The following is a 217,797-nucleotide window of genomic DNA, read 5'->3' as shown; positions in this document are numbered from 1 at the left end:
ACTTCTAGTGTTCTGGCTGCATGAGCGTGACCACTTCTCTGGTGTTTGCAGACAGCTCTGCACTGGCCAGTTGATCGATGGCCCGGTGCATCGCCTCTTTCCTTGAGGGAGCATAAGTTTGCCAACGACTGAACACTTTCACCATGCGTGAAGCAGTGATTGGGTTGCGTTGATCAATGGCGATGAGCTGATCAGCCATGAAGTTGTAACCACTTCCATCAATAGCGTGAAATACAGGTGGATTTGAAGCGAGACCACCAAGGACAGCCCTTATCGCGTTGGGTGCCATTGGGTCAAAGCGGGGATGATCTAGTAACTGTTTGATTTGTTCAAGCCCATCTGACCGTGGAGTGGATGCCTCCAGAGCAAACCAGGTATCTAGGATCACTGGTCGATCTTGCCAGCGCTCGTAAAAGCTTTTGAGAGCTTCGTCTCGCTCATTACATTCAACGGGTTGTAGTGCCCGAAGGGCCGCTCGAGCCAAAGACATCGAGGGTCCGTTGACTGCTTCAACTGCTTCCTTGCGAACTTCGCAATCACCAGCCGCCGCTAACCAGCTCCAGGTCAGTCCTGTGAGCATGCGTTCACCTTGTCCAGCTGGCCATTGAGCCCCCCAATTCAATCGACTACGTTCAAGCAGATTCTGGAGCGGATCTGAAAGCTTGACTCCCAACCATGACTTGAGTGATTGATAGACCTGATAGAGCATCAATGGATCGGCGACATCCTGGGCGGCCTCCAGTTCAGCTAGTCCTGGCATGCCAAATAACATCGCCAGAAAAGAGGGATCACTCTCCCCTCCACTGGTGATCAGTTGATTTAGCGCTAGAGCTAAACGTTCTTCAAGTGGCTTGTCAGCTTGCTTGCGAGCCCTTGCTAAAAGAATCTTTCTCCATAATCTTTGGCCTGCTTCCCATCGAGCAACGGGATCGTCATCCAGAGCAAGTAGCTGCAACGATTCGTCGACTGAGACGTCCATCTGCAACGTGATCGGAGCTGAAAAACGACGAAATATCGATAGAGCCGGAGGCTTTGCTTGCCTTGGTAGATCCCTTAGTGAGACGCTCTGTGTGTCTTGGTCCAACACAACCAGTTTCTCTTCGCCGATGCGTCCATTTGGGCCGATCACGGCGAGGGCCATCGGAATGACTAGAGGTGCTTTTGAGGGTTGACCAGGCGTTGGTGGTGTGAATTGGCTGACCTCAAGTGTGAGTGTTCCGCCTTGAGAGTCCCAGTGGCGTTTGACGCAGACTTGAGGAGTTCCGCTTTGGTGATACCAACGCTGAAATTGATCAAGATCAAACCCAAGTTGTTCCCCATTTGCGCAGGCTCCTTCAGCAATGGAGTGGATAAAATCTTCTGTGGTGGCAGCAGTGCCATCAAAACGCTGCACATATAACGCCATTCCTGCCATGAAGCGTTGCTGCCCAAGCAGGGTGTGAAGCATGCGGATTAACTCTGCACCTTTTTCGTAAATAGTTGTGGTGTAGAAGTTATCAATTGCCTTGTACTCACTAGGTTTAACTGGATGAGATGTAGGGCCTGAATCTTCGCGAAATTGGGTATTTCGCAGCATTGATACATCCTCGATGCGTTTCACTGCTTTTGAATGCAGATCCGCTGTGAAGCTCTGATCCCGAAATACAGTGAGACCTTCTTTTAGGGAGAGCTGAAACCAGTCCCTGCAGGTGATACGGTTGCCAGTCCAGTTGTGAAAATATTCATGAGCAACAACACTTTCGATTCGTTCAAGTTCACCATCGGTGGCACATTCGGAATCAGCCAATACAAGTTTTGAGTTGAATATATTTAAGCTCTTATTCTCCATTGCACCCATGTTGAAGTGGCGCACTGCCACAATGTTGTATTCATCCAGGTCGTACTCCAGCCCATAGACCTTTTCATCCCAGGTCATAGCTTTTTTCAGAGAATCCAAGGCGTGAGAGGTGTAGGGCTCATCTCCGTTTTCAACATGCAAACGCAATAGAACTGAGCGTCCAGATGTGGTTTTGAAATGAGCCTGAACTTCCTGAAGTGCCCCTGCAACCAAAGCAAACAGATAGGCAGGCTTGGGATAGGGATCGTCCCAAATTGCCTCATGTCGCATTGGATCTTTAGCTAACGGCCCTTTGCTCACAAGATTTCCGTTCGAGAGCAACACTGGATAGCGCGTCCGATCCGCCTCAATTCGTACTCGATAGCGACTGAGCACATCCGGACGATCAGGATGGAAGCAGATACGACGGAAGCCTTCTGCCTCACATTGGCTTGTGAGCATGCTCTCGCTGGCATAAAGCCCTTCTAGTGAGGTATTGTTGAAGGGATCAATTCGGCAGATGATCTTCAACTCAAAAGGATGAATTGGTGGCTGATGGAGAACTAACTCACTGCTAGATAGGCTGTAGGCATCCGTTGGTACAGAGCTGCCGTTTATAACAATGGAGTCCAACTCCAGGTTTAACCCTTGAAGGACTAAAGGAACTTTGGTTGTCAAGGCAGGCTCGATCTGCATGGAGCTGGAGATCGCGATGTGCTGTTCTTCGACAACAACATCCAGTTCAATGTTAGGAATCTGGAAGGGATATGGCCTGTAATCTGCTAATCGGGTGGTTGCTGTTGTCATGGGGGAGTGATTGTTTGTAGAGATTTTTGAGCTTGAGCTTGAGCTTCCTCGCTAATTTCCTGATGACATCAATTGAGATGTGCTAGCGATACCGCGGAACAATTTCTGCTGCTGCCTTGTACTTCAAGTTCGTTTGGGTAGCGATTGTCTTCTATGAAGATCTAGAAGATGGCTCAATTGGGCAGGGCCCAGGGGTTGATCCCTAAATCGGCACCGATGAGATGGGAGCAGGCAAAGCCACTAAAAGCAACTGCATTTAGGCCTTGGCCAGGGAAACAAGAGTCGCCGACGCAATAAAGCCCTTTGAGTCCAGTGCGGTTAAAGGGCATGGTGAGAAGGCCTGGTAAACGACTTGAGGGGATTGGCCCATAGCTACCCTGAAATCGTCCTAGGAAACGTCGATGGCTACGAGGAGTGCCCACCTCTCGGTGAACGATGGCTTGACTTAGGCCAGGCAGGATTTTTTCGAGTTTCCTGATTAGACGATCAGCATCAGCTTGCTTTTTGCTGTTGTAGGTCGCAGGGCTTAGGTCTTGCCATGCCTGCATTGAGGATGGTGTGAAGGCGTGGACGATGTGATGTCCCTCTGGCGCCAGTGATGGATCCAGGAGCGTCGGCATAGAGACGAATGCGACACCCTGTTCACTCTCCATTTCATCCCAGCTTTCTAGGAGCAGATGGTGGCAGTGGCTGTTGGCTGGAATGGCCTCGTTACGGACTCCAAGGTGAAGAGAGAGGAAGGATGGCGAGGGCACATAGCGGCGTCGCCAGGTCTGCTCCGCTGCGGGTGTGTGTTCTGCATCCACCAGGGCCTGTTTGGACCCCTCACCGCTGAATGTGTCCCAGCGAGTGGCGTTGGATATCACCCTGCGGGCGTGGATGATTTCTCCATTTGCTAGCTGTACACCAACAGCACGATTATCTTTCAGCACCACTCGTGTGACCCGTGCCTTGTAGCGGATCTCACCACCATGACGTTGCATGCCTTTGACGAGCTTTTGGGCTATCACACCAACGCCTCCTCTGGGGTAGTTGATGCCACCGGCATGGCGATCTGAAAACACCATGCCAGCATTGATCATCGGTGTGAGGTCGGCAGGCATCACTGACCAGCAGAAGCATTCAATGTCGATGAACCGCAACAGTTCTGGGTCTTTGATGTGACGCCTGGCTACATCACCCACGTTGACGGGCAACCAGCGCGCAAGACCGAGACAGGCCAGGGGGGACTTGAAAAAAACTTTGGCCAGATAAGTGGGATCCTCGATCGATAGCAGTGGCATTGCATCCAGGCAGTTGAACACTTGCCAACAGATGTCGTAAAAGTGACGGATCCCCTTCGCTTCGTGGGGGAAGCGTGCGGTGAGATCAGCAATGAACTGCTCGTATTTCCGATCAACTGCGAGCTCTAATCCTCCAGGAAGGTGGTAGGCGAGTTGGGCGGGGTCAGGCAGGGTGTCACAGTGCTCCCCCACATCGGCCAAGGCTCGGGTGAGCAGGTTGGTGTATCCCTTTTCTCCGAACCCGAAGATCATTGAGGCACCTACATCAAAGGTGTAGCCCTCTCGTTGGAATGAGCCGCTACTACCACCTGGGATTGTGTAGCTCTCCAGAACAAGAACCTTGGCGCCTTTGACAGCTAGCTGACTAGCGGTGACCAGGCCGCCGATGCCCGAACCGATAACCACAGCATCCCAAGGCTGTGTTGCGTCTTTTTCGATGCGGATAGGTTCCATGGCATGGTCTCAATCCCTTGACGCTAAGGGCTTGCATGCAACTCTGAACCCGTCAACTCTGACTGTGAAGTTTGCGGCAGCTTTGCTGGAGAGATTAAAGAATCAGTTTGATGCTTGCTCTGCTCGAGACGATTATGAACTCCCTATCTGGACAGGGTCCTTTCTCATGCCCCATTGTTGCTGGGCTTCCTCAAGCATCGTGAGCGCCCTATCTCGGTAGGCACCGTAGCGTGCGCGTTTAGCGTGGATTCGCTCTGCAAGTTCTGGCAGAAGGCCGAAATTTGCGGGCATCGGCTGGAACTCACCTTTGCGGCCCCTAAAGCAGTCGCTGTCACTCACAAAGTGTGTAAGGGCACCGATCATTGTTGTAGAAGGAAGCGTAATGGTGTTGAGACCCATTGCCAATCTCGCTGCATTGTTTCCAGCAAGCCAGCCTCCAGCTACTGCAGCGGTATATCCCTCTGTGCCGGTGATCTGTCCAGCAGCGAGGAGGTTGGATCGTTTGCTGAACTGCAGGGTTGGTTCAAGTAGCTGCGGGGCTTCGAGAAAGTATTGCGGTGCATGACCCCAAAACGCACGAATTCAGCCTGGTGCAGGCCTGGAATCATTTTTAGGACTCGCTTTTGTTCGCTCCATTTGAGATTGGTCTGAAAGCCCACCAGATTCCAGAGACGACCCTCGAGATCTTCTTTGCGCAGTTGCACAACTGCATAAGCCCGCTTGGAGCGACGCACGTCTCGATCATTGAGATCGCCCCAACGGGGATCCCAGAGCCCGATTGGTTTGAGTGGGCCGTAGCGCATTGTGTCTTCGCCGCGACGAGCAAGCTCTTCGATTGGTAGGCAGCCCTCGAAAAACTTTGCAGATTCCTTATCGAACTCTTTGAGTTCGGCTTGCTCAGCATTGAGCAGTGCCTCCCGAAAGGCAAGGTATTGCCCTTTGTCCATCGGGCAATTCATGTAGTCAGCGTCACCTTTGTCGTAGCGGCTTGCCCGAAATGCCAGCGTGAGATCGATACTTTCGCCTTCGATAATTGGACTGGCGGCATCAAAGAAGTGGCATTCGCTACGGCCGGTGAAGGTGCGTAGGTTTTCTGCGAGCAATTCACTGGTCAGAGGACCCGTTGCCAGAACAGTGATTTGTCCTTCATCTGGAAGGTGTTCCTGCTCTTGGCGCTCGATCGTGATGTGTGGATGGGCAGAGAGTTCTTTGGTAAGGGATGCACTGAAGGAAGCCCTATTGACAGCTAGTGCACCACCAGCAGGTACGGCGTGGCTGTCGGCTGTGCGGATCACGATTGAGCCCAGCCGGCGCAGCTCTTCCTTGAGTAGGCCGGCAGCACGATCGCTACTCAGAGCGCCAAAGCTATTACTGCAGACCAGCTCTGCACATTCACTGCTGTAGTGAGCTGGTGAGTGCTTGATCGGCCGCATCTCTATCAGCCTGACAGGCACGCCTGCTTGTGCTATTTGCCAAGCAGCTTCGGAACCAGCTAGGCCGGCTCCTATCACAAGCACAGTAGGGAAGGAACTCAAGAGTTCAGGTCATTCGGGATTTGGCCTGAACTCGAGCTTAGGTAGTGGCCATTTGGGGATGGCCATTGCGGATTTTTAGCCTTTGTTTTTGCTGACAAGCCCCAAGCCCTGTTGCTTTAAAGCAGCACCGCGGATGTTGATAAAGGCCCAGGTGGCGGCAAGTAAAATAGGGAGGAGAACGATGAGAATCATGAGGGGGCTGATCGCTTAGTGGATTTTGCAGAGAACCGATTCTACGGACTTACATAAGGCCAAGCATGCTTGGCCTCAGCAGCTGATCGAATTTTCATCAACCACTTTAGTTCCTTAATCTTCAGTTGATGCGGTTGCTGCATGGATAGCTTGCCAAGGTGTCCTTTTTGCTCGATAGGCTGCATGATAATTTTCATGCGTGCCTGAATGGCATGCCCAAAGGGCGGGTCGCTAGCTCAGCGGTAGAGCATTCGGCTTTTAACCGACTGGTCCTGCGTTCGAATCGCAGGCGACCCACTTCAGTCAGGCCAGTCAGTTTCGGCGAAAATGCCCTTGCTGACTGGTTTTTTCTTGCCCTGAAGAGCTATCAAAGACTTCGGAGTGCTTCGTTGGGAATCGGCTCATGTCGAGCATTGCGATATGGACTTTGGCAGGGGATAGGAAGAATCAACCCTTAGCTTGAGGGGTAAAGTCGTAACAAAAGGAACAATGGCGACAGCTGCTGAAAAACGTGAGGACATCAAAAGCAAGCTCCAAATTCTGCGCAAGGAATTGCGGGAAATCCATTCGAAAGTGATAGAGGAAAGCACGATGCCTGAACCCGGCGAGGTGCGTGCCTCGATGACCAAATTGGAAGAGCTGCTTGAAGTACTTGAACCCAAGTCAGCTAAGAAGTCGAAGAAGTAAAACTCATGACCTGAACATTCTTGAGAGAATTTTTAAAGACCACTAGGAATTCGCCACTGTCTTCGTCATCTTCGATGACCTAGCTCCAGCTGTATGCCTCGAGAGTTACTCGTGGATTTTCGATAACGACTTGCTTGAGTTGCGTCGCCTCTTCGAAGGCACTTGCCACTTCTGCTTTGACTGGCTTGTCGGGGTCAATGGCTATTTCAACGTCATAGTTCTGGGAGTTGAGTTATTTGATTTCTTTTGATCATCCTTGATTCGTTTGTTGATCCAGTTCTCGGCTCCTGCTCATATCCACTCTGGTCTTTAGCTCCCCCGGCTTGAGTGCCATATCTCAAGCCCAAACCTTTTGATAGGTTCAAATGCCTAGCTGAAGTGGCTTCGGAATACTTAAGGTAACGGGATAAAACCTTTGGGTTGAGGGGGAGGTATCGCGTTCGTGTCAATGGACGCGTAGGTTTTATCGTACTGTTTCGTTGTAGCAGCGTATCTCAGTGTTCCCATCCGGCTTTTTAAACCGGCTGCCCCTGCGTTCGAATCGCAGACGACACATCTCAATCACACCAAGGGGATAGGGCTAAAAAGCTTTGGCCCTTTTGCGTTTGAACGCTGTGATGGGGGTTTTTTGAGCTTGTTGGGGTTAGCTTGCAAAACTCGTGCGTGCCTTGTCACTCCTGAGCAACTTTCTTGAAGACCACTAGGAATTCGTCACTATCTTCGTCATCTTCGACGACCCAGCTCCAGCTTGATGCGTCGATTGCTACGAGTGGATTTTCGATGAGGACTGGCTTGAGTTGCGTCGCCTCTTCGAAGGTTCTTGCCACTTCTTCTTTGATTGGCTTGTCGGGGTCAATTGCTATTTCAACGTCATAGCCCAGGGAATAGCTTCTTTCCCCTTTGACCGACCCATGGAGTAGCTCGTTTTTCAATCCAGTTCTCGGTTCTGGTGGACTAATCCACTCTGGTGCGTATTTGTGCTCATGAGTGTTAGACGACACACTTCCCGACAAAGTGCAGAGGCCTTATCGGAAAAGAGTTTCTCGATGTCTACAGCGAGTGAGAAACGTGAAGAGGTCAAGGTCAAGCTTCAGGGCTGCCGCAAGGCCTTGCGGGTCATGCATGCAGGGGTGCTTGAAGAAACAGTGCTCCCTGAGCCTGGTGATGTTCGAGCTGCTATGGCCCAGTAGGAAGCTCTACTCGAACTGTTAGAAAGCAAGTCGGCTAGAAAATCGAAGTCGAAAGAGTCAGCCAAATGACTTAGGGTTGTTTTTGGTCAATCCTCACTGTTGTAGGCATGAGCTATTCGGAAGTGTGCTCAGCTGTGAGTCTGGATCCAGTTAATGCGGATTTTTCCAATCCATGCAAAATCAATTGCTGTGTATAGTTGAAAATAATTTTAAGGCGAATTGTTAGAAGAATGATGCGCTTGATTTCTAGAGACCTAAAGTCTTCGTAGTAATGCCTCAAAGGTTTACGAATTCTCCTAACATTAAATGACTTTCCCATGGGGTTTTTGGTGTTCTAATCAGGCTCAAAGAGCAAAGCTTTTGAAGTTAATAATTTGCCTTGAGATGGGGGCTTCAAAAGATCTATCAAAGGGGAGACCTTGCATTCTTCTTGTTCAACCCATCATGTGAGCAAGATCACGAAGATGAGTGAGAGGCCTCACGGCTTCTTCTACTTAATGAAATCATGCTGGTAGGCAACGGGCATAGAGCCCTCACGCTATCCAAAAGATGAAATCACAGCTCGCCACCACATGTCTTTTAATTGCCATGGGAATATGTATTCAGGACCAATATCCCCAACAGATGAACGCTAAAGCAGAGTCGCGCAGAGTTCTTTGTTCAAAGCAAATTGGCATCCCATTTGGCACCGACAATATGACCGACCTTCAGTGGGAGAAATTCGGGCAATGCATTCGTGAATCTTTGTCCTGAGAGTTGCTTGAACTCCGCTCTTGTACCGCAAAGGAGTAGGGCTGATCCTTGGCCTAATTGCGGTTTGACCTGTTGAGGAGGCTTCGCTTACGTTGACGGATCTCTGAGGAGTCCGCTCAGATTGATCTCATCAGCATCGTGTTTGGGTAGTTTCAAGAGGATGCGGATCTAGTTCCGTGATTCATTGCTAGACCGTAAGGGAGTCTTGGTGCTTCCGAGCCCATCTTTTTGTTGAGACTTGGTTGCGACTTAGTGGATTTGTGGCGAGATTTGTGTAGTGGTTCACACCTCATTAAAGCAATGGCTGTTGGCTCGCTTATTATAGTTACCCTTAATCGAGTTAAGGAAATCATTGATCGCTTAGCCACTGGGGAAGTAGTACGCCTGGAGTAGAGGATAAAATTGCAGAAGTATGCAATTCAAATTCCGTTTATTGCTGTCATGTTGAGCAAAGCCATTCGAAATCGATCGGAGCTGAAATGAAATGCACTTTTTGAACGAAGCGGGTGGTCCAAGCACTCTTACTATTGCCGCAGTGGTGCTTGCTATGCTTACTTCAAGTTGGTTGTTTGGCGCATTGATAACCCTCCTCACTAAAAGTAAAAAATAACCTTACTTGGCGAAAAAAATTGAGTGTTGAGAATCAATGAGCCATACACTTTTTCAATTCATTGCCTAGTGAAAGCCCATGATTGGACTAGGGACCAATATTGGTTTTCTAATCATGTTTATTGACTTGATTCTTTTTATAAGAAACATCCAAGCAAAGGACCTGAATGGATCCCTTTGGGGATTCAAGAGGTTTATCCCTTCACAAGTATGCAGACAACCTCGTAAGTTGAGTCTTTTTACTAGATAAGTCATTATGGCAGGGTTAATATTAGCTTGATCTAAGCTGATGAGCTGATAAATTGTTTTTACATTGATTTAGCCAAAGATCCACCATGAACTATGTGAGGCTCATTAGCTTGGCTGTTTTCATCTGATTATTGAAGTGCCACTAGTGGATTTTCTGGGAATCAGATCAGATGCTTCTTTATAGCGTTGTTAAGACACGCATAGAAAGTCAACGATGACAAAAGCTGATTTTCAAACGATTGGGGAATCGATTTCTAGTGAGTGTTTGGCACCTCTCCTCTGGAAACGGTTGAACCTAATCTCTAGCAAAAAACGCACCTTATTTTCTTGACCTGCAAGGCCTAATCCCTCAAGACTTGATCTTGCCATGAACCATGGCAGGCCTTCTGAGTGGATTGCGAGAGATACGCCCTTTAGCAAGAATCGCCTCAAAATATCGGCAGAGTGTGCCAGTAAATTGACCGACATTGAGTAATTATGCCTAAAATATCGATTTTTTTAGCATAAACACCTAGGTAATTAGCACTAATTCGCTGCTCAAGTGGAGTCTTGTTACAGGTTCTAGGTGAATCCCTTAGTAAAGGTTCATAATGCTGCTGGCGTTTCTCTTGCTCCGTTCTCGTGCAAACTTATGGAAATCCTAACCCCACCTATGGGTGGTGGGCAGGAAATGCTGGAACTACAAATCGATCAGGAAAATTCCTGGCAGCGCATATTGCCCACACAGGTTTGATGGCCTTCTGGGCAGGATCGTTCACCTTATTTGAACTTTCCCGTTATGACCCCTCAGTACCCATGGGGCATCAGCCTCTGGTTGCCCTCCCTCATCTGGCAACTCTTGGAATAGGCGTCGGTGATGGTGGTGTCATAACTGATACTTACCCAATTGTTGTGACGGCAGTCCTGCACCTGGTTCTATCCATGGTTTATGCAGCTGGCGGACTTATGCACTCCCTCCTGTTCAATGGAGACATTGGCGAAATGGGAGTTAAGTGGGCTAGAAAGTTTGACTTTAAGTGGGATGATCCAGACAAGTTGACCTTTATTCTTGGTCATCACCTATTCCTATTAGGCCTTGGCAACGTTCAATTTGTTGAATGGGCTAAGTATTACGGCCTGTATGACAATGCAGAAGGGGTAGTACGAACTGTAGTACCAAATCTGAACATTGGCATGGTATGGAATGCTCAGTTTAATTTCCTAGCTATTAATAGCCTTGAAGATGTAATGGGCGGCCATGCCTTCCTCGCATTGTTCATGATGTCTGGTGGCCTTTGGCACATTGTTACCAAGCAAGCTGGTGAGTACACCACATTTAAAGGCAAAGGAATCCTTAGTGCTGAAGCTCAGCTCTCATGGGCCCTTGCAGGTGTAGGTTGGATGGCTTTAGTTGCTGCCTTCTGGTGTGCTTCTAACACAACCATTTATCCAGATACATTCTTCGGTGAAGTTCTAGATCTCAAATTCAGTATCTCTCCTTATTGGGTTGACACTGCAAATCTTCCTGAAGGAACCTACACATCACGTGCTTGGTTGACCAACATTCACTACTACTTGGGATTCTTCTATATCCAAGGTCATCTGTGGCATGCCCTCAGAGCTCTCGGATTTGATTTCAAGAGAGTTTCCAATGCTATCGGCAATGCCGACAGCGCAACAATTACTCTGAACTGATTGGTTCTCCAGTAATTCAATTAAGCCCTGCACATTGGTGCAGGGCTTTTTTTTTGGTTAGGAATAGTCTGATTTGTCCATTGATTGAATATTTCTTTCTATGCTTTTACAGATTTTTCTAAGCTCAATCCTGCTATCTATGAAGTTCAGGGCTAAACGGTCCTCAAGCAAAATACTTGGAATGGTTTTACTGTTTCTGATTTTATGAATGTATAACTCTCAAGCTAAACAGAACACATCTAAAAAACTCATCATTTTAAAAAGCCTACAGTCTTATTTCTCACGAATAGGGTTTGACTATTTTGGTTTTGTAGATTATGGCTTTGTTGGTTATGGATTAAACCCACTAACCCACCTGCCTCCTTCTTCTTGGTGGGGGCGTAGCTTTACTCCCTTTTGTGGATAGATGGCTTGATTTTTTTGCAAAAGAATAACCCTGCACTTATGTGCAGGGTTTAATTAAACCTATTTGAATTTTAAATTCATTAGGACTTATCGTGGATTCTCTTGTTATCAGGCACCACTGAAATTTAAAAGCCAGCCTAGCCCTAGGCATTTCCATTCTGCCGGGCAACTTGCAACGGATCCAATGCCATTGGGATCAGCATTTACGCCAAAGAACCAAAGGATCATTACAAATAAAGCAGGCCCACCAAGTAAAAGTGCATGAATGGCACTAACTTGTTGATCCTCTACACCACGCCACCAAATAATAGGTGGAGCCAGCCACCGCTGCATCCACTTGGGAGCACCGTCGAGTGGGTCAATTGGATCACCTACATTTCGTCCCATAATTCCAGGGGTGAGCGAAGACCTTATAGTTCTAGCATTTCTTGGGCGAATTAGAATTATCTGACTGCAAAGTTGAAGTTACTCTTCATTGCTTGTGATGCCCCATCTGTAGGCCTAAATTTATCAGAATATCTTGATACCAGATTGGTGATGGGCTGTTTACAAGCAATGCCTTTGTATGAGCTGTTTAAATGATCTGGATTGTTTTTTCATTGCAGCACTGTTTGGTGATTTTTTATCTAAGGGTCCCCTTGCAGCACGAATTGGCTTTTCGGGCTGGCTTGACCTTGAGTTTATTGGCGCGCCTATAAGGCGTCTTGCCTTGCGACTTACAACGAATCCATTATGTGCAGCTAGCCTAATGCCCTAAGCGATAACGATCGTATAAGGCTTATTAAACCAAGCAGATTTGAAAACATGCTAGAAATGGTGCTTAAGGCTGGATTTTATAGTGTATAATTAACCGGCTTTGCATTCTAATTCAAATGATTCCTTCAGCTGCAATCCTTGGAGTCCTTGGCATTCTTGGTTTTGCTTTCTTCTTCTGGTTGGCCGTTAACGATCCAGCAGACGCCTGAAAATAAATTGCTTAATTGGGCAGAGTCTTTCTCTGCCCAATTTCTTTTTGATTCTTGTATGGTTTCTTGGAACTCATCCATAGAAAACCATTGCTAAATTCATTTTCAAAAGCTGGGAAAATTTGATTCTCTCCTGATGTGTAAAAAGCTCTTGGCTTGACTTCATCTTGAGAAAACAGAACTGCTATGAAAGCTAGAGATAATAGAATCTCATGCAGTTACACTAATCAAAATTTTCTCAATATATAGCAAGGCATATCTTTAATAGCTTAATGTGTATAAATCACTCTATTTCCTGGTTTGTATAATCGGAAATGATACAGGGTTGGCAACTTTTTTGGTCAATCTTAGACCTTTGCATATATACAACTTTGCCTTTCATTTATGAATGAATTGTGATTTGAACACAGAATTCAGATCAGATAGCATTTGCGGATGTGTTTAAGTAAGATATGAAGAGTACATCAATGAATTCTCTTTTTTCGACATACAAGAAACGCTTTTGCCTTTTCTTAAGTCTTAATCACACCATTTATGTTTTGCCTTAGGTCAGAATTTCTTGCTTAATCATGAGGGGAGACTCGCCTGAAAAGACCATTCTTTTAGTTATTTGGCATGATCGCAAAAGCCCAAGAAACATCTAACATGCGTGTGATACTAGCGGGCCTCGTTGGTAACGTGATCGAGTGGTATGACTTTGCTTTGTATGGATACTTTGCCAACGTTATTGGACGACAGTTCTTTCCCTCAAGTAATCCTTCTGTTTCTCTAATTGCTGCTTTCGGAGCGTTTGCCGTCGGCTTTCTAGTTCGGCCCTTTGGAGGACTTTTGTTCGGACGTATCGCTGATTTGCTGGGACGAAAACAGGCTCTTATCCTTACCTTGATGGCTATGGCTATTCCAACAGTGCTAATGGCCTGTATGCCCAACTACAGCAGGATTGGTGTAACCGCCCCGATCATAGTTGTTTTGTTGCGTATCATTCAAGGATTATCAGTTGGCGGCGAGTACACAACATCGATTGTCTATCTCGTTGAGAATGCCCCTGATCAACGACGAGGCTTCTTTGCTATTTGGGGGCTATGGGGTGCAGTATTAGGAATTCTGTTGGCTTCAGCAGTCGCAAGTTTTCTTGCGAATATTCTTGACCATCAACAGCTAGATATCTGGGGCTGGAGAGTGCCTTTTGCTCTTGGTTCTCTTGTCGCATTAATAGGACTTTTAATTCGTCGTGGCCTTGTTAGCGATGTATCTACTGATGTATCCAGAGACCCAGTACAACAGGTTTTTGGAAAATACCGTATGCAGGTATTACGCTTGTTCTTGCTTAATATTGGTGGTGGTGTTGGTTTCTATGCAGCTTTTGTGTATGTTGTGAGTTATATAAAAGAAATAGATATGGTGTCTGAACGCATAGCTTTGAATATAAATACAGTTTCTATGGCAATACTTTTACTACTTTATCCATTAACAGCTTGGCTTTCAGACCGTCTTGGACGCAAGCCATTGTTGCTCGCTGGGGGTGGCATGTTGATGTTTGGGTCGATTCCACTGTTTGAATTGATTCACACCACTGATCCTTTACGAATTTTCGCAGGGCAGCTTGGATTTGTGATTGCACTCGCAACTCTTTCGGGAGGATTAAATGTCGCGAATGTGGAGCTAATGCCTAAGGTGGTTCGCTGTACCGGCCTGGCCTTTGCCTACAACACTTCTATGGGAATTTTTGGTGGTACAACACCATTAATAGCGACCTGGTTAATTCAGGGAAGTGGAAATCCAATTAGCCCTGCTTACTGGGTAGCGGGCAGTGCTTCGATCACTTTATTAACAAGTATCTTTTGGGTTAGAGAGACGAGACTTTCATGCCTGTCTTGAACACAAAAAATATAAATCAAGCATTGCTATTCCCCAATCAAGGTTATTTACTAGCCCATCATTAACCTGGGGAGATACCCTCAAATTGTTTGGTTTGTGTTCTATTGCTGACAGAATAAGCGGAGGGAGGGCTGGCCTCAAGCGCAATTTGTTGCGTTATAAGTATTAGACCACACAGGCCGGATTCGTTTAATATCCTCTGATAAGGAACCAGCCATTCGTTTACGCCATGGATTTGTCAACAGTACTTCTATGGGCTTCTTTACCATTTGCACTGATAACGCTTTATTTTGGAACTAGAAATGGATATTACGACAGTGATTTGTATGAGGGAGATGGATGCGCACATGACGTGCAGAGATAATACTCTTTTGATTTTTAGATTTTGTTTATATTGAGACGTTCTGAGCCCTCCTCGTTAGACTAGTGTCTAATCCATAGAAATTTTGAATTTTAAAAATAAATACTCAGATTTAAATCAATCAATGGATAATTTCCATCTCTATATAAACATCCGCTGCACTTCTATTGTAGATATGATAATCAAGTTTTTTAGCGAAAAAGATTCAAGACGAAAACTTGGATTTATGATTATTTATAAACAATGGTTGGTCTAGACTTCCTTTGTCATGAGTCTTGATTTGGGTGCAGCGTATTACTTTCCTTAATCAGTTTGTAAATAGTCTATTGTAGCTTTAGGTGTTCTATTGAGGAATGCTTATTTTGTAGGTTTAGTTGATTTCACATTTATTCGTGGCCACCATTACAACTCATCACTCTCATCGGAAGATCAGCTTTATTCATTCCATCATTATTGGAAGTCGATTCAATACATTCATTCTGTGACTTAGCCCAACGCGCAATTGGCTCGAGCCCTTCAGCAATCGGCTCAAGCCTAGAGACACCAACGACTAGGGCGATCGTGCTGATTGCTGCCATCAATGTGTAGACGAGGTCTTTGGCAACTGCTAATTTGTTAACTTTACGACGTTCTGGCTTTGTGATTTTTGGGGAGGCCTCAATTGCCTTCCAGTTAAACCTCGTTTGCGAGGTAGCGATTAGATCTGAGTTGAGTTTTGTTCGCGAGTTAGCTATTGGCTTTGAGTCATGAGTCGATCGAGAGCTAAGGATTGGATATGAAGAGGCAGGAATTGCTTCCATTTGAGGGATCTGATCATCCTTGCTAGTCGTTGAATTAGAAGCTTCTGATCGTGGCCTCCATCCTGCAATGGTGATCACAAGCGAGACAGCCGCTACAAATAACGAGCGCAGGCTTTTCAAAGCATCACGGAGCTCCATCGCCAGGCGTCCTCTGTCTTCGAAAAAGTCCGGGGTTGTTTCTTTGGTCATGCCTCCTTTTAGCTTATTTCATCCTTTGTGAGAAGTCGCTTTGAACGTCGAGTTGTCTCTTCAGGAGAAAAGCCTGTATTTCTTCAATTGTAAGACATCAGTAGCGGAGTCATTTCATTGCCACTCAGCTTTTTTGTCAAGACAGAAAACCCTTTTGCTCTTGCTTCACCGATTCACATTGCTAATTTACGTTTATTCTAGTCTGTTTAATTGGTGCAGATCAAGTCAGGTTAGGTGGTTGGTCTGCAGGACCATCGCTAATCTGACTCTCTCAATGAATACTTATATGCTCAAGCTAGTAGGAATTCCTACTTCGTTTTGAACATTGCCAATGGTTTAACAGCTTCATTGTTGTCTAGTATCTGATGTGCCAACAACTGTCTAATCTTTAAGCCGTTAGGGCCTAATTTATATGATTGTAGTATTATGCTGATAATACTGCAATCCTTCTGAAGCGTTGGATGGCAACCTTTTGGAACAACGAATGAAAATCGTCAAACTCATTACATCTGCCTTTGCAACAACATTTGTTTTCATTGGAGTGCCGATGTCCGCAGTCGGAAAACATCATCATCATGACCATTATGTATGTGCTATCGGTTATCACTATGTTGGCGATGGTTTTTGTCGACGCAACGGGCTTTGGTATCAGGGAAGACGCCATGAGCGTGGTTTGGAATACCGACCTGAACCCAGAGGAACTGTTGAGTTGTTTGATGGAGCTCTGAAAATTAAATTTTAATAGTTAGCTCTTATGAAAGGTTAGTGTCTTTCACTTTTAGTCCTTATCCATTCTTGCATCTGTGTAATTCACTATCAAGTGCTAGCTCATCATGTCCAGAGTTCTTTTGAAGATCATTGATGAGCTAGAGTCTGTAATGTTATGTTTTTTAGTCATACTTGAGAACTTCACGACTTAACGCGCTTGTTAATAGCGGAAGCGTTTAATTACTTTTGCTGGTTCATGGTTAGAACCCTCTTGATAGAGGATCCATTGGTTCGTTTCTAGATCATGATCACAGCCAAATTCAAGGCTTTCCTTATAGGATTCCCATTTTATGAAGTGGCAGGCTTGGTCTGCTTCAAAGGCTGAATGGTAACTAGTAAAAAATAAAAAAAGCATCACGCCAGCGGCGAGAACAATAATGGTAACGAAGCCGACTTTCATGTTTGCTCTGATCTGTGTCTTAAGTGCAAGGATGATATTGGCACAGATGATGGAGTATTGGCTGATATGAAGTAAGTTCTTGATTTTAATACAATGAACGGCACCTTTTTTCAATCTTAGGATGAATCTGATGTTTGACACTGCCGCATAAAGTTTGTTTATTCTTTATATCTTTATCACCTCTTCCTTTGGGAAAAGAACAATACCAACAACAGTGTTCCCCAGATTGGTAATAGATAAATAGCGGTAAAAACCCCCATTACGAAAACAGTAGAGGCAACAATTATTGCGGCTCCGATTCCAGCCCAAAGTAACCAGCGACGTAGTCTTTTCGGCCATACTTGCCCGGTTAGTCGATCTAGTTGATTCTGTAGCTGCCTACGTTCTTGAGTCATCTCCTGCAGACGGCTCTGATGCCAGGAGACTGAGTTTCGAGCTGATGATTCAACGACCTTTTTCTGTATACCTCCCAAGAAATCTGAGGAGCCAGAAAACATTGAGCGCACACTAACCGCATGAGCTTGAATGAGTGCACGGCTGGTTTCGCCGATTGCTCGATCGATCCTCTCTAGTCGAGCCTGCAATGACTGCACAGGGTCAGCATTGCGCGAGAGGTCGATCCTTTGCAGGGCGACGACTTTGTTGGGTCTGCTAAAAATCCCTTGAATGAGGCGCAAATGGTTGGTTCCGGACACTTACATTATGGGTGTGCTCGTCAACACGTTCTCTCGCTAGGTCTCTATGGTCCTCCACTAGTTGGGAGTTTCAGCCATGGATGTGTTGAGTCTGCCTGAGCCGGCTTAAATGCAGGTTTTTTAGAATCCGTCCAGCCGCGCTAAAACACCATTGGTAGTGCCTGGGGGAGTGTATACACTCCAGCGCATCCACTCATGACGTTCGTTTTGCTGCTGACTAAAACTGAATTAGAGCCAAGCACAGGGTGATGGATGGAGAGGTCGGTCCTGAAAGGCTTTAGGGGCCTACTTTGTGGGCCCCCGCTAACAACGGTTGGAGTCATGCAATGGCAAGCCAAAGCTCAGATAGCAAACGAAAACCCAGACAATCAGTTTCTTATTCAACAAACGATGCCCTTAAAGCTGACTACCGTGAGATTCGTCGCCTGGATTTGAAAAAACGGCTTGGGGTATTGCTCTATAGACGTGAACGTATGGAGCGTGAATTAGAAGCAATTAAGGCATCCTTGAGCACATTGGAAGATCAGATGCAGAGAAATGTCGCTTATGAGCAGCTCTCTATCTGTGATAAACCCTCTCCTTAATCACCATTAATTTTTTGTTATTATTAATTTAGACACCATAAGACGTTCTAGAACCTTTCAGCTGTGATTTGTATTTCTTCTGCTTTCCTTTGGATGGTTCTGCGCAAGATGGCACGAGATAATCTAATCGGAGCTGAGTAAATAAGCCTTTCCTCATCGCCCTTCCTGTACAGGTTCATGCTTTTGAGGGCATGCCTAACGACGACACCCTTTAGAATTTATCATTCATTTGATAGGTGACCTTCTTCAGGCACTTCATATACTTCTTTGCGATCAACTCTATAAGAAATATTCTCTTGTTATAGTGCTAATGTAATGATACCAAGGGTAAGCTGTTCCTTTTTATTATTTTTTTAGATAAATAGCTGGAGTCGTTTTCTCTACAGATTCTTTCTCAAATTTCTCCTTTGATAACTGGGTTATGGCCATTCGTCGAAGTAGTCCTGATCTGCTAGGGAGCTCTGTTGATCGCTTTGAATTTTGCCCTCTGCTCGATCAATTGAGCTCAAGGATTTCTCAACATAGGTTCTTACGTAAGCAGCTCGCTTCTGTTGGTAATGCATGTGACGAAGGGTACGAGTTAACTCATGCCGTCGAACACGTCGCCACTGATGCATGAATCGTTCGAGAATTGTTGGTCGGCGACGGCTCATAGATCTAGTCGCTTCCTAAACCATATTGTATTCATTTTTCTTGGTGCAGTGAAGACTGCTGCAAGATCATTTGCTGATGGTTGCTGATGGCTAATCAAAGGGCAGGCATTGCTCGTCATAGATGATGCATCCTGTGGTGCTCTCGCGATCACAAGGGTGTTGAGCAGAGTGGGCTTGCGCCGCTCTCCTATTACGAGGTTGTGATCTGTTTGCTGGTGATGTAGGCAGGACTGCTCAAATTCACGGTCATCAGGAGGTGAAGCGGCTAAAATCGAGGCTTCACAACATCAGTAAGGTTTGAAGCCTGCACATAAGCGTCGAAGAACGTCACATGTGGCCTTTCACGGAAGATAGGTATGGGAGTGAACTGAAGTCGTATCAGTGGACCCCTGCTTAGAACTGCTTTAGGCAGGCTTGCCGTACGAGGGAAGTCAATCAGCTCCAGCTGAACTCCATAGCGATCCCTTCTTCGAGGTTACGTTTTACTGGGCAGGTATCAACCACCCTTTGAAGCAGTTTGACCTGCTCATCGCTCAGCTCAGGCGGCATGCTAATTCGAAGTTTCAGGGCTTGGATACTGCGCTGGCCTTCACTGGTCATGATCTTCTCAACGTCAACTGCTGCGCCCTCGATTCTCCAGCCCTTGCGACGGGCGGTGATGCCCATCACGGTGAGCACGCAGGTGCCAAGAGCTGTTGCGACTAGGTCTGTAGGTGAGAAGGCCTCGCCCTTGCCTTCGTGATCGATAGGGGCATCGGTGCTAAGACGATCCCCAGAGGGGGTATGTAGGGCTTCACAGCGCAGATTGCCCTTGTAGCAACACGAGATTGTGGTCATCGTCATTCGGCTCTGAACTGATTATTCTGCGATTGGATGTCTTTGAGAACCTCATCGAATAAAAAATCAAAGGCCCCAGTAGCCTGCAACGATTAATTAAACTCTTGATCACATCAAGGTTGATTTGATCTGATCATCTTGGATTCAACCTCAAGTAAGCTCAATCGCTATGGCGCTCATTGTTTAAGGCCAACTAATTAGAGATGGATCAATACAAATCAGACTTTTGTATCGGCCCATTCAAATATCCTGTTGGTATGGAAAAGAAAAAACAAGAGGAGACTTCACCTCCAGATCAAAACCACCCCCTCTATGCAAGTGATCGTGATCGAGTTGATGCTCTCTTAGGGCATAAGGGGCATCCCAACGAAGACCAGCTCACCACGGCAGCGATGCTTCTCAACCGTTACGACGGCTTCCAAGGTGCGATGGACTTGCAGGAAGATCTGACAAAGGTGGTTAAGAGTTGGGGTTTTGATCGTGAAGCCCTTAATGCCAAGACCAGAGCGATCTGGTCCAGTGGTTGGCGACCAGGCACTGCCACTTCTGGCGATGACGTTGGCTCAGGAGCCGACGTCGTTGACAAGGAGACCTGATTGTTACCGCCGCTCAAGGTTGATACTGCTATTGATGTTCCCCTTGCATCGATGAGCGCTCCTTACCAGGAAGGCAGGAGACTAACCCAACGTGAAATGGTTAGATCCCATGCTTTTTCCGTATTGGCTGCTTTAAGTACTATCAGCCTCATCGTGATCGCCTGGTCCCTTATCCCAATTTCTAGACAGGCAGCCCGTTGGAACGGATGTTTTGAGGAATCCTTACGCTGGCAACGTAGGGACTTCCCAAAGGAGTCCAAAACGATTTCGAAGTTGTGGGCTACTCGCTACTGCAATGGTGGCTCTCTACCAATGCCAAGGAAGTAAACGAAGCCTCGCCAATTTTGCGTAAGTTGCAAGAATTGATTGGGCCTGATAAGTCGTTTGAGCATCCTATTTAGATGGAAATTCGATGAGTAGTTCCAAGAGAACACCGATGCCTTGACAGATATCAGATTTTAAGTCTTAAGAAAGGATGCGAACGCCTACTGAATTAATCCAAGGCACAACTTCTTTCGCATATTCAGAAAAGCCTTCAGAGTTAGTAAAGGTTCTCTGTTGATAAGCAAGTACAAATTAGTCATGAAGAGAACCTTTAGGGCTCTGCTTAGATAAAAATTCAAAGAGTTACTTCGAGTGTCTATGTTATCGAATTAAGATCATTCTCTGTGTATTTAGCATAACAAAAAACATCTATGAGTCAGTTGTGATTTTGATTTTATTTAATGAGCCTCTTTATGAGCTTCATCCATTATTGCATGAAGCTCGTAGAGTATGATTTTGTTGAGCTAAACTTTTAAGTGTATACTTGATTGCGATTGTTGTGATTTTAGTTGGCTTTAATCTTACCCTCTAGCCAGCCGCAATCATTGAAGATAAAAATTCCGGGATTGGCAGCTTAGCCATGAGTGAAGAAAGAAGATCCATATTGAACTTGTGGACCGCTGGAATGGTGCGATCCAGAATAAAAATTGCTAGGTATGGAATGTTCATCGCGATTTGCCAACGCCATTTGAAGGTCAGGATCCCCCAGGCCTTTTTGGCGTAAGCCTTTTGAGGATCAGTAAGGCGCTCCCATCTCTGATTGCCAAAAGCGGTGATACGTTCCTTGAGAGAGGCTTGAGACAGTGAACCTGTTGACTGCATTTTATGTCTTGAGATGGAGGCTTTATAGCACATAGGGGTTTCTACCCATGCCTGATGAGCCTTGGCTGCTGATTCGCGGGCATGTTGTTCAGGCAGATAGATGGCTAGAATGAGTAACTGATTTAATCAAGCTTGCTTGTGCCTGATCTTTCAAATGGCTTAGATCCCTTCTCTCCTTGGGGAATCGCACTTTTAACTTTTGGGGTGATCTTTACCTTTTGTATTCCGTTCTTTTTGATTAAAAGTGATGATTTTAATCCAGACAAAGGTGGCAAAGCCTATCAGGATGAGATGAGAGCAAAAAAGATAGCCAGTCTCTATCCGAAAAAACCTTAGCCTAAGAAATAGCCTAAAAACCTATTAATCCAATTCTACTTTGCACCAGCATTGATAATGCTGACTTACCTATGCTTTGCCATAAGAGTCTGGTCAATAGTTATGGATTTTTTATTGTCTAGTTTTTCTGTTGGCTAGACTTGCAGATTAATTGATAAGTTAAATTGCTTTAAATTTTTCTATGAAGTTATTGTTTTTGGTACAAGAAATTTTGATCTGATAAATGCGTAGATATCAATAAGCTGGCATTTTTTGGTCTTAAAGTTAGTGATAGCTGTTGCGGCCAGAGAGTTTTTAGATGATAGAAATTAGCGCAGTATTGATGGCATTGCTATCTATAGGGATTTGATCTCTTCGCGCGCCTTGCATCGATCAAGGAACTTATTCCAAGCTTTTGGCCACCTCCAGCGAACGATTAGAGCCAAATAGAAGAGGTAGGCCATCCCCTCCACGGGATGCTTGATAATCGATAAGAGAGATAGTGCCTGTTCGACTGGTGACGCCATTAACGACTCTTTGCGTTACCCATAATTAGACGGTAATCGTGGGAATGGCTCAAAACTGTTTCTAACTGTCGTAGCTTCACATGACTCCATTGGCGAGCTCTTGGCTTTTGTTGAATTTGAACTGAAGAAAAAAATCTAGCCGATCTTTTGCTCTTTTTATTCGTGGCAGAGATGAGATGCGCCTTCTCCTGGCCATTTATAAGCTCCCCTTGGATAGTACAAATATGGCTTCGAGCATGAACTTCTCCTTTTTTGGGGCCGCTAAGCGCCGACTGGAAAGCTCTTGAATTCAGTACCATAGGCGACTTTCATCAGAGGCCTGGGGAGATCGCTCTGGCCAGGCCTATGGCTGCTTAAGTATTTTTATGGGTCATTGTCTGAGCAGTTACTTTCTTAGAGAGCCAAAAGCAACCATCAACCCCTTTCCATTATAGGAAAGGCTTTTTCTGTAAAGGGCTCTATCTTTTTATGATCAGCCAATATTGTGGAAGGAATTATATCTCTTTATTGCTAAATGGTTTTTGCTGTGAAATTTCATTAGAAAAGGCTATTGGGATGAAGAGCCTATGGACAGCTCAATTCTTTGTCGATATTGCGGAAAGGCGATTTCTTCTGACTACCCATGGGAAAAGGAGGCCTTGTTGATCAATAAAAGTTGCATGGAATGCCTTGATAAAATTGAAAATGGTGAATTAATCATTCAACGCCGCATCTCAACGACTAATAAGCAATGTGGTGAATGACGGCCTATGCTGTTCTTTCTTCCAACAAGGCAAGCAAGGAAACTGTTTCCCTTTAAGTAGATTGATTTATTCTCTCGACAGCTTGCAGAATGTTTGATTCTGGTCTAGGTAATTGTCTGGTGTCGTCTATTTCCTTATGTCCTTGAAATATTATATATTGTGCTTCAGCATTCAACTTTGTCTTGGGTCCCGATTGTAGAATATAAGATGAATATAGAAGTCTTTCCCTATTGGCCTTTAGACAGTTGATCTGATTAATTGTTTGGCTTTTGTACCATTACTCTAATGATTCATTCTTTTATGTCTAGCATCTTTAATAGCTTTTAGACCATTTAATCGAACTTTCTCTTTAGCTATCCCTGTTTTATCATTGTAGAAAAAGGCATTGTAAGTTAGAGGCTGATGCATTTTTTCTGTTGCTGTGCTTTTTAGGCCTGAGCGCTATATTTACGAGTTTTTCAACGTTTCCTACATTTGACTGTACAGACTGTCAACTCTTTTCTTATTCACGCCTAGATCTGAAACACCAACTCTTGAAGCTGATCGAACTTGGATAACCTTTTCGTTTGGTATTTGAAGAATCTCCAGGTCGTCTGGGAATCGAAAAACTAGGCTTCTAACAACAGCATGCCAATAATTGTTGGTTTGCTCGAGGACCTTAGTTCTTGGTAGTTGAGACGCAATGCCTAAAAGATCCTCATAGGACTGCTTCACTTCGCTGACTTCCCATTCAACCAGCACACAGTTTGTGTCAACTGCGCATTCGGATAAACTTCTCTCCCCAGAGAATGCCATGGCGGGATCACTGTGAATGGTGATGAGCGTTATCAAAAGGCAAGGAATCAGACTGTATGCTAGACGTTTCATTGAAAAGCAATCATTTAATAGAAACCTACAGGTTTTAGGCTTTTGTCAGGCCGTATTTTAAGAACACAACTTTGTCTGATGTCTTGATTGGAGCAATGAGTGATAGTTGGCATCCACCGATGAGCGTTCAAAAACCTCTTTCAGACAACGTCTCTGCATCGATGCAAGAGCCCGACCGTAAAGATCAGAACCTCAATCCGATTGAAGGGCTTGGATCTCACTCTTATGTGGTTTTGGCTACTTTATGTACTGTTAGCTTGATCGTGATTGCCTGGTCTCTTGTTCCAATCTCTAGGCAGGCAACACGCTGGAACGGATGTTTTCAGGAGTCTTTTCGTTGGGACCGCAGAACGTTCCCAAAGGATCCACAGTTGGTTTCGAAGTTGTGGGCGACTCGCTACTGCAATGGTGGATCACTATCAATGCCTAGGGAGTAGTCGCTGCTGACTTTGATGCAGAGTCACCATGGTTGCACTCAGCCTCGATTTCTTTTGAGGTGCTCTCATGGATCAAATTAACTGCGGATGAGCAGGATCACCTTTGAATGGACCGACCACTTGGGATGTGATCCATCCTCCATAGAATTGTCCGGGTTGGGGTATCACTGTCTCTCCATTGACGCTGCAATGATCCATGCGTCCGGGGTATAGCGCGTACCAGCCCGTAAGGGCCCTAAATGTTGGGGTGGGATCTGGATATGACCAGATTGCGCCCTCGAGACGTTTGTCTGCAATCACCAGATCCCAGTAGTTTGCGATTCCCTTCCATTCGCAGAAACTGCTGCGACGGCTGCGTATCAGTAGATCCTTCCGCATTGCCTTTGGAGGAAGATAGTAGGTGGGTGGATGGAATGTCTCCAGCACACGCAGGCAGTCATGGGTTTCACAGATGCGCGTACCGAGGGCCTCCACAATGACGTGGTCTGAGCAGGCCACAAGAGCTGGTGGACGTGGGTACTCAGCAACAATTTCAAGGCTCATTAGCTCTACGTTGAGATAGTGACTTTGTTTCAGGGGGTGAGTGATGACATTTGAGCCTGGTTGTACATGCCAGAGATGTCGTGGACTGGGCTTTGACAAAAGGGTTTAAAACCAGGCCTTTTAAGCAGAATTGGTCGTCGCAAGGATGAGGCCAGACCAGAAGCGGCCAAATGATTAGCGTTCGAGACTCTCTAGCAGTAGGTGCCAACCTAGGGCGGAAGCTTCAGCGGCGAAGCTGTCTCTTTCTTCGCACATAAAACCATGATCGGCGCCAATGATCTCTACGTAGCGCAGTCGCTCTTCATCAGGATCCTGCATGCGTAATGCGGCTTGGATTGCTTGCCGATCTGAAGTTGGGATCAACGGATCTGCTGTACCGCACAGACATGTCAGTCGGCCTGAGACCTGCGGCAATAATTCGAGGCTTGGTGCACCACCTCCCGGGCGGGTTTTGCTTACACCGGCACCATAAAAATTGAAGGTTTCTCTCACCTCGGTCATGGTTGCAGTGATCAGAGCAGCGTGTCCGCCGAAACAGAAGCCGATCACAGTGATTTGTGGTTGATCAAGCTGTTTGTTAAGCCAGCAAATAGCTGTGTAGGTATCGGTCAGGATTTGCTCCATTGAGGTTGAGTCCTTGTGTCGTCGACCTTCGATCAGGTTGTCTTCGCTATAGCCAAGCTCTAGCTCCGGTGCGGTTCGAGAAAATAGTGGCATCGCCAGGGCTGGGATGCCTCTGGTGGCGAGGCGATCGGCCACACTGCGAACCCAGTTATTGACTCCGAAGATTTCTGGTAACACCAGGGCAACACGATTTGGACCTTCAACGATTTCATCACGACCTTGACTCGGTTTTGACCACCAGCAGCGCAGGGGGACTGAGCCTTCTTTGATCACAATCCATTCGCTTTTCATTTGAGTAGCTGTCTCAAGAGTCTTCGGTGCGAAGCCTTCTGTCAGATTTCTGCAGTATGGGGCCTTTAGCTGGCTGATCTAGGAGTTGCTTTGCCTAGATCACTGGGTTGATGTGCCAGGCTTTCTAGGAGTGGGTGGTTTGCCTTGATAAGGGCTTTTGTGATCTTGTTTAGATCTCAAAGAGCCTCTTCTATGACCAATTGTGCCGATGGACTCAATGGCTTGTGGAGCTCGTAGAGCATAAGACTGCCCTTGCTTGGGACGATTCGCAAACGAAGACCGGTCTCCTTGCTGGTGATGGCGAACTTTGGGCTAGTCACTACTCAGCAATCTGGTGAGATTCCAGTTCATCAAAGCTTTGCTCCATATTTGCTTTGAGGCTATTTAATGGCTTGATGGATCCTTTAGACCCTTTAAGCCATACTGGAAGACACCTTCCATTAGCAATTCTGCTGGTTACAACAGCGTTTGGAGCGTTTTTTGGAGGCGCACTCATCACTGCATTGCGACGCTCGTAGCCATAAATCTTTAAGACGATTGGCCAACCACAAGCGCCTGCTGACGGGTAATGAAAACCTGGCCAGTGAGGTCAGGGCGCTTAAAGGCGCAGTCGAAGAGCTGTCTCAAAAGCTCCCTGTCATATGAGATGAAGAAGGCAATAATGAAGAAGCTTCTAGCTGAGATCCCCTAGAGACGGGGGCATATCCTCTACAACCTTTTCCAAGGATTTACCACTACTGATAGTCAATCTCGGATCACGTGACTTATTATTACCACTTAATCGTGAAATTTTTGAATCGAAACTTGGGTTATCAGTTTGTCCTTTGGGTAAGTTAATCCCACCACTAACACTCTTCAACTCCTCGGTTGAGAGTTCCTCGTTGATTTCTTCGTTTTCTTTTGGATTAGTTATTTGATTTGCCAGTCGTAAAACCATTATATCTAATTACATCTAGAGGAAGAATGGGTTTTAGATTTCGTAAACGGCTGAAGTTATTCCCAGGCCTGGCCATCAATTTCAGCAAGAACGGACGACGCAAACGCTGGCTGAAGGAATCTAAAAATCCTTAGGCCAATCAACCTCGCCATAGCCACCTTCAATCAGTTTGCGGCACGGGACTTATGGTCCTTACCTAAAGCAAATAAAGGGTCACTACTCCAATTGTTGATCTGTAAGTGCCTCTATTGGCAGCAGATCGCGATCAGCAATGGGTTTGATTTCAGCAGGCTTCTTGGTTAGGCTACTTATACTGAGCTGAGATTGCCTCGTTTAAGACGGATTATTTCAGGAATGATAAATGCTTTAATAACTTTATGTTGAGAAGGTTTTTCTTCTCTTTTGGCTGGCCCATATCTTATGGATTTGGTTATTTGAGATTTCCATTCCATTCTGGTAAATAATGGACGAACCTTTAACTTGATCGACGTGAACTCTTTTTCCTCAAGCAAACACCCTCAACCTGGCACGCAGATTGATGCTGTGCTGGATCCTGTGATTCCAGCACTTAACGAGTTGGTGGCGAAGACGCCAGGGACCCTTTCGCTGGCCCAGGGCATGGTGAATTGGCCTCCACCCATTGCCGTAAAACTGGCAATGAACAATGCTCTGTTGAATCAAGAATCAAGTCTCAATCGTTATGGCCCGGCTCGAGGTGATCCTGATCTGCTTGAGCTAATTAAGCAAAAATTGATGATGCAGAACGGTTTGGATTTGGCCGAAAGCATGGTCATGGTCACTGCAGGTAGCAACATGGCATTTCATGCCATTGCTCAGGTTCTCTGTGACCCTGGCGATGAGGTCATTCTGCCGCTGCCTTATTACTTTAATCACTTTATGGCTATTCAGTTGGCCGGTGGAGTGCCTGTGCCTGTGAATGCTGGTTTAATACCTAACCCTGGACTCATAGAGGCTGCGATTACAAAACGCACCCGTGCCATTGTCACGATAAGTCCTAATAACCCAAGCGGAATCGTTTTCCCTCAAACCTTACTTGCTGCCATCAATCGGATCTGTGCCCAGCATGGTTTGCTGCACATCAGCGATGAAGCTTATGAGGATTTTGTGTTTGGTGATGTACCTCATTGGAGCCCTGGATCTCTTCCTGGCGCAGGGAACCATACTGTTTCGCTCTATTCGTTCTCCAAGGCCTATGGCATGGCCGGATGGCGTCTTGGTTATATGTCTGTTCCTATTGTCTGGAGTAAGGCTTTGGAGAAGGTTCAAGACACAGTCTTGATCTGTCCACCTCGTTTTTGCCAACGAGCAGCGATTGCGGCCTTGTTAGATGGTTCTGATTGGGTGCGTCAGAATGTGTCTCAATTGATGAGTCGATATCAGTTGCTCTTGAAGCGTTTTGCAGCTAGTAACGATCGACCCTGGCGCTTTTTACATGAACCCAATGGAGCTTTTTATTGCTTACTTGAAGTGGATTGTGGTTGCAATGGAGACACCTTGATGCGTCAGCTGGTAAGAGATTATCGAGTTGCCACGATTGGAGGTTGTAGTTTTGGGTTTAAGAACGAGAGTTGTGTACTGCGCATCAGTGTGGGGATGCTTGAAGGCGCTGAATTGATAGATGCCTTTAATCGCTTGGAGGCAGGCATGCTTAATGCTGTTCAACAAGGAGACCGTACCACCTGAATAATAAAGTTAATTCCAATTTATTCTTTTATTTTATTGAAAATAGCAATCAGCACTTGTTGAGTAATGACTGCGTGGTAAGTTTTGATCAGATCCGCAGCAGCGAGTTTTGCTGCAACCTTACTCAAGTTATGCAATAAGTCAATGACCTTAAGATTATTAATGGCTGCATTTATTTCTATGAGATTCTATCCATTGTCGTGAACACTTGCAGCATTTTGTAGATATGATTTAATGACTTTCTTGCCTATTAATTAATCCAGTTCTTTCAGTAAGTCTTTGATTTGATCCACTTATTGCTAGCCATGATGCTTCCTTTGGCTTTTTAGCATAATTTATTGGAAGGTAAATAGTGATCAGAATTCTTGCTCATAAGTCAATGGGAATGATGGTAGGAGCTGATTGCCTTTGCCTCGCATGCTTTTTTGCAATGTTGACTATTTTTGTCACCACTCTTTGAGGGCCAATGAAGTGATAAAGTCTTCGTCTGTTGATGAGAACATCAATAATCCTGCGAGAATGCATGGATATAACTTTAGAGGCTTTTGTTTTCATTCTTACGTGTCTAATTCCACCCATCCTCTTCTCGTATGCAAATAAATAATGACCTTTTAGCAATTCTGCGTGTCTCTATTCTGGCACTATAACTTCGATACTTGATATTATTTTTTCTCGTCAGTATCTAGGCCTAATGCTGATACAACAAGGGTATTTTCTAATACCTTTGGATATAACAATACGCCAGCGATCACCGATATGATCGCTGTGACAATGAATGTAGTGACTTGGCCTATTGACCCTGGCAAGTAGATTTCAGAGTTCAGAAATGGCAAATCAATCAGAGAACCTATAGTTCCCCAAATCAATACCCATGCAGACACATATCCAATGCCAAACCAGTCTTTCTTTGACATGTGACCTCTGAAAAAAACGAAACAATTTTTGAATACTAGCTGATAGACACGCATAGGCTTAATAAAGTGGCATCTCTGATGTGCAGCTTGTCTGACCAGTGACAACACCTAGGCCCTGCTGCCAATGACTTGCCCAAGTCTTGCAATGGCTGCTTTTGCTTGCTGCAGCCTCTCTTCATCTTCTTACTCTTGGCGTTGGAGCGCAGATTGATCCACGTTAGCTGCTACCGCAAAGTGGTTTAATTCTGTTGAATGAGGTCTTGGCACAACTGAGCAAATGATTGGTTTGTCTCATTCAACAGACAAACTTAGCTCCATATAAGAGTTTGTTCTCGTTAGCATCTTTCCTTCTATTCGTCATCTTTAAAGAAACCCGAAGCTTCCGCTCCGTGTTCTTGTTAAACAATTCTCATGTCTGCTACTAGGTTCAAGAGAGCTTCCCTTCGACCCGCCCATGGCGATTAGCGTTACCTCTGCATGTCCACAGAGCACAATTAATGAACTGGGCATCCGGCAATGGCCCATTTGGACATGTGAGGCCAGCACCTTTCCTTGGACCTATGCTGAACAGGAAACCTGCCTGTTGTTGGAAGGCGAGGTGACCGTTAAGCCCGAAGGCGGAAAGCCCGTGCGCTTTGGTGCAGGTGATCTGGTGGTGTTCCCTGCTGGAATGTCATGCATTTGGGAGGTTCATCAGGCAGTTCGTAAGCACTATCGCTTTGGTTGATGAATGAGCTATGACGGCTAGCTGTGAAGTGACCTCGCTGAACACTGGATCAATGCATGGTCTAAGAAATGCAAATGATTCGTTGATTCCTCTCGGGAAATATTGGACAGCCAAACTGCATCTTATTAGTTGTATTATACCATTGCAGTAATGTTATTTAAACGTCGAGCTGGGGAAAGAGGGCATTTTCGTCGTTCAGTTTTGCTACATAGGTTTTGTGCTTTTTGCTTGGCCTACTCAAGATTCAACTGACGTTCTTCGCGTTGTTAAGAATCAATGCTTTCTTCACATCAAGGCCACGGGTGAAGACGGAGCGTAATCACACATGCCAATGGCTAAGCCAATCGAGATCATCTTGCAGTTGCTTGATCTGAAGCATTGCACATTCTTTCTCTGAACGACTCGATGCTGACTGGGTTTTCTGCTGAGCAGCCTGTGCTGCGACATGAGCCTGTCGGCCAAAGCTCTCCTCTGTTGTAGGCCTCAATGATGGATTCGTAGTGGTCTTCTCTTTGTCTTGCTTGATGTGCCATGTACTCATGCATTTTCTTTGCTTGAAGGAAAGCGCATCAACCTGCTATGCGCGATCGGAGGGAATACTCAATACGATCGATCCCTCCCTTAGATAGGTCTACTCAGGCCTCGTTCTTTGAGGGGCTCCATAGGAGAAGGCCCTGGAACTTGACAAAGCTAGATAATGGAGTGTGTGAAAAAAACAAACTATGGCTGGAGTCATTGCCGGGGCAATTTCTCTATCACTTCATTTATTCTGGAAGTTTAGAACAGCCAATAGCGAGAGAGCCAAGTGGAAGATCTTGCTATCTGCCTTATGGCTCCCTCGCCAATGTGTAACGTTTTCATCATTATCCCAGCTTTCATGGCTGATGAAAAAGAGCATCACTTCCGCGAGACTGAAATACTAGCTTGCTTGATTTAGCGAGGATAATCCATACCGCTTAAACTTTATAACCCCACTCTTTTTGTAATAGTTTGAATATTTACACTTAAGTCGCTATTGCTATAAGGGACTAATCCTAAGTAGTGTTCAACCATAAGTATTTAGCTAGGGCCAGTCTTCGGGATACTCAATAATGATTTCAGGATCCTTAGGCTTAGAGATACACTCTTCTTTGACCACTCTTTCTACTATAGTTCTAGACCATCTGTCAAACCTTCTTGCATATCTAGTCTTACATTCCTCTATGAAGACTTTCCCTCTGGCTTCTGATTGCGTTACTGCCGATTTAGTAATGCATACGTATTGATTCTCTCCATCGATTAGATTATATACTTCTCGGCTACATTGACGGATTGAGTTTTTAAATCCCTGTGCATTGACACTATCCTGCATCACTAATAATAGTAGGATTAAAGTGCTAAGTGATGAATTCATAGCAATAGCATGTCTCTAAGATTAGTTGCTCTTACTCTTTATCCTTAGGTCGCTGTCTCAGGATATAGAGCCAAGCAACTGTCGCTAGTGCGACTGTAAACTCTGTAAGTATTGTTGCATTTCCAGCAAAGAAATCGTTCCAGCTAGAGGTGTTGTTCAATTATTGTTCTTTTGGCTGCTCATAGTCTAGCCGTAAGCCAGTACAAAGCGCTACCAATATTTGGCTGGTGGTTGGGTTCCCTGTGACAGGCACGAATCAATAATTTTTCACCTGTATTGTTGAATTGAAGCCGCAGGCAATATGAGATTTCAGTACTGGTGATTTCGGAGACCGTTTGTGTCTGGTTGGTCTGTTCTTGTAGGTTTCTGTCTGGTATTCAAGACACTTAATGCTCCCAGCTGCAATTGATATCCAGACTATTCGTTAATACAAATTCCCCATCTTATTATCAAGCCAGCCTACACTTTACGAACATAGCGCTAACAAAAGAAGGCGTTCGCTCTAATCAGCTGAGATCTCTGATTCTTTAGTCTATTTAGTCTAATCGGCGGTTGATATGGGCGTACATCTGACTGCTCTGAGGCCTGCTAGGGCATACAGACTATCTCCGCTTGAAAAGGATCTAAAGACTTCGCTGGGATTCATCTGTTGCCGTTAATGCAATACTATTAATCTGTTGAGATGCCTAAATTAAGGCAGGAAGGCTTAACTGCTCCCCTTCTTGCTTGATTCCTGCTGGGCAATCTTGAACCACAGCACAATGAAGTAAACCGACGAGATGCCTAGGAAGATCAATGTCAAGATCATCCATGTCCCCATGCTTAGGCCAAGTACTCCTGCATTGCGTGCGTCGCCGATTGTGGCGTAGGCCAGAAGAGTGGGGAAAGTCAATGGCATCAGTTTGTTCTGGTTATCAGTTCAGCACGGCTCGGTGGTTGGTCGTTGAACCTTGTGCATTGAACAAAGGAGCCCCTTTGCTTGATGGAGGCGCACTTAAGTAAAAAGCCGACTGCTACCCATCACCCAGCCACGCTGACACTAGGAAAAGGCTTGTAACCTGACATGCGTAGAAACACTACTACTGGTGCCACTTTTACTTTCTTTAAGTCGAAGCGCTATTTGTAGGGGCTTGCGTCAATAAGCTCTTTCCCTTAGAAATAAAGCTCCCCATCACCCAGGCCCGTCGCGTCACGCGAGGGTCTTTTTTTTGTTGATCAGCCCCCCCATGGGGCTGCAATGAGCCTCCTTTTTGGTGGAGGGCATAATGCAGAAAGCTTGATGAGCGGTGATTCGATGAACGAACCGCAGCCGAAAGAGAGTTTGCTCAAGAAGAGTGGACGAATTGGCGCCATCCTTGGTTTTGCCTGGATTGCTCTGAATATTGTTGTGCCTTTGGCTTTGTTGCGTGTGCCTGCGGTGCAGCGCTGGCTCGTGGCATTTGACAACAAGCTTCCTTTTCATATTCCAGGAATTGGCTAGCTGCTTTTTGTTTCCGATTGCTGTGGTCCCCATGATTGGAAAGGTGCTCACGCCCTCTCCAAGGTCAATAGCCTTGGACAACTCATCTGTTTACAGAACAAAACCTGATGAGCCGAATTTTTGCACCTTTGGCCGGGTCTATAAGACGTTAAGTACATGGGTGCGGCAGCCTGGCGTTATGGGTAACGACTCCTCGAAATGAAGAGATGACGCACGAGGTCTCTCTTGCTGTGCTGGAAAGGGATGGTCGCTGGCTCCTTCAGCTTCGTGATGACATCGAAGGAATCTTGTTTCCAGGTCATTGGGGATTATTTGGAGGTCACTTGAATGCAGGGGAAACGCCTTTTCAGGCCGTGAACCGTGAACTTGTCGAGGAAATCAACTGGGCACCTGAAAATCTCCTCGTTCCTTGGTTCAGCAACCACAGCAGCGCGCTTGTGGTAAATGTATTTCGAGGGCCACTGTGTGTTTCCCTTAGCCAATTGCAGTTGCTTGAGGGTCAGGATATGACCCTGGCGACTATGGAGGAGCTTGCGAGTGGTGCTATCTGGAGCCCCAGACTTAGGGAGTTCAGACCGATTGCGCCAGGCCTGGATATCGTGCTGCAGCGTCAGCTCTCAGATAAAGACTGAAGCCAGGTTGTGTGGAGCAATATTTTGAGGTTTTGCGCAATTTCGATGCAGAAGATCTTGTAGGCCGATCCTTTGCCAAGACAGCATGACAGGACTCTCTCTTTGTTGGGCTTTAGGGAAATTGAGGGGGGATGGCAGCCGCTAGTTCAATGATGATGATCACCTCAGTCAAGTGGGCGACTTCATGGAGGAGCTTTCCCCTCAGTTCATTTGGGCAACTATGAATGTCGTGGCTCTGGTCAGCTAGTTGCTTGAACCAACCGGCTATGCAGAGACAAACACTGCTCTTCATCAGAGAGGCACAGTCCCACTCGCTGGCCATCAAGGTTGGAATTCAGATGGCATCCTTAAAGTCATTGTGCTGATATCAATTTCATGACCATTCCTGTGCTTCCAGCCGTTGTCACCTTGGCTGCCGCGATCGTCTACCAAGGAACCATGTTTGCAGTGGCATTTGCACGAAGCCAGCACAAAGTAAAAGCTCCAGCAACGAGTGGGCCAGAAGAATTTGAGCGAGTGCTACGTGTTCAGCAGAACACCCTTGAACAGATGATGTTCTTCCTGCCGGTGTTCTGGCTAGCAGCTCTTTCTAGCAACACGTCTGTTGCCTGCTTGATTGGCTTCATCTGGGTGGGCGCACGTATTGCTTATGGCATTGGCTATTGGAAAGCGGCCAAGCTGAGAGGGCCAGGCTTTGCCATTAGCCTCCTTGCCAGCGCAGTTCTTCTGGTGATGGCAATTGTTGGTCTATTTAACTCATAGTTGGCGATCTTATAGGAAGCTTCCCTCGGCAATAGTGGCCTTTTCTGCCAGAAGGCAACATTGTGAGCTTCGTTTGCAGATGCTGTGCACCTTGCGAATTGACTATTTAGAAGAAAATAGGTTGAAAGATAGAGATGCCTTACTTTGTCTAGCCAACTACAGCTAAAACTCCCATCTTTCAACTTTTGCCTGAAAACAAGGATTTGATTGTTTGATGTTATGAACAAATTGCCGTGTGTCGATTCCTAAGCAATGCTTTCCTGAGCAGATTCCTCAAGATTATTCTTTTGCACAGCAATTGATTCGCTAAAACCTGCGGCAAGAATTCCGGTAGGTATGGCGATGGCGCCAATTCCCATAAGAGAAGTTACTGAAGCGATAATCTTGCCTACCGCACTAATTGGCACTGAATCTCCATGCCCCACTGAGCTGACTGCATTAATTGACCACCAGAGGCATCTTGGTATTGAACCTAATAGATCAGGCTGAATAGATGACTCTGCAAGATACATGAATGTGCTGCTAATGAGTAAAAGTAATAATGTATAAACAGTAGATATCTGCAGCTCTTGGCTCTTGGATCTGAGTGCATAGTTGAAATGAAGCATGCTTTGCTTGAATCTTTCGCTGCGGCCAACCTTTAGAATCGTAAGAAGACGAATAATTCTCAGGATCTTTAGTTCTGTTCTTACGCCGATAAAGGAGGGGATAATTGCAATCAGATCAATAATGGCCATTGGTGAGAACATGTAGCGAATCGTGCCTTCTATACCCTCTCCATATTTGCCCTCAAGTGGGGCAGTCCACACTCGACAAAAATATTCAATGCAAAACAGACAGCCAATGATCCAATCGATTGCATCTATTTGTCCGCCAAACTGAAAATCAATTTGATTTTCAGTGCTTAGAACTGCAAAAAAGATTGAAACAGCAATTGTTGCGCCACTTAACTTATTGAATATCGATGTATTGCCTCCTGTGGATTGATTGATTACCTGTTCATGCAGTTTGAGGCGGAATCCCATGATGCTCCCCAAGGTACCCTCTCCCTTTTGATTTCAATCCATCCTAGGCACGGGTCGCTCAAGCGAGCCTTAGCGTGCCAGTTGTCCGGAGCTTTCGTGGTAGACGTGAGCAAGGATTTAGTTTGCTTAATTCTTCGGCTTTGACCTCGATCTGAGAGGATGATGAAGATGTCTTGCGGATCGTCATGCGTGCTCTTGTTTTCGCGATGGCTCTTGACTTGAGTCCACTGACGATTGGAGTGATTGTGGTTGTCGGAGTATTGTTTATTGCGATGTTCGGGATTAGCTCGGCATTTGGTGGCTATCAGGGAATCTTCGATTGGACGCAGGAGAAGCCAGGTGATCAAAAGAAAAGGTGAGAAATAAAGCAATTCCAAACGATACTTTTCTTTCTTTAAGTAATAGATTAGGCAATATCTCATGCCTAGTCCATAGTAGTTATGGTTATTACGTTGCCTGGTCTGAGAATGGATTCTTATGTGGTATTTGCAATCGTGGTTGTTTATAAAGTTGGTGTTTTTAATACTCAAGAAACCACGTTTCACTGAAAATGTTATGCCCATTATTGTAGGTCTTTTGCATTCAGTCATCACCTATTGGTCGGAGGCCTAAACAAAGTGACCATTGCTAATTAGTGCACCTCAATCGCTCAGCAGTTATTGGGTTCGTTTTAAAGTTTGAATTGAGCCATCAGTGACTTTGACTTGATTTGTTTTTTATGTCTTCTGCAATGGCAGCATTCTCTGAGTGGAGATTGGATTTGATTACCCACCACAAAGCTATTGCTGAGACACCTCTCTGCGAAATAGCCTGATCAGCATTTGGGCTAGGTGAAGCAAAGGCTTCAATAGCGAGTTAAAGGATTTCAGATATTGATTGAGAACTGATAGATCACACAAGGCTTCTACGCTTAAGTATTACTTAAGCGTAGAATTAGTAATCTTTTCTTGTTTAGATCTACAGTCGTGCGATACGTACGGGCTTGTATCGAATCTATGCCCGGATTGACTTCAGGAGATCTGATGAACGCACTCCGACAAGCATGATCTGAGCAAGTAGCCGGCAAGACTTGTGCCTCAACCTATTCACATCAATTGTGCGTTAACAATTTGAATGAGTGAGAACAGTCCCCCTGAACCTGTTGCCGGGGGGTGTGCTTTATTTGTTTGGAAACCCGTTCGCCATGATTTTTGCCCGAAGCAATTGGGACGAGGTTTGGCAAATTAGATGGGGGGCATTGCTGCCTTGATAGGTCCTTGTTTTGATAGAACTTCTCAAGATGTGTGGGCCCATCACAACAGCTCAGGGTGCAGGTCATTCTGAGCAAGTGGTGAGTTCAGTAGAATAGTGGTGGGTTTTAGCAGATTTTGCCTGGTTAGATCTTGGCAGGATGCAGCAGTGGATCTTGAGCGGACTAGGGCTTGCCTGACAAGACATTTTGCATAAATAAGGTGTCTGTCTCGTAAACAACACTTGCCTTTGGTCTTTGCTTGTCAAATTGGCCTCTCTTGGGATCAATCGCGACCGATTTGTAGCGAACTAAGGTCTTAGCGGAATCAGCAAAGGAATGTCTGAGCGAAATGATCCTGTTAAGCCAGAGTGAAGAGAGCAATCAGCGGTTCACTGCCTAGCGGTGTTGGTGAAAATCAGGAACCAGGCGTGTCTGGTTTGCTGTTCTGGAGCGATCGAGACCCCAAAGATGGCCCCTCTCTGAGGCAATCAGGATGGCCTCGTAGAGATCGCTGTTCCTGGCTTTGAATTGGCTTTTCTTCATGTAGGTAAAAATACCGACAGGAGTGGCCTTGGATCAATGGAAATTCCAAATTCTGATGCCTTGCATAGGCTTGCTTTATTGATCAGATCTCCAATTCTCAAGGTGATGCCGCACACCTTTTTGTTGTGTTGGTGAATTTCTCACGAGAGGTGGCCTGGTAAATTCGTTGATTGGTTGAATTTGCTTATGGCTCAGGTCACGGTAGGGGAGAATGAGGGCGTTGAATCGGCCCTGCGTCGCTTTAAGCGAGCAGTCTCTAAGGCTGGGATTTTTTCTGATCTCAAGCGCATTCGTCACCACGAGACCCCAGTCGAAAAGTACAAACGCAAGGCTCAACAACGTCGTCGTAGTCGCAGACGTTGAGTCCACTCCAATCGAGCAGTTGATCCCTCCTGGTAGCTCTTGCCTTGATGACTAATGTCTGCTGGTTGGCTCCAAGAAGATTCTCCTGGGAATGATTTTTTTGCTGATTTGCCATTAGTGATGCGACAGCATTGACGCATCCATTGCTTATTGGCGCACATAGAGCTGGAGGTGAATCTGCTCGGTTTGATGGTTCAACTGAAGCCATGCCTCCTAGCGCCAGTTCCTTGTTAGTGGTGTAGCGGTGCGCCGAGACAAAGGGGAACGTCGTTTCTGCACGACTTGTGTGAATGGTTTTCACTGGCTGTGGAACGCTCAATCCCAGCTGTTCAAGTTGAGATCAAGTCCCTATGAGCTGTGCTGTCTCTGGGTGCGTTTCGGCCGAGGGGAAGCGAACGAATCTTTGCGCGGCAAGTGGTCACCTAGGCAATCAACCATGGCTGCCATTGCACCATCAGCAGGGCGAAAAGCTCTTATTCCTTAGTTAGCACGCCAAATATGGTATTCGTGTGGCAAAACAGCCCTAAACAAGGGGCAAGAGTTGCAAGGATATCCCTGACCTCTAGCCACCAGTTGGATGGTTGACGAAGGCTGAGCCCTAAGGCTCAAATTGTTGTCCTAGCTTGAGCGAAGAATGTGATCAATCGCATTTGGATGCTCATGGACGAATTTGATCGTTTCCATGGCAACCTGTCTGGCCTCAAAAGAGTCATTCGCATAGGCACAGAATTCGCACCGATGACTCTGAGCATCGCGATAGCTGATGGTGTAACCGTGGCGGCTCATTAGTCCAGCCATTCAATTGATCATTTACATCCTTGCTCAGCAGAGTATGGAGTTGCCACTAATTGTTCAAAGAAGTGAGCGAATGCACAAGAACCAAACTTTTTCAATGCTCTTCTTCACCACATCAACTTCCGGACCAGTGACCATTGGTCTATTGAGCGTGGGCCTCTTTCTATAGCCTTGTGAGGGCTCACTGACAGACTCTGGCAAAGGCACATCGTGATTTGCTGCAGTGGAAGGGTTACCTGGATGATCCATGAAGAAGGTCTCCTCCGTCGGCTTGGCAATTGCCGCAAATGTCTTTCTATTCGTTTGGGCTGCGATCAATAGCCCCGTTGGTTAAAGATATAAATCGCTCTGCCTAGCAGCATCAATCACCTCAACCATCAATAGACGTGCGGGTTTTTGTTGAAGCGCAGGCAAAAGCCCTGCTATTAAGACGGGGGTTTGCTTATTCGTTTCACCCTTAGGGCAGTGAACCCTTTTTCTTGTCGTCCTTGACCTGTGAACATAGGTTCTGCTCGCTTCTGGAGAAATGCAGTGGCTTGGATCAAGTTCAGCACTGAGTTTGATCCCAGCGCTCTGGCACTGCAGACTGAACCGGTTTGTGGCATTGAAGTCTCATGCCTAAAAGGCGTTGCACTGCCAGCTTTGTTCATGGTCAACTTTCGTTGATGAAAAACGCTCAACCAAGCGTTGCCAATTTGATTGCTTTCATCACAGCAGCCGTTTCAGCAGCCATTTGATTTGTCTTGCTGCCTTCACTCCTCACACGATGCAGTTCTCTATGGATTCGCTTTTCTCGTTGATTATCGGCTTAGGCCTGAGAGCTGATTGAGTGCTTAATTGAGCTGGAAACAGTGATCATTTGTATCCCTTTTGAGAATCTTTTGTTTGCAGAACTTCTACATTTGTTTGCTGCATTGACCCAGTTTGAAGAATGCTGATGGCATGGACACCTTCTTCTCCAATGGCAACTATGGAAAGCGCTCGATAGGGATCAATTGAAAGATCAGGAGGGCTTAGAGCGCATCGTTGGTCTGTTTGGCGGCGTGAGGTTTGTTCCAGCACTGGCGAACGAGCGCGCACAACTACTCCTACGGTTGAGGAGCATTCGCGGTGTAATTAGCTACCCGCTCGGCTTTTGCCTGTTGGATGTAAGGCTTTTGCCAGCTCAGGGGGATCTCTAGTAGGGCTTTGGGGCCGGTGATTGCTTCTGCCAGGAAGATCACCGCTGCAAGACTATTGGCTGTGATGTGCAGCCATCGCCAGCGCAGATCACGCAGGATTTCTTGTCGGGATGCCAGCGAGAACAGCATCAGCCCAACGAGACCAATGCCACCCCAGAAATGCGATTGCCAGAATTCTGCTTTGAGGGGGTTGTCACCGAGGCGGAATACTTCCGGCTGCATACCAAGGACGATGACACCTGCCCAGCAGAGTAAGGAGAAGCCTGCTCGATAGGCGGGTCTTTTGTCTCGCCAGGTTGTCAGCAAGGCGATGCAACTTCCAATGAGTACCAGTAGAAGCAATCCAGCACGGATCAGACCTCCCTCAAACTCCGTTAGCGGATGTTCAGTGCTGATCATCACCACCAGAGCAAGCAGCACGATTGCGATCACTCCGGCTGAGAGCCATCGTCCGAGATTGCTGTGCACACTCCCGACATTGGCTGGACTTTCGTTCTGACGTTTGAGCCGACGACTGCGGGTTTGAAGTGACAGGTTTAGGACTATCCCCAGTAGGGGGTAGATCAAGGCTACGGCGAAAATCGGGTGTAGCAACCAGATCCAGTCAAGGGTCTGCATGGTGAGGGTCTGGCCGGGGAATCAAAAGGGAGACAAAATTGGATTTAGCAATGGTGCTAAAAGCCTGCACGCCATCGCTTAGAGCTTATTGAGTTGAACTGGATAGAGAATCTCTCCGTTTCTGGGTCCCTGATTCTCTTCCTATCGAAGGAGCTTATGGGAATTCAGGTAGTTGATGTTACTCAGTGATTCTACAAACCTGCCTAATTCTTGAGAGTGAATGATTATTTTCGCTGCTTGGCTAGCTGAGTAAGGATTTTGAATTAGTTCAACCCCCTTTGCCGTTGCAACAGTGATGAATAGAGCTTGATTGGGATCTAAGAGGATATAGGTCAAGCCATCAGGAATGTTTCTGAGTTGCCATGTCTTTGCTGATATAAGCAGGGGTGATCATGAGCATAGGCCAGCAATTGTCAATGGGGTTCGAGTGAAGAACTGAGCCTGTGCTTGTGGCGATACTTTGCTGCTGTTACTAGTCCGCATCAAAACCAATTACATGAACAAGGGGCTTGGGGGAGGTTTTTGGCCGAGTGGCAAATGAACGAGATACGTTCTTTGATTAGCTCCGCAATGCTGATCGTTTGAATCAAATTTCGCTTGCCTAGCCTTGGTTTTGGCTTGCCTACAGGCTAAGAGCTACTTTTTGGCAGATGTTGAAAGGAAGAGCTAAGTCGAAGGCAATGCAGTCATGCGCATCAGATGGGGCTACTTGCATAGAAAATAAGGCGAAGGCGGAACTGTTGCTACTAATGATTCAGGGCTTGCTGGTCATAGGTGAGGTGAGCTACGACTAGCTCCTAACTGAGGCGATAGATGAGGGGCATTTTTGAGCTGTTGCTGGCCTGGCGTTGGCCGCTGGCCGTTATCGTGAGCACAGCCTTTTTAAGCAAGGCTTTAATCGCGATTACTCGCGCGGGCATTCGTGTTGAGATTTTCACCAGACGTCCTATCAAGGTTTCCACTGGACCATCAGCGATTCAGGCTGAGGTCACCAAAGTAAGGCTTTAGTGGCTGAAATCTTTGTGACCCTAGGGAGGGAAAGACTCTGGTGATCCCGTTAAATATTCAATGATTTCGAAGAACTAACTTCTTAGTTTTTGATAGACAAAACAATCGATATCTATCACCATGATCAACAATCTTGATTCTCAATACTGTCTACTATCTTTATGGCCTGATCGGCAGTATTTGTTATCCAGTTCATTCCTCTTCGAGCCTTTCTCGCTCCACGCAGCCATACCTGATCGAAAAGACAGCTGCTTGAGTTCGATCGCACATATCAGGCTTGTTGATGATTGTACTTTGGGGAAAATTTCGTAGTGTTTGCGATATTATTGAGCTTCCATCAAGGCATCGTTGAAGATTAATCTTAGAGTTCTGTAAGGATAATTTCAAAAGGGGAATTTAAAACCTTGATGCTCATCTAGACTTCTTTTGTCTGGCTAACATAAAGAGAAGCTATTGCTTAGAAGCGCTTAATACAAACTATGGCCTTCCATAGAAATCTGGAAAAACCTGACTGGAGAGTGTAAGTCGCCAGAGCTGCAAAACTTGGTTTTTAAACACGATCGACTGACGTTGATCGAAAAAAGCTTCTGCCGTTCCTTCCAGATCAACTTATGGATTCGTGCGGGAGCAAGAAAAGACCCTTGGATGATCCGGGTACCCAAGGGAGTGAGTCGCTGTATCTCCACGCATAGAGATCATGAATGATCCAGAAAAAACCGATGTAGGCAATGATCCAAAGACATGTATTCGTGATTACCACTTGGTTGATGATGTTGGAGTGATCGAACATTTACGCGATCAAGTGAGCTTTGATCAACCCTTGCAAAACAAGGGCCATCCGCTTGGCTGATCCTCAAAGGCCCGTCTATTGCTTTGAGATTTGGCGAGCGGATGGCCAATCGTTAAATGGTGAAATTTGGGTGGGAGGCATCACTGATGACCCAATGGGCAATGTGGTGATCGGCATGAACGAACTGATGCAGTCACAAAAATGCCTTTCTGGGAAGGCGGTCAGAAGGTAGCGGCAGACCTCTAGATCAAGGCTCTGACATCGATATGGAGCTGTGGGATCCACAGATGTGCAACTAGAGAATGCCTTGGGGAGGGGCATTTCTGCCCCATAGGGATGAGGTTTTTCACGCCCAGGAGTGAAAAAAAGAGATCTCAGTCGTTTTTGCTGCGTCGCTGATGAGCATCACCGTCAAGGGACTGCCTCTAACGACGCGGTCCAGCTGTTGTGGAGTGCTTTTGATCAAGCCATCGATTCCCCCATGCAAGTTGATTGGCGAAAACCGTACAACTATCACTTTGGAGTGGCTTTTTAATCCCAACCGGGCCTGGTTCTCCGTACTGTTTTTGTTCGGTCTAGGCATCTACGCCGACCAAGCTGTAAAAATCTCCCATAGAACACCATGTATTCCCTCTTTGACGAGTTTTTCTCTAGTGCAAGCTTCTATAAAACACGTCCTCGCGTTTCTGTGATCAGTGATTCTGAGTTCAAGGCTGATCAGGATCGCCAGAACGCAGAACGTGTTTCTCATCTCGAGAATGTAAGGGCCGATTTGCTCGATTCAGTCAACAAAGTTGAAGCACAGATTGAGGCGCTTCAAACAGCCCTGGCGCAAGCCAAGCAAGTGATCAAGGCACCTATCGCTGAGCCTGCCGCAGCAAAGGAGATCTGCTTGCGCTCGGCATGACAAGAATTTTTATGGCAAGGAGGAACCACTACAAGCTCAGTGGCGATTCATGAAGCCTCTGCTAGTGCGGGGGCTTTCCATTTCCTGCAAGTAGCTGCAATGGTTGGTAAGACAATTAACGGGTAAAGCGGTAAAAGTTCCCCTGTGGCAGCTTCAAATTCATCTGCTCGAGTGGATTAGCACTGACATGATTTATATAGAGAAACTCGCAAAATTCGACTATGGCGAGCATGTTTTGCGGATATCAGCTTAGTTGAATCCTGTGAGGCCTTCAGGTTATTGACTCGCGGAATGGTTTGTAGCAGGCGAAACTGAGCATCGCTTCGCAATCCCCTTGGCGGTTCAAGTTCTTCGAAACGATCAGCGTTCCAAGCTCGATCAGAACGATGACGTGCTTTTTTATGCTGAGCCTCGTTTCGTTCATCATCTGGACGAGGCATTTCGGGGGCGTTTGACGCAGCTTTATCGCGAGAAGATTCCGCCTTGCTCCACAGTGCTCGACTTGATGTCGAGCTGGGTGTCTCACCTGCCTGATGATGTCATCTATGACCGTGTGATCGGCCATGGCCTCAATGAAAAGGAACTCGTGGCCAACAACCGGCTTGATAGCCATTGGGTTCAGAATTTCAATCTCAACCAGTCCATTCCGCTTAAGGATGAGAGCATTGATGCGACTCTCATCATTGCGGGTTGGCAATATCTTCAGCAGCCTGAGGATATGGCTGAGGAGTTATTGCGTGTAACGCGCTCGAAGGGCCAAGTGATCGTTGCGTTCTCGAATCGGATGTTTTTCACAAAAGCTCCGCAGATCTGGAGGGATGGCGATGACCGTGATCATCTCACCTACGTTTCTAAGGTGCTGATGGCTCAGGGTTGGCCAAAGCCTGAGATCATCGCAGAGGAGACTCGCTCAACAGGTGTCTTGGGGTTGCTAGGCGGCAAAGGAGACCCATTTTTTGCGGTCATCGCGACAAAGCCTTGACTGCATTAAAGCCAACAAGGGAAGTAATTTGAGTTTGCAAACAAGAGGAAACTCTTTGCATTAAGGTTATAATTAATCCAGGCTCTATGCACACATTGCTAATCCATGACCTCTTAATTAGTTTGAACTATTGCTCGCTTCCTGAGCGTATTGCTTTTCCCTAATTGGCCATGATGCATCCAAAAGACGAAGGCTAAGGCACTCTATTGTTATCGATGACCTAGGACTTCTAGGAGGAGTAGAAAATTAAACAGTGGCTCTTTCGTGAGAGCTAAAATAGAAAGAGAGTAAAACTAAGGTTTCCTTCGTTTGATGAATACCTTGATTGATATATTGATTTTATGATTCACTCCTATACGCTGCAGCAGTGCAAAGCCAATAAGCACATTTGCAAGCTTAAAGTTAGAAACCTAGAGCATGCTTTTCAACAGGCAAACCTGATGATTGCAGCGTCTGCTATGGACCCTGAATCACTCGTTTCTTTAAGGAGTAAAGTTGCTGAATCCATTCTAGACTTATAAGTATTGTATTTACTGATGGAGGAGGAGGGCCAAGTCAATTAGTCGTTTGACATTCACCTTTTTGAAATTTATATAGATTGCTTTTGTCTTGTACCGGCATCGCTCTTTATGCTTAATTGCATGTCTCCTGTTGCATCATTTTGATTTGCTATGATATTAGCTCTTTGTGACTTTCACATGGACAAGTCGACCAAAAATCAAATTGTTGCATCTTCTGCTGGTTGGGTTTCTGTTGCATTAAATATTTTGCCTGGTATTGGGGCCGGGTATCTCTACCAACGTAGGTGGAAGGCTTATTGGATTACTTCCGCGATCGTCAGTATTTGGACTGTGATTGGTGCTATCTTGGGTCAAGATATTGATCCTGTTAATGAGCAAAGAAATCAATTGGTGGGTCTTATAGGTCTCTTGCTTGTAGCTGGAACAACTGCTGTAGAAGCTGGTCTAGCGGTAAAACGTGCGCGCAATAATGAATCGACTTGATCGACAGGATTAACAAAATATCTAGAGCGAGTTGTCCCCCTCTAGTCTGTTGGCAATTAATCTCGATGTTTGTTTTATTCGTATGCCTATAGGCCCCGGCTCTTCACTCCAGGAGGCTTTGCTCGTAGAGCAAGGGTGAATGGAATAAGGATAGATTCATGATTTAATATGGGGATTAATTCAAATTTTTACCCGTTAATCCGGTTTAAGCATTTTTGCTTTCTTTTCTTGAAAATGCTTGCTAAGGTTGGGAAGAAAGAGAGGGTTTAGTATGCACACATATCTTGTTGAGGCATTGATCGTTGTCTCATCTACTCTTTGGGTCGTATTGTTGCTTTGGAAGCCTCAAAAGGAATAGCTGATAGCCTTATTTCGTATTATTTTTTGGTCTTTTCTTTTGGCAAGCTGGCTTAAGTGAAGCTTCCGATCAGTATTCATTTTTAAGCATCAAAATGATCTTTTCCTTGATTAATCTTTTATAGAGATGAATCTCTACCTTGTTGTTTTGGGTGGGAGGATGCGCGGAGGACACGTGGAGATGCACGATGTGCGCTGGGTGGTGGGTGAAACGATTGAAGCAACAGTGCCCCAGCTGAAATCACAATGGATTGGCAATCCTCGAGGGTTGCATGTGGACAGCTACATGCGCATCCGCTTCGTGGATGGTTACCGGATCACAATGGGTAGCGTCGACAAAGTCAATGCAAACGAAGCCAACAAGCTCTGGTTCATCAACCTGGGAGGTTATAAGGCTGGCGAAATGCTTGAACAGCATCATTTGGAACTTGTGGTGGCACCCTCGGCCCAGATTGCCAAGGGCAAGGCACGTCGCCGCTGGTTCGAGCCGATGGAACAGATCCACAAGGATGATCATGCCGCGATCATCCTGATACAGGGATATTCAGTCGTCCTGGAGATCGATCCTCAGGGGCGACATGACGGCATGAAACCCGACTGGAGTGGCTACTGGGTTATTACTTGATCAGGATTCTCCCGGATTGGTTTCAATTTATGGTTCTGCTAGCTCTTAGCTAGGGATGATCTTGTCAAGTTAGAATTTATAGGGACAATGATTTGTCTATTGTATTAGTATTTCTTTGCGAAAAAGGACAAGTGTCATGAGCACTGATTTTATAAATGTTTCCCCCTAATCTTGCACACTATTCAATCGCGAGTATCCCTCTCTGCAATCCTGATATGCCGTCTAATGTTCGCATTGCTCTCCATAGATCATGTGTTTTTACCCATACAGAAGGATAGCGATATCGGGCAACATCTAGGATTAGAACTTTGTCAGTAACAGCGTCATAAGCTGCTAGTGGAGAGAAGTGCCCACCGCCTTTTTGGCCAATAACTTTTCTGTCATAATTGACAATCAAGCGATCACTTGAATCGTCAAGATTAGCTTTTATAAGTGATCTAAACGCTTGCAGACTAAGGATATCTCCGTGTAAACGCTTAGAAGAAACACCATGATGACTGAGTAGGTTTTGAAGTTCTTGAAGTGTCATGCCTTGCCGCCTGATTTTGGCTGGGCTAATGACTACTTGTGATGAATCCGAGTTGAAGATATTGTCTTGGGTCCAGAAGTGGTAGTTTCTGAAACCATCTACTGGAGGTGCCGGAATTGCTAGGCTGTTTAAAACCATTACGGCACTGGCAACCCCGCAATAGGCAAGGTTTGATTGGGTCAGAAAAGCTTCCATTAACGAGCCGTAATCTGATACAGACTTGCTTCTTTGCAACAAGACCATTCCTTCTGATGTCGTTATTGGAACTAGTTTTTCCGCTAGGGCAGGATTAGACCAAGGGCTTATTATCACAGCAAAACTCAATAAGCTGATTCTAGGAATAGCAATCCAGATGAAATGTTTAGCTGTCTTGTATCTTTGAGCAGGATTAAAGACCATTGTCTCACCTATGCGGAGCAGTGCACCATTTTATCTAGTTTCAGACTTGCTTGACAGAAGGAATGAATCCTTACATTATCAATGCTTTTCGGTGAGCATAATATTGCAGGCAATTTATAGATATTTTCGCTATCAATCTTCCTGTTTGCGAAAAGTTTTTCGCTGTTTGTGCAGAAGGTAGATGGTCTCTTTCTCTCGCGATTCATTTACGACTGCTGAAGTTCCTTCAACGCTCGCAGCACATCTTGACTATGGCGAGATGGACTTACGTCTTTCCAGCGAGCGCGAAGGATGCCATCGGGATCAATCAGAAATGTGTGACGTTGGCTGAATGGTGAACTCCATGATCCATACCTTTCGCTTACGACTCCACCTGGGTCAGACAACAGTGTGTATCCAAGGCCTTCGCTGCTACAGAAGCTCACGTGCTCTTCGGTGCCATCAGCGCTGACTCCTACCACTGCCGCACCTGCAGCTTTAAAGTCTGAGAGATCTCGCTGGAATCCACGCGCCTCCAGAGTGCAGCCACTGGTGAAGTCGCGAGGGTAGAAGTAAAGAACCAGCCAACTGCCTAGAAAGGCATCACGTTGTAATTTCTCAGCCAGCGCACCTTCTTGAGCAGCGGCCTCTAGCTCAAAGTCTGGGGCTTGGGCGTCTAGAGCAGGAAGCTTTCCCTCCATTGCCAAGGCTTGGCTTGGGCGCCCAAGACATTGGCTGATACTCAACACTGCCGCCCCTGTTATGACTCTCAAGAGTTCAGACCGTTTCACCGGTATCAAGCCAACTGCAGAAGAGATTAGTCATAACAACTTCACGGCGGAGCTAATCTGGCAAATGAATCTGATGATTGTGATCTCAAGCAGTTGAATTGGATTCATGAGTCAAGCACCCTTAATTTTTAGCTAGCTGACCAACATCTTGCGTTGAATTGGAATCTATACCTTAGTCCCCCCATAAGACTGCCAACAGTTATTAATCATGCTCTGATCGTCTTTGTCTCTTTACTCTTTTCAAGTTCTAACCGGTTGGCTTTTCACTCTTCTTCCTGTTTGTTTGCTGCAGCCACCTCTGCTTCAAGAGTAAATGTCACACTTCTATCAGGACTGAAGCGATCCACAAGAGTTTGAAGTTCTTCTTTGAGCTGCGCCTCAGAAATTGGTTCGATTGATTCTTGAACGATGGCTTCCTTCCATGTCATATCGATCAGCTTCTCTAGTGCCGCTGCTTTGATACGTGCGATACCGATCTGCTGAATGATCACTTGCTTAGGAATCTTTCCTGGACGGAAACCTGGCAGCCTTATCGCGCTACCCAGGCGCGATAAGGCTGCGTCATAACTTGATTTGCAGCGAGCTGCTGGAACCTCTAGCTCTATCGAGATGTGGTTGTCTGGCAACGCATTGATTTTGACTTTCAACCCCGCCTTCGTCATTGGTAAGACTCCTTAAACAGTGACAACGCAACAGCAGCAGACCCACTAACCCCTACAGCAATGGCACCAGGTTGACACAGGCTCATTAAAAGGATGTGTGATCTCCTATCACTCACACTAGTTTGCTTTCGCTGATTTTTCTTAAGCGCTGTTCTGTGTATGCCTTGCTTACTGGAGGTGATTCTTTGTCAAATTGCATGAATCATATTCAGCAAAGCTTAGGAACCATCCACTTGTTTGTTACTAACTAAATCCTAATTCGCGAGAGAAGGTGGTAGCCATTCCTAAGCCAAAGTTAGCTTATAGAGCTTCACAACTAAATTCTTGAATTTCACCGAGGGGTGTAAGACCCCGGAAGGTTGGATGTTGATGATCTTCATAGTTCCACCACCATTTGCCATCAGTAAAACTGGTTTCGCCAACGTTGAAGGTTCTTGGTAGCATTAGTTTTGAATTCACTAGGTTGATCACGATAAAAGCTCCAGCATCAAGCTCTTCATATGCTTTTACTCTGTTGTATGTTCCATTCTCATTGTTGTAGATTGTTGCTTCGACAAGACTTCCATCACATGTAAAAGAGGTTGATTCTGGAGCTAATGCACTTGGGACTACTGGTGAAATACTGATTAGAAAACTCATCATCAAACTAAGGAATGTCATCATTAACTCTGTCCTGATTCAACTAATAGGGTTCAACTGATTGATAGTATGGCAAATACGTGCTCTCAAGGTATTGATTTTTAAATCATCGCAATAAGTAAAGCCCCCGCGGAAAGTGAGGCTTTACTTCGTGGGTTCTCATTCTGTTGCGGCGAAAAAAATTTTCTGCATTCTTCACCGCTGTCTATAGCTTCTGGTAACTTGCCCTGCCAAGTCGTTGGAGGGCTCAATGATGGCTATGGGGTTGATCAAAATTTTCTAGTGGATGGGCTTTACCTTTGCGAACTAGGCCAGATGAGTTGCGTGAAGTTGGGAAGCTCTGCGAAGGAGTGTTTTTGATGCCTGGTCAAGGCAAAAATAAATCTCACATCGCGATTTTGAAATCGGTTTTCGGGTCGTCGCGATCGTCCGGAGGACACTCTGATTAAGGGCATGTAGGGGCGTAGCTAACAAGAGCAGCGTGCCGCCCATCGCCACTATTGACAGGCCACAGGAACGGGGCTAGTACAGGTGTACTTTCGTTGTTTTCATGGAAAGCCCTTCAGTGCAGCTCAATGGCTGGCTCATCAGCCCTGATGGTCATTTCTGCTATCGCTTCCACCGCGATGCCAACAGTTGGATCAGAAACCCCTTTGTTTTTGTTGATCAATGGAGTGCACAAATGGATGGAACTCCATCGCAGATGAAACAGCGCCTGAGACTTCCTTTGGATCAAGCCCTTGAACTATGTGGTCAGATGCTTCTTGATGGATGGCAAAAACTGACGACTCCATGCGGGGAAGACCCAGACCCTCGGTTCACAGAAGAGCTAGCCGCATGACCCAGAATGAACTAGCCATGAGATTGGCTCGACTATTGCTGCTTAAAGAGGGTGCTGGCACCTTAGAAAGCTTTGAATCCTTGCTTTGCTTGCGGAGTTATTTTTCCGAATTGACGCTCGATGAGCTGCATCAAATCGCAATTGAGTATGGGATCGAGGCCTAGGGACTCTGGAGATGACGAAGGAAAAGCCCTGGTTTTGACTAGGGCTCTTGGTTTGCATCAACAAGCGAATTGATCTTCAAGTCTCTTGGAAACGACGCTTTCAATCCAGCGACAACCAGGCCTTGTTGAAGGGCTGAGGGGTAGTGCCATTCGTAGCGGCAAAACCATGTTCATCTTCCGTGGGCAATGAGCCTTGACTGGCCCATCAGCTCTCTGGAACCTTCTCGGTGGATTTAGTAGGACATGGTTCGAGTTGTCTTGCTCATGATCAATGGTCTCGATGATCCGCAGAAAAAAATGATATCGGTAACATCATTAATCCTTCCTGATCCATCGGCATTCTTTTGTCTTTGCTAGTTGCTATCAATTCGACCGCCTTAGAGAGGTACTCGTGTTCGCGAGCAGGCGGGTCTCTGTAAAGACGCGGCATTCGCGGCCCAGTTCGTAGACTTGGTGGGTGAGGATTGTCCACTCTTTGAGATGGATGCGCCAACGAGCTTGCACATTTGAAACTTGCTCAGACCAGGAGACAATTCCACTGGTTCGTTCTGAGTTTCTTTTGCGCTCTACCTCCAGCTCTGTAAGCAGTTCATTGCGTGTCCAGGCTTTCCCCGTGCTGGGGTTGTTGGGGATTGGCGTGCTTGCAGCCATGGTGTTTTTATCGGCAACGTGAGCAAGCATAGTACACCTGTATTGCCGACATGTGGGTGGGCGGCCTGCTCCTGGCGACAGCTTTGGGACCGATCCATCACTCAAGGAAGAGATAAGAGGCAGGGAGGAATGTCAATCGATGCCAGATCTTTTGTTTTGGCAAGGGCGCTCGCGTTGGCCGCTGCATGCTTAGGGCCAATGTTTAGAGCGATGGCTTATTTGTACTTCTTGCTTGGATTTGGCTTCGCTGGCGAGTCGCATCGCCTAGACGGCTGAAATTCATGCTTTGGCCCATAGGGCGGGAGTTTCAAGGACGCTAGCTTGTAGTATAATTCTAATACCACAGATACGTGTTGGCGTGATTTAGTAACTGCATAGAATCCTTGTTGATTCATGTATCTGCTCTGGGGTTAGTTGTTCAATAGCCGCGAATGCGGCGATGCAGCAAGTTTTGCTTGAGCCTAAGCACGCCAAGTTCGCAGCAGCGACACTCTCCCCGATGAGATTTGATTGAGTGCTCCTGCTTGATAGCACTCCTTCTGCTCACCCAACTGCACTTGATCATCGCTCTAGCCGGTGTTCAGGCTTTGATGTGTGAGCGAGTTCACATTGAATTGAGATTAAGACCCCTAGCTGAGAGGCTTTTTTGTTGCTATTAAGAGCCAACAAAAATTCTTCGACATGCCAGCAACACTCAAACTCCTTGATAACTACTCTCCAGTAACACTCACTGAAGAGCAAAAGGCAGCATTGGCTCGTGCAAGAGATCCTCAAGCAACAACCGTTGATGAGTCAGTGAACCTCTTGAAGACGGTGTACTTAAGTGCCGAACCAGAGAATTGGGATGACACCACTGAACCAGAATGGAATTGTGTCGCCACCTGTATCCGTGCTGCTTAGGCAGGCTGATCAGCAATCCTGTATACAGCGAGGCAAAACAGCGCGATAAAAACGCCGAGTGTGATCGTGTAAAAATCCACCTGATTAAGCTCTAGCCTTGGCATAGATGGGTTGAAGCGTCCCGCCGTTGTGATCATCATCATCTTCGTTGTCGAAGAACGAGAGGCCTAATAAAAGTGCGCTTACTGGCAGTAAAGGGAATAGCGCAGCCAGTTGACCACTACTTAGAACAGGCTGCACTGCATCCCAAGTGGACCAAACAATCCAGAGTGATGTGAAGAGGATGAAGGAGAGGGTGAGCTTTGATTGAGGCATTGAATGTGCCTGCCAAAAACGTTCCATGACAATGACAAAAAAACAACGCCAATGTGGGGGCTTTGGGACCTGCGTTGGTACGGATAGCCGAGGCTTTATTGCTACTTATCTAAGCCCAAAGCATCGATTATCGAAGTGGTTTCAAGCGCTCTCAGGCGGTCTTGCTGTCATCGTTAATACAACAGAGTTTAATCACTCGCCTGATCATCCAGGTGATTGTCAATTGCTTCTTTCATCAATCAGACAGCCTCCTGCACCAATTGGATGTCCATCTCTTTTCCGTGCTACAAGCGAGGGGCTTTTGTTCTGACCGATTGAAACTCGCGATTCAATGAACCAGCAGCAGGCTCTTTTTTTGAGACTGTTGTCTTGCTTGACGCAAGCCAGGCTGAACTGGCGCAAGATGGTTGGGGCCTTGTTGGTGATGCTTGATCGTTAGTGAATCACTCAGCAGACTTGGAGGACACACCGACTTGATATTCATACTCAAGAGCAGAGTTGTTGAGTTCTTGAGCTGTGCTCAGCGTTGTGGGCGAGAAGAACATTGGTTTGTTCAAGATCTTGTTGTCGATCCAATCGACAATCATCTCCAACCTCTGTTCACGCCAACAGGGAAAAGATTTTTGGTACAAGCGGCAGCGGCTGCTCTATGGCAAGCAATAAAAAAGACCCTCGCAGGAGAGCGACGGGTCTGGGTGATGGGGAAATCAACTTTTAGGCAAAAATGATCAAAAAAACAAGCTTCCGCTACAGGTGGTGTCAGAAAGTCAATATAAATGCATTCAAACCTAAATATAGTGTGAAGACCATCACTTTCACCCTTGACAGCCACTATTCTCTTTGCGTGGCCGGGTGATGGGGATCAGTCGGTTTTTCACAAATCCGCCCCCTCGTTAGCTGGGGGGCTCTTTTATTGCCTATATAAAAACCTGCGCAGGCGCGATGTGCAAGAGGGGCTGGCCGCAACACTGCCAACAGTTCTGACTTCACTCAGTTTTGACAGGTTGCTTGAGCGGCACTCCTTCTACCCCTGCCCAGGCAACAAACACAACGGCATCTTCATTGCCAATGTTTTCACAGGCGTGTTGGGTGTCTCCGGTAGAGGCAACAAAGGCTTCTCCTCGTCTGAACTCCCTTGCCTTACCAGACTCTGTGAGTGTGCACTTGATCCAACCTTTCTCGACATACACGACACCAGGTTGAGGGTGAGTGTGGATTGGGGTTTTGGCGCCAGGCGGAAAAACAGCTCTTATCAATGTCATCTCAGCTTTGCCTTGCGGATAGCTGACCCGCTCCCCATCCCATGATTCTGTTGAAGACACCAAGACATCAGATTTGATCGGTGCACTGGCTTGATCTTTCCTGTTGCTGCAACTGACGGCCAATAAACCAGTGAGGCAAATGGTTGAGACGATGAGAGCTCGCATAGAAAATAAAAAAGCGGTTTCCTTGAGGAAAACCGCTGAGGTGGTGTGATTTGTAGGAGATTTAAGTGATTTATATGGTGTAGTCAACCCCTCGATTGGTGTGTGTGGACAGCGAGTTTCGCTGGGGACTGATGAGCGGAGGTGTAGTCAATTCCTCGATAGCTTTTCGCCATCAGGAACTGGGAATGAGACAGGGCAGCTTGCTTTTGCGCTTTGCGCTGAATCATGGAGAGGATGTTCATCGAACGCTCCTGCAGTGCTTAAGCCCCCGTTGCCTGGCTTAAGTCTGACTGCGCCCCGGAACGGGGCCAACGGTTGGCAAGAGTCTACAGGCGTTTGTTTGGCATTTGTGGGATGTACCTCCCTGTCCCCCCTAAATAGGAGTTCAGGACTTTGTAATCCTCTAGGAACGATGCCGATTATTGATGTTTGCGATCGCTTTGGGATTGACTGCAAAGTTGAAGGCTTTGCTTTTGCCTTGTTGTTTAGACGAACACCTATCTAAGTGCTTGGTTTGCTGAGTTGATCATGGCTTCTCCGCGCCGGTGGATCTCATTGGCGTAGTTGGTCCAGGTGCCTTGGCCCCAATAGCGGAAGCAACTGGTTTCTAGCAGTAGCAGGTAGAGCAGAGCTTCTTGATAGTGGGGGGTGTGCGTGATCGTTGCATCCTTTGCCACCAAGGGATCAAACAGCTGGTGAAACTTGGCGCTGAGGCTGTAGATCGGTTCCAGCACATTTTCATAGCCCTTGATCCAGCTGAGATTGTTGGTCCAGGATGCGCCGTCCATCGAGAAGGAGGGGTCTGTTTCTTTGAGGTCGCTGATGGCCGCTTCGATTGATTCGGGGTTGATGGGGCTGTCAGTGTTATGCCACAGCTTGTGTTGCTGTATCGCCTGTATCTTCGGGCAATCAGAGGCTTCCACACCGGCGGCCTCCAGCAACTCCAGATACTCAGTGCCGTTGAGCGCAACTGTGCTTAGAGGATCAACCTGGGAAGCAACGGTTTGATGGGCTTGGATAAAGGCGGCTGGAAACTCATTCATCATCACGCCTCCATTTTCTCCGTCGGCAATTTGAGAGACCAATGATGGAATCGATTTGCCTGCCAGTGATTGTCTGCCCAGGCCTAATGCTTCGTGATAGGGCTGCATCTGTCCTACCAATTTGGTGTCTGAGCCCTGGGTTTTGATCAACGCCACAATGCTGACTGTTTCCCCTCTGGAGTTACGAGCCACAAGTTGATTGGGGCCGTATTTCTGTGCATGGCGAAGGCATGAGCCATCGAAGTTTTCAACGCTGTTTTCTTGAACAAGCAGCCAACGGTATCCGCAATCTCTGAGGGCTTTCACCAATTCATAGAGGGTGTCTGGATGGTTGGGAAGGTGCATTTCCGGTGGCGAGAAACCCTTCACTCGTTGCAATGCTTGCCGCCCAAACATGGCAGCGAATTGATGCTGCCAGGCCAGGATTTGTAGCTTCAGATCTGGAATAGGAGTGGAGGGTGCAACGGCATGGCTCCAAAAGGTGCCGAGCCATTCCACATGGGGTTGAAGCGTGGGATCGCATGCCAGACGTTTAAGCGCCTCGAGAATGTCGACACGGCCCATTTGCTCAACACCCCAGAGCAAGTTGCCTGAGTAATCCAGCATGATGCGAGGGTTGCATCCCTCTTCAATCAGTTGGGGAATGATGTCTGCGAGGCGCTTGTAGCAATGGGCAAAGGGTTCGGCGTTGTGGTTATCGCCTTCTTCGCTGTGCTCCAGCATGTATTGCAGATGCGAGATCAGTTCTCCATTCGCACCTGCCGGAATCGTGGGCTGATGCATGTGGAGAGCACAGGCAAAGGCTGACTGAAACTGCTCCAGATTGAGATTGCTATGCGTGAGCACAGCGGGATTAGCTTGTTGAACGAGGGCAAGAATTTCGGCTTCGTAGCCAGCGATCGGAGGCAAGCTTTGCGTGGGCATCAACTTTTGTTTGCGGTAGTACGGGCCTGGTAGAGCTTCAAGCAGGCGCTGATCAAGGCGAGACCTGAAGGTGGACTAGCGGGTTGTCTGTCAGCTGGAATGTGGCGAAGCGGCTTGGTTTCCTACACCCCTACACAGTGTTGACGTTGTTCTGAGTGAAATCGACATTTTTTTCGCCGATCAACGTCTTGAGATCTTCCGGTGGTAGCCAACGCCTGTTGGCGCCATGTTTAAACGCGAAGCGAAGGAATTCTGCTGCGTACTGAATGCGAAGTCTTCTGCTTGTGGAGCCGGGCTCTCCTCCATGACGTTCGATCAATGCTTTCAAGAGCGTGTAGCCGGAGCTGGGTTCAGGCTGACTTGTGAGAATAACGACTGTACGGGCAAGGGGAGTGCGGTAGTTACGGTTCCAAACCCGAGCTCCATTTTTGCTTTTACTTGTTTTATGTGATTTGAATTTTTTTAGTAGTCGTTTCCAATCGAATTCACCATCAGCTCCAGACTCGTTTCTTTGTTTCACCAACTCGTAGGCATCAGTCAATCCTTTGCCCTGATCTTTCATTAACTCAGAGATCTCAGTTGAAATTTTCAAGATCCAATCAGCGCTTGTTGCGACCCATGGAACGAAATCAGGATCGGTCTTGGCCTTTGGACCGAGGATGATGCTGGTGCGGGTGCCATCGTCGAAGCGCACAGTCAGTTGAACCCTCTGTAGAAGACCGTCACCAACGCCGCGAACCATCCAGCCATCGCCACATTGTCGTCTGATCCTGTCGCGCAGGGCTGTGATCCATTTCGCTGACTTATCGGCCATTGGGATCCTGTTGCACCGCAAGCTGTTTGATTGTTCTTGTCAATTCAACAGTGTTGCGGCTGCATCCTCAAGCGGCTGGGGCTTTTGCTTTGGTCTGCTGATCAGGTTCATGACTACCAACAACATCATTATTCGCAGTTAATCGTTGGTTTCTGGCATTGCTCGGCTAAAGATGAAAGCCAATCCTGCAAGATACCAAGGGCTTTTGGCTCTAAGCGGTAATAAACCCAACGACCACTCTGCCGATCAACAATCAAACCAGCATCTTTTAAGACCTTGAGATGAAAGGAAAGGCGTGATTGGCCAAGACTTAACTCATTAATGAGATCACACACACAACGTTCACCACAGGCAAGCTCCTCGATCACTTGCAGACGAATAGGATCTGCAAGTGCTTTCATTAGAGTTCTGGCACGACTTGAATCAAGCAAATGTGGCGGGGCAATCGTTGTGCCCATGATTAATGTAAGACGTTTTTTACTTTAAGGACAATATAAGAAAGGGAAAAGAGCGCTTGCATCGACTATGGTTGATACATCAAGATATTTTGATTGATCCTTATGGCCAAGCAAGGGCCAATGCGTATTGGTATCAACGGTTTTGGGCGTATCGGGCGGCTGGTCTTCAGGGCTCTCTGGGGGAGACCAGGGATCGAGATCTGCCATTTGAACGACCCGTCTGGGGATGCAGCCACTGCAGCACACCTGCTTAAGTTCGATTCTGTACACGGACGCTGGGATCAGCTTGTTGGAGGCAGCGAGAACCAACTGTTGGTGAATCAACAAACCATCAGTTACTCCCAAGGAAGCACTCCTGGCGCTGTGCCTTGGAATGACGCTGGCATTGACATCGTTTTGGAATGCAGCGGTAAATTTAAATCACCAGAAACTCTCAGCGTTTACTTCGATCAACATGCTTTAAAACGTGTGATTGTTGCTTGCCCAGTTAAAGGAAAACTAGCTGGCAAAGAAGTGTTGAATATCGTTTATGGGATTAATCATCATCTTTATGACCCAAAGATTGATCATTTAGTGACAGCAGCATCATGTACGACAAACTGTTTGGCTCCGTTGGTAAAGGTTGTGCATGAAAACTTTGGCATTTCACATGGCTGCATAACAACTCTTCATGATACTACTAATACACAAGTTCCGATTGATAGTTTCCAAACGGATTTACGTAGGGCTAGGAGTTGTCTACAAAGTTTGATCCCAACAACGACTGGCTCTGCCAAAGCAATCGCAATGATCTTTCCAGATCTAGAGGGAAAACTCAATGGACATGCTGTAAGAGTACCTTTGCTCAATGCTTCATTGACCGATGCAGTTTTTGAGCTAAAGCGCTCAATTACGGTGAAGGATGCCAATGAAGCGTTTAGGCATGCAGCAGAACATCAGCTAAAGGGAATCCTTGGCTATGAAGACAAGCCACTTGTCTCTATTGATTACGTTAACGATTCTCGAAGCTCAATTGTCGATGGATTGTCAACGATGGTTGTTAACGGCTCTCAGCTAAAGGTTTACGCATGGTACGACAATGAATGGGGATATAGCAGTCGAATGGCAGATCTTACGTGTTATATTTCTAATCTTGAAAATACTAGTAATACCTTTTAAATGATGCTTTCGCCTCTCAATCAATATGGTGTTGTAACCACAAACTACTGGGCCTTTACGCTCACTGATGGTGCATTACGTATGCTTGTGGTTTTTCACTTCCATGAGCTTGGTTATACGACACTTGAAATCGCATTTCTTTTTTTATTTTATGAGTTCTTCGGTATTATTACCAACCTGTGTGGCGGTTGGATAGGGGCACGTTATGGCCTACGTCTAACTCTTTGGGTTGGAACCTTGTTGCAGATCTTGGCCTTGCTGATGTTGATTCCTGTCTCAGCAAGTTGGTCTAAAATAGGAAGTGTAGTGTATGTGATGTTCGCACAAGCAATTAGTGGCATAGCAAAAGATCTTAATAAAATGACGGCTAAAGGTGCCATAAAAACCATAGTTGCAGAGAGAAAAGGAGATGCCGATCGCGAGGGCAGGAGGCTGTTCAAGTGGGTGGCTATTCTTACGGGATCAAAGAATGCTTTAAAGGGAGTAGGTTTTTTTCTAGGTGGATTACTTTTAACGAGTGTAGGTTTTAATAAGTCAGTAGAAATAATGGCGATAGGCTTGTCAATAAGTTTTTTAGTCACGCTAAAGCTTCCAGACGATATGGGAATCATCAAAAAGAAGCTGGGAATCATGAGTGTCTTCTCTAAATCGCAAGGTATTAATATTTTGTCAGCAGCTCGCCTATTCCTGTTTGGCGCAAGAGATGTATGGTTTGTAGTTGCATTACCTGTTTTTCTAGAAGAATCATTGAACTGGAAGTTTTGGGAAATCGGAGGCTTCTTGGGGTTATGGGTGATTGGCTACGGAATTGTTCAGGCATCCGCACCAGGTATCCGAAAACTGTGGACCAGCAAAAAAACTCCCGGGGTCTCTTCTGTTCAGTTTTGGAGTGCTGCTTTGACAGCGATTCCAGCACTGATTGCGATTGCTTTATGGCGAGAAACTGATTCTGCAATAGCTATAACATTAGGCCTGGTTTCTTTTGGTGTAGTTTTTGCGATGAACTCGTCTATACACTCATACATGATTTTGGCTTATACAGATAGTGAGAATGTAAGCCTAAATGTAGGATTTTATTATATGGCTAATGCCGCAGGTAGATTAATGGGTACAGTTTTATCAGGCTCTGTATTCATGATCGGTAAGACGACAATGCAAGGAATGCAGTTATGTTTATGGTGCTCATCTTTATTGGTGTTGCTCTCATGGCTAAGCAGCTTAAGGTTGCCAGAGCCAAAACATTCTAAACGAGCGCTAATAAACAATATCTAACAAGAAGATTATACGATAGAGAGCAAAGTAAATTAGTTTAAAAAATTTTCAGGCTCTGGAACGTCCTCCGGCGCTTATCCTTAAATTCTAATTTTATAAAATCACTCTCTTTTGTTGATCTTATGATAAATAGCCTTTCAGGGCTTACTAACAACTATCCTTCATCTTTTAATAAGCTAATCATATTCGACACAGTTACACTTGTTGTACCCAATGTATTTGCAATTAGACAAGAGATCCGTTGATTTTTTGCCAAAAGGTTAAGAGAGCAATAAGTTGTTTTTAAGAAATAGTAAGTGATCTTGATTGGTCAATCTTCTGTTGAAGTCTATAACGCATTTCATATTCAAATCAAGCTGCTGCTTAGGTCTTAATCTTTCGCAGTCCAAGTCTTAATGTCTTCTTAGTCAAATGCTTTCGTCAAATTTCTAACTTGTTAGCGGGAATTTTCGCCCGTCTCTCAAGCTCTGTGTGAGGAACCAAATGAAACTCTTCCAGCAATTGCTGGTGGCACCTGCTGCCTTGGGCCTGATGGCGCCAATGGCTTCTAATGCCGCAGACCTAGCCATCAAAGGTGTGTCCGATTATTCGGCCTCCAGCGAGCAGGTCACCAGCATCTCCCAATTCCAAGATGTTTACCCAACCGACTGGGCTTATCAGGCGCTGAGCAACCTGATTGAGCGCTACGGCTGTGTAGCTGGCTATCCAAGCGGTAGCTACTTGGGCAACAGAGCAATGACCCGCTTTGAAGCGGCTGCTCTGTTGAATGCATGCCTCGATCGCATCACTGAAGTCACCGACGAACTGCGTCGTCTGCTCAACGAATTCGAGCAGGAGCTCGCCATCCTCAAGGGCCGTGTTGATGGCCTAGAAGCGCGCGTTGGTGAACTCGAAGCCACTCAGTTCTCAACCACCACCAAGCTAAAAGGCAAGTCAATCTTCGTTCTTGGTGCAGTCAATGCTGGAGGTGATGAGTCCCTTTCAGATCCGTACAACGAAGAAGTTGGAGCGTTTACTTTCACATATGATCTGCGCCTTGGTCTTAATACAAGCTTTACGGGTAAAGATCTTCTTTATACCCGTCTTCGCTCGGGAAATATGGGCTCAACTGCTTGGGAAGGTGAAGGTCTTAAGGGATCACTAACAGCTCTAGATACTGCTTCTGCGACTGGTGATATCGTAACGATCGATCGCCTCTATTATAGGTTCCCTGTTGGCGATGAATTTACATTTATCGCTGGACCATTGGCACGAAATACTGAAATGCTCGGTATTAAGCCTACGGCCTATGGAAAGAGCAAAGTACTCGATTACTTTGGTGGAACAATGGGCACACCTGGAGTCTATAACAAAGAAACAGGAGGTGCTTTTGCTGCAATATGGAAGCAAAAAACTAGCAAAGGTGATCCAGCATTTAGTGCTTCAGTTAGCTATGTTTCTGACGCTGGTGAGGCTAATGATGGCAACCCATCAACAGGTGGCTTTATGACAGACAATGCCGAAGGAAATATTACAGGTCAATTGGCATATAGCAGTAAAAGATGGGGTGTTGCTTTGGGCTATCGTTACGGTCAATGCGGTGTTAAATTTCGCCGTGGAACCGACTTAGTTGCTGATAACAAATGGCATCAAAATTGCCAACAGGTCGTTGGCTTTGATTCTGATGGAGACGAGGTCTTTGATCAACGCTCCGGAGCATATTCCAACAATTTTGCCGTTAATGCATACTGGCAACCTGAGGATTCAGGTTGGATCCCGTCAGTCAGCGCAGGTTGGGGTCTTTCTAGTCTGAGTGGTGATTTCTACGATCTTGCCGACAACGACCTAGAGGATGATCTTGAGGACCAGGTACCAGATCAATTCCAAAGCTGGATGGTTGGATTGCAATGGAGCGATGTCTTTATGGAAGGTAATTACCTAGGGCTTGCAGGAGGTCAACCGCAGTTTGTTACCAGTCTTACGGGTGATGAAACCACTTATGATGGTAATTATGCCTTCGAACTTTGGTATAAATTCCAAGTTACTGACAACATCTCAATCACACCAGCGGTGTTTTATCTGAGTCGTCCAATGGGGCAAGATACCGGAGATCAGTACGATAACAAGTTCAATATTTTTGGAGGAGTTGTTCAAACTACGTTTAAGTTCTAACTAATAGGCTTAAAAAGCCAAACTCTCACGGATTAAATTCAATGCCCTCCTTAAACGGAGGGCATTTTTTTATTTTCAAATAGCATATTCTCAATGCATCTTGGCTACGAGTATTTTTTTTATTTTTCGATTATTTCTTAGTATTTGCCTTTAGGTAGTAAAAGTTCGATACTAGTTCCTCCTTCAGGGTGATTTTCTGCTTTGATGCTTCGGCCATGACTGATAATAATTTGCTCGACAATGGCTAATCCAAGACCACTGCCACTTCGGCTTGTTCGTTTTCTTGAGATATCTCCTCGATAAAAACGCTGAAACATATTGCTTAAGACAATCTCACTAAGACCAGGGCCATGATCACGGATCTTGATAAGCCACCAAAGCCCCTTTGGAAGGATATCTACTTCAATAGAGCCATTCTTAGGTGAGCAAAGCAGAGCGTTATCATGCAAATTAATCAATGCTGTTTGTAGTCGTTGCTTATCACCAAGTATGAGGCCAGGTTCGTCAATATATGTTAGCAGGCTTATACTACGTATTTCCGCCATAGGGCGAATGGTATTCCTGTAAATTTCCAGGAGATCTTCTACAGAATTGGCAATGTAACTTGAATACCTATTTGCTGTATATTCTTAAGCCTTCATAGCTCAAAAGATCTTCAAGCATTTTTTGAAGACTTTGTAGTTCTCTTTGCATACGATTTACCAACACTGATTCTTTGCCCGGGATTCTCTGCTCTAGACAATCACTAACCAAAATCAACACTGTTAGAGGAGTTTTAAGCTCATGTACTACATCACTCAGCCAACGTTCTTGTTGTTGTTATTGCGTCTCCATTGATCGGCGATTTGAAAGCCAAATTAAAAGGCATTCTTCTATATCTGTATGAACATAGGCCTCCACAGGTATGTTGTTAACATCAAATTCAACTCTTTCAGGAAGCTGTTGTTGTCGAGCCTCTCGAATCGCATCATTTAATAAAGTAGATTTGATTATATGAGATAATGAATGGCCTTGGGCAAACTTTTTTCCAGTAATCTGCAATAGACGTTCTGCCTTGATACTGATATAAGCAATATCAAATGTGGGAGTTAGCATTAACCACCCTTGACTGGCAACGTCAATCCAGGCCAATAACTGAGGAGTATTGAGGATAATCCTTTTTATACTATCAAATCTATTGATCTGCAGATGTATTTTTCTTTAAGTAATTTCCTTGGCAAGTTTTGCCTTGTGGCGATACCAATTGAGAATCCTAAGATAAATCAGAGAAAAATACAAGATCAATATTACCCAAAGCGATAACCAAATCCTCTCACAGTATGGATGCACTGAGGGGATGAAGGGTCCTGCTCAATCTTTTCTCTTATCCACCGAATGTGTACGTCTACAGTTTTGGTATCGCCAAAATAATCATCACCCCATATTCGCTCAAGAATCTGATCTCGGCTCAGGACCTGTCTTGGGTGTTCTAGTAATAACTTTAATATTTTATACTCCTTTGGAGCAAGGCTTAGATCTTTTCCATCCTTGGTGACTCTACATTCTTCAATGTATAAACATAAATTCCCATATTCAATCATTTTTGCATTTGAATCGTCAGATCGTTCCTGATAACGACGTAATTGTGCTCGACAACGTGCAACAAGTTCTCTAACGCTAAATGGTTTAACTAGGTAATCATCAGCTCCAACCTCAAGCCCCAAAACACGATCGATTTCATTATCTCGAGCACTGATCATGAATATGCGTGTTTTAGGATCAAATTCTCTCAATCTTCGACAAATATCTAGACCACCAATGCCAGGGAGCATCACATCTAAAATAATTAGATCAAATTTATGTCTCGGTTGACTTGTAAGGATCGAAACAGCTTCGAATCCATCTCCACACAATATAGTTTCAAAACCCTCAGCACACAAAGCCTCGCCAATAGTTTCTCGAATCGCGTCATCGTCTTCAACAACAAGCAATCGGAAAACCTTCAATGACTGAGGAGGTATGACCTTTGGAGGTGCAACAGTCATTTGCCGACCTTTTCAACTGCTGCTCGAGCCTTGGAGCGAATTTCACCCTGAAGGGGGACAAAGCCCAAACCATCAGCTTGCGCCTGAGCCTCATCACTCAACATGTAGTCAAAGGTTGTTTTGAGTGCGTCAAGGTTGCTGCCATTACCAGTTTTGTATGCCAACAACCAGGTGAGAGTGGCAATCGGATAAGCCCCTTTGGCTGTGGGATTTGGATTGGTACCGGCGAGATTGGCGTCTAACTGGATGCCATTGAGGGCAGCAGCTCCTGTATTCACAGTTGGCTTGAGGAACTCGCCAGAGAGATTTTCAAGTGCAGCAGCTTTGACCTTTCCTTTGATGAATGACTGATTCACGTAACCGATCGCGCCAGGTGTATTTGTAATCACACCAGCAACACCTGAATTCCCTTTAGCGCCCACCCCTGTTGGCCATTCCACTGATTTCCCGGTTCCCAGGGTCCATTGTTGAGAAAAGGCCTGCATGGAATTTGTAAATGCCTTGGTGGTGCCAGAGCCATCAGAGCGATGCACCCAGGTGATCTTGCCTGCAGGGCAATTGAGTTGATTCCAATCAGTGATGCTGCCAAGAGCAACTTCAACCGCTTGCTGTTGGGTCAACTTCAGATCGCAGTCTCGGTTGTAGCCAAAGGCGATGGTGCCTCCCACCATGGGGATTTGCACCAAGCCACGCTGAACCTTGTCAATATCTTCTTGCTTCATCGGATCATCCGATGCCGCGAAGCTCACGGTCTGATCAATGAAGGCTTTACGACCAGATCCAGAGCCAACAGCTTGATAGTTGACCTGCGGCCCCCCAGCCTTGGCCAGCTCAGAGAACCAACGGGTATAGATCTTTGCAGGGAAAGTGGCACCAGCTCCACTGAGACGGCCGGATGACCCTGAGGTGCCTGAGGTGCTGCAAGCCGTGATGCCAACACCGAGAGCGACCAGTGAAGAAAGCAGAAAGCCCTTCTTGAGAATGGTCATCATGAGCTTTAGCGCTGTTAGGCGTTCCATAACTAGAGCAGCGCGGAGGTGAAACGAGGAAAAGTTAGCGATCCATCAAGAAATCTTGATATATCTAATCGGTTGCTAGCCCTTTGTTCGTCAGTACCTTGCCGATCCGCTCGGATGCCTACCAGGAGATGTGTTGAGTTGCTCTGTTGTTACCTCTTCAGCCAGGCCGTAGATCGATGTTGATCAGAAGAGCGTTGAGAACTGAGAGTTGAAAGTAGGCGTTGATTAGTTGCAGTAGAAGGATGCGACGAGGCTGCAGCACGCTTGATTGCTGGCCTCATCAGCCTCTGTTGCTGCTCACGCCAAGGAGGCTTGACGATTGCATCTAAGACGCCATGGAGCTCATGGAGCGATGCACACAAGGCATCAAGGGGTTTTGGAGCGCTGCGCCACCCCAGTGGTGATGAGTGCAGGGTTCGATCAATGCTGCACAGCACTTGAGGTGAAAGTAGAAAGGGATGACACGCCCCAATGCAATAGATGAAGAGCCTTTTGGTTTAAATAATAGGGAGCCACTTGAATATAAAAATAGCTCAAGAAAGCTCCCTATAAGTTCACTAAAAAATACCGGGAATAATTTCTCCTGTTACTACATATGTACCGATGGCCACTAAAAAGCCAAGCATTGCGACTCTTCCGTTCCAAGTCTCTGCCTTGTTGCTCATGAAATCAGCGATCGTCATGGTCTTGCTCAAAATATGTGACTTGATAAAGATAAGAAAAACTATAAAAGAATGCTGTATAAAACCTCACAATACAGCCGCAAAAGTTGACTATGCCATGGTTTGAAGACTTACAATCAACAAACCTGTGCTTATAACTACAAAAGATAGGTTCTATTGGCCAATTGAAAATATCCTTGCATTGACTTCTATGGCAACTAAAATTTATTGTGATATTACCTTTTTAGTGAGGAAGTGGTCGTCAATCAATTGACTTGCCCAAACGCAGCCATGAAGCAGCAAGACAAGCCAAGAATAATGAAGCAGGTCTTAGCTGCTTTCTAGTAAATGTAGGAATAAAAGCTCTATTAAACCAATTGGCTTAGTTTAAGACGGTCGACTTTATAAATTGCCAACTGATTCAAGATAAGACAAACTCGCGGCAAGCATGAATTGAAATCCTTTTCATACATCAACCTTTCATCATGAGCATCATTGCAGACACTTGCTATTACCTACATCTATTTCATATTGATACTTGAGGCATTGTTTGTCTAGATAAAATCGCAAGGCTACTCAAATACACTTGATCTATATTCAAGCTTTTTAGTTCGAATACCAATCAATAAAACTACTATTATCCATATTCAATGTTTCGGTCTTTAATAATGCAAAAAAATATCATGGGATCTTTTCGTATCTAATATTCTTCTGACTGAATCAAGATTTATCCTCAGAATTATCTAGAAATTGTTGGTCTCGGTAGCATCTTCTTCGGGTCCGCAAAGGGCGTGCCCTCAGCTGCCTTGATAGTTTCTGCAAGGTTTCTGTCGATCTCCTCCATTACGAAGATGAAGCGCCAAGATTCACGATGCTTCAACAAGTTTCGAAATGTGTTCGTCTTTTAGAAGAGTCGAGGCACCCATACGCTGCCTCGCTTTTGCATGGATAAGCTGCTTCTGTATACGAGAGAGTTTATGTGACTTAGAAAGAAGATAAATACCTCCAGCCAAAATAGACCAAATGGGCCAAAAAAAGGTAATTTTAGTAAACACCCAAACCCAGATAAGCAATTGATTGAAAACAAGGTAAAGCTTGAGCTCATTTTTCAAAGCTCTTTTTCTGCTGAGGAGTTTCAGAGCTTTCTGCCGCAGATCAAAATTTAAGATTTCAGTCATGGAAAGTCTTCTCGTCTAACTCTATTTAGGCCAAAAGGCGCTTTTCTGTCTGCATCAATTGATTCACTTTGAACGAATCAAAGCTTAATTTAGTTGACCCTGTCATGCAAAAACTACTCCTGAAAATTTCAGATGGAGATGCTGCTTGCTATCTAACACCATCAACGCCCTAAAGGCTGCCATTTGAAATGGCTGATGAGATCATAAGAAAGAATAAAAGCCTTTGAAAGAATCAAGACACAGCAACCACTATTGCCCGCAAAGGCTTGAGCCGTCTGAGCATCATGAAGGCAAATACATGCATTGTGTGACCAAGCTAGATGATTAAATTCAACAGAGGCCTCTACTGCATAACTGAGGGAATCATGTTACTACAGGTCTACAGAAGAGAGATCAATAACCTTCAAATATCAATCAGAAAATGATTCATTTAAGGAAAATCGGGAGGCCATTCATTAGAGTTTTATATAAGTTTTAATCTAAGAATGACTCCCAGTTAATCGCTCCCCATCAATTGGAGAATCGCCAGACTAAAAAACACCTGGGATAATGTCTCCCGTTGCAAGGTACGTAACCATAAGAGCCAACATACCAACCATTGCAATCCTGCCATTCAATGATTCTGCCTTATTGGTCATGCAATCATTAATGGTCTCTTTTAAGAAATCACTGATGGGCATGAACTTGCTCCATATAGATGACTTTCAAATGATACAGATAGAGATTCATCAAGGCTGTATTAGAAATTACAGGGAAACTACCTGGAAGGGTTGATGTCTTGGCCTCAAGATATTGAGCCATCAAAGATGTATTTACCGTTACCAAAGGTCAGGTTTTTCTTGATTGAATTCACAAGACTCATCTGAATTTAAATCGCAATCGCAAGCTTATTGGGTGTTCAAAAAAACAGGCTTCCATACACAGCTCTACCCGCAGCCATCAGATCTAGGCTGCTCTCCATTGACCTTTGCTTCAGCGTTCAGGCACACACCGACCTGACACGAATTCTTTGGCTGGCTCAGCTGCTGGAAGGGCAAGGAGCCTTCCTGGAATCGTTTTGGTCTGCGCTATGTCGAAGACATCGCCACACGTACGTCTCCGAGCTACTCAGTCATCGGTGTTGATCGTGCGGGCAATCAATGGCATGACGTCAAAACAGACTTCAGCTACCGGCTGCCAAAAGAAGAACGGCGCTGGTGGCATTCACAGGTAATGCCTGTAGGCGAGGGTTATCCGGCCTATCCGTCGAGATGAAAACGGCCGGTGCGGATAAGGCAAAAAAAAGCCCCCGAAGGGGCGGTTGACCGTCAACGATTTGGCATGGCGTTCTATAGGGCGTCCACCATGGCCTCAAGTTTCCGCACGCCCGCTCTGGAGAAAAGCCTCGTCTGCATCGATCATCGCTTCCGCATCGTCGTGGAACCAGCATCCATACATCAAGTTGAGCACCCGATCCACATCAAGATCGCGATCGCTCACGTCCTGCCATAACCTCTGCGTCAGCTCAGCATCAGCAAGTTGAAACTGAGCGTTGGCCAAATTCCTTGCAGATGAGAAGTAAATTTCACGTTCACGTGCCGCAGGCGACGTATAAGTGAGAGGTTTGGTTTGGATCGCTTGCGAAAAAACCACCGTTGTCAAAACAGCTGGTTCCATCTTGAGTATCGATGAATACAAGTACAACCAGCATTAACGTTTGTTCAAGATGAACAGCAGGTTCTATCCAGGCCTCGCCTGGGCTTAGCCCCTCAGGCTTAAAGATCCTTCTCGATGATCATTGGTTTACTTGGCTTATACGTCTAGACGAAGCTGGTCTACGCGTATCAGGGCAAAAAAGCCCCCTGAGGGGCGGTTGATCAGTTGCATCTCGTGGCTGCGGTGTAGCTATTGGTGAGAATGATCATGCCTGCCTCTGCTCCGTTTGCCAGGAGGTCTTCTACAGCCCAAAAACCGCCAGCGGCCAAGAGTGAACCAGCGATAGAAGCAGTAACAACGCTGCGAAGTCCGTTCAGGTAGGTGAAACGAGGAAAAGTTAGCAATCCATCAAGAAAACTTGATATATCTCATCGGTTGCTAGCGCTTGGTTCGTCAGTCCCTTGCCGATCCGCTTGGATGCCTGTCAGGAGATGTGTTGAGTGGCTCTGTTGTTGCCTCTTCAGCCAGGCCGTAGATCGATGTTGATCAGAAGAGCGTTGAGAACTTCGAGTTGAAAGGAGGCGTTGATCAGTTGCACTAGAAGGAAGCCTCGAGGCGTGCAGCACGCTTGATTGATGGCCTCATCAGCCTCTGTTGCTGCTCAAGGCAAGGAGGCTTGACGATTGCATCGAAGACGCCATGGAGCTCATGGAGCGATGTAAACAAGGCATCAAGGGGTTTTGGATCGCTGCGCCACCCCAGTGTTGATGAGTGCACCGATCGATCAATGCTGCACAGCACCTCAGGTGAAATTAGAAAGGGATGACACGCCCCAATGCAATAGATGAGTGGCAAAGCTCTTTTTCTGGCAATCGCCCTGCTACTGGCTGGTGTCGCTCTATGTGAACCTTTGATCGTCAGATTTCTCCAACCAGGTTGAGTTTTGATCAATCCTTCATGCTTTCAAGTGGTGCATCGATGAACGGCAAAGTTGTGGTTCTGGCCATCGTCCTATCCCTTGTGGGGATCGCTGTTTATGAATTTGTGCTGGTTGGCGGGGTCAGCTTGGAAGGGATCGCCAGGTTTGCCAATGGGGACCTTGGTCCGACTTGAGCACGCATGATTCCTAAACGGTGCAATCCTTTGGGCTGCCCTTCTTTGCCTCATTTTCAATTGGTGCAGAGCGAAAGCCTTGCCCAGTTATTGGGTTGAGATGGCCAGGCCAGCATTCTCAGCGCAAGGGTGGCAGGTTCTTGCAAAACTCGATTAGCACAGCACTTGAGCAGAAAGTAGAAAGGGAAGTGCCTGTCTCTAAGACATCGATGAACGGCAAAGTATTGGTGAGCGGAATCGTCTTGATCTTGTTGGCGATAGCCGTTTATGAATCCCTGCTCTTTAGAACCCTCCAACCTGCTTGAGTTGGGATGAGCTCTGACTAAGAAGATTCCTTGCCTAGTTGATCGGCTCTCATGGCAAGAGGTGTACACCAGCAGCGACGCGCACAACTGAGCAGAATGGTTCTAGAACCGCATCGCCGCAGAGCAGAGGAACAACAGCTGCAGTTAAACCAGACACAAGCCAAGGTGCTCTGGGTGACGTTGGCAGACACCAAGTATCTGCCTATCGAGTTTTATTCGAGGAAACCGTACCCACTGCCTCCTGGATGGCCCTTTAAATGCAGCCCGGTAAGGAACGATTTTTCTCTCCCTCCAATGACCTCCTTAGACAACCGCATCGCTGACTATCAGGACAAAGGCGAGCTCCTCGACAGTTATTTCGCTTCCTCCAGCGCTTCTGTAAAACCCACCTTCTATGCAATGAGTGATGGTGAGTACAAGGCTCATTACGACGCTCAGAAGGCTGCACGTGTTGCAGACCTCGAGAAAACTAAGGCTGCATACCTCAGCGCCCTTGAACGTCTTGAAATTCAGATCGCAAGGTTGACTCTTGAGGGAGCCCTGTCAGACAAGGCTAAGGAGCTAGCTCTTACTGCGAGCTAACCCCACCTCACACGAGAACGCCAAGACCCTTGCTGTGAATGCAAAGCAACCAGGGGTCTTTTTTATGCGTTGGCAAATCTACTGGTATGACTTGATTTTTACATCAATTAAGGCATCAGAACATTCGCTGACGGGCGATATCGGTCTTGGTTCTGGTTTGTGGGTCGCGCAGCGTGTGTTGCTTGAGTGGTCTTTTTTTTCTGCAGTGGTGTATTGCTTAAGTGGCCTGAACTGCAATCATTGCGAGGTTGTCTGAACGATCCATGGCGTCCAATCCCTTTAAGACCAGGGTTTAGCGGCTTCAGTCAGGATGGATGCTTCGCAAATGTTGGATTTTGTTTGTTCTTTGATTGACAATCTCGCAGCTGCTATGAACCACACGCTTGAGGTGTGCTGAGGTGGTTCTGTCGTTATTACACCGCCTGTAAAAGCAAGTCTTTTTGCTTAATTGATCGTTGGCGCCATTCACTGCCATTGACCTGATCAGCAACGATCAACCTGGCCCTATTGGCGATTGGCTGAGTTGTTGCTATGAACTAAAAGTCTTGCTGTAACTGACATGGGTATCAGCTTTTGGGGTAGTTGCTATGAACTGACCCCCACTTTGGTCTCGACCCTTGTACTTCTCACCGGCATCAGCTCCGTCCTTGCTTTTTTCGGACTGCGCGGTCTTGCAGTCGCCAAACCTCATCGAGCTCTGTGAGAACCACAAGGTTTGTCCCTGGCCCTAATGGGCCTTTTTTATTGTCTTGCCTGCTTGCGCATCAAATCAACATCTAGGTGATCTCTTTGATGTGGCAAGCATGAGCCAATCAGTGGCGATGGTCGCAGGGGGCTCAATTCAAGTTGTTGCTGATCAGCATGCTTGCACTGGCATGGGGCATGCCTAAGACCGGCGCATTGTCTCTTTTTTCTGGTCCGGGTTCTTAGCGCTGAATTCAAGCGGCCCTGCTTCCTAGTCATCGCGACGGTTTTTCATGCAGTGGTCAGATCGTCATGGTGGCTGGGTGCTTTGCCTTGGTCATCGATGAGCAGTTCATCCTCAGCCTTGTTGCTGCCATGGGCAAATCGATTGTTTTGGCTACAACTGAGACAGAAATACCCCCAACTGATGCGCAGATTCCTGGTCGCGGCTGTGTTTTTGTTCACCACTCTTTCGCCAGCTGCATGGGCGGAAAAGCCATCGGTACTTCTGAACACGCTTCCCAAGGAGGTGAGAGGGAAGTTGGCTCCTCTATTTATGGCAAATGCGATTGGTCAAACTGGGCTCAATGGTCAGCTCAATGGCACAGCTGAAACACTCTTTCCAATTGTCAAAAGTGCTCTGACAAAGGCAGGTTATAGCGAGCAACCAATCCGAACCACGATTGGACCCTGGGGGTTTTCCGCGACCTGGGCACCACCCATTGGCGTGTCAGTTGATGGAACAGCAAGCCAAAAGACAGCAGTTTTGGTGACGCAAGCTACTGCCCTAGGGCCTGAAAGGGTGAACCTAAATGTTCGATTCGATGGCCTCTGAAGAGTTGACCTGCTGGTGAATTCAGTCAGTCCATATCGCTAACCAGCTTATTTTTATCCAGTTGAAATGGAATAGTCACTGCATCTTGATACCAGTGTTTTTGGATTTTGATGAGGCGAATCGTCCAATGCCAACGGAGTTGTTGTTGCCTTGGAGAAACCCTTTTTTTATCCTTCTAAGACTTGAATGAATGACTATCCGTTTGATCTGGATAAAAAAAGCTGCTAACTCCAAAGCTTTCATTCAACAAGGCGCTGAGATCTAGTAGAGCATTGGTACTGATTGTTATTGATTCAATGATGGACCGTCGCCACTGGTCTCTACTGGCAGTGGCTGCATTACTGATTGGTGTTTTGTCTCTTCTTTTCCTTGAGATCGATTTGGGCATGGAAGAAGCCATCCCACAAAACCCAGAGGAACAGCAAATCCCTGACCCGCCAGAGACGTACGGCGAAGGCAAGATCTTGATGGGCGACTGACAAGAGCGATCTCGACCGCCCCATCGAAGTGATCAAAGTTCGCCAGAGGAAGGAAGAGCTCGCCTTACTGAAAACCAGATCGATGCATCCCGATGTGGCTGATCTAAGGGAGCGATGGAAAAGACTGCAAAAAGATGGTTGTAGGGCAACGTCAGCCCAGTGGTGAGAGTCGTTTCAACCCCTCTGCCCCTAGACCAGTGGTGGAAAGTTAGGCCCTTGGTTTTTGTGCGAGAAGTTCTTTCAAAATCTCCTTTTGCTTAGCGGCAGCGAGCCTGTAGCCCCTTTCGAGATCTGTTTCTGTGGGTTCCTCCTTGGGAGCATCTTTTTTGTTTCGACGACCGAACATCCCAGTTATGGACTTACTGAGCATCGAGGCGCGGGAAATCTCGCTCAGCTGATGGTCTCACATGGCCAGTGATGGCAAGAACAGGCGTAAGCGTGCGCAGCGTGAGAAGAAATAGCTCGAGAACCCTTATTTGATGAATTTCAAGACAACGGCGAGCTATCGGAGCCAAGCGCGGAACAGTTCTAGGTGCTCGAGGAGTTCATAGGAGAGACGCCTCCAGGCTTGAAGCTTGCTCAAGCCATGAAACTTTTGTATTCCCTTGACGATGCGACCTGTTGATCGATGGATTTTTAGTCGCGAAAGCCGTACCAGAGACGTTTAAAACGTGATGTCTATCGCCAACCGGCCCTGGTTCTCACGACCTTTTTGGTTCGGTTGAACATTCTGGTGGAGTCAAACTGTAGGGGTCTTGAAGAGAACAATCATGTATTCACTATTCGATTCCGTCTTTGACGTTCCATTCGGCTACAGCATTCCTCGTGATCGCGTTGTTGTGATCCCTGATTCGCAGTACAACAAGCTGCGTGCGCAAGAAAATGAGCGCCAAGTTGCCAAACTTGAAGCTCGCAAAGAGCATCACTCTCAGGTGATTGAGCGCCTTAACGAGCAGATCAGTGAACTGCAAGCTGCACTACCAGCAGCTGAGCCAGACAAAGAGTTAGCGGCCACAAAAGAGTGATCGCTAACGGCAGCTGGAGTGGGACCCATCTGCCGATATTTGCTGGGATACAACAGCACGTTCTAGGGGGCCTGCGGGCCCCTTTCTCTTGTTTGAGTTGGCCAGTTGCTGACAAGTGACCGCAAGGGGTTCAACGGACAGAACCGGCTATTGAGATTGCCGGTAAAAAGGCAATGCCTACCTCAATCCCCCATCCAGATTCGGGCTGTTCTTTTTTGTGTTCTTAGCAGCAAAAAATGCTTGTGCGATCCAGCCCCTGAGAGGTGCGAAAGGGTAGTGCGGGGGCGTTTAGAGACGCTTGATCGAAAGGAGTAATTCTTCCTACTGACGCCTTGTTGTTGCTTGCTTAGACCTAGATCAGGAGTCCGAGGACGTAGAAACCCTGAAAACCTGTCCTGGACTTGAGGGCATCCGACGCGGGTGCCCTTCTTCATGCCTTGCTGTTGCTGCCAAATAGTGGTGGGATTGATCATCGTTTTGGTAGTGCTAACAGGCTTGTCCGCGGCGATTGCTTTATTTACGGTGCCAGCGCTTTGCGAACCCCTGGGTCTTTGTCTAGCAGAAGAAAAAAAGTAAAGATCAAAAAGACCGCGAGAAGAAGGATGCTGAGAAACCTGATGACGCAGCAGAGACTCCTTCAACACCAAAAGAGAAAGCACCAGTAGAACCACAAGCAGAGCAAAGGGATCGCAACGGTGAAAGCACAGGCCCTGTTGCACCAGTCCCTCAAAGTGCACCTCAAAGAAATGAGCCGTTGTGGTGAGGCAGGACAGGAGATAAGACAGAACCACGTCGCCTGCAAGCGCTACTCGTTCGTGATCTCGACGGTTCTGCCATTGATTGGAAGTTGCAAGCCCGGATTCAGGTTGGCGAAAAGTTGCCACCACTGCAGAGTGACCAATGCTCAAAACCATTCACTGCACCTTCAGCTGCAAAACACAGACCCAGGGCTTTTTCGTAAGCCAAGCCGAGGAAGACACCTCCACGCCTTGCAGCGGACGCCATAGAACAAACAAGCTGGGTTTTGCCCGTGCCGCTTAGACCACTCATGATGATGACCTGACCCTTCAGCTAGACACCGGGAAAAAACAACCTGCTATCAATTTCTGGTGCGTCCAGTTCCCCAAGGTCGCCAAACAGACCAAGCTCGATGACGCCCTCTCGTACATCATCAATGCGGTTGAGTATTTCTTTACCCTGCAAAGCCCTTTATCTTTATTCGATACTGAGACCTACATGAAACTACTCACTTCAATCGTCGCCACAATGCTGCTGAGCGGCTGTAACTCTGCGCCAGTTCTCCAGCATCTGGAATGCAGCAATACGCTTTCTCGTGAAGCCTATGTGTTTGATCGCAACACGGGTCAGCTCTACACCTATTCACGTGAACGAGACACTTATTGGCAGAAACCAGATCATCGCTTTTCTATCAAAACCACTGGCCGCATCGACAACAAATCACTGGTCATTGAAACGCGCGTGGGCGAATGGAAAGGTGACATCGGCGATCGTAACCGTATCTGGAGGGCCATATCGCCCAGGGTTGGAAATGACCTGTTTATTGACCTCAACACGCTGATGACTTCACGCAAGAGCTACAACAATATGGGTCGTGATATGGAAACCGTATATGGGCGGTGCAGATGGACTCCACTAAAGACTGAAAGCGTAGAGGTCACCACCGTGAAAACCGTAGCCAGACCCAATTCTTAACTATAAGAACTTAAAGCCAGTATCGTCGCGACAACATAATTCTTGAAGTGGACATTTATAACCCTACCTCGCTATAAATGCTCGCTCGGCCAACGAATTCATATGCTTTGCAAGATTGAATATCTTGATGGAATCTATATCTAAATACGTTTCCGACACGACACTCACATTTTGCTTCATTGTTCTAGCATCACCAGAGGTTCTCTTTTTTTATTGCGTATCTATTGCCAATGCAGTGGTTACTCCCCTAGATGGACCGCCTTCAATATGATTGACTAACACAACTAGGCGTTAGAAAAACTTGCAGAGTTGTCAAAAAGCTCCATAATGCGCTTGAAATCCTGACAATTACCTGGGTGGCAACCTATAGATGTCAATTCGGCGTTCCCTCCACACTTCAACAGTGGTTTTGCAGCTGGCCAGCTTTTTGGCAGTGCCACAAAGCCTTGCGCAGACAGAAAAATCAAACGAATTATTGACTAGCAATACTTCCAATATTGATTCAACATATCTTGTTGATGAATTGGATCGCTTGCAGAATCGTGTCAAGCGAAATTCTATGCCGATTACACTCAATGAAGCTATCGTTATTGGGATTACTAACAATCCAGAACTGCTTCAAACATTTGGTGCGATTCAGCAATACGAATGGTCTTTGATTGCTGCACAAAGACGCTGGTATCCTCAATTACAATTATCCAATGGATCTCCATTCATTGGTTACAGCTGGGGAACTTACATTAACAATCAATATGGTATGCGTGGAAACAGAGCTTCATCAACCACTCTAAGCTCTAACTCACTCTATTCAGTAAACAAGAGCCAATCATTTCTACTCCAGCCTGGAGCGATAGTGAGCTGGAACTTCATTGATCCAACGCGACAGCCTGATATCAACGCAGCATCTGAATCACTCAAGCAACAAAAATTACTTTTTAATGTAAGCACCCGTAATCTCATCCTCAACCTTCAGCAGAGCTACTACGGCATTCAAAGTAGCCAACAGCTCATTAATAGCTTTAAACAGATTTATGCGATTAATAAACAACAACTCAAGATGCTAGAAGCTCAAAAAAATATCGGGATGGCGACTGTGCTTGATGTTGAGCAAACTAAGTCTCAGCTTTTTACTCAACTCAGCCAACTAGTTAGCTATACCCAGGAATACATCAAGCAAACTGCTTTATTAGCAGAATACCTAGCACTACCACCAGGAAAACTCGCCATCCCTAGTGATCCAGCCGCTCGTGCAGGGAGTTGGAGTGAAACCCTTCAAGAAACCCTCAAAAACGCACTCAAGCAACGTGAAGAGATTCTTGCCAGCCTTGCTGCCGCTGAATCAGCTCAATGGAGAGGTATCGCCTCTATACGCAGCTACCTGCCAGTTTTTCAACTTATGGGAACTGGATCACTGAACTCCAGCAATGGTTACTCATCCGTCCCTGTCGATGATGATCCTGGGAGCGCTTACCATTGGACTCGGACATGGACAGCTACTGTCGGGATCGGCTTCTCATGGTCTTTGTTCGATGGCGGCATTAATGCAGCAAATGCTGAATCTTTTTATGCGCAGAGCCGTCAACAAAAAGCCCAAGCAGCCCAAACGGAACTAACTGTTGTTCGTCAAGTACGAAGCAGCTTTGCTGAAATGCAAACATCACGCGTAGCCATTGCAAGTGCCCAAAGGGCTTATGAAAGTGCAAAGCTCGCGCAAGAGGTCGCTCGAGTGCGCTGGGCTGCTGGGGTAGGTGATATCACCAGCGTTGTACAGACCATTCAACAGCTTTCTATAGCTGCACAACAATCCTCGCAAGCGATACTTAGTTACAATAATGCTGTTGCTGAAATCTATCGCTACTCAGCCACATGGCCTGGTAGTACCGAGAAGGATGTACAGATGCGTTTAAGAATGATGCGTAATCCATCGAGCAATCCTAAAAACTCCTCTCTAATACCTTGACTAATCCCTTTAACAAACGCGCTTTGCTAAAGCGCTATCAAGTTGGTGATCGCAACCCACCAATTACATTATTGACACCACCTTTAAAGGTTACTTTGGGAATGGGTCTGCTGATTGCCATCGGCGGAGCTCTGTGGGCCACCTTGGCACGTATTCCTTTGAGCGTAGAAGGCACAGGCGTGCTACTGCCAGTGAGTACAATTAATAGCAGCATCAGCGGTACCAACGGCAATGCTATTTGGATGTTTAATCAACCAAAACAGCAATGGCATCTATCGGCCAAACGTTTCAAAAATCGGCCTGGTCAATTTAATAATCGGCAAATGACTGAGCTGGCGACCAATATCCTTAATGCCATCGATAAAAAACATTCAGAAAAAATATCAATGGCTAAAAATTCATCTGCTGAAAATTTCACAGAAAAACTTAAACAAACCTTTTATGGACAGAAAGTCCCTGCAGGTCAACTAATGCTTTGGATTCAATCATCTGCTCAGCATGAGCAACTCCATAGTGAGCTTGATCAACTCAAGAGAACACTCCGCGATACCCTGGCTCAACAGAATAATATCAATTCCAAGCAATCAATCCTTCGTGAAGAACTTGCTAGACGCTCCTCTTATCTTGCCCAGATGCAAAAACTTGAAAGCAAGGGATATGTGACACGTGCAGCGATTCTGCAGGAACAAGCTCAGGTTGACAATCTTCGCTCTCAGATTTATAGCAACAAAAATGAGTTGATTAACCTTAGTAATCAACTTGATCAGTCTTATCAGAAATTGGGTAACACACTTTCAAATCTTATTAACCAGCAGATGATCTTTGCCTCGGATGATGTTTATTTGACACAAGTCATCCCAAACAACGGTGAAAGTGTCATCCAGGGTCAAGTTGTACTGCAATTGAGTGATGATTCACTCAATAGTCCCATATTAGTGCCGGTGTTTCTCGGCTCCAGGGAAATGGCCCAGGTGTTCCCAGGCATGGACGCTCTAGCTACTCCAGAGGGTTATAAACGATCGGAAGTTGGGGGCATCCGTGGGCGCGTAGTGTCGATGGCCCAAGTGCCAAGCGGGCTAGAAGATGTCCATGCCCGTGTAGGACTGAAATCGCTGGCCCAAGTGATCACAAATCGCGAGCCATCTCCAACCCTTGCAGTCTTGGCGCTTGAGCGCAGTGGAGAGACCTCCCCCTTGAACAGCGGTGGTTACCGCTGGAGTTCAAGAGGCGATCTGCCATTCCCTCCGACCCCCGGTGATCGCCTTTCTGTGCAGATCACCACCCGATACGTTGCTCCTATCGAAATGGTGCTTCCTAGTTTCCGTTATTTCTTTGGCATGAGTCCGCCAGACAGACCACACCTGCTACCTAACAACAACAGGCAACAAATAAACGAATGAAGAAACTGCAGCGGAAGCGCGTCAAGGCCCAAGCACGGCTGCAATACGAAGCAACTGAATGTGGCGCCGCTTCGCTTGCCACGATCCTCGCTTACTTTGGCCGTATTGTTGAACTCAGCGAGCTGCGTTTGGCCTGCGGCGTCAACCGCGATGGTTCTAATGCTAAGCAGGTACTTAAGGCTGCTCGTGAATACGGCCTCACAGCAAAAGCCTATCGCTGCTCAGGAGAAACACTCAGAAGTGAAGGCCACTTCCCATGCATCGTCTTTTGGGGCTTCAATCACTTTCTAGTGGTTGAAGGGTTTAACGATCGCCACGTCTTCCTAAGTGATCCTGCTCAGGGTCGGACGCGAGTGGAGATGGAGGAATTCCTTGATAAATTCACTGGCATCGTGCTCGAGTTCGAACCCGGGCCAGAGTTCCGCACTGGCGGCAGTGAGCGATCGCCACTGTGGAGTCTGCCAGCCAAACTGCTTCCATACAGAGGATCTTTGCTGCAGTTGCTTTGCGTAGCTAGTGCCCAAGGGGTGTTCGGCATTTTGGTTGCTGGCTTCACTTCTGGCTTCATCGACAACTTTCTACAAAATGAGCGACTCTATTTCGGCATTCCAATTCTTTGGTTGCTAATGCTCTCCGTTCTTGGCTGGTTGGCTGTGCTCAGTATTTACTACTTGATCCTACGAAGAATGGAGCTGCTGTTCTCGAAAAGACTTACTGCCGATTTATTCCGCAAGCTTTTTCAAGTGACCTTCGGGTTCTATCAGACCCGTTTTCAGGGTGAAATTGCTAGTCGCATGTTGCTGGGGATGGGAACTACGCAGGTCTTGATGAACAGCTTACTGCGTTTTCTTTTGAGCCTCTGGACAAGTGCCCTGATGTTGATCGTGGCTTTATTTATCTCTACCTGGCTAGCGCTTTTGGTGCTGGTCGTGATTGGCGGCAATCTTCTTCTTAATTGGTGGTTGACTGAGCAGCGTTACGACGCCAACCGTAAACTCGCCTTGGAACAGGGCAAGGCTCAGGGTAAGGGACTGCAAGGGATTAACAACATCGAAACAATCAAGGCCTCTGGCCTGGAATTTGACTTCCTGAGCCAATGGCAGGGCAGCTTCGGCAACGTGGTGATTCAGAACCAGCTGCTTGGTTCACAGATAGCTATTGCCACAGTCACTGCTAGCGGGAGCACCTTTCTGCTCAATGCTTTGATTATCGCTGTCGGAGGGTTGCTAATTATCGCCGGCAAGATGTCACTTGGCACCTTAGTGGCTTTTCAATTTTTGCAGGGTCAGCTCACTGCACCGATCTCTTCCCTTCCACAACTGAATGCCAGTCTTCAGAGGCTAATTGGCGATCTTGCACGTCTTGAAGATCTTGATAAAAGTGAAGATGACCCGTTAGTGCGTAGTTTCGCAATGAGTGAAACCACCGCCTTAGGGGTTGAAGACGAAACTTCGAACGTGGCTAAACGCCTCGAGGGGATGATCGAGTTACAACAAATTAGCTACAGCTTTGATGTCACTTCCCCTCCCTTCATTGATCAACTTGATCTAACGATCCCAGCGGGTTCTCAGTTGGCGATTGTGGGCGGTAGTGGTTGTGGCAAAACCACCCTCATTCGTTTGCTGGCTGGCCTTTATATGCCCAGTAGTGGCACTCTGTTATTTGATGGAAAACCCTGGCAGGAGCATGGTGATCGAGTGATGCGTAACAGCTTGGCCTATGTGCCCCAGCAGGTGTTTGTTTTTAACGCCTCCGTGCATGACAACATCACCCTTTGGAACCCTGCCTATGGGCTGGAAGATCTCGAGACTGCAGCTAACGATGCCCAGGTGTTGGATACAATCAGAGCACATCCAAAAGCGTTTCAGCGTGCACTTCGTGACAACGGAAGCGATCTCAGTGGGGGAGAAAGGCAACGACTAGAACTTTGTCGGGCACTGTTGCGAAAGCCGAAGATTCTGTTGCTGGATGAAGCGACCAGCGCCCTTGATAACGCCACCCAAACTCGTGTGCTCGATGCTCTGAAAGCACGCCGTATGACGACGGTGAGTGTGGCACATCGCCTTGATGCCGCTCTACGCAGTGATCAGGTCATAGTGATGCAAGACGGCCAAGTCATTGAAATCGGTTCTCCCAAGGATCTTTTGGCACGGCAAAGCGCTTTTCAGGCCTTGGTGCAATCAGAACAGCAGCAGAGTGAGTTGAGCGCATGACGACAAATCCAGGCCGTGAGGCCTTGCTGCAAGCAAGAGCACTTGAGGAGGAACTGCTGTTCAGCTATACCCCTGAGAATGAAGGGGAAATCGAGCTTCGTCTACTTGGCTTTTGTATGGCGAAGCTAGGAAGACGTCAAAAACGATTGCAGCCACTTTCTGGCGCCTCAATCAAAGAGCTTTTGAATTTCAATGATATTCATCACCGCAAGATTGAGGCACCACTTGACCCGAATCAAGCGGAATATCCATTGCTGGTTGTCTTTGATGCTGAACACAACACTCCCTTCGCTCTTTATAGGCATAGAGGTCAAAACTGGCTTTTTGACCCGCAGGATGAGAGTCATCGGCTGTGTGATTCGAACCTGAAACTCGCTGCAACCGCTTATGAGGTTTACCCCTCTTTACCGGAAACCGTTTTAGGTCCGCTGGCTGTGTTGCGCTTCGCTTTTGCTACCGAACTCGGAGCTCTAACAGCCCTGGTGATCACCTCTGCGGTGGTGATGTTGTTTACTCTTTCGATTCCGATGCTCACCAATGTGCTGGTGAGCAGAATTCTTCCTCAAAACGATCAGAACTTGCTTTTTCAGGGTTTGACGGTTGTCGTTCTGATCGTGATTGGCTCAATGGCCACTGAGTTTCTTCAGAGCCTGATGCTGTTGCGCTTGGAGAGCATTGCTGATTTGCGACTGCAATCTGCAGTTTGGGATCGGCTGATGCGCTTGCCTATGAGCTTCATCAGCAAATACACCACAGGCGACCTCGCCTCTAGAGTGAGTGCAATCAGTCAGTTGCGGCAACTGATTGGCAATGGTGTTCTATCCACCCTGCTTTCCAGTCTCTTTGCCATCAGCTTTTTTGTGCTGATGTTCGTCTACGACAACCAGCTGGCGCTATGGGCCAGCGCCTTTACTCTGGTTGCCGCAATCTGCCTGCTTTGGATCACGTGGCGCTCCATCCAATTGCAAAGGCCATTACTAGAAAGTGGTGCAGAGATCACAAATTTTTCCCTGCAAGCCGTTATGGGCATGCCCCAAATCCGCAGCGCTGGCAGTGAGCCTTACCTATTGGTTCGCTGGCTAAGAGAGATCAATCGCTATGCATCCTTGCAATTACGCAGCAACGTCTATAGCGATGCGATGGAGCAATACGGAACCTTAGTCACCCCCTTGGCCAGTCTTTTCATGTTTGCCGTGGTCGCCTATCAGGTTTTGAATAGCCCCAGCGAAATTAATTTGAATCAAACACTGGTGGCATTTATTTCTTTTAATGCCGCATTTTCTGGCTTCAACGGTGCACTAACCGGTGCGATTAATCTTCTAGCTAACGTTGCTGGGCGTGCAGCAGTGCTTTGGCGGCGGGCTGAACCAGTGCTGTATGCAGATGTTGAAAAGGGATATCAACCTGAGGCGATCTATCACAGCTTGAGGGGCGAATTTCGGCTAAGGGGTATTTCCTACGAGTTTCCAGAAAGTAGTGAGCAATTATTCAATAGCCTCACTCTCACGATTCCAGCTGGTCAACACACGGCAATTACTGGTGCAAGTGGCTGCGGAAAAACAACATTGGTCCGCATGCTTCTTGGCTTCATTAGCCCTCAGACCGGAGAACTGTTGGTAGATGGAATCCCGCTGACTCAATTAGCAATCCGGGCCTACCGCCGTCAGCTCGGGGTGGTAATGCAGACAGCAAGACTCAATACCGGATCCATTTATGAAGTCATCTGCGGCGGAGTGGGGCGCAGCGAAGATGAAGTTTGGCAAGCGCTTGAACAAGCTGCTTTAGCTGATGAAGTGCGCGCGATGCCAATGCAATTGGAAACGTTGTTAAGTGATTCCGGTGGCAATCTCTCTGGGGGGCAAGTGCAACGGATTGCGATTGCTCGTGCCCTGATCACCCAACCGAAGGTTCTGATCATGGATGAAGCGACCAGTGCGTTAGACAATCGCTCCCAGGAGCGGATCACACAAACGATCAAGGAGCTGGGCATGACCAGAATCAGCATTGCCCACCGTTTGAGCACGATCCAGCAGGCTGACCAGATCGTAATATTGGAGAGAAATCAACCTAAAGAAGTCATGTCAGGCAAGTGGGATGAGCTTAAAAGCCATGGCTATCTGGCCAGCATGTTGGCTAGTCATTGAGCACAGCCCAGGGTCCAGCGCTGATCAGTTGAGATACGACAGCTCGTGATTGATCATCCTCGAGCAGCTCTAATCCCATCCCGCTTACGCCTTTGTAGAAGCCAGGTAGCATCAGAGTTCCTTCTTTTTTGCCGAAGCAACGCAGCTTCATCGGTACAGTATTAATTATGCTTGAGTAGTTGTCGTAGAAAGAGAAATTGGCGTTTACTAAGGCATCGATAAAAAAGACGCTGTTCTCACCAACGGCAATGGGCAGAAAGGCATCAATTCCTGCTTGGTTCAGTCTGCCGACTCTTTGCAGGGCACCTTGAAAGCCCATGTTGAACTGAGCAGCATCCTTGAGGTTGATCTCCAGCAGATCAAAGGTATCATCATTGTCTAGAGAAGAGCTGCTGATCTGGGCCTCGAGCTGCTCATTGCGTTGCTTGAGGGCCTGAAATCTTCTTCAGCAATTTTTCACGTTGCTGCTGCCATGTAGGAGCACTCTCTTCTGCAACAGCAGGAAGCAAGGAAAAGGGTGCAGATGCCAATGCAAGAGCAGCAGCACCCGTCAGTGATAAGGAGAGACGAACGGAACGTTGTACTGGGATTAAGCGATTTAAAGTGAATGATTGTTGGATTCATCTTTAGTTGCAGCTATCAAGCCAAATCAACTGCAGCAATTGATCTCACCAGATCAACAATGACTTCCTTGGAATAGGGATTGACGTCTCAATCAGATTCATGTCAAATGGCTTCAAGTTACAGTGAGAATCAGAAAAGACATAGGACTTGGAGGCAATGGTATAAGCCTCGGGCCGCCGTGATTAAAGGCGGAAGTTAGGGTTTGCAAGAGCAGGCAAAGTTCAAACTTGATTTGTTATCAATGCACCAGGCTAGCTTTGTTTAGCCCCTGCCAATTGAGGTAGTAAGCGAATTCCTACAAGCAAGTGTTACCAGTTATTGAATAGGTATTCGAACAGTTATCTAGCAGCTTTTAAATACAACTGTAATAAAAGGCAGTGTAGTTCTGGTCATATTACTATTTAGCTTGTAGTCAACTCTATGGATCGGCTCGGTGTACTGCTTGCTTTACCAGTAGCCTAAATTAATCACTGGTTCCAAACCTACTGGCATCTTTTCTAGTGGGGATACAAGCTAAATCCATTAATTGTTATCAGCTTCCAAGTCTGGAACGGCTAAGATATAATATTCAAGAGCGGAGTCTTCTGATTATGATAAAATATACGAATCATCTTTAACCGTCTTTATGCGACGCAAGCCAATCTCAGATTTCATCTTCAAATCTGCATTGGCTGGCATATTACTCTGCACATCAACAATCTCTGCGGAGGCAAAGGATAAAGTCATTGAAGGCACAACTTATAGCTATAATTGCAGAGAAGGGCTCTGGAAAAGCAAAATAATTGGTCGTGGAGTCAACGACAAAGAATGGATTACAATTGAAAGACTGGAGAAGCTTTCAGGCACTCGTCAAGTAAATGTTAGGAATGATATTAAAAAATCATGCCAATCCTCTTCACTAATCTCTAAAGCTAAAAGAGCATTTGGAGCCGATTGTGAGCTGGCAAGTGATTCTTTTGATCCCAGTAATTGGCAAATTGATTACGCAAGTAGATTCAACGCTCATGGAAATAAGTACCATATTTTCGCAATAAGATATGGTGACGGAAGCAGGAGGCTTTGCCTTTCGAAGAATAACTTCAGAGACAACTTACCCATCGAAACCCCAGGCAGGAGCTTGTTTCTCCATAACATCGAAAGACAAGCAGATTCATCGATTATTGAATATGAATATCATCCTGGGAATGGATGGGGCTACGAGGTTAAAAAATACCGACTAGATTTAAGTGATCCAGAACGACCAAGTTTTAGCGTGGTTGATAGTTGGATTCATCAGCGGTAAATAGAATTCTTCTTGCCTGAGGCAGGCAGAACACTACCTATATTTATCTAAAGCAGATGCTAAGGCTCAGTTGCTATTGCCTTGTGGCTTTAAACCTATAGGATTTAGCTAATTAGTCATTTGCAAATGGATCGAAATGTTTTAGGCGAACCTCTCGAGATTTGTAGTTGTGATCCGAAAACGGGTTGGTATCGAGACGGAAAATGTAGAACTGATGGGCATGACCTTGGTCAGCATACGGTTTGCTGCGTGATCAGCGAGCAATTTCTGACCTATAGCAAAGCTCAAGGGAACGATCTATCAACGCCAATTCCTCAGTATGGCTTCTCAGGCTTGAAACCAGGAGATCATTGGTGTGTATGTGCATCTCGTTGGAAACAAGCCTATGATGATGGCATGGCACCAAATATTCGATTAGAGGCAACGAATATTGAGGTTTTGGCAGCTATAGATCTTCAGATACTCAAGCAATACAGTCATACTTGAGCTGCATCAATCTTTGAGAATTGAGAGCGCTGAGAAGCATGATCGATATCTCGGACGTGACAAAGAATCATTATTTAATACTCTTCAAACAATACTTTGGCATCAATCATATTTATATATATTGAAGAGCTAGATACTTCTCATTACTTTAAGGAATAGTGGCAATAGTTGTTATCAATCCTCCCTTTGTGAAGGGCTTTCAGCAAGGGTCTGCTCCAAGCGCCTTTTAAATTCGTCGTCCCGACTGATTGGACTAAGATCCCTTTGCGGCTTGAAGTTTGTGCCGACTTCCTTTGGAGGCTTGAATTCGACTTGTAAGTCCCTTCTTTTACTGAATAGTCCCATCGTCATACCTAGCCAGCGAAAACAAGAAAACAGAGCCCAAGCCCTATGTAGCCAGCGTTCATCTCCATACATGAAGCCTTGCATACAACTGGCATAGGCTCGATATGAGCGGCTTTGGCAAGAACAGGCGAACGCCTGCCAAACGAGAGAAGAAGTGAATCAAAGCTCGTGAACTCGACCAGCTCGCAGTTGTTGACCAGCTCGCGGAGCAGATTGCTGACCGCTGGCTGCTAATGATGTGGGATCAGCCTGGCGCTTCTTAGGTGGGATAAAACAAACAGGGAATATGGATCTTGGATCAAAGAGAACGCCTACTCCCCCCTGTTGCTATGCCAGTGGGCATTTGATACCTAAGCTTGTTGCCTTGGTGCGTGCAAACGCCTTGTGACTTAGCCAAAGTTCGAACGAACGCATGAGCTGCCCTCTGTACCTACCAGAGGGCTTTTTTTATGGCAGAGGAGATAGACCTCGATCTGCTCAATCAACGTCGCCCTGCTTCCAGCCAGTGCCATCGATAGAAGGAGCCCAAACCTTGATGCAGTCGGTTCTCGTCGCCTCTTCCCATTCCTTACTCTCCTCATTCTGCAGATATTGACTCCACTCTTGGCTTGAGTCGCCCCATCTTTCTCCGACGCACCACTGTGGGCATAGGTCGAAGTATTTTTCTGATAGTCAAGGTTGGCGTATAGGTTTCTCAGCTCTAGAAGGAGCAGCCAGAGCTCCGATCAGCAAGAAGAGCATCAGAGCTTGAGCCGCATTGGCGAATATATTTCTTTGGTTCTCCCAATAGCCTGAAGGGAGCCTTGTTTCTCTTGGGGCCTCAGTTCACATAAAGCCAGCGCGCCTGATCAAGCACCTGCTTCAACTGGTCGTCATCGAGAGCAAGGGCTTCTGGCCAAACATCAGAGAGCCAAGCACGTAGCTTGATGCAATCGATTCCAGCCTTGCTCTGCCAGGGTGTGAAAAACTCCTCCTGAGCAGCCAGAACTCGGAACTTCAGGAACTCCAGCAAGCGGGCTCGCAGCCGCTGTTGGTTTGGCATTCAATGGATCGTTCCGGTCCGTTAAAAATACAACTCCGATCCAAGAAAAAAGAAGTCAAGAAGAAACAGTAAGAGAGAGATGGATTAGCCGGCCTATAAGTGCCCCAAACTGGTGAATAGACGCAAGCACGCAAGCAGCAATCAACAACTGGATGATCACCAACCATCAGAGCAAGCTCCTTAAGATCATCGATAAAATCGGCTTAGGAGAAGAGAACAAGCTGAAGACTGAATCATTTCACCTCGTTTACTGAGCCATTTGGTCAGAAAAATCTGCTGATTCATTTTGAATTGATCCAAGCTGACTTTTCCCTTGTTGCTCAGCAACTCACCTCTTAAAGCCATGGTGTTGATCTTGTGGAGGTGTGCACCATCACGCTGCAGTTAAAGATTGCCTTAGGAACAAAAGACCCCCGAGGAACCAGGAGGTCTTTTCTCTCCCACACCCATAGGTGCTAGCGGTCAGGTTTTAGCTGCCGCCAACCCTTTGTCTGGCACTGGTTCTTGCTGAGAAGGCTGCAATTCGGCAATCTGCTTCTCGAGCTGATCAACAACTGAAAGATACTCTGCTCTGCGTGCTTCAAGACGAGCAACGCGCTGTGCGTTTTGACGCTCCTGAGCAGCCTTGTACGCAGAATCAGGGATCACAACAACGCGATCACGAGGAATGGTGTAGCCAAAGGGACCATTGAAGACTTCATCGAATCGTGAATACATGTCGTTCAGTTCAAGACCCCTACAGCATGACGCCATCAGAATTTCCGACCGAACCAAAAAGGTCGTAAGAACCAGGGCCGGTCGGCGATAGACATCACCACCTGAACGGCTCGTGTACGGTTTTTGCGAATCAAAATCCATCGATCAATCCATCGCATCTTTGAGGGAACCCCAGAGCTTCTTTGCTTGCGCAAGGTTTCAAAGCAAACGCTTCTCTCCTGTGATCTTGTTGATGACATAGAACCGCTACTCGCTTGGATCGCTGGTTTCGCCGTTGATCTGATCTTCAGCAATAAGAGGCCCGATCCAATTCTTCTCAGGTTGGGAGCAACTTTTATTGTTCTTGCTCTATCTAGTCATGTAAGCCCATCAGATGTGTGCAAGGCTTCTCTTATGCAACACGCTCTGAGTTGAGATGAATGCTGGCTATATCGCTCTTGGGATCTGTTTGCTTGTCTTCCTTGGCCTTCAGTTTTGGTGGGTAGGAATGACGATGAGAAATGGCCGTGGTGGGGCCAACGGATGGGGGAGAACAGGTCTTTTTGACTTCAGGTCTCAACAAGAGGTCAAACCAAAAGACAGCATCCAGAGCTACAAAATCAGAAAACAGTTAGAGGAAACCTTCTCTAAAAGCCCTTAAAGGCCCTCGAACACCTCGGTGGTGCACACTCCACCGGTCTTTCGATTTACGCAGATCAGATGTGTGCAAGGCTGCCGGTGTACAACAGGTGGTCTAAGTTTCAATACCCACTTGACCTGCTATGGAGACGAACGCTGCTTTAGCACTTCTTCTCTCTTTGCTTGTCTTATTTGGCCTTGGTTTTTGGTGGTTGTTCAGACTGACGATCAGGAAAGGTCCTGATCGGGCCAGCGAAGTGAGAAAAGCAGGAGGGCTCTTTAACTTCAGTTCTCAACAGAAGGGCAGCTCGCGGCGCAAGATCGCACCAAACGACGCAATCAAAGAGCGATTGGAAAAAACCTTCGCTGATAGCGCTTCACGAACGGAGGACTAAGACGCCTTAACCCTGAGGAGGGGTAGAACTCCTGCCACCGATCTTTCTTGCGCTGCTTCCATCGCTCACGCGGGTCATCCACGTGGGGATTGATCGTCTTGGTTTTCAGTAAGGCAGGCTCAGCCTTCATCGAGCGGCCTTGGACAACTCGATATCGCGATCGAGATCGCTAGGGCCAGCGCAATCCATGAATTGCAGAAACCACTAGCCCTTGGGGTCAGGCAACAAATACGGCGCGTCGCACCTCATCTCACGCATCATTGTCAGTCGCCCATCAAGATCTTGCCTTCGTCATACGTCTCTGGCGGGTCAGGAATGGGCTGTTCCTCTGGGTTTTGTGGGATGGCTTCTTCCATCCCTAAATCGATCTGCACGAAAAGAAGAGACAAAACGCCAATCAGTCATGCAGCCACTGCCAGTAGAGACCAATGGCGAAGGTCCATACAGCGATTAGGCAAGCACATGGACCTCTTCTACTGGATTTTGCCCTCACCCCTATTGAGCAAACGAATCAATCTCTTGATGGGGGTGGACAGGAGGGAATCAAACCAGTCATGATGAGAATGATTCCCATTCCCATTCCTGGTCTTGGTTCTCCGCCTATCGGCCGAGGCCACGGCTGGAGACTCAGGGGCCTTTCAGGGCGGCGGGTTGGACCAACCCCAAATGATGACCATGCGAATTCCACTCAATCAGCCAACAGCCTTGTTGTTACAACCATGAGCAAAACTTGGCTGATTTCGGGGCCTCCCGGCTGCGGCAAAACAACCTGGATCCTCAACACGATGCAGAGCCACCCAGGCTCTTGCGGATACCTGCGACTTGAGGGTTGCGCCGATGAAGGCCTTGAACAGGCCCCCGACACAGGAATAGATCTTGCCTTTCTCCAAGATCAGATTCCTCAACTGAGAGACCTCACTGATCCGCATCTAGACCTTGCATCCCAACCGGACGACTTGCTGGCATTGATCGAAGTTCCCCAGTTCCGCCCTCCCAAGGAGAGTGGTCTGATCGGGATCGATCCTCGCGTCAAAGCTCAGCTCGAAGCATTTCAGCTGCTCCCTGATCGCCATCTCCACTTCGGCCAAGAGCCTGAATTGCCGAAGCGAGACACCTTGGAATTCAGCAAGCTCGAATCCTGGACCATCAGCCTTCACAAATATGTCTGGGACCCCAGCAGCCTCAACAGCTTCTGGTTCGAACTTGTGAACGGTGCCTATGGCGATGTTTACCGAGCCAAGGCATTAATGAATCTGCCTGATGGTCGTGCATTTTTCTGCAACTGGATGATGACTCAGGACGGTTCACAGTTCCTGCCCCTGCAAGCAGTTGCACCACCAAATGGCCGCCCCACTCGAGTGTCTGAATTGGTGGTTCAAGGCAAAGCGCTCGATGCAGTCGGCGCTCAGTCGACGATCGACGACTGCCTGCTCAACGATGCCGTATTGGAGATGCATCAGGCACCTCTGCGGGATCGGCAACCAGAACTCACTCACTCACGCTGATTGTTATGGCTCATGCTGTGATTTCGTGTCTGCACGCCAACCTCGCTGCATTCGAGGCGGTGCTGGATGACATTGATCAACAAGGGATCGAGACGATCACCTGCCTTGGCGATTTAGTGGGCTACGGCCCCCAACCCAACGAAGTTGTGGAGCTGGTGCGAGAACGTGCCATACCCACTTGTCAGGGCTGCTGGGACGAGGACATCATCGATGGACTGAATGCATGCGAGTGCAGTTACCCATCTCAGCTGGCTGAACGGCGCGGACACCTGGCCCATCAGTGGACAGCCGAGCGGATGACTGATGAGAACAAGGCCTTTCTGGCCAGTCTGCCGACATCGTTACGTCGAGATCGGCTCCTGTTTGTGCACGGCAGCCCCAATAGCCAACACGAATATCTGCTGCCAAATATGGATGCCTTTGCAGCACTCGAAAGGGTGGAAACGGCAGGAGCCGAGACCCTTTTCTGTGGACACACTCATCAGCCTTATGTGCGTGAACTGCGGAATGGATCAATTCATGTGCGCCTGCAAAACGCCGGCAGCCACAGCGCAGGGGAACACGAGCTCAATTTGCCAATGCGTCGAATCGTCAATGCTGGCTCTGTGGGCGAGCCACGTCACGGGAGTACCAGCGCTACCTATGTGATTCACAACGATGCCACTGATGAGGTTGAGATCAAAGAGGTGAGCTATGACGTTGGGCGAACCTGTCAAGCCATTGTTGAAGCGGGGCTACCTCCAGTGTTCGCCTGGCGCTTGAGCCATGGCTTCGAATATGCCGAACAAGCAGAAGACGCCAGCCACGTGTGTGAACGCTGATGGATCGCTGGGCACTCGTAAGCGGTCTCCGCGGAGATTTGGAGGTTTATAACCTCATCCAGCGAGACTTAAAGAAAACCCGTGGGGTAGAGACCCTCTTTGTCTTGGGAGATCTGATTGGTCCTGATCTCAACTGCAACGCACTGTTGAACCGTCTGCAAAACCCTCATCGCAATGAATTAAAACCCCAATGCATCTATGGGTGGTGGGAAGAACAATTGCTTGCAGAGCGCGGGTTTCGTGGTGATCGAAATGCCGAAGCACTACGGCTCAACCAAGGAGAAGATGCTGTGCATGCACTTGTCAATGCTGTTGATTCTGCTCACTTGAACTGGCTGGCCTCTCTTCAATTCGGCTTCATTGAACTGGATTGTGGTCTCATCCATGGCAGCTCGGCGGACGTTGGCGACAACCTGACGCCTGAGAGCTCACCGTTAGTGCTCCTTGATCGCCTCACACGACTCGATGTGAACAGACTGTTCACTGCACGCAGCACTAAGCAATTTCGTCTTGAGTTAACAGGTGGAGGTATCGACTCACAAGTCAAGGATTTGGAGGGTCAACAGCAACATCAACAGACGGTTCCCAAACGGAGCGTGATCGGCATCGGCGCTGGCCCTCATTACACCCTGTACGACCCAGGCAGCGATCAAATCGACTTCCTCACTGCCGAAAGTCAAACGCCATCCAAGCATCGCGGTTTTGCTTGAACTAACCCTGCCCAACAGGACAAGTTAAAAGTTCAGTGAAAGACAGGAGCGCCTAAACCCTTGATGGCAATGGGGTTTAACACTCTCTTACGATCCAATGCTTAGAAAAGCGAAAGCTTCTCAACGCTCAAGCAGTTCCCCTTTGAAGCAATCATTGGCTCCTTTCCCTAAGCATTCCTTGTCTGCTAAAGCCACAATAGAAAAACCTGGAGCTATGAGCGGAGGAGGGCAGGTAGGCATTAGCTTTTTAACGACGCCCCCAATCTTCACTCCTATCCAATAACCCCTTACTGTCACTTGCAAGTAACTACTAGCTCAGACAAGAGAAAGGGGCCCGCAGGCCCCGTAGAACATGCTGTTGTATCCCAGCAAATATCGGCAGATGGGTCCCACTCCAGCTGCCGTTAGCGGTCACTCTTTTGTGGCCGCTAACTCTTTGTCTGGCTCAGCTGCTGGTAGGGCCGCTTGGAGTTCGCCGATCTGAAGGAAGACTGCTTAGGGTACCAATCTCATTCCAGTCTTCCAGTCATTTCTAGATGCTGAATGCGATAGCAAATTTTCTTCTCTTAAACAGAACAGCTATTAAATGAACCCCGCATTTTGCGGGGTCATGACTTGTTTGTTTGATGCTATTAAACAGCACTGCGAGGTGGAAGCTTGGCAAACAGATCTTTGTGCGCATCAACTACATCTTGACAGCTCATAACAGGGGTAAATTCCATCACAATTCCGAATTGAGCACGCCAGGGAGCGAAATGTGTGAACAGCTGCTTGTCGCTCTCTGCCCTGCACAGGATGACGACACGCCCTTCGCCTGGAGCATGAACACGGAAAAGGAGTTCAAAACCTTCAAATTTATCTTCCTTTGCCATGGCTCCACTTTCCCATAGTTCAATAAACTGGGCATAGGCGGCTTTCTGAAGCTCAACATCTTCGAACTGGGCATCACATAGAAAGAGCTGCATTGTCTGTGAGTCGAATGACTTTACTTTCTACATGAGTAAAAAGATGTTTTTACAGTTCGTCAGGGTATTAAGACTCAGCTCTCTACCAGACAGGACTGGCAGATGCAGGACTGGCAGATGCGCTTTTAAGTCTTCTTTTGTAGTCGCAAACCCAGCAGCTTTGGGAATAGCTACAACATCAGCCCCTTCTGCCTTTAACTCTTCCTGAAGTGAAGTGTCTTCTTGAACCTTTGCGATGAATGCCATCAGTTGTTCTTCTGACATTGGTTTAGAAATTGATTGTTGTTTATAAGTTAACGAGACTGAGGGACATCAACGACTGAACATCAAAAAGCCCCGCCATCGTGCGGGGCTTTTCTTATTTACTTTCTCTCCCTAGAGCGGTGGCGACTTTTTGTTTTTATCCTTCACCGCTATCCATAGATTCACTCAACCTCTTTAAAAACGCAGTGACATGGCTCAATGCCAACAGTGAGTTTGAGCACAAGCATCAAGAACATATCCATTTTCTCTGCAATTAGCACAAATAACTGACATGAAGAAGGGCACCCGCGTCGGATGCCCTCAAGTCCAGGACAGGTTTTCAGGGTTTCTACGTCCTCGGACTCCTGATCTAGGTCTAAGCAAGCAACAACAAGGCGTCAGTAGGAAGAATTACTCCTTTCGATCAAGCGTCTCTAAACGCCCCCGCACTACCCTTTCGCACCTCTCAGGGGCTGGATCGCACAAGCATTTTTTGCTGCTAAGAACACAAAAAAGAACAGCCCGAATCTGGATGGGGGATTGAGGTAGGCATTGCCTTTTTACCGGCAATCTCAATAGCCGGTTCTGTCCGTTGAACCCCTTGCGGTCACTTGTCAGCAACTGGCCAACTCAAACAAGAGAAAGGGGCCCGCAGGCCCCCTAGAACGTGCTGTTGTATCCCAGCAAATATCGGCAGATGGGTCCCACTCCAGCTGCCGTTAGCGATCACTCTTTTGTGGCCGCTAACTCTTTGTCTGGCTCAGCTGCTGGTAGTGCAGCTTGCAGTTCACTGATCTGCTCGTTAAGGCGCTCAATCACCTGAGAGTGATGCTCTTTGCGAGCTTCAAGTTTGGCAACTTGGCGCTCATTTTCTTGCGCACGCAGCTTGTTGTACTGCGAATCAGGGATCACAACAACGCGATCACGAGGAATGCTGTAGCCGAATGGAACGTCAAAGACGGAATCGAATAGTGAATACATGATTGTTCTCTTCAAGACCCCTACAGTTTGACTCCACCAGAATGTTCAACCGAACCAAAAAGGTCGTGAGAACCAGGGCCGGTTGGCGATAGACATCACGTTTTAAACGTCTCTGGTACGGTTTTCGCGACTAAAAATCCATCGATCAACAGATGGCACCTTCAAGCGTCTAGCAAAGAACTGTCGCTTAGACGGCGTTATGAAGTTCTGATTGAGGGTTTAGATGCTCATTGCGAAGATGTTGAGTAATAGCAAAGCCATACCCTTGAGTATCTAGAATTCATGAGCAAAGACAACTCTCGCCTCCTTAAGTTAAGAGTGTGGTAGCAAGCTCAGAAAGAGAACTGACGGTGGCGAGCCAACCCTCTGATCATTCAATAAGTCCATCTGCCTCCAGCTCCTCTCGATGCCTAAGGGCTTTCCTCAATTGGCCTGCAACAAAAGGAATGTGGAGTGCATACTTCTGAAGCTGAGCCCGCTCCTCGAGGCTGACAGATTCTCCAGTCGCTAAGCGATGGATGATTTCCTCAACACGTCTACGAGTGTCTGTTCTCAGGGTGCGAAAAACCATTTTTTACACAGCACTCGAAAGCGTTAACCCAATTTAGGTCAGTTTCTCAAGCCACTTGCAAGGAGAGGTGTAGCGCCACAGCTCCCTTGGTTCTGCAAATCGATTTGGCATCAAAAGGTTACCTGGCAATAGAAAATCTATGGATGGTTGCTAGCAAATAAGCACCATCTCGATATGCCTTTGCCATCCCATCGTCGTTGGCTCCCTGTCAGCTTCTTTGCTGCTTTTAGTGTCTTACCGATTGCGCTCGCAAATGAACCTGGGTTAAGCCCTACGGAAGTCGTTCGCCGCTACAGCCATACGGTGGCCTGCCAGATCTATGGGTCAACTCCTGGTTATCAGCAATACGCCACGGTCGAGCTTGAACCAGCTCACTCCCAGTACCCATCTGGCGTTTGGCTGGTGGGTTGGATAGGCGATCTGGGATGTATGGGGGGCTATGGCACCATTGGTCTACAAATCAATTTGGTCTCGCAGAACGGCTTTTCGAATAGAACCGTCAGCCCCGGTGGTGATTGACTCTCTACCCATGCCGGATCTCGCAATGAACGGCTTACGGGATCTCAGCTTCAAAGATGGAGTCGTGACCATTCGCGGAACGACGGGACGGGCGAATTTCGGCACCTTTCAGGAAGTCACTTCTCGCTACCGTTGGAATGGGATGTGGACTGGTGGAGGTCAGCCCAGGTTTGAACGATTGCCCTAGAGCATCACCCGCGGACGATCAATCAACTGCTATTGCCGCCTAGATGAACATCGCACCGAGACCTCTTGCTGTAGGTGGCTCCAAGTCTCAATCGCGTTACGGATCTTGGTGTGAAGCTGTCTGTGCTCTCAGGCGACGCAAGATTTAGCGATAAGTGAAATAACAGCTCTGAGGCTGTAGATGTTCGAGCAATTGATGGCAAAAGTGAGAGCAAAGCGCTTACTGCCGACTGGCTGCAGTTTTCACATCACACTGCGCTGCAATAGCCGGCAGTTCTTGATTGCCAAAGCCCTTAGGCGTGATGTGTTGTTGGCGGTACTTCAAAAGACCAAGCAGAAGTTTGCGGTGAAGGTTTATGGGCTCTGCCTGATGACTAACCATCTTCACTTGCTGGTTAAGCCAGAAGAAGCCAAGGATTTGCCGAGGCTGATGCACTGGTTCGCCTGGTACTCCGCCATGGCCCTAAACCGCTTGTGCGGGCGTTGCGCGCACTTCTGGGAGGCCAGGTATTTCTCAACGCCAATCCACCCCAAAGACCACAGAAGAGAGTTGAACACCTTGAGGTCTATCCATGCCAATCTCAAAGTGGCTGTTGTAAGAAAAGGCTTTGATGACCCCTATTCCAACTATGGCCACTACAGCCGGTTAAAAGCAGACTGAATCAGTGAATGGAGCCTTGCCTTTTTAAAGCTCTCGGCAACGCTTGATGGATCAAGAGTATTTCATAAGGATTAGATGGTAGGAATATGTCAACAGTAACTACTAGCTCAAACAAGAGAAAGGGGCCCGCAGGCCCCCTAGAACGTGCTGTTGTATCCCAGCAAATATCGGCAGATGGGTCCCACTCCAGCTGCCGTTAGCGATCACTCTTTTGTGGCCGCTAACTCTTTGTCTGGCTCAGCTGCTGGTAGTGCAGCTTGCAGTTCACTGATCTGCTCGTTAAGGCGCTCAATCACCTGAGAGTGATGCTCTTTGCGAGCTTCAAGTTTGGCAACTTGGCGCTCATTTTCTTGCGCACGCAGCTTGTTGTACTGCGAATCAGGGATCACAACAACGCGATCACGAGGAATGCTGTAGCCGAATGGAACGTCAAAGACGGAATCGAATAGTGAATACATGATTGTTCTCTTCAAGACCCCTACAGTTTGACTCCACCAGAATGTTCAACCGAACCAAAAAGGTCGTGAGAACCAGGGCCGGTTGGCGATAGACATCACGTTTTAAACGTCTCTGGTACGGTTTTCGCGACTAAAAATCCATCGATCAACAGATGGCACCTTCAAGCGTCTAGCAAAGAACTGTCGCTTAGACGGCGTTATGAAGTTCTGATTGAGGGTTTAGATGCTCATTGCGAAGATGTTGAGTAATAGCAAAGCCATACCCTTGAGTATCTAGAATTCATGAGCAAAGACAACTCTCGCCTCCTTAAGTTAAGAGTGTGGTAGCAAGCTCAGAAAGAGAACTGACGGTGGCGAGCCAACCCTCTGATCATTCAATAAGTCCATCTGCCTCCAGCTCCTCTCGATGCCTAAGGGCTTTCCTCAATTGGCCTGCAACAAAAGGAATGTGGAGTGCATACTTCTGAAGCTGAGCCCGCTCCTCGAGGCTGACAGATTCTCCAGTCGCTAAGCGATGGATGATTTCCTCAACACGTCTACGAGTGTCTGTTCTCAGGGTGCGAAAAACCATTTTTTACACAGCACTCGAAAGCGTTAACCCAATTTAGGTCAGTTTCTCAAGCCACTTGCAAGGAGAGGTGTAGCGCCACAGCTCCCTTGGTTCTGCAAATCGATTTGGCATCAAAAGGTTACCTGGCAATAGAAAATCTATGGATGGTTGCTAGCAAATAAGCACCATCTCGATATGCCTTTGCCATCCCATCGTCGTTGGCTCCCTGTCAGCTTCTTTGCTGCTTTTAGTGTCTTACCGATTGCGCTCGCAAATGAACCTGGGTTAAGCCCTACGGAAGTCGTTCGCCGCTACAGCCATACGGTGGCCTGCCAGATCTATGGGTCAACTCCTGGTTATCAGCAATACGCCACGGTCGAGCTTGAACCAGCTCACTCCCAGTACCCATCTGGCGTTTGGCTGGTGGGTTGGATAGGCGATCTGGGATGTATGGGGGGCTATGGCACCATTGGTCTACAAATCAATTTGGTCTCGCAGAACGGCTTTTCGAATAGAACCGTCAGCCCGGTGGTGATTGACTCTCTACCCATGCCGGATCTCGCAATGAACGGCTTACGGGATCTCAGCTTCAAAGATGGAGTCGTGACCATTCGCGGAACGACGGGACGGGCGAATTTCGGCACCTTTCAGGAAGTCACTTCTCGCTACCGTTGGAATGGGATGTGGACTGGTGGAGGTCAGCCCAGGTTTGAACGATTGCCCTAGAGCATCACCCGCGGACGATCAATCAACTGCTATTGCCGCCTAGATGAACATCGCACCGAGACCTCTTGCTGTAGGTGGCTCCAAGTCTCAATCGCGTTACGGATCTTGGTGTGAAGCTGTCTGTGCTCTCAGGCGACGCAAGATTTAGCGATAAGTGAAATAACAGCTCTGAGGCTGTAGATGTTCGAGCAATTGATGGCAAAAGTGAGAGCAAAGCGCTTACTGCCGACTGGCTGCAGTTTTCACATCACACTGCGCTGCAATAGCCGGCAGTTCTTGATTGCCAAAGCCCTTAGGCGTGATGTGTTGTTGGCGGTACTTCAAAAGACCAAGCAGAAGTTTGCGGTGAAGGTTTATGGGCTCTGCCTGATGACTAACCATCTTCACTTGCTGGTTAAGCCAGAAGAAGCCAAGGATTTGCCGAGGCTGATGCACTGGTTCGCCTGGTACTCCGCCATGGCCCTAAACCGCTTGTGCGGGCGTTGCGCGCACTTCTGGGAGGCCAGGTATTTCTCAACGCCAATCCACCCCAAAGACCACAGAAGAGAGTTGAACACCTTGAGGTCTATCCATGCCAATCTCAAAGTGGCTGTTGTAAGAAAAGGCTTTGATGACCCCTATTCCAACTATGGCCACTACAGCCGGTTAAAAGCAGACTGAATCAGTGAATGGAGCCTTGCCTTTTTAAAGCTCTCGGCAACGCTTGATGGATCAAGAGTATTTCATAAGGATTAGATGGTAGGAATATGTCAACAGTAACTACTAGCTCAAACAAGAGAAAGGGGCCCGCAGGCCCCCTAGAACGTGCTGTTGTATCCCAGCAAATATCGGCAGATGGGTCCCACTCCAGCTGCCGTTAGCGATCACTCTTTTGTGGCCGCTAACTCTTTGTCTGGCTCAGCTGCTGGTAGTGCAGCTTGCAGTTCACTGATCTGCTCGTTAAGGCGCTCAATCACCTGAGAGTGATGCTCTTTGCGAGCTTCAAGTTTGGCAACTTGGCGCTCATTTTCTTGCGCACGCAGCTTGTTGTACTGCGAATCAGGGATCACAACAACGCGATCACGAGGAATGCTGTAGCCGAATGGAACGTCAAAGACGGAATCGAATAGTGAATACATGATTGTTCTCTTCAAGACCCCTACAGTTTGACTCCACCAGAATGTTCAACCGAACCAAAAAGGTCGTGAGAACCAGGGCCGGTTGGCGATAGACATCACGTTTTAAACGTCTCTGGTACGGTTTTCGCGACTAAAAATCCATCGATCAACAGATGGCACCTTCAAGCGTCTAGCAAAGAACTGTCGCTTAGACGGCGTTATGAAGTTCTGATTGAGGGTTTAGATGCTCATTGCGAAGATGTTGAGTAATAGCAAAGCCATACCCTTGAGTATCTAGAATTCATGAGCAAAGACAACTCTCGCCTCCTTAAGTTAAGAGTGTGGTAGCAAGCTCAGAAAGAGAACTGACGGTGGCGAGCCAACCCTCTGATCATTCAATAAGTCCATCTGCCTCCAGCTCCTCTCGATGCCTAAGGGCTTTCCTCAATTGGCCTGCAACAAAAGGAATGTGGAGTGCATACTTCTGAAGCTGAGCCCGCTCCTCGAGGCTGACAGATTCTCCAGTCGCTAAGCGATGGATGATTTCCTCAACACGTCTACGAGTGTCTGTTCTCAGGGTGCGAAAAACCATTTTTTACACAGCACTCGAAAGCGTTAACCCAATTTAGGTCAGTTTTTAGGCGCTCTTAACGAGAGAGAGGTCTTGTTGCGCTGCCTCTGCGGTGTTTGCTACAGGGCTCGCTTCGTTCCGCCATGTAAGGAGAGACGAAGAAATAGTAGTTGCTCTGTAGAGACAATGAAGACTTCCTTAAAGAGTTGCCTTTGTCACAAGGTGGCTAAGGAAGCCCATGGTCCATGAGTTCATCTCTTTAGCTTGGGCTGATGTAAAACAGCTTTATGGCCGAAGGTTTTCCGGGTAAAAAGCAATCTCATGCGGTTGTCATCGGGGCCGGCTGGGCTGGCTGGGGTGCGGCTAAGGCGCTCTGCGAAGCGGGTGTTCGGGTGACCCTAATGGATGGGATGGAGGATCCAACCGGCAGCCAGCCTCTCACCACGCCAAGCGGTAAACCGTTCGAGGCAGGCACCCGGGGGTTCTGGAAGGATTATCCCAACATCAATGCCCTGACGGCAGAGCTCGGGCTCGGCTCGATCTTCACGGAGTTCACCACTAGTGCGTTCTGGTCACCCGAAGGCCTGGAGGCAACGGCTCCTGTCTTCGGTGACGCTCCGCTGTGGCCGAGTCCTCTGGGTCAGGTTGCTGCAACGATCAATAACTTCAAGCGCCTGCCTGTTGCTGATCGGCTCAGCATCGCCGGCCTGCTCTACGCCATGCTCGATCTGAACCGCAACGATGCGGTATACAGGAGTTACGACTCGATCGATGCGCTGACGCTGTTTAGACAGCTCAGGATCAGTGATCGCATGATCGATGATTTCCTGCGGCCCACGTTGCTGGTGGGGCTGTTCAAGCCGCCGGAGGAGCTGTCGGCCGCTGTCACGATGGAGCTCCTCTACTACTACGCCCTGGCGCATCAGGATTCCTTCGATGTGCGTTGGATCAGGTCGAAAAGCATCGCCGAACAGCTGATTTTGCCGCTCAGTGAGCGGCTGCAGGAGCAGCATCAGCTCGAGGTGCTGGGCGGCACCCTGGCCACCCGGCTGAACGTCTCGCCGGAGACTCAGGCCATCCGCTCGGTGGGAACCCGTTCCGTAACAAGCGGGAGCACCGGTTTAATCGAGGATGTCGATGCTGTGGTGATTGCGGTGAGTGCCAAAGGAATGGGTGCTTTGATGGCGCAATCCCCGGAGTGCGGCGCGCTGGCGCCGGAGCTTGTGCGTGCCGCCACGCTCGGATCGATCGATGTGGTGTCGATCCGTCTGTGGCTGGATCGCACCGTGCCGGTCGCCGATCCCGCCAATGTGTTCTCACGTTTCAGCTCACTAAGAGGCGCCGGAGCCACCTTCTTCATGTTGGATCAACTGCAGCGGGAGTCGGAGCAGGCGCTCTGGGGTGATCAGCCACCGCAGGGTTCGGTGATCGCCAGCGACTTCTACAACGCTTCGGCCATCGCCGAGCTGAGCGATCAGGAGATCATCGACTGCCTGATGCAGGATCTGCTGCCCATAGCGCAGCCTGCCTTCAGGGGGGCCAGGGTCGTGGATCAGGAGGTGCGGCGTTATCCGGGTTCGGTGTCTCTTTTCTCGCCGGGAAGTTTCAGCAAGCGGCCACCAATGGAGACGTCAGTGGCTTCGGTGGTCTGCGCCGGCGACTGGGTGAGGATGGGCGAGAAAGAACATGGTGCTAAAGGCCTTTGTCAGGAACGCGCCTACGTGTGTGGTCTGGAAGCGGGCAACTCACTGCTCAGGCGCGGGATCGTGAGGGGCGCCGACCTGCCCAGGACCCTGCAGCACTCTGTGATACCCATCCGCGCCGATGAACCGCAGGTGGTGCTCGGGCGTGCGCTTAACAAGCTGGTGATGGCCCCCCTCGAGGCCTTCGGGATCCAGTGGCCTTGGTTGGCTATCTAGCTGGCGATTCTCAAGGGATTGGCGATGAGGATTCAACAGGCTGAGATTCGTTCAGTATCAAGGCATCATGGCGCCGCTTTCAGCAACGGCTCGTACATCATGATCGCGTGATTTTCCACCAGTAGCTGTTCCGTCTCAACACCATCGGATGCTGTGCAGAGCCGATAGAGCTGATTATGCCTCGAATAGCCGCCCCAGATCTGCTGCTGGATCCTGTGATGACGCTCCTCGACGCTGTAGATGCAGTCGTAATCCTCATCACAGCTGAGTTCACCATGCAGATGGATGTCATCCAGCCATAGATGAATCGCGAAGCAATAGGGCGTGTTGTTGGTGATCTGCAGATCCACATAGTTGTACGCCAGCGTTGCTCCGGCACCAAAGGGAATAGTTCGATTCATATCCGGGAACACATCAAAACCATGCCTCCAGCGCTCTGAAATCGTGAGCGGACTGTGGGCCGCCATCCAGAACAGCAGATTTCCCAGCTGACAAAGGCCTCCTCCTGTCCCCCTGGACACCCTGCCCTGATTCAGCACCAGACCCTCTAGATAGCCCTTCCGTCTAGTAGGTCGTCCGACCAGCTTCCACACGGACATTGTTTCCCCCGGACGAATCAGGATTCGATCCAGTTGCGCAAGCGCTAGCTCCAGATTCCTGCGCTTGTTGTGCTGAAGCACCATATCCACATCCCTTAAAGGGCGCAGGATCAGAGACTGATGGCTGAATTTGCGGTGGCTTGTCGCCAGGACGTCGCGTGTTGTAGCCCATTGCCTGGAACCGAACAGCCAGTTGGCTTTGCGTCTGGCAATGTGATATTCCCGGCCCAACAGTTGTCGAACCCTGCTGCGGTGAATCGGTTTGGGAATTTCAAACATCGCTGAGCCCTGAGTTATCTCGTTTTGAACCGACCAGGCTCTTCATTCTGACAAGACTGGTCAAAGGCGAGGATGGCCAAAACGATCAGGTCTGCAAAGGAGCCATGGATATTATTTCCAATAAATTATAAAAAATGTCTGCCTTTTCACAACGCATCATTGACCTCATGAAAACGAGCAAAAATGATGTTCTCGAGCTGGAACTGAGTGAGATCAAGGCAGGGCAACCAGCGATTGGTCAGGACCAGGTTCTCTACAAGGTTGGGCGTTACGACGGCGTGAACTGGATTCTCGAGGATGGATATCCGGTGCAGGGACGAACATTCAGTGATGATGAAAAAATGTTTGATGATGTTGCCTACGCCAACGGCCAAAAGGTTGACAACGCAGTGATTGTCAGGTTTGACGACTCAACCCCCGGGAAATCCAGACAGCTACTACATTTATAACGAGAACTGGGAGAGAGTCGCACCCGGCACCGTGACCAACGGTATGAAAACAGTGGTGATCGGCCCCGACAAAAACCTTTGCCTGACCGATGGGCACCATACGCTGAACACTTTTCAAAGATGAAGCGAGGAGGATTCGAAGATTTCAAGATCAATCTAGTTGTGGAAGCCAATTACTCAAATCTGAAAGACAACAATGACAACGGCAGTTCCATGGATGAATTCTGGATAGAAATGGCCAACAGCGGCAACGCCTGGCTCAAGGTTCTCACTGAAAACGAACCGGATACCGTTATCTGAACGGTGTGAAGGGAGACCAGGATGAATACATGGTGCACTCCGTGGACCTGGACAGGTTCAAGGGTCAGCTGCCAGAAGAAATGAAACCGGAGGCCTTCATGAATGACCCCTATCGAGCCATCATGAATTTCACAAGAGGAATCGCATGGGAGGCGCCTGAAGGAACAAAAGTCGATGGATTATCCTTCCTTGAATTCTACTGGGCGGAAGAAATTCAGAATGCCTATGGCGATGGCAATAGCGCTCTTGATGTTCATACAGAGGCCTCTCCATACAACCTCTCCGATCTCGACAGTTTTGTCTCGGCAGTGCAGGAGATCTCCAATTGGATCATCAATCTTGAGCCAGATACCATCATCGGCACCAGTGGTTTTACAGCCAGGGAGATGGGCCAGAAACCAGAGATCGATGAATGGAAATTAAACAGCCTGATCGATTCCGGCAAGACGCTTGAAGCCTCATCATCCGATGGAAAAGACGCCGTCGATGTGCCCAGTTTCGGAAAACTCGGCTACGCCTGGGCGCAACGAAACGGAGGAAGCGAAGGCAACGACAGGCTCACGGGCCTTCCCGGACCAGACCTCTTCGTACTGTCACCCGGAAACGATGTGATAACAGATTTCCGCATCGGCGAGGATTCCATCAGCGTTGCGGGAACTCCTGACCTGCGCTTCAGACAGACAGGAGAGGGACTGTTGATCCGTGCCGGAGATGACATCCGCACCCTGCTTCTGAATGTGCACAGGGATGCGTTCCTGGCTCATGAACCGGCCCATCTGCATATCATTCCAGCCCAGTACGACAACCTGATCTGATTATTCGCTGCAGTTCCGAGTAGATGATTCAGGGCCGGAAGCACACGTCGTCCTGATGTCGTCGTCCACCTGAACGGTCTGCCGGTTGTTGTTTTGGAACTGAAGGACCACGCCGATGAGAAGGTAGACGTCTGGGCAGCGTTAACCAACTTCAGACCTACAAGGACAACATCCCAGACCTGTTCACCTCCAACGTGCTGATGTTGATCAGTGATGGCACCTATGCCAGTGTTGGGTCGTTGTCTGCTTCAATGGAGCGTTCCCAGGAGCTTGCTCTCACTGGTGTCATCAGCAGAATTCCCGCGCATGAATAGGCGGCTCTGATCAAGCCGGCTAGCACGCCGGTTATGCACAGCAGAGCAGTAGCCATGGGGAAAGAGGCGCTTCGTGCAATGAGGATTCATGCATTTGTCTTGCCCTCCCCCAGATCGGGGAGGGTTGGTGAATATTCAGTGAGAAAGAGGCGATGTCAGCTAAAGCTTCCCCAGGAGCCTCTGAGGTTCCAACTGGGCTAGGACCTTGCATCACTACTTGCAATAGAGGTTAGCTATAAACCTTTGCAATCAATGGGCCTGCCTGATCATCTGTGAAGACGGGAGTCACGTCCCAGTCAAGGAACTCAGCCCACTCAGCGGCATGCTCATAGCAGACTCCAGCGTCGTTGGTTTCGACAATGATCCAGCCTTGTACAGAGCCTGGTGCGTGAAAGCGCTGCCAAGACTTGCACTCAGGCATCGGGGCACCTGTTGCAAGGAACTGACGGGCTGCTTTCTCGTGATAGCCAGTTTTAAAGCTCCAATGCATCAGAAAGGTCATGTCAAACAAAAAAAGCATCAGCTTTCTAGACGATTTACATCAAAGGTGATGTCACCCAAGTAACAGTTTCAGGAAACGACTACTTACCCATGGCTCTCCTTAATTTTGCTGCTTCATCCATACCTTCCATGATCGTGAAGGTTGCATTCTCTGTGGCTGCGTTACGTATTTTGCTTAGCTCTTGATACTCAGCTGATTCATAAGCATCGACTGCCGCTCTCATTGAAGGGAACTCACAAATAACTGCCAAGTTCGCTCCTTCTGTCTTCTCTTTCCCTTGAGGTTCTGTGTCTTTAGCAAAAACCACTCCACCAACTTCTTTGAGCCAAGGTCCAACCTTCTCAACGTACTCAGCAAATAAAGCTGGATTGGTGACTGTTGAAGTGCTGATCCAATAACCCTTAGCGCCTTTCTTGTCCATGCATAGCTTCTAGAAACCCCTAGAGCATCGCACTTTATTCGTGTATTGGGTTTGTCACCAATTTTGTAGTGGGTCCCAATAGGGAAAAGGTCTCAACAGATAAGAGCTGGTGTCGAGGCTGGAGTGACAACTGTCGAGTCAGCGCCTGAGGCCCCTCAACAGCCACTGGAGAGCGGAGGCCCCTCGACTGGCAGCTTCGGGAGGCATTCTGTCTTTATCGAGCTTCGTCGTCTTCCGGAGGTATTGGAGGAGGAATTGTGCCTGAGCCTTCTAACGCGTCTCCGACCAGAGCAATCTCTTGAGGAGTACTCGGCAGGTGGAAAACACCAGAAAGCAGATCACACGCACGATCCCTCAAGGTGTCGTCACCAGTTTCTTCGCTAAATCGGACAGTCTCTTTGATCAGTTGGATCAACTCATCGTCAACCTGTTCGGCCGCCTGCCAGCGTTCGAACAGCTCAGCGAAGTCGGTCTCATTCATCGTCATGACCTTCTGAAATTTCGAAGGGGATCCCTGCTGCCTTCATCTCCATCTCTTGCGTGAGAAGAGGTTCTTGATTAGAGAGGTTCTCAATGGGGTCTTCAAATAGTATCTGCGCTTTAAAGATGTTCTCGGCCGTAGTTCCTTAGACCGCCCCATCGAAGTGATCAAAGCTCGCCAGAGGAAGGAAGAGCTCGCCTTGCTGAAAACCAGATCGATGGATCCCGATGTGGATGACACAAGGGAGCGATGGAAAAGACTGCAAAAAGTTGGCTGGAGGGCCAAGTGAGCCCAGTGGTGAGGGTCGTTTCAACCCCTCTGCCCCTAGACCAGTGGTGGAAAGTTAGGCCCTTGGTTTTTGTGCGAGAAGTTCTTTCAAAATCTCCTTTTGCTTAGCGGCAGCGAGCCTGTAGCCCCTTTCGAGATCTGTTTCTGTGGGTTCCTCCTTGGGAGCATCTTTTTTGTTTCGACGACCGAACATCCCAGTTATGGACTTACTGAGCATTTAGGAGCTGGAAGGCTTGCTCAGCTGATGGTCTCACATGGCCAGCGATGGCAAGAACAGGCGTAAACGTGCGCAGCATGAGAAGAAATAGCTCGAGAACCTTATTGCTGAATTTCAAGACAACGGCGAGCTATAGGAGCCAAGCGCGGAGCAGTTCTAGGTGCTCGATGAGTTCATAGCAGAGAAGCCTCCAGGTTTGAACCTTGCTCAAGCCATGCAACTCTTGTATTCCCTTGACGATGCACCTATTGATCGATGGATTTTGATTCGCGAAAACCGTATCAGGGCCGGTCGGCGATAGACATCCCATCATGAACGTCTCTAGTACGGTTTTCGCGAATTAAAATCCATCGTCTCCTCAAGCTCTAACCACAGCGTCTTTGCTAACCAAGATTCAACGCTTACCTCTTCGACTCGCTGTTGTTCCCCTCCTCAGCAAGAGGAGCTTCGAGCCGTTTCTTTGCTCTTTGTACTGTTCGCTTCCTGTTCGTGCCTCTTGTGGCCATGCTGAATACAGCAAACGTTTGTCAGTTCTCCGGTATGGAATTGAACGGTGGATATGTAGGCCTTGCGATCATTTGCCTCTATTTCGCTATCTGGCCGTTTTTTGGGATCGCCAAAGAACTGGGGTGGTTCAGAGCAACAAAGGAGGTCAGGCTTTCACAGGAAATCAGCCTAGACACTGAATCAGGACGCGATCACAGCCCAATCAGTCGGGATGATTCATTCAAACGGAATCTGGAGAAGACCTTCGCGCATAGCCCTTCACAGGTCTCAGATGATTGGAGGCCATTACCAGGAGGGTGACAAGACCCTTACTACTAGTGGGATGCCGTGGCCATCCAGCCCTCTTCTTGGTGTCTTTTTCGATAGCTCCCTGGCCTCATCCACTTGCAGGTAGATCCTCTTGGTTTTTTGGAGGGCCGGCACGCCTTTCATCGGCCGGCCTGTGATCACTTCGATCTGGCGATCTAGAGAGCTACAGCCGAGAACATCTTTAAAACGTAGATACCAATAACCCTTTGAGTCAGATCAACAGTGCGTCTTGCCATTCCTGAACGCCCTTAGCGTCGAGGCCTACGCGTCAATGCCTATGTACTACTGAAACCCAGCGCTAAAGATGCTCTTCGCTTCTACGTCCCTGACGTTTCTCAACAAAGGAGCTAAGACAAGAAGAGACTTGTCAGAACCTATGGAGGACAACCTTGTTCAGAAAGAATTGCTTTATCTATTCGGTGGGATCGTTGCTATTGGTGCTGCTGGCTTCCTGGCCTGGTTCCGTTCGGGCAGGAGAGGCGACGGCTGATGGTGAATCGGAGGAGATGGCACAGGCGCAGGCGCAGCGAAAAGTCCCTCAAGGTAAAACTGTCACTGACATGTCGTGCATAACAATTGCTGTTGCCATGAGCACGCGCTATCGCTGCACGGCCACTTGGGCTGATTGAACGTCCAAATGAAACCCCTGGCACTTGGTGTGATCTCATCACTTGTTTTGGGCAGTCAATCACTGAAACCCTTTCGTGTTCTTGGGAACAAATTGTTTTTGCTTCGGTTTCTTGTCGGCTTTCTTGTCCCTTTGAAGCCAGACAGCTAGACCACCACCACCAATAACACCGAGTGCAACCAGCAGATAGCGCAAATTCTCGCCTGCTTGAACAGCGGTGTCTTCCATAGTTTTCGAGGTGTCTCCTGTTGTCCTAGCTCTTTTAGGGGCGGAGAAGCACTTGGAACACTTACCCAGTTACATCAAACCCATGAGGCCGAGCAAGTCTTTTGAGCTGAACATTATGAGGTTGGGCCGTCAATCAGCGGTCCTCACCGTTCCCTCCAAAACGCCAGGCAAAGAAGGCAGTAGCATCAACAACAATTATCCCAATCTCAGATAGATAGAGCCTCAATAGTTGAGGTGGCAAAGTTTTTTAGGCGGATTGTCTAGTCCTAACTCCTTTGTTGAGAAACTTCAGGGGCGTGGAAGAGGGTCACCCCTTGGCAATGGGGCTTAATAGGGGATAGGCACTACCGAAAGGCCCCTGATGGTGAGGGGTGTGGCATGGCCAACTTTTAACAGATGAACCAAAGCCGAATTGGGAACGCCAAGTTCACCTGCAATGCGTTCAGCTGTAACTGCTGCGGAGTGCTAGCAGAAGGGAGGGGCGACTCCTTGTATGGAGTTCCCTTCGATAAGCGGCGAGTTGCGGCAATACTTAGCTCCTAGTCTGATGTCTAAGAAGCTACGGCAGGTCATTCGACCTCTCTATCTCAGCAAACTGATCTGGATCGGCTGGTCTCCAGAACCTTCAGATAAAGCTGCTCGTCAATTTCTCGGATGTCGTACTCCGTTGGCTTTACTCCGTGAGCATGCTCATGAACCACCATCCAGCAGCTGCGCTCCAACTCCCCGCCTGCACTTGCCGAAAGCTCTAAAGCCTTAGTGACAAGAGCGTCTAAAACTGCCGGGTCTGGTTCTGTCAATTCCAGCTCTCGATTAGCACACATCATCATGCTGAGCAGGCAGAAATACACCAAGGCTTAGCGACAGCGAGAAGACTTCCTGGCATGAAAAAAGGCCCCGCCCTCAGGGTCTTGATCCAGTAACTCCCTGATGTTGACACGTCTAAGGACAGCTTTGATCAGATCCCGATATGTCATCAAAACCAGGCCGGCTGATTTTGATGGGCTGCCTCGAAGGCTCATAGTGGATCACCAGCACGCAAGAAAAGGACGGCCCCAGCGAGTACCAGTACCGCTCATCCACGCTGTGTGAGGAGTGTCGTAGCTCTATTCTGCTTCTCCAAAAAACCTTCCTTTGAAGCAGAACAGGTACAAGCACTCATCCCTTAACAGTGATGGATGTTGCTAAAGCGTGTGTCGAAAGGACAGGGCCTCCTCCGGGGGGCTTTTTATTGGCCTTTTTTGGACAGGGCCATGTAGTTGGTCATGTTGGTGAGCTTGTCTTCCAGCCTTTGCTTGAGCGTGTCGTGAGCTGAAATGACATTCTTGAGTAGAACTCGCATCTCCTCAATGTCATCTAGTGAATCGACCTGAGAACGTGCGCTCTCGATCGTGCCTTGTGAGGCCTTCTCAAGCCCCAACCAATTCCTCAACACTGCATCACCCCTTGATGTATCAAATGTAGCTGTGAACACAAGAGGCAAGGTGTGACACCTCGACCCGCAATGGTTAAACCGCTCACCCTTTGGTGTCCGGCTTCGCACAAGAGGGCAGATCGCGACCCTCCCAGGACACTCGAGGAACTTCTGGATCAGTCCATAGCCTTTGCTCAGGACGAGAAATTAACAAGAACCCAAGCCATCCATCGGCCTCATCATTCCGATGATGGTCCATAAGGGTCACGTCTACAAGTCAGCCTTTTATTTTGTTCACGGTGAAAACGCCTTCAAGGTGATGGCTGGCGAGATTGATGACGGCAAGTGGCTCCGATTTCTGGTTTGACTAGTTTTAAAAAAGCGAAGATCTGCACGCCCCACGCCAGGGCCTTTTTTATGAGGTTTCTAAAGAATTAACTGCAAAATCGGTGACAGATCCAAGGTACTTCGAGTTGCTGACTCAATAAGACAAAAAAAGTGTCCGGGATTGACAAAAAAAAATGGGAAAGTCCTCGATGGTTGCAGAAATCGCCACGGAAACGATGTCCAGAAGCGCTTGGCTCAAGCCCCCAACTCGCTGCTCGGCAGCCTCGACCTGGCGGTCCTTTTACCAACCGTCAAAACAGACGTTGCCCTCACCGTCCGTGATTACTTCAAAGGAGTCTTCGTCTATTCCCGAGGACACCTCAACGTCTCCGAAGTAATCCCGTTCATATAGCCCCCACCCCAGTGGGAATCGATCCACTATTGAACCCACTTCAAAAACGGTGACAGACTTAGCGTCGCCGGATAGGCCAGGACCTGAGATGCGCTTCCTAATGATCGCAGCTGCAACGCTGATACTGACCCTGGCGCCTGGCATCAGAGCCTGGTCTTCTTCTAAAGAAGATCCCTGGATGAAGGGAACTCTTGCCTGGAGCACCCCAATAATAAAACCCGACACGAGGTGGGACGTTGATAGTTTTTTTGGGGGATTGATCGCGCACAACACTTCGCGCACTGCTTTTCCCATCGAGGGTTTTGTATAGCTTTCTGCCGTAGCCTCAGGCTCCCCGACTAAGCCTCAATCAAAGAAACCTCCAGTAGTCATCGTGTTGACTTGATCGGAAAAGAAATTACCACCAACTATTGCTTCCAACACCCCATTTGCATAGATACCAATGGCTGTCTGAGAAGGATCAGTTGGTATACCGTCAACACCAACGCACCTGGGATAGGTCTTCTACTGATCATGCCTGCCTAATACCAAGTTCCAATAACAAATGAGGTCATTCAGATGATTTATAGCTGTTTTGAATATCCTCTCTTTAGTGCTGAGCAATCATGCGTCTTGAAGAACACAGTAAACAGACAGTGGGCAGATGAAGGCGAAGAACTTTTCCAAAGTGTTGCTAGGAGTAACATCATTATTCCTCACTACGTCAAGAGCCCGTAGCAATGAGGACAGGATGATCCTCCAAAGCTTCCCCAGATGGATTCGATGCGAAGAAGGATCCGCCAATTGGATGCAAACTGCTCCTTCCTACGCCTCGCAAAGGAATCACAATCACATGATCAATCAACAATAACAACGAGTACTTGCACCGATTAACGTCTTACTGCAGAAAAGTAGGGAGAAAGAGAAAGATACAGCTGCAAACGCAACAGAATCTGGTTTATTCCATTGAATGTCTTGAAGGACAAGGGAAGTTACACCCACTGGCTAGACGTTCCTTTGAACTTCAAGCTACAGATGACCAGACAGAAACACCAACTGATTCAGATGTCGCTACCGCCCTTTGGGAAGGTGATGAATCTGAATCAGGGCACTATGATTCTGATGCTAGCTGGCACTGGCGGAATAACTAAGGTCGTACTTCCCAAAAGAACAGTGATTGCGATCGTAATCGCTAAAACTATTTGACTTAATCCCCCTCTAGGGGGGGTGGGATTTCTTTGTTGTCTCTAGATATCATCATGAACGCAAGATTGGCTTCATTAAGCACCATATTGGCTTTATCTCTCGCTGAAGCCACTCCAAACGCTATCGCAAATCCTTCCAACCTCTACCCCGCTTGCTGCTACAGCAACGGGAAAACAACCATCTGATTGGTCTTTGTATCGCCTGATCATTGTTAGAGCTTGGACACACGCGACAACGTATTGGCAGCTCCAATGACTGAGACTGAGCAAATACTATTCTGCCTAAAAACACTATAAAGGACCCTTCTATACCAGGTGCTTTTTATTTCTTTAACCACTTCCCTATTCGCTTAAAATGCCATCCGATACCTGGCCTGTTGACTTGCAGAGAGTTACCTTGAAGTCTTGTCTAGTAGGCAGTAACAAGTAATAGTTTTTCATACTTATAACAAATCTATTGACAAATTTATCTGCCATAAAACTACTTATATTCCTAACTTAATCACTAAAGTCTAGCCATTCGATTACTGTCGCTGACTCTATTGCTCCTGCGAAATTCACTGCAGCTTGATGCCAGTAATCAGGGATTTGGTTAAGCCGAATGCCCCACCATTGATTTCCGATGATACAGCTGCGGAAGAACCCCTATTCAATTTGCCGGTAAAGCAAAAGAACCCAAAACCCCTTTCAAGACATAATCTATAGCAATATCTGCAGTGGCTCCAAGCAATAAAAAAACCCCGCTAGTTGCGGGGCTGAATCCTCGTGATTCGCGTGGTCAGATGCAAGGGCCCCAAGGACCGCAGCCTGGATGTGTATCTTGTTCATGGTGGTCTACACCAGACTCTGAATCTGGCCCGTAGGGGCAATCACTAGCCGGTGGCCCGTCATCACATTTGCGATCATGCTTGCGTTGATCACGTTTTGCTTTGCGGGCCTCTTTACGAGCCTCTCGATCAGCTTTTCCACCTCCAGAAATGGTTTGAAGCTGCTCCAGTGTTAGTTCAATGTTGGTCATGGTTTTGTTTGAGTAGGGGAGGTCATCCCTCCGACTTACACAAAATCTCAGGATTCAGCAGGCCATGAGATGAACCAGGTCAACGCCTGCTGTGAAGTTAATCACTAAAGCTCAAGAACCAGTTGTCACCGGTGATAACACCTGACCCAAGCACGTTTCCAGAATGGTCTGGAACCTAAATGCCGTTTAAGCATGCGAGGACCCAATTGCAATTGGGAGCAGCGTTGCCGTGGGTGGACCGTGGTATTTAATACTCCGTTGCACGGGGCATTGTTTGGTCGTAAGTATTCAACCCACTATGGGCCAGAAACGCCAGAACCTACAGGGACTAACGCTATCCGTAGCAAGACACCTACGAGAGTTAGACCACTACTAAAAGAGCTGAATCAAACACTTTCCCATGGGCCTTTGGTTAATTTAGCGCCATCTGAACCAGGCCATGGAGGCATGGTCACTACATGCGCTACGGCTTCCAAGTGTCCATTGTTACGAAATTGCATCGCTCCACCGCAAGGTGCATGTAATGCGGTTCCAGCATTAAAAGGCACTTGTCTTTCAATGCCTTCATGCTTTATCCAAAATACCCCTTCCCCTTGAATGAAATACCATATTTCTTCTGTACATAATTGAATGGCAGCATGTGAAATAAAGCCAGGGGGAAAACGGCACAAGTAGGTATTGCCATGCTCAGTTTGAAGCATAAACTCCATTACACTGCCATCATCAGCCCTGCCTAACACCCGCTCCTCAGGCTGGCATACTTGTTTAAGAGTCTCTGACGACGGCATTTTTGTTTTATCTGCGTGATCAGAATGCTTTTCATTCATTTGTTGTTCATCATTTAATCTCATGAAGTGATTATAGCGTATATATTGAGAATATAATTGCAAACACATAAAGTAAGAGCAAGGTGGACTTCCTTCGATGGAAACAGCCACCAGGCAAGGAAAAGACTCTTGGTCTCGATAGTGCTTGAGCCAATACCGTCTTCGAAGGCTGCTTTTAGTGCTGGGAATTCCTCGGCAATTTTCGGCTAATTAAGCCCAGGCTTCTCAGTTTGGCGTAGCAATTGTGACGCCAAGCCAGGGACTTCAGTCAAAAAAAGGGTGACGTTTGGCAAAGATTTTTCTGGCCCCGCCCAACACTTATCTGACCAGAGACTTTCTAGCCTCACAATCGTTACGCCGGAAACAGGTTTCTAGGTCGTTCTCAATTGAATCAAGAAGAGCGCCTTGAGCGATCCAAGCGCCTTATTGCATCAATGGATGCGATGACGTTTCAAGAGAGTGCTGACCGTTTCGCTCCTCCTGTCAGAGGAGAAAATGCGCCGACCTATAACGGGCTAAGGCCAACTGAGGACGGATACCTTGAAGTCATGTGCAAAGCCAAAGGCATCAAATACACCGAGCAGGGCTAAGAGTTTTCTCTTCCCCAGCGGCTAATACTCAGCAAGGGATGGTAACTGTGGATGTTGATTTACCACCATAGATAAAGGTGATGGATTTGTATTGGATGCCGCTTTGGGAGAAGTAAGTCATCCAGGTGCCGTTAGGGAAAGGCATCAACTAATTGGTTGGCAAGACCAGGTTAAGATCCAGGAACAGTCTTGGTAGCCGTATGGGCTTTATTGCCGAGTTACGAGAAGAGATGCTGGTACTGGAGAAGTATTGGGAGAGAGTGATCGAGTTAAGGGGTGAGGGTGTATTGGATGCGGAAAAGTTTGGAGAGTGGGGAGCTGCATGTATGAGTGCGATGGTGGTGATGGGACTTGATGGGATGCAGTTTGTGATCAAGTCGAGATGGGAGGCGTGAGCTACCCCCCATTGAGAAGTTGAGTCAGGTTCCGGCCCACTTCCTCGCTGTATTGGCTGAGCAGTGATAGCGATCAGCGATTTGTTGCCAGGAGTACCCCATATGTCGATAGCGCTGGATTCTGTTGTGGCGTGATTCTGTGGCCAAGAGAAGGATGAGGAGAGGGAGCAAGACGAGAACTGCTGCCCATGCCAAAAGACAAGTGAAAGTTATTGGTTTTAAAAGCTTGTGGGTGTTTGCCGGAGGGAGCTCAAAGCCATCGCTGCCGACATCCCTCCGCTACAGGAAATTCACGTAGACGTGATTGGTGCGCTTGCTTCTAATTTGAGGGGAGTGGTCCACACTGGTCGTCCATTGAGAGAGCCATCTCTCTTTATCGAGCTTCGTTATAGGCCATAGCCATTGTCTTCAGGAGGTATTTCAGGAGGAACTGTGCCTGTGCCTTCTAACGCTTCCCCGATCAGAGCAATCTCTTGAGGAGTACTCGGAAGGTGGTAAACATCAGAAAGCAGCTGACGGGCATGACCCCGCAAGCTGTTGTCGCTTGTCTCTTGGGTAAATCGAACAGTATCTTTTATCAGTTGGAGCGTTTCATCATCAACCTCATCGGCTGCCTGCCAACGTTCGAACAGTTCGTCGAAGTAGGTCTGATTCATCGTCATCACCCTCAATAATTTCAAAAGGGGATCCCTGGTGGCGCGTCACCTTAAGGTGCCGACTCAATCTGTTACACCTACGTAATAATCAAAACTTGCAGATCTAGGCCAGAAGGATGGACTAATAGGGCCTGAGTTATGGACCATCTACCGCAAGAGTAACGGTGGCAAAAAAGGGGAGAGCACTGAGCCTCGTCGACGCAATGCCCTGTTAGTAAAAGAATCAGTTAGCACTCCTATCGATTTCAACCTGCAGGGCCGTCTACAGATTGGCGAACAACTGCCGCCATTAGGACAACAAGGCAACGCTGGTGATGCACATGGCACTTATCTCAAGCGCAAGGCGATATGGCAGCAACTACGACAAGACGCGGATCAGGCTAGTGAGGTATTAAAGCCCTATACGTTCCACCATCGTTATGCCAAAGCATCACATGATGCAGGTCTACCGATAGCGAACATCGCCCAAGCAATGGGGCACACCATTGAGGTGCACCTGAGTAGCTATGCCCGCTTTACCCCAGAAGCAACAGCAGACCTTTATGCGCAGGTGAATGCGGGCACTGCACAAGTGAACAGAAATTGGATTCACCATTTCGGGGATGCATTTTCAACCCTCACTAAACGTTGCTTGAGTGCTATCGATGCATGGGCGACAGCTAGCAACAGATCGCAGAGCGCTATCAATGTTCAGCACGTACAGCTAGGTGCTGGGTAAGCATGGTCTAATTGGTCGAAATTTTTCATTGGTAATGGCAATCGAAACCACCGTGTTTGACTTCAAAATCAGTAAAACCTTTGACGAGTGGAGAGCTGTTTACGACAGTGAAGACAACAAAGCAATGTTGAAAGCAGGCGGAATCACATCTCTGTACAGAGGCTTACACAAAGAAGACTCATCAAGAGCGATTGTGATATTCCAAGCAGAGGAGGGAGTTGCGATGGGCATGTGGAATGACCCTGAGGCAAAAGTAATGATTGAATCAAGTGGTCATATCTATGACGAAACAGCAATTACTCAATGGATCGATCATTAGGCAACGGCTTAACCAAAACCGCTAGGAGGTGGGCTAGCGCCTGATTGATTTTAAATTGTTTGCGGGGCCCGAGAAAGTGGGGCCCCTAATCCACCTCATCTTGGAATCCCGCCCAGGTACCCTCAAGGCCAAGGAGGTTGTAGTGGCTTGCTTTAGATCTAGATCTAACAGCTTTGGAAGTCATTGCTACTAACCGGACAGTCCTATTCCTGCCGCTGCGTTAGGCAGGGCTTTTAAAGGAGAAACATCTCATTCTACATCCATTCCTGCAGTTGATCTTACCTAGTGGCTAAAATCAAAAACATGCCAGAGGTTTACACCCAAAACAAATAGCAGATGAGATGAGACATAGCTTGGAAGGACATATTTGTATCTATGCCAGGTTTATGACTCGCGATCTGGATGATGCTTTTGTTGCGGTGAATGGCTCGAATGCAAAGGAGCAGAAATTCAAAGAGAAGAAGGCTTAAGACTTGACAGCCCACTTCTGATCCCGAAAGGCCCCCATCTACCCTCAAGCCAGCAGCACATTCCTGATGTCACGGAAAAGAACTGCACTTGCTGCTTCCTTGTCATTGCTGCAGCTGGGTCAACCGCTGCTACTGGGATCTACAGCTGCTTTGCTAACTGGTTTGCTGCTGCTTTCAACCCAGGCAGCAGATGCTCAAAGTGCTGTTCTCTACAAAAAGAGCGGTAATGCAAAGGTTGGATCAGGAGATTATCAAGCAGCAATTGCTGATTACAACAAGGCAATTGTAATTAATCCAAAGGATGCCGATGCATACAATAACCGTGGTCTTGCCAAGAGTAAGTCAGGAGATAATCAAGGAGCAATTGCTGATTTCAACAAGGCAATAGAGATTAATCCGCAGTATGTCCGTGCCTACAACAATCGTGGTCTTGCCAAGAGTAAGTCAGGAGATAATCAAGGGGCAATTGTCGATTATAATATGGCAATAGCAATTAATCCGGTGTATTTATATGGATTTCTCAATCGTGGTCTTGCCAAGAAAAATCTCAATAAATATCAAGAAGCAATTGTCGATTACAACAAGGCAATCGTAATTAACCCTCAACTTGCCGTTGCCTACCACAAGCGTGGTCTTGCCAAGGTTGATTTAAAGGATTATCAAGGGGCAATTGCTGATTTCAACAAGGCAATAACACTTAATCCAAAGGATGCCGCTGCCTACAACAACCGAGGTGCTGTTAAGGGTAAATCAGGAGATAATCAAGCAGCAATTGCTGATTTCAACAAGGCAATTGAGATTGATCTGCAATATGCCGATGCCTACATTAATCGTGGTCTTGCCAAGTATAATTTAGGAGATAATCAAGGAGCAATTACTGATTACAGCGAGGCAATAAAGATTGATCCGCAGGATGTCTTCGCCTATAACAATCGTGGTTATGTCACGTGGAAATTAAAAGATTATCAAAGTGCTTGTAATGACTTCAAGAAAGCAGCATCTCTTGGAAGTCAATCAACAGCACAATGGATAAACAGAGTAGATGGTGCCTGGTGCCGCAATATGCGATGAGGGGATAAGAAATATCTCCACCTGACCAAATTAATACCCCCACTTACCCTTAAAGCAGCAGCACCCAGCAGATTCCACGCAGAAGAACGGCACTTGCTATTTCCCTTTCGCTGCTGCCATTGGCTCAACCATTGCTCCTGATACTGGTTGAGCTGTCTCTTGCTGGTGTCCCATCAGCAGCCAGCCGGTCTGCTGCATGTGGGTCTTTAATCGACAGCAGCAGCAGCCTCCACAGCAGGCCACATTGCTGCGAACTCTGCATCTGACACCACAGCCTTGACCTCGAATTGGATGCCATAGGTCTTAATCCAAGGGCTGAGGTGGGCCCAAACCTTGCCGATATCGCTGGCTACTGCGATGGCAACCCCACTGCCACTCACGGGTTCGCAGACGCGATATTTCAGCTCAAAGCCCTCGAATTTGTCGCCAGACCCTCCTGCATTGATGTAGTCAGCAAATCCAGGGCACGAATCCCAGGCCCCCTCAACAGTGGGGAAAGTCCAGACAATCAGGTAATGCTGCACTGAGTTGAGGCAAAGCATCTTCTGGTTAGCAACGGACCACTTGTGTGTCTTGGGATAGTCCCGATGCCCTGAAAATCGGAGATTTCAGCGAGGAGGAGTGCTCTGATTGCCAGCGGGGCTGGCACTGCTAACCAGTCGTTCAGCAAGCGACTCTCCCCAATGGCATTTGAGAGCAGCTTTGCTGTTATGGCGATAACGCTGGCAGAAAAGCTCATAGCGCCTCGCACAAACATTCAGAGTGGCCGAGAGCTTTAAAAAGGCAGGGCTCCATTCACTGATGCCGTCTGCTTGCAACCTGCTGTAGTGGCCATAATTGGAATAGGGGTCATCAAAGCCTTTCCTTACCCCAGCCGCTTTGGGGTTGGCATGGATATATCTGAGCGTATTCAACATTCGCCGGTGATCTTTTGAGTGGATCGGTAAGGTAACAACTTCTTAGGAAGTAACTAAAGAGGGCTTGAAGTTTCTTTAATTGAAGCTAGCCTAAAATTAAATGGTTTCTTGCGTGAAGACTGTTCTTGAGGTTGGGGAAAAGCTTGTCAAGAAATCGCCGGCAAACCATCAAAGAGGTATTGAGACCGTTGGAGGGATTCTTTACCTGACCACAGCAAGATTGATTTTTGAGTCACATGCGCTCAACATTCAAACAGGCGTAACCATCGTCTCAATTCCTGAAATCAATAGGCTAAGAAAGGATTGGACAAAATTCTTAGGAGTTATCCCTATCTTTCCCAACACGCTAGCCGTGACTTCTAGTTCAGGTCATGAAGATAAATTCATTATGTTTAGAAGAACTCCTTGGATCAATGAAATCAATAAATTAAAAGAAGGACAGAACTAAGGCCCCTAACTATTTCCTCACTCCTAGCCCACATAACTTGTCGAATAGAGCTACATTGCTAACAACAGCACCGGGGTTGTTCTCCTTTAAAGCAACCCTTGCGCTCTCCATCAGTAGATGAATAGCTTGAGCAATAAGAACTGCTCTTTGGATATTTGCCTGATCGATGTCCTCACGGATCAAGGCATATCCCTGTTTAAAGTCCTTTGAGAGGTGCGGAGTGGAGATAGCCAAATACAGCGCCACTAACGATTAGGGCGGCGATGGACCTACTAATTTCGCGCTGAAATCCTCTCCACTGCCAACCAATAGCGGAACAGGCTGAGCCAAGCCTTCACATACCAAAACCCAGTCATGGAAGCGCAACTTGCCTGATTGATCGACGCAGATAATTGGCAGGGCCCCGCTACTTCTTTGCCCTTGTTTCAAGCATTGATCACAGGCACATAAGAAAGGGGCGTCCTCATCGAGTAGCGCCCAACGACAAACTTTGTGAGGAGTGTCGCCGTACTGTTCTACTCCTCGGTCTGTACAACCCAGAACCATAATGAGTAAAATCTCTCATCCCGACCAAGCAAAGAGGTAGCTATTAGAGAAGTACTTTGCTTTTCAGGGCATGGACACACCTGCTGTGGTTGTCATGGGGATCAGTTTTGTGCTTGCACTAGTCGGGCTGCGAGAGCTGCTTAAGGAACTGAAGCCCGCAAAGCCTCAAAAAGTTCACTGATGCCAATGTCCACTGGAAGAGGACATTGCTAGCCACTGTGTGGGAAAAGCGGAAAGGAGCAATTCTTACTACTGTCACCTTGTATCTGCCTGCTTAAACTTAGATCAGGAGTCCGAGGACGTCGAAAAGCTGACCTGGACTTGAGGGCATCCAACGCGGGTGCCCTTCTTCATGTCAGTTATTTGTGGTGCTTGCAGAAAAAATGGATATGTTATTGCTGCTTGTGAACAAATTCACTGTTGGAATTGAGCCAGGTCACTGCGTTTTTAAAGAGGTTGAGTGAATCTATGGATAGCGGTGAAGGATGAAAACAAAAAGTCGCCACCGCTCTAGGGGGAGAAAATAAATAAGAAAAGCCCCGCAGCATGGCGGGGCTTTTTGTTTATCTACTGCTCTGACATGTTTAGAGATCAATAATCTATGTCAGAAGAGCAACTCAAGGCATTAATCGCCAAGGTTCAAGCAGACACCTCATTGCAGGAACAGCTCAAGGCAGAAGGTGCTGATGTTGTAGCTATTGCTAAGGCTGCTGGGTTCTCGATTACAACAGAAGACTTAAAAGAGCATCGCCAAACACTGTCTGTGGGACGCCAAACACTGTCTGAAAGTGAGCTGGAAGGTCTGGCTGGGGGGGGGGGGGGAGCTCGTACAAAAACGGCCAATGTACCTTCGGACCTGCCTGTCCGAGCACCGGCCATGAGTACCTTCGCTGAAAACCAAACCTAAAAACCTGACTGGGACAGTCTGCATGAACTAAAAACTGAAAGCCCCTTTTATTGCAGCGGCTTTTTATTTCTTCAATCACCTCCCTATTCGCTCCTTAAAACGGCATCCGATACCTGGCACCATTGACTTGCATAAAGTTGCATTGATGTCTTCTATTAATGGTGGCATTAAAGTTTATTAGCTCTAAGCCAGCCAATTACACCTACTCCAGCATTGACTGAGGCTACTTGGGTTGAGGTTGAATTACTTACAACCCTTATCCGATACCAGATCCCACTCTGCCCAGAAGAAGTACGATTTACCGTGGAGATGATCTGAACTGTACTACGGCTACCAACAAGGGACCTCGGTATAATTGAGCATCCGCTTTTAATGCTTCCCACATTGGCAGGATTAAAGGCTCCGCAATCTCGCAGAAAACTAGGTGATTTTGTAACTCTAGTTGAAATTGGATGCGTTGTGGGTTACACCGAGATACTACCTGGGCATGGGTGAGCTACAACCGGAGCAGCTATATAGAAACTCATGCAGAATGCGGAAAGCCCACAAATTTTCTTGATCGATGTAGTCATGTTCAGTTTTTTTGAGTGAGGAGGATATCCTCTGTCTACAGAGCTTCTTCAACAGATACCACATTTGTCGTGATTACAGTCACTCGCAACTGTGACCTTGCTTAAGGCAGGTATATAGGCTCACGGAAACCCTGTTAATGAGCGGCAAACCTTGCGATTACTTATGACCACACTCTTTACGGCTGAGGACACTTCAGTATTGCTATATTCACTGGTCAGACCGCTTGCTTCTATTAATATCCTCTGCAATAAATTCTCAAGTATTTGAGCAATTTGTTGAGTCTGTCGGACACTTCTTTTTCTGCCAACCATCTAGGCTTTTTAAGATTATATGCTTACATTCATTAGCACATTTGTCTTCTGATCTCTGCCTCTGCGGACCTTGATGACCGGCTGCCTTTAAGGCAGTTGCTCGCTCTTAGGCATCAATGCAATCCAGCTTCATCGCCAATATCATTCGCTTATTTGTCGAAGCCACTGCGACGCAGTTCTTCGATGGCTGAGAGGTTGATCGGTGCAATCAGATCGGCACTGGCTCTCACCTGTCAGTGATACGGACCGCTTCGCTCAGCGCCCTGCCTTAGGTCCCGCTGCCGTGATGACAGGCGGGTCAAGGTCACATTCAGACATTGCTGCCCATCCCTCAATGTGATGGCATTGGTTTCTACGGCTCATTTCGTCTGAGCCGTCTGACCGTTCTTAGAGCTTGGCCACCCGCGACAACGTATTGGCGGCTCCAATGACTGAGTTGAGTTGACCTGTACGAAAGCCTTCTTTCATGACGGCCTTCATCATGTGAACCATTTCAGCGACAACAATCTTGCGGTCATGGTTGACGTCATCAATGACAACCTGCCGTGCTTCATGCAGGTAGTTCCGTGCTTGGCGTTCATCGACTCCCCACTCTGAGGCAGCGTGTTGAATCAATTCTGAGTTGACAGCACCTTTAGAGAGCATCTGTACGAATTGCAGGACGCGTTTTTCTTTTTCGTACTTGGTGCATTTCTTACCCATGCTTTGGATTCTGACAGGAATTAGTTCAAGGGTCGGTTTTTGATTAATTCGAGAACCCTCCGACCCTCGAGGATTCGACCAGTAGCAACCATGAACTTGTTAGCGATTGGATTCGGCAAGGCGTCGGGGTTTTTGTCGACGATCTCCCAGAAGATGTCTTCATGCAGCCCGAGGAGAGAAGAGGCATTACCTCGCGCGCGCGGGGCTTTGTTTTGCGGCTCCTCAGCCTCCTCAGCCTCTTTTGCATTGAGCAAAGGAGACAAAGGAGAATGAATAACTCGCAGACTTGCATTAGCAACCTCCGGACCCTGGGGAGGCTGGGGAGGGTGTTTTTGGATACCCACGCGCGCGAGGCTGAGATCAGAGCAAATGGGCCGGTAGCGAATAACAGTGCCGCCAGCTCGTGGATCATTGACGTTGCGCTTATCGATTAAATGCTTGTCGACGAGTTGCTCAAGGGTCGCGCGAGCTTTGCGATGACCCAAGTAAACAATGCGCAAAGGACGGCAAACGCTAGCAATGGCATTGCCAAAGCCATCAGTGAAGTGACCAACTGAGCATGCTGTCCTCACAAGTCAAAAATAAATACTTAAGCAAATGTGTACATCTAATTGCCCATCGGCAAGATGCTTTTGGATGATTAAAGCCGCTCAAAGATAGTGAAAAGAATCAAAAATATTGAATGCATTGTCAAAACACCCGCCAGTTGCTACCAGAAGTTGGTACTGAATGTTGGGGCTCGAGAAATGGATGCATGGGAGGTATCAGTATTGCTTGCAGGCGGTGCTTTTGCTGGTGCACTCAACACACTTGCAAGTAGCGGATCAGCAATAACACTTCCTCTTCTGATTGTCCTAGGAGTACCGCCAGGGGTTGCTAATGGGACGAATCGACTAGGAGTCTTGCTCGGATCTTTGTCAGCGGTAATCAGCTTTCAAAAATCAGGGTCTATCCCCTGGAGGAAAACTTTCACGCTATCTGCGCCGCTTGCCGTAGGCGCAATTATAGGGGCAAGAGCTGCAACCTATCTGAACGATGAGAGAATACAGCTAACAATTAATATGGCGATCATTGCTGCGTTGGTAGTACTTGTTATTGGGTCAAAGAGGTTTCTTTTTTTAAGGGAATCTCGTCAAAATAAAGAGAGTATTTTTATGCTACCCTGCATTTTTTTGGTGGGCTTTTGGACTGGATTTATAGTTTTAGACTCTGCCACGTATATGATTCTTGCATTAGTAATGCTTGGCTCGATGGATGTCACCGAAGCGAATCCGATAAAAGCCGTCTTTCTACTATTTGCGTCAATACTCTCTATTCCTATCTTCTTTTTAGAAGGTCAAATTGCCTTGATTCCTGGCATTGCATTAGCACTGGGAGGCGCTGTAGGATCTTGGTGGGCAGCTAAAGTTGCCATAAAACCTTGGATTAAAAGATGGATTTATTTTCTTTTGATTACAGTAGTCAGTATTGAGCTTGTCGGTATGATAATCAAGAATTAAAAGTAGCACCAACGAAAGATCAGAAGAAGACTCTCAAATTCCTCAGTGTTAAGACCCCTTCTATCGGTATCCCCAGGAATGGCCTATAGAAGGCTGATCATGTGCTGCCCTTGTTGGCTAGTGAAGCCCAGTCTTAGAGCGGTGCTTTTCTTATTTGCTTTCTGGCCCTGGGGCGGTGATGACTTTTTGTTTTCATCCTTCAGCGCTATCCATAAGTTGTCTCAACCTTTTTAAGAAAGCAGTGTCCTGGCTGAATGCCAGCAGTGAGTTTGATTAGTTGGCATCTTCTACGAATGGCGCTCAACGCTCGCTGCCCTGCGTAGATGAAAACTCCCATGTGTCCTCGTCTGTTTGCCATAGGTCCCAGACGTATTGAGATCCGCTTCTGACTGTGAGTTTGCCTCTAAATCCAGCAGGAACCTGCTGGTATAGCTCCTCAATGTTCACGGCATCTTCGCCTTCAAAGGTGAGAACTTGTGTAACGCGCTGGCACATCTGCTCTGAGAGAACAGCTTTCAGCTCTTCAATCGTCATCAGTTCCTCTTCAATGGCTTGGATTCATTCACCTGCGCATAGAGATCTGCTGTTGCATCTGGGGTGAAGCGGGCATAACTACTTAGATGCACCTCAATCGTGTGCCCCATGGCTTCAGCGATATTGGCCACAGGCAACCCCGCCGCATGTGACGCCTTGGCGTAGCGATGCCTTAAGGAAAGTGAGCAACATCACAGCTGCTGGTGAGGCAGGTCGCCAGGTGAACCGTTGATTCAGCCGATGGTTGGTTCATCGAGAGGGGAGACCCTCCACCGCTTTCAAACCAATGGCTATCACCAGACTGCTCTCTCCCTTGCAGAGAACCGCCTCAACCCGCGCTACTTCGTTTGCTTCCGCTTTAACTCCTCCAGTTAAATCAGCGGTTAGAGGCTCTTCCTGGCTTGCTGAATATTTGAAAAAACAAGCAGAGAAAGAAGCCGAACAGAAGGCTGCGGAAGAGCAAGCTGCTGCTGAACAAGCTGCCGCGGAGCAAGCCGCTGCTGAACAGGCCGCTGCTGAGCAAGCTGCCGCTGAGCAAGCTGCCGCTGAACAGGCCGCTGCTGAGCAAGCTGCTGCTGAACAAGCTGCCGCGGAGCAAGCCGCTGCTGAACAGGCCGCTGCTGAGCAAGCTGCCGCTGAGCAAGCTGCCGCGGAGCAAGCTGCCGCGGAGCAAGCCGCTGCTGAACAAGCTGCCGCGGAGCAAGCCGCTGCTGAACAAGCTGCCGCTGAGCAAGTTTCTGCAGAACAAGCCGCCTTAGAAGCGCAAAAGCAGGCTTATAAGGATGATGCTGATTTTATTTATGAGAATGATGGCAATACCTACGACAATGTCGATTTGACTGGAACAATTAACCCCTCTACTGGTCAGTCGCCTAATTGGTTTCTAGATGTAGGAAAGGGTAAATACACCACGGGCGAAGGGGATGATGTTGCTTACATGGATGGATATGGCGTGCTTAGCACAAGGGGTGGGGATGACATTGTTTATGTCGAGAATACGTCAGATGAGTTATGGATTTCGGCATATCTTGGCGAAGGAAACGACATGGCTTTTGGGGGGAAGGGGCATCAGGAGATCAGAGGTTTTCATGGAAACGACTATATTGATTCAGGTGATGATACTGATTTGGTAAATGGGGGGGGTGGGGCCGACGAATTTATTATTGACCTGCAAAATTCCGGCGTTGATACAATACTAGATTTCGTGCATGTTGGAGACAAAATTACTGTTTTAGATGGTGGAGAATCCTCGCAGGGTGATTGGTATTTGAATTTTAGTGATTCATTCAATGGGTTGGTTGGTTACGCTAATAATGCCGTCCCTCAGCAATTTTGTGAAATTTGGTCTTCTGACAATGAATTAAAGGCAGTCTTTGGGGTGGGTGTAGACAATACAGCCTATATTGATGACTTAGCAAATTTCCATAATACGACTGCAAAAATGTCCTCCGACGGTATTCAAATTTTGACAACTGAATTCGTTTCGCCTGAGGAAGGGGGATCCCTTGAATTTGTTTAGCCAACAAACTGCCGGGGAGCCTGATGCCTACGGGCTGAAAGTTATACAAAACCCAGAAGGGAAAGGCAGGGCAGCAAAAGCGGGCTGATCAAACCCCCGGCAAAACAATCAACATATCCACCAACACAATTGATATTGAAAACAAAGGGAATTAGGGATGGCTATAGGGAGCGAAGTATTTGGAAGGTGCGTTGAGGGGATATGAGTCGATGTAGGGCTAACGAATGCTGAGGCTTTATTTTCTGTGCCTTGCTTTTTTTATGGATTGATTGGGCGGCTGCACATTCAATCCTTGCTGCCGCTAAGAACTTTAAGAGCTGTGCTGGAAATTACACCCTCAAACCCCCCTGAATTGACAGGGACTTTCTATTTCATCAACGACTTCCATATTCGCTTAAAACGGCATCCGATACCTGGCACGAGCTTAACGAATAGGTTGGGTAATCTCAGGTAGGTTCCTAAAATATTCTAGTTCTGGTAATTCCTCTCAGGACCTGTGACGAAGATCACAACTAGCAATGATTAGGATCAATGACTTAGTAGAGGAATTAGGAGATGATGTGTTCATCCGAGGGATAAGTCCCTAATAACCAATCCAAACCAATGACAAACAACGAACTTACGATTGAACAGCTACAGTCCATCAACGGTGGTGGTGTATTTGCGAAGTTGGACGGCTTCGGTTCAAGAATTTCACGATCAAATCAACGTAGAGTAGTTATCCATCCAGATCTTATTATTGATCCTGTTCATAAAGTTGGATTGAGAGGGAATGGCGACGCAGCTGAACGTGCTGTTGCAGTTCCGGCCTTTCTGTAGTCTCACAATAACAAATACAAGATTAGAATAGGTCTAGTTTCTATTATTGGTGATGAAGGGTAAATAGCCCTAACCAATCCTCACATTATTCAACCAATCCAAACCAATGACAAACAACGAACTCACTATTGAAGAGTTGAAAAGTGTTAGTGGTGGTCTTATGAAATGTGAAGTAAAAGATACTCTCCCTCCTGTTATTCCATATCTTTCCCCACAAGTTTCAGTCTCTAGGATGAAGCTAGGTGTTTGGATTGATGGAAATACAGTCAATACTCAGGGTTTTACACCAACCACAGACCTGCCAGACGGCGACTACTGTTATTGATGGCCCATCTCTAGTTATTAGAAGCTAACTAATCCTCACGTTATTCAACCAATCCAAATCAATGGCTAACAACGAACTCACTATTGATCAACTCAAAGTAATTACTGGTAGGGGGCCCTTGCGTGGTCTCACCGACGTCTCTGCCGAAGGCGTGAAAACTAATGTCATGAGGGACACTGTAGACAGCTGCAATGTGGCAAGACCTTCGTGGCATAAGATCTCTAAACCATGGAATCATCCTCGTTAAAACATTCAAGGCAGGCTCGATTTCGACGGCCTTTGGATTTAGGAACCATTTGCATCTAGGTGAACTCGGGTAAGTTTCTCCATTATTACATTTTGGCAATTCCCCTGAGACTAGCTATACTTAACGAAGAGTATTTACACCTAATGACCGAACCCAACGAAGAGGTCAATGAGGAACTCTCAACTGATGATTTGAAGAGTGTTAGTGGTGGTATGCATCAAGGTGTTATGAATAGTTTTAGGGATGCCGCTGGCAACTACCAAGCAGGAAATGATTTGAGCGAAGCTTATCGCCGAAGCCCGCAAGGTTCTGGTTATGGAGGGACAAGAGAGGATTGGGAGAAGAGTAAGACTTTTGTTGATGCGACTTTTGGTGATGGTGATGGAAAACACGAATAAGTGACTACAGTTATGAACCAATCCAACACCTCTAACTCAAACTAATGACTGACCCAACTGAAAACGAAGAAATCAACGAGGAACTATCTACTGACGCCTTGTTGTTGCTTGCTTAGACCTAGATCAGGAGTCCGAGGACGTAGAGACCCTGAAAACCTGTCCTGGACTTGAGGGCATCCAACGCGGGTGCCCTTCTTCATGTCAATTGTTGGTTCTGTTTGCAGCGAAAAAGCATATGTTCTTGATGCTTGTGCTCAAACTCATTGCTGGTATTGAGCCAAGACACTACTTGCCAAAAGAATTGCAGAGAACCTATTGATAGCGGTGAAGGATGAAAACAAAAAGTCGCCACCGCTCTAGGGGGGAGAGATCAAATAAACAAAAGCCCCGCAGCATGGCGGGGCTTTTTGATGGTTCGTCGTCGAACTTCCTCTGTCTCCTTTTGCCACAATTGATGTGGCCTAATGGGAGCCAGCAAAAAAATCCCAGAAAATTAGTGACCTTTTAAGCGTTCAATTCCAGTGCTGCGCTCCCTCCGCCTGTCGTTATCGCTCACTGGCGCTGCTGCCCTTGCCTTGGCGAGTGCTCCCATCCAACCAGTAGCTGCTCAAGAGGATGGAAGTGCAGCAGATCTGGGGGTGATGGAGATCAACCTCAAAGATGCCAAATAAGTTAAAGCTTCAAGTGCATGCATTCAACAGCCTTAGATTTTGCTATAGATAAGAAGAAGCGACCCAGCAATCAATGTCAGAAGAACAACTCAAGGCATTCATCGCTAAAGTTCAGGCAGACACTTCTTTGCAGGAACAGCTCAAAGCAGAAGGCGCTGACCCTGTTGCTATTGCCAAAGCTGCAGGCTTCTCGATCACCACAGAAGACTTAAAAGAGCATCGCCAAGCCCTGTCTGATGATGATCTGGAAGGTGTGGCTGGTGGGACGATTGTGACAGTCACTGGAGCATTAATATCGATAGCTGCCGAATGTTAATGAAGGCAAAAAGTAAAACAATAGGCGTATTGTGTGGGTCTTACCAAGAGACTAAACACTAAAGCCCCTTTTATTGCACGGGCTTTTTATTTCATCAACGACTTCAATATTCACTTAAAAAGACATCCGATACCTGGCACCTTAAACTTATAAACAACACCCAATTTCTAATCCAATGTCAGAAGAACAACTGAAGGCATTCATCGCCAAGGTTCAAGCAGACACTTCACTGCAGGAACAGCTCAAAGCAGAAGGAGCTGATGTTGTTGCTATTGCAAAGGCTGCTGGGTTCACGATTACCACAGAAGACCTCAACTCTCATCGCCAAAATCTGACTGATGATGAGCTGGAAGGTGTGGCTGGGGGAACTGCATCTGGTGGTTGTGATACTAGTATGTTTTGTTACTAGTTAGACAGCTGTCACTGTCAGCCTATCTCTTTAGCCCCTCCCACCACAGGGGCTTTTCATTTCTTCAATCACCTCACTATTGGCTTAAAACGCCATCCGATACCTGGCACCATTGACTTGCAGAAAGTTGCCTTGATGTCTTCTTTAGCAGGCAACAACCAGCAATAGTTTTTCGTATTCATCACAAATTCACCTTTAAATTCTTTTACCCTAAAACTACTTATATCCCTACCTTAATCACCACAACCTGAGAATTTGATCTCCATCTCTGATTCCATTGGCTTTTCTAAATCTGACCGCAAGTTGATGCCAATCCTCAGGGATTTGATTGAGGCGAATATCAAACGCAAACGGCAGCTGTTGTTGACCTGGAGAAACCTTCTCTTTCCTGCCCGGCGGATTTATGGGCTAGGTCCGACGTACATAGCTGCAGCGTGGCCCGCCGCACCATTGCGCCGTGGCCCGGCGCATTGATCTGTCGCGCCTTCTAACGAGTGAAAATAATTGAGGTGTGATCAAGCTCACAGCAGCTCTTGAACTAGATCAACACAGCAGCCATTGATTCGAGAGATGGTGAATGCATTGGAGGAAACAACCTCCTCAACCTCTCAAAACCATGACCAATCAAGAACTAACTCTCGATCAACTCCAGACCGTTGCTGGAGGCATCATTCACCCTAATTACAAGAGGAATGCCAGAAGGGTGGCAACAAAGTCTTTTGATATTGGACCTGTAACGACTCGTGGAATCCGTGGCGATAGAGATCAACCATTAATGCCTACACAGCGCATTTCAATTTCACCTGTTCCAACACCCATTCCATGAGAGATGGATGGCCTTTGCCCCGCTAGAGGCGGGGCTTGTTCATGTTCAGAGAATCAACGCCTCCCGAAACTTTCGCTGCCAACCAAGCGACTGCCTCACGCTCTGCGCTGAAACTCAGATTTCAAAGCATCATGAACTGAACTTTTAAGTCTTTGAGCCCAGTGTTGCGTTCCCTTCGTCTTTCTTTATCCGTAGCTAGTGCTGCTGCTCTTGCCTTAGCCAGCACTCCCATCCATCCAGTCGCTGCTCAAGAAGAAGACGGCAGTGCAGCAGATCTAGGTGTCATGGAGATCAACCTCAAAGACGCTGTGCAGTTCAACTGGGGTTTTCAAGGTGCATTGCAAGGAGCAGGTACACCCAATCAAGCTGGTATTGGCGCCTTTCTTCCCATTGCCGTTGGTGAGAACAGCGTTTGGTTTATCGATGCTCTAGCCAATGCCAACTTCTCTGATCGAGATGGTGAAAGCAGCATCGTTAATACCGATGTTGCTGGTACCACGATCAGCACTTCAACAAGGCTTGGCTATCGCTGGCTCAACGGAGACCGCAGCTGGATGTACGGCATCAATGCTGGCTATGACAGCCGGCCGATGAATACAGGTGATGCTGATACCAGCGTCAATGTTATTGACAAGCGTGATGTCTTCTTCTCTCAAGTTGCTGCAGGGTTAGAAGCAGTCTCAGACACTTGGAACTTCAATGCTTATGCACTGGTTCCCATTGGTGATGTCGAACACAGGCTGAACAGCCATTACGACGGTGGTGCTCTTGGTACCTACGGCTTAGATGTCGGCTACAGCATCACACCAGATCTCAATGCTTCTGTTGGTTATTACTATCAGCAAGGAGATCTCGGTGATGCTGATGGTTCTGGTGTTAAAGGAAGACTGGCATACAACATCAGCAATGGTTTAACTCTTGGCGCCAATCTTTCTTACGATGAAGCCTTTGATACACGCTTTACGGCAGACATTAAATATCGTTTTGGCAGCAATGGCTATGGAGCACCAAGCAAGAGTGAACCAGCAGTGATGCCTGCGATTCAAGCGTTATTTACAACACCAGCCAATCGGGATGTAAGGGTGCATGACGGCTGGGTATCTGCGGTGGTTGGGTGTTATTATGAGCCCTCGTTTTGTTGACGGCCGAGATGCCCCCTAACCCCCTGCGATTATAGGGTCTTTTTATTTCTTCAACGACTTCCCTATTCGCTTAAAACGGCATCCGATACCTGGCACGAGCTTAACGAATAGGTTGGGTAATCTCAGGTAGGTTCCTGAAATATTCTAGTTCTGGTAATTCCTCTCAGGACCTGTGACGAAGATCACAACTAGCAATGATTAGGATCAATGACTTAGTAGAGGAATTAGGAGATGATGTGTTCATCCGAGGGATAAGTCCCTAATAACCAATCCAAACCAATGACAAACAACGAACTTACGATTGAACAGCTACAGTCCATCAACGGTGGTGGTGTATTTGCGAAGTTGGACGGCTTCGGTTCAAGAATTTCACGATCAAATCAACGTAGAGTAGTTATCCATCCAGATCTTATTATTGATCCTGTTCATAAAGTTGGATTGAGAGGGAATGGCGACGCAGCTGAACGTGCTGTTGCAGTTCCGGCCTTTCTGTAGTCTCACAATAACAAATACAAGATTAGAACAGGTCTAGTTTCTATTATTGGTGATGAAGGGTAAATAGCCCTAACCAATCCTCACATTATTCAACCAATCCAAACCAATGACAAACAACGAACTCACTATTGAAGAGTTGAAAAGTGTTAGTGGTGGTCTTATGAAATGTGAAGTAAAAGATACTCTCCCTCCTGTTATTCCATATCTTTCCCCACAAGTTTCAGTCTCTAGGATGAAGCTAGGTGTTTGGATTGATGGAAATACAGTCAATACTCAGGGTTTTACACCAACCACAGACCTGCCAGACGGCGACTACTGTTATTGATGGCCCATCTCTAGTTATTAGAAGCTAACTAATCCTCACGTTATTCAACCAATCCAAATCAATGGCTAACAACGAACTCACTATTGATCAACTCAAAGTAATTACTGGTAGGGGGCCCTTGCGTGGTCTCACCGACGTCTCTGCCGAAGGCGTGAAAACTAATGTCATGAGGGACACTGTAGACAGCTGCAATGTGGCAAGACCTTCGTGGCATAAGATCTCTAAACCATGGAATCATCCTCGTTAAAACATTCAAGGCAGGCTCGATTTCGACGGCCTTTGGATTTAGGAACCATTTGCATCTAGGTGAACTCGGGTAAGTTTCTCCATTATTACATTTTGGCAATTCCCCTGAGACTAGCTATACTTAACGAAGAGTATTTACACCTAATGACCGAACCCAACGAAGAGGTCAATGAGGAACTCTCAACTGATGATTTGAAGAGTGTTAGTGGTGGTATGCATCAAGGTGTTATGAATAGTTTTAGGGATGCCGCTGGCAACTACCAAGCAGGAAATGATTTGAGCGAAGCTTATCGCCGAAGCCCGCAAGGTTCTGGTTATGGAGGGACAAGAGAGGATTGGGAGAAGAGTAAGACTTTTGTTGATGCGACTTTTGGTGATGGTGATGGAAAACACGAATAAGTGACTACAGTTATGAACCAATCCAACACCTCTAACTCAAACTAATGACTGACCCAACTGAAAACGAAGAAATCAACGAGGAACTATCTACTGACGCCTTGTTGTTGCTTGCTTAGACCTAGATCAGGAGTCCGAGGACGTAGAGACCCTGAAAACCTGTCCTGGACTTGAGGGCATCCAACGCGGGTGCCCTTCTTCATGTCAATTGTTGGTTCTGTTTGCAGCGAAAAAGCATATGTTCTTGATGCTTGTGCTCAAACTCATTGCTGGTATTGAGCCAAGACACTACTTGCCAAAAGAATTGCAGAGAACCTATTGATAGCGGTGAAGGATGAAAACAAAAAGTCGCCACCGCTCTAGGGGGGAGAGATCAAATAAACAAAAGCCCCGCAGCATGGCGGGGCTTTTTGATGATTAGTCCTCAAGATTCCTCAGTCTCCTTTTACTGCAGTTGATGTGGCCTAAGAGCTGCAACCAAAAATATCCCAGATAATGAGTGACCTTTTAAGCGTTCAATTCCAGTGCTGCGTTCCCTCCGCCTGCCTCTATCGCTTACTGGTGCTGCTGCTCTTGCCTTAGCTATTTCTCCCATTCAGCCTGTTGTAGTTCAAGAGGATGGCAGTACAGCAGATCTTGGGGTCATGTAGATCATTTATAAATACCAAATAAGTCCAATCTTCAGGTCCATGCATTCATCAGCCTTAGGTTGGGCTAAAATAAGAAAAAGCGACGCAACTAAAATGTCAGAAGAGCAACTCAAAGCCTTCCTGGAGAAAGTCAAAGGCGACACCAGCCTTCAGGAGAAGCTTCAAGCAGCTGCTGATTCAGACGCAGTTCTTGCGATTGCGAAAGAGGCTGGGTTTATGATTTCTGCTGATGAATTGAAGAAGGCTCAATCAGAGATTTCTGAAGAGGAGCTGGAAAGCGCGGCTGGTGGAAGGCTCAAGAGTGGATGTCACTGTGGCACTGTAATAAGAAGTTACAGCAAATATTGTTGACTTGTGGAAATGCTTGACTTGATGTCAATCACTGTTGACTGATATGTAGTGTGTAGTAGCAAGTCCAATTCCCTCCACTAAGAAAATTGAACCCTATTCAATAACCCTATTCCCCTCACTATAAAGACTAATCATCAAATAGTCGATGCTCTTCTGACGGGGTGTAAGAGGACTTCAGTTCACCTTTGCCGTCAAGCAAGGTTGCAGGTAACGGCCAACCTTCAACTACTTAAGACTCCAGGCGCTCCTGGAGCACGTCCGCACCGTGTCGGACGAGGAAGTCATCAGCACCGTTTTTTGAGCCGTCATGTTCAAAAGGGAGAGTGCATCGGTGGGGCTTTGCTCCAAGCTTGCGAGTCCAGTTGCCAATGTCAGTGGCGGCTTGATTAACGCTGATGTTGTCTTCAATGTCGGAGTCAAAAAGGATGATGACCTTGCGGCCACGCATCGGAATGGCTTTCAACTCCGGCAGTAAACGGGTTGCGTTCTTGTTATTCCATACTCCGTTCTCGTCGCGTCGGTCCTTGGTGTTCCAGGTGCCCGTCAAGCCGACAAAGCAGTACCCATTGGGGATGTTTTGAAAACAACTATCGACTTTGACTGGGCCTTCAATTAACACCAGCGGGATGTTGATGTCATCGAGGTAACCCTCAGGCATAAGAGGGCTGAAGTAGGGGCGGGAGCCTGATGCTGGAGGCGCCTTGAACTTGGGTTTACCCGTAGGGAATGGACGGCGAACGCGGTATGGATTGCCTCGGCTGTCTTTGTAGGGTTTGCCCTGTGGATCGCAGTAAGGGATGCAGAGATCAGATCCATCAGCGAAATAGTGCCCACCCAGTCGTGCGGGATCAACTCCTCGCTCCTTGAGGTAGGCGAGATGTTCTGAGGACTTCATGCCTCCGACCCTGTTGGCGTAACAGAATCAGGCTCGTCATAGGTCTCAATAGCCAGACGATTCCCCTCAGCTTCTGTCTGGCGTTTTTGATCCTCCTGTCGTGCAATTTGAATCGTTCGCTGCATTTGCAGCTCAATGATGGAAGGCACGTTGTAAAGGACACTGCCGTGCTTGCCGCCGGTCGAATAAATCCAATCGACACCAGGGCGAATCCTGCGTCTTCGGCGCATTGCACGAAGAGTGCTGGGTTTCATTGCAAGCTGCTCGCCTGCAACAGCCTCCGGCACCCATACGGGTGATGTGGTCATTAGTGGTCCTTATTTGATCCCTTCGCTTTGGCAGCCATCCTGTCCAGTTCCGCCTCAACCTCTGGCGAGTAGCGCATTAGCTCCAACGGTTTAGCGTCAGCTGCTAAACACTCCTCCCAGAATTCTGGAGAGACCTGAAAAGTCACTCCGTTCCATCGAAAAGTTCGACGGGATTTGTTGTTGTGGCGAGCAGGACGAGGCAAGTTCTTCGCTTCCAGTGAAGAGGGGGATAGAACCGCCTTTTGAGCAACCCCTATTCGGGGCCAGCGCCACCTCCAGCGCACCAATCACATGGCTGATGATCGGGTAGGGACCAGGGAAACCCTGGCAGGAGCACATTCAAGGAGCTGTCGAAACAGTGCTTTGTGCGTGCATCTCTCAGTAGGCCAATTCTTTATCCGTTGCATTTACCTGTCAACAGGCGTCAGAGAAGTTGTGCGAAAGAACCCACCGGCAATACAAGGGTTTTCGCACCCCTTTCGCACAGCTGGATATTCGATTCGCTGAGAAGTCAGTCGGGGCGACAGGATTCGAACCTGCGACCTAGTGCTCCCAAAGCACCCGCGCTACCAAGCTGCGCCACGCCCCGCCACGCAAGAATCCTAATCTCTGGAGTGCTTATCAGTAAAACCTTTGCCACCAATAGGTTGGCCCTTTTTGTAGAGAATCATTCTGAGTTCGTCTGTGGCGTGGGCGTCACTCAGCCGATCGGGCTGATTTTCCTCCCTTGATGCTCTGACAATCGCAACGACAACCCCCATAACGTTGGTTGGTGCAGTCGTTTCAGCAAGGGTCGGCAGGGATCACCTACGCCATATTTTTGATAGTCATGACTTTAAAATCGAGCGATTGTCCATGATCATGTTCACCTCATGCTGGTAGAGCTATATCTAGGTGGACTAAAAGTTCAGAAGCTAATGATGGAGACTGGTCGAGCAGAGGCAAATTTGTGGTTTGGCCAGCACTAATCAGGAACATACTGATGCAACACCCTCCACAAGAATTGATTCGCCGCTTGGAGCGAGTGCTGACTCCGAAAGAAATGGAAGCCTGGCTAGAAGGCTGGCAACAATCATTGGCAGCTGGAGCAGAGCCACCGCCGATTCCAACATGGGGGTTGCCATCACCTAGCCCCAATAGGAATCTCTAGCCTACAGAGAAGTTGTGATTTTACTTCTCTATTCTGATGAAATCATTCAATGGTTATTGGTGTTTTAGCCGCGCTTTCTGGATCTCTTGCTTGGACATTAAGTAGTAGTCTTTGGCGCTCAATCGATACGTCATTAACTGCCTGGCAATTAAATGGTCTTAAGATCGTCATTGCCACATTATTTTTGTGCCCTGTACTTCTATTCTTGCCATGGTCTGAGCAGACCAATGGCTTGATGTTATTGATGGCCAGTGGTGCATTAGGTATTGCATTGGGAGATAGCTTCTACTTCGCTGCTCTGCGACGACTTGGAACACGAAGAACATTGACGATCGAAGCGATAGGACCACTTTTGGCGAGCTTTTACGGAATGACATTTTTAGCTGAGACGATAAATTTGAGGTCTTGGCTTGGAGCAATCCTTGTTACCACATCAGTCGTCATTGCAGCCTTTCAACAGCCACCCGAAAAGCGAGTGGGTTTCAATCAACAGTTCTCGTCTCAACGTTTGGGGCTACTCTTTGCTCTCTCTGGTGTGATTTGCGGCGTTAGTGGTGCCGCACTTTCACGACAAGTACTCCTTCTAGGCCAGATCACACCTTTACAAAGTGCTGCCATTCGCTTACTAGGTGGATTATTGCTCATTATTCCTTGGCTTCGAAAACGCATTCGATCAGTTCCTTATCCACGTCCGTCACAAGTCCGTTGGCCCAGGATTCTGTTTGCAACATTGTTGGGAACCAACCTTGGGATTATTTTGCAACAGCTAGCTCTGCAAAAGCTTCCCTTAGGGATTGGGGTGACATTACTGAGCAGCTCACCTGTAATGGCTTTGCTTCTTTGCCGCTATGAAGGCGATAGCCTAAGGATTGGAGGAATAGCTGCATCTTTTATGGCAGTTTTTGGAATTTGGCTTGCAGTAACTAGCTAAATACAAAAAACTTTAACTCTATTAAATAGAATCCTATGATTTTGTCAACCAACTCAGGCTCGCCACGGCATTAACCATTATTTAAGAGAGCGTGGCCATCAAAGATGTCAGAGTTGGCTTTGGTGTCTTAAAGATTGCCAGGTTCAAATCAAAAGGTTAGGCGTTGAAAAATCAGATAAGTTGAAGAAGTTGTTCTTCAACTTATTGATAACACCTGGCGAAAGTCTAATGAGAAGAATCAAGTCTTGTCTCTAGCTCTTAGGCTGGCATTATTTTTTTAATAGGTAGCCATATATAAACTCTGGATGTCATAAATGAACGCATCAGATATTGAGAAGCCTTAACAAAGCAAGGTATCTCTTGTCGCTTGAAGACAGCCAGAGAGTCTAAATAATCGGATTTTCATTCAATGCCCATACTGCCCTGCTAATAGATGCTCATTGTCTTTTCATAAGGTTTGGTATCGGCCATAGCTAGGGCAAAAGCAACCTTCAAATGGAAAGTCGACGAATGAGCATTACTTTTATATTTGCCCTATCGCTGTCGATAAAGAACTACTCAGTTTTGGCTTCAGTTAGGCCCCTTATTGGTCGCAGTGACTTCAGAGGGCGCATCGTGACCACCAGCCATTTGCTTAAGGGACTGACTAGCGCAGATCGTGCTTAGGGCAATTACAACCAAGGATCCAGTGCGCAGAACCTCCAGCACGATAGGGAGGTGAGCATTGATTCGGTCTCGAACAGTTGTCATCAGATCAATTGAGAACATCCAATTACAGCAAACAATCAACCAAGAAAAAACCCTTGGTGGAATTCTTGAAGGGAGACGTTGCTTGAATGTCTTGATTGAAATGGAAGACGCCGGCGAATTCTGCCTTCCACCCCTTAGATAGCTCAGCCATCTGGTCTTGCAATGATCTTGACCAGTCATACCCAATGCTGTTCTGCGCTAGAGGCCAGATGAAACAGAGATCCCACAAGCAGCAGTTTGTTCGTGAAGACCATTGGAACAACTGTCTACCCTTGCAGTCGACCAAGCTTTGCCTGGTTGAGTTGTTGGAGCCCAGTGAAATTGATTAAGGCTCTGTTCAGCAATAGGTTGGAGTTAGACGATGGTCAATCACTGCAGAGAGAAGCTAGACCTTGCCTGACCAGCCCTCAGCAGATCACCAGACAAATGCTTTCTATTTATGGTTTGACTGCCAAATTTCATGACCGGCAAAGGGCTTTGCTTGTCTGAGCCGATAGTGTTGCTGAAATCGGGCAAACAACGGAGACGTTCTCATCACTTGTGGATCGTCAACCCTGAGGCTGAGCAGGTTGGTTCTAGAAGCATTGCTGCGTAGAGCGGAGCAGAGCAGATCGACTCATATCAGAACAAGGAAACAACCAGGACTTTGTAGCAACGTAAGACATTCACTCCCCGTGGCAGGCAAGGCAACGGCTATACGAATGCTGACCTCATTGGTTGTCTTGATGTAGCGATCACGTCAGGCCACTGCAATAGAGTCTGTAAGGCTTAGCCAAAAATTATCCTTATGGCTCTGGAGGCCCTGATGGACTCTCTCTCTTCTATGGATGTTTTGGGATTAATAGCTGGAACACTAACCACAATTGCTTTTGTTCCTCAATTAGTAAAGGTTTGGCGTTCTAAATCAGCAAAAGACATCTCTTACGTGATGTTCATTCTTTTCATAGCCGGCATCATCCTATGGGAAATATATGGCTGGGGCATACATTCTATGCCAGTAATCCTGTTCAATGTGATCACCTTCATACTAGGACTGGCAATCCTAATTCTTAAGTTTGTCTTTGACAGGCCAGCTAGCGAGGCAACGGAGATATCAAAATAAGATTCGGGAATAATGAGTTCACTCATTAATTAGTTTTCACTGGAAAGATAAACCCAATAACAGTTCAATGGCTATAATATGCTCGTAAAAGTGTTTAGATTGAGTAGTTATACAACATTGACTAAACTCACTACTTGATGCAAAGTGTTTCAATTGCAACCAGCTTATAAGTATTTACCATTGCCTGGGTTGACCTAATCAAAGTGTATCTATTGCGTTTAGGGCTCGAAGCCTTTGCATCGACGAATATTTGTGTGAGCAGAATCACAGCATATCTTGTCTCTGATCACTGCTGATCAGGCATTATTGGGAGAAACTATCAACATTGAGAGCATTATGCTTTCTCACTTATTTCAAACCAATGAACAGCGACACTCCCAAAAAACAACAAAAGGCACAGATTTTAAAACGCGTGAAATATCTAACGAATCATGGCCGTCATCATGAAGCCCACTCTTTGTTTTCTAAACATTTTAAATGACGCAAGTCTTCGCAAAAATTATCCCATCATTTAATTGCTGAGAAATGCTTGGATAATGAAAGGTTCATTTTCGTAACACTGGCTTGCCTATTTTTCATGAGTCAGTTATAAACAAGTTGAGAATACTAATACAATTGTCAAGTAATTCCATTGTTCAAATGTCAAATCAAAATCCAACATCATGAGCAACCAAAAATCAGCCCCGCTTGCCTTGACTAGCTTATCCCTTGCAATGATCCTTTGTAGTGGATGCTTAGGGAGCAATGAGCCTCAGAAATCGGCTAGCGATCAGAGCATTCAGGAGAGAGTGGAGATAGAGAAGGATCAACAACAGGCAAAAGAAGAAAAGAAAAAGATTGCCAGAGAACCCATTACAAGAAATGAGAAAGTTTTGGCTTTAGAAGAGCATGAAAATGGACTCGACGTAGCCCTTCTTAGCGTCAAGCGTGCAAGCGATAACACCTTAAATGTTAAGTGGCGATATATCAATCGAACCGATGATGAGATAACGCTATGTTATACATATTGTTATACGGATTATTATAGTAGTTGGCTTGCAAATGCCTATATTGTAGACAATGCTAATCAGAAGAAACATCTTGTTGTAAGAGCTGACAAGAATCCCATGACAACTAAAGTCAAACGTCCAACAAAGTTGAGCCCTGGTGGCACTTATAAGGTTTGGGCTAAGTTCCCTGCACCACCAATGGAAGTTGAGAATGTATCAGTCTACATCCCTGGGACAGCACCAATAGAGGATGTTCGGATAGAGGGATAATCAATGTCTTTATCAATCGGAAATAAAAGATTAGTTCGTGTTACTGCATTTTCTGGTGCTCTAGTACTCATAATAGGCATTAACCCTATACAGGCTTGGGCGAATTATTACCATCAAGCCTTACCTATGTTAGCAACTAGGAAGCTTGATAGTATTACTTATGCTAATAAACACGAAGTTTATAGTCTTTTGTTTAAAGCCCAAGACTTAGTTTTTGACATACAGGCTATTGAGTATCCTATAGATGATTTGAATATTGTTGTTGAAAAAGAAAAAGAGATTCTGATTGAACTTGCGGCGGATGTTCTGTTCGACTTTGACAAAGCCAATCTAAAACCTTCTGCGATTAAATCACTTCAGGGTGTCGCCAAACGCATCCGTGAGTCTTCCCGAGGGGACGTTCGCATCGAAGGTCATACTGACTCGAAGGGTTCGAATGAATACAATCAAACACTTTCTGAAAAGCGAGCAATTTCAGTTCGAGATTGGTTTGTCTCTGAAGGTGGCCTAAGCAATGTTCAATTCGCAACCAAGGGCTTGGGGGAATTGAAGCCGGTGGTCTCTAACACAACCGAAGAAGGAGCCGATGATCCAATAGGGCGCCAACGCAATCGCCGTGTTGAGATTATCATTAAAACCGGAGACTAGTTTCTACTAGCGAGAAATTCCAATCCGATAATCTTTCTTGTTATTTAATTTCTCCTTGCCAAGTTTAGTCACGAATCTGTATTCTGTTCGTTCTAATCAGCTAGTTTATTGCTTGACGTCCTTGCTGTATTGACCGTCAGAAGAATGTTCATTCAATCAAATGAAATCAAACTCTAATTTGTGCATGGCTCGAAGTTTTCATTCAAAGCTGGGCCACCATCTGCGGGCTGGATACAGCTCGATTGTTGAGTCTGTGGCTCTTCTTTCTCAGTTCTATACTGTTGATCTTTTTTGTCATTAGAATTCATTTGCTCACTGATATCAGATAAGAGCATCTGGCCAACCAGTCCTAATTGGCTGCCAATAAATAACGAGATGAAAAAGCTGATCACCAACAAGGGCCAAGGTGTTGATTTGTCGGTCTTGAGTTTGGCCATGTCTAAATTTAGATGCTTAGGGTCTCTAATCAATTGATAGTCGTCATCTTTGACACCACTTTACGCAAGCCATTGATTCCCTAGGCTTCCGTTCTCTGCAGCATGCTCGCAGCTAGCCATGGTTTAAAAGAGCGTGATTGCCGCGAGACTAACCTGCTGGGTAGATCATAATCCCACTACAATCCCATGATTTTGTTCAAGATAGCTCTAGGATTATCCTGGTTAGAGAACAGAATCTCCTGTCTTTGTTTCGTTACTAAAACTATAGATGTTTTCCATCGACTCCGAATCCTTGGTAAAAATGTATTTTCCGATTTTTGCATCGCCTTAGTCTACCTATGAACTGGCCACCCAACAAAGCTTGGACAAGTACAACTTCTCGGCTTGGTTTTCGCCATTTTGTTGCAATCAACTACGGTGGTAAGGGGTCAGATCGATGGGTGAATCTCGTTTCTGTACTTGATGGCCAAGCACGATTACGTGTGTCTTGGCAGGAAATGAAAGACTCCTCTATGTGGAACAGTGGCTGGCAACAGCTCCCTAAACTTGAAACAAAAACACCTGATGATCAGATAGTTAATCAACAAATAGATCAAAATATGCAAGAGGCTTGTCTGCATCCTTCTGAGGATTTTGATGATCGGCAGTGGTTTGATCAAGAAAACAGTTGAGCTGATTAGATGCCTGACTTTTCTTTTTCTATTGATTGATAATTAAATCAAAGACCATTTACTCCCCTTTCTATTTATTAATACCTGCTTATTCCTAGATTTGCTTCTTATCCACTCTTAAGCGCTTACCACTTAGTGCTTACATACTTTATAACTAGAGCTTTGCTGTTCAATGAAAAGCAGCTTAATGGAACACAGCTGGCTTAAGTGTTAGTTCTAGAAATCCCTCGAGCTCTGAAATCGGTAGGATCTGTTTAACTGCCTCCCCGATAGGGATGATTAAACCAGACGCTATCAGCAATGGCATGCGATCAACTCTCATTCCCTTGCCTATCTTCTGAACGCAAAGTAGTTCTGTAACTCCGTCTGAGTTGTTGCGCTCATAGAGCTTGGCATTGTTGATTTGGGCAAGAGCAGATGGAACGAATCCATGTTTTGCTACAACATTTGTAAGTTTCATAATCCTAGCCTCTCTTTGATCAATGGGTCGAGGTCTTTCTTAAGGAGAGCGGCGTAGGCGAGAGCTAGATTTAAATCACCTCGCTGCTCTGCATATTCGATTGCATCGAGCACTGCCAACTTGATCGTGTGGATGTTTGTCAGCCCACGCGTTACTGAAGTTCTCTTGATTGTGTTGTTCATTTACTGATTGCGATGGAGTTGTTTTAATGCCGGAATTTGTCGGCATCCGAATCATCGGCTCTTTCTACTGCAAAGTGCAACCCCTTGCGTGTAGGGATACCCCTATGCTTCACTTTGGATCCCTTATAGCTATTGTGTGTTGGCTGATGCAGCTTCAGGGCAATGCCTGTCAATCTCACCATCACCAGGCGACTGGCTGTCAACCTTCCGCTTTCGCTTGCGGCAGAGGTGGAACGTTTGGCAAGGAATGAGCGTCGTTCTATTGCCTCATGGCTTCGGAACGCTATTGAGGATCAGGTCTTGCTTGAACTCAATCGCGAGCAGCACAGGTCTTGAATCGTCTCAAGCCGTTTTCAATCAAGCTGATCACGTAACGGGTCAGACCTTCTGCCTATCGTCTCTTCTACAAGGCCCTTCGAGCAGACTGGGTTGCTTACTCATTCAATGAGGGAAACTCGTGTCGATAACGATCATTTGCGAACGGCTTTTCAGACCTCTTTTGAGAGCGTGAATGCGAACTCTCTACATCAGTGAACAGTGCGAATCACCATGCTGAGATGACCAGGAGAAAGGCAACCCAGCTCGCATGAAGAACTGGGTTTTGGTTCTGTCGATCATCTGCTTGGCATTTTTAGATTATGTGGCCTTGCTGGAATGATGCAGATCAAGACGCTGCCAGCAACCGCTTTGGAATTTCGGAAGTTGCCAGACTCTCTGGGATTCCTTTTGTTGACTTCGAATCTGACAGCAATGCTCGCAAAGGCATGGCTCTAGCTCCACCCCAGTTGCCTGTAACAGTGTTGCCATTGTGCTTTGGCAGTTACCCAGGGATAGCAAAGAGGCACGCCATTCGCCAGTCCTCCTTTTTTCTAAGGCCACGAATCAGCTAAGGCTTTGTGCATGCCCTGCAACGATCATGGCCTAAGCGAGCGGCCCAGGCTTGTTACTAGTCAAATCGATAGCCAACAGCCCCATCGGCGTGACCATGCCGTACTGATGCATCCTTTTTCTATTGAGTGAATCAATCACCATGAATCTCTTGGAACCCCAGGATCTGCCAGATCTTCCCAAGCTGAAGTTGGCCGTTGTGGGCCACGTTGAATGGGTGACCTTCCTGTCTACAGATCAATTACCCCAGCCTGGGGTAATCAGCCATGCAGATCATTCTTTTGAAGAGCCCGCTGGCGGTGGAGCTGTCGTCGCGGTGCAATTGGCTCGGCTCGTTAAACAACCCGTTCAATTCATAACAGCTCTAGGTCGAGATTCATGCGGTGAAAAGAGTTTTCAAAGACTCCAGCAGCTTGGCTTAAGCCTGACTGTGGCTTGGCGTGATCAACCCACTCGTCGGGCGATCAGCCTTGTTGATTCTCATGGGGAACGGGCAATTACAGTGATTGGCGAGCGTTTACAACCCAGAGCAAAAGATGCGCTGGGCTGGGGAGCCCTTGCTGGTTACGACGGTGTTTTTGTGACCGCTGCAGATGCACCTGCACTGCATCATTGTCGTCATGCTGGTGTGATGGCAGCTACTCCTCGCGTGCGTCTAGAGACACTTGAGCAGGCGAATATTCAGCTTGATGCGCTGATTGGTAGTGGTCTTGATCCAGGCGAACACGTTCCAGATAAAGCGCTCTTTCCAACTCCCCGGCTGAGAATTGCAACTGAAGGAGCTTTAGGCGGTCAGCTATGGCCTGGGGGACGCTATCAGGCTGTTTCACTGAAGTCTCCAGTCGTGGATGCTTATGGCTGTGGCGATAGCTTTGCCGCTGGGGTAACTGCAGGTTTGGCTGCTGGTTGGACTGATGAACAGGCGATCAGCCTAGGGGCTCACTGCGGTGCAAGCTGTGCAACTCATTTTGGGCCTTACTCCAGTGATGAGTGAGTCTGAGAGTTGGGCGTTAATTCGACCTTCAGACTTGAAGGCAAGCCTGCCAATAACTTGTGAGCAGCTTGAAGTGAGGATCAACCTGATTCACTTAGGCAATCGCGATCAGATCTTGATCAGCAAAATTAGAGATAGCGCTCAGCTTGATTCAGAAAGATGTCGCTTGGTTTGCAGAGGCAATTGGCCGGGAGGATGATCAGCCTATAAATCCAAGAAATCACAGCTGATTGATGTCCAAGATCTGCGCTGTCCCTGAACACTTTTTTGCTTGTTAGCAAGGCGTCTTATCGGCTTTGATCAATTGAGCATCTACCCATTCGCCCTTTGCATTGTTCTCAACCGATGGGCAGCTCAGCAGCTGGATCAGGACTTTCGAAGATCAAGGCAATCCTTGCGACAAGAAGATCAATGCGTTAGAAGCTTGAGTACTACCGAATTGGAAGACGATCAATGAGATCCTCTCCACACCCTTACGAGCTGACCATCGTTGTTGGCATTGCAATATTGCTCGGAGGGCGCTTTTCAGTTTTTACTTTGCGCCCCGTATTTATTAGCGCAATCGCATTGTTGATCACCTTGACTGCATCGCGCTCCCAACGACGGTTAAAGCCTTCCCGCTCATCGTTAACTCCAATCCGTTCAACGCATGTCAATCGGAATGCACAACCTGCACCTATCCCCGAATGGGGTCCACATGCCCATCAATTGTCCAGCAGTGCACCGACTTCACGGTTGAGGGTGTCGCCGCCTCGCGCTAGGAAAAAGCTTCATCCCCTTTCTTCTGGCCTGACCAAGGCTGGTAATCCTGACTAGATCAAAAGAGAGGCAGGCTGTGGCAGATGTTTGTACTTAGATTTTGATTCGCTAAAAAAACTATTGGGTTATTGATCTCTAAGCAGAACACCCTTTGATCAAACTGACTGAATCTGACCAGCAGTTTGATTCTTTCTTGTCATTTTCTATGGATATATTACTGACTCCTCGTCAAAATTCTCGCGCTTTCTAGCACCATCATTGACATACATATTTCCAGAATATCAATCTTAAAATGATTAGGAAACTGTCAAATCTTGTCTATTACTCGGTTGATATTGTTGGCGTCATTATTTTCCCTCATCTGCAATCCCTTCAACCCAGTGTTGATAAACTTTATTTTTAGTTCCGTCAAACCCCTGCAGCTTTAGCCAGTGATTCCAAACCCTCGAAAGCTCAATCGCATCTTCAGGAACTTGTCTTGCGGTCGGCAAGCTTTTTGTAGGTTTTGGTACGAGTAATGTGAGGCTTGGTTCGAGTACATTCCAAGCAGCACCTTTCTGGGCCGAAATGATTACTGCATCAAGATTATCATTTTTGAGTTCCTTGAGTAGCTCGGCCGTTACTTTCGATGTATTCAAGATAGCGTGCGGAAGCAATCGTTGCACCCAATTGATACTGTACGGGGAATGAGCTTCGAGGCCAACTCGAAAACCTTTTATAGCCTTGATCTCTTTCCATCTATATTTACTACTGAATCGACTCCCCTTTAACAGCAATCCTATGCCGTAGCTTTGATTGGTTGAAGTGTACAACACCTCAGCAGACTCCTGAGGTACAATGATATCACTGGATAGCTTTAGGTCACATAATTCATTCTTCAGTGCCTCGAGTCCATTTGGTCTAACCTTATTTTGATTACCCAAGTGATCGATTTGAATAAAACTTGCTTTCATACCCATATCTTCTGCAAATAAGAGCCCAGTTTCAACATCAGCACCAACTAACTCTTGTTTTGCATTGCGATAAGCCATTGGATAATCCTGCTTATGGATGCAATAACGGATTGCTCCTCTAGCCTGCATTGATGGCCAGATACCGGCTCCTTCGAGTGGCTTTGGTTCCTTGATTAGCTCTGCTTTCTCTTTGGCCAGAACAAAGCCTTGAGTCTCGAGTTGACTTCGGTATGGATTGCTTGGTTGCGGAATTTGATTGAGAATAAACCGATTCACACTGATGAATATTGGTATGATTAGCATTGAGATAGCAACTGGTAAGAGTTTCGATAATCTGTATCGAAATCCCTCAAGGCTGATCCATGTCCCAACAAGTACAAGGCTGATCACACTCATGCATGCAAGCAGTGTGCCAAGACGTGCTACAGCCAACTGATCAAGGGCAATGTAGAGATTCACCATGTCTGTAGGCAGGCCCATCTTGCTCAGCAGGAATGTCATCGCAAGCACGCCTTCAAGGAAGGTGCTTGCCAGACCTGTGATGAGGAAGCTGGGCATTTGTTCGACTGTTAACGGATTGCCTGTAAGCCAACCTGCAAAAGGGACGAAAGCAAGCGACAACACTCGGCCCATATCAGGGAAGACCAGCGCAAGAGGAGTCAGCACCTCAACCGGTAATTCGATCGACTGAGCTAACTTTTTACGGCTTTCACGATCTTCTAAGCCAAGGGAACGTTGCCTTGCCATTCCCTCAATCAAGAGCTGTTTGCCTTGATTGATTAGTAATGGAAGGACCACCAGTAAATTTGCTGTTGAGAACGCAATCAAAAGCGGTGTACGGAAAGACTTGATCAGTTCCCCGGCCTTGATAGGGATGACTGCTTGAACGAGGTAGGGAAGGAAGAGAAATGTAAGGACAACTGCAATTCCGCCCTGCAAAACAATGTAGATGGCGAGTCGAGGGAGCTCTGATGGTGAAACTTGAGACGTCGTGCTTGCGAGGATCGCAAACACTCCAAGTGGTGTATACCTTGCGATGTATGCAGAGATCTTCAACAGCGCTGATTGAACCCGATCCAACACCTCGATCAAGCCCTGCCTTTTTGGAACTGAAATCAGAGCGATGCCGAGCGCAATGGAAAACAGCACCACTGCTGGAATTTGTGTGTCTGCAAATGCTGCGAATGGATTGACTGGAATAAACAGTTCGATGAGGTTCATCGGCTTAGCAGCCTCTAAGAGGCTTGGCCGGAAGAACGATGCTTCCCGCCAATCTGGAAAGCCAAGGGGAATCAAAAGCACTGCCCCGAGCACGACCACCCAGAACCCCATCAGCACAATCGCTGCTCGGCCGAGTAGCCGACTTGCTTGAGCAAGTTCAAGGCGTCCCACTCCAGCCACGAGCGAAATGCTCAAAAACGGCACAACTGGCATCTGGAACAGGCGAAGGAAGCCTTCCCCTATTGGTGCAAGCAGGCTCACCAGGGCTACGGGAAGCATCAACCCAGCAATGACCCCTGCCAGCAAACCTTCAAGGATCTGCATCGATAGGCTCTGACGCAGAAAGCGGCTCAGTGGCCAGAGAAGCCATCGCAGTCCGGCAACCATCTCGCAACTCCATGTCCCGGAGGGCGTTTAACGTCAGAAAAACGATTCCTCACGATTAGCCATTAAAGGCAAGCACAGAGTTGAGGACCTGTCACTCAAGATTAATGATCAGTTGATCAATGAGTAGTGCTTAAAAATCTCAGCATTTAAATTTATCAACACAGAAATGTCTTTTTGGCAATAGAAGCCTCAATACTTATGTGTTTATTATAGACCCAATCGTGCTTTTCAGCATTACCTCAATCGTCTTAATTCGCTATTAAAAGCTAAATACCAGAGGAAGCATGGCTTCACGACTGATCTTCTATGCACAAATTTACGATATGGCTTGCTTCTACTTATCGAGGTATTGAGCGGCAGCGAACCGACTCATATTCTTCCGCATAATTTACTGACAAATTCTAATTATTCACCGTGATGACAACTCCTTTCTAATGAGTCTAATAACTCTTCTTTTTGATTGCCGTGCTATTGCCACAATCAATTTAACGGCAATAGTGCGTATTGGGATGCGCCCCAACACTGCGATTAAATACTTGGAAATTTAATCAGGGCTTTTATTAGTTTTTAACTGGCTTTTTGTCTAGTGGTGATTTTTTGTCTTCGGTTCTTACCACAGTTGAGAATTTGGCTGATCTTATTAATGATCAACGTCCCCCTACGATCACAGGCGTCCCGCCTCCTTTTGATCCTGGCAAAGCGGGCACAACCTTCGTGCTGCCGTCCCATTTGTCGAGGAACAGTTTGAAAAGCACCTGGTCGTCGAGAGTGCGGTTGAGGGTTTCGTATCGCTGTGCTTCCTGCTCAGCAATTTTAACTTCAGTTTGCGCTCTGAGAAGTTGTTGCTCTGCAATCTGCTTTTGTTCGATAGCGGCTCTGTACTCTTCAGCGATGACAAGGCCAGTGAGATCAAGGCCACGAACTTCTACATAGTCAAACTTATCGAGTTCATCAGCGACAGCCCGTTCCACAAGCTCTGAGATGTCGCTCCACTTGCTGGCAATAGTGACAAGTTCGTATTGGGAGAACACTGATTTAAGTGCCTTGAGCAGGGAGGGTTGAATGATGCGTGGATAGATTTCGCGGTCATTGCTGGCGATTGTGCTGTACACACGCCCGGCTTCATTAGGCCGTACTGCATATTTCACCGTGGCAGTTGCCTCAATGACTTGAAGATCCTTTGTTAGGGAGGCGAATTTCTCAGGCCTCACCTGCGTGCGAACATCAAAGGGAGCTACTGCTTGGATGAACGGAATTTTGAGGTTTAGCCCTGGCAGACGAGACCCCCCACTGACTTTGCCCAACGTGGTCACAACTGCAACTTGACCTGCTGGGACGACGAACAAAGCCTGCGTGATCAAGATAAAGCTGGAAAACAAGAGAGCGATCAGAAGTGATGCCGTACCTCCAGGGGTATTGGGAGTGACGTTACGAAAGGGGGTTTCCATGTCTAAATCGCGATTGCTAAAGCCTATGGAGCTTTCCTGCATTTTGTTGATACTGGGCGCTTCGATTGAGGACCTCAACACCATTGAGCTCTTTGGCCCTCAGCCAAGCAGTAGACCTAACGAAACTCTGGCGGACTCCTTTAAATACATCGACCATGCAGCCGCAGGTGACCGAATACATTCATCTAAGGATGCGTTATCTGGAGGATTACCTTCATTGTCATGGACATTTCAATGATGGTCAGAACTCATCAATTACTCAATGACTCTTCTCGCGTAGATATGAAATAGGATGTAAATTCATCCACATCAGTTTGGCTATTTAGCCCAAGAGGGTCACCACATTTATCGACAACCATTGATGTAACAAGGGATGCAATTTTGTTTTCGTCTATACTTTCTAGCTGCTTGTCATTGGAGATGACAGCAGTCCATAACGAGGGATTGAATGAGGGTTTGCGATTTTCAGCAATTGCAATTTTAAGAGCACTTTCTTGCGTAAGGCCCATGGCAACTCCATTGCAAAATTTGCCTGCATAGCCTTGTGCGACTTTAAGCTCTAATGGCGTAGGATCTTCTATATCAACAATCTCAGAAGCGAAGACTGCTGTAGGGGAGAATATTGTCAAAACAAGTGCTAGTAAGGCTATTAGAGTCGCTGTTCTCTTCAGCCTGATCATGAAGGTCTTGAGAATTGTCATGGCGATCTATTTGTCTTGTTGATGGTGCCACAGCTGCTGGCTGGCTCAATGGCACGAGTAGCTTCCAAGGCGATCAGGCAGTACATGAACCTGAATCAATATCAAGTTGATTTAGGTATTTTGATCAAGTTCACAGGCAAGATCGCATTGGGTCAGCGCTGGGTTGGTCAATCGCTCGAGTACTCGTGCCATATCCACCGCAGACAACTCTCCGTTGCTGTTCCACTTGAAGGTGGTTTTGCGTTGGGGAGGGCTTTTGTCGGGTTTTGGTGTTCTGGGGTTTTGGGTGCTCATGATTGGCTCCCTGTATCGGGTGATACATATAAGCCTGAGAAGCACTGCTGAAGCTCAATTCTTACCCAACCTTTACTCAGCTTTTCTTTAGATTTGTCTTCTAGGAGCTCCCTCTGCGTGTCTTTGCAGCTGTTTCAGCAGATTTGGCTTGAGTGCATTGGTTGTCATGGCCTTTGATGACGTTGATGGACGAGGGGGGTTGTTCAGTGCTAGAAGTGGCAGCGATTTTGAAATGGACGTCATGGACGTGGTTATGCCTGCAGTGCTCTTTGCCTCAGCAGTCGGCCCCTCAATCCGTCCCGAGATAGCACTGCTTATCGCTGGAGGACTGTTCCTGCTTGCCACGCAAGTCTTCGTCAAAAAAGAAGGCTGAACCTTCTTTTCATAAGGCGAGCATCTAAACTGGTCTCAGCCTGAAATGGCCCTCCATGGTTCATGGAGGGAATTGCCATAACGTCTTCGGAATGCTCATGCTCTCTAGAAATAAATACTGTTTTTTTTGCTGATCTCGCTTCAGCACATCTAAATCATTTGGGTCAGGCTCAAATCATTGCTCCTTTTGATTTCCCTAATTTGGTCTAACCATTAAAGAATTGCTTGACTCGGCATTGTCGGTCTGCATAAATTCTTTTCAACATCAGGGTTTCTTCTCCTCTGTCAACAGCTGGGCTGGTGCCTTGCACAATGCGGTCTGACCTCCCCGAGACCTGGCCATTGCAGGGAGGTCGGTATCTTATTGGCAGTCTTTGGTTCTTGAAAATTCTGATAAGGAGAGCAAGCGGCCGTTAGCTGCCTATGGGCAAGTCTTGTCTTTAACCTCTTTGCTGAGTTTGAGTTTTTACTCTGGTGAGGATTTCGCCAGCCATCTCAACCAGGTGAAGCAGGAATTGCTATCTATTGAAAGAAGAGTGGTGAATCAATCATGTGTTTAATCGGCTTGCTTGGACTTCTAGCCCCAAGAGTTGTGCTGATTGCACTTTGGTTCTTTTATCAACCATTTATCATGGGCCCATTTGCTGGCGTTTGGATCTGGCCATTGTTAGGGCTGTTTTTGCTACCAACAACAACCCTTGCTTATTGTTGGGCAATTGCACTGGATGGTGGATTCAGCAGCTTTAGTGGATTGTTGATTCTTGCAATGGGCATTCTGTTTGATATTTGTTTCCTTGGCGGAGGAAGAGGAGTGCTGCGTCGTTAATGCGAATGTACCGCTTGATTGATAAGGAGGTTGGAAAGTACTTTCTCAATCTCCTTCAGGATCTAAGTTTGCCTAGCTCATAGCGGCTCCAATCATGATGATTGATTAGCTCGACGATCGCTGATGATTTTGGCCAGCTCCAGAACGTAACCTGCGACTACAAACTTGCCACGATTGTTTCGACTAGAATCTGGGTCGCTGCGAATCGTTGCGGTTTCGGCCATTAGGAGATCAAGTTCACCTTGAGAGAGTTCGTACAACTCTGAGAGGTTCACCTCCCGTCGAAGTAAATCTGACTTGAACCAGCGGTCCTGAGATTCTTGTGGAGGGACACCTGGTTCAGTTGAGTGGCTACCTACAATCGGACTCAATGGATTGGAAACATAGACATTTCCATTCAGATTACTTCCCGGCGCAAGTTTTAAGGCGAGCACGAGACTTTCAACTCCCTATTGCAGCAGCACATCCATTCTCCAAGGCATCAAGTCAACGCGCAGGTCTGTGAGATCCAGATGGTATCTATGCACGTGAGGGGCGAAACTGTCTTGATGTTGTCTATGCAAGCGTGATTCAGCACCCTTATGAGGTGATCGTGATCGGCTCTGGTGCTACTGGAGGGGTTGCGGCTCTAACCCTTGCAGAAGCTGGCGTACGTGTACTCGTGGTAGAAGCTGGGCCAGATTTGTCTGCTCAAAAAGCCCTGGGCTCAGAACCTGGAAACACCCTTAGACGTTTGGATGGTTTATGTAGCGGCAAGCATCGATCTCAGGCTCAACATCCTGGCTATTGGAAAGCGAATCCGTTGCTCTACGCGAATGAAAAAGAGAATCCCTATACCTATCCTTCTGAACACCCCTTCATCTGGACCCAGGGTCATCAGGTGGGGGGGCGCAGCCTCACTTGGGGTGGAATCACTCTTCGCCTTTCAGATCAGGACTTAAAGGCTTCGCGCAGAGATGGGTATGGGCCTGAATGGCCACTGCAATACAGCGAGTTAGCCCCTCATTACTCCGCCCTAGAAGAGCGCTTGAAGGTTCATGGTCATGTGGATGGGTTGGAACAGTTACCGGATGGCAACTACATCGACCCATTACCGTTCACAGCTAGCGAACAACAGTTCGCTAGCGCTGTTGATACGGAACTTGGTTATCCAGTCATTCATTCACGAGGGTTCGGACCTCACCAGCCTTCAGTTGATGGACCTTGGCCTCGTTCAAGCAGTCCGGGCAGCACCTTACAGATGGCACTTGCTACAGGCAAGGTAGAGATCCTGAGCAACCACAAGGCTGAGCGGTTGCTGATGCATCCAGATCATGAAGCAGCCCGAGGGGTGCTGGTGATTGATCAGCACAACGGCAACCGACAAGAGCTCCATGGTGAGCTTGTGGTGCTTTGTGCATCGACAATTCAGAGTCTTCGACTCCTGCTGAGTTCCGAAGTGAACCATCACAGCGAGGGGTTTACTGACCCCTCGGGCAACCTCGGTTGCTATTTGATGGACCACGTCTCCACCTGTCGTTTCTTTGCTCTGCCACGTAGCCAAGTGAAGCAGGTGTCTGAGACTGACTCAACAGCGAATGTGCTTTCTGGAGCTGGCAGTTTTTTTCTTCCTTTCGGTGCTTGCTTAGAGCCTAAAAATCAGTTGAAGTTCTTGCGGGGTTATGGACTCTGGGGAGGGATTGATCGCTTTGAACCCCCAGATTGGTTGAAACGTAAACCAGAGACGGCTACAGGTTTCCTGATTGGGCATGGTGAAGTGTTGCCTTCACCTCACAACAAAGTGACGCTTTCAAGCACTTTGGATCGCTGGGGTGTTCCGGTACCACATATCGATTGTCGATGGGGGGAGAATGAGCAGGCCATGGTTGATCACATGCAAGGCACGATCAAGGCAGCGATCCAGTCAGCTGGGGGAACAATGTTGCCGCTCAAGGAGCTGATTAATTTGATGTTTCTCGAACCCCTTCTCGATGGTGCGCTAGCTCTCAGTGAAACGTCTCCACCGCCGGGGTATTACATCCATGAAGTTGGCGGTGCTGCGATGGGAGAAAGTGAAGATTGCAGTGTGGTGGATCGTTGGAACCGTCTTTGGCGATGTCCAAATGTGCTTGTTGTGGATGGAGCGTGTTGGCCAACATCCGCCTGGCAGAGTCCCACTCTGACAATGATGGCGATTACAAGAAGGGCTTGTCTAGAGGCCCTTAGGCCTCGGCGTGGCTAAAAAGGTCATTGAGATACCGCTCAGTAACGGCTCGATCCCCGCAGCCGTTTTGAAACAGGAAATGGGCGATGGCTGAACTCATCACACGGTATTGGTCCCAGTTGGGATGTGACCCGATGAATTCCTTCATGCCTCGATAGAGCACTTCTGGAATTTCTGCTTCAAGGCTCACATAGGTGGAAGTGGCCTCAACTGATTGGCAAGCATCATTGATTTCAACGCAGCGCTCGAGGTGATTTCGATCCATAGAACGCCTTCAGCGAGTTTTTTTCTTGACACCAGGAAGCCACACTCTTGGGCTTAGCGTCAATCGTTGCAAGCACTTAGCAAGCTGTCCCGTGGGAAGGCAAGACTCATGTGCTCACAGGCGTTCAGGCTTCATTGGGCTGAGCAGGGAGCCGAACGCAGTCCAAGGCTTACTGATGTAACGCAGATCAGTAACAAAGCTGTTAAACCACAGGACCACCTGCCCATCAAGAGTGTTGCCCAACAGACCGTGGAAAACCCTCGTAGAACTGTGGAAAGCAGTTGAAGAAAAGCACCCCTTGGCGACTGATAAGCCTTGCTTATCTAAGCCTAGTCGCGTCTATCGCAAGTGAGAAAGCTACTGACAATCCTTGCGTTTCATAAGTGATTTTAGGTTTCAGTTTCGCTTGATTTTCTCAGGCTGACTGGACCAAATGGATGTTCAGCATGGGGATAGGGATAGTGAGCATGGCTGTGGTCATGGCTGTGGTCATGGTCATGGTCATGGTCATGGTCATGGTCATGGTCATGAGCCTTTTCCTTTAGGGACACTGGTATGCCGTCGGGCTGACAGGCACCGGTGCACTCCTTTTTGCACAGGGTGCAGCTCTCTGTAAGGCCTTCGACGTGATGGTGATGGCTTTCCTGCGCAAGACCAACTTCGTTTTCAAAGCCGAGAAGCTCAGACCTGTATTTACATAGCGAACAGTTCATTGCGGTATTTCCGCCACGCAAGATCTCGTCAATGCGATCCCGGAAGGTCTCGATGACAAGGGGGTGGTCTCCGAGGTATTTGGCCGCAAGAAACTCAATTTTGGGATGATCATCTGCAACCCGCTTTGTGTGCTGTCGAATCCGACTCACCAACACCCCTGAGAAGAGGAAGTAAGGAAACACGATGATGCGGCGGAAACCGAGGCGTACTAGGTAACGCAAGCCAGGCTCCACAAGGGGGAAGGTGACGCCGGAATACACGGTTTCCCCCCAACCGAATCCGAAGCCTTCCACCAACATCCTGGTGATTTTGGCCACATTGGAATTGGCATCAGGATCTGAGGAGCCACGACCTACGACCACCAGGAGCGTCTCGCAAAGTGGGACGTCAGGAGCAGATTCAAGCGCCTCTTTCAAGCGGGCGCCGGCCGCACCGATCATTAAGTCGTTAATGCCGAGTTCGCGTCCGTAATCAATGATTAACCCCTTTTCAGCTGCGTAGTTGTTGAGTACGGAGGGGATGTCATTTTTGGCATGGCCTGCGGCAAACAACATCGCCGGGACTGCAAGAACCCTCTTCACGCCTTGTTCAAGTAGCCGATCAAGGCCTTCTCTGAGCACTGGACGGGCAAATTCCAGGTAGCCGTATTCAACGGGAATTGTGGGGAATTTTGGCTTGAGCGCCTTGACTAATTGGGCAAACTCCTCAACGGCTAAGCGATTCCGACTGCCATGCCCACAGATCAGGATGCCGAGATGACCATCTGGATGATCTAAGGATGCAGGATTCACAGTGAGTAGCGACCTAGAAAGACCCTATCTGTTGTCGTGAAGCAAGAGAACCAACGCAAAGTTCGATGTCTTCAATGAGATCTTGACTGAAGCCTGATGAGTAAGGGCTTTCTCCTCAAGACAGAGATAGTTACGCTGATCAATGAGGGTTAAGAGGCCGCCATTCATCGTCGCCTCCATGTTCCAAACGCACTTGCAGAGGATGCTTGCATCGCAGGAGTCTTCAATCCCAAAGTGGATGACATTCCTGCGCTGATGCGCTCGCTACAGCTCAAACGTAAACCCTTAATGGTTTGCAGCGGAGGCACAACCAGTCGCTGTGCAGCTGAAGGACACTGGACTCTGGATCTGCGCCAAAGCTGTCGCCAGATCCATTTCGATCCCAGCACCCAACACGTGGAGATTGGGGCTGGTCAGACAATGGAGAGTCTTCTCAGGGAACTCGCCAAGCACGGACGAAGTTTTCCCACAGGGCTATCAGGGCTGCCAGGCCTCGGTTACATCCTCAATGGAGGCATCAGCCCTTTGAGTCGCAGTCAAGGATTAGCAATTGATCAAATCCTTGAGATCAAAGGTGTATGGGGCGATGGAGAAAGCTTTGTTCTCTCCAAGCCGGAAGCTGCTTGCTGCTCTGAAGATCAATTGGCTTGGCGTGGCCTCTGCGGAGCAGCTCCTTTTCTGGCTGTGATCACAGACCTGAAGCTTCAGACACATCTGCTGCAACCGCTGCGTATCTGGCAATCAAATTTGACGTTTGAACAGCTGTTGGAGCTTATCCATCAGGCTGAAAGCTGGCCTGATTCGTTAAGCCTGCAGTGGATCTGGGGGGATGAAGTCCACGCTTACGGAGTGCTTCTTTCTGCCGATGCTGCCGCTGTTGCGACATTCAATCAGCTGCAAAAAACAACTCTCTGCACAAACGTTGTTGAAATTGACGATGTTGCTGGCATACATGAATTGCCACCATTTGCATTGCCTGTTGTTTCGAACGCAGCGATTGGGCGTTGCCACTCTGAAGTCGTTGCATTGCTTGGCCCTGCTTGGGGGTCTGGCTGTCAGGGAGTGATCACGGCCCTTGCCGAACTGATGGCAGAACGCCCAGATCCAAGGTGTTCCTTGGCTGTTCAACAACTCGGCGGAGTCGCCAGTCGGCAACGCAAGGATGTCAGTTCTTTGATTCACCGTGAGGCGATCTGGAAACCATGGATCACGGCAGCCTGGCCGGCTGGAGATAGCCATATCAGAGCGCTAAGTCTCAACTGGCTAGAGAAGGTATGGGCAACGCTTGAGCCTTATTGCGCAGGAGTTCATCTGGCTCAGATGCATCCGCATCTGCCATGGCATCAGCGGGAGCTGAAAGCAGCATTCGGCGAATGGTTACCAGGTCTTCAAGAACTTAAGGCTCGTCATGACCCAAACGGTATTTTGCCGTCGCTTTGAGATAAGGTCTGCCGTCAAAGCCAGCCTTTTTAATGATTAACCGGTCAGAACCATCGTTGATCAAACAGTGGTTAGGCAACCCTCCAAAAGATCTCCTCTCTGGGCTGGTGGTTGCCTTCGCAATGATCCCAGAGGCGATTGCCTTTTCAGGCATCGCTGGTGTTGATCCGCAAGTGGGCCTCTTTGGAGCGTTTTGCCTTTCAGTCACCATCGCCATAGTCGGCGGACGCATGGGGATGATCACCTCAGCGACTGGCTCGACAGCACTTTTGATGACAGGGCTTGTGGCGACTGGTAATGCCGTTGGTGAAGGCCTAGGCCTTGCCTATTTGATGGCAGCAGGCCTATTGACTGGGCTCTTGCAAATCCTTTGGGGTTATTTGAGACTTGCCTATCAAATGCGTTTTGTTCCTCAAGGGGTTCTAAGTGGATTTGTGAATGCACTCGCCTTATTGATTTTTCAAGCTCAATTACCCCAATTAGGCCTGAATCTGCATTACGGAGAAGCTGTAGTTAGCGATCATGCCACCCAGATTTTGCCTACTGGTGGACAGATCCCTTTGGTTTGGGGGTTGGTGATCCTTGGCTTGGTGATTATTTATGGCTTACCACGCTTGACTCGCTTGCTGCCTTCTCAGCTCGTGGCCATCATTGTTTTGACGATCATTAGCATCGGCTTCGGCTTCGATATTCCAACCGTTAAAGATTTAGGACATCTCCCGACTGGTCTTCCTAGTTTCACACTTCCATTTGGGTCATTAGCAGATGGGAAAGTGCCATTCAACCTCGAAACATTTGGATTGGTGTTACCCACAGCTCTCGCGGTTTCCTTGGTTGGGCTGATTGAGACTTTCCTCACCCAAGACATCGTTGATGATTTAACTGATACCACATCAAACAAGAATGTTGAGGCTCGAGGCCAGGGAATCGCAAACGTTGTCTCCTCTCTTTTTGGAGGAATGGCCGGTTGTGCACTTGTCGGTCAATCGGTAATGAATACAGAGAATGGTGGGCGTAGCAGACTTTCAACATTGTTTTCTGGCGTCAGTTTATTGTTAATGATCTTGGTGGGTCGAGTCTGGTTAGAACAAATCCCTATGGCGGCATTAGTGGCTGTGATGATTGCGATTGCTGTCAGTACTGCTGATATCCGCGGACTCCGACAGCTCAAAAAGATTCCTCGTAGCGATACAGCTGTGATGCTGATGACTTTTGCCGTCACCATGCTCACCACACCCCATAATTTGGCGCTGGGAGTTTTAGCGGGTGTTGCACTCGCAGGAATACTCTTCAGCCGTAAAGTTGCCAAAGTGATCCGTGTCAGTGTTATTCAAGTCAACCCTGATGAGCTTCGTTATGAAGTCAGTGGACAATTGTTCTTCGTGAGCAAGGTTTATTTTTTACAGGGCTTTGATATTCACAAGCACCCTGCCAAAGTGACGATCGATATGTCGCGAGCACACATCTGGGACCAAAGCGGAGTTGCTGCGTTGGATCAGGTGATCCGCAAGCTTCGCCTTGGAGGATCGGAAGTCGAGGTGGTGGGCCTTAACAAGGAAAGTCTTGATCTATTTGAACGCATAGGCGGCAATCAAGAGCCTGCTCATATCTAGAAGGGTTGTATTTGAGATGATGCCCAAGATTTTCTAAGTCGTCTTATCGTTAGAGTTGTTTGCAGCGCCAATGATTTCAAATCTTGAACTGGCTTAAAGGTCTTAGATTCATCTAAATCATTGATTCTTTAGACACGATGATATTTTGTCAATGCAATAACTTCCTGGGAATATTCCAGTCGGGCTGTATATTTCACCAACCATAAAACGCGCTACTTTACAAAATCATTAGTTTGATTTGCTGCTGAAAAAATGATGCCTTGGTTCATTTTGAAATTCTCTCACACACCTGCTTAGGGCTGCTATAACTCTTAAGCTCACCAATGCTTTTCATGGCGAACTTCGATGCTTCTACGCCCTTTCTTCTTCTGGCTCGCATCCATGTAAAACCAGGCTGTGTTGATGATTATCTTTCATTGGCTGCGACGACAGATGCAGGGGTTAAGGATTCTGAGCCTGGGATGTTGCATCACACCTTTGATCAGGATCCAGACGATCCCCTCGCTTTTGTTTGGTCTGAGGTCTATGCAAATGATGCGGCCTTTTTGGCTCATCTATCAAACCCCATCGTTGGTGACTATCTCGCTAAGCATGCAGAACTTGGTGATGGTTTTAGTGTTGAGGTCTACGGCACCATTGGCGCTGAGTGTCGAGCTGCAATGGCAGCAACTGGATTACCCCTAAAAATCTTCGAGACAAGATGTGGATACAGTCGTTTCTAAGTTTTGTCTGATCGCTTTCTGTTGCGATACAATTGGCATTACAGAAAAAATCATACGCGCATATTAAGTGATCAGCATGAGAGCTATTTTTAGCATTTAATCCAACTAAGAACCATAAATACCCTTTGATTATCATTAGGCTATAGCGCAGAAGGCATGAGGACCTTATAGACTTTCTTTGCGCCATGTGGCTTTCTTTCCTGTCATTGATTATCATATAAAATCATTATTGGTATCGAAGTAGACAAAAAATCGTAAGCTGCAAAAGAGCTTTAACGCTCTGTTAAAAGCATTATGTCATGCATCTAGTCAGTCTAGAAGTCTCTACAAGCGAAATGACTGATTGAATAAGGGAGGGATTGGCTCTTGAGCCCTTAGCCTATACTTTCTAGGAATCTCCACTTCACCCCAAGCAGACTTCTGACCAATGATGAATCGATAATTCTAGCGATTCAATATATACCATCCCATACCATTAACATGGAACGAAAATCTTTGCCCTGTTCACGAAAAGAGTTAATAGCGGCAAGATCACTCACTTGACTTTTATTTAATTACCGCAAAGCCTAGCTGTTCATGTCAAGTCCCATTCCTCCCTCGGTCCAAAGGAGCAACAAATCCATTTTAATTACAGGCTATAAAATATTTCTGAAGACATCTACTTCATACAAGAGTTAGTCTTGGGATTTAAGATGAGTCATTCTATTCTCTAGTTCTATTTTGAACCAAGGAATGTTTTAGTTACTGCATAGCGTCAGGTGGTAATCAATTATTCTCAAGCTTTGTCAAAGATCTGAGAGAATGAGTCTGAATTGCATAGTTACAACATGATGAGGCGTTTAACCACAGGTCTAGTCACTCTGTCTTTGCTTGCCACAGGATGTGCCTCGATTGATCAAGGTGGTGGTTCTCGGCTGGAATTGATCAGCAAGCGCGGCCAATTGAATTGTGGTGTCAGCGGCAAGATCCCAGGCTTTAGTTTTCTACTTGGCAATGGTCGCTATGAAGGGCTAGACGTTGATATCTGCCGCGCTATGGCCGCTGCATTTATTGGCGATGCCACGAAAGTGCAATATCGCCCTCTTACAGCTCCCGAACGCTTCACTGCTTTAAAAACAGGCGAAATTGATCTGCTTTCGCGGAATACCACATTGAATCTCAGTCGGGATGCAGCAGGAGGTAATGGTCTCACCTTTGCACCGGTGGTGTTTCACGATGGCCAGGGGTTGATGGTCAAGCGAAGTAGCGGAATTAAGGGCCTTCAGGATTTGAAAGCCAGCAACATCTGTGTTGGCTCAGGCACCACGACAGAACAAAACCTCAACGATGCATTTCAGGAGCGAAAGCTTTCTTATACGCCGATCAAGTATCAAGATCTCAATCAGGTTGTCGCCGGTTACCTTCAGGGTCGATGTCTAGCGATGACTTCCGATCGTTCTCAGCTAGCAGCGGCCCGATCTGGTTTTCCTGATCCTGAACAGCACATCATTCTTGATGTTGTGCTGAGTAAGGAACCGCTTGCCCCAGCCTCAGTGGGTGGAGACCAGCGGCTTGGTGATGCCATCCGATGGGTGGTCTTTGCTCTTTTTGCCGCTGAAGAATTTGGTATTACTCAAGAGAATGTCGACAGCAAGCTTGAACAAGCCCAGACAAACCCACAGATGTCGTCGCTGAGACGCTTTCTAGGCGTTGATGCTGGCCTTGGTCAAAAGCTTGGTCTGGTAGATGACTTCGTTGTCAAGGTGATCCGAGCCACAGGCAATTATGGAGAGATCTACAACCGCCACCTCGGTCCAAACAGTTCTGTGCCAATTCCCAGAGGCCGAAATCGCTCCTATCGGCAAGGTGGCTTACTGATCGCGCCACCATTTAACTAACCCCCCCCATGAAACGCTCGCAGCACTTTTGCTTGCAAGTTGGCGTCGCTCTCGCTCTGCTGACCATTCTTGGCGTGTTGATCAACAATCTCGCTGTGAATCTGATCCGCACGGACATGGGGCTCAGCTTTCTTTGGTTAGGACGACCTGCAGGCTTTGCTCTAGCTGAACATCCGCTGTCTTATAGGCCTTCGGATAGTTATGCCTGGGCTCTTTGCATGGGCTGGCTAAACAGCCTCAAGGTCATCCTTTGCGGCCTTATTCTGGCCACGGTGATTGGAGTGCTTGCAGGCGCTGCCAGAAGTAGCCGCAATCTGCTGTTGCGAGCAATGTCGAGCGGATATGTGGCCTTGATCCGGCAGATCCCTCTGTTGCTTCAGCTGTTGTTTTGGTATTTCGTTGCTTTCTTAAGCCTTTCCGGGACCCCCTTGGCGCCATTAGGAGCCTTGATACGTGTCTCGAACCAAGGCATCGAATTGCTTGGCCTACATCTGAGCGTTGAATTTTCGGCTTTATTAGTGGGCCTAAGCGTCTTCACAGCAGCATCGATTGCTGAAATTGTCCGCGGTGGATTGAATTCTGTTCCGAGTGGTCAATGGGAAGCGTTTCGCAGTCTTGGTTTACCAGAACGTTTTGGGTTACGTCGGGTGGTGTTACCTCAAGCTTTACCAGCCATCCTGCCTGGCCTGACAAGCCAATATCTCAACTTGGCCAAAAACAGCACATTGGCGATCGCCGTAGGTTATGCCGATGTCTATGCGGTAAGTGATACGACAATCACACAGACCGGCAGAGCGATTGAAGGATTCTTCTTGTTGTTAATCAGTTTTTTGCTGCTTAACCTTCTGATCACTGGAGGGATGGAAGTTCTCAATCGGATTGTGATCAGATCCCAGCAATAGCCTTAAGCTCAATTAGGTTTTTGTTTTTCATGGATTCTTTACTTCAACGGCGCATCGCAGCAGTGCTCTTGTTTATTGCAGCTGCCATTGCCATCCTTTTGCCTTTTGCCTCGGCCACCTTGCTAACCATTGCCCTCGGGGGGGCTGCCTGTGCCGCAGGCATTGGCCAATTATTGCGTCTTGGCGGTGAAGCGGGCTTGCAGGGCAAAGTGTTTAGAGGCTTCAGTGGCGTGCTTTATATCGCAGCTGCTCTTTGGATTTTGATCGACCCGGTCGATAGTGAAATTAGCCTTACCTTGTTTGCAGGGGTCTTGCTTCTCATAGAAGGCTTGATGGAATTGGCTGGAGGTGCAGCATCTCCAAGCCCTTTAGGTGGATTGGTGGTCTTCGATGGAGTGATCACTGCAATCTTCGGCCTCTTACTTGTTATTGAATGGCCATCAGACAGCATTTGGGCTCTGGGAACATTATTCGGGGCAGCATTGTTCCTATCTGCAATCAACCTGCTGAGGGGCCCTAAGCCTGCTGAGACCACTTAGCAAGTGGATCTCATTGGCGACATCATCAAATATCGCCAATGAGACCAGTCTCGATTAATAAGCTGAGATCTCAACATTCCCATAGGGATGCATTGAATCCTTCAATGTTTGCACTACTACTACTACTACTACTTAGCTGTAGACAATGCACTCCGAGGCAATGCAGAAGCCAAAATGATCATTAACCTCACCTAAGTACCAAAGCAGGTGTCAAGCAGAAGAGGATGATCATGATTTCGTAAAGCATCATTCCGCCATAGTGGAGGCGGTCAAAGCTTCTCTTGCTGAGATCGATGAACCATCGTGAATGCCAGCGGTAGCCCCATTCACGATGCCGTATGAAAGCAATCAGCCAGAAGGTCAAGAGTGCGAAATTCAGCACCGTTGCCTTGGCAAAGATTTCAGCGAATTCAGCTCTCTCCATTGCCTAGATCTTGGTTGATCTCTAAGCAATAGAAATGGCTTTTGCTTCTGTCCATGCTTGGCTCAACAAGGGCAACAGAACCTCTGTTTCAACAGGATGTACAAATGGGCTTACGTTGATGATCTGCATCGATGGCCTATGCGTTTGAGCCTGTCCCTTGATCGTTTCTATCCCAAGAGAAGTGGTCCGAATTGAGTTTCTAGTTCTCCTGAGTACACCTGCTAAATCCTGATGCAGTCTGGGCCAAGCCCTTTTAAACGTCTGAAACGGCACCTATTGGCCACCCCTCTGGATGGCTTGATGACTGTTTTGCTGCTTGCCCTGCTTGGTTGGGTTGCGACCACAACCCTGCATTGGCTTTTTGTTGATGCGGATTGGCAAGTCGTTAGCCAAAACCTTCCGCTGTATGCCTTTGGTAGCTATCCACCTCATCAACGTTGGCGCCCATTTCTTTGGATTGCGCTGCTGATAGGCCTCACCTTTTTAACGCTGTTAGGGCCACGTCGGGGTTGGATTCGGAAGGCCTTGCCTTTGGTATGGATTGCGATGGTGCCCTGTGGTGTGGTTCTTCTTGCTGGTGGCCTCGGTTTACTGCCGATCCCTTCTCATGCATGGGGTGGCCTAACCCTCACCCTGCTGCTAACCGCCTGCAGCGGTGCTCTTGCTCTACCGCTGGGCATCCTTTTGGCACTCGGGCGTCAAACCAGGCTGGCCGTGATCCAACGAAGTTGCAGCGTCTATATCGACGTGATGCGGGCTGTTCCTCTAATCGCAGTGTTGTTTTTTGGTCAGCTGTTGATTCCCCTTTTCCTTCCCATGCATCTAGAAGTCAATCGAGTCCTGCGCGCTGTATTGGCCTTCGCATTATTTGCTGCTGCATACATTGCTGAAGACGTGCGCGGTGGATTGCAAGCGATCCCACGAACCCAGCGTGAAGCTGCTGCTGTGCTGGGCCTGAGTCCTAAGCAAATAATTCAACTTGTGGTGTTGCCGCAGGCACTTCGTACAGCTCTACCGGCCCTGACCAACCAAGCAGTTGGATTGCTTCAGAACACCAGCCTGATGGCCATCTTGGGTTTGGTGGAACTCCTGGGGATCAGTCGCAGCCTGTTGGCCAACCCTGATTTCATTGGTCGGTATCTGGAGGTGTATGTGTGGCTAGCAGGGGTTTACTGGTTGGTTTGCACTGCTATGGCCTTACTTGCCCGTCATCTTGAACATCAACTGAGCCCCACAAGGTCTGCGACTTCAAAGCAATGATTCCAGCCATTCAAGCCACAGGCCTTGTTAAATCCTTTGGTGATCATCAGCGAGCTCTTGATGAGGTGTCGTTGCATGTTGAAAGCGGAGAAGTTTTGGTCGTAATGGGTCCTTCTGGTTCTGGTAAAAGCACCTTGATTCGAACCTTCAATGGACTCGAGTCGCTTGATGAAGGGCGACTTGAAGTGCTTGGTATCCCCTTAGATGCAGACCACGATGAACATCAGATACGACGTATCCGTAAACGTGTGGGCATGGTGTTTCAACAATTCAATCTCTTCCCACATCTATCCATCCTCGACAACATCACCCTTGCACCGATTCGTGTGCAACGTCGGCCTCGAAAGGAGGCGGAGGCACGCGCTAATGATTTATTAACTCAGATGGGAATTGCCGAGCAGGCAGGTAAATACCCTGGCCAGCTGAGTGGAGGGCAGCAACAACGAGTAGCCATTGCTCGTGCACTCGCACTACAACCTGAAATCATGCTTTTTGATGAACCGACAAGCGCTCTCGATCCGGAACGGGTCAAGGAGGTTCTTGATGCGATGCGGTCGCTAGCGAATGATGGGATGACCATGGTGGTTGTCACCCATGAGATGGGCTTCGCCCGTGAGGTGGCAGATCGGGTGTTGTTTATGGATGAGGGCAAGGTTGTGGAGACCTCATCACCAGATGAGTTTTTCGCGAATGCTCGTGAAGAGCGCAGCCGTCGTTTTCTCAATCAAATGATGTGAATTTCTCCAGGGATTTTTAGGATTGAAGCAATTTCGACGTCAGTGATTAAAACTTGTGCATAGGCATTGAAATTCCAGCTGTTACTGAAAGCTTCTAGTCCTGATGCAACATACGAGAAGAAGACATCATGGTTATCACTAACGGAGTTAGCTCCCTTGATATAAGTATCAACATCGCCTGTATTCACCGGCCTGCTGTCATTATCTGCGTTCAACCCAAACATCCAAGAGCGGTCTCCGTTCAACCACTGATAACCAAGACTTGTTAAAACCAAGACTTATTAAAATACTAATCAAGGAGAGTTTTGCTTTGCCATTACTTTGATGTCTTTGCTACACCAGAAATTGGGTCATGCGAGAACGATGACTTCTCTATAATGCTTGGTAATTCATTGCACCACAGTCATTCTCAGTCGTCCATTCCTGATGCGCTATCAGCAAAGGTCTTCTCCAATCGCGCTTTGATTGTCTCGTCCTGACTGATCTTCGGTTGATTGGGAGGGTTTCGTTTAGAGCTGACCTTTGTCCCAGTTCCAAAGTCAAACAGCCCTCCTGCCTTCATTTGCCCGAGTGGACCTCTCTCGATTGGACCGTTCTTGAACAGCGCAGTTTTTGCCAAATAGCCAACACCAAGGCCAACCAACACCGCCATTGAGATCAACGTGAGTAGAGCAGTGTGCGTCTCCATCTAGATCACATGTCCATCCCGGCAGCCTTGCACACCTCTGATGAGCTCGCATGGCCAGAGGTGTGCAAGAAGATGATCTTGTGGTCAGTGATCATTCAGCTCTTGATTGCTGGTTGCAGCTTTCCATTTGCTCTTCCACAAAGGGGGGCTTAATGGTCAGCGAATGGCATTTCAAGCCATTCCTGCCTACAGATCAGGTCTGGAAGCCCTGATCAGATGACTGAAATTAATCCTGAGGGAGATTGCCGTGGAGTTGTAGCCAATTCTTGATCGCCTGTTCGGCTTCCTTCGGAACTGTTCTGCCGCTCTTATCCGCCAGTTCCTTTAACAAGGAGAGCAGCTCTGGATCAATGATCCAGCCAACACGGGGCTTGACGCTTGGCATGGCCCCAGCATAGCCAGTAGAGCTACAGAGTGTCGAATTAATAACGCCAAAGTGTGCTCAAGGTGTAGACATATCTGAGCTACCATTCTCAACGAATTGGCCCTGCGTCTATGGCTCCTGTTCAAATCACTCGCAATCGTTACCCCGCCACCTCGGTGGTGATGCCCTGAAGCTCTACAACCGACTCTTCGACGAGGCTCATTAGCTCAACAGAGCTCGTGCCAATACAAGCGAAAAGTCGGTCGTCAAAAGGCGCATATCTTTCAGCTCCAAGCTGAACGAGTTGATTTGCAGGAGAAGATGGATCTCAACCTGCGCCAAAAGGCTGAGCTACGCAAGATCCTCCATGGTTATGGCCATGTGCTTAAGGAGCTCGAGAACGCAGGAGAAGCTCTAGAAGAGGCTTTTGAGGGGAACGGTTTTTGGGGCGTGTTCTATGGGTTTGCCTTGGTTGAGGCTCTGCGGGCATTCATTCAGACCTTCCACCTTGCAATGGATCAGGCGAAGAAGGCACGGATTGCTCGGTGTGAGGTCGCCAAGGAGGTGGTAGGTGTCGATCGCTGATGGGTTGCTTGCAGCCATTGAGGAGATCAACAACCTCGACAAGAAGCTGGCGCGTGACATTGTGGAGCACATCGACTCCCAGGCCCTAACGCCTCAGGCTCTGATGAATGAGTTGGAGGCCAAGGCATTTCCCCTCAAGCCTTTAGGTCGTTACCTCCAGCAAAGAAGGAGCAGTTCGAAAAGCTGAAGGTCACAGAGCGGAGAGCCATTGCGTCACGCATGGCTTTCCCTGGACTAAGCAAATACACAAGGAAGCAACAATCATCCAATTCCTTATCGAAACAAAGCACCACTCGCTCCGTCATATGAACAGCTGTTGGCGTTTTTGCTTGAGCACAGCCGATAAAGGGTTTTTTGAAAAGTAGCGCCTAAGCAAGGAGCGTCTTGCTAAAGCACTCCCAAAAGCTACTGGGGTATGCCTCTCTAGATAGACAAAGCTGCTGTGCAATTACACTGAGAGAACCATTCTCTAGAAACTAATTCTTAGAGTTCTAAATGGGCATTGATCAACTCATAACTCCTAACACCTTCGGCTTTATAGCTGCTGCATTAACGACCATTGCATTCATACCTCAGGTCATAAAGACATGGAAAAGCAAGAAGGCTGATGATGTATCAATAGTGATGCTCTTGATGTTTATCACTGGTCTCTTGTTTTGGATTATCTATGCAATAGAAACGAATGCTTTTCCTGTTCTTATTGCAAATATCATTACCTTCACACTCAACGTGACAATCCTTATCCTTAAGTTGATCTATGGGAAGCGACCCACTACGGCAGGCTGAAATAACATAGTATCACGGAATGGAGTCCTGCCTTTTTAAAGCTCTCGGCAACGCTTGATGGGTGCGCCAGGAGCTATGAGCATTTCTGCCAGCTTTATCTCCATAAGATCAAAGGCGCTCCAAATTTTCATTGGGGTAGTCGCATGCTTAAACGACTCGTGAGCAGTAGAAGAGCTAGAAGCAAGAAGAAGAGGGTTTCTCCAGACCAACAAAGATTGCCCTTTGCGTTTGATTTTCGCCTCAATCAAATCCCTGAGGAATGGCATCAGGTTGCGGTGAGATTTGGAAAAGCCAATGGCATCCTTGATGGCGATAGGGATCGAAGACTTTGGTGAATAGGTTGAGGAGATATAAACAGATGTAGGGCTAAAGATGCTGAGGCTTTATTTGCTCTGCCTTGCATTTTTTGTAGATGCATTGGGTGACTGGATGGGTGCAAGCTGTAGCTGTTTTGTTTGCAATGGTGTCAGGTATTAGATGGAGGTTTATGGGCTTTTTGGGGGGATTGAAGCAATAAAAAACCCCTGTCAATGCAGGGGGAGGTTGAGTGTGTAAACTGGCTGAATACAAGCAAAGCTAGGGTTCGCTTATCTGTATGGTAAGTATCAATGGCTATTGCGGTGGTACGACCTCACTCAATACCCAACTCACCCAGCCGCATCTCGTATCCGAAGATTCCATTGCTGCGCAACAAGCAGGGCCCTGAGCCCCTCCCCCAGCCGCATCTTCCAGCTCTGCATCTGAAATCTCTGATTGAGCCTTCGTCAAGTCGTCAGCAGAAATCATCAACCCAGCCGCTTTCGCAATCGCAAGAACTGCATCGGAACCGGCTGCAGCTTTGAGCTTCTCCTGAAGGCTGGTGTCTGCTTTTACTTTTTCGAGAAAGGCTTTGAGTTGTTCTTCTGACATCAGGACAAGGGCTTAGTTCATTTCCCTGTCTCTTCAGGCGCTCGCCTGGAACGATACTGGCTTAAATTTTTACAAAAAATACAACATGCAGTTTGATAATGAGTGGATCAACTGTCGCTTGAAGGTTTGAATATAAGGTTTGCTATGAAGACGTCCTTGGAAGAACGTGTGCTTTAGGGGGCGACTAGTTTAACCTACTTAATTTAATACTCCAGAAAAGGCTGCTGCTTTTGGCGTACTACTTTCCCAACCATAAGAGTGTACATTAAACTCAAGTCTGTGAGCTATCACATCAGCAACAGCGTCAACTTTAATCTTCTGCCGAGGTGGCACAGTGCATCAGGATCACGAAAGGAATAGGACCTAATATTAACTCAGAAAGCATTCAGAGGTCTTATCCCAGTCCATCTATGTAGGGCTTTGTGGTGCCTTTGAACTGTGATGCCATACTCACCAACCGGCCTAAGTTATTGACGCTGCATGAAATGGTTTCTGTCGAACGATAGAGATTTCGCTGCAGGCGTTCATAGCCATGCCAAGGGGATAACGATAACAAAGGCGCAAACACATAAGTGCATGGAGTTTCAGGGCATGGGCACACCTGCTCTAGTTGTTATGGGTATTAGTTCTATGCTTGCAATATTCGCGCTTCGAGAGCTGCAAAAGCAACTGAAGCCCACAAACCCTAAAAGGGTATCTCCACTGGAGGAGGATGTTATGAGCCACTACTTGGAAAAAGCAGAAAGAACAAATCAGGCCCTATGGGGGCTCTTTTTTTATCCGCATGCCAGCATTCCTGATGTGGAAACTGCTCAATGACTGAAACCAAGAAAGCAAGCCCTTTGAAGGACTTCACTGACAAGCTCTTCGATCTCTGCAGGGAATATCAGCAAGAAATCCCACCGCACAAAATTGCAGAAGTACTTAGGGACTACGCAGAGCGATTGGATTGATCAACCCCTTGCACTACCTCTTTGCTGGAGTTTTTATGTGATCAATAAAAAGCCCCCTGTGTGAGGTCAGGAGGCATAACCCACTCACAAAAGACCAGCTGATCGCCATCACCTGGCCCAGCGGCCACTCTTTGGTAGCCGCCAACCCTTGTCTGTTACTTCTTCTTACTGAGAAGGCTGCAATTCATCAATCTGCTTCTCGAGCTGATCAACAACTGAGAGACGCTCTGCTCTGCGTGCTTCAAGACCAGCAACGCGCTGTGCGGTTTGACGCTCCTGAGCAGCCTTGTACTCAGAATCAGGGATCACAACAACGCGATCACGAGGAATGGTGTAGCCAAAGGGAGCATTCAAGTCTTCGTCGAATCGTGAGTACAGCTCGTGCAGTTCAAGACCTCTACAGCATGACGCCATCAGAACGTGAGAGCGAACTAAAAAGGTCGGAGGAACCAGGGCCGGTCGGGGCTAGGTATCACCTCCTGAACGTCTCGAATACGGTTTGCGTCAATAAGAACCCATCGATCAATCGATCGAATCTTCGAGGGAACCCTAAACCTTCTTTGCTTGCGCCAGGTTTCTACCCAGATGCTTCTCTCTTGTGATCTTGTCGATGAGGAAGAATTGCCCTTCGCTTGGCTCGCTGGCCTCGTCGTTGTCCTGATATTCAGCAAAACGAGCCTCGATCCACTTCTTTTCAAGTTGGACACAACTTTTTTTGTTCTTGCTGTATCTGGTCATGTGAGAACATCAGCTGGACAAGCCCTTCGGTATCTAGATGAGTAGCAGCACCAGTAGCCAGGAAAGCGAGCAGGAAATCGATCTTCGGATTGCTCGTATCAAGAACGAATTGGCTGAGGCAGAAGCTCGTCTAAAAAACGAAATAGCTGAGATATTGGCTCGTCTAAAGAAGGAATTGGCTGAGGTAGAAGCTCCTCTAAAGAAGGAATTGGCTGAAGCAGAGGTACACAGGGGTTATATCCGTGCTGCTGCTAGGCAAAAGGAAATCCTGAAAGGTCTTCTCGAGCAAAAGCCAAGGGCTTAACTTGCTATCTCTGAGCTGGTGCAAGAGGGTGACACGACCCCTTGCCAATGGCAGATTTGACCCTGCAGGCCTCTGTTGCCAACGCACTCTCGCATCTTCGAGTTCTCCGGCCTGCAAGAAATACCAATGGGGTAGCGGGTGTCCCTTTAAACGATTAGCAGCATGCATATGAAGCTAGCCTCTACTAGCAGCTGGTCCATAAATGAACTATCAAATGCTGCTCGAATGCCATGCCGCTGGAACAACAATAACTGTAAGAGAGGCAAAGCTATTGGATCTAGCGCTGGACTCTCAAATCGCAAGTATCAAAGTTTCTCGAACGCAGGGTTGTGTTGAAGTCGCTCCTGATCACATTTGCCAATCAGCTGGTGTCTGCAAAGGTAGTTTCTGGATCACTTGCTTTGCCGCTGTACTTGATCAGGTCACTCCTGTATCAGCTGGGAAGAAAGCAAGAGGCGCAACAGTCTTTGATGAGTTGATCAACAATCGTTATCTAGTTGATCGTTAGGCACTTGAGAACACGCAGCTGCTATGCGATGAACAGAGAGATGGTGTGCCCCATGAAGTCAAAGGAGGACTATCTCACTCTTTATTTATGACTACAATTTAGGTCGCCTGGTAGCTGCAGCCAAAAGGGAAGTGATAATGAAGTACCTTTTAAGCATGCAACTACCCCACAGGCATTTTGGATTATGACGCTACTGCTAGGAGAAACGCGCCTATGCTCTTGTTCATTTTTTAGGCAATAGACCTCATAATCCCCCCCCCCCCCAGTAAAGTTAATCAACTGATTGCAGGCGAAAGCTTTCTTTCTTTGCCATTTCTGGGTTCAGTTCAGCCCATTTCTTCATGGCTGGGTTGGCATCCAAGTAATCGTTATAGCTGCATTTGTATTGACGGAGCCTGAAATCGCACTTTGGCTCTTCACGACTTTCTCGAGCAGCTTGTTCTGAAGGGCTCTCCCCTCTAGCAGGAGGTGTTTGAAAAGTGCTGTTGTAGCCGATTTGAGGTTCGCCAGGAGGTCAGTCAGGATTGATGCTTGCTCTTGCGGTGCCTTGAAGTTGCATTACTCCAGCTCCATGCCAAAAAGATCCCTTGCATCCCAAATCAGCTTTTCCTGCAACTCGTTGGTCATGTTCGGTATCAAAGCCAAGACCCGTTGCTGTGTTGTAGACACATTTAACCTCCATGCAGTTGCCTCCACCAACGTAGGCAAAACCTGATGGGCATTGATTACCTTCTGCAATATCTGCACCTTGTGAACGAATCTACCTGGCCGTGTTAATAGTGTCGCCTTTCATTACTCTGACGCAGCCAGCGTAGTCATTAGCTTCAATGCAAAGCGTGTGTATCGAAGGTTCGACTTGTGGATTCGCTTTAGAAGCAGCAGCAGTAAAGAGCAATGATCCGAGAACGGCAGCAATAGAGATTTAAGAAAAGAGTTTCATTGTTGGTTGATGATCTTCAGGTTTTCACCTTCGCCACATGAATGAATGCTAATGCAACTGCGGAGCCTTTAGATAGTTGACTTCGATTGAACTAAAATTCATATTAGAGGTTTTGATTGTGAGGCTCTCGACACAGACAAACACACTATCGCGCAACCAACCTGCAGCAACATCACCAAGAAGGAGGTTTTTTGATCTTGCTGTTTCCCCTAAAAGAGGGGTTTCATGCCAGGCTGGCGGAAAAGTAATATCAATCCATAAAGCCAAGTTGGCCAAAGAAACTACAGACTTTTTCTTAGTCTTGACAAAAATACTTGCTTTCACGATATAAAGGATATGATTAGGGTCAATGAGGTAAACGCATGGATTTATTGCTAGCGCTAGGCATTCCCATGGTTGTCCTGGGTCTAGCCTGTCTACTGATAATTGATGCTTCGGGATTTCCTGTGTGGTTAGAGAGGCTAACGAATAGAAGTGGAGCAATCTGGACCTATGGTGTAATCATCATTGCGGTTGTTTCCATAGTTAGATACGCCAGTAGTAATTAACTATAGGTTCATAACTTTTTAATTGAAATCATTTAAGCATGCTCGAATGACAGTTTCATCGCACTATTTCCTTCTCCCAGATACGCTCTAGCGATGCTCTGAAGTCTTCTGTTGTGAATGATCTATTCAGTGTCTTCTGGAAGAGTAGATGGGAGAGTCTTCTTAATTTCATGCCAACAGCGAAAGCAGCAACTGCCCACGCAAGGGTTGCCCAAATGGGATGTTGCATCGCCCAAGCACCTCCGATCAGACAATGCTCGATCAGGCTTCTGTCGTCACGAAACCTTCATCAAGTTGCAATCTGCCCTGCACACCTGATTGACTCACATGCTTCCCCGTCCTTATCCCAATCCAGGCAGGAGTGTCTTTGTCTGAGCAGTTCTTGCGCTGCATTCCATGAACTCATGTCTTTGCAGCGATAACGCTTTCCCTTGCTGTCGCTCTGCTTGCTTTGCCTGTAATCCCAAGGTCGCTGGATCCCAGCAGGAACAGACCAGACCCCAATACCTCCCAGTCGGGCATAGGTCTCTAGGTGGGCGTAGGTCTGACGATCACACCCTTTGATGTACTTCCAATAGACAAAGGCATTGCCCGACTTCACTAATGACTGATTGATGTTGGTGCCATTGCGAATGACCTCTGCCACGGTTCTTCCATAGCGGTCAGTTGGCTTGGAGCGAAGGGACACATCAGATCCGACTGGCAATAGACCCTTCAGTGCTTGTCGTGCTGCTTTGCCATAGGGCGATTGGGAAGTCTCTGGAGCATCAATGCAGGCAAGGCGCACCTTGATTGTTTGACTGCCTTCTTTGGCGGTGAGAGTGTCGCCATCACCGATCGCAAGCACTTCTGCTGCATTGGAAGGCACTGCCCAAAGAGTAAGAAGCAGAACTAGAAGTGCCTTGCCCATATCCGATCCAAGCACTTAGCGAACTCCTTCTCCGTCAACGGTTTGGCAAGGTCTTGCTTTCGCTTAGATCCCCTGATCCACCAAATCATCAAACCCCAGTAGAAAAGAACCAGCAAACCAACTTCTAGATAACTCCAGTGCAAGCGCTCCATCAGTTCTCTTCCAGTCCTTTTAGTGCCTGGCGTAGGGCAAGGTTGAGGCTGTCATCGCAGCGAATGATCATCTGCAAGTAAATACTGCCTTGCTTATAGGGTGCATATGCCTTGGCACAAACCTCTTTAGTTGTCACCTGCCATCGATCAAAGGTTACTGAAGGCAATTGAGATCTCAAGTTCTTATTGATCTTTTCCAAGACAAAGATCTCAGTAGTGAGGCGGTTTTGAGCCTTCAACTGGAAAGTAAGCACGTTCTCCCTCATCAGATTCTTGGCTGATGAGGTACTCATCAACTTCGTCATAGGAATCATCATCAACATCTCTTTCGTGAACAGTCACGCCTAAACCTCCATTTGATCTCATCTAATTCAATTTTGCCTGATCACATCTCATGGTGATAGGAGGAAGAAGCGTAGGTCAAGAAAAAGAAGGGGTCTATGGCATTGCTGGTGAAGATGCCGGTGCCCTGTCTCACAAGTCACGAGGCTCTATCTAGGTTTAAGACATGGACTGTCATAGATGTCCCGCCTTGGCTCAAGCCTGCTCCTGAAGCTGATCTCACTGAACAACTCACAGCAGATGCCACGTTTGTGTTCAGGGTTCGCATCTAAGGGGAGAAGGTTCGCAAGTGGTTTCAAAGCGCGTTTTTTAAAAAGTCCAATCCGGTGAGCTGCGTTCGCCCGTGTAAAAATCAGACAATCAACTTGCTAACTCCGTGAACGCGAATGCTCTGCCTGTAAGCTGCTTGAGCAACTGAGCGTGAATGAATTAAATGATCGGAGGGTTAAATGGAGAATTTCATTCAGCTCACCTACTAGACAGTCATCATCATCTTCATCGTGCTTGGCGTGGCTAGAAATAGGCATAACACAGGAAGCATCAAGCATCATAATTGCCATCGTCTTAGGTGATCTGCCCAGCCCTCTGGTGGAGAAAATCTTATTCGCAATCAAAGCGGCAGTGTCCTTCTGCAGTTGGTGAAACGAGAATGTCTTTAGAACTTCTCAACCACATTGCAAAGGCCATACATCTCAATCCCAAGACAGTTGTTGTTTTGTTTTTGGAAAAATGAAACGCTGTCGTTCTCGCTTGACTTTGATAAGAGTGGTTATTGCCTTGCTAAGTATGTTTAGTGATTGCTTGGCAATACCCTTTGTTGCTGTCCTAGGAGGTCCTAGGTTAAGGCAAAAGATGGCTTAGATGTAATTCTCCTTTAGCCATCAAAACTCTTCCCTAACTGTTCCTGCAAAGCCCTATCTCGTTTAAAGAAGAAGATCAGTTGCTGTATTGTTGTTATGCCAATCGATATTATTTATTTGCATCCGATTTTATTTTAAGATAAAATTGATCTGATCTCATGTAAGCATTTTGATGAGCTATAGACCTTGGCTTTTGATAAAGCAACGGAAGGTCAGGTTGATTCTTGGTTGAAGCACTCTCTTTCGCCTCGGCAACGCATGTAGCCATTCTTTTTGACATTGAGGGTGCATGATCAACAGATCTCCGCCCTGCAAATGAAGTACTTCCCGCAACGGTTGATGGCGATGCTTGAAACAGAAATCCCTTGTTGCTCCGAGTGACAAGGAAGCGATCTGTGTGTTTGGCTCAATCTCAGCTTCATCATCCGCATGCCAACCCATGCGGTCGTTGCCATTGCGATAGAGATTCAGTAAACAACCGTTGAAGTTTTCCTTGCTGGCCGTATTCACCCGCCTGAGCAAGGGATAGAGCCAATCAGGCAATCCTTTGCCGCGATGGCTTACACCGCTGTAGTGATAGTTGACCCCCTCAGCTGCCATGAAGGCCGTCAGTCGTGGGACAACGTGATCACGTCCGTAGACTCGAACAACCGGTTGCTCCCAAGCCACACCGTCTTGTAGTCGATGCAGCCAGGATCGAGCATCAGCGCAGTTCAACCAATTGGCCATCCACGTCCAAGGGCGAGCTTCTGCCCAACCGTGTCTTTGTGATGGCTGTGCCATAGAGCTCCTAGCCAACATCATTGAACAGAACCATGTTGGCTTTATAGATGGCGGAGAGTCGTCACAGATGCGAGTGTTGAGTCATAGCTGAAACACTCCGCGGGTGACCACGACGAAGCAAAAACAACCCGCTTTGATTCAGGCATTAATGAAGCCAGAGGCTTATCCACATCCGGTGAAGGTTGTGGAGCTTGTCGAGACCCACATTTCCTGGGTGCTTCTGACCGGTTCCTATGCCTACAAGCTCAAAAAAGCTGTGCATTTGGACTTTGTAGACGCCACCACGCTGAAGCAACGCCTTCATTTTTGCCAAGAGGAGCTGCGACTAAATCGTCGCTTGGCTCCAGACCTTTATCTAGGTGTGACCAGGATTCTCGAATCAGTTGATGGCGCCAAAGTTCTCGATGAAAACTTTGAATTGAATGATCCATCCACAAAGGGTGTGGTTGATGTTGCTGTGAAGATGCGTCAGTTCCCTGTCTCTCGTCTTCTCAGTGTTTATCTTAGTGATGGGGTTTTGAAGACTGAATCCCTAAAAAGACTTGCTTTCGAACTTGCAGGGTTTCATCTCAGTGTCAAAACGGCTTCTGCAGATGGAGATTTTGGTGGATTTGATGCGGTAATCAATCCTGTTCATGCCAATTTGCGTGTGTTGGATCAATTGACACTTACTGAGCCATTAGAGCTTTGGCTTGAGGAGCATCGAGCTTGGATTAAGAGTATTCAGCCAGAACTGGCTTTTCGTTTTAAACAACGACTCAATGCAGGAGCCATTCGTGAATGCCATGGCGATCTTCATGTCGGCAACATACACTTAAACAACGATGAAAGTTTAGAAGTCTTTGATGCCATTGATTTTAATCCAAGTCTTCGTTGGATCGATCCGATTAGTGAAATGGCATTTCTAGTGATGGATTTTGAGGTACACGATCATCAGGGTGATGCCATGGTGATACTCAACGAATGGCTTGAGCACACCGGCGATTACAAGGCTCTTGATCTTTGGCCTTGGTATTCGGCTTACCGAGCGCTTGTGCGCGCCAAGGTGAGTGGTCTGCAATGGCAGCAACTCTGCTCTCAGAGTCAGCATCACTCTGTTGATCAGCAACATCTTCAACGGCTGCTTAAGGATCTCAACCTCTATATTCAGCGGGCAAGAGAGGTCCAGCAAACAAAGTCAGCCGGTATTGTGCTGATGCATGGACTGAGCGGTAGTGGTAAATCCTTTTTGAGTGAGCAGCTCTATCAGCAGTTGCCAGCAGTACGATTGCGTTCAGATATTGAACGTCAGCGTGCTTTCGGTCGCCGACCACTGCACAAGCTGCTTGGCTTTGAGAAAGGATCGATGACAAGTGTTGGCATTAAACCACTTTTTCAAGGAGACCCTTATCGACCTGAGGTCACCCAGTGGTTGTTTGATCAATGCCTACCGGCATTGACTCAAAGTTGCTTGAGCAGTGGTTACACCACAATTGTCGATGCCACCTTCTTACGCGAACGCGAACGACAGCGAATGTTTGTATTGGCGCGTCAACAAGGATGCCCGATTGCCATCGTGGCCTGTGAATGTAGTGATTTCACAGCTCAGGAGCGTATCGCTACAAGGATGGGGATTGGAACTGACCCCTCTGAGGCAGATTTAAGCGTGCGTGAACTGCAGAAAGCGTGGATTGAACCTCTCACAACCGATGAGCAAGACTTGACGGTTAGGTTTACGGAAAAAACTCCGATCAGCATTGGCCTAGAACGTTTGCGTGTTTTGCTGAATCCTTAGTGCATCCGATACACTTGGCTTTTGCAATAGACTATGACTTTGCTTCTCTTGTGGGGACAAACAATGAAGAATCTTTGGCTATAGAACTCTGCTTTTGTATTGCTCATTGATAGGCTCTGACATGACTGATCCAGGTGGAATCAATGTCGAAAAGATCAGGCAGGTCGCAAATCTTTTTTTTTAATCATTGAGCATCTCGTGATAGAAAGCTTTATTTCAATGCATTTTAGCAGATTGTAGCTTTATAGGGAAATGCATTCTTTGATGCTTCTAATGCTTTCTGATTGCCAATGATTCATTGTGCCTTTGTTGTATTTACATGCTATAAAAAATTGAGTCGTGAATGAGAAAGCCCCTCGATCTATGGTGCTTTCGAGGTTGATTGATAGAGATTTCCTGGCTTTTTGGGTTATTCTGTTTGCTATACATAGTCATTATGACAGCATTTTAGTCACGCAAGCTTACTCTTTGATAGCAGAACCAGAGCCAGTGTTGAAACAGTAGATTGCGATGTGATCGCCATAGAGTTAAAGGGTTGTCTGGATCAAAATTTTCAGGGGGCTGAACATCACCTCGCGCTTGATCACGTTCCATCTCTGTTAACAGGCGCCCCGCGTTGTACTCCGGATGGCCAAGATGAACCAGTTGGCGTTGATCGGTGGTCTCAAAGATTGTGTAGCCAACCTTCTCACCATGGGCAAGTAAACGTAGACGTCCCTGTCGTTGTGCTGCTTCCATTGCGCCATCATGCAACCCAGCATGGCGACTCTGCGGACACACAAATCGATCGTCTTGAGTGCCCATCAGGGCATGGCCGGGGACCAAGCTGCGCATTGGGAACACCCCGAACAACTTTTTGGCAAATGATTTTTTATCGACACCTTCGAGATAGGCCATTGCAAAACCAGCCCAGCACAAGCCAAGCGTGTTTGCACAGTTCTGCCGTGCCTGTTCGATGATTTTTACTAGCTCTGGCCAGTAGTTCACCTCCTCAAATGGAAGATGCTCAACTGGTGCTCCAGTGATGATCAAACCATCAAGAGGATTGGGTTCCATTGCTTCCTCCCAGCTCACATAGAGATTATCGAGATGAGCAAGGTCCCATGTTTTATAGCTATGGCTACTTAGCCTTATCCAGATCGGTTCGATCTGAAGAGGTGAAAGCCCTAGGGGATGCAGCAGATTGAATTCATACTGCTTGCCCAGGGGCATGATGTTGAGGATTCCGATTCTTAATGGCCGGATGTCCTGACGTTCCGCAAGTTCCGGCTCGATCCATGAGATCCGGTTCTTCTCCACCGCGGCGATCTTGTGATAACTGCGTGGCAGGATCAGCGCCATCGATGCCTCCAGTCTCAACTGATGGCCGCTAGGGCCTGTTCAAAATCAGCCTTGATGTCTTCGATGTGTTCAAGGCCAACAGATACCCTAACCATTGTGGGAGTGACTCCTGCAGATTCCTGCTCTTGAGCAGAAAGTTGTTGATGCGTGGTGGATGCAGGATGAATCACCAAGGTCTTGGCATCACCAACATTGGCGAGATGGCTAGCTAATTCAAGACCATTGATGAAGCTCACGGCATCATCAAAGCCTCCTTTAAGGGAGAACATCAGCATGCATCCCATGCCTCGATTCGTTAGGTATGTTTTGGCTTGTGCGTGGTATGGGTCATTTTTCAGGCCGGGATAATTGACACTGGCAACTTTGGGATGATCCTGCAGCCATGTAGCAAGAGCCATGGCATTGGATGCATGGCGCTCCACTCGCAAACTGAGTGTTTCGAGCCCTTGCAAAAGTAGGAACGAGTTGAATGGACTAAGAGCTGCTCCCCAGTCACGCAGTCCCTCAACTCGAGCTCGCAGTGCAAAGGCCACATTGCGATTGCTTGGGACGCCGAGCATGGAGCAGATGTCGCTGCCGAACCCGAAAGCATCCCAGTGCACCAGACCGTGATATGCCGCGCTTGGCTCACTCATCAGTGGGAATTTGCCATTGCCCCAGTTAAAGGTGCCAGCATCCACAAGCACTCCACCAAGGCTGGTGCCATGGCCTCCAATCCATTTGGTGGCACTTTCCACCACCACATCCGCGCCATGCTCTATGGGCCGAAGCAAAGCACCAGCTGCTCCAAGGGTGTTGTCAACAATTAATGGGATTCCCATGTCTTTTGCTAAGCCTGAAAGGCCTTTAAAGTCAGGGATATTGAAGCGAGGGTTCCCCATCGACTCCACATAAATTGCTTTTGTGTTGGCATCGATTTGTGTGGCAAAGCTATCAACATCATCACCATCTGCAAACTTCACATCAATGCCAAGGCGGGGAAACTGCACCTTGAATTGATTGTAGGTTCCTCCATATAAGAAGGATGTTGAGACAAGATTGTCACCAGCCTGCATGCAGTTTGTAATTGCCAGGAACTGGGCGGATTGTCCGGAAGCTGTCGCTACAGCAGCAATCCCTCCCTCAAGAGCCGCAACACGCTTTTCAAACACATCCGTCGTGGGGTTCATCAGACGGGTGTAAATGTTGCCGAATTCTTTAAGACCAAACAGGTTGGCACCATGTTCAGCGTCATTAAAGACATAAGAACTGGTTTGATAAATGGGTACAGCCCGTGAGTTCGTGACAGGATCAGCTACCTGGCCGGCATGAAGCTGGAGGGTTTCGAAGCGATGTGAAGTCAACTACACGTAAACAGGAAGGTCCCTTCTTTCTAGCAACTTAGTCTCAGGCGCGGTTCCAGTCGTCCGGTGGAGCAGCTTTATCTGTCTTTGCTAAGGATGGCAGTGTTTCGCGAATCAAGGGCACCAATTCGGCCCTCACTTCCTGGCGGAATCCTTCGACCACAGACGCATTGAGTATGGGATAGCTCTGATCAGCTGAAGTGTCTTCTTCTCTTAATTGGCGCCATTTTGTCGGCTCTTGAGCTTTGAGAGCGTTGAGGGGGGCCTGGAAATCAAAACTCACCACAAGGCCCTGCTGATCAGCAAGCTTTGATGCACGGTTTGCAATCGATTCACGTACAGCATCGAACTTCTTGGCCTTGAGGGTGTCTGGTAGGCCGAGAACAGGTTCGTAATAGTCGAGAGCGCGCAATTCTTCTTCCAGCAGGATAGGCCATGCGCCACGAGCGTTCTCTTCAAGTGCGAGAGCTAACTCTGCTTCATTCATGGCCTGGAGATAGAAGCGGAGCCTGCGGTAATAAGACTTGTCCTCAGTGGCTTTTTTGGCTGCAGCCTTGCCAGTGACGATTGCTGGCAGTGCGGCTTCAGCCTTTCTTAGGAACTGGCGGTCCTCTCGTTCCAAGTTCATTGCACCCCAACGCTGCCGGTAGTCCCATAGCTCCGCATAGCGGGCTACGTCCTCGCTGGACCAGCCAAGTTCTTTGAGCTCATCAGCTCGGTGAGTGGATTCCTTGGCCACGCGAGGGTTTCATGTAATGGACGGCAGCGTAAGCGGCGGCGGGCTGATCAGTGCCATCGAGCCTTTGTTGGTTAGTTCCGGTAGCGTCATCTTTACCTTTGAGTTGGTTGTCATGGGGAAACGCCACCTCGCTCTAATGCTTTTCAGCGCTGGGGTTCTAAGCCTCATGGGTAGCTTGGCTTTGAAGTCACTAAGTACCACGAATGTTTTTGTGGCGGAACGCCAATCGGCATCAAAAGATTCGATTCTGCCAAGCGATGCCGATCGGCCACGTATGGCTGATGGGCGTCATTACCCCATCGTTCCAGATGATCCGATCAAGCTTGCGGATCTTCTTCAAGAGGTAGAAGAAGCGTTGCTTCAACCATCAACACCTGAAGAAGATCTACCAAGCCTTGGCCATCAACAACAGCTCATCTACCGGGTGTTGTCTAAGGATCTACCCACTTCTAATAAGGTGCTGGCTCACTTGCCGAGCCGTTGGCGTCATGTGGCTGAACGGCATTTAGCCGCAAGGCGTGAGTTTCTTGCGATGCACAGGAGATCCTTTAGACCTCGCTTAATGCCGGCCTGGAGAATCATTCCGCCCGAGCCTGCAGAGAAGTTATTGAGCTATTACCGCAAAGCAGAAAGTTCAACTGGTATCGATTGGGAAGTTTTGGCGGCAGTGAACCTTGTTGAGACAGGAATGGGCCGCATCGATGGTCTCTCTGTAGCTAATGCTCAAGGACCGATGCAGTTTTTGCCAACAACTTGGCAAGAGAATGGTATTGGAGAAGGTGACATCCGTGACCCCCATGACGCGATTCAGGCAGCCGCGCGCTATCTAGTACGCCGCGGCGGGCTACAAGATATCCGTAAAGGGTTGTGGGGATATAACAATAGCGACCATTACGGAAGGGCCGTGCTCGAATACACAGCCTTATTGAAGGAAGATCCGCGCGCATTCACTGGGCTTTATCATTGGGAAATTCACTTTGACATTGATGCTGGGGATTTATGGCTGCCTGTTGGTTATAACCAAAACAAGCCAATTCCTGTGTCTACCTATTTAAGGAAGTTTCCAGCAAGTAGCCCAAGATAACCACTTTGATCAATGCAGAATGGTCAGGAGGATGATCAATGGCTAACATATTATGAATTAGGCTATAAAAACTCAATAGTTTTAATCCCCGCACATGGAGTATCGCTATAACCTCTAGCGACATAAGGTTATTTGGCTTGATCACCTGTTGACAATGAGATGTCTTTTGTAAGTAGTTCTTGAATTCTGTAAATCAATCAATTTAGGAAACCTGCTCTTTGCAGAAAATGTTATTGGGTTGATCTTGAACTAGTGGATTATAGTTAATATCTCTCCTTCAATGAAGATTGACTATAAATTTGCAGCTAGAGCCTTTCGGCCCTTTTCTGTAACTTTTTTGACCCTAATATTAAAACACTAAATACAACCAGTGCCGCGATGATGTTGTAGACGACCAAAAAGATAGGGAAGGTTAGCTCTAGGTTATTGGTGCAGAGAAGTATCGCTATAATCAGTAGTTGGAATCCCAATCCAAAGATTGAGATTAAGCTCATAATCCAGTTTGGGATTGGGCGAGATCTTGAGTTGGTTATTTGATTGCCCTTGAACATTGTGTCGATAATCCAGTCCTGCCACCCGTAAAAAATTAGATATAGCTTATGAAGCATAAATAAGACTCTTGGGTTCTCTTGAGGGTAAGGAACTGGAGATGTCACTTCGGATATACGGCTTGTTTTATCCCCGGATGCCTGATGCCTTTTAATCACATAAAAATAATTAAATATGGTCCCTTGTAGTTGAAATGAGATCCAGGTCAGCGTAATTTTCCAAACAGGTATCATCAGCGGGATGCCAATCGAAAACAACACAAGCCCGTTCAGAATTAAATCATTTATTGAGTCCAAGTATCTACCAGTATGTGATGGTCGATTTCTTGCGCGAGCCATTTCACCATCTGCCGCATCAAGCAAGCTTTTTAAGATCAGTAGTGAGCCTGCAAGTGTAAGTGCATAACGATTAAAAATTAGCACCACACTGACTAGGCCTACTGCGGTAAATAGCCATGTCAATGTGATAGCGCCTATCGATGTAGGTAGCAGTTGTTTTACCAGCCATATTGCTCCTGGACGTGCATAATCTGACAGGTCCCAAAACTTATGTTCAGGGGGGAGTTTTGGCATTATAGTAGTGTTATTGCTGGCTTAGCAGAAATCGCAATAGTTTTAGGATCAAGACTTGTCAATCTTTGACTATGGATTTGAGATACATGCTGCATGTTGTTGCTTCTGCTTTTTGATAATTCAGGGCCTATATATACAGTTAATTAGGTCCTCTTGAACAAAGCTTAGCATTGTGATACTGAGGCAGGTGGTAGCTCAGTAGGTAGTCCTATCAGCTCGGCGCTCACTTCCCAGAGCGACTTGGCCAGATTGTTGTCCTGTGCTTCCTTACTTACATTTGCTTCTTCAAAACGGTGCTTCCCTGGACCGTCAAGCCGATTGCTTCGATAGCTAAATGGAGATGTGCTTAACGATTGATCTGTCGCAAGTCTCGACAGTAGAGACCCCGCATTCTCTGTTGATTCGCTAATGCGCAACAGATCTCGCACCACTAGTGAAAAGACCCGCTGACCCCATTCGTTGTAGCGCCGACTGTATCGAAAGAAGCCTCCTGAGCTGCGAGGTATCACTAGCCCTGGTGCCCATGCCAGCACTGGTATCTGTGTGGAACGCAAACTCAGTCGTCTTGCCAATTCCCGAGCGAACAGTACGTTGCAAAGCTTGCTGTCCTTGTAGGCCTTGTCTGCATTAAAGTTTGAACTGCCATCAATCATCTCAAAGCCGGCTCCGGTTTTGAGACCCGTCAAATCACCTAAGCCAGAAGGCTTGCCAAAGCGTCCGCCAGGAGAATTGGAGTCATGCACCTCGGAAGCTGTTACCACTACACGTGGGCTCCTCCCTTCATCTAACAGCGGTAATAGGCGGATGCTCAAGGCCTGATGACCAAGATGATTCACTGCGATGGTGAGTTCGTAGCCCTGAGATGAGAGCTGCGCTTTTGCTGCACCAGTGTATTGAAGGCCAGCATTTAGGATCAAGGTATCGATTGGTTGGCCGATTCTCAATAGCTCATCAGCACAATGTTTGATGCTTTCCAAATCAGCTAAGTCCATGACTGGAGCTGAAACTGGGCTTCTCTCTTGCTGATGTTGAGCTGTCTCTTCTGAGAGCTTTTTAAGCGTTGCCGTGGCTGTAGAACGATCTCGACAAGGCAGAATTAGCTGATGCCCGGCACGATGCATTCGAACTGCAGCTTGATAGCCGATTCCAGAACTTGCTCCTGTGAGCAGGATTCGGCGGCTTTGGACTGTTGACGAGGGGGCTTTGGTCATGGTTTGCACCCTATGCAGAAGATGGTGCTTGTTGCCTCGCTTCTAGGGGATGGCCTTCAACGCTGCTACGAGCTGAATTGAATTCGTCGCACCATCCTTTGCGTTCAGACCAACCACAATTCCTTTTTCAAGCAAGAAAAAAGGCGGGGTAGGAGTTCTTTCCGCCTAGAAGCTAACTACTGTTTTTGTCTAGTGCTCAGCCCTGCACCAAGCCGATAACCAAAGTTACGACAGCAATCAGCAGTCCACCCCATTCAACAATTGCCTCATCTTTTTCATATCAGCAAGCGGCAAGGATGGCGGCAAGCTGGATGATAACGATGTTATTAAATATGGTGATCAGAGTAGATGGTATTTATTTTGTAGCGAAGCGAACTTTTCCTGTCTGTCTCACGACCAGCTCTTCTGCAGTTTCTTGATCATCCGCCATATCAGTTCACGCGTATTGGGATGGATTTGTTCCATATCGATGGATGTGCAGGCGCTGAGATCAGCCATTCGCAGACATTGATGGACTAAAGAGTCTTCGCGCATTAAAAGCTGTTTTTTACTCATGTCGAGCGCTGTAATCAAAATGGCTAAAGTTATGATGATCAAGAAACCGAAGGCTGCTTGATTCTTTCGGAATCTATTAGACATGAAACTTCAATGTTTCAATGAAGTTCTGAGAATGATAAGTCTGATTGATCTAGAGCATTGGAATGCTTTTGCTTTTGAGCTGCTGCATTGTCCCCAGGAGGAGTGAACGATTTAGGGTTGAATGAAACTTCGGCGGTCATGAAAGTCTGGACCTTGGCCTGTATGGCGAATGGCCCAATAGCTATAACTTGCATCGGCATGTTTCATGACCGCAGCGAGAGAGAACTCTGGGCAGGAAATACCTGGCAACCAGGGCTGTAAATTGAGAAGTACATCACAGCGAAAATCTTTTGGTCCAGCATGGATGCTGATGTTTGGGAGGAGTACGCCGAGCTCTGGTTTGAGTCCGTTGCGGTAGTTCTCAAGGGAGTAAAGATTCCAATTACCACTAGGGGCAACATTGAGTTCCCAGTAGTTCTCTTGCCCAGGATGTGCTAGGAATGCCTCGAAGCACGTGTTTGACCAAAGCTCATCACATCGCTGTGGTGAAATTGCAGTGGCTGGTATTTGAATATCGTTGAGCCCAGCTTCTCCTCGACTTCGAAGCCCATAACTGAGCTCAAGAATCCCTTCTTCATGCCATACAAACTCAGCACTAACTAGTAAGCTTGGTTTCTGCCTTGGTTCATAGGGAACCAGAGTGCATACTTGGCGTGTCATGACAGCATGGCGAGCCATCTTTAGCTTTGGCTCCTCAGGCGCTCTACCATGCCAACAATAGAGGTCCAATGAGCTTCAATACTTTCCATGAGGCGGAACTGCACCTCCGCGCGATCAAGGTTTTGGTTTGGATGTTTCGTTTTGAAGTAGATGTTGCCATTGAGGTGATCAGTAAGGAAGCGCAAACCAAGTTCAAATGGGATCAATTTGATGCACTCGGGGATGTAGTGATAATCCCTTTCACTCAAGAAGCCTCTTGCTACAGATAGGTATCCATCAAGAATTGCTTCACATACTGAGAGATCAAAGTGAACCTGGCTGATATCGCTAGCTTCCTCTCCTGCTGGATTACAACAGGAACGAAGGCAATCACCAATGTCATAGTGAACCAGGCCAGGCTTGACGGTATCGAGGTCAATCAACCCCACCGCCTGGCTTGTGATGTTGTCGATCATGACATTGTTGATCTTCGGATCACCATGAATGGGACGCTTCTTTAATTCACCACGACAAAGAGCGGCTTCTAGTACATCGACGCCAGCGCGACGGGTCTCTATGAAATCCATCGCCGAGCTAAGGCGTGAGTCTCGCTTCAAATTTGTAACGCTACCACTGCATCCTATGGTTTGGGCGATGTCGAACTGTTGTAAGTATGCAGGAGTAACGTGAAAATTCTCAAGCGTGTCTGCTAATCCATCGTTGGGGAGATCACTGATGAGATAATGAAACATGCCAAGTGCATATCCGATTTCTTTAGCGTGTTTATAGTCGCGGAGTACCTCAACAGTTGTAGCGGAGTTGATGTAGGTGATGGAACGCCAGAACTGTCCATCTTGTTCAATCCAATGTTCATCTAAGCCACGGACTGGTAGAACTCTTGGGATCTCCCATCTCCTGCTGATTAGCTCTGATGGACGTGAGGCTAATTTTCTTTCCACATGCTCAACAAGGTTGAGCATGTTTTTCATCACGAGATCAGGTCGATCAAACACATTGGTGTTGATACGTTGAAGAACAAAGTTTTGAGGTTCAATACCACTCAAGGCCACTAGAAAAGTATCATTGACGTTACCAGACCCCAGTACATCAATACTTGATATATTTCCTTGAGCACAAAAATGACCAGCAATACTCATTAGTGCATTGCTGGTCATGAGTGGGGATTTGGCCAAGACTGCTTACTTGTGTCTTTATTAGCAACGATGATGTCTTTAGAGGCTTTTGCCAGAGATCAGTGTGCGGAAAAGTAGGCGGTGGATCTCCGAAGCTCTCGCCTTGACTCAAAGACTCGATGATTTGCTCCAGGCATCACGTTTGTTCTGGACGGCTTGAATTCTTTATGGTAGAGCATGGTTTCTTAGTGCATCATGCTTGAAATGATGGTTTTGTTTTGAGTTGGAGAGGCAAGCTTTGTTCAAGATCCAGAGATTGATGCTAATCGTAGTGAATTTATTAAGTTAATGGGCTAAGTTTGCGGGTTGGCATTGATCACAGAGACTGGCTTTGTGGCAATCACTTGGTAAGCAATCTATAGTTGATCGAGTTTTATTATTCCTGCCGATCAAGGTATGGAGAACCTATGAATGCCTATATTATTGGGTCTTGTTAGGTTGGTTAGGTAACCATATGGACCACCTTTTTTATCCGCATATTCTTGAAGCTCTTTCTCGGTATCGGTTTCGGTAACTTAACATTGCAATCCTTGTCTATAGATAAGAATCTTGTCTCGAGCACAGGATAAAATCTTTAATATGGTAGCTCTATTCATCAGGAGTAGCCTCTATTGCGAATGTTTCTAAAGAGTTGTTATTTCTTGCTCAACTAATCTGACAAGGCAAGGTACCTTGCCACTCAACTGGAGACAACATAAGAAGAACTTTGCTTTCCTCTATAGAACTTTTGCGACCGAGGACTGTGGTGATCTACAGGACTTGCTATCGCGCACTTGTCTCTGTAGATCACTTCTGGGCTTTAGAATTAGTTCGCTTGAACCAATCTGAACGCAGTGAGGATTTCAATAAAGATTCTTGAACACAAGATTTGATTAGGAAACCCATTGACGTCGTATACCCTCAGCAGCTGCTGCCGCACGATTACGGACACCTAATTTGCGAAGGATCGAGTTGACATGTCCTCGAGCAGTTGTTTCTGCAATGAACATCTGGTGACCAATCTCCCGGTTGGTGAACCCGTCACACACCAGACGGAGGACAAAGCGTTCCCGAGGCGTTAATGATTTCACTTCGAACACTAAGGGTGACAGACCCATGCTGCGCAGCTGAAATGCTTTAAATCTGACTAGCTCTGCGGGGAATTATGACCAAGTCTGACTGGCCCCAGCTCAGAAGACCTTTGAGGTCAGTGCTTAACACATCTATAGGGCCGCTTTGCCAAGTTGATCTCCCCTGAGGGGGCTTCAGAAATAGCAGACTCACGGCAGCATGGGGACCCGGAGTGTGTTGCAGCTTTGCCCCGATTTCTCCATACCGCTGACTGGCAAATCGGCAAGCCCTTTAGGAATATCACAGATCCTCATAAGCGCTTTCGCCTGCAACAGCAGCGGATCTTGTCTGTTTCACGGATCGCTGCTGTTGCCGAAGAGCACAACGTAGATGCCGTGCTGGTGGCAGGCGATCTGTTCGATTCCAGCACCGTCCCATCAGCTGTGGTGATGGAGGTCTTGGAAGTGATTGGTTCTATGAATCGTCCAGTCCTGGTGATCCCGGGCAATCATGACCATGGTGGAGCTGGAGGTGTTTGGCAGCGCCAGGATGTTCAAAGGCAGTTGAAGGAACGAGCACCTTTGATGCAGTTGCTTCTTAAACCGGAGCCGGTTTTGCTTGATCAAGCGCTTGTTTTGCCTTGCCCTCTGCTACGTCAGCGCGATAGCGAAGACCCCTCAGCTTGGATCAGTCAGCTGGATTGGCAGGATCTAGCTGAAGATTGTCCTCGAATTGTTCTTGCACATGGAGCTGTGCACGGATTCGAGAGCACTGATTACAACCAAGACAGTGCTGGTCAGTCGGAGCGGATCAACCGCATTGATCTTGACATGATCCAACATGGGCAGGTTGATTACATCGCTCTTGGCGACTGGCACAATCTCAAACAAGTAGGAGATCGTGCTTGGTATTGCGGAACCCCTGAACCGGATCGCTTTGATCAGGGAGACCAGGACCAGCGTGGGCAGGTTTTAGTTTTTGATATTGATCGAGGGACATGTCCCATACCGAAGTCTGTATCAACGGCTGGGTTGCACTGGCACAATCTTCGGGTACAGCTCAGAACCACAAGCGATCTTGATCGACTGGAGCGGACTCTCCAGCAGCGCATTGGAAGTCGAGTAGGCCGTGATCTATTGAGGCTTGAAATTAATGGACAACTGAGCCTTCGTGAGTATCAACGCTTTGATGCCTTAATCGAGGTGCTAAGGACGCAATTGCTGCATGTACGCATCAAAGGAACCTGCCATCGACGTCCAGGTCAGGAAGAACTTCTGGCCATGACTGATCGCAGTGAAGATCATTTGATTAGTTCTATTGCCTTACAACTACAGGGAGAACTTGAAAACCTTGAACTTACAAAATCTCTTACAACTGAACAGCAGAGCGAAGCCGAGCTGATCGAGTTAGCTCTTTGTGAACTCCATCGGCTTTGCAGTGAGTCATCCTTAAATAACTGACCGCCCTATGCGCTTATTGCACTGCCATCTTGAAAATATTCGCCGTCATCGGTTCTTGGATCTCGACTTTTCGCCCGGATTGACGTTGATTTCTGGAGCCAATGAAAGCGGGAAAAGCTCACTTGTGGAGGCGATGCATCGAGGCTTATTTCTCAAGGCTACTGCTAGCGGATCGCTAGTAGAAGCGTTGCGCTCTAATCTTTTTCCAGGTCACCCCCTCATTGAACTTTCTTTTGAAGCCAAAGGTGCGATCTGGTCGTTGAGCAAACGCTTTAGTGGTCAGAGTGGCAGCGTAAGGCTTGATGGAACCGGGCAAGAAGTTCCACTCAGCGGTTCTGCGGCAGAAGAGCTCCTAGCAAAACTTCTCGGAGTTGATGAGATCGTTGGCAGTCGTCAGGCAGCGCGAGTCCTTCCGAGTCGATGGGCTCATCTCTGGGTGTTACAGGGACTCGCTGGCCAGAATCTTTTAGATCAAGGACCCCAGCATTACGACCTCAATGGGTTGATGCAGCAATTGGAGCAACGGGCAGAAGTGTCTTTGCAATCATCTCTTGATCAAAAGGTGAGTACGGAGCTGGAGGCTCTTGTGGAAGCCACTTTCACGAGTCGAGGGGTTCGTCGTAACTCACTTCTTTGGCAATGTCAGCAACAACGAGAGAGAGCGGAAGATGCTCTTAAAACTGCAGAACTGCAACGGGACAGCTTTGAATCCACCAGTGCAGAGTTGGATCAACTTGAACATGAGCTTGATTTGCTCACGTCAGACCGCAAACCTGCCCTCAAGAAGCGACGTTTCGAGTTGCAAACGCAACAGGAGCAGACCCGCCAGGACGAAGCTGCTCTGCTCCTTTATCGACAGCAGCTCGAACCTCTTCAACTGCGAAAGAAACAACTGCAAAGCGTCCTTCATGCTAATAATCAAATCCACAATGAATTTCTCCTCTGCCAGAAGAATCTTGAGGATGGCAGTGAGCAGCAGACTCTGCTTAAGCACAGCCTTAGTGAGACCAAAAAGCAGATTGAGACCACACAGCAAAAGCTCAATGATCTGGATCAACAACGATCGGACTGGGAATTAAGGGGTCTGCAAATGAGACGGTTAGAAGAACTCACACAGCTCAAGCTTCAACGCGAATCCCTCCAACGACAGCACAACGAGCAACAACGCTTGCGCAAACAATCCCAAACACTGCAAATTCAACTCGATGCACTGCCTGATCTTGGTGTGGCTAAGTTGCAGCGTCTTCGTGATTGTTATGACCAAGTCAAAGCATGTGCTATTCGCATTGAAACGATGGCATCTGAATTCAATCTAGAACGTGCAGATCAGCCTGTAATTGTCGATGGTTTTCCCCTGAAGGAGGGTCAGAAGAAACGCCTTACATCAAGCTTCACCGTGAATGTTGGTGATGGAGTGTGCTTTCATATTAATCCTGGCCAAGGTACGGGAATTGAAGAACTAAAACGTGACCATGAGAGGAATCTTCTGAAGTACACGGAGACCCTGAAGGCTTGGCAAGTGAAATCTTTGGAGGAAGCCGAACAAAAGATTAATCACAGGAATCAGTTGAGTCAGCAATTGAATCTTGTCAACGAACAACTCAATGGATGTCAAGATGGACATGATGGAAATATAAGTCTATCTCTACAGAGAAAACAACTGCAAAATCGTCAGGAAGAACTTGAACAAGAGATGACCTCAGAATCAGAACTTTCAAAGCTAGATGATAGTTTATTCTCCAATGATGGAAGCTTGAATCAACTTCTTGATCTCGATACCATCCGCGTTGAGCTTAAGCGATATCGTCAGAGCTACAGAACCATTAGTGAGTCAATTAAGGTGATCAAGTTGCGACTTCAGCAGCTGCATAGAGAAGAGTATGAGCAAGACAAGAACTTACAGAAGCTTACACTTTCGATTGAGGTGTTAAGTGCAAAACAAATCGAACGAAAACAACATATGAAATCTCTTTTGGCTGAACATGGTCCTGAACCAGAGATTGAGGAAAAACTACTTAAACTTAATCAATCACTGACTCATTTGGGACAGAAGGTTTCTGATTTGGAACAACAGCTCGGAAAACAAACTCTACAAGCCATCAAGTCAGCTCTTGCAGAGCTGGATGCCCAAGAAAAACGTTTGCAGGAACATTTACAGCTGCTTAGCGGACAACGAGGAGCTCTGCGTGAACGCTGTGAAGGGCTTGGAAGCCTTGAACCTTATGCTGCTCTTGAGGAAGCCCGCGTAAACTTTAATCAGGCCAAGCTGGAGGAGCGTGAACAATTGATGCTTGCTCATGCACAGCAAAGACTCTTAAAATCATTTCAACAAGCTCAAGCTGAACTATCAAATCGATATACGACTCCACTTAGTCAGGCAATTTGTTCTTACTTAGAGCCCTTGCTTGGTAACGAAAATGATCGTTGTCACCTTAGTTTCGACCCTCATGATGGTTTTCGAGAATTAGGCCTTCGACGTGACGGTCAAAACGTACAATTTCGAGATTTAAGTGGCGGCATGAAGGAACAGCTCAATGGGGCTCTTCGTCTTTCGATCGCAGATGCCCTCAAAGGAGGACATGGCGACTGTTTGCCAATTCTGTTTGATGATGCTTTTACCAATACTGATCCAGATCGCATCGAGACAGTGCTCAGGATGATGACCCAGGCGGTAAAGCGTGGCCTTCAGGTGATTGTGCTCAGTTGCGACCCAACCCCTTACGAAACAATTGCTGATAAGACTATTTACTTGCCAAGTCCTTAATTGACTCAGACTTATAATCTGATAACTAGATCAGCTAGCTTGCTCATGATTCAAATCAATGGATATTTGCTTTCAATTCAGCAGATGTTTTGAAATTACTGGTGATCTGCTGGGGAATCCTACTTATAGGCTTGTCTCGATTACATTCATCGCTCTGAGATAAGCTGGTGTCTTGTCTACTGCCTCCGAACCATTAAGGAATGAATCATCTCGGATTGCACGACGCCCATTGTCGGCAATCACTGCATTAACGATGAGGTCTATGGCCTCTGGGTTGTCAAGATTTTGAAGAGCTTCGGCATATCTGCGGCTATGGGTTGGTCTGACAGATTCCTGGCAGTAATTAGTGAGTTCACGGCTTTCTGTCATCACAGAATAAGCAACTCCTTTGCTGGACTTATTTCCATAGATAGACATGTATAAAAGATTCACCATTGATGAATCATGCAGAGGAATAGAGTAATTATGAACAATCTGTGGCCAATAACGCAGAGACTTCAAGCCTTCTAACCCTCCCTTTTGTAGCCCATCAGATTCACACCATTCTTCAAGTTCTTCCATTTGATGAGGGCAGCGCTCTTCTTCCTTCATCTTTTTAGCTAGTACTTGCCCAGCTTGAAAGTTACGCGTTGGTTTGCCACAAACCGGAAGCATCATGCTGCCCCTAACATCTGCAACCATGGCAGTAAGTTGTGCAAAGGTGTGGTCTCGCACCTTTTCCATCTCCCCATCTCGAGCCAATGCGGCTTCAATGCGCTGCACTCCGTAACCAAGCTCAGTTAATGAAAATGGTTGTTGATTGTAGAGCCCATGACGATCATTTCTACACATCGATACTGTGGCAGCTTGATCAAGACACTGATCTAAAAGTAAGGTCAGCAGAGTTGGAAGTACGCCTGGATTATCATGGTGATATGTATAACCAAACCCAGCAAATATTGAAGCCATATTTTTTGCTGCTTTGATATATTGCCCTTCAATATTGTGAACACCTGACGATACCTGGATATTTGGTGACAATCGATCCAGCATTCGAGCTCCAAGCATCGCTGTTAGTGCATTTGGATGGCAGAAGTTGGCCGTGAAGCTATCAAACGGATTTCGCAATGCTCCATGGCGGTGAAATCCTGAGAAGAACGCTAGATTTGGTTGCTTTTCACATAGGACATATGATTCATTATTGATCTGGTTATGAGAGAAGGAACCGGCCAGACAAGCTAGAACAACCTGTTCTCGTTTCATCTCCTCACGTAGTCGACAAGCTTCCTCAAGGTCTAGCTCTACATGGTTGCTGTTCGCACTGAGAACGACGAGCTCACAGCGTTCAATTAGATCAGCCAGTGTGTTTGTGACACGAACTCCAGCTTTTACATGTGTGCCCATCTTGATAACAGATGCAACATGGGCCTCGTCCATTCCATCCAAAGAACCCTCTGGAAAGGCTCCCAGTAATTCTCGTTCTGGACGCGGGGCAAGCAATAAGCTGACACCAGCAGTTTGCATCGCACAGTTGTATGCCAGTGAGGCTGGATAAAGCCCCACGCTGTAGAACCCGACATTGCCATTCTCAAGTGCTTTAATTCTGCTTTGAATCAACTCCGGATTTAGGGACTTGGTGAAAAAACTGTTGTTCATCACTTCTCCTTGCTTCTATGCAGATTTGTTGTTGTCTTCTTTAACCCTACGGATGCAGCTGATCTCAGGAAAATGGGAATTTGCATATCACCATATTAAAACGTTTAATCTCTATGATAAATCGTGCAGCTTCTGTTCAGATCAGACTGCTTTTGTGGCCTTTAGTTCAATCAGGATCTGCTCAACAAACAGCTGAACTTTCACCTCGCGCCAATACAGCTGCTCATTAGTCAACAGGTGCTAGCCACAGTGTTTCCATGTCAGTGGCTTGGCCCATCGTGCTCAACGTGGGAAGGTGTGTAGACCCGGCCATAGCAACCAAACATGGGCCACATCGACCTCGATCAGCTTTTGGCTGAGATGGTCAGTACTGAAGACCTCTTGATCGTTCAGGATCTTGACGGCGTTTGTATCCCTCTTGTCAAGGATCCTCTGACGAGAGTTTTGGATCCTGCCTACGTATGGGCAGCCAAAAGTCTTGAGGGGTCTTTCTCTGTACTGACCAATGGAGAGCATGGCGGACATCGTGGAGTCAATTGTGTAGTCGAGAGGGCTTTGGGTGATCCCCAGCTGCCGGCTAAGCAGGGCCTCTACTTACCGGGATTAGCCGCAGGCGGAGTGCAACTGCAGAATTGTTATGGCGAGATCAGCCATCCCGGCATTAGTGATGCAGAAATTGCCTTTCTTGCTGCACTGCCTAGCCGAATGAAGACCTTGCTGGAACAGCGTCTCCCTGCATTGCTTCCCCAGATCACCTCTGATGAGATCCAAACCCTCGCAAAGATGTCAGTTCTTGATACAGAGCTATCGCCCACAATTCTCTTGAATGGCTTGTTTAGCCTGTCTCCTGACGATGTTGGTATTCAGCAATCCCTGCAAATTATGCTGCATGAATTGATGAATGAATTGATGAATAGTGCAATAAGTGCTGGTTTGCCTAATTCGTTTTTTCTGCATATTGCTCCCAACATGGGCTGTGATGGACAACGGGAGAGGCTCAAGCCTGCTGCCCCTGGCGATGTAGGCACCACTGATATCCAGTTCATGCTCAAAGGTGCTGTCAAGGAAGCCGGACTAGTGGTTTTGATTAACAAGCATATCGCTAAACACAAAGGCAGAGCTCCTCTCGGCAAAGACTTTGATGTGCGTTCAGCACCTAAGACTCATCAGGGATTGTTGGATCTCTGCCGCAAACATATTCCTGTTGATCAGATGCCACTGTTGATGGGTGTGGGTGATACGGTTACATCCAATCCATCTCCAGATGGAACTGGATGGTTACGTGGCGGAAGCGACCGCGGTTTTCTTACCTTGCTACAGAATTTAGGTGCAACTTATAACCGAACCAATCGAGTGGTTCTTGTCGATAGTAGTGGTGGTGAAGTATACCGACCTAGCTTGGCGGATGAACGTTTACAAGGGATCAGTGATCCTGAGGATCCCTTGCATTTTGATGTACTGGTTCCTAGCGGCCCCAGCACATACGTGGCTTGGTTTAGGTCACTTGCTGAACGTCGTTCAGGTCGTTAAATGCTGTAATTAGCAATCTTTGGGAGGCTTAAGAGGAGACCATTCCTTCGTGCCTATTGGGCCTCAAGGGTGAGATTAGATATAAGCACTAGAGTCCCTTCACCTTGATTGATTGTTTTCAACCATGTCTTTTTTAGAAAGAGATTCTTTTTAAGGTTAATCATTTTTTAGTGTAAATATACATTACTGCATGTTGCTGCCTCTTGGGAAGCACGGCATTGAGACTTGCCCTACGCCTTGAGTATTTTGCATCATCTTTGCAGCATGATTGATCGTCTTGCTATTTATCTCTCTCGATCGATAAAGCAAGAGTTGGAACGTAAATGTTGTACAGACTTGAGCCCAAATGTAGCAAGCATAGGATGTCTTGTGAATGTTTTATTGTTATCTCTTTGCTCTTCTGCTAGTGGATGAGTTCTTCAATAAAGAGCTTCCGTTGAACGTAAGTAAAGTATTGCACTTCTATTAAGTCGTCTCGCTAAAGGTTCTGTTTGCAAAGAATCTTCAGTTTGTTTCGACATCAGCAGTAATAACTAACTAAGTGGTTTGTTTGCCATTGGCCACGTCAGGATGATTGCACTCAAATGATTTCCGTGTTGCCTTCTAACGACACATCAGCAACTGCGTTTCGATCTGAGGTTTTCCCTGAGCTGCATCGGGACAACCTACGTACTTTGCAGGTCAACCTTGGTTACCGATGCAACCAGAGCTGTGCCCACTGCCATGTGAATGCAGGGCCGACCCGTCTGGAAATGATGGATCCCCAAACTATGGCCTTGATACCAAAGGTGTTGGATCAATACCAGCTGGAATGTCTTGACCTCACCGGTGGCGCTCCCGAGCTTCACCCAGGATTTAAGGATTTGGTCATTCAGGCCAGCTGTTTGGGTGTGGAGGTTATCGACCGTTGCAACCTAACCATCCTCACTGAGCCAGGCCAGGAAAACTTGGCGGCTTTTCTCGCCAAACATCGTGTCACTGTGGTGGCTTCTCTGCCTTGTTACGAGGCGGAGAATGTAGACCAACAACGTGGCAAAGGAGTGTTTGAACGCAGCCTTATTGGATTACGTCAGTTGAATCAACTTGGTTATGGGAAAAACGATGAGCAACTAATTCTCAACTTGATTTTTAACCCCCAGGGCCCTCAGCTGCCTCCTCCTCAAGCTCAACTAGAAGAGGCCTATCGTAAAGAGCTGAAACAACGTTATGGCATCGAATTCACCAGGTTATTCACGATAGCGAACATGCCGATTCAACGTTTCGCTACACAGTTGACAATGTCCGGCCAGCGAGAGAGTTATCAGCAGCTTTTAGAAGGTGCTCATAATCCCGATAATCTAAAAACGGTCATGTGCCGAAGCTTGATCAGTGTGAATTGGCAGGGCCAGCTTTTTGACTGTGATTTTAACCAGCAACTGAGTCTTCACCTTAAGGGGCCTGTTCAACACCTCAGGGACTTGCTGGATGTCGAAATTCAATGGCCTGGTCAACCAATCACTGTTGGACCTCATTGTTTTGGTTGCACTGCAGGCAATGGATCCAGTTGTGGCGGCGCCCTTCAATCTGAGGGAGAGGTCGGTTAATCATTCAAGGCCCTGTGATCAAAGCTGATGATTAGCGCTCGATAGATTTGCTGCCTGAATTTCTTATAAGGGAACCTTGCAACGTCTTGATCACGACAAGTGAAGGTGCAAATAGGAACACTTTCTCGTCAATGCGCACATATTGTCCATCAAGCGCAGTCACAAATCCAATCACAAAATCAATGGTGCGCCGGGCATGTTCCGGGTCCATCCGACAGATGTTGAGCAAAACGGTGCGTTGCTCGCGGACAGCCAAAACCGCTTCAAAGGCCTCTTCAAAAACCAATGGTTTGAACACGACGATCTCTTGCCACCAGTCAGCAAACGGTGCGTCCATAGCCTCGACGCTTGTGGAGTTTTGGTGCAGTCGATGGGCCTGATCTAGCTCTCGCTCGCCAAAAGCGAGCGAGAGGATTTTGTGGTGCATCCTTCAATCTGGATGCATCATGGATAGTGGAAATAATGGAGCTCATGGGCCGATCAGCCTCAACTACATTAAGTGGATCGCTACTGTTGATTGCTGCAACGACTGGATTGACAGTTTTAATGAGCGAAGTAGGGATCAACGCTGCTGAAACATCAGCGACTGAACCGAAGCAGGCGATGTTTAGAACTCAAGCTGAGGCAGAAGCTGCAGCTCCACAATTTGGTTGTAAGGGAGCCCATCAGATGGGTCAGATGTGGATGGTCTGTGACAAGCACGGCATTCAAATGGAGTCTCAACACAATCCATGAACACTGCTGATAAAACTGGCGATGACAAAGCATCAGCACACTGCGGGAGCAAACCGAAAAAGCTGGCTATTGGGATAGCTCCCTTAGGCACAATTTCGATCGGTATTGTGCCAATGGGAGTGGTTTGCATTGGTGTTGTTCCCATGGGTGTTGTTTCCATTGGCGTTGTGGCCATGGGGGTGATCAATGCTTCTGTCGTTGGGATGGGCTTGCTTTCTGTTGGTGTAAGCACCATGGGAGTGTGGACGGCAGGTCCATTAAGCATGGGCTTGGTGTCTTTGGGTGGGTCGGAGATTAAAAATTCCCATCAGCATCACCTTCCCGTGAGCGGCAAGTCTTCGTCGCAGACGGACCCTCGCTTGATGGCCTACCCCACTCAATTGGAGGCCGAAGTGAAGGCACGTGAGTTGGGATGCAAAGGCGTTCACCAGATGGGAACCCATTGGATGCCGTGCGATCAGCATTCTCAGCATTGATGTTTGTCATCAGCCATCAATGGACATTGGTTGTAGAGGGTCTCTGACAAGACGGACATAGAGCCCTTACATTCAAGGTTGACTCGATCAGTTGGAACCCGATTCGCTCAGCAGCAGAGCGTCCAGCTTCCAGTACTGGTTTGCTCTCAAACTCCTCAGTACGACCACAACGCACGCATACCAAATGGTGATGATCAGGATGGTCGTGACTTGCTAATTCAAAGCGATGTCCGCCATCGCTTATTTCCAACTCGTGTAGAAAGCCCATGTCGACAAGCAAGCGCAGCGTGCGGTAGATCGTTGCTAGAGACACCTTCGAGTTTGCTTCTAGAAGTTGCCGATGCACTTCTTCAGCACTGAGGTGAATGCCAGAACCAATACTTTCAAAGAGATCAAGAACGCGGCGTCTTTGAGGCGTTAAACGTCGACCACCCTGATGCAAGCCAACCTCAAGTTGTCCATGGATACGGGCCAGGGACGAAGAAGTAGGCAAGGCCACCTCTGCAATGCATTTCTCAACAGTAACCGCTAATGAGAGTGATTGGCGCAATTGATGGTTTGAGATTCCTGCAAGCAAGGCAGCCTCTGAAGGTCGATCGCGTTGTTTCTTTAAAGTTGTTTGAGCCAAGCCAATAGTTGATCCTTCTGCCTTTGTGGCAAGGCCTGATAGCGCTACTAGGCTGTTGTAGCCTCGCCTGCATGTAAGATGATACTTATTAGAGGCTAGACCCCATCCCGCGAAGTAAAAGTCGGTGTAAGGCCAGATTGTTTGGCCCTTGATGACTTTTGCCACTGCCTGTTGATTGTTCCCTGTCCGCTGGCTGGGCACGTGACAGCTAACACCTTGAAGTTGATCAAAGAGTGCTTATCTTTGTGGCCTAAAAGGTTGTGAGATGCTTTGTCTGTGGGATGTGCTGCGAGAGTCTGTGTGTAGTAGCTCAGCCCATCGAGATTTTCCCAACTGATGTCTGCAGGGCTGCCATCAGTAGCCATGGTGCTATGCGGCTCAGTTGCCGATGTAAGTCCCATATCGTCGAGGTAGGCGTTAGCGCTCTGATGGTTCACACTGGTTGCAATCGCCTTCAAGCCAAATTGCACAATTCGCTATTCCCTATGGTTGCCGATCGTCAAAACGGGTCTACCAGGGATTCCGTTTATGGAAAAATTAGGTCAGTAGCAAGACTACTCTTATATTTAAATTTTATTGAGTACAAAATGGTAATATGTAATTGATTTTTCTGTCTATTTAGATTAATTGTTTGATCATAAGTTTAGATGAAACTGTTAATGCTCTTTAGGTAAAGATACTTGAGAATGGTTATATTCCTTCAAACTTACTCATTGTGTATAGCTTTTCTGCATTAGGTTGGCCTAGCCTTAACTAAGTGAATTGAAGCCACTATTAGAGTTTTAAATCTTGATCTGATGGCTAGGAGCATCTTTAATTCTCTTGCAAGTACGGGTTGTCATCGCCTGAACTCCGGCGACAAGGCTTACTGAAAATGTTTTGATCTCAAGGTTTACTTTGTTGATCTCATATTTGAAGTAATGACTGTTGCTTGTTTGAAGTCTAGCAACAACAATAACTGGTGAGATTGATTCAACGATAAGTCTCTCGATGATATTTCTATCTTCTTCAGATGGTGCAAATGGATAACTTATCTCTACTAATAATTTCTCGGGGTCGACAATGTATATTTCCTTATATGCTTTGCCTTCATAGATGTAAGAGCACATGAGCTTGAGTGGAGTTGCCCTTACAGGCGCTATATGCATCAGGACAGCGAAACCAAAGGTGCCAATCACTAAAATGGACGTTTCAATCCAACTCGTGGAATTCAGGTTTGTACACCTCTTCAAAAAGGATGCAAGGCAATTTTGATTAGGTCTAATAATCAGCTCTCTAAGCACGTTTTGATGTTGATGACTGGAAGGCTGATATTCCTTAATGCTAGCACCGGAGAAGTAAAAAAACAACGTATTAACATGAAATGTATCGGATAAGGGTATTATTTTGGCCGCATATCTTCTCTTTCGTGTCACGGACAGATTTGCTTACTTATCTATTGATAATTTAATATTTTGGATAGATATTGGCGTACTTAATCTGTACTTTTCTAAACATATCGTATAGAAATCTCATTTTAATCTTTTCTGATTCCAGTATTTATAATATTATTTTTACCTTTCCCCTTGGGATTGTCCGAAACTGATCCATCCCTTGTTTGATGTTTTTAAGGTTTGCCTGTAATGCATTACCCCCCCCACCAACAAGTTGTTCTATTTAATATCATAGAAATACATATAATTCTATGATATTAAATCACTCACCCCATCTCAATAGATTGATTGACTACTCTGCTTGATACATCTGGCACACCTATGTGGGCCTTCGACTACTCAGTAGTTCATGGATATACGCAATACTATTGAAGGAACGCATAAACGATCCCTTGGTCAGTGGAGGCCAGGGGATTTTTTTCATTTGACGAATTAATCATTTAAATGCATCCATTAGTTATTTGATAAGATTTCTTCTGACCAAGCCCTGAAGATTTAGAAGGGGTAAATCGTTTAAATTTTTTAGGATTGTGGCGTCATCTCACTGAGAGGTTCATTATGGTGTCTTTTTAGTCATTGCTTCATATGGCATACCGTCGCAAAATAACCAACGTCCTTCATGACTTCACTGAATTTATCAATCGCGGCAATGTCGTTGATCTAGCGGTCGCTGTTGTCGTAGGTGGTGCCTTCTCCAAGGTGGTGGATGCACTTGTCAAGTTGGTCACTATCGCTGCGATGGACCCTCTACTTCGTAAACTTAAGGTAGAGACACTAAGTGACTTGCCCGGCGGATCCTTGCTGGTTGCAATAATCAATTTCTTGGTCATTGCCTTCGTGGTATTTATTGTGGTGAGGGCTATCGAGCGCTTCAAACGCAAACAAGAGGTTAAAGCTGTAGCAGGTCCAAATACCCAACAGCAATTAGCCGAAGCGGTTGAACGTTTAGCAATTGCACTGGAGAGCCGTGAGCTTTGAGCTCATCAAACTCTTATAAAACTAGTTTAGGTTTCTTAATGCACTGAACCGCTTCTGCTTGATTGGCTGCCATTTTTGGTGTATCACCTGAACATCCCTATGAACACAGATTATTCCGAAAACTTATTTTCGGATTTATCGACTTCGTTTACTGATTCTCTTTTGCATAGCCCAATGTTGATGCAATCTAAAGACACAGCCCTTTTGATTATTGATGTACAAGAGAGATTGATACAGCCTGTGGATGATCAGAAACAGATCGTTTGGAATATCAGGCGTCTGATTGATGCTGCGAATGCTCTGAGTATAGAGATGGCAGCAACGGAACAATATCCTCAACGCCTTGGTCATACAATAGAACTAATTGCGAAAAGGATAGTACATAAGCCTTACCCAAAAATGTCATTTAGTTGTGTTAGATGTGCAGAAACCCTTCAACAATTTAGGAAGTCTGGTATTAGTAAGATTCTTCTCTGCGGAATAGAAGCTCATGTTTGCGTCCTTCAAACAGCAATAGATCTCATCTCAAATGATTATCAGGTTTTTGTAGCTGTCGACGCAATTGGTAGTCGTAGGAGAATTGACTATGAGTTTGCATTAAGACGTATGGAGTCTGTTGGTGTGACTTTAACAACTACAGAATCAGTGATGTTTGAGTGGTGCCATCGAGCCGATAGAGTCGAATTTAAAACTATTAGTAACTTAGTAAAGGAGTGCCTATCAGAATGATAACCTCTAGCGTTACTTTACATTCCCTAAGTTCAATGATCACAAGAACTTTCTATTAGCGCCTTTCTTGAATTCAGACTATTTAACTGTGTGGCTATCGAGTTATAGATTTACCTTTAACTAATGATGAGAGTTCTATTCTGTTTGATTGTATTGATTAATCTTACGAGAATTTTTGGGATGAATCCAATACACCCTCATGCTCATTGATTTATGTCTAGCAGCAAGTTTTGTCCAGATTCTTTTTTAAACGAGAATTATTTTTAGAAGCTTAATCCGTTAGAATTTATTAATTTGTTTGGCACATTGAATCCTCTCTCTCAAGGCAGTACATCCACCTATGGCAAAGCTGGTGTATTGCGTGATGATAGGCAAGTGTTTACATCCTATTATGGCTCTTCAAGCTATTCTTGTTCATTCCACTGCCCAAGGTGGCACTATCCATAAATTTCCTGCCAAGCAAGGAGAGCGTTTTCTAGGTTGTTATCTGGGAACTTGTAAATTCAGCAACAATATAGCTGAAGCAACAGCAGATTTGGCAAGCTTAGAGCCCTCAGTAAAAAAGTCAGAGTCCTAACCCGATAAATCTTTTGCTGCTTTTATCTAACTAATTCCGATAGAACTAGACCAATACGAAACCTTCTAGATGTAATCATCCTGACTTGCAATAGTTATACTAAGCTTTAAATTAATACTTGCCTAATTCATTTTTGTTGGGCAATATATTTCTACATAAGATAGATGAATTTAGTAATTCATCTTGTGAAAAGATCCATCTTGTAGGTAATAGTATGGCCAGATTCCTATTTTTCTAACGCTTTTAAGTTTTACTTTATTATTGGAATCCTAGGCGAATTGCATAGGCAGGAAAATTCTAATGCCTGTTTAACAGATAATGCTTATGGATCAAACTTTTCTTGTTTTTGCTGGCTATCGACCAGCAGCTCATTTACTCTAGCTAGAATCCTTAGATGTATAAGAATTGCTAATGCAACTACCTTCCAAAAAAAAATTAGCTTTACGTTGGTTGGTATGTCTTTTTTGTGGCTTACTGATCAGTCTGCTTTTTTTTCCTGCTTTTGCACAGATCTCGTTCGGGTCAACTGCAACTCCTATCAGTAACCCGATGAACCGACCTGTCTGGGACCTTAATAGACCTTGGCGTTGTGGACGCCTTTACTGCAGCAGAGTTGTTTTTCCTGTTCGAATTCTTAGCCAGAACAATCGCCTCACTCTTGCTGCGCAGGCTTTAAATAATATCAGTCCACAGCAGGCAGCTCAGAACATTGAATTGCGAGCTCAATCTGTACAGTTAACTGTTAAATCTGTCAAAAATCGCCTTGTTAGTTTTTGGCGAGAGACCCAGTTGTCTGGTAAGACTTCTACCTATAGTATACAACAAATCTATGATCCACGCTTCTGGTGGTTCTTACATCAGAAACCTATACATCCTCTTACTCCTGCAGTGCAGATCGGCACCCAAAATAAAGCCACAGTTATCTATTTGCCAGACAATCCAAAGTATCGTCTTTTTAAACAGACAGTAATTACTGTAACTGCTCCAGATGCTCAGCATGCAGGCATTGAGATCCCTCAGTTGGCGCAAGAGTGGCAGGAGAGAATAAGAATTAATTTTAGTGATCAACTGTGGGGCCTGGAATTTTCCTCCTCCTTTCCTGGATTACGTGTTTTCCTTTCTTTGAGCTTATTGTTAACTGGTACTTTAGGTTTGCTTCTTCTCAAGACTATACGAGCTTCATTGCTCTCCATAAATTGTCGTTTATTGCATAAGCAGGAATCACTTGCAGAATCTTTTAAAGACGATGTCATGGCTGCTTATTCGGGCAACCTTATGCCGCTTTCCAGTAAAGACGGATATGTTAAAGAAATCGATTCACTTGAACATTCTATGGATTCATCTGTCGTCGATAATGTCAATGAGTCTGCAAAGCAACACCCTAATCAATCGATCGACAATCTTCCTCGATCCGCTGCTTATACTCACTCTTTATTGAACCAGACCCAGAACTTCTTAGAACTCGTTCTATTAGCAAGTAATTTCCTTCGAATCGCATTTTCAGTCTTAGTCTTGCTTTCTGCTACTGCTATTTTTCCTTCAATGCGTATATACGCATTTATTGCCCTGCAGCAGTCGATTGCGATTCCTTTGATTTGGCTAGGTATCTTTATTTTTCGGCTTTTGGTTGTCATTATCATTGATTTTAATATTAATAATTGGATAAGGCGGGTTTCTAGCAGGGATGTTAGTTCGATGCGCTATACCCTTAGGGCAAGTACATACTCTAAGGTTCTTAAAGGTGGAGCAACCGTAGTCACTATCTTTCTAGGTATCTTTTTGACTTTAACAACAATAGGAGTCGACCGGTCTATTTTTACCAGTGCTGGGGTTATTGCTGTGGGCGTGGGTTTTCTTTCTCGAAATGTGCTGGAGGATATTCTTAACGGATTTCTTATCTTGGCTAGTGATCGTTTTGCAATAGGTGATGTAGTTACAATCGGCACCTTTAGTGGCTTTGTTGAAAATATGAATTTATTCAACACTCAACTTCGTGGTTCTGATGGTCAACTAACAACTCTGCCTAATAGCCAGATTCGAACCGTAGAGAACCTTACTAAGGATTGGTCTCGAGTTAACTTTGAGATCAAGGTATCAGCTCGCGAGAATCTTCGCCATGTGCTCGATGTGGTTCGGCTTGTAGCCAATACCATGAGAGATGATAAGCAATGGAGTGGTTATTTTCTTGATGCTCCCGAGATCCTTGGGATTGATCAGGTGCAATCATCAGGTTGTTTAATCCGTGTTTGGATTAAAACTCAACCCCTCGCCCAGTGGAGTTTAGGTCGTGAGTTTAGGTTGCAGATTAAAGAAGCTTTTGACCGGGAGGGAATTACACTTGGTGCTCCTATTCAAAATGTGTTATTTTCTCGTCAAAAATGATTAACTTTAACTAAATCATATAAATTCTTCATCGAAGTAATGTTCAGTCAGTTGTAGCATATTCAGATGCAATGGTCTGATTCTTCTTGAAATATTTAATATCTAATCCCTCAATTTGCAGCCTAATGAATTTATTGCTTAAGAGTCTCCCTGTACTGATGAACTCGTGAAGGAACGATTCTTGTGTCTACATCGAGTTGTCTAATCCCAAACTCTTTTATTGAATCAAACAGTATTTTATTAATAGAGGTTACTTTTTCCTCTGTCAGTGTGCCTTCTGGGACATTGAGTACCAGATCTAGAACAGCACGATCTTCTTTTAAATTCACATACATATAGCGTATCTGCATCTTCTGCTTAATTCCTGATATTTTTATATTTGTTGCTCCTTGCTCTTGTTGAGTTGCCCCGATGGTTGAGAGTTCCATCTCAATCTTCTTTGTAATGAAGAACTTTCTTAAGGAGGAATTTAGAGGGATGCAAATAAGAATGATCAGTGCAAACCATGCTAATAATGCTAGCCATGAGCGCTTGATCGATCCATAGGACTGACTTAGAAAGGTCAGTGAAGCGGCAAAGGTGATGCCTATAAGGTTGGCCAGAAAAAGTATGAACGACCCTGTAGCAACCTCATGGTTGAGCCCCCTTATTACTCCTCTAGCAAATTTGGCATTGATCTCTGGATCAAGCGTCAACCCAATGCCACTAACGCAAAGTGGAGGCACAAGCGCAACGGCGATTGCGACCCCAGCTATAGAACTCGCAATTCGCTTGCGGGTTAGAGAAAAAGCACCAGCTATTCCGGCCGCAATAGCCACTAGCAGGTCGATCAGATTTGGTGATGTACGAGCCAGTATCTCTGAACCTAAGACTCTTATTGGCATGCATGCTGCTATTAAAGCTGCTGTCATAACAACGACTCCAGTACCTATGATCAAGGTCACTAATGATCGTCGGATCAACAGGCTGCTTGCAATTGATATCCCATACGCCATGCTCAAGATTGGATTCATTAACGGAGCCACGATCATGGCTCCAATCACAACGGCAGTGTTGTTGGCAATCAGTCCAAAGGTTGCGATTATTGTTGATGTGATAAGTAAAACAAAGAAGCCAAAGGAAGGTAAAGAGTTAGCAATGCGTTCCTCATCAAGCACCTCAATTGGAACAGGTTGTTCTAAAAAAATAGACCATTGCCCTGTTAGCAAGTCGAAGGCGCGATGCAAGGGATTCTTGCCCATTTTGTAATTAACTCGAACCTGTTTCTTTAACACTATGCTATCCCTGTTCAAATTTCATCTCCTAGAAACTTTTTAATACATTTAACCCATTTGCTTGTTTTATTTGCCTGTGTATCTCCATTCTTCTTTTCGTAATAACAGACCTTGTGTTTTTTTTACGTTTATGAGGTTGTTGTTTAGGCCGATTCTTTCTTTCTTCTGTTGACGAATGATATTAACTTAGCTCTCTATTATTGCTGTGGTTATCAAGCAGGATTGATTGCTATTTGTAGTGATCAATTAAATTCAATTTTGTCTATCTTTCTGCCTTTTACCCAATCTACACTTTCAGCCTGTTCCTATAGGCATTAACATCTCCAGTTACATAGTCTCTTTGACAATTTCCCCGAATCTCTTCGCTTAAATCTGTAGGTAGCTATTCACCAGTCTTTGCAGTAAGTGAGTTCCCTTTCATACTTTTAGCTGGTGTTTATCAGGTCAACCATTTCTTTTCGATTGGGTCTTGGTAGTTTGTCTTATCTGCTCGATACGTTTGCTCATGACTTATGTCTTGGGGCTTGTTGATCTGGTTGCCCAATTGGGTCATCAACCCGCTGAAAACCTGTCGAGGGCGATCCAGATGTCTGTTGCGCCAGTTTTCTTGCTCGCAGGTATTGGAGGTTTGCTGGTTGTTCTCAATAGCCGATTGGTTCGCATTATTGATCGTTCTCGTGAGCTTCAAGCTTTGACCCAGAGCCGGGATACACCTGTCTCATCAGAGCGTGAGAGCAAAACAGAGTTACAAGCATTGAAGAGGCGCATGGCGTTGGTGATGAAAGCGATTGAACTTCTCACCATCACGATTCTATTGGTTGCACTCGTTGTAGCTTTTGTCTTTATCAGTGTGGTCACTCAACTTGATCTTGCCTTACTTGTGGTGCCTTTGTTCGTTATGGCGATGGTATGCCTAATGGCAGCGGCCCTTCTCTTTCAACGCGAAGTGCAGTTGGCCACTACTCAGGTTAGACGATGTTTTTAAGCTTTTTCTAATTAAGTTTTAACTGAAAGTCTTTTTTTGTTGGCAGTTGATTTGTTGTTGAGATTGATTCTGGTTGAGCGCAGGTCAAGCCTTGGGCCAACGCTTGGTTGTAATGAACTGGGCAGTAGTTGTTCTGGTAAGACTTGCAGGCCATCGAGCTCAATAGTGGTCTCTACAAGTTCGCCCTGTTGACTGAATAGGTCGAGCAAGGTGATGGTCTGTTGTGGGGGGGTTCTGTCGTTGAGTCTTTGACGGGGTCCACTACCCATGCAACCGAGACTAAGCAGATTGGCGGAACCCACATGGCTCGGATACCAGGCGTGATGGTGGCCACTAATGTATAGATGTACATTTTTGCGCTGAAGCAGTTTCTGCAGACGTTCTGGTTCGTGTAGCACTTCGCCTGCACGATCGCGTCCCTTTGAAATGGCATAAGGCGGCAGATGGCCCATCATCATTCGCAACTTTGCCTGGCGAGCTTCTGATCCATCTAGCTGGCTCTCGGCCCAGACCCAGTCATCCGCTGAGATGTTGGCCGATGAGGCATCAACAACTAGCAAGAAGATTTCTCCATGACGAATGCTGTATCGGAAAGGGAATTGATGAGCATCAACAAATGTGAGTCCAAGTGATCCTTGGCGAGCACGCCAGAACTTTTGAGCATGCAGACGATCGAGTTCAAACACATATCCCGAATGTGTGCGGCTGTTTGATGCATCATGGTTGCCCATGGTTGGAGCGAAGGACTCTTCTACAGTTCTTAGGGGTTGCAGTATCTGCTCATCAAAGGCAGACCACATTGCATCGAGCTGGTTTGAAGTGAGCCCGAGCTTCTGTCCCGCAACCATATCGCCTGCGCAAAGGACAAGATCGGGTTGCAGTTTGATTAAAAGCTCTAGGCCACGATGAACTTGTGACACGTAGTTGGTTGATCCGTAACTTGAGTTGAGGTCGCTGATCAGTGCGATTCGCTGATCTCCCCTTGGCAGCTCAGACAAGAGAGACTTTGACGGAGCACTGACCAGGTTTGCGGCAAGGGCCCTATGAAGAAACAAGCTGGCCATTCCTGCTCCGCTAAGGCTTAGGAGGTCTCGGCGGTTAAGGGACATAGCGTTGAGGATCAGGCCGTTGTTTGGTCATTCTGGCTTGATAGCGCAAACTTTTATTTGCCGTTCAACCTTCGCTTCTCTCTCTAGTTAACCCTTTTGCTCCACATTGCCCCGCTGTCGAGCACGATCGGCCAGTTAATGGAGAGGTGCAAGCGATTTCTCTACAGATAAATATAATATTACAACGATTTCTTTGCTCGACTTAGAGGTGAATTTGTTGTTATTAAAGCTCTTATAGGTGCCTAATTTCCACTCCTGCTCCAATCATATGAATGTATTGCTCGTATTTGCATAGTCACTTGATTCGTTATTTATCGTACTGTTGGAGCCTGTTTTTTGGAGGCCTTCTAGTCAATCTAGTCTTTTTTAAAAACAGTTTAGTAAGGATAAAGACTATTGCCAGGACTGTGGAGTGGCTGGCAATTTATAATTTTTTGTTAGACTTGTGCGGATTATAATCATCTGAAGATCCATTTTAGGGTGATCAACTTTTAATCTTTTGTCTTTCTTTTCTAAATTTCGATGATGACTTTGTTGCTAGCTAGGGTTTGGAGTATGGGTCGTTGTTGCTAAACCAAGTCTTGTAAGTCGTAGCTCTAGTTCCTGTATGCTGATCTTTTCACGGATTGATTGGATACGTGGTGTGGCCAAAGGCTGTACTGCACCAGTCGTACCAGCAAAAGATTGGCGCATAGAAAGGATTTTGTGGAAGCTATAGCTTCTAAGCCTATACTTATTTGCGCAAATGCATCTTAAGTAAATGTTAACATCGTGGTCTTGTCTGGGATAGGGATGTCTCTCCTCAAGCCTTCTGTCAGTGGCAGTCAATGGTCTGTCAGTGGCAGTCAATGGTCTGGCAGTGGCAGTCAATGGTCTGGCCGTGTCTTCTGAACAGCTTCTTGTTGTTTTCTTTGGATAGGGTTGTTGATCACATGGCGATTCAACGCTTTTAATGGGCTAAGGGATAAGGGCTTTTGTCTGCGCTACCGATATGGAGAGTAAGAGCACCAAAAATCAGATCAAATTGGCCTATCCATAGAGATTATTGCGACCTAAGCCCCAATCTTGACTAGGAATGATTTGCTTGAAGCTGGTTCCAGCGCTTTTGGCGTCTCTGCTTTGACTGTTGAGTAAATATATCCGCTTGTGGGCTGTTCTGGGCTTGGGTTGCTTCAGTCGTCTCTTTCGTTGAGCGACTCGTCGTCGATTTCAACGGGTTTTAGGAGAGTGAAGTCGTTGATGGCCTCGGCAATCGTCATTCTAGAGCCTCTATGCGTTAGATCCTTTGCATCGAAACCGTTTTGCTGGGGGGCACCAGCACGGTGCTCTGCTGTTGGCTTTATCCGCTAAAGAACTGCTGCAGAGTGTTCCTGTTCTTAAAGCTGACAGTGGAGGTTGAGACAGTCGTCCAGTTGCTTCTCTCGATGGTCCATCAAGGTGTCAAGCCATCTCGCTGCTTCGACGGGAGCAACCGTTCGATCTCGCAGGAAGTTGCAGATCAGGCGATAAAGCGGGCCTGCATCGGTCTCGACTCTTATTTGCTCATCTAGCGCTAGAAGCTGCTCAGGTGTACTGCAAGAACGAAGTTGATCCACGATGGCTTCGCGCATTCTGTTGATCATCATTGCCGGCAAAGTTACGCCTGTTCTCATCCTGCCATCTCATGCCGCTTTCTTTGCACCGATAACGGCTGCCTAAGGGGCTCTGAATTGTTCATTGTTAGGGCAGTTTGCTGATATGGCTTGATTTTCGGCTAATAGGCCTTCCATTTCAAGACATACAGAAAGGATGAATAGCCTCCACATTTATCCGCCGGCTTCTGTTCCCTGCTTTAGCATCGACATTGAAAGATCATCTGAGTATTGCGGTGGATGCAACGCCAAAGGACAATTCAGAAGCCAACGCTCGGATCTCTCCACGCGAGAAAAAGCTTGGCATAGCCGTTTCTGTCTCAGTATTTGCTTTGAATGCTTTAGTGGTACTGATCTTGATACTGGATCGCACGGTGCCCTCGTTTCACCAGCTTTTGATGGGTATTTTGGATTGGATTAACTCACTGTGACTCAGAATCTTGTTGGATATTCGGCTGATTTCCTTCAAGCTTGACTGAATCCTTATGCAGTCGACGTGCCTTTTCATCGTCTTGGCCTCATGTCCAAATGCTAAGGATCTATTTGGCGGCTTGCTCAGGCTTTGCTACCAACAGGGAAAATCGTCCTATTAGTGATGGATGAAATTCTCCAATTTCCATGTTTGGTGTCTTCGGCTTAATTTTCTTGGTTGGACTTGACGACCTGACAAAGGAACTTGCAACTTCTAACTTCACTAAATTCGCTAATGCCTTTACCTTCAGAACTTGCTTGGTTAATTCCAGTGCTGCCTTTGGCAGGTGCATGCTTTGTAGGATTTTTGTTGATCAGTTTCAAGCTCACCATGAACCGACTGAGTAAGCCGGTTTCATTCCTGTTAGTTAGCTGTGTTGGTGCAGCAGCTGTACTCAGTTACGCCCTTCTTGCGGAACAAAGGGCTGGAACTGTTGCCAGTAAGGTGATCTTCGACTTGCCAGGCTTAACTGATCTCAATTTACAGATTGGTTTTGTTGTAGATGGCATTGGTACCGAGATGCTTGCACTGATTAGCACTGCAGGAATATTGTTGATGTTGTCCGCACATATTTATATGGTGGGCAAAAAAAACTATGTGAGTTTTTTTACTTATCTAGGCTTTTTTACTAGTGCCTTATTAGGTCTAGCCCTAAGTCCAAACCTATTAGAGATGTTTTTCTTTTGGCTGCTGGTTGGGATCTCTTCATACCTTCTAGTTGGTTTTTGGTACGACACCAATGGCTCTTCCAAAACAACCCAAAAGATTTTCCTGGTAGACCGTGTTGGTGACGTTGGATTTCTACTTGGTAGTCTTGGTTTGTTCTGGGTGACCAGAAGTTTTGGATTTGATGAAAGTGGCCCCCTTCTCGAAGAAGCGATTATCAGCGGTAAGCTTTCAAATCCAACGACTCTTCTCCTTTGCTTCCTTATTATTATGGGACCAATTGCAAAACTAATAGAGTTTCCATTGTATATCTGGCGGCCTGATGTGTTGAAAACACCCGTTCCTGCCTCGGCTCTCATTCATGCAACAACCCTAGTTGCTGCAGGTGTTTTTGTCGTTGCCAGGCTTGAACCAGTTTTGGCTGCTGGAGCTAGGGCCTTGCCTGGAAAGGTTTTGGCCAATTTATTTGCTTGACTCTTTATATTTAGTTTGCAGGGAGAGAGTATTGATAGTGATTAAGGTTATCCGTAAGAAAGATGATCAAGTCTTTAAGATCGAGGTTAGAGATAAGTAGACGTTGCAATCTCGATGCTTTTATCGAATGCAATTGCATGCTAATAACCTTAAGGATATTATGGCTTAGGATAGTGCATAAATTTGCGAATCTTGGTTTTAATACTACGCACCTTTCTACTTTGCATATTAGCTAACGTTTAGCTGAGTTTACTTATTTCATTTGATCGATAGGGGCCTTGGAGATGCTTCGCTAGCACTATTTATACCTGAGACTGTAACGCTAATTGTGTGAGTATTGTCAAAACCAGTGCTTTATCAAGTGAGCCTGCCGTGCTTTTGCAAACAAACCCAATATATATACTGAGCAACTATTTCATGAACAAATAAACCATTATTGCAATTTTATTACTGTTTGAAATCATTCTTGCCTAGAGATATATTCTTTTACCGCTTTGTCCAGATGTAGGTGATCAACCAGGCCAGCCCCGCTGCTGTGAAAATAGGCGTTACAATGCTGGTAAGTGCTCCTAGGAACCCAGGAAGCACGGTAAACATCAGATTTATAATGTAAGGAAGAATCATGATGACAGCTGTTGCAATTCCAGCTGTTAGGGCAGTTTTTGCCGGGAGTTTCATGTCGTTGATTTTTGGCAATAGTAATGGGATCTGAGGCATAAGCTTAATGGCGTTTACTGGTTTTTGCTTTATATGCATTGCACCAATATATTGACATTAGTCGAAGTTATCACTATTTGCACCGAATAAAAAAAGGATTTTGCCTAAGGCCTAAGGCAATAATGACTCTTGTCTGCTGAGGTTTTATACAAGTCTATTGGTGAAGATTATTCCTACCGGGGCTTGTGTAGAGGGGTTTGGCCTGTAATGGTGAGTAAGTCAATGTCAAGGTGCTTGCACACCTGTTTCATAGTAAGAACAATGAAGACAACACTCAAACCCTCCCACGTGACAGACCCTCGCTTTCTCAAAGCTTCACATATTAAGAGTTCATCTGTTTGTATACGTTGTGGTGGTGTTGGCTATTTGAAGTCTTCGCCTGTTACATATCACACTTGTTTGACTTGCCTTGGCCGAGGCGTAAAACCCATACATACTTAGCCTTCGGTTCGATCTATATTATTAGAATGAATGATAGCGATCAATAATTAATGCCTTAAATAATTAACTCCTTTACATTATCACAAGACATTTTTGATTGATTGGAATTCTTAATCTACTTCTTTCTTTTTATTAGACATAAGCGCTAAAACACTATTGTTGAAAATAGTCATAACCAAGTTTAGGCAATATCAATGGGTACGAAGTTTTTTTTAAGTGTGTAATAAACAATCAATGCGGCCTAAATACATTACATCAACAAGTATTAATATTGATTTATGCTCTTAGTCTAATCCTTGCTTAACTGTCGAATAGTTGGTGTTGACAAACCCATCCAAATTCACTATGAGGTGCTTGACGGCGAGCGCGCAGACACTCTTCACACATACATGGAGGACCTTCTAGCCAGCGGGTATGAAATGTCCACGAGAAAAGCTCAGCAAGCTCCATATCAAGCAGTTGTTGAGTCATCTGGAGGGATAAGGTAATTGGCTTTAACTTTGTACTTGTTGGGTTAGTAATTGATTTTCAAGAATGTCAATAGATTCATGGGCGACGGTGAATGTTTGGGCTGGAAAGGAATGGTACTTATTCAGTACAATTTGTCATGACAAATGGTTGAGTCAGTTCTATGAACACATGCCTTTATAGAGCTAGCCAGGATCTTGAAAAAGAAGGTAGGATATCTAATCGCTTATCCCTTCACTCGGCCAGCTCACTATCTAGTCTTAATGTCTGATTAGATATCCAATCAATAGAAATGTAATACGAAACTATTTTCGATTCTAGTTAATTCAGAATCCTCCTAATCTGATACCTGCACCGACAATCACAAAGGCAATCGATACTGTTGTAATGCTACGAATATGCCAAGATAATTCAATAAGATTGTCGTCGTTGAGATTAGGAATGAGTCTTATTTGTGCATGCAGAGCCAATGCAAAGGCGATCGCCAACAAGATCAACTTTGTTGTTAGTAGGGATGTAATTGGTGTCTGAAATGTAAAAAGTCCTCGGCCTCCTGGTAGATAGATCCATGTTAACCAGAGACCACTAATGACTTGAATTGCTAGTGATGTCACCCTTAAGGGCTCGAACATCTTTTCAAATGAGCGCACCTTAGACACACTTTTTTCTTTGAGAGCTTCTGGCAGGACCCTTAGATTTAAAATCAACTGTCCTCCAGTCCAAACCGTAGCTGCAAGGATGTGGAGTATGACCAAGACTGAGAACAACATTGATGCCCGAGTGTCTAACCAACAAAAATGGGTTGAATACCAATCATTCTTGCAGGAATTAAAGCAAATGTCTACTTTTGATCCAATATAACTTTTTTCGTTCTGTATATTTTTCTAGATCTGCATACTCTTTGATTGTAATAGGCTTCCAGTTCTTCGAATCAAAGATTTTATAATTAATTGATTATTTGTGATGATACCCATGGCATTTAGAAGAAGCATCCTAAAGAGAGTCATTCTAGCCTTTTTAAAGTCACTATTTTTAGCATTAGTTTTATTTATTTTAGTCCACCAATAGACTACCTCAAAGGCCTTATTTATTTGCATTTTCCATTTCTTGGTGGTTGTGTTGAATAATATTTTTGTATTGCTGACTTAAAATTATCACTAATGGCCAGTGAATTATTTTGCTCCCTTCCTGTTCTTGCTTAATCTATTGCCAAATCACTTTGCTTCCTATCATTCTTCTTAATTGAATCTACGCTTTGATGGTTTCTTTTGTAGAATCAGATGAATTGGAAACTTTCTTTGTTATTAGAGATAGAAGTGCGGCAACGATAGTCTTTAAATAGCGATGGATATATGCTCTGTAAAATCTACCCAATGAGTATCCAGCCGAATAGGTGTTACGGATTAGTCCTGCAACGAAGTTTAGAATCCAAAGGATCGCTAAAACAGTAATAATCCCGCCGCCTACCTCGTAGATACGCCCAACAGAGTTAAGAAAAGGCTCTAAGTTGTCGAGAATGTGAATAGTTGTCATTGGATTGAGCTAGAAATTCTGGGTGCTTGGTTGTATGCTTGTTAAGCATGGATTGTTTTGAGCTGATGGGGTTAGCCTCTGTCACTAGTGTAGACGATATTGTTGAGCTCTTTAGTTTTGCTTGGATATTGCTGAAATAATCTTTTAGTGCATATAAATGGTCCTAAAAAATAATATTAATCTTTTAAAAATCTCGAGATGTGCAAATATCATCCCGGTTAACTCAATTGCATACTATTCTAATGGATCGCAGATAATTTGCGATCAAATCCCTTGTAAGCAATCAAATATATCTATAAGTTATGCCTTACTTTACAAGAGGAATATGCCTTAACTGTTTCCTCTAAAGAATAGTTAAATGGTTTTATTATTCTTTCAATTGAGTGTTTTTGACTTTTCTACTGTTTAATGATTTAACATTATTGTTGTTAATTCACTTTTGCTCAGTTGTATAGCATGTACTCTTCTTGTGATTGAAATACAGGCAATACATACTACTGGTAAGACAGTATCTGTTGTATATAAGAACTAAGCTGTTCATTAACGCGTTACTTTCGTGCAAAACTGAACATTAGGTCTATGATACTCCTTGTAAGGTTGTAGTTAAGATATTTTCCTATTCTATACGCTCTTTGCAAGGAGGTAAATTAACCTATCTTTTTGATTTGTAGCTAACGTTCTCTATCTTCTGCTTTTACATCTCATTCTGGTTACTCGGCTTTCATTTCCATAATTGATTTAGAAAAGACGAGCTCATGCTCTAATGTTTTACTGTGTATATATTGTTACGAGCTGCCCTTTGCTGGTTTTCGCGCCATTCGTGGCCTCTCGTTGATAATCATTTTGGTTTGAAATCTACTTTTGGAGGATCAAATGCCTAATATCAATGAGAAAGACAACGGAATGAAGATTCTCGCGGTTGCTTGGATGTAGCGTCCCAGTACCTAGATTCGTTGATCTGATGCAGATGCTCGCTTATTTCATTGCAACAGCTGCAGCAATTTCATTGATAGTTTCTTTGCTATATCTAGCAACATTCAAGGCTAGTGATAGCACTTATCCCCCCAGACGCGATAGTTTTGAAAATGTACCTTGAAAAGACATTCCCCAGAGTCATACTTGAGACCGATGCCAGGATTAACCTACCCATTCACCGACAGATACCCTCAAGCAACTTGATTTTATGTTCTAAGAAGAGCAATGGTTTGCTTGTGCTTCATTCTCAAATTAATTTCCTAGTCGAGAACTCTTTGTCGCCGGTATCAAATTGCTTCGTACGCAGTCTCAGTTAATCCAATTAACTTCAGGTTGTTGACTAGAGATATTAGCCTTAATACTGGCAACTCTGCTAGAGCTCAAGAGCAGACATCTTCTAAGATTCTAGCTTTGCGTGTGCCTTTTCAGCTTTGCGTATGAGCTTTTGAGCTTCTTCTCGTGTCGCACATAGCTCGGCTTTTTCAGCCCAACTTACGAGTTTTTTATGTTGCTTGGTCTTACCCATCATTAAAATCAAATTCTTCTTATTATACCGTATTGTCCAGCGAATACTTGTTGTCTTGACTTTATACCTGATTAGAGCTGCTAAACAGTGCTGTTAGCTGGCCTTATTTCTGCTCGATTTGCATGTTCATTTCTATCTTGACTGATTCATTGCTTGCGTGATTAATAATATTATGTCCTTTCGTTTTTTCATAAGTCCTTACTAGCATAATCCCTATGCTTCTAGTTCATGTGCGCATCTATCATTCGTTTCTTCCTATTCATGATGTCAATCCGTTCTTTGTTTCCCAGTTTACCAATGGTTATCCTGCTAGCATTTGCATTATATGTGCTTTCAGTCATGTATTCGCCTCCAAAACTTCGGAATGGTTAGATATTGACAAGCTTACGTGTTTGGGAGGATCATACGTGCATTAGAAATGAAGGATCTTTCTCCAGAAATTCTTTCACCGTATAAGCTGCATCTACTGATGACTAGTACTTGATTTCCGTTGGTTGCACCTTCACATCTCCTGAAGACTCTAGTTCCAGAGGTTTGTTGCTTATGCTCATTTAATCCCTTTAAAAAATTAACTTGGGGTCAAGACGCATTAACTTAGTTGGCCCTGTAAATGGATTAATGTGATTATCCTTACCGGATCATAGAGGATCTTTCCTTTATACTTCAGTGGCAATGACTAGGATTAATCTATTTATTGTATTGGCATACTCTATTTATTTGATTCCCTTTAATGGAACCCTTGTTGATAATCTGTTGTTAGTAGTAAATTTGCCATTTGCCTAATGAAATGATGCAGCATATTGAACGATTAGAGCTCTTGTGTTCTTGGCAATAAGAAAATCTTTTGCTATTTTGAGTCCATATGAAGCGCTTTCCTGAAACTTCTAATAACGCCCTCTACAGTATCAATTGCATTGATAATCAATGGTTGAATTCTTTGAGCAAGTTTATTTAGATCGTTTGCCAGTAATCCAATCTCATAATTGTTTATTTTTAATCGATTCCTAAAGTCGTTCCATAGATCCTTTCTTGAGATTACTTTTATGCCCGGAAGGCTTGTATTCACAAGTCTCACCTGCTCTGAATGCGAGCTTCTGGGTATCAGCTGGACTTTGCGTATGCTGTTTTTGTTGGCTGGACTGGACTTGGTTACAGTCATGATTCATTCCATGGATAAATGCAACCCCCCTCATGGAGAGGGCAATTGATACTGTATCTAAGCATTATAGCCTACACTGTCAAATCCTTTTCCAAAGCACATTGAGTTGTTGATTTTGTGTGCCCAAACCAACAATATCCTTCGACATCTAATTGCTTATTCCTCTGGGCAGCAATGTTTATCCATTGGTAACTGACGATTCTGTTGAATTAGTAATTTTTTATTGGTCCTCAGTCATCGTAGAGGTGTTTGGGCTATTGCGAAATTAAACAATGAGATTGAATTTTTTATGCCTATATTTAATATAATCGAATCTAAAATTTCAGTTTTTTAGTTCTCCTAGGCATGTTCTAACGATCTTCTTATTGTAGCTCAGCCAATTTTTCTTGATAGCGACCCATCTCCGCGATCTAGCTAAATTAAGTCTTCAGACAGGTGTGTCTAGTGTTCAGATGCTCACAGTCCACACAAGTTCTTGTTCAGGTCTGTATCACTATTAATGATTACCAGTTCAACCTCAGGCAATGGGGACCCCAATTTCAGAAGGATCTGAGCAACTTCCAGCAATGAGGCTTCTAGCAGTAGAAGGAGCGCAGGCTCGGGTTAACACTACGGATGACCCTGAAGAACTTCGTCTGCTTATTCGGGAGTTGCTAAGTGGCTTCGATTTTGCGCCACCTATAGGCAACACCAATATTGAAGAAATCGAAACTAGCAACAGTGAGGAGATCTTCGCAGAGATTTATTGCTCTGGATGCGGTGAAGTCGAGACCTGCGAGTGTCCGGATCCCAGTGATCCGGATTTGCCCAGAACCCCCAGGCCTTTGTTATGAGTTCTAAGCAGGTCGTTGTTATCATTGCCCAACTTCTGAGCGCAATCGTTGCCGGTGCTGCTCCTTTGGTTTGGGCAATCGCTGCTCATCCAGGGCTCTAACTTCATTAACCCCCGCACAACTTTGTTCAGCTGAGATCAACATTATAACGTTGTTTAAGCGACCATTGGCCAGCGATGAGAACCTCCTTCGACGTTGCCCATCCAAATCACTGCCTTAGAAATCTCCTTTCGACTGGCTGAGCATGCTCTCACCCCATTGATCTAGCGACCAATCACAGGCCTAATCGATGCAAGGCAGCTTTCTACTGACTACTTTGTTTGCGTGGATCTCAGCGCTGTAGACAAGAGTCATATGCCCTCAGACTTTGATGAGGTAGTTCTCCCTCTCTCCCTTCAGCACTAAGCTCATACGATTTGATCACGCCCATGGTTCTGTTAATAATGGTTGTGTTGTGGATGTGATCCACAATGGTGCTGATCTATTGCTGAGGAACTATCAGGAGGTCTAACTCTGCTGGGAATTTCTTTAGTGCATAAACAACTGTTATCATGCTTTGTTTGATCTCATCCGCCTTCGATTTGAACTTGTTTTATTTAAAATATAGTATTTGATTCTACTTATGCAAAATTGTGGAGTCTGTGAACACCATCGCAGCGCTAGTGATCAATTTAACTATGAAATTGTTCGCACAACTCATTGGGTTTTTCGCCATCATCCAGCACCAGCTCCTTTGCTTGGTTGGCTACTGCTCGATTCACGTCGTCACTTGGCAGGACCTATTGATTTCCTACCCGATGAAACAGCATCTTGGGGGAAGGCAATGCAAATTGGTAGTGGGCTTGTACAACGGCTTACCAAGTGCGACAGGGTTTATACCATTGCTTTTGGAGAAGGAGCTCATCATTTGCATTTGCATCTGATCCCACGATTCCAGCTTGATCTTCATACCACTGCTTGGGCCGTAGCCGATCATTACCGTGCAGTCAGTAATGGGCAGCGAGCAGCAGTTGATTCAATCCAGATTGCTGAATTTGTCAAACAAGCTCGACTTCTTGCAAAATCATTCGAGCTCTAGGCTTGATCTTAAAAGTGACAATTAGGCTTCTCTTTGGATAGTGGCCTTTTCAGCTGAAAGAACTTTTTAACCATTGTTAATATTCTGTATCTCTATTCTACGCGCTCAATTCCATCGCTAAAAATAAATAAGACTCCTACTATTAGAGGCGAATACAAGCATTGATCAGGTAGCAGTGGATTGGCAATGAATCCGTACAAAGCATCATTCCACAAACCAGTTCTAATCATTTGTTCCTACACAAGATGCTTATGTCTCTTTCATCTCTTTACCTCACTCTGAGAGGTTCTTGCCTGCCTAGCTGAGTAAGTCTAGAGGCATTTTTTTGGGCTTTGTCAGGATGATGGCACCTGCCATAGGTGTTTGTCCTTTCATCTGCCCAGCTATAAGCGGATCCCCGGTGCTGATGAAGGCTTTGAGCTTTTTGAGGTTTCCGTGGCTCAACTCCAGCCCACCCAGTGGTGCGTGGGCTTAGCGGAAGTGAAGAGTCGTCAGCTCGATTTCCGTGGACAAAGCCCTAATGATCAAAAAAAATATTTGAAAGGTAAGCCCGTTCCCCTTGTAGGCAACGGTTCAGGTTCACTGTGGATGATTGATCGTCATCACCGCCTACGAGCACTATTGGATCTTGACCAAGACGCCACCACCTATGGATATCTGATCGAAAATTGTCCTACTGAGGATGATTTAGAGAGCCTTCAGCTTTTGGCCGACCGTGGTTGGTTGTATCTCTACAACGGCCGAGGCCATGGCCCCCTATTGCCGCAGGGTTTACCTAAGAGCTTGTTAATGCTTGAGGACGACCCCTACCGAAGCCTTGCTTGGAAGCTCAAAAGTGAAGGGCTGATACGTCCAGAACCATTGATCCCATATCACGAATTCCGCTGGGGAACCTGGCTGCGCAGCCGTGCGTTACCGCCTTTTTCTAGTAAGTACCTTGAACCGGCATTGCCGGCTGCTCGCAGTTTGGTGCGTTCCAATGCTGCCTCCCACCTGGATGGCTGGATTGGGTGATTTCACCTTTCATCAGACGAAAGTCATGCAGAAGACGGAAGTCGTCTACTAGACCATTAGCTTCTTGAGTGGCTCAGTTTTTCTGTTTGCCTGAACGCCATCAGGACGTTCTGGAATTTCGAGTGGCCATTCTTTTGATCCGAAGTGATCGAACCTGTCGTTGATCGCTTCTTTCCGTTTCGCCTGCGGCCTCCACTTCAAGTGGGTGCGCTGATGAACTCCAACACCGTGGAACAGTTGAGACCCTTTTTAGGCTTCAGCGCAAATAAAGACCGTGTTGAAACTAATGCTAAAAGTTGGTAACAATAGAGCAAACTCGGCAAGTTTTTCCTCTCCTGTTAATTTCCGATCTCATTTGCAGGTCAACATCAACCTCCTCCCCTGACTTTTAAGTGGTGGTAGCGGGGTGGAGGTTTGAGCTCCCGACCTTCGAGTTGTGAGTTCACCAAATGTGGCTGTTTTCCCTTCCGGTCACTAGAGCTTTTAAACTGCCAATCACTACTTGACTTTCACGATAAATCCTCCTTCCCAATCTGGCCCGGGGGCACCTCTCCTCGCCTTAGCTATTTCGCGGCTCTTGCTTTGGAACCTAAGTACTGATCCATGGATCTCCTTCTCGAGAGCTGAATGTTATGGCTAGACGCACAGGCCATCTGACTCTGATG

General features: G+C 46.8%; 260 protein-coding genes, 2 tRNA genes and 6 pseudogenes. 136 read left to right on the top strand and 132 right to left on the bottom strand.

Going from position 1 to position 217,797, the window contains the following annotated elements:
- Window positions 1–4 precede the first annotated feature (4 nt).
- From pepN to AKG35_RS05640, 4 genes and pseudogenes are all read right to left on the bottom strand, one after another.
- Window positions 5–2,623, bottom strand: coding sequence for an aminopeptidase N (gene pepN, locus AKG35_RS05655; protein WP_011130424.1), 2,619 nt, complete (start codon window positions 2,621–2,623; stop codon window positions 5–7).
- A 173-nt stretch (window positions 2,624–2,796) separates the two neighbouring features.
- Complete coding sequence (crtH, locus tag AKG35_RS05650; RefSeq protein ID WP_011130423.1) at window positions 2,797–4,359, bottom strand: carotenoid isomerase; 1,563 nt, start codon at window positions 4,357–4,359, stop codon at window positions 2,797–2,799.
- Window positions 4,360–4,491: 132 nt separating this feature from the next.
- Window positions 4,492–5,894: pseudogene (gene trmFO, locus AKG35_RS05645) on the bottom strand (FADH(2)-oxidizing methylenetetrahydrofolate--tRNA-(uracil(54)-C(5))-methyltransferase TrmFO).
- A gap of 75 nt (window positions 5,895–5,969) precedes the next feature.
- Complete coding sequence (locus AKG35_RS05640; RefSeq protein ID WP_011130420.1) at window positions 5,970–6,086, bottom strand: photosystem II protein Y; 117 nt, start codon at window positions 6,084–6,086, stop codon at window positions 5,970–5,972.
- 225 nt (window positions 6,087–6,311) lie between these two features.
- On the opposite strand from AKG35_RS05640, the gene AKG35_RS05635 reads away from it, so the two are divergent.
- A tRNA-Lys gene (locus AKG35_RS05635) sits at window positions 6,312–6,383 on the top strand.
- Between the two features lie 192 nt (window positions 6,384–6,575).
- The gene (locus AKG35_RS05630) at window positions 6,576–6,773 is read left to right on the top strand and encodes a hypothetical protein (protein ID WP_041384461.1); all 198 of its coding nucleotides are present in this window, start codon (window positions 6,576–6,578) and stop codon (window positions 6,771–6,773) included.
- Between the two features lie 671 nt (window positions 6,774–7,444).
- Here the strand turns inward: AKG35_RS05630 and AKG35_RS05625 are convergent.
- Window positions 7,445–7,774, bottom strand: a complete 330-nt coding sequence (locus tag AKG35_RS05625) for a hypothetical protein (protein WP_011130419.1) — start codon at window positions 7,772–7,774, stop codon at window positions 7,445–7,447.
- A 45-nt stretch (window positions 7,775–7,819) separates the two neighbouring features.
- Here AKG35_RS05625 and AKG35_RS13310 point away from each other — a divergent pair, with 45 nt between their 5' ends.
- Both AKG35_RS13310 and AKG35_RS05610 read left to right on the top strand, forming a co-directional pair.
- Window positions 7,820–7,963 (top strand): hypothetical protein, encoded by a 144-nt coding sequence (locus AKG35_RS13310; RefSeq protein WP_167523915.1) that lies wholly within the window; start codon window positions 7,820–7,822, stop codon window positions 7,961–7,963.
- Window positions 7,964–10,195: 2,232 nt separating this feature from the next.
- Complete coding sequence (locus tag AKG35_RS05610; protein ID WP_011130418.1) at window positions 10,196–11,248, top strand: chlorophyll a/b binding light-harvesting protein; 1,053 nt, start codon at window positions 10,196–10,198, stop codon at window positions 11,246–11,248.
- 513 nt (window positions 11,249–11,761) lie between these two features.
- Here the strand turns inward: AKG35_RS05610 and AKG35_RS05605 are convergent.
- Both AKG35_RS05605 and AKG35_RS13205 read right to left on the bottom strand, forming a co-directional pair.
- Window positions 11,762–12,040: a hypothetical protein gene (locus tag AKG35_RS05605; RefSeq protein WP_011130417.1), complete on the bottom strand. Its 279-nt coding sequence runs from the start codon at window positions 12,038–12,040 to the stop codon at window positions 11,762–11,764.
- 494 nt (window positions 12,041–12,534) lie between these two features.
- On the bottom strand, window positions 12,535–12,699 hold the full coding sequence (locus tag AKG35_RS13205; RefSeq protein ID WP_162009615.1) for a hypothetical protein: 165 nt from the start codon (window positions 12,697–12,699) through the stop codon (window positions 12,535–12,537).
- Between the two features lie 534 nt (window positions 12,700–13,233).
- On the opposite strand from AKG35_RS13205, the gene AKG35_RS05595 reads away from it, so the two are divergent.
- Window positions 13,234–14,496 (top strand): MFS transporter, encoded by a 1,263-nt coding sequence (locus AKG35_RS05595; RefSeq protein WP_011130416.1) that lies wholly within the window; start codon window positions 13,234–13,236, stop codon window positions 14,494–14,496.
- Window positions 14,497–15,243: 747 nt separating this feature from the next.
- Here AKG35_RS05595 and AKG35_RS05590 read toward each other — a convergent pair.
- Entirely contained in the window at window positions 15,244–15,846 is a 603-nt protein-coding gene (locus AKG35_RS05590; RefSeq protein WP_011130415.1) for a hypothetical protein, read from the bottom strand.
- 457 nt (window positions 15,847–16,303) lie between these two features.
- Here AKG35_RS05590 and AKG35_RS05585 point away from each other — a divergent pair, with 457 nt between their 5' ends.
- Window positions 16,304–16,588, top strand: a complete 285-nt coding sequence (locus AKG35_RS05585; protein ID WP_011130414.1) for a hypothetical protein — start codon at window positions 16,304–16,306, stop codon at window positions 16,586–16,588.
- Between the two features lie 186 nt (window positions 16,589–16,774).
- Here AKG35_RS05585 and AKG35_RS05580 read toward each other — a convergent pair whose 3' ends face one another.
- Window positions 16,775–17,128 carry a hypothetical protein gene (locus tag AKG35_RS05580; RefSeq protein ID WP_236069682.1) on the bottom strand — a complete coding sequence of 118 codons (354 nt, stop codon included), beginning with the start codon at window positions 17,126–17,128 and terminating at the stop codon, window positions 16,775–16,777.
- 62 nt (window positions 17,129–17,190) lie between these two features.
- Entirely contained in the window at window positions 17,191–17,709 is a 519-nt protein-coding gene (locus AKG35_RS05575) for a hypothetical protein (protein WP_011130412.1), read from the bottom strand.
- Window positions 17,710–18,035: 326 nt separating this feature from the next.
- Here AKG35_RS05575 and AKG35_RS05570 point away from each other — a divergent pair, with 326 nt between their 5' ends.
- On the top strand, window positions 18,036–18,293 hold the full coding sequence (locus AKG35_RS05570) for a lactate dehydrogenase (RefSeq protein ID WP_236069681.1): 258 nt from the start codon (window positions 18,036–18,038) through the stop codon (window positions 18,291–18,293).
- A 419-nt stretch (window positions 18,294–18,712) separates the two neighbouring features.
- On the opposite strand, the gene AKG35_RS05565 is transcribed toward AKG35_RS05570, so the two are convergent.
- Complete coding sequence (locus AKG35_RS05565; protein ID WP_041384456.1) at window positions 18,713–18,946, bottom strand: hypothetical protein; 234 nt, start codon at window positions 18,944–18,946, stop codon at window positions 18,713–18,715.
- 435 nt (window positions 18,947–19,381) lie between these two features.
- Window positions 19,382–19,789, bottom strand: coding sequence for an OsmC family protein (locus AKG35_RS05560; RefSeq protein ID WP_011130410.1), 408 nt, complete (start codon window positions 19,787–19,789; stop codon window positions 19,382–19,384).
- A 251-nt stretch (window positions 19,790–20,040) separates the two neighbouring features.
- Between AKG35_RS05560 and AKG35_RS05555 the strand changes: the two genes are divergently transcribed.
- Window positions 20,041–20,379, top strand: coding sequence for a DUF3288 family protein (locus tag AKG35_RS05555; protein WP_041384454.1), 339 nt, complete (start codon window positions 20,041–20,043; stop codon window positions 20,377–20,379).
- Between the two features lie 852 nt (window positions 20,380–21,231).
- Here the strand turns inward: AKG35_RS05555 and AKG35_RS05550 are convergent.
- On the bottom strand, window positions 21,232–21,558 hold the full coding sequence (locus AKG35_RS05550; RefSeq protein WP_011130407.1) for a hypothetical protein: 327 nt from the start codon (window positions 21,556–21,558) through the stop codon (window positions 21,232–21,234).
- A 99-nt stretch (window positions 21,559–21,657) separates the two neighbouring features.
- Here AKG35_RS05550 and AKG35_RS05545 point away from each other — a divergent pair, with 99 nt between their 5' ends.
- Window positions 21,658–21,861 (top strand): hypothetical protein, encoded by a 204-nt coding sequence (locus tag AKG35_RS05545; protein ID WP_041384450.1) that lies wholly within the window; start codon window positions 21,658–21,660, stop codon window positions 21,859–21,861.
- A gap of 1,717 nt (window positions 21,862–23,578) precedes the next feature.
- Here AKG35_RS05545 and AKG35_RS05535 read toward each other — a convergent pair.
- Window positions 23,579–23,905, bottom strand: a complete 327-nt coding sequence (locus AKG35_RS05535) for a DUF1499 domain-containing protein (protein ID WP_041385065.1) — start codon at window positions 23,903–23,905, stop codon at window positions 23,579–23,581.
- A gap of 167 nt (window positions 23,906–24,072) precedes the next feature.
- Here AKG35_RS05535 and AKG35_RS05530 point away from each other — a divergent pair, with 167 nt between their 5' ends.
- On the top strand, window positions 24,073–24,414 hold the full coding sequence (locus AKG35_RS05530; RefSeq protein WP_041385063.1) for a hypothetical protein: 342 nt from the start codon (window positions 24,073–24,075) through the stop codon (window positions 24,412–24,414).
- A 72-nt stretch (window positions 24,415–24,486) separates the two neighbouring features.
- On the opposite strand, the gene AKG35_RS05525 is transcribed toward AKG35_RS05530, so the two are convergent.
- From AKG35_RS05525 to AKG35_RS13780, 3 genes are all read right to left on the bottom strand, one after another.
- Window positions 24,487–24,957: a DUF427 domain-containing protein gene (locus tag AKG35_RS05525; protein ID WP_041384447.1), complete on the bottom strand. Its 471-nt coding sequence runs from the start codon at window positions 24,955–24,957 to the stop codon at window positions 24,487–24,489.
- 174 nt (window positions 24,958–25,131) lie between these two features.
- Window positions 25,132–25,872, bottom strand: coding sequence for a dienelactone hydrolase family protein (locus AKG35_RS05520; RefSeq protein ID WP_011130403.1), 741 nt, complete (start codon window positions 25,870–25,872; stop codon window positions 25,132–25,134).
- 673 nt (window positions 25,873–26,545) lie between these two features.
- Window positions 26,546–26,809, bottom strand: a complete 264-nt coding sequence (locus tag AKG35_RS13780; RefSeq protein WP_011130402.1) for a CCRG-2 family RiPP — start codon at window positions 26,807–26,809, stop codon at window positions 26,546–26,548.
- Window positions 26,810–27,298: 489 nt separating this feature from the next.
- Here AKG35_RS13780 and AKG35_RS05510 point away from each other — a divergent pair, with 489 nt between their 5' ends.
- Complete coding sequence (locus tag AKG35_RS05510) at window positions 27,299–28,513, top strand: pyridoxal phosphate-dependent aminotransferase (RefSeq protein ID WP_011130401.1); 1,215 nt, start codon at window positions 27,299–27,301, stop codon at window positions 28,511–28,513.
- Between the two features lie 662 nt (window positions 28,514–29,175).
- Here the strand turns inward: AKG35_RS05510 and AKG35_RS05505 are convergent.
- On the bottom strand, window positions 29,176–29,427 hold the full coding sequence (locus tag AKG35_RS05505) for a hypothetical protein (protein ID WP_052646224.1): 252 nt from the start codon (window positions 29,425–29,427) through the stop codon (window positions 29,176–29,178).
- A gap of 454 nt (window positions 29,428–29,881) precedes the next feature.
- Between AKG35_RS05505 and AKG35_RS05500 the strand changes: the two genes are divergently transcribed.
- A complete protein-coding gene (locus tag AKG35_RS05500; RefSeq protein WP_011130400.1) occupies window positions 29,882–30,154 on the top strand; it encodes a cupin domain-containing protein in 273 nt (90 codons plus the stop codon).
- Window positions 30,155–30,473: 319 nt separating this feature from the next.
- Here the strand turns inward: AKG35_RS05500 and AKG35_RS05495 are convergent, their stop codons facing one another.
- Window positions 30,474–30,695, bottom strand: a complete 222-nt coding sequence (locus AKG35_RS05495; RefSeq protein WP_041384445.1) for a hypothetical protein — start codon at window positions 30,693–30,695, stop codon at window positions 30,474–30,476.
- Window positions 30,696–32,253: 1,558 nt separating this feature from the next.
- Entirely contained in the window at window positions 32,254–32,445 is a 192-nt protein-coding gene (locus tag AKG35_RS12910) for a cytochrome B6 (protein WP_157859840.1), read from the bottom strand.
- Window positions 32,446–32,841: 396 nt separating this feature from the next.
- On the opposite strand from AKG35_RS12910, the gene AKG35_RS05485 reads away from it, so the two are divergent.
- Window positions 32,842–33,027: a hypothetical protein gene (locus AKG35_RS05485; protein WP_041385059.1), complete on the top strand. Its 186-nt coding sequence runs from the start codon at window positions 32,842–32,844 to the stop codon at window positions 33,025–33,027.
- A gap of 206 nt (window positions 33,028–33,233) precedes the next feature.
- Window positions 33,234–33,659: an NUDIX hydrolase gene (locus tag AKG35_RS05480; protein WP_011130398.1), complete on the top strand. Its 426-nt coding sequence runs from the start codon at window positions 33,234–33,236 to the stop codon at window positions 33,657–33,659.
- Window positions 33,660–33,771: 112 nt separating this feature from the next.
- On the opposite strand, the gene AKG35_RS05475 is transcribed toward AKG35_RS05480, so the two are convergent.
- Complete coding sequence (locus AKG35_RS05475) at window positions 33,772–33,981, bottom strand: hypothetical protein (RefSeq protein ID WP_041384442.1); 210 nt, start codon at window positions 33,979–33,981, stop codon at window positions 33,772–33,774.
- Between the two features lie 53 nt (window positions 33,982–34,034).
- On the opposite strand from AKG35_RS05475, the gene AKG35_RS05470 reads away from it, so the two are divergent.
- Window positions 34,035–34,421 (top strand): MAPEG family protein, encoded by a 387-nt coding sequence (locus tag AKG35_RS05470; RefSeq protein WP_011130397.1) that lies wholly within the window; start codon window positions 34,035–34,037, stop codon window positions 34,419–34,421.
- 245 nt (window positions 34,422–34,666) lie between these two features.
- Here AKG35_RS05470 and AKG35_RS05465 read toward each other — a convergent pair whose 3' ends face one another.
- Window positions 34,667–35,446, bottom strand: coding sequence for an ion transporter (locus AKG35_RS05465; protein ID WP_041384440.1), 780 nt, complete (start codon window positions 35,444–35,446; stop codon window positions 34,667–34,669).
- Window positions 35,447–35,631: 185 nt separating this feature from the next.
- Here AKG35_RS05465 and AKG35_RS12905 point away from each other — a divergent pair, with 185 nt between their 5' ends.
- The 3 genes from AKG35_RS12905 (at window position 35,632) to rpsU (ending at window position 37,583) form a co-directional block, all read left to right on the top strand.
- On the top strand, window positions 35,632–35,805 hold the full coding sequence (locus AKG35_RS12905; protein WP_155728036.1) for a hypothetical protein: 174 nt from the start codon (window positions 35,632–35,634) through the stop codon (window positions 35,803–35,805).
- Between the two features lie 1,240 nt (window positions 35,806–37,045).
- Window positions 37,046–37,204, top strand: coding sequence for a hypothetical protein (locus tag AKG35_RS12900; RefSeq protein WP_157859839.1), 159 nt, complete (start codon window positions 37,046–37,048; stop codon window positions 37,202–37,204).
- 202 nt (window positions 37,205–37,406) lie between these two features.
- Entirely contained in the window at window positions 37,407–37,583 is a 177-nt protein-coding gene (gene rpsU, locus AKG35_RS12350; RefSeq protein WP_011130394.1) for a 30S ribosomal protein S21, read from the top strand.
- Here the strand turns inward: rpsU and AKG35_RS13200 are convergent.
- The gene (locus AKG35_RS13200) at window positions 37,501–37,902 is read right to left on the bottom strand and encodes a hypothetical protein (RefSeq protein ID WP_162009599.1); all 402 of its coding nucleotides are present in this window, start codon (window positions 37,900–37,902) and stop codon (window positions 37,501–37,503) included. The genes rpsU and AKG35_RS13200 overlap by 83 nt on opposite strands.
- Window positions 37,903–38,243: 341 nt before the next feature.
- Here AKG35_RS13200 and AKG35_RS13640 point away from each other — a divergent pair, with 341 nt between their 5' ends.
- Complete coding sequence (locus AKG35_RS13640) at window positions 38,244–38,372, top strand: hypothetical protein (RefSeq protein ID WP_255454309.1); 129 nt, start codon at window positions 38,244–38,246, stop codon at window positions 38,370–38,372.
- A gap of 1,094 nt (window positions 38,373–39,466) precedes the next feature.
- On the opposite strand, the gene AKG35_RS05435 is transcribed toward AKG35_RS13640, so the two are convergent.
- Window positions 39,467–40,177, bottom strand: coding sequence for a DUF4079 domain-containing protein (locus AKG35_RS05435; RefSeq protein ID WP_011130391.1), 711 nt, complete (start codon window positions 40,175–40,177; stop codon window positions 39,467–39,469).
- 813 nt (window positions 40,178–40,990) lie between these two features.
- Between AKG35_RS05435 and AKG35_RS05425 the strand changes: the two genes are divergently transcribed.
- From AKG35_RS05425 to AKG35_RS05400, 7 genes are all read left to right on the top strand, one after another.
- Window positions 40,991–41,185, top strand: coding sequence for a hypothetical protein (locus tag AKG35_RS05425; protein ID WP_041384432.1), 195 nt, complete (start codon window positions 40,991–40,993; stop codon window positions 41,183–41,185).
- A 697-nt stretch (window positions 41,186–41,882) separates the two neighbouring features.
- A complete protein-coding gene (locus tag AKG35_RS12890) occupies window positions 41,883–42,035 on the top strand; it encodes a hypothetical protein (protein ID WP_155724598.1) in 153 nt (50 codons plus the stop codon).
- 298 nt (window positions 42,036–42,333) lie between these two features.
- Window positions 42,334–42,510: a hypothetical protein gene (locus tag AKG35_RS12885; RefSeq protein WP_157859837.1), complete on the top strand. Its 177-nt coding sequence runs from the start codon at window positions 42,334–42,336 to the stop codon at window positions 42,508–42,510.
- 87 nt (window positions 42,511–42,597) lie between these two features.
- Window positions 42,598–42,882 carry a hypothetical protein gene (locus AKG35_RS05415; RefSeq protein WP_011130389.1) on the top strand — a complete coding sequence of 95 codons (285 nt, stop codon included), beginning with the start codon at window positions 42,598–42,600 and terminating at the stop codon, window positions 42,880–42,882.
- 334 nt (window positions 42,883–43,216) lie between these two features.
- Entirely contained in the window at window positions 43,217–43,864 is a 648-nt protein-coding gene (locus tag AKG35_RS05410; protein ID WP_011130388.1) for a methyltransferase domain-containing protein, read from the top strand.
- A 671-nt stretch (window positions 43,865–44,535) separates the two neighbouring features.
- On the top strand, window positions 44,536–44,868 hold the full coding sequence (locus tag AKG35_RS05405) for a hypothetical protein (protein WP_011130387.1): 333 nt from the start codon (window positions 44,536–44,538) through the stop codon (window positions 44,866–44,868).
- A gap of 484 nt (window positions 44,869–45,352) precedes the next feature.
- On the top strand, window positions 45,353–45,850 hold the full coding sequence (locus AKG35_RS05400; protein ID WP_041384429.1) for a DUF1543 domain-containing protein: 498 nt from the start codon (window positions 45,353–45,355) through the stop codon (window positions 45,848–45,850).
- A 178-nt stretch (window positions 45,851–46,028) separates the two neighbouring features.
- Here AKG35_RS05400 and AKG35_RS05395 read toward each other — a convergent pair whose 3' ends face one another.
- The 4 genes from AKG35_RS05395 to AKG35_RS05380 form a co-directional block, all read right to left on the bottom strand.
- Entirely contained in the window at window positions 46,029–46,778 is a 750-nt protein-coding gene (locus tag AKG35_RS05395; RefSeq protein WP_011130385.1) for a phytochelatin synthase family protein, read from the bottom strand.
- 206 nt (window positions 46,779–46,984) lie between these two features.
- Window positions 46,985–47,548 (bottom strand): peroxiredoxin, encoded by a 564-nt coding sequence (locus AKG35_RS05390; RefSeq protein WP_011130384.1) that lies wholly within the window; start codon window positions 47,546–47,548, stop codon window positions 46,985–46,987.
- Window positions 47,549–47,811: 263 nt separating this feature from the next.
- Window positions 47,812–48,210 carry a trigger factor family protein gene (locus AKG35_RS05385; RefSeq protein WP_011130383.1) on the bottom strand — a complete coding sequence of 133 codons (399 nt, stop codon included), beginning with the start codon at window positions 48,208–48,210 and terminating at the stop codon, window positions 47,812–47,814.
- Between the two features lie 300 nt (window positions 48,211–48,510).
- Entirely contained in the window at window positions 48,511–48,873 is a 363-nt protein-coding gene (locus AKG35_RS05380; protein WP_011130382.1) for a hypothetical protein, read from the bottom strand.
- A gap of 526 nt (window positions 48,874–49,399) precedes the next feature.
- Here AKG35_RS05380 and AKG35_RS05375 point away from each other — a divergent pair.
- On the top strand, window positions 49,400–49,690 hold the full coding sequence (locus AKG35_RS05375; RefSeq protein ID WP_011130381.1) for a DUF1651 domain-containing protein: 291 nt from the start codon (window positions 49,400–49,402) through the stop codon (window positions 49,688–49,690).
- 527 nt (window positions 49,691–50,217) lie between these two features.
- Here the strand turns inward: AKG35_RS05375 and AKG35_RS05370 are convergent.
- The gene (locus tag AKG35_RS05370) at window positions 50,218–50,535 is read right to left on the bottom strand and encodes a hypothetical protein (protein WP_011130380.1); all 318 of its coding nucleotides are present in this window, start codon (window positions 50,533–50,535) and stop codon (window positions 50,218–50,220) included.
- 651 nt (window positions 50,536–51,186) lie between these two features.
- On the opposite strand from AKG35_RS05370, the gene AKG35_RS05365 reads away from it, so the two are divergent.
- Window positions 51,187–51,405, top strand: coding sequence for a hypothetical protein (locus AKG35_RS05365; protein WP_041384425.1), 219 nt, complete (start codon window positions 51,187–51,189; stop codon window positions 51,403–51,405).
- 84 nt (window positions 51,406–51,489) lie between these two features.
- Here the strand turns inward: AKG35_RS05365 and AKG35_RS05360 are convergent, their stop codons facing one another.
- The gene (locus AKG35_RS05360; protein ID WP_236069680.1) at window positions 51,490–51,720 is read right to left on the bottom strand and encodes a hypothetical protein; all 231 of its coding nucleotides are present in this window, start codon (window positions 51,718–51,720) and stop codon (window positions 51,490–51,492) included.
- A 509-nt stretch (window positions 51,721–52,229) separates the two neighbouring features.
- Between AKG35_RS05360 and AKG35_RS05350 the strand changes: the two genes are divergently transcribed.
- Entirely contained in the window at window positions 52,230–52,448 is a 219-nt protein-coding gene (locus AKG35_RS05350) for a gamma-thionins family protein (RefSeq protein ID WP_236069679.1), read from the top strand.
- A 258-nt stretch (window positions 52,449–52,706) separates the two neighbouring features.
- On the opposite strand, the gene AKG35_RS05345 is transcribed toward AKG35_RS05350, so the two are convergent.
- Window positions 52,707–53,234 (bottom strand): cupin domain-containing protein, encoded by a 528-nt coding sequence (locus AKG35_RS05345; RefSeq protein ID WP_236069678.1) that lies wholly within the window; start codon window positions 53,232–53,234, stop codon window positions 52,707–52,709.
- Between the two features lie 17 nt (window positions 53,235–53,251).
- Between AKG35_RS05345 and AKG35_RS12880 the strand changes: the two genes are divergently transcribed.
- Window positions 53,252–53,431 carry a hypothetical protein gene (locus AKG35_RS12880; RefSeq protein ID WP_052646180.1) on the top strand — a complete coding sequence of 60 codons (180 nt, stop codon included), beginning with the start codon at window positions 53,252–53,254 and terminating at the stop codon, window positions 53,429–53,431.
- 213 nt (window positions 53,432–53,644) lie between these two features.
- Here AKG35_RS12880 and AKG35_RS05335 read toward each other — a convergent pair whose 3' ends face one another.
- The 3 genes from AKG35_RS05335 to AKG35_RS05325 form a co-directional block, all read right to left on the bottom strand.
- Complete coding sequence (locus tag AKG35_RS05335; protein WP_011130375.1) at window positions 53,645–55,114, bottom strand: hypothetical protein; 1,470 nt, start codon at window positions 55,112–55,114, stop codon at window positions 53,645–53,647.
- A 130-nt stretch (window positions 55,115–55,244) separates the two neighbouring features.
- Window positions 55,245–55,928, bottom strand: a complete 684-nt coding sequence (locus AKG35_RS05330; RefSeq protein ID WP_011130374.1) for a hypothetical protein — start codon at window positions 55,926–55,928, stop codon at window positions 55,245–55,247.
- A 128-nt stretch (window positions 55,929–56,056) separates the two neighbouring features.
- The gene (locus AKG35_RS05325) at window positions 56,057–56,386 is read right to left on the bottom strand and encodes an ArsR/SmtB family transcription factor (RefSeq protein ID WP_011130373.1); all 330 of its coding nucleotides are present in this window, start codon (window positions 56,384–56,386) and stop codon (window positions 56,057–56,059) included.
- Window positions 56,387–56,506: 120 nt separating this feature from the next.
- Between AKG35_RS05325 and AKG35_RS05320 the strand changes: the two genes are divergently transcribed.
- The 3 genes from AKG35_RS05320 (at window position 56,507) to AKG35_RS05310 (ending at window position 60,967) form a co-directional block, all read left to right on the top strand.
- Window positions 56,507–57,544: an ArsJ-associated glyceraldehyde-3-phosphate dehydrogenase gene (locus AKG35_RS05320; protein WP_041385057.1), complete on the top strand. Its 1,038-nt coding sequence runs from the start codon at window positions 56,507–56,509 to the stop codon at window positions 57,542–57,544.
- Complete coding sequence (gene arsJ / locus AKG35_RS05315; RefSeq protein ID WP_011130371.1) at window positions 57,545–58,816, top strand: organoarsenical effux MFS transporter ArsJ; 1,272 nt, start codon at window positions 57,545–57,547, stop codon at window positions 58,814–58,816. It begins immediately after the preceding gene.
- Between the two features lie 483 nt (window positions 58,817–59,299).
- Window positions 59,300–60,967, top strand: a complete 1,668-nt coding sequence (locus AKG35_RS05310) for an iron uptake porin (RefSeq protein ID WP_011130370.1) — start codon at window positions 59,300–59,302, stop codon at window positions 60,965–60,967.
- A gap of 137 nt (window positions 60,968–61,104) precedes the next feature.
- Here the strand turns inward: AKG35_RS05310 and AKG35_RS05305 are convergent, their stop codons facing one another.
- The 5 genes from AKG35_RS05305 to pstS all read right to left on the bottom strand — a co-directional run bounded on the left by AKG35_RS05305 (window position 61,105) and on the right by pstS (window position 63,980).
- On the bottom strand, window positions 61,105–61,512 hold the full coding sequence (locus tag AKG35_RS05305) for a sensor histidine kinase (protein WP_011130369.1): 408 nt from the start codon (window positions 61,510–61,512) through the stop codon (window positions 61,105–61,107).
- A gap of 67 nt (window positions 61,513–61,579) precedes the next feature.
- Window positions 61,580–61,729: a hypothetical protein gene (locus AKG35_RS13775; RefSeq protein ID WP_011130368.1), complete on the bottom strand. Its 150-nt coding sequence runs from the start codon at window positions 61,727–61,729 to the stop codon at window positions 61,580–61,582.
- Window positions 61,730–61,786: 57 nt separating this feature from the next.
- Window positions 61,787–62,098, bottom strand: a complete 312-nt coding sequence (locus AKG35_RS05300; RefSeq protein WP_011130367.1) for a hypothetical protein — start codon at window positions 62,096–62,098, stop codon at window positions 61,787–61,789.
- Window positions 62,099–62,253: 155 nt separating this feature from the next.
- Window positions 62,254–62,991, bottom strand: a complete 738-nt coding sequence (locus tag AKG35_RS05295) for a response regulator transcription factor (RefSeq protein ID WP_011130366.1) — start codon at window positions 62,989–62,991, stop codon at window positions 62,254–62,256.
- On the bottom strand, window positions 62,988–63,980 hold the full coding sequence (pstS, locus tag AKG35_RS05290; protein WP_011130365.1) for a phosphate ABC transporter substrate-binding protein PstS: 993 nt from the start codon (window positions 63,978–63,980) through the stop codon (window positions 62,988–62,990). The genes AKG35_RS05295 and pstS overlap by 4 nt, the downstream gene beginning before the upstream one ends.
- 382 nt (window positions 63,981–64,362) lie before the next feature.
- Here pstS and AKG35_RS13635 point away from each other — a divergent pair, with 382 nt between their 5' ends.
- Complete coding sequence (locus tag AKG35_RS13635; RefSeq protein ID WP_268869579.1) at window positions 64,363–64,494, top strand: hypothetical protein; 132 nt, start codon at window positions 64,363–64,365, stop codon at window positions 64,492–64,494.
- A gap of 73 nt (window positions 64,495–64,567) precedes the next feature.
- Here the strand turns inward: AKG35_RS13635 and AKG35_RS05280 are convergent, their stop codons facing one another.
- The 6 genes from AKG35_RS05280 to AKG35_RS05255 form a co-directional block, all read right to left on the bottom strand.
- The gene (locus AKG35_RS05280; protein ID WP_011130364.1) at window positions 64,568–64,693 is read right to left on the bottom strand and encodes a high light inducible protein; all 126 of its coding nucleotides are present in this window, start codon (window positions 64,691–64,693) and stop codon (window positions 64,568–64,570) included.
- Between the two features lie 845 nt (window positions 64,694–65,538).
- Window positions 65,539–65,850 (bottom strand): 2TM domain-containing protein, encoded by a 312-nt coding sequence (locus AKG35_RS05275; protein ID WP_011130363.1) that lies wholly within the window; start codon window positions 65,848–65,850, stop codon window positions 65,539–65,541.
- Window positions 65,851–66,380: 530 nt separating this feature from the next.
- Window positions 66,381–66,530, bottom strand: a complete 150-nt coding sequence (locus AKG35_RS12335) for a high light inducible protein (RefSeq protein WP_011130362.1) — start codon at window positions 66,528–66,530, stop codon at window positions 66,381–66,383.
- 670 nt (window positions 66,531–67,200) lie between these two features.
- Complete coding sequence (locus tag AKG35_RS05265; protein ID WP_011130361.1) at window positions 67,201–67,506, bottom strand: hypothetical protein; 306 nt, start codon at window positions 67,504–67,506, stop codon at window positions 67,201–67,203.
- A gap of 200 nt (window positions 67,507–67,706) precedes the next feature.
- Window positions 67,707–67,889 carry a hypothetical protein gene (locus tag AKG35_RS05260; RefSeq protein WP_011825786.1) on the bottom strand — a complete coding sequence of 61 codons (183 nt, stop codon included), beginning with the start codon at window positions 67,887–67,889 and terminating at the stop codon, window positions 67,707–67,709.
- Between the two features lie 193 nt (window positions 67,890–68,082).
- A complete protein-coding gene (locus AKG35_RS05255; RefSeq protein ID WP_157859835.1) occupies window positions 68,083–68,262 on the bottom strand; it encodes a hypothetical protein in 180 nt (59 codons plus the stop codon).
- Window positions 68,263–68,442: 180 nt separating this feature from the next.
- On the opposite strand from AKG35_RS05255, the gene AKG35_RS13195 reads away from it, so the two are divergent.
- The 7 genes from AKG35_RS13195 to AKG35_RS05230 all read left to right on the top strand — a co-directional run bounded on the left by AKG35_RS13195 (window position 68,443) and on the right by AKG35_RS05230 (window position 71,483).
- Window positions 68,443–68,598, top strand: coding sequence for a hypothetical protein (locus AKG35_RS13195; RefSeq protein WP_162009614.1), 156 nt, complete (start codon window positions 68,443–68,445; stop codon window positions 68,596–68,598).
- Window positions 68,599–68,738: 140 nt separating this feature from the next.
- The gene (locus AKG35_RS13510) at window positions 68,739–68,903 is read left to right on the top strand and encodes a hypothetical protein (protein WP_236069677.1); all 165 of its coding nucleotides are present in this window, start codon (window positions 68,739–68,741) and stop codon (window positions 68,901–68,903) included.
- 51 nt (window positions 68,904–68,954) lie between these two features.
- Window positions 68,955–69,485, top strand: a complete 531-nt coding sequence (locus AKG35_RS13505; RefSeq protein WP_236069676.1) for a hypothetical protein — start codon at window positions 68,955–68,957, stop codon at window positions 69,483–69,485.
- A gap of 64 nt (window positions 69,486–69,549) precedes the next feature.
- On the top strand, window positions 69,550–69,741 hold the full coding sequence (locus tag AKG35_RS05240; protein WP_041384420.1) for a hypothetical protein: 192 nt from the start codon (window positions 69,550–69,552) through the stop codon (window positions 69,739–69,741).
- A gap of 303 nt (window positions 69,742–70,044) precedes the next feature.
- Window positions 70,045–70,188, top strand: a complete 144-nt coding sequence (locus AKG35_RS12875) for a hypothetical protein (RefSeq protein WP_155724852.1) — start codon at window positions 70,045–70,047, stop codon at window positions 70,186–70,188.
- Window positions 70,189–70,512: 324 nt separating this feature from the next.
- Window positions 70,513–71,004, top strand: coding sequence for a hypothetical protein (locus AKG35_RS05235; protein WP_155727991.1), 492 nt, complete (start codon window positions 70,513–70,515; stop codon window positions 71,002–71,004).
- A gap of 296 nt (window positions 71,005–71,300) precedes the next feature.
- Window positions 71,301–71,483, top strand: coding sequence for a hypothetical protein (locus AKG35_RS05230; RefSeq protein WP_157859834.1), 183 nt, complete (start codon window positions 71,301–71,303; stop codon window positions 71,481–71,483).
- Between the two features lie 359 nt (window positions 71,484–71,842).
- On the opposite strand, the gene AKG35_RS12870 is transcribed toward AKG35_RS05230, so the two are convergent.
- Window positions 71,843–71,998 carry a hypothetical protein gene (locus tag AKG35_RS12870; RefSeq protein WP_157859833.1) on the bottom strand — a complete coding sequence of 52 codons (156 nt, stop codon included), beginning with the start codon at window positions 71,996–71,998 and terminating at the stop codon, window positions 71,843–71,845.
- 255 nt (window positions 71,999–72,253) lie between these two features.
- Between AKG35_RS12870 and AKG35_RS05225 the strand changes: the two genes are divergently transcribed.
- On the top strand, window positions 72,254–72,508 hold the full coding sequence (locus AKG35_RS05225; RefSeq protein WP_011130332.1) for a guanylate-binding protein: 255 nt from the start codon (window positions 72,254–72,256) through the stop codon (window positions 72,506–72,508).
- Between the two features lie 182 nt (window positions 72,509–72,690).
- On the opposite strand, the gene AKG35_RS05220 is transcribed toward AKG35_RS05225, so the two are convergent.
- Both AKG35_RS05220 and AKG35_RS12865 read right to left on the bottom strand, forming a co-directional pair.
- A complete protein-coding gene (locus AKG35_RS05220) occupies window positions 72,691–73,392 on the bottom strand; it encodes a hypothetical protein (RefSeq protein WP_157859832.1) in 702 nt (233 codons plus the stop codon).
- A complete protein-coding gene (locus AKG35_RS12865) occupies window positions 73,370–73,558 on the bottom strand; it encodes a hypothetical protein (RefSeq protein WP_157859831.1) in 189 nt (62 codons plus the stop codon). The genes AKG35_RS05220 and AKG35_RS12865 overlap by 23 nt, the downstream gene beginning before the upstream one ends.
- 186 nt (window positions 73,559–73,744) lie before the next feature.
- On the opposite strand from AKG35_RS12865, the gene AKG35_RS05215 reads away from it, so the two are divergent.
- From AKG35_RS05215 to AKG35_RS05195, 5 genes are all read left to right on the top strand, one after another.
- Window positions 73,745–74,221 (top strand): hypothetical protein, encoded by a 477-nt coding sequence (locus AKG35_RS05215; protein WP_011130354.1) that lies wholly within the window; start codon window positions 73,745–73,747, stop codon window positions 74,219–74,221.
- A gap of 403 nt (window positions 74,222–74,624) precedes the next feature.
- Window positions 74,625–76,181, top strand: coding sequence for a TolC family protein (locus AKG35_RS05210; RefSeq protein ID WP_162009613.1), 1,557 nt, complete (start codon window positions 74,625–74,627; stop codon window positions 76,179–76,181).
- Window positions 76,178–77,581, top strand: a complete 1,404-nt coding sequence (locus AKG35_RS05205) for a hypothetical protein (protein ID WP_052646178.1) — start codon at window positions 76,178–76,180, stop codon at window positions 77,579–77,581. The genes AKG35_RS05210 and AKG35_RS05205 overlap by 4 nt, the downstream gene beginning before the upstream one ends.
- Entirely contained in the window at window positions 77,578–79,794 is a 2,217-nt protein-coding gene (locus AKG35_RS05200) for an ATP-binding cassette domain-containing protein (RefSeq protein WP_011130351.1), read from the top strand. Before AKG35_RS05205 ends, AKG35_RS05200 begins: the two co-directional genes overlap by 4 nt.
- Window positions 79,791–81,938, top strand: coding sequence for an ATP-binding cassette domain-containing protein (locus tag AKG35_RS05195; RefSeq protein ID WP_011130350.1), 2,148 nt, complete (start codon window positions 79,791–79,793; stop codon window positions 81,936–81,938). Before AKG35_RS05200 ends, AKG35_RS05195 begins: the two co-directional genes overlap by 4 nt.
- Here the strand turns inward: AKG35_RS05195 and AKG35_RS13770 are convergent.
- Window positions 81,928–82,257: a hypothetical protein gene (locus AKG35_RS13770; RefSeq protein WP_011130349.1), complete on the bottom strand. Its 330-nt coding sequence runs from the start codon at window positions 82,255–82,257 to the stop codon at window positions 81,928–81,930. The two genes, AKG35_RS05195 and AKG35_RS13770, sit on opposite strands and share 11 nt — an antisense overlap.
- Window positions 82,258–83,187: 930 nt before the next feature.
- Here AKG35_RS13770 and AKG35_RS05185 point away from each other — a divergent pair.
- Window positions 83,188–83,844 (top strand): hypothetical protein, encoded by a 657-nt coding sequence (locus AKG35_RS05185; protein WP_011130348.1) that lies wholly within the window; start codon window positions 83,188–83,190, stop codon window positions 83,842–83,844.
- Between the two features lie 126 nt (window positions 83,845–83,970).
- On the top strand, window positions 83,971–84,330 hold the full coding sequence (locus AKG35_RS05180; RefSeq protein ID WP_041384417.1) for a DUF2237 family protein: 360 nt from the start codon (window positions 83,971–83,973) through the stop codon (window positions 84,328–84,330).
- 1,165 nt (window positions 84,331–85,495) lie between these two features.
- Here the strand turns inward: AKG35_RS05180 and AKG35_RS05170 are convergent.
- The 3 genes from AKG35_RS05170 to AKG35_RS13405 all read right to left on the bottom strand — a co-directional run bounded on the left by AKG35_RS05170 (window position 85,496) and on the right by AKG35_RS13405 (window position 87,577).
- Window positions 85,496–85,717 (bottom strand): hypothetical protein, encoded by a 222-nt coding sequence (locus tag AKG35_RS05170; RefSeq protein ID WP_011130345.1) that lies wholly within the window; start codon window positions 85,715–85,717, stop codon window positions 85,496–85,498.
- Between the two features lie 462 nt (window positions 85,718–86,179).
- Complete coding sequence (locus AKG35_RS05165; RefSeq protein WP_011130344.1) at window positions 86,180–86,575, bottom strand: hypothetical protein; 396 nt, start codon at window positions 86,573–86,575, stop codon at window positions 86,180–86,182.
- 816 nt (window positions 86,576–87,391) lie between these two features.
- The gene (locus tag AKG35_RS13405) at window positions 87,392–87,577 is read right to left on the bottom strand and encodes a hypothetical protein (protein WP_197524601.1); all 186 of its coding nucleotides are present in this window, start codon (window positions 87,575–87,577) and stop codon (window positions 87,392–87,394) included.
- A 589-nt stretch (window positions 87,578–88,166) separates the two neighbouring features.
- Between AKG35_RS13405 and AKG35_RS05145 the strand changes: the two genes are divergently transcribed.
- The 4 genes from AKG35_RS05145 (at window position 88,167) to AKG35_RS13630 (ending at window position 90,967) form a co-directional block, all read left to right on the top strand.
- On the top strand, window positions 88,167–88,952 hold the full coding sequence (locus AKG35_RS05145; protein WP_041385051.1) for a GTP-binding protein: 786 nt from the start codon (window positions 88,167–88,169) through the stop codon (window positions 88,950–88,952).
- A 5-nt stretch (window positions 88,953–88,957) separates the two neighbouring features.
- Window positions 88,958–89,773, top strand: a complete 816-nt coding sequence (locus tag AKG35_RS05140; RefSeq protein ID WP_011130339.1) for a metallophosphoesterase family protein — start codon at window positions 88,958–88,960, stop codon at window positions 89,771–89,773.
- Window positions 89,773–90,483, top strand: coding sequence for a hypothetical protein (locus tag AKG35_RS05135; protein ID WP_011130338.1), 711 nt, complete (start codon window positions 89,773–89,775; stop codon window positions 90,481–90,483). Before AKG35_RS05140 ends, AKG35_RS05135 begins: the two co-directional genes overlap by 1 nt.
- A gap of 352 nt (window positions 90,484–90,835) precedes the next feature.
- Window positions 90,836–90,967: a hypothetical protein gene (locus AKG35_RS13630; RefSeq protein WP_268869578.1), complete on the top strand. Its 132-nt coding sequence runs from the start codon at window positions 90,836–90,838 to the stop codon at window positions 90,965–90,967.
- Between the two features lie 148 nt (window positions 90,968–91,115).
- On the opposite strand, the gene AKG35_RS05130 is transcribed toward AKG35_RS13630, so the two are convergent.
- The 4 genes from AKG35_RS05130 to AKG35_RS05115 all read right to left on the bottom strand — a co-directional run bounded on the left by AKG35_RS05130 (window position 91,116) and on the right by AKG35_RS05115 (window position 93,243).
- Window positions 91,116–91,448, bottom strand: a complete 333-nt coding sequence (locus tag AKG35_RS05130; protein WP_011130337.1) for a DUF3303 domain-containing protein — start codon at window positions 91,446–91,448, stop codon at window positions 91,116–91,118.
- A gap of 27 nt (window positions 91,449–91,475) precedes the next feature.
- A complete protein-coding gene (locus AKG35_RS13765; RefSeq protein WP_041384412.1) occupies window positions 91,476–91,712 on the bottom strand; it encodes a Nif11-like leader peptide family RiPP precursor in 237 nt (78 codons plus the stop codon).
- Window positions 91,713–92,417: 705 nt separating this feature from the next.
- Complete coding sequence (locus tag AKG35_RS05120; protein ID WP_011130332.1) at window positions 92,418–92,672, bottom strand: guanylate-binding protein; 255 nt, start codon at window positions 92,670–92,672, stop codon at window positions 92,418–92,420.
- Between the two features lie 370 nt (window positions 92,673–93,042).
- Window positions 93,043–93,243: a hypothetical protein gene (locus tag AKG35_RS05115; protein WP_041384410.1), complete on the bottom strand. Its 201-nt coding sequence runs from the start codon at window positions 93,241–93,243 to the stop codon at window positions 93,043–93,045.
- 174 nt (window positions 93,244–93,417) lie between these two features.
- Here AKG35_RS05115 and AKG35_RS13495 point away from each other — a divergent pair, with 174 nt between their 5' ends.
- From AKG35_RS13495 to AKG35_RS05105, 3 genes and pseudogenes are all read left to right on the top strand, one after another.
- Window positions 93,418–93,762, top strand: a complete 345-nt coding sequence (locus tag AKG35_RS13495) for a hypothetical protein (RefSeq protein WP_011130335.1) — start codon at window positions 93,418–93,420, stop codon at window positions 93,760–93,762.
- Window positions 93,755–93,949, top strand: coding sequence for a hypothetical protein (locus AKG35_RS13490; protein ID WP_236069675.1), 195 nt, complete (start codon window positions 93,755–93,757; stop codon window positions 93,947–93,949). Before AKG35_RS13495 ends, AKG35_RS13490 begins: the two co-directional genes overlap by 8 nt.
- Window positions 93,950–94,129: 180 nt before the next feature.
- Window positions 94,130–94,606: pseudogene (locus AKG35_RS05105) on the top strand (transposase); the annotation flags it as partial.
- 206 nt (window positions 94,607–94,812) lie between these two features.
- On the opposite strand, the gene AKG35_RS05100 reads toward AKG35_RS05105, so the two are convergent.
- Window positions 94,813–95,067 carry a guanylate-binding protein gene (locus tag AKG35_RS05100; RefSeq protein WP_011130332.1) on the bottom strand — a complete coding sequence of 85 codons (255 nt, stop codon included), beginning with the start codon at window positions 95,065–95,067 and terminating at the stop codon, window positions 94,813–94,815.
- A gap of 370 nt (window positions 95,068–95,437) precedes the next feature.
- On the bottom strand, window positions 95,438–95,638 hold the full coding sequence (locus AKG35_RS05095; protein ID WP_041384410.1) for a hypothetical protein: 201 nt from the start codon (window positions 95,636–95,638) through the stop codon (window positions 95,438–95,440).
- Between the two features lie 174 nt (window positions 95,639–95,812).
- On the opposite strand from AKG35_RS05095, the gene AKG35_RS05090 reads away from it, so the two are divergent.
- Both AKG35_RS05090 and AKG35_RS05085 read left to right on the top strand, forming a co-directional pair.
- On the top strand, window positions 95,813–96,343 hold the full coding sequence (locus AKG35_RS05090) for a flagella basal body rod protein (protein WP_011130334.1): 531 nt from the start codon (window positions 95,813–95,815) through the stop codon (window positions 96,341–96,343).
- A 180-nt stretch (window positions 96,344–96,523) separates the two neighbouring features.
- Window positions 96,524–97,000 (top strand): annotated as a pseudogene (locus AKG35_RS05085) (transposase); the annotation flags it as partial.
- Between the two features lie 206 nt (window positions 97,001–97,206).
- Here the strand turns inward: AKG35_RS05085 and AKG35_RS05080 are convergent.
- Both AKG35_RS05080 and AKG35_RS05075 read right to left on the bottom strand, forming a co-directional pair.
- A complete protein-coding gene (locus AKG35_RS05080) occupies window positions 97,207–97,461 on the bottom strand; it encodes a guanylate-binding protein (RefSeq protein WP_011130332.1) in 255 nt (84 codons plus the stop codon).
- Window positions 97,462–97,831: 370 nt separating this feature from the next.
- Complete coding sequence (locus AKG35_RS05075) at window positions 97,832–98,032, bottom strand: hypothetical protein (protein ID WP_041384410.1); 201 nt, start codon at window positions 98,030–98,032, stop codon at window positions 97,832–97,834.
- Between the two features lie 266 nt (window positions 98,033–98,298).
- Between AKG35_RS05075 and AKG35_RS05070 the strand changes: the two genes are divergently transcribed.
- On the top strand, window positions 98,299–99,930 hold the full coding sequence (locus tag AKG35_RS05070) for a hydroxysqualene dehydroxylase (RefSeq protein WP_011130331.1): 1,632 nt from the start codon (window positions 98,299–98,301) through the stop codon (window positions 99,928–99,930).
- A gap of 65 nt (window positions 99,931–99,995) precedes the next feature.
- On the opposite strand, the gene AKG35_RS05065 is transcribed toward AKG35_RS05070, so the two are convergent.
- The gene (locus AKG35_RS05065) at window positions 99,996–100,808 is read right to left on the bottom strand and encodes a VanW family protein (RefSeq protein WP_011130330.1); all 813 of its coding nucleotides are present in this window, start codon (window positions 100,806–100,808) and stop codon (window positions 99,996–99,998) included.
- A gap of 167 nt (window positions 100,809–100,975) precedes the next feature.
- Between AKG35_RS05065 and AKG35_RS05060 the strand changes: the two genes are divergently transcribed.
- From AKG35_RS05060 to AKG35_RS13400, 4 genes are all read left to right on the top strand, one after another.
- The gene (locus tag AKG35_RS05060) at window positions 100,976–101,257 is read left to right on the top strand and encodes a hypothetical protein (protein ID WP_157859830.1); all 282 of its coding nucleotides are present in this window, start codon (window positions 100,976–100,978) and stop codon (window positions 101,255–101,257) included.
- Window positions 101,258–101,377: 120 nt separating this feature from the next.
- Window positions 101,378–101,557, top strand: coding sequence for a hypothetical protein (locus AKG35_RS05055; RefSeq protein ID WP_041384409.1), 180 nt, complete (start codon window positions 101,378–101,380; stop codon window positions 101,555–101,557).
- Between the two features lie 41 nt (window positions 101,558–101,598).
- Window positions 101,599–102,372 (top strand): hypothetical protein, encoded by a 774-nt coding sequence (locus tag AKG35_RS05050; protein ID WP_162009612.1) that lies wholly within the window; start codon window positions 101,599–101,601, stop codon window positions 102,370–102,372.
- A gap of 93 nt (window positions 102,373–102,465) precedes the next feature.
- On the top strand, window positions 102,466–102,573 hold the full coding sequence (locus tag AKG35_RS13400) for a hypothetical protein (RefSeq protein ID WP_236069674.1): 108 nt from the start codon (window positions 102,466–102,468) through the stop codon (window positions 102,571–102,573).
- Between the two features lie 19 nt (window positions 102,574–102,592).
- On the opposite strand, the gene AKG35_RS13395 is transcribed toward AKG35_RS13400, so the two are convergent.
- The 4 genes from AKG35_RS13395 to AKG35_RS05035 all read right to left on the bottom strand — a co-directional run bounded on the left by AKG35_RS13395 (window position 102,593) and on the right by AKG35_RS05035 (window position 104,096).
- Window positions 102,593–102,742, bottom strand: coding sequence for a hypothetical protein (locus tag AKG35_RS13395; protein ID WP_197524600.1), 150 nt, complete (start codon window positions 102,740–102,742; stop codon window positions 102,593–102,595).
- A gap of 173 nt (window positions 102,743–102,915) precedes the next feature.
- On the bottom strand, window positions 102,916–103,188 hold the full coding sequence (locus AKG35_RS05045; RefSeq protein ID WP_041385049.1) for a DUF3303 domain-containing protein: 273 nt from the start codon (window positions 103,186–103,188) through the stop codon (window positions 102,916–102,918).
- A 79-nt stretch (window positions 103,189–103,267) separates the two neighbouring features.
- On the bottom strand, window positions 103,268–103,609 hold the full coding sequence (locus AKG35_RS05040) for a DUF1330 domain-containing protein (RefSeq protein ID WP_011130326.1): 342 nt from the start codon (window positions 103,607–103,609) through the stop codon (window positions 103,268–103,270).
- Window positions 103,610–103,823: 214 nt separating this feature from the next.
- Window positions 103,824–104,096: a hypothetical protein gene (locus AKG35_RS05035; RefSeq protein WP_011130325.1), complete on the bottom strand. Its 273-nt coding sequence runs from the start codon at window positions 104,094–104,096 to the stop codon at window positions 103,824–103,826.
- A 106-nt stretch (window positions 104,097–104,202) separates the two neighbouring features.
- Here AKG35_RS05035 and AKG35_RS12315 point away from each other — a divergent pair, with 106 nt between their 5' ends.
- On the top strand, window positions 104,203–104,379 hold the full coding sequence (locus tag AKG35_RS12315) for a DUF1651 domain-containing protein (protein WP_157859946.1): 177 nt from the start codon (window positions 104,203–104,205) through the stop codon (window positions 104,377–104,379).
- Between the two features lie 636 nt (window positions 104,380–105,015).
- A complete protein-coding gene (locus AKG35_RS05030) occupies window positions 105,016–105,402 on the top strand; it encodes a hypothetical protein (protein ID WP_011130324.1) in 387 nt (128 codons plus the stop codon).
- Here AKG35_RS05030 and AKG35_RS13485 read toward each other — a convergent pair.
- Window positions 105,388–105,564: pseudogene (locus AKG35_RS13485) on the bottom strand (hypothetical protein); the annotation flags it as partial. The gene AKG35_RS05030 and the pseudogene AKG35_RS13485 sit on opposite strands and share 15 nt — an antisense overlap.
- A gap of 266 nt (window positions 105,565–105,830) precedes the next feature.
- On the opposite strand from AKG35_RS13485, the gene AKG35_RS13190 reads away from it, so the two are divergent.
- Window positions 105,831–106,040 carry a hypothetical protein gene (locus AKG35_RS13190; protein ID WP_063394952.1) on the top strand — a complete coding sequence of 70 codons (210 nt, stop codon included), beginning with the start codon at window positions 105,831–105,833 and terminating at the stop codon, window positions 106,038–106,040.
- A gap of 59 nt (window positions 106,041–106,099) precedes the next feature.
- On the opposite strand, the gene AKG35_RS12840 is transcribed toward AKG35_RS13190, so the two are convergent.
- The 6 genes from AKG35_RS12840 to AKG35_RS04995 form a co-directional block, all read right to left on the bottom strand.
- The gene (locus tag AKG35_RS12840) at window positions 106,100–106,267 is read right to left on the bottom strand and encodes a hypothetical protein (protein ID WP_157859828.1); all 168 of its coding nucleotides are present in this window, start codon (window positions 106,265–106,267) and stop codon (window positions 106,100–106,102) included.
- 587 nt (window positions 106,268–106,854) lie between these two features.
- Complete coding sequence (locus AKG35_RS05020) at window positions 106,855–107,097, bottom strand: hypothetical protein (protein ID WP_052646222.1); 243 nt, start codon at window positions 107,095–107,097, stop codon at window positions 106,855–106,857.
- 398 nt (window positions 107,098–107,495) lie between these two features.
- Window positions 107,496–107,741, bottom strand: a complete 246-nt coding sequence (locus tag AKG35_RS05015; protein WP_236069698.1) for a hypothetical protein — start codon at window positions 107,739–107,741, stop codon at window positions 107,496–107,498.
- 568 nt (window positions 107,742–108,309) lie between these two features.
- Window positions 108,310–108,645 (bottom strand): hypothetical protein, encoded by a 336-nt coding sequence (locus tag AKG35_RS05010; protein WP_157859827.1) that lies wholly within the window; start codon window positions 108,643–108,645, stop codon window positions 108,310–108,312.
- 1,737 nt (window positions 108,646–110,382) lie between these two features.
- Window positions 110,383–110,622, bottom strand: coding sequence for a CCRG-2 family protein (locus tag AKG35_RS05000; protein ID WP_011130319.1), 240 nt, complete (start codon window positions 110,620–110,622; stop codon window positions 110,383–110,385).
- Between the two features lie 386 nt (window positions 110,623–111,008).
- Complete coding sequence (locus tag AKG35_RS04995; RefSeq protein ID WP_011130318.1) at window positions 111,009–111,560, bottom strand: cupin domain-containing protein; 552 nt, start codon at window positions 111,558–111,560, stop codon at window positions 111,009–111,011.
- A gap of 275 nt (window positions 111,561–111,835) precedes the next feature.
- Between AKG35_RS04995 and AKG35_RS04990 the strand changes: the two genes are divergently transcribed.
- Window positions 111,836–112,039 carry a hypothetical protein gene (locus tag AKG35_RS04990; protein WP_041384406.1) on the top strand — a complete coding sequence of 68 codons (204 nt, stop codon included), beginning with the start codon at window positions 111,836–111,838 and terminating at the stop codon, window positions 112,037–112,039.
- A gap of 200 nt (window positions 112,040–112,239) precedes the next feature.
- Window positions 112,240–112,434 carry a hypothetical protein gene (locus AKG35_RS04985; RefSeq protein WP_041384404.1) on the top strand — a complete coding sequence of 65 codons (195 nt, stop codon included), beginning with the start codon at window positions 112,240–112,242 and terminating at the stop codon, window positions 112,432–112,434.
- Window positions 112,435–112,458: 24 nt separating this feature from the next.
- On the opposite strand, the gene AKG35_RS13185 is transcribed toward AKG35_RS04985, so the two are convergent.
- Complete coding sequence (locus AKG35_RS13185) at window positions 112,459–112,605, bottom strand: helix-turn-helix domain-containing protein (protein ID WP_162009611.1); 147 nt, start codon at window positions 112,603–112,605, stop codon at window positions 112,459–112,461.
- 215 nt (window positions 112,606–112,820) lie between these two features.
- Window positions 112,821–113,096, bottom strand: a complete 276-nt coding sequence (locus AKG35_RS04980; protein WP_236069672.1) for a hypothetical protein — start codon at window positions 113,094–113,096, stop codon at window positions 112,821–112,823.
- A gap of 466 nt (window positions 113,097–113,562) precedes the next feature.
- Between AKG35_RS04980 and AKG35_RS13480 the strand changes: the two genes are divergently transcribed.
- The 3 genes from AKG35_RS13480 (at window position 113,563) to AKG35_RS04965 (ending at window position 115,668) form a co-directional block, all read left to right on the top strand.
- Complete coding sequence (locus AKG35_RS13480) at window positions 113,563–113,808, top strand: hypothetical protein (RefSeq protein ID WP_041384400.1); 246 nt, start codon at window positions 113,563–113,565, stop codon at window positions 113,806–113,808.
- A 34-nt stretch (window positions 113,809–113,842) separates the two neighbouring features.
- On the top strand, window positions 113,843–114,127 hold the full coding sequence (locus AKG35_RS04970) for a DUF3764 family protein (RefSeq protein WP_011130316.1): 285 nt from the start codon (window positions 113,843–113,845) through the stop codon (window positions 114,125–114,127).
- A gap of 536 nt (window positions 114,128–114,663) precedes the next feature.
- Window positions 114,664–115,668, top strand: a complete 1,005-nt coding sequence (locus AKG35_RS04965) for a tetratricopeptide repeat protein (RefSeq protein ID WP_011130315.1) — start codon at window positions 114,664–114,666, stop codon at window positions 115,666–115,668.
- 206 nt (window positions 115,669–115,874) lie between these two features.
- On the opposite strand, the gene AKG35_RS04960 is transcribed toward AKG35_RS04965, so the two are convergent.
- Both AKG35_RS04960 and AKG35_RS04955 read right to left on the bottom strand, forming a co-directional pair.
- A complete protein-coding gene (locus tag AKG35_RS04960) occupies window positions 115,875–116,192 on the bottom strand; it encodes a DUF3303 domain-containing protein (RefSeq protein ID WP_041385041.1) in 318 nt (105 codons plus the stop codon).
- A gap of 84 nt (window positions 116,193–116,276) precedes the next feature.
- Window positions 116,277–116,585 (bottom strand): hypothetical protein, encoded by a 309-nt coding sequence (locus tag AKG35_RS04955; protein WP_011130313.1) that lies wholly within the window; start codon window positions 116,583–116,585, stop codon window positions 116,277–116,279.
- Window positions 116,586–116,697: 112 nt separating this feature from the next.
- Between AKG35_RS04955 and AKG35_RS04950 the strand changes: the two genes are divergently transcribed.
- The gene (locus tag AKG35_RS04950) at window positions 116,698–117,033 is read left to right on the top strand and encodes a GRAM domain-containing protein (RefSeq protein ID WP_236069671.1); all 336 of its coding nucleotides are present in this window, start codon (window positions 116,698–116,700) and stop codon (window positions 117,031–117,033) included.
- A 9-nt stretch (window positions 117,034–117,042) separates the two neighbouring features.
- Here the strand turns inward: AKG35_RS04950 and AKG35_RS04945 are convergent, their stop codons facing one another.
- Window positions 117,043–117,279 (bottom strand): hypothetical protein, encoded by a 237-nt coding sequence (locus tag AKG35_RS04945; RefSeq protein ID WP_052646175.1) that lies wholly within the window; start codon window positions 117,277–117,279, stop codon window positions 117,043–117,045.
- Between the two features lie 6 nt (window positions 117,280–117,285).
- Window positions 117,286–117,579: a hypothetical protein gene (locus tag AKG35_RS04940; RefSeq protein WP_011130311.1), complete on the bottom strand. Its 294-nt coding sequence runs from the start codon at window positions 117,577–117,579 to the stop codon at window positions 117,286–117,288.
- A 601-nt stretch (window positions 117,580–118,180) separates the two neighbouring features.
- Here AKG35_RS04940 and AKG35_RS04935 point away from each other — a divergent pair.
- Both AKG35_RS04935 and AKG35_RS12835 read left to right on the top strand, forming a co-directional pair.
- Window positions 118,181–118,486, top strand: coding sequence for a Nif11-like leader peptide family natural product precursor (locus AKG35_RS04935; RefSeq protein WP_011130310.1), 306 nt, complete (start codon window positions 118,181–118,183; stop codon window positions 118,484–118,486).
- A gap of 1,086 nt (window positions 118,487–119,572) precedes the next feature.
- Window positions 119,573–119,710 carry a hypothetical protein gene (locus AKG35_RS12835; RefSeq protein ID WP_157859826.1) on the top strand — a complete coding sequence of 46 codons (138 nt, stop codon included), beginning with the start codon at window positions 119,573–119,575 and terminating at the stop codon, window positions 119,708–119,710.
- Between the two features lie 47 nt (window positions 119,711–119,757).
- Here AKG35_RS12835 and AKG35_RS04930 read toward each other — a convergent pair whose 3' ends face one another.
- Window positions 119,758–120,072 (bottom strand): hypothetical protein, encoded by a 315-nt coding sequence (locus AKG35_RS04930; RefSeq protein ID WP_011130309.1) that lies wholly within the window; start codon window positions 120,070–120,072, stop codon window positions 119,758–119,760.
- 20 nt (window positions 120,073–120,092) lie between these two features.
- Window positions 120,093–120,644 (bottom strand): hypothetical protein, encoded by a 552-nt coding sequence (locus tag AKG35_RS04925; RefSeq protein WP_011130308.1) that lies wholly within the window; start codon window positions 120,642–120,644, stop codon window positions 120,093–120,095.
- An 87-nt stretch (window positions 120,645–120,731) separates the two neighbouring features.
- Here AKG35_RS04925 and AKG35_RS04920 point away from each other — a divergent pair, with 87 nt between their 5' ends.
- The gene (locus tag AKG35_RS04920; protein ID WP_011130307.1) at window positions 120,732–121,571 is read left to right on the top strand and encodes a sulfite exporter TauE/SafE family protein; all 840 of its coding nucleotides are present in this window, start codon (window positions 120,732–120,734) and stop codon (window positions 121,569–121,571) included.
- A gap of 300 nt (window positions 121,572–121,871) precedes the next feature.
- On the opposite strand, the gene AKG35_RS04915 is transcribed toward AKG35_RS04920, so the two are convergent.
- Together AKG35_RS04915 and AKG35_RS12310 are read right to left on the bottom strand one after the other, a co-directional pair.
- The gene (locus tag AKG35_RS04915; protein WP_041384398.1) at window positions 121,872–122,105 is read right to left on the bottom strand and encodes a hypothetical protein; all 234 of its coding nucleotides are present in this window, start codon (window positions 122,103–122,105) and stop codon (window positions 121,872–121,874) included.
- Window positions 122,105–122,242, bottom strand: a complete 138-nt coding sequence (locus AKG35_RS12310; RefSeq protein WP_236069669.1) for a hypothetical protein — start codon at window positions 122,240–122,242, stop codon at window positions 122,105–122,107. Before AKG35_RS12310 ends, AKG35_RS04915 begins: the two co-directional genes overlap by 1 nt.
- 149 nt (window positions 122,243–122,391) lie before the next feature.
- Here AKG35_RS12310 and AKG35_RS13390 point away from each other — a divergent pair, with 149 nt between their 5' ends.
- From AKG35_RS13390 to AKG35_RS04865, 16 genes and pseudogenes are all read left to right on the top strand, one after another.
- Window positions 122,392–123,624 (top strand): calcium-binding protein, encoded by a 1,233-nt coding sequence (locus AKG35_RS13390; RefSeq protein ID WP_011130306.1) that lies wholly within the window; start codon window positions 122,392–122,394, stop codon window positions 123,622–123,624.
- A gap of 603 nt (window positions 123,625–124,227) precedes the next feature.
- Entirely contained in the window at window positions 124,228–124,443 is a 216-nt protein-coding gene (locus AKG35_RS04905; protein ID WP_041384396.1) for a CCRG-2 family RiPP, read from the top strand.
- Between the two features lie 106 nt (window positions 124,444–124,549).
- Window positions 124,550–124,768, top strand: a complete 219-nt coding sequence (locus AKG35_RS12830) for a CCRG-2 family RiPP (protein ID WP_157859824.1) — start codon at window positions 124,550–124,552, stop codon at window positions 124,766–124,768.
- Between the two features lie 61 nt (window positions 124,769–124,829).
- Entirely contained in the window at window positions 124,830–125,015 is a 186-nt protein-coding gene (locus AKG35_RS13760) for a CCRG-2 family RiPP (protein ID WP_157859823.1), read from the top strand.
- Between the two features lie 143 nt (window positions 125,016–125,158).
- On the top strand, window positions 125,159–125,413 hold the full coding sequence (locus tag AKG35_RS04900; protein ID WP_041384394.1) for a hypothetical protein: 255 nt from the start codon (window positions 125,159–125,161) through the stop codon (window positions 125,411–125,413).
- Between the two features lie 521 nt (window positions 125,414–125,934).
- Window positions 125,935–126,078, top strand: a pseudogene (locus AKG35_RS13305) (carbamoyl-phosphate synthase); the annotation flags it as partial.
- A 79-nt stretch (window positions 126,079–126,157) separates the two neighbouring features.
- Window positions 126,158–126,400 carry a Nif11-like leader peptide family natural product precursor gene (locus tag AKG35_RS04895; RefSeq protein WP_011130305.1) on the top strand — a complete coding sequence of 81 codons (243 nt, stop codon included), beginning with the start codon at window positions 126,158–126,160 and terminating at the stop codon, window positions 126,398–126,400.
- A gap of 175 nt (window positions 126,401–126,575) precedes the next feature.
- Window positions 126,576–126,809, top strand: a complete 234-nt coding sequence (locus AKG35_RS04890; RefSeq protein ID WP_011130304.1) for a Nif11-like leader peptide family natural product precursor — start codon at window positions 126,576–126,578, stop codon at window positions 126,807–126,809.
- 577 nt (window positions 126,810–127,386) lie between these two features.
- Complete coding sequence (locus AKG35_RS04885) at window positions 127,387–127,635, top strand: CCRG-2 family protein (protein ID WP_011130303.1); 249 nt, start codon at window positions 127,387–127,389, stop codon at window positions 127,633–127,635.
- A gap of 161 nt (window positions 127,636–127,796) precedes the next feature.
- Window positions 127,797–128,777, top strand: coding sequence for a carbamoyl-phosphate synthase (locus tag AKG35_RS04880; RefSeq protein WP_011130302.1), 981 nt, complete (start codon window positions 127,797–127,799; stop codon window positions 128,775–128,777).
- A 279-nt stretch (window positions 128,778–129,056) separates the two neighbouring features.
- Window positions 129,057–129,272, top strand: coding sequence for a CCRG-2 family RiPP (locus tag AKG35_RS04875; RefSeq protein WP_041384396.1), 216 nt, complete (start codon window positions 129,057–129,059; stop codon window positions 129,270–129,272).
- Between the two features lie 106 nt (window positions 129,273–129,378).
- Window positions 129,379–129,597 carry a CCRG-2 family RiPP gene (locus AKG35_RS12820; protein WP_157859824.1) on the top strand — a complete coding sequence of 73 codons (219 nt, stop codon included), beginning with the start codon at window positions 129,379–129,381 and terminating at the stop codon, window positions 129,595–129,597.
- A gap of 61 nt (window positions 129,598–129,658) precedes the next feature.
- Entirely contained in the window at window positions 129,659–129,844 is a 186-nt protein-coding gene (locus AKG35_RS13755) for a CCRG-2 family RiPP (protein ID WP_157859823.1), read from the top strand.
- A gap of 143 nt (window positions 129,845–129,987) precedes the next feature.
- Window positions 129,988–130,242: a hypothetical protein gene (locus tag AKG35_RS04870; protein WP_041384394.1), complete on the top strand. Its 255-nt coding sequence runs from the start codon at window positions 129,988–129,990 to the stop codon at window positions 130,240–130,242.
- A 521-nt stretch (window positions 130,243–130,763) separates the two neighbouring features.
- A pseudogene (locus tag AKG35_RS13385) lies at window positions 130,764–130,886 on the top strand (carbamoyl-phosphate synthase); the annotation flags it as partial.
- 96 nt (window positions 130,887–130,982) lie between these two features.
- Window positions 130,983–131,240: a Nif11-like leader peptide family natural product precursor gene (locus AKG35_RS04865; RefSeq protein WP_052646174.1), complete on the top strand. Its 258-nt coding sequence runs from the start codon at window positions 130,983–130,985 to the stop codon at window positions 131,238–131,240.
- A gap of 229 nt (window positions 131,241–131,469) precedes the next feature.
- On the opposite strand, the gene AKG35_RS04860 is transcribed toward AKG35_RS04865, so the two are convergent.
- The 5 genes from AKG35_RS04860 to AKG35_RS12810 form a co-directional block, all read right to left on the bottom strand.
- Window positions 131,470–132,135: a DUF3854 domain-containing protein gene (locus tag AKG35_RS04860; RefSeq protein WP_011130299.1), complete on the bottom strand. Its 666-nt coding sequence runs from the start codon at window positions 132,133–132,135 to the stop codon at window positions 131,470–131,472.
- Entirely contained in the window at window positions 132,132–132,443 is a 312-nt protein-coding gene (locus tag AKG35_RS04855) for a hypothetical protein (RefSeq protein WP_011130298.1), read from the bottom strand. Before AKG35_RS04855 ends, AKG35_RS04860 begins: the two co-directional genes overlap by 4 nt.
- On the bottom strand, window positions 132,443–132,646 hold the full coding sequence (locus AKG35_RS04850; protein ID WP_236069667.1) for a DUF4407 domain-containing protein: 204 nt from the start codon (window positions 132,644–132,646) through the stop codon (window positions 132,443–132,445). Before AKG35_RS04850 ends, AKG35_RS04855 begins: the two co-directional genes overlap by 1 nt.
- Window positions 132,647–132,958: 312 nt before the next feature.
- Window positions 132,959–133,032, bottom strand: a tRNA-Pro gene (locus tag AKG35_RS04845).
- Between the two features lie 379 nt (window positions 133,033–133,411).
- Complete coding sequence (locus AKG35_RS12810; RefSeq protein WP_157859822.1) at window positions 133,412–133,567, bottom strand: hypothetical protein; 156 nt, start codon at window positions 133,565–133,567, stop codon at window positions 133,412–133,414.
- A gap of 75 nt (window positions 133,568–133,642) precedes the next feature.
- Here AKG35_RS12810 and AKG35_RS04840 point away from each other — a divergent pair, with 75 nt between their 5' ends.
- Window positions 133,643–134,524: a DMT family transporter gene (locus AKG35_RS04840; RefSeq protein WP_011130296.1), complete on the top strand. Its 882-nt coding sequence runs from the start codon at window positions 133,643–133,645 to the stop codon at window positions 134,522–134,524.
- Window positions 134,525–135,094: 570 nt separating this feature from the next.
- On the opposite strand, the gene AKG35_RS04835 is transcribed toward AKG35_RS04840, so the two are convergent.
- Window positions 135,095–135,274 (bottom strand): hypothetical protein, encoded by a 180-nt coding sequence (locus tag AKG35_RS04835; protein ID WP_041385023.1) that lies wholly within the window; start codon window positions 135,272–135,274, stop codon window positions 135,095–135,097.
- A gap of 787 nt (window positions 135,275–136,061) precedes the next feature.
- Here AKG35_RS04835 and AKG35_RS04825 point away from each other — a divergent pair.
- The 3 genes from AKG35_RS04825 (at window position 136,062) to AKG35_RS04815 (ending at window position 138,283) form a co-directional block, all read left to right on the top strand.
- Window positions 136,062–136,376: a SemiSWEET family sugar transporter gene (locus AKG35_RS04825; RefSeq protein WP_011130295.1), complete on the top strand. Its 315-nt coding sequence runs from the start codon at window positions 136,062–136,064 to the stop codon at window positions 136,374–136,376.
- Window positions 136,377–137,038: 662 nt separating this feature from the next.
- On the top strand, window positions 137,039–137,635 hold the full coding sequence (locus AKG35_RS04820; RefSeq protein WP_041384392.1) for a hypothetical protein: 597 nt from the start codon (window positions 137,039–137,041) through the stop codon (window positions 137,633–137,635).
- 3 nt (window positions 137,636–137,638) lie between these two features.
- Window positions 137,639–138,283, top strand: a complete 645-nt coding sequence (locus AKG35_RS04815; RefSeq protein ID WP_011130293.1) for an OmpA family protein — start codon at window positions 137,639–137,641, stop codon at window positions 138,281–138,283.
- Between the two features lie 173 nt (window positions 138,284–138,456).
- On the opposite strand, the gene AKG35_RS04810 is transcribed toward AKG35_RS04815, so the two are convergent.
- A complete protein-coding gene (locus AKG35_RS04810; protein WP_236069665.1) occupies window positions 138,457–138,720 on the bottom strand; it encodes a hypothetical protein in 264 nt (87 codons plus the stop codon).
- A 338-nt stretch (window positions 138,721–139,058) separates the two neighbouring features.
- Between AKG35_RS04810 and AKG35_RS13625 the strand changes: the two genes are divergently transcribed.
- Window positions 139,059–139,391 carry a TIGR02450 family Trp-rich protein gene (locus AKG35_RS13625; protein ID WP_011130291.1) on the top strand — a complete coding sequence of 111 codons (333 nt, stop codon included), beginning with the start codon at window positions 139,059–139,061 and terminating at the stop codon, window positions 139,389–139,391.
- Window positions 139,392–139,575: 184 nt separating this feature from the next.
- On the opposite strand, the gene AKG35_RS04800 is transcribed toward AKG35_RS13625, so the two are convergent.
- Both AKG35_RS04800 and AKG35_RS04795 read right to left on the bottom strand, forming a co-directional pair.
- Entirely contained in the window at window positions 139,576–139,851 is a 276-nt protein-coding gene (locus tag AKG35_RS04800) for a hypothetical protein (RefSeq protein WP_011130290.1), read from the bottom strand.
- On the bottom strand, window positions 139,848–140,033 hold the full coding sequence (locus AKG35_RS04795; protein ID WP_041384390.1) for a hypothetical protein: 186 nt from the start codon (window positions 140,031–140,033) through the stop codon (window positions 139,848–139,850). The genes AKG35_RS04800 and AKG35_RS04795 overlap by 4 nt, the downstream gene beginning before the upstream one ends.
- 162 nt (window positions 140,034–140,195) lie before the next feature.
- On the opposite strand from AKG35_RS04795, the gene AKG35_RS12805 reads away from it, so the two are divergent.
- Window positions 140,196–140,369, top strand: coding sequence for a hypothetical protein (locus tag AKG35_RS12805; protein ID WP_011825888.1), 174 nt, complete (start codon window positions 140,196–140,198; stop codon window positions 140,367–140,369).
- A gap of 694 nt (window positions 140,370–141,063) precedes the next feature.
- Entirely contained in the window at window positions 141,064–141,915 is an 852-nt protein-coding gene (locus tag AKG35_RS04785; protein ID WP_041384389.1) for a carbohydrate kinase family protein, read from the top strand.
- A 473-nt stretch (window positions 141,916–142,388) separates the two neighbouring features.
- Here the strand turns inward: AKG35_RS04785 and AKG35_RS12800 are convergent, their stop codons facing one another.
- The 5 genes from AKG35_RS12800 to AKG35_RS12305 all read right to left on the bottom strand — a co-directional run bounded on the left by AKG35_RS12800 (window position 142,389) and on the right by AKG35_RS12305 (window position 147,678).
- A complete protein-coding gene (locus AKG35_RS12800) occupies window positions 142,389–142,571 on the bottom strand; it encodes a hypothetical protein (protein WP_157859821.1) in 183 nt (60 codons plus the stop codon).
- 450 nt (window positions 142,572–143,021) lie between these two features.
- Window positions 143,022–145,235 (bottom strand): cation:dicarboxylate symporter family transporter, encoded by a 2,214-nt coding sequence (locus AKG35_RS04770; RefSeq protein ID WP_011130287.1) that lies wholly within the window; start codon window positions 145,233–145,235, stop codon window positions 143,022–143,024.
- Between the two features lie 647 nt (window positions 145,236–145,882).
- Window positions 145,883–146,683, bottom strand: coding sequence for a prohibitin family protein (locus AKG35_RS04765; protein WP_041385017.1), 801 nt, complete (start codon window positions 146,681–146,683; stop codon window positions 145,883–145,885).
- Window positions 146,684–146,934: 251 nt separating this feature from the next.
- Window positions 146,935–147,384 (bottom strand): hypothetical protein, encoded by a 450-nt coding sequence (locus tag AKG35_RS04760; RefSeq protein WP_041384384.1) that lies wholly within the window; start codon window positions 147,382–147,384, stop codon window positions 146,935–146,937.
- Window positions 147,385–147,495: 111 nt separating this feature from the next.
- Window positions 147,496–147,678, bottom strand: a complete 183-nt coding sequence (locus AKG35_RS12305; RefSeq protein ID WP_063414747.1) for a hypothetical protein — start codon at window positions 147,676–147,678, stop codon at window positions 147,496–147,498.
- A gap of 148 nt (window positions 147,679–147,826) precedes the next feature.
- Between AKG35_RS12305 and AKG35_RS04750 the strand changes: the two genes are divergently transcribed.
- Complete coding sequence (locus AKG35_RS04750) at window positions 147,827–148,051, top strand: hypothetical protein (RefSeq protein ID WP_041384382.1); 225 nt, start codon at window positions 147,827–147,829, stop codon at window positions 148,049–148,051.
- Between the two features lie 630 nt (window positions 148,052–148,681).
- Window positions 148,682–148,876, top strand: coding sequence for a hypothetical protein (locus AKG35_RS04740; RefSeq protein ID WP_419177152.1), 195 nt, complete (start codon window positions 148,682–148,684; stop codon window positions 148,874–148,876).
- Window positions 148,877–148,968: 92 nt separating this feature from the next.
- On the opposite strand, the gene AKG35_RS04735 is transcribed toward AKG35_RS04740, so the two are convergent.
- On the bottom strand, window positions 148,969–149,247 hold the full coding sequence (locus tag AKG35_RS04735; RefSeq protein WP_236069033.1) for a hypothetical protein: 279 nt from the start codon (window positions 149,245–149,247) through the stop codon (window positions 148,969–148,971).
- 194 nt (window positions 149,248–149,441) lie between these two features.
- Here AKG35_RS04735 and AKG35_RS04730 point away from each other — a divergent pair, with 194 nt between their 5' ends.
- Window positions 149,442–151,097 (top strand): GMC oxidoreductase, encoded by a 1,656-nt coding sequence (locus AKG35_RS04730; RefSeq protein ID WP_011130281.1) that lies wholly within the window; start codon window positions 149,442–149,444, stop codon window positions 151,095–151,097.
- On the opposite strand, the gene AKG35_RS04725 is transcribed toward AKG35_RS04730, so the two are convergent.
- Complete coding sequence (locus tag AKG35_RS04725; RefSeq protein WP_011130280.1) at window positions 151,078–151,344, bottom strand: DUF2811 domain-containing protein; 267 nt, start codon at window positions 151,342–151,344, stop codon at window positions 151,078–151,080. The two genes, AKG35_RS04730 and AKG35_RS04725, sit on opposite strands and share 20 nt — an antisense overlap.
- A gap of 108 nt (window positions 151,345–151,452) precedes the next feature.
- Here AKG35_RS04725 and AKG35_RS12795 point away from each other — a divergent pair, with 108 nt between their 5' ends.
- Window positions 151,453–151,629: a hypothetical protein gene (locus tag AKG35_RS12795; protein WP_157859820.1), complete on the top strand. Its 177-nt coding sequence runs from the start codon at window positions 151,453–151,455 to the stop codon at window positions 151,627–151,629.
- Window positions 151,630–151,733: 104 nt separating this feature from the next.
- On the opposite strand, the gene AKG35_RS04720 is transcribed toward AKG35_RS12795, so the two are convergent.
- On the bottom strand, window positions 151,734–152,849 hold the full coding sequence (locus AKG35_RS04720) for a sirohydrochlorin chelatase (RefSeq protein ID WP_011130279.1): 1,116 nt from the start codon (window positions 152,847–152,849) through the stop codon (window positions 151,734–151,736).
- 234 nt (window positions 152,850–153,083) lie between these two features.
- On the opposite strand from AKG35_RS04720, the gene AKG35_RS04715 reads away from it, so the two are divergent.
- The 6 genes from AKG35_RS04715 (at window position 153,084) to AKG35_RS04690 (ending at window position 159,942) form a co-directional block, all read left to right on the top strand.
- Entirely contained in the window at window positions 153,084–154,289 is a 1,206-nt protein-coding gene (locus AKG35_RS04715) for an FAD-binding protein (protein ID WP_011130278.1), read from the top strand.
- A 32-nt stretch (window positions 154,290–154,321) separates the two neighbouring features.
- Window positions 154,322–155,902, top strand: a complete 1,581-nt coding sequence (locus AKG35_RS04710) for a SulP family inorganic anion transporter (protein ID WP_011130277.1) — start codon at window positions 154,322–154,324, stop codon at window positions 155,900–155,902.
- 332 nt (window positions 155,903–156,234) lie between these two features.
- Complete coding sequence (locus AKG35_RS04705) at window positions 156,235–156,624, top strand: putative quinol monooxygenase (RefSeq protein ID WP_041385015.1); 390 nt, start codon at window positions 156,235–156,237, stop codon at window positions 156,622–156,624.
- Window positions 156,625–157,451: 827 nt separating this feature from the next.
- Window positions 157,452–158,501, top strand: a complete 1,050-nt coding sequence (locus AKG35_RS04700) for an amino acid ABC transporter substrate-binding protein (protein ID WP_011130275.1) — start codon at window positions 157,452–157,454, stop codon at window positions 158,499–158,501.
- Window positions 158,502–158,509: 8 nt separating this feature from the next.
- Entirely contained in the window at window positions 158,510–159,403 is an 894-nt protein-coding gene (locus tag AKG35_RS04695; RefSeq protein WP_011130274.1) for an ABC transporter permease subunit, read from the top strand.
- Window positions 159,404–159,432: 29 nt separating this feature from the next.
- Window positions 159,433–159,942 (top strand): HdeD family acid-resistance protein, encoded by a 510-nt coding sequence (locus AKG35_RS04690; protein WP_011130273.1) that lies wholly within the window; start codon window positions 159,433–159,435, stop codon window positions 159,940–159,942.
- Window positions 159,943–160,129: 187 nt separating this feature from the next.
- Here the strand turns inward: AKG35_RS04690 and AKG35_RS04685 are convergent, their stop codons facing one another.
- Entirely contained in the window at window positions 160,130–160,366 is a 237-nt protein-coding gene (locus AKG35_RS04685; protein ID WP_041384377.1) for a DUF6868 family protein, read from the bottom strand.
- A 231-nt stretch (window positions 160,367–160,597) separates the two neighbouring features.
- Here AKG35_RS04685 and AKG35_RS04680 point away from each other — a divergent pair, with 231 nt between their 5' ends.
- Together AKG35_RS04680 and AKG35_RS04675 are read left to right on the top strand one after the other, a co-directional pair.
- Entirely contained in the window at window positions 160,598–161,626 is a 1,029-nt protein-coding gene (locus AKG35_RS04680) for an amino acid ABC transporter permease (RefSeq protein ID WP_052646172.1), read from the top strand.
- A complete protein-coding gene (locus AKG35_RS04675; RefSeq protein ID WP_011130271.1) occupies window positions 161,623–162,363 on the top strand; it encodes an amino acid ABC transporter ATP-binding protein in 741 nt (246 codons plus the stop codon). Before AKG35_RS04680 ends, AKG35_RS04675 begins: the two co-directional genes overlap by 4 nt.
- On the opposite strand, the gene AKG35_RS04670 is transcribed toward AKG35_RS04675, so the two are convergent.
- A complete protein-coding gene (locus tag AKG35_RS04670) occupies window positions 162,351–162,608 on the bottom strand; it encodes a hypothetical protein (RefSeq protein ID WP_236069663.1) in 258 nt (85 codons plus the stop codon). The genes AKG35_RS04675 and AKG35_RS04670 overlap by 13 nt on opposite strands.
- 164 nt (window positions 162,609–162,772) lie before the next feature.
- Window positions 162,773–163,051: a hypothetical protein gene (locus AKG35_RS04665; RefSeq protein ID WP_011130269.1), complete on the bottom strand. Its 279-nt coding sequence runs from the start codon at window positions 163,049–163,051 to the stop codon at window positions 162,773–162,775.
- Between the two features lie 50 nt (window positions 163,052–163,101).
- Here AKG35_RS04665 and AKG35_RS12790 point away from each other — a divergent pair, with 50 nt between their 5' ends.
- On the top strand, window positions 163,102–163,263 hold the full coding sequence (locus tag AKG35_RS12790) for a hypothetical protein (RefSeq protein WP_157859819.1): 162 nt from the start codon (window positions 163,102–163,104) through the stop codon (window positions 163,261–163,263).
- A gap of 14 nt (window positions 163,264–163,277) precedes the next feature.
- Here the strand turns inward: AKG35_RS12790 and AKG35_RS12785 are convergent, their stop codons facing one another.
- Window positions 163,278–163,436 (bottom strand): ribbon-helix-helix domain-containing protein, encoded by a 159-nt coding sequence (locus AKG35_RS12785; protein WP_157859818.1) that lies wholly within the window; start codon window positions 163,434–163,436, stop codon window positions 163,278–163,280.
- A gap of 300 nt (window positions 163,437–163,736) precedes the next feature.
- Here AKG35_RS12785 and AKG35_RS04660 point away from each other — a divergent pair, with 300 nt between their 5' ends.
- The 3 genes from AKG35_RS04660 (at window position 163,737) to AKG35_RS04650 (ending at window position 164,786) form a co-directional block, all read left to right on the top strand.
- Window positions 163,737–164,000, top strand: a complete 264-nt coding sequence (locus AKG35_RS04660; RefSeq protein ID WP_011130268.1) for a hypothetical protein — start codon at window positions 163,737–163,739, stop codon at window positions 163,998–164,000.
- Window positions 163,987–164,187 carry a hypothetical protein gene (locus AKG35_RS04655; RefSeq protein WP_011130267.1) on the top strand — a complete coding sequence of 67 codons (201 nt, stop codon included), beginning with the start codon at window positions 163,987–163,989 and terminating at the stop codon, window positions 164,185–164,187. Before AKG35_RS04660 ends, AKG35_RS04655 begins: the two co-directional genes overlap by 14 nt.
- Window positions 164,188–164,495: 308 nt before the next feature.
- Entirely contained in the window at window positions 164,496–164,786 is a 291-nt protein-coding gene (locus AKG35_RS04650) for a SemiSWEET transporter (RefSeq protein ID WP_011130266.1), read from the top strand.
- A 612-nt stretch (window positions 164,787–165,398) separates the two neighbouring features.
- On the opposite strand, the gene AKG35_RS04640 is transcribed toward AKG35_RS04650, so the two are convergent.
- Window positions 165,399–165,695, bottom strand: coding sequence for a Nif11-like leader peptide family natural product precursor (locus tag AKG35_RS04640; RefSeq protein ID WP_011130265.1), 297 nt, complete (start codon window positions 165,693–165,695; stop codon window positions 165,399–165,401).
- A 480-nt stretch (window positions 165,696–166,175) separates the two neighbouring features.
- On the opposite strand from AKG35_RS04640, the gene AKG35_RS04635 reads away from it, so the two are divergent.
- Window positions 166,176–166,514, top strand: a complete 339-nt coding sequence (locus tag AKG35_RS04635) for a hypothetical protein (RefSeq protein ID WP_011130264.1) — start codon at window positions 166,176–166,178, stop codon at window positions 166,512–166,514.
- Window positions 166,511–166,648, top strand: a complete 138-nt coding sequence (locus AKG35_RS13300) for a hypothetical protein (protein WP_167523913.1) — start codon at window positions 166,511–166,513, stop codon at window positions 166,646–166,648. Before AKG35_RS04635 ends, AKG35_RS13300 begins: the two co-directional genes overlap by 4 nt.
- Before the next feature lie 165 nt (window positions 166,649–166,813).
- Here the strand turns inward: AKG35_RS13300 and AKG35_RS04630 are convergent, their stop codons facing one another.
- Both AKG35_RS04630 and AKG35_RS04625 read right to left on the bottom strand, forming a co-directional pair.
- Window positions 166,814–167,062, bottom strand: a complete 249-nt coding sequence (locus AKG35_RS04630) for a hypothetical protein (RefSeq protein WP_011130263.1) — start codon at window positions 167,060–167,062, stop codon at window positions 166,814–166,816.
- Window positions 167,063–167,197: 135 nt separating this feature from the next.
- Window positions 167,198–167,386 (bottom strand): hypothetical protein, encoded by a 189-nt coding sequence (locus AKG35_RS04625; RefSeq protein ID WP_041384374.1) that lies wholly within the window; start codon window positions 167,384–167,386, stop codon window positions 167,198–167,200.
- 37 nt (window positions 167,387–167,423) lie between these two features.
- Between AKG35_RS04625 and AKG35_RS04620 the strand changes: the two genes are divergently transcribed.
- On the top strand, window positions 167,424–167,690 hold the full coding sequence (locus tag AKG35_RS04620) for a hypothetical protein (RefSeq protein WP_011130262.1): 267 nt from the start codon (window positions 167,424–167,426) through the stop codon (window positions 167,688–167,690).
- Window positions 167,691–167,892: 202 nt separating this feature from the next.
- Window positions 167,893–168,198, top strand: a complete 306-nt coding sequence (locus AKG35_RS04615) for a hypothetical protein (protein ID WP_011130261.1) — start codon at window positions 167,893–167,895, stop codon at window positions 168,196–168,198.
- 514 nt (window positions 168,199–168,712) lie between these two features.
- Here the strand turns inward: AKG35_RS04615 and AKG35_RS12780 are convergent.
- The 4 genes from AKG35_RS12780 to AKG35_RS13380 all read right to left on the bottom strand — a co-directional run bounded on the left by AKG35_RS12780 (window position 168,713) and on the right by AKG35_RS13380 (window position 171,041).
- A complete protein-coding gene (locus tag AKG35_RS12780; RefSeq protein ID WP_157859817.1) occupies window positions 168,713–168,880 on the bottom strand; it encodes a hypothetical protein in 168 nt (55 codons plus the stop codon).
- 306 nt (window positions 168,881–169,186) lie between these two features.
- Window positions 169,187–169,462 carry a hypothetical protein gene (locus AKG35_RS04610; protein WP_157859816.1) on the bottom strand — a complete coding sequence of 92 codons (276 nt, stop codon included), beginning with the start codon at window positions 169,460–169,462 and terminating at the stop codon, window positions 169,187–169,189.
- 513 nt (window positions 169,463–169,975) lie between these two features.
- Window positions 169,976–170,611 (bottom strand): thermonuclease family protein, encoded by a 636-nt coding sequence (locus AKG35_RS04605; protein ID WP_011130258.1) that lies wholly within the window; start codon window positions 170,609–170,611, stop codon window positions 169,976–169,978.
- Between the two features lie 136 nt (window positions 170,612–170,747).
- Entirely contained in the window at window positions 170,748–171,041 is a 294-nt protein-coding gene (locus tag AKG35_RS13380) for a chorismate-binding protein (protein ID WP_197524599.1), read from the bottom strand.
- A gap of 147 nt (window positions 171,042–171,188) precedes the next feature.
- Here AKG35_RS13380 and AKG35_RS12770 point away from each other — a divergent pair, with 147 nt between their 5' ends.
- Window positions 171,189–171,362 carry a hypothetical protein gene (locus tag AKG35_RS12770; RefSeq protein WP_162009610.1) on the top strand — a complete coding sequence of 58 codons (174 nt, stop codon included), beginning with the start codon at window positions 171,189–171,191 and terminating at the stop codon, window positions 171,360–171,362.
- Between the two features lie 765 nt (window positions 171,363–172,127).
- On the opposite strand, the gene AKG35_RS04595 is transcribed toward AKG35_RS12770, so the two are convergent.
- Complete coding sequence (locus AKG35_RS04595; protein ID WP_011130256.1) at window positions 172,128–172,733, bottom strand: alpha-ketoglutarate-dependent dioxygenase AlkB family protein; 606 nt, start codon at window positions 172,731–172,733, stop codon at window positions 172,128–172,130.
- 103 nt (window positions 172,734–172,836) lie between these two features.
- On the opposite strand from AKG35_RS04595, the gene AKG35_RS04590 reads away from it, so the two are divergent.
- On the top strand, window positions 172,837–174,507 hold the full coding sequence (locus tag AKG35_RS04590; protein WP_041384370.1) for a bifunctional aminoglycoside phosphotransferase/ATP-binding protein: 1,671 nt from the start codon (window positions 172,837–172,839) through the stop codon (window positions 174,505–174,507).
- A gap of 447 nt (window positions 174,508–174,954) precedes the next feature.
- On the opposite strand, the gene AKG35_RS04585 is transcribed toward AKG35_RS04590, so the two are convergent.
- The 3 genes from AKG35_RS04585 to AKG35_RS04575 are packed head-to-tail and all read right to left on the bottom strand — an operon-like array spanning window position 174,955 to window position 177,930.
- Entirely contained in the window at window positions 174,955–175,848 is an 894-nt protein-coding gene (locus AKG35_RS04585) for a homoserine O-succinyltransferase (RefSeq protein WP_011130254.1), read from the bottom strand.
- 14 nt (window positions 175,849–175,862) lie between these two features.
- Window positions 175,863–177,191, bottom strand: coding sequence for an O-acetylhomoserine aminocarboxypropyltransferase/cysteine synthase family protein (locus tag AKG35_RS04580; RefSeq protein WP_011130253.1), 1,329 nt, complete (start codon window positions 177,189–177,191; stop codon window positions 175,863–175,865).
- A 43-nt stretch (window positions 177,192–177,234) separates the two neighbouring features.
- Window positions 177,235–177,930, bottom strand: a complete 696-nt coding sequence (locus AKG35_RS04575; RefSeq protein ID WP_011130252.1) for a hypothetical protein — start codon at window positions 177,928–177,930, stop codon at window positions 177,235–177,237.
- Between the two features lie 16 nt (window positions 177,931–177,946).
- Here AKG35_RS04575 and AKG35_RS04570 point away from each other — a divergent pair, with 16 nt between their 5' ends.
- A complete protein-coding gene (locus tag AKG35_RS04570) occupies window positions 177,947–179,014 on the top strand; it encodes a transglycosylase SLT domain-containing protein (protein WP_011130251.1) in 1,068 nt (355 codons plus the stop codon).
- A 305-nt stretch (window positions 179,015–179,319) separates the two neighbouring features.
- On the opposite strand, the gene AKG35_RS04565 is transcribed toward AKG35_RS04570, so the two are convergent.
- The 6 genes from AKG35_RS04565 to AKG35_RS04540 form a co-directional block, all read right to left on the bottom strand.
- Window positions 179,320–180,135 (bottom strand): CDP-alcohol phosphatidyltransferase family protein, encoded by an 816-nt coding sequence (locus AKG35_RS04565; protein WP_011130250.1) that lies wholly within the window; start codon window positions 180,133–180,135, stop codon window positions 179,320–179,322.
- A 164-nt stretch (window positions 180,136–180,299) separates the two neighbouring features.
- Window positions 180,300–181,346, bottom strand: coding sequence for an SDR family NAD(P)-dependent oxidoreductase (locus tag AKG35_RS04560; RefSeq protein ID WP_041384369.1), 1,047 nt, complete (start codon window positions 181,344–181,346; stop codon window positions 180,300–180,302).
- A gap of 390 nt (window positions 181,347–181,736) precedes the next feature.
- Entirely contained in the window at window positions 181,737–181,901 is a 165-nt protein-coding gene (locus tag AKG35_RS04555) for a hypothetical protein (protein WP_157859814.1), read from the bottom strand.
- Between the two features lie 195 nt (window positions 181,902–182,096).
- On the bottom strand, window positions 182,097–182,663 hold the full coding sequence (locus AKG35_RS04550; protein WP_011130247.1) for a DOMON-like domain-containing protein: 567 nt from the start codon (window positions 182,661–182,663) through the stop codon (window positions 182,097–182,099).
- Between the two features lie 2 nt (window positions 182,664–182,665).
- Window positions 182,666–183,799, bottom strand: a complete 1,134-nt coding sequence (locus AKG35_RS04545) for a phosphotransferase enzyme family protein (RefSeq protein WP_011130246.1) — start codon at window positions 183,797–183,799, stop codon at window positions 182,666–182,668.
- 890 nt (window positions 183,800–184,689) lie between these two features.
- A complete protein-coding gene (locus tag AKG35_RS04540; RefSeq protein ID WP_011130245.1) occupies window positions 184,690–184,914 on the bottom strand; it encodes a helix-turn-helix domain-containing protein in 225 nt (74 codons plus the stop codon).
- Window positions 184,915–185,112: 198 nt separating this feature from the next.
- Between AKG35_RS04540 and AKG35_RS04535 the strand changes: the two genes are divergently transcribed.
- Both AKG35_RS04535 and AKG35_RS04530 read left to right on the top strand, forming a co-directional pair.
- The gene (locus tag AKG35_RS04535; RefSeq protein ID WP_011130244.1) at window positions 185,113–186,327 is read left to right on the top strand and encodes a metallophosphoesterase family protein; all 1,215 of its coding nucleotides are present in this window, start codon (window positions 185,113–185,115) and stop codon (window positions 186,325–186,327) included.
- Between the two features lie 7 nt (window positions 186,328–186,334).
- Window positions 186,335–189,091: an AAA family ATPase gene (locus AKG35_RS04530; protein WP_011130243.1), complete on the top strand. Its 2,757-nt coding sequence runs from the start codon at window positions 186,335–186,337 to the stop codon at window positions 189,089–189,091.
- A gap of 123 nt (window positions 189,092–189,214) precedes the next feature.
- Here the strand turns inward: AKG35_RS04530 and AKG35_RS04525 are convergent, their stop codons facing one another.
- The gene (locus tag AKG35_RS04525) at window positions 189,215–190,726 is read right to left on the bottom strand and encodes a hypothetical protein (protein WP_011130242.1); all 1,512 of its coding nucleotides are present in this window, start codon (window positions 190,724–190,726) and stop codon (window positions 189,215–189,217) included.
- Between the two features lie 324 nt (window positions 190,727–191,050).
- On the opposite strand from AKG35_RS04525, the gene stpA reads away from it, so the two are divergent.
- Both stpA and arsS read left to right on the top strand, forming a co-directional pair.
- Complete coding sequence (gene stpA / locus AKG35_RS04520; RefSeq protein WP_011130241.1) at window positions 191,051–192,256, top strand: glucosylglycerol 3-phosphatase; 1,206 nt, start codon at window positions 191,051–191,053, stop codon at window positions 192,254–192,256.
- Window positions 192,257–192,840: 584 nt separating this feature from the next.
- Entirely contained in the window at window positions 192,841–193,839 is a 999-nt protein-coding gene (arsS, locus tag AKG35_RS04515) for an arsenosugar biosynthesis radical SAM (seleno)protein ArsS (RefSeq protein ID WP_011130240.1), read from the top strand.
- A gap of 31 nt (window positions 193,840–193,870) precedes the next feature.
- On the opposite strand, the gene AKG35_RS04510 is transcribed toward arsS, so the two are convergent.
- The gene (locus AKG35_RS04510) at window positions 193,871–194,176 is read right to left on the bottom strand and encodes a cell division protein SepF (RefSeq protein ID WP_052646171.1); all 306 of its coding nucleotides are present in this window, start codon (window positions 194,174–194,176) and stop codon (window positions 193,871–193,873) included.
- Window positions 194,177–194,301: 125 nt separating this feature from the next.
- On the opposite strand from AKG35_RS04510, the gene AKG35_RS12295 reads away from it, so the two are divergent.
- Window positions 194,302–194,574, top strand: a complete 273-nt coding sequence (locus AKG35_RS12295; RefSeq protein ID WP_041385005.1) for a DUF3721 domain-containing protein — start codon at window positions 194,302–194,304, stop codon at window positions 194,572–194,574.
- Window positions 194,571–195,050, top strand: coding sequence for a hypothetical protein (locus tag AKG35_RS04500; protein WP_011130237.1), 480 nt, complete (start codon window positions 194,571–194,573; stop codon window positions 195,048–195,050). The genes AKG35_RS12295 and AKG35_RS04500 overlap by 4 nt, the downstream gene beginning before the upstream one ends.
- Before the next feature lie 16 nt (window positions 195,051–195,066).
- On the opposite strand, the gene AKG35_RS04495 is transcribed toward AKG35_RS04500, so the two are convergent.
- The 3 genes from AKG35_RS04495 to AKG35_RS04485 form a co-directional block, all read right to left on the bottom strand.
- Window positions 195,067–195,549, bottom strand: coding sequence for a Fur family transcriptional regulator (locus AKG35_RS04495; RefSeq protein WP_370520960.1), 483 nt, complete (start codon window positions 195,547–195,549; stop codon window positions 195,067–195,069).
- A gap of 224 nt (window positions 195,550–195,773) precedes the next feature.
- On the bottom strand, window positions 195,774–196,136 hold the full coding sequence (locus tag AKG35_RS04490) for a hypothetical protein (RefSeq protein WP_157859813.1): 363 nt from the start codon (window positions 196,134–196,136) through the stop codon (window positions 195,774–195,776).
- Between the two features lie 324 nt (window positions 196,137–196,460).
- Complete coding sequence (locus tag AKG35_RS04485; RefSeq protein WP_236069660.1) at window positions 196,461–196,856, bottom strand: hypothetical protein; 396 nt, start codon at window positions 196,854–196,856, stop codon at window positions 196,461–196,463.
- An 840-nt stretch (window positions 196,857–197,696) separates the two neighbouring features.
- Between AKG35_RS04485 and mscL the strand changes: the two genes are divergently transcribed.
- The 3 genes from mscL (at window position 197,697) to AKG35_RS04465 (ending at window position 201,777) form a co-directional block, all read left to right on the top strand.
- On the top strand, window positions 197,697–198,089 hold the full coding sequence (gene mscL / locus AKG35_RS04480; RefSeq protein WP_011130234.1) for a large conductance mechanosensitive channel protein MscL: 393 nt from the start codon (window positions 197,697–197,699) through the stop codon (window positions 198,087–198,089).
- Between the two features lie 99 nt (window positions 198,090–198,188).
- On the top strand, window positions 198,189–198,818 hold the full coding sequence (locus AKG35_RS04475) for an isochorismatase family protein (protein WP_052646170.1): 630 nt from the start codon (window positions 198,189–198,191) through the stop codon (window positions 198,816–198,818).
- Window positions 198,819–199,806: 988 nt separating this feature from the next.
- Entirely contained in the window at window positions 199,807–201,777 is a 1,971-nt protein-coding gene (locus AKG35_RS04465; protein WP_041384360.1) for a mechanosensitive ion channel family protein, read from the top strand.
- 131 nt (window positions 201,778–201,908) lie between these two features.
- Here AKG35_RS04465 and AKG35_RS04460 read toward each other — a convergent pair whose 3' ends face one another.
- On the bottom strand, window positions 201,909–203,018 hold the full coding sequence (locus AKG35_RS04460; protein WP_041384999.1) for a TIGR00341 family protein: 1,110 nt from the start codon (window positions 203,016–203,018) through the stop codon (window positions 201,909–201,911).
- Window positions 203,019–203,637: 619 nt separating this feature from the next.
- Here AKG35_RS04460 and AKG35_RS04455 point away from each other — a divergent pair.
- The gene (locus tag AKG35_RS04455; RefSeq protein ID WP_011130230.1) at window positions 203,638–204,036 is read left to right on the top strand and encodes a DUF2721 domain-containing protein; all 399 of its coding nucleotides are present in this window, start codon (window positions 203,638–203,640) and stop codon (window positions 204,034–204,036) included.
- A gap of 11 nt (window positions 204,037–204,047) precedes the next feature.
- Here AKG35_RS04455 and AKG35_RS04450 read toward each other — a convergent pair whose 3' ends face one another.
- From AKG35_RS04450 to AKG35_RS04445, 3 genes are all read right to left on the bottom strand, one after another.
- On the bottom strand, window positions 204,048–205,145 hold the full coding sequence (locus tag AKG35_RS04450) for a metallophosphoesterase family protein (RefSeq protein WP_011130229.1): 1,098 nt from the start codon (window positions 205,143–205,145) through the stop codon (window positions 204,048–204,050).
- 537 nt (window positions 205,146–205,682) lie between these two features.
- Window positions 205,683–205,838, bottom strand: coding sequence for a hypothetical protein (locus tag AKG35_RS12765; RefSeq protein ID WP_155724952.1), 156 nt, complete (start codon window positions 205,836–205,838; stop codon window positions 205,683–205,685).
- 683 nt (window positions 205,839–206,521) lie between these two features.
- Window positions 206,522–206,770, bottom strand: coding sequence for a hypothetical protein (locus tag AKG35_RS04445; protein WP_236066112.1), 249 nt, complete (start codon window positions 206,768–206,770; stop codon window positions 206,522–206,524).
- A gap of 218 nt (window positions 206,771–206,988) precedes the next feature.
- Between AKG35_RS04445 and AKG35_RS04440 the strand changes: the two genes are divergently transcribed.
- Complete coding sequence (locus AKG35_RS04440) at window positions 206,989–207,207, top strand: hypothetical protein (RefSeq protein ID WP_063420295.1); 219 nt, start codon at window positions 206,989–206,991, stop codon at window positions 207,205–207,207.
- Between the two features lie 108 nt (window positions 207,208–207,315).
- On the opposite strand, the gene AKG35_RS13180 is transcribed toward AKG35_RS04440, so the two are convergent.
- Window positions 207,316–207,540, bottom strand: a complete 225-nt coding sequence (locus AKG35_RS13180; RefSeq protein WP_162009598.1) for a hypothetical protein — start codon at window positions 207,538–207,540, stop codon at window positions 207,316–207,318.
- Window positions 207,541–207,578: 38 nt separating this feature from the next.
- Between AKG35_RS13180 and AKG35_RS04435 the strand changes: the two genes are divergently transcribed.
- Window positions 207,579–208,388, top strand: a complete 810-nt coding sequence (locus AKG35_RS04435) for a proton-conducting transporter membrane subunit (protein ID WP_236069659.1) — start codon at window positions 207,579–207,581, stop codon at window positions 208,386–208,388.
- A 486-nt stretch (window positions 208,389–208,874) separates the two neighbouring features.
- On the opposite strand, the gene AKG35_RS04430 is transcribed toward AKG35_RS04435, so the two are convergent.
- Together AKG35_RS04430 and AKG35_RS04425 are read right to left on the bottom strand one after the other, a co-directional pair.
- A complete protein-coding gene (locus AKG35_RS04430; RefSeq protein ID WP_157859812.1) occupies window positions 208,875–209,105 on the bottom strand; it encodes a photosystem I reaction centre subunit VI in 231 nt (76 codons plus the stop codon).
- Window positions 209,106–210,340: 1,235 nt separating this feature from the next.
- Window positions 210,341–210,784, bottom strand: coding sequence for a CopD family protein (locus tag AKG35_RS04425; RefSeq protein ID WP_011130224.1), 444 nt, complete (start codon window positions 210,782–210,784; stop codon window positions 210,341–210,343).
- A gap of 3,947 nt (window positions 210,785–214,731) precedes the next feature.
- On the opposite strand from AKG35_RS04425, the gene AKG35_RS04405 reads away from it, so the two are divergent.
- The 3 genes from AKG35_RS04405 to AKG35_RS04395 all read left to right on the top strand — a co-directional run bounded on the left by AKG35_RS04405 (window position 214,732) and on the right by AKG35_RS04395 (window position 217,132).
- Entirely contained in the window at window positions 214,732–215,040 is a 309-nt protein-coding gene (locus tag AKG35_RS04405) for a hypothetical protein (RefSeq protein WP_041384352.1), read from the top strand.
- 622 nt (window positions 215,041–215,662) lie between these two features.
- Entirely contained in the window at window positions 215,663–216,118 is a 456-nt protein-coding gene (locus AKG35_RS04400) for a diadenosine tetraphosphate hydrolase (protein ID WP_011130222.1), read from the top strand.
- Between the two features lie 363 nt (window positions 216,119–216,481).
- Window positions 216,482–217,132 carry a ParB-like protein gene (locus tag AKG35_RS04395; RefSeq protein WP_041384350.1) on the top strand — a complete coding sequence of 217 codons (651 nt, stop codon included), beginning with the start codon at window positions 216,482–216,484 and terminating at the stop codon, window positions 217,130–217,132.
- Window positions 217,133–217,797 lie beyond the last annotated feature (665 nt).

The sequence above is a fragment of the Prochlorococcus marinus str. MIT 9313 genome, assembly GCF_000011485.1.
In the GTDB taxonomy this organism is placed as follows: Bacteria; Cyanobacteriota; Cyanobacteriia; order PCC-6307; family Cyanobiaceae; genus Prochlorococcus; species Prochlorococcus marinus_D.
The sequence above is the reverse complement of the archived record's forward strand: the minus strand, read 5'-3'. Positions and strand labels throughout refer to the sequence as shown.

Excerpts from the sequence above, each read along its gene's own strand:
- pepN (WP_011130424.1), bottom strand. The coding sequence starts at position 2,623 with ATGACAACAGCAACCACCCGATTAGCAGATTACAGGCCATATCCCTTC.
- crtH (WP_011130423.1), bottom strand. The coding sequence starts at position 4,359 with ATGGAACCTATCCGCATCGAAAAAGACGCAACACAGCCTTGGGATGCT.
- AKG35_RS05640 (WP_011130420.1), bottom strand. The coding sequence starts at position 6,086 with ATGATTCTCATCGTTCTCCTCCCTATTTTACTTGCCGCCACCTGGGCC.
- AKG35_RS05630 (WP_041384461.1), top strand. The coding sequence starts at position 6,576 with ATGGCGACAGCTGCTGAAAAACGTGAGGACATCAAAAGCAAGCTCCAA.
- AKG35_RS13310 (WP_167523915.1), top strand. The coding sequence starts at position 7,820 with ATGTCTACAGCGAGTGAGAAACGTGAAGAGGTCAAGGTCAAGCTTCAG.
- AKG35_RS05605 (WP_011130417.1), bottom strand. The coding sequence starts at position 12,040 with ATGGGACGAAATGTAGGTGATCCAATTGACCCACTCGACGGTGCTCCC.
- AKG35_RS13205 (WP_162009615.1), bottom strand. The coding sequence starts at position 12,699 with ATGGATGAGTTCCAAGAAACCATACAAGAATCAAAAAGAAATTGGGCA.
- AKG35_RS05595 (WP_011130416.1), top strand. The coding sequence starts at position 13,234 with ATGATCGCAAAAGCCCAAGAAACATCTAACATGCGTGTGATACTAGCG.
- AKG35_RS05590 (WP_011130415.1), bottom strand. The coding sequence starts at position 15,846 with ATGACCAAAGAAACAACCCCGGACTTTTTCGAAGACAGAGGACGCCTG.
- AKG35_RS05570 (WP_236069681.1), top strand. The coding sequence starts at position 18,036 with ATGGCAAGCCAAAGCTCAGATAGCAAACGAAAACCCAGACAATCAGTT.
- AKG35_RS05565 (WP_041384456.1), bottom strand. The coding sequence starts at position 18,946 with ATGAGCCGTCGCCGACCAACAATTCTCGAACGATTCATGCATCAGTGG.
- AKG35_RS05560 (WP_011130410.1), bottom strand. The coding sequence starts at position 19,789 with ATGACGATGACCACAATCTCGTGTTGCTACAAGGGCAATCTGCGCTGT.
- AKG35_RS05555 (WP_041384454.1), top strand. The coding sequence starts at position 20,041 with ATGGAAAAGAAAAAACAAGAGGAGACTTCACCTCCAGATCAAAACCAC.
- AKG35_RS05550 (WP_011130407.1), bottom strand. The coding sequence starts at position 21,558 with ATGTGCTATAAAGCCTCCATCTCAAGACATAAAATGCAGTCAACAGGT.
- AKG35_RS05535 (WP_041385065.1), bottom strand. The coding sequence starts at position 23,905 with ATGGCATTCTCTGGGGAGAGAAGTTTATCCGAATGCGCAGTTGACACA.
- AKG35_RS05530 (WP_041385063.1), top strand. The coding sequence starts at position 24,073 with ATGAGTGATAGTTGGCATCCACCGATGAGCGTTCAAAAACCTCTTTCA.
- AKG35_RS05525 (WP_041384447.1), bottom strand. The coding sequence starts at position 24,957 with ATGAGCCTTGAAATTGTTGCTGAGTACCCACGTCCACCAGCTCTTGTG.
- AKG35_RS05520 (WP_011130403.1), bottom strand. The coding sequence starts at position 25,872 with ATGAAAAGCGAATGGATTGTGATCAAAGAAGGCTCAGTCCCCCTGCGC.
- AKG35_RS13780 (WP_011130402.1), bottom strand. The coding sequence starts at position 26,809 with ATGGTTTTACGACTGGCAAATCAAATAACTAATCCAAAAGAAAACGAA.
- AKG35_RS05505 (WP_052646224.1), bottom strand. The coding sequence starts at position 29,427 with ATGTCAAAGAAAGACTGGTTTGGCATTGGATATGTGTCTGCATGGGTA.
- AKG35_RS05500 (WP_011130400.1), top strand. The coding sequence starts at position 29,882 with ATGGCGATTAGCGTTACCTCTGCATGTCCACAGAGCACAATTAATGAA.
- AKG35_RS05495 (WP_041384445.1), bottom strand. The coding sequence starts at position 30,695 with ATGAGTACATGGCACATCAAGCAAGACAAAGAGAAGACCACTACGAAT.
- AKG35_RS12910 (WP_157859840.1), bottom strand. The coding sequence starts at position 32,445 with ATGCCATTGACTTTCCCCACTCTTCTGGCCTACGCCACAATCGGCGAC.
- AKG35_RS05485 (WP_041385059.1), top strand. The coding sequence starts at position 32,842 with ATGAACGAACCGCAGCCGAAAGAGAGTTTGCTCAAGAAGAGTGGACGA.
- AKG35_RS05480 (WP_011130398.1), top strand. The coding sequence starts at position 33,234 with ATGACGCACGAGGTCTCTCTTGCTGTGCTGGAAAGGGATGGTCGCTGG.
- AKG35_RS05475 (WP_041384442.1), bottom strand. The coding sequence starts at position 33,981 with ATGGCCAGCGAGTGGGACTGTGCCTCTCTGATGAAGAGCAGTGTTTGT.
- AKG35_RS05470 (WP_011130397.1), top strand. The coding sequence starts at position 34,035 with ATGACCATTCCTGTGCTTCCAGCCGTTGTCACCTTGGCTGCCGCGATC.
- AKG35_RS05465 (WP_041384440.1), bottom strand. The coding sequence starts at position 35,446 with ATGGGATTCCGCCTCAAACTGCATGAACAGGTAATCAATCAATCCACA.
- AKG35_RS12905 (WP_155728036.1), top strand. The coding sequence starts at position 35,632 with ATGCGTGCTCTTGTTTTCGCGATGGCTCTTGACTTGAGTCCACTGACG.
- rpsU (WP_011130394.1), top strand. The coding sequence starts at position 37,407 with ATGGCTCAGGTCACGGTAGGGGAGAATGAGGGCGTTGAATCGGCCCTG.
- AKG35_RS13640 (WP_255454309.1), top strand. The coding sequence starts at position 38,244 with ATGGACGAATTTGATCGTTTCCATGGCAACCTGTCTGGCCTCAAAAGA.
- AKG35_RS05435 (WP_011130391.1), bottom strand. The coding sequence starts at position 40,177 with ATGCAGACCCTTGACTGGATCTGGTTGCTACACCCGATTTTCGCCGTA.
- AKG35_RS05425 (WP_041384432.1), top strand. The coding sequence starts at position 40,991 with ATGAGGGGCATTTTTGAGCTGTTGCTGGCCTGGCGTTGGCCGCTGGCC.
- AKG35_RS12890 (WP_155724598.1), top strand. The coding sequence starts at position 41,883 with ATGAATGATCCAGAAAAAACCGATGTAGGCAATGATCCAAAGACATGT.
- AKG35_RS05415 (WP_011130389.1), top strand. The coding sequence starts at position 42,598 with ATGTATTCCCTCTTTGACGAGTTTTTCTCTAGTGCAAGCTTCTATAAA.
- AKG35_RS05405 (WP_011130387.1), top strand. The coding sequence starts at position 44,536 with ATGATATTAGCTCTTTGTGACTTTCACATGGACAAGTCGACCAAAAAT.
- AKG35_RS05400 (WP_041384429.1), top strand. The coding sequence starts at position 45,353 with ATGAATCTCTACCTTGTTGTTTTGGGTGGGAGGATGCGCGGAGGACAC.
- AKG35_RS05395 (WP_011130385.1), bottom strand. The coding sequence starts at position 46,778 with ATGGTCTTTAATCCTGCTCAAAGATACAAGACAGCTAAACATTTCATC.
- AKG35_RS05385 (WP_011130383.1), bottom strand. The coding sequence starts at position 48,210 with ATGACGAAGGCGGGGTTGAAAGTCAAAATCAATGCGTTGCCAGACAAC.
- AKG35_RS05380 (WP_011130382.1), bottom strand. The coding sequence starts at position 48,873 with ATGATGACATTCCTTAGTTTGATGATGAGTTTTCTAATCAGTATTTCA.
- AKG35_RS05375 (WP_011130381.1), top strand. The coding sequence starts at position 49,400 with ATGGAAAGCCCTTCAGTGCAGCTCAATGGCTGGCTCATCAGCCCTGAT.
- AKG35_RS05370 (WP_011130380.1), bottom strand. The coding sequence starts at position 50,535 with ATGCTTGCTCACGTTGCCGATAAAAACACCATGGCTGCAAGCACGCCA.
- AKG35_RS05365 (WP_041384425.1), top strand. The coding sequence starts at position 51,187 with ATGCCAGCAACACTCAAACTCCTTGATAACTACTCTCCAGTAACACTC.
- AKG35_RS05360 (WP_236069680.1), bottom strand. The coding sequence starts at position 51,720 with ATGCCTCAATCAAAGCTCACCCTCTCCTTCATCCTCTTCACATCACTC.
- AKG35_RS05335 (WP_011130375.1), bottom strand. The coding sequence starts at position 55,114 with ATGCCCACGCAAAGCTTGCCTCCGATCGCTGGCTACGAAGCCGAAATT.
- AKG35_RS05330 (WP_011130374.1), bottom strand. The coding sequence starts at position 55,928 with ATGGCCGATAAGTCAGCGAAATGGATCACAGCCCTGCGCGACAGGATC.
- AKG35_RS05325 (WP_011130373.1), bottom strand. The coding sequence starts at position 56,386 with ATGGGCACAACGATTGCCCCGCCACATTTGCTTGATTCAAGTCGTGCC.
- AKG35_RS05320 (WP_041385057.1), top strand. The coding sequence starts at position 56,507 with ATGCGTATTGGTATCAACGGTTTTGGGCGTATCGGGCGGCTGGTCTTC.
- arsJ (WP_011130371.1), top strand. The coding sequence starts at position 57,545 with ATGATGCTTTCGCCTCTCAATCAATATGGTGTTGTAACCACAAACTAC.
- AKG35_RS05310 (WP_011130370.1), top strand. The coding sequence starts at position 59,300 with ATGAAACTCTTCCAGCAATTGCTGGTGGCACCTGCTGCCTTGGGCCTG.
- AKG35_RS05305 (WP_011130369.1), bottom strand. The coding sequence starts at position 61,512 with ATGGCGGAAATACGTAGTATAAGCCTGCTAACATATATTGACGAACCT.
- AKG35_RS05295 (WP_011130366.1), bottom strand. The coding sequence starts at position 62,991 with ATGACTGTTGCACCTCCAAAGGTCATACCTCCTCAGTCATTGAAGGTT.
- pstS (WP_011130365.1), bottom strand. The coding sequence starts at position 63,980 with ATGACCATTCTCAAGAAGGGCTTTCTGCTTTCTTCACTGGTCGCTCTC.
- AKG35_RS13635 (WP_268869579.1), top strand. The coding sequence starts at position 64,363 with ATGCACACAAGGCATCAAGGGGTTTTGGAGCGCTGCGCCACCCCAGTG.
- AKG35_RS05280 (WP_011130364.1), bottom strand. The coding sequence starts at position 64,693 with ATGACGATCGCTGATTTCATGAGCAACAAGGCAGAGACTTGGAACGGA.
- AKG35_RS05275 (WP_011130363.1), bottom strand. The coding sequence starts at position 65,850 with ATGACTGAAATCTTAAATTTTGATCTGCGGCAGAAAGCTCTGAAACTC.
- AKG35_RS12335 (WP_011130362.1), bottom strand. The coding sequence starts at position 66,530 with ATGCCCATCAGTGATTTCTTAAAAGAGACCATTAATGATTGCATGACC.
- AKG35_RS05265 (WP_011130361.1), bottom strand. The coding sequence starts at position 67,506 with ATGGAACCAGCTGTTTTGACAACGGTGGTTTTTTCGCAAGCGATCCAA.
- AKG35_RS13195 (WP_162009614.1), top strand. The coding sequence starts at position 68,443 with ATGCTTTCAAGTGGTGCATCGATGAACGGCAAAGTTGTGGTTCTGGCC.
- AKG35_RS13505 (WP_236069676.1), top strand. The coding sequence starts at position 68,955 with ATGGCAAGAGGTGTACACCAGCAGCGACGCGCACAACTGAGCAGAATG.
- AKG35_RS05240 (WP_041384420.1), top strand. The coding sequence starts at position 69,550 with ATGCGTTGGCAAATCTACTGGTATGACTTGATTTTTACATCAATTAAG.
- AKG35_RS12875 (WP_155724852.1), top strand. The coding sequence starts at position 70,045 with ATGGGTATCAGCTTTTGGGGTAGTTGCTATGAACTGACCCCCACTTTG.
- AKG35_RS05235 (WP_155727991.1), top strand. The coding sequence starts at position 70,513 with ATGAGCAGTTCATCCTCAGCCTTGTTGCTGCCATGGGCAAATCGATTG.
- AKG35_RS05230 (WP_157859834.1), top strand. The coding sequence starts at position 71,301 with ATGATGGACCGTCGCCACTGGTCTCTACTGGCAGTGGCTGCATTACTG.
- AKG35_RS05225 (WP_011130332.1), top strand. The coding sequence starts at position 72,254 with ATGTATTCACTATTCGATTCCGTCTTTGACGTTCCATTCGGCTACAGC.
- AKG35_RS12865 (WP_157859831.1), bottom strand. The coding sequence starts at position 73,558 with ATGAGTGGTCTAAGCGGCACGGGCAAAACCCAGCTTGTTTGTTCTATG.
- AKG35_RS05215 (WP_011130354.1), top strand. The coding sequence starts at position 73,745 with ATGAAACTACTCACTTCAATCGTCGCCACAATGCTGCTGAGCGGCTGT.
- AKG35_RS05200 (WP_011130351.1), top strand. The coding sequence starts at position 77,578 with ATGAAGAAACTGCAGCGGAAGCGCGTCAAGGCCCAAGCACGGCTGCAA.
- AKG35_RS05195 (WP_011130350.1), top strand. The coding sequence starts at position 79,791 with ATGACGACAAATCCAGGCCGTGAGGCCTTGCTGCAAGCAAGAGCACTT.
- AKG35_RS13770 (WP_011130349.1), bottom strand. The coding sequence starts at position 82,257 with ATGGGCTTTCAAGGTGCCCTGCAAAGAGTCGGCAGACTGAACCAAGCA.
- AKG35_RS05185 (WP_011130348.1), top strand. The coding sequence starts at position 83,188 with ATGCGACGCAAGCCAATCTCAGATTTCATCTTCAAATCTGCATTGGCT.
- AKG35_RS05180 (WP_041384417.1), top strand. The coding sequence starts at position 83,971 with ATGGATCGAAATGTTTTAGGCGAACCTCTCGAGATTTGTAGTTGTGAT.
- AKG35_RS05170 (WP_011130345.1), bottom strand. The coding sequence starts at position 85,717 with ATGCCAAACCAACAGCGGCTGCGAGCCCGCTTGCTGGAGTTCCTGAAG.
- AKG35_RS05165 (WP_011130344.1), bottom strand. The coding sequence starts at position 86,575 with ATGGATTTTGATTCGCAAAAACCGTACACGAGCCGTTCAGGTGGTGAT.
- AKG35_RS13405 (WP_197524601.1), bottom strand. The coding sequence starts at position 87,577 with ATGAAGGCTGAGCCTGCCTTACTGAAAACCAAGACGATCAATCCCCAC.
- AKG35_RS05145 (WP_041385051.1), top strand. The coding sequence starts at position 88,167 with ATGAGCAAAACTTGGCTGATTTCGGGGCCTCCCGGCTGCGGCAAAACA.
- AKG35_RS05140 (WP_011130339.1), top strand. The coding sequence starts at position 88,958 with ATGGCTCATGCTGTGATTTCGTGTCTGCACGCCAACCTCGCTGCATTC.
- AKG35_RS05135 (WP_011130338.1), top strand. The coding sequence starts at position 89,773 with ATGGATCGCTGGGCACTCGTAAGCGGTCTCCGCGGAGATTTGGAGGTT.
- AKG35_RS13630 (WP_268869578.1), top strand. The coding sequence starts at position 90,836 with ATGCTGTTGTATCCCAGCAAATATCGGCAGATGGGTCCCACTCCAGCT.
- AKG35_RS05130 (WP_011130337.1), bottom strand. The coding sequence starts at position 91,448 with ATGCAGCTCTTTCTATGTGATGCCCAGTTCGAAGATGTTGAGCTTCAG.
- AKG35_RS13765 (WP_041384412.1), bottom strand. The coding sequence starts at position 91,712 with ATGTCAGAAGAACAACTGATGGCATTCATCGCAAAGGTTCAAGAAGAC.
- AKG35_RS05120 (WP_011130332.1), bottom strand. The coding sequence starts at position 92,672 with ATGTATTCACTATTCGATTCCGTCTTTGACGTTCCATTCGGCTACAGC.
- AKG35_RS05115 (WP_041384410.1), bottom strand. The coding sequence starts at position 93,243 with ATGGTTTTTCGCACCCTGAGAACAGACACTCGTAGACGTGTTGAGGAA.
- AKG35_RS13495 (WP_011130335.1), top strand. The coding sequence starts at position 93,418 with ATGCCTTTGCCATCCCATCGTCGTTGGCTCCCTGTCAGCTTCTTTGCT.
- AKG35_RS05100 (WP_011130332.1), bottom strand. The coding sequence starts at position 95,067 with ATGTATTCACTATTCGATTCCGTCTTTGACGTTCCATTCGGCTACAGC.
- AKG35_RS05095 (WP_041384410.1), bottom strand. The coding sequence starts at position 95,638 with ATGGTTTTTCGCACCCTGAGAACAGACACTCGTAGACGTGTTGAGGAA.
- AKG35_RS05090 (WP_011130334.1), top strand. The coding sequence starts at position 95,813 with ATGCCTTTGCCATCCCATCGTCGTTGGCTCCCTGTCAGCTTCTTTGCT.
- AKG35_RS05080 (WP_011130332.1), bottom strand. The coding sequence starts at position 97,461 with ATGTATTCACTATTCGATTCCGTCTTTGACGTTCCATTCGGCTACAGC.
- AKG35_RS05075 (WP_041384410.1), bottom strand. The coding sequence starts at position 98,032 with ATGGTTTTTCGCACCCTGAGAACAGACACTCGTAGACGTGTTGAGGAA.
- AKG35_RS05070 (WP_011130331.1), top strand. The coding sequence starts at position 98,299 with ATGGCCGAAGGTTTTCCGGGTAAAAAGCAATCTCATGCGGTTGTCATC.
- AKG35_RS05065 (WP_011130330.1), bottom strand. The coding sequence starts at position 100,808 with ATGTTTGAAATTCCCAAACCGATTCACCGCAGCAGGGTTCGACAACTG.
- AKG35_RS05060 (WP_157859830.1), top strand. The coding sequence starts at position 100,976 with ATGAAAACGAGCAAAAATGATGTTCTCGAGCTGGAACTGAGTGAGATC.
- AKG35_RS05055 (WP_041384409.1), top strand. The coding sequence starts at position 101,378 with ATGAAGCGAGGAGGATTCGAAGATTTCAAGATCAATCTAGTTGTGGAA.
- AKG35_RS13395 (WP_197524600.1), bottom strand. The coding sequence starts at position 102,742 with ATGGCTACTGCTCTGCTGTGCATAACCGGCGTGCTAGCCGGCTTGATC.
- AKG35_RS05045 (WP_041385049.1), bottom strand. The coding sequence starts at position 103,188 with ATGACCTTTCTGATGCATTGGAGCTTTAAAACTGGCTATCACGAGAAA.
- AKG35_RS05040 (WP_011130326.1), bottom strand. The coding sequence starts at position 103,609 with ATGGACAAGAAAGGCGCTAAGGGTTATTGGATCAGCACTTCAACAGTC.
- AKG35_RS05035 (WP_011130325.1), bottom strand. The coding sequence starts at position 104,096 with ATGACGATGAATGAGACCGACTTCGCTGAGCTGTTCGAACGCTGGCAG.
- AKG35_RS12840 (WP_157859828.1), bottom strand. The coding sequence starts at position 106,267 with ATGGAAGACACCGCTGTTCAAGCAGGCGAGAATTTGCGCTATCTGCTG.
- AKG35_RS05020 (WP_052646222.1), bottom strand. The coding sequence starts at position 107,097 with ATGATGATGTGTGCTAATCGAGAGCTGGAATTGACAGAACCAGACCCG.
- AKG35_RS05000 (WP_011130319.1), bottom strand. The coding sequence starts at position 110,622 with ATGACCAACATTGAACTAACACTGGAGCAGCTTCAAACCATTTCTGGA.
- AKG35_RS04985 (WP_041384404.1), top strand. The coding sequence starts at position 112,240 with ATGGGCTTTATTGCCGAGTTACGAGAAGAGATGCTGGTACTGGAGAAG.
- AKG35_RS04980 (WP_236069672.1), bottom strand. The coding sequence starts at position 113,096 with ATGACGATGAATCAGACCTACTTCGACGAACTGTTCGAACGTTGGCAG.
- AKG35_RS13480 (WP_041384400.1), top strand. The coding sequence starts at position 113,563 with ATGGGGCACACCATTGAGGTGCACCTGAGTAGCTATGCCCGCTTTACC.
- AKG35_RS04970 (WP_011130316.1), top strand. The coding sequence starts at position 113,843 with ATGGCAATCGAAACCACCGTGTTTGACTTCAAAATCAGTAAAACCTTT.
- AKG35_RS04965 (WP_011130315.1), top strand. The coding sequence starts at position 114,664 with ATGTCACGGAAAAGAACTGCACTTGCTGCTTCCTTGTCATTGCTGCAG.
- AKG35_RS04955 (WP_011130313.1), bottom strand. The coding sequence starts at position 116,585 with ATGTTGAATACGCTCAGATATATCCATGCCAACCCCAAAGCGGCTGGG.
- AKG35_RS04940 (WP_011130311.1), bottom strand. The coding sequence starts at position 117,579 with ATGGTTCTGGGTTGTACAGACCGAGGAGTAGAACAGTACGGCGACACT.
- AKG35_RS04935 (WP_011130310.1), top strand. The coding sequence starts at position 118,181 with ATGTCAGAAGAGCAACTCAAGGCATTAATCGCCAAGGTTCAAGCAGAC.
- AKG35_RS04930 (WP_011130309.1), bottom strand. The coding sequence starts at position 120,072 with ATGGGTAAGAAATGCACCAAGTACGAAAAAGAAAAACGCGTCCTGCAA.
- AKG35_RS04915 (WP_041384398.1), bottom strand. The coding sequence starts at position 122,105 with ATGACGATTGAAGAGCTGAAAGCTGTTCTCTCAGAGCAGATGTGCCAG.
- AKG35_RS13390 (WP_011130306.1), top strand. The coding sequence starts at position 122,392 with ATGGCTATCACCAGACTGCTCTCTCCCTTGCAGAGAACCGCCTCAACC.
- AKG35_RS04905 (WP_041384396.1), top strand. The coding sequence starts at position 124,228 with ATGACAAACAACGAACTTACGATTGAACAGCTACAGTCCATCAACGGT.
- AKG35_RS12830 (WP_157859824.1), top strand. The coding sequence starts at position 124,550 with ATGACAAACAACGAACTCACTATTGAAGAGTTGAAAAGTGTTAGTGGT.
- AKG35_RS13760 (WP_157859823.1), top strand. The coding sequence starts at position 124,830 with ATGGCTAACAACGAACTCACTATTGATCAACTCAAAGTAATTACTGGT.
- AKG35_RS04900 (WP_041384394.1), top strand. The coding sequence starts at position 125,159 with ATGACCGAACCCAACGAAGAGGTCAATGAGGAACTCTCAACTGATGAT.
- AKG35_RS04895 (WP_011130305.1), top strand. The coding sequence starts at position 126,158 with ATGTCAGAAGAACAACTCAAGGCATTCATCGCTAAAGTTCAGGCAGAC.
- AKG35_RS04890 (WP_011130304.1), top strand. The coding sequence starts at position 126,576 with ATGTCAGAAGAACAACTGAAGGCATTCATCGCCAAGGTTCAAGCAGAC.
- AKG35_RS04885 (WP_011130303.1), top strand. The coding sequence starts at position 127,387 with ATGCATTGGAGGAAACAACCTCCTCAACCTCTCAAAACCATGACCAAT.
- AKG35_RS04875 (WP_041384396.1), top strand. The coding sequence starts at position 129,057 with ATGACAAACAACGAACTTACGATTGAACAGCTACAGTCCATCAACGGT.
- AKG35_RS12820 (WP_157859824.1), top strand. The coding sequence starts at position 129,379 with ATGACAAACAACGAACTCACTATTGAAGAGTTGAAAAGTGTTAGTGGT.
- AKG35_RS13755 (WP_157859823.1), top strand. The coding sequence starts at position 129,659 with ATGGCTAACAACGAACTCACTATTGATCAACTCAAAGTAATTACTGGT.
- AKG35_RS04870 (WP_041384394.1), top strand. The coding sequence starts at position 129,988 with ATGACCGAACCCAACGAAGAGGTCAATGAGGAACTCTCAACTGATGAT.
- AKG35_RS04865 (WP_052646174.1), top strand. The coding sequence starts at position 130,983 with ATGTCAGAAGAGCAACTCAAAGCCTTCCTGGAGAAAGTCAAAGGCGAC.
- AKG35_RS04860 (WP_011130299.1), bottom strand. The coding sequence starts at position 132,135 with ATGAAGTCCTCAGAACATCTCGCCTACCTCAAGGAGCGAGGAGTTGAT.
- AKG35_RS04855 (WP_011130298.1), bottom strand. The coding sequence starts at position 132,443 with ATGACCACATCACCCGTATGGGTGCCGGAGGCTGTTGCAGGCGAGCAG.
- AKG35_RS12810 (WP_157859822.1), bottom strand. The coding sequence starts at position 133,567 with ATGGCAACCCCCATGTTGGAATCGGCGGTGGCTCTGCTCCAGCTGCCA.
- AKG35_RS04840 (WP_011130296.1), top strand. The coding sequence starts at position 133,643 with ATGGTTATTGGTGTTTTAGCCGCGCTTTCTGGATCTCTTGCTTGGACA.
- AKG35_RS04835 (WP_041385023.1), bottom strand. The coding sequence starts at position 135,274 with ATGACAACTGTTCGAGACCGAATCAATGCTCACCTCCCTATCGTGCTG.
- AKG35_RS04825 (WP_011130295.1), top strand. The coding sequence starts at position 136,062 with ATGGCTCTGGAGGCCCTGATGGACTCTCTCTCTTCTATGGATGTTTTG.
- AKG35_RS04820 (WP_041384392.1), top strand. The coding sequence starts at position 137,039 with ATGAGCAACCAAAAATCAGCCCCGCTTGCCTTGACTAGCTTATCCCTT.
- AKG35_RS04815 (WP_011130293.1), top strand. The coding sequence starts at position 137,639 with ATGTCTTTATCAATCGGAAATAAAAGATTAGTTCGTGTTACTGCATTT.
- AKG35_RS04810 (WP_236069665.1), bottom strand. The coding sequence starts at position 138,720 with ATGGCCAAACTCAAGACCGACAAATCAACACCTTGGCCCTTGTTGGTG.
- AKG35_RS13625 (WP_011130291.1), top strand. The coding sequence starts at position 139,059 with ATGAACTGGCCACCCAACAAAGCTTGGACAAGTACAACTTCTCGGCTT.
- AKG35_RS04800 (WP_011130290.1), bottom strand. The coding sequence starts at position 139,851 with ATGAAACTTACAAATGTTGTAGCAAAACATGGATTCGTTCCATCTGCT.
- AKG35_RS04795 (WP_041384390.1), bottom strand. The coding sequence starts at position 140,033 with ATGAACAACACAATCAAGAGAACTTCAGTAACGCGTGGGCTGACAAAC.
- AKG35_RS12805 (WP_011825888.1), top strand. The coding sequence starts at position 140,196 with ATGCCTGTCAATCTCACCATCACCAGGCGACTGGCTGTCAACCTTCCG.
- AKG35_RS04785 (WP_041384389.1), top strand. The coding sequence starts at position 141,064 with ATGAATCTCTTGGAACCCCAGGATCTGCCAGATCTTCCCAAGCTGAAG.
- AKG35_RS04770 (WP_011130287.1), bottom strand. The coding sequence starts at position 145,235 with ATGGTTGCCGGACTGCGATGGCTTCTCTGGCCACTGAGCCGCTTTCTG.
- AKG35_RS04765 (WP_041385017.1), bottom strand. The coding sequence starts at position 146,683 with ATGGAAACCCCCTTTCGTAACGTCACTCCCAATACCCCTGGAGGTACG.
- AKG35_RS04760 (WP_041384384.1), bottom strand. The coding sequence starts at position 147,384 with ATGACAATTCTCAAGACCTTCATGATCAGGCTGAAGAGAACAGCGACT.
- AKG35_RS12305 (WP_063414747.1), bottom strand. The coding sequence starts at position 147,678 with ATGAGCACCCAAAACCCCAGAACACCAAAACCCGACAAAAGCCCTCCC.
- AKG35_RS04740 (WP_419177152.1), top strand. The coding sequence starts at position 148,682 with ATGGGCCCATTTGCTGGCGTTTGGATCTGGCCATTGTTAGGGCTGTTT.
- AKG35_RS04725 (WP_011130280.1), bottom strand. The coding sequence starts at position 151,344 with ATGGATCGAAATCACCTCGAGCGCTGCGTTGAAATCAATGATGCTTGC.
- AKG35_RS12795 (WP_157859820.1), top strand. The coding sequence starts at position 151,453 with ATGTGCTCACAGGCGTTCAGGCTTCATTGGGCTGAGCAGGGAGCCGAA.
- AKG35_RS04710 (WP_011130277.1), top strand. The coding sequence starts at position 154,322 with ATGATTAACCGGTCAGAACCATCGTTGATCAAACAGTGGTTAGGCAAC.
- AKG35_RS04705 (WP_041385015.1), top strand. The coding sequence starts at position 156,235 with ATGGCGAACTTCGATGCTTCTACGCCCTTTCTTCTTCTGGCTCGCATC.
- AKG35_RS04700 (WP_011130275.1), top strand. The coding sequence starts at position 157,452 with ATGATGAGGCGTTTAACCACAGGTCTAGTCACTCTGTCTTTGCTTGCC.
- AKG35_RS04695 (WP_011130274.1), top strand. The coding sequence starts at position 158,510 with ATGAAACGCTCGCAGCACTTTTGCTTGCAAGTTGGCGTCGCTCTCGCT.
- AKG35_RS04690 (WP_011130273.1), top strand. The coding sequence starts at position 159,433 with ATGGATTCTTTACTTCAACGGCGCATCGCAGCAGTGCTCTTGTTTATT.
- AKG35_RS04685 (WP_041384377.1), bottom strand. The coding sequence starts at position 160,366 with ATGGAGAGAGCTGAATTCGCTGAAATCTTTGCCAAGGCAACGGTGCTG.
- AKG35_RS04680 (WP_052646172.1), top strand. The coding sequence starts at position 160,598 with ATGCAGTCTGGGCCAAGCCCTTTTAAACGTCTGAAACGGCACCTATTG.
- AKG35_RS04675 (WP_011130271.1), top strand. The coding sequence starts at position 161,623 with ATGATTCCAGCCATTCAAGCCACAGGCCTTGTTAAATCCTTTGGTGAT.
- AKG35_RS04665 (WP_011130269.1), bottom strand. The coding sequence starts at position 163,051 with ATGGAGACGCACACTGCTCTACTCACGTTGATCTCAATGGCGGTGTTG.
- AKG35_RS12790 (WP_157859819.1), top strand. The coding sequence starts at position 163,102 with ATGGCCAGAGGTGTGCAAGAAGATGATCTTGTGGTCAGTGATCATTCA.
- AKG35_RS12785 (WP_157859818.1), bottom strand. The coding sequence starts at position 163,436 with ATGCCAAGCGTCAAGCCCCGTGTTGGCTGGATCATTGATCCAGAGCTG.
- AKG35_RS04660 (WP_011130268.1), top strand. The coding sequence starts at position 163,737 with ATGGATCTCAACCTGCGCCAAAAGGCTGAGCTACGCAAGATCCTCCAT.
- AKG35_RS04650 (WP_011130266.1), top strand. The coding sequence starts at position 164,496 with ATGGGCATTGATCAACTCATAACTCCTAACACCTTCGGCTTTATAGCT.
- AKG35_RS04640 (WP_011130265.1), bottom strand. The coding sequence starts at position 165,695 with ATGTCAGAAGAACAACTCAAAGCCTTTCTCGAAAAAGTAAAAGCAGAC.
- AKG35_RS04635 (WP_011130264.1), top strand. The coding sequence starts at position 166,176 with ATGAAATGGTTTCTGTCGAACGATAGAGATTTCGCTGCAGGCGTTCAT.
- AKG35_RS13300 (WP_167523913.1), top strand. The coding sequence starts at position 166,511 with ATGACTGAAACCAAGAAAGCAAGCCCTTTGAAGGACTTCACTGACAAG.
- AKG35_RS04630 (WP_011130263.1), bottom strand. The coding sequence starts at position 167,062 with ATGGCGTCATGCTGTAGAGGTCTTGAACTGCACGAGCTGTACTCACGA.
- AKG35_RS04625 (WP_041384374.1), bottom strand. The coding sequence starts at position 167,386 with ATGACCAGATACAGCAAGAACAAAAAAAGTTGTGTCCAACTTGAAAAG.
- AKG35_RS04620 (WP_011130262.1), top strand. The coding sequence starts at position 167,424 with ATGAGTAGCAGCACCAGTAGCCAGGAAAGCGAGCAGGAAATCGATCTT.
- AKG35_RS04615 (WP_011130261.1), top strand. The coding sequence starts at position 167,893 with ATGAACTATCAAATGCTGCTCGAATGCCATGCCGCTGGAACAACAATA.
- AKG35_RS12780 (WP_157859817.1), bottom strand. The coding sequence starts at position 168,880 with ATGGAGGTTAAATGTGTCTACAACACAGCAACGGGTCTTGGCTTTGAT.
- AKG35_RS13380 (WP_197524599.1), bottom strand. The coding sequence starts at position 171,041 with ATGAGTACCTCATCAGCCAAGAATCTGATGAGGGAGAACGTGCTTACT.
- AKG35_RS12770 (WP_162009610.1), top strand. The coding sequence starts at position 171,189 with ATGGCATTGCTGGTGAAGATGCCGGTGCCCTGTCTCACAAGTCACGAG.
- AKG35_RS04595 (WP_011130256.1), bottom strand. The coding sequence starts at position 172,733 with ATGGCACAGCCATCACAAAGACACGGTTGGGCAGAAGCTCGCCCTTGG.
- AKG35_RS04585 (WP_011130254.1), bottom strand. The coding sequence starts at position 175,848 with ATGGCGCTGATCCTGCCACGCAGTTATCACAAGATCGCCGCGGTGGAG.
- AKG35_RS04570 (WP_011130251.1), top strand. The coding sequence starts at position 177,947 with ATGGACGGCAGCGTAAGCGGCGGCGGGCTGATCAGTGCCATCGAGCCT.
- AKG35_RS04565 (WP_011130250.1), bottom strand. The coding sequence starts at position 180,135 with ATGCCAAAACTCCCCCCTGAACATAAGTTTTGGGACCTGTCAGATTAT.
- AKG35_RS04560 (WP_041384369.1), bottom strand. The coding sequence starts at position 181,346 with ATGACCAAAGCCCCCTCGTCAACAGTCCAAAGCCGCCGAATCCTGCTC.
- AKG35_RS04555 (WP_157859814.1), bottom strand. The coding sequence starts at position 181,901 with ATGAGTAAAAAACAGCTTTTAATGCGCGAAGACTCTTTAGTCCATCAA.
- AKG35_RS04550 (WP_011130247.1), bottom strand. The coding sequence starts at position 182,663 with ATGGCTCGCCATGCTGTCATGACACGCCAAGTATGCACTCTGGTTCCC.
- AKG35_RS04545 (WP_011130246.1), bottom strand. The coding sequence starts at position 183,799 with ATGACCAGCAATGCACTAATGAGTATTGCTGGTCATTTTTGTGCTCAA.
- AKG35_RS04540 (WP_011130245.1), bottom strand. The coding sequence starts at position 184,914 with ATGGGTCTGTCACCCTTAGTGTTCGAAGTGAAATCATTAACGCCTCGG.
- AKG35_RS04530 (WP_011130243.1), top strand. The coding sequence starts at position 186,335 with ATGCGCTTATTGCACTGCCATCTTGAAAATATTCGCCGTCATCGGTTC.
- AKG35_RS04525 (WP_011130242.1), bottom strand. The coding sequence starts at position 190,726 with ATGAACAACAGTTTTTTCACCAAGTCCCTAAATCCGGAGTTGATTCAA.
- stpA (WP_011130241.1), top strand. The coding sequence starts at position 191,051 with ATGGGCCACATCGACCTCGATCAGCTTTTGGCTGAGATGGTCAGTACT.
- arsS (WP_011130240.1), top strand. The coding sequence starts at position 192,841 with ATGATTTCCGTGTTGCCTTCTAACGACACATCAGCAACTGCGTTTCGA.
- AKG35_RS04510 (WP_052646171.1), bottom strand. The coding sequence starts at position 194,176 with ATGGACGCACCGTTTGCTGACTGGTGGCAAGAGATCGTCGTGTTCAAA.
- AKG35_RS12295 (WP_041385005.1), top strand. The coding sequence starts at position 194,302 with ATGGAGCTCATGGGCCGATCAGCCTCAACTACATTAAGTGGATCGCTA.
- AKG35_RS04500 (WP_011130237.1), top strand. The coding sequence starts at position 194,571 with ATGAACACTGCTGATAAAACTGGCGATGACAAAGCATCAGCACACTGC.
- mscL (WP_011130234.1), top strand. The coding sequence starts at position 197,697 with ATGGCATACCGTCGCAAAATAACCAACGTCCTTCATGACTTCACTGAA.
- AKG35_RS04475 (WP_052646170.1), top strand. The coding sequence starts at position 198,189 with ATGAACACAGATTATTCCGAAAACTTATTTTCGGATTTATCGACTTCG.
- AKG35_RS04465 (WP_041384360.1), top strand. The coding sequence starts at position 199,807 with ATGCAACTACCTTCCAAAAAAAAATTAGCTTTACGTTGGTTGGTATGT.
- AKG35_RS04460 (WP_041384999.1), bottom strand. The coding sequence starts at position 203,018 with ATGGGCAAGAATCCCTTGCATCGCGCCTTCGACTTGCTAACAGGGCAA.
- AKG35_RS04455 (WP_011130230.1), top strand. The coding sequence starts at position 203,638 with ATGTCTGTTGCGCCAGTTTTCTTGCTCGCAGGTATTGGAGGTTTGCTG.
- AKG35_RS04450 (WP_011130229.1), bottom strand. The coding sequence starts at position 205,145 with ATGTCCCTTAACCGCCGAGACCTCCTAAGCCTTAGCGGAGCAGGAATG.
- AKG35_RS12765 (WP_155724952.1), bottom strand. The coding sequence starts at position 205,838 with ATGCGCCAATCTTTTGCTGGTACGACTGGTGCAGTACAGCCTTTGGCC.
- AKG35_RS04445 (WP_236066112.1), bottom strand. The coding sequence starts at position 206,770 with ATGATGATCAACAGAATGCGCGAAGCCATCGTGGATCAACTTCGTTCT.
- AKG35_RS13180 (WP_162009598.1), bottom strand. The coding sequence starts at position 207,540 with ATGCACCTGCCAAAGGCAGCACTGGAATTAACCAAGCAAGTTCTGAAG.
- AKG35_RS04435 (WP_236069659.1), top strand. The coding sequence starts at position 207,579 with ATGAACCGACTGAGTAAGCCGGTTTCATTCCTGTTAGTTAGCTGTGTT.
- AKG35_RS04430 (WP_157859812.1), bottom strand. The coding sequence starts at position 209,105 with ATGCCTCAGATCCCATTACTATTGCCAAAAATCAACGACATGAAACTC.
- AKG35_RS04425 (WP_011130224.1), bottom strand. The coding sequence starts at position 210,784 with ATGTTGTTCTCAGTCTTGGTCATACTCCACATCCTTGCAGCTACGGTT.
- AKG35_RS04405 (WP_041384352.1), top strand. The coding sequence starts at position 214,732 with ATGGGGACCCCAATTTCAGAAGGATCTGAGCAACTTCCAGCAATGAGG.
- AKG35_RS04400 (WP_011130222.1), top strand. The coding sequence starts at position 215,663 with ATGCAAAATTGTGGAGTCTGTGAACACCATCGCAGCGCTAGTGATCAA.